The sequence below is a fragment of the Microbacterium sp. Leaf288 genome, from assembly GCF_001422925.1.
Lineage (GTDB): Bacteria > Actinomycetota > Actinomycetes > Actinomycetales > Microbacteriaceae > Microbacterium.
Map to the genome: position 1 here is coordinate 1 of NZ_LMNI01000011.1, position 229,039 is coordinate 229,039.

Here is a 229,039-nt window from a genome sequence, read left to right on the forward strand (position 1 = left end):
GGGGGGGGCACCGCCGGTGACCCTAGGTGTCGCGGAGCGGCGATGCCGCCGAGTGTCCCTCCTCCGAGCAGCATCTTCTGGGGATTCTGCCGCAGCGACGAGCAGCCGTGCATGCCAGCAGCTCGTCCACATGATGCTTCGGCATTTGCACTCGTTGGCCACGCGACTCACGCGTAGTGACAGGCCACATCGACGCCGTCAATCCGGCGCAGCCCAGGGCGCTGCTCGCGGCAGAGCTCAGTAGCCAGCGGGCAACGCTGGCTGAAGGGACACCCGCCCGTAACATCAGATGCCGCAGCCGCGCTTTTCACGCCCATCGCCTCGCGTAGTTCGCGCCGCTGCGCCTGCTCCGCTGGCCGCGGCACCGGCGATGCCGCGATCAGCGCCTGTGTGAACGGGTGTTTCGGCGCACGTGTAACCTCCGCCACCGGCCCAGTTTCCATGACCTGGCCTCGATAGAGCACAACGATTCGGTGCGCCATGCGCTGCACAACTGTGATGTCATGGGTGATGAAGAGGTAGCTCAGGCCGTGTCGCTCGCGTAGATCGATTAAGAGGTTCAGGACCTGAGCTTGAGTGGAGAGGTCGAGCGCGCTCACGGCCTCGTCGCAAACGACCACCGACGGTTCGCAGATGAGCGCTCGAGCTATCGCTATCCGCTGGCGCTGTCCTCCCGAGAACTGAGCGGGATACCTATCAACCGCTTCCGCAGGAAGACCAACCTCTTCCAGCAGGCTTTGCGCGCGGCGCCACGCCTCGGGGCGCGCGATGCCTCGAAGCCGCAACGGCTCTATCAACGTGCTGCCGACACTTAGCCGCGGGTTCAAGGAAGAACTGGGGTCCTGGAAGACGGCTCGAAGGTGACGCGTTCGAGGTGCGCCGGAAGCGGGCGGCCGTGATCCTCGCCGGCCTCTTCTATTTGAGATGTGAACGCGGTTCACACACATCCGTCAGCCGCTTGCCGCTTGCCGCTTGCGGCAACTCTGAATCGATCATCCAGCACGCACGGGTCTGACGCCACCATGTGCCCACATAGCAATGACCGCTGTGCGCGAGCGTCAAGCGTAGAAGCGATCGTTGGCGCGACACACTCGAGACATCGCTTCCCTTTATGACCGTCACTCGATACACTACGTATCGTTTCGGGTAATAGACCCCGTACGCATGAAGGAAGATGAAGTTGACCGCTGAATCAAACAAGGATGTTGTTCGCCAACTCTTCATCGAGCTGGATCCGCGCACCGCGCGCGGAGCTCTCGCCGATGTTCTCGCCGATGACGTGCTGCTTCCGGCCGACACCCTTCCGAATGGTCGCCAGGGGCTCGCCGGGATGGAGGAACATCTCGAGTTCATGGGTTCCAGGGTGGAGATTGCGTTCGACATCATCGACATGGTTGCCGAGGGTGACACCGTCGCGGTCCGCGCGCGGGCACGAATGAAGATCCTCGCGGAGTTTTTCGGCTTCTCACCCGACGGACGCGAGATCGACATCGAGCAGGTCCAGTTTCTTCGAATCGAGAACGGCAAGATCTCTGAGGTCTGGCGCCTGAACGATGTCGCTGGGATGATGCAGCAACTCACGGCTTAGAACCCTTACGACCAGGTGGCGGCGCACGAAGCAACCGTTCGGGGTCGACAGCGGGACTGCAATCGATGGGCGTCGATTGCTCGTTCGTGCGTGACGGTTCTGCGTGCTGGTGCCGGCCTGTTCGTTCGACTGGGTCAATCGCACGGTCGCGGCTCGCCCCAGCCACGTACCGAGGAGTCTGGCCCCCACCTGAAGCGGCCAGCTGCCCCGAGGAGTCGACCCATCACTGACCTGTCTCTCACACCCATCGCAACAGGCATCACTGCCGAAGCCGCCGTAGAAGCCCTCTTCGGGACAACCGCGGGTGGAGCGTTCTGGCTCGACGGCGGGAACACTCGACCAAGTTACATCGGGGTTGGCGACCGTCTCGAGCTCGGATCACCCGTTCTGAGTTGCTTACGTGGCGCCTCAGAACGAGTTCGCGATGCAGAGAGCTCAGTCCTGGGCTTCGTCGGCTGGCTGAGTTACGACCTCGGGATGGAGACAATTGGTGTCGATGTCGGCCGCGTCGACGGCCAACAGACATCCTTCATCGAGGTTCGCGAGGCGCTTTCTATCGATCCCGACGGGAACGTCATACTCATCACCCGAAACCTGTCAGCACAGGAATTGCGGAAGCGTGTTAGTGCGATGCGGAGTCGGCTTCGCGGCGTACAGTCCTCCCCGGTCAGAGGCGCGGGCAACAAGGTTACCGACGTGCAATGGCATGACGCCGACCGCGAGTACGCCGCGAAGATTCTCGCGTGCCAAGATCACATTCGGGCGGGCGACGCGTACCAGCTCTGCCTCACCACGCGTGTCACTGTGCACGGCCAGATCGATCCGCTGCCTGTCTACCGACGGTTGCGCCGCACCAACGGCACAAGCCGCAGCGGCCTCATCCGTATCGGTGACACCTGGATGCTGAGCACCTCGCCCGAGCAATTCCTCACCGTCGACGAGCAACGGGTCGTCTCGACCAGCCCTATCAAGGGAACGCGCCCGCGTTCGAGCAACCCCGAGGACGACGAACGGCTGCGCGCCGAACTGCAGGAGAACGTAAAGGAACGTGCAGAGAACATCATGATCGTCGATCTGATGCGCAACGACCTCAGCCGAGTCTGCGACCCAGCTACCGTCGGAGTCACCCGGCTGCTCGAGGTCGAATCACACCCGCAGGTCCACCAACTTGTCAGCACAATAGAAGGTCAACTCCGCCCACACTGCGACACGCTAGACGCGCTCGCCGTCTGCTTTCCCGCGGGGTCAATGACCGGCGCGCCCAAACGCCGCGCGATCGAGATCCTGGAGCAGACCGAATGCGGGCCACGAGGACTGTATGCCGGGGCCTTCGGATACCTGCGATACGACGGTGTAGCCGACTTCGCCATGACCATCCGCACGATCGTCTGCACTCCCGACAAAGCAGTAATCGGCACCGGAGGCGGAATCACAGCCCTTTCCATTCCTCACGAGGAAGTCGAAGAGATTCACCTCAAAGCCCGCGCCCTACTCAACGCCATCTCCAACATAGAACCCCAGCCAGCCGCACCGAGCGTGCGCAGGACCGCGCTACCGCACTAACGACCGCCTCTCCCCGGGCGGGCAAACGCGACTCTGGCTCTACGGCACTGAGAACCCCGCGAAATCTCCCACCACCACACGGGACGTCACTGCCCCGCTGCTGCGTGGTGTCTGTGAAGAGCCAGGCCTACCCGCCTCACGCCGTACGTCGCCAAGGCTCCGCGCGGACGACCGGTGATGGCATGAGTCGATGCGTCGATGATCCAGTCGCGGTTAGAGGTAGTCCTCACGCTTCACGGAACACGCCAAGTCGAGTATTGTTGTTCGATACGAGGCGTTTCGAATAGAGAGCCCGTGCTTCTGCGATCAACGGCGATGAAAGGCACACCATGAACGACGACCAGGGGTCAGCACGTCTGACAGTCCGAGAGGTTCCCGACTATCCGGACATCACCACCTATGCCGACATCTTGGGTGAGATGCACATCTGGGAGGGCGATGGCTGGAAGGAGGAATCGCTCGCCTGGAAGGAGGGTGCCTACATCGGGTCACACCTCGGCGGCGATTACGAGATCACCTACAGCGGCCCGCAGGCCCAGGAGTTGCTGTCGCGGACCAGCATCAACTCCCTCGCGAACTGGAGAATCGGCACATCCAAGCACCTGGTGCAGACGGATGAGCGGGGATACATCGCCAATCACGGCCTCACCATCCGAAGCTCCGAGGATTCTTTCCGCCAGTTCGGCTCGTTCCCCTGGAGCGCCTACCAGGCGGAGCGCATGGGTCTGGACGTTACTGTCGAGCGGCGGAAGGTGTTCATCCTTCAGATCGCGGGGCCCCGTTCCGTACAGGTCATCGAGCGGTTGCTCGGCGTCGACATTCGCGACGTCAACTTCCTGGACGTGCGCCCCGTCAGCGTCCCCGGAATCGACGCCGAGATCGAGATCGAACTCTCGCGCATCGGAATGGCCGGCACACTGGCGTACGAGCTGCGAGGACCCTGGGATGCGAGCGCGGCGGTGTACGACGCCGTCTACCAGGCCGGTCAGGAGTTCGGAATCAAGCGCACCGGATGGCGCACATACTTCGTCAACCACACCGAAGGTGGATTCCCGCAGATGGGGGGACTGTTCGCCCCGTCAGCCGTGGCGGACCCTGCCTTCCTCGCTTTCGCGGCTCAGTGGGGAGAGCGGCGCCTTACCAAGGCGTTCCGGCTCACCGGAAGCGTCGGACCCGAGGATCTCGCCTCGCGTCTGCGCACACCGTTCGAAGTCAACTGGGGCTGGATGGCCAAGTTCGATCATGACTTCCTGGGTCGCGAGGCTGTCGAAGCCGAAGCGGCGAATCCGCGACGGAAGACGGTCACGCTGCGCTGGAACAAGGAGGACGTCCTGGATGTCTTCGCGTCTCAGTTCGAGAAGGGTGAAGAGTACCGCAACTTCGAGTTCCCGCTTACCCCGCAGGTCCCGACCGACCTTCATGCCGACCGGGTGATCGTCGGCGACGAGTTCGTCGGCGTATCCTCGGCCGTGGCTTACTCGTACTACTACCGCGAGATGCTCTCGTTGTCGACGATCGACATTCCGCTGAGCGAAGTGGGGACCGAAGTCATCATCGAATGGGGTGATGCCGGCAGGCGCATCAAGCGCATCCGAGCGACTGTTGAGCGGTTCCCGTACCTCGACCTCCCCAGCAACCGGAAGTTCGATCTCTCGACGATTCCCTCCGGTATTCAGGAGGCTGAGGTGGCGAGCTCGCACTGAGTTCAACGAGACCGACGAAGCGGCGGCAGCTTTTCAGCTGCCGCCGCTTCGTGCGTTCGTGAAACGCGTCAGGTCAGACGTCCATCCATTCCTGCTGCCAGGTCTCGGGAGGCTGCGGTCCCCACATGTTCATGTGGTACCAGAACTCGTGCGCTGCGGGCGCCGGGCGGTAGTCGAACCCGACCCGCTCCATCGTGCCGGTGAGTTCGAGCCGGTTGCCGAACGGATCACGGATGTACAGAGACACCATGTTGCCCTCGTGGTGGCGCAGGGGTCCGTACTCGGCAGCGAACTTGGTGACGGTGAGGTTGTCGAGCAGCTTCCAGAAGTCGGCCTCATCAACCTCAAGGGCGACGTGGTGCGTGCCTGCATGTCCGGTCAGGATCGCGAGCTGGTGGTGGTAGTCGTTGACGCGGAGGAACTGCAGGAGGAAGCCCTCGGCGTTCGGCGTCGCCACAAATGCACTGCTCCGGAAGCCCATCAAGCCGAGGAAGTCGGTCAGGCCCTTCACGTCGGTCGTGCGCAGCTGCGAGTGGCTCGTGCGGACGTCGATAGATCCAGGGCGGTACGCGCCCTCTACCGGTGCTGCGGCGGGAAGCTCGGCCTGAGTCACTTCGAAGAGGTGACCTGTCGGAAGCGTCAGTCGCAGCGACTGGTCGACGCCGGGGCGTGTGTCGCTGTCCGAGACGGCGATCCGGACGTCGGAATTGTCCAACTTCGCGGCGATCGCCTGGAACGCATCCGGGGTGCGCGCGCGGAAGCTCAGGTAGTCCAGTCCCAGCCCGCCCTCCGATAGGCCGAGCACGATGTGGCCGGTGACGGGGCTGGCGAGATAGGCGCGCTTGCTGCTGCGTTCTGAGACGACCAGTCCGAGGAGCTGTTCGTACCAGGCAATGGCAGCGTCCAGGTCCGGGACGCGGATGACGGTGTGGTCCGTCCCAGCGAGGGGACCTTTCCACTGAACTGTTGCGGCGTCATCGACGATCGGGTGTTCAATACGAGGCATTGCTCATTCCTTCCTTGGGATGTGCGGTTACTTGGAGGCGGGCGGGTCGATGGGGGGCAGTCCATAGAATGGCGTCCTTCCCAGGGTTTCCTCGGCGACCAGGCGGTGATGCTGCGCGCCGAGACCTGAGATTCGGATGTCCATCACATCCCCGGCTTTGAGAAATTGGCTGTGGAATGCGCCGTTCCCGGGGGGAGAGCCCATCATCAGCAAGTCACCCGGAAGCAGCGGAAGCCGTTCAGACGCATAGGACAGGTATTCCTCGGGGGAGAAGATCATGTCATCGGCGGGCCAATCCTGTTTCGATTCGCCGTTGACGTCCAGCTGGATCACCAGTTCGGTGCGATCAGCGAAGAACTGGCGCGGAACGACAAACGGGCCTGCCTGCTTGAAGGTGGGCTGCTGCTTCGCGATCCAGTCCGCGTTCCACTTCGTGTCGTGACGGGTGAACAGTTCGGTCGTGTGCATGTCGTTACCAATGGTGTACCCCGCGATGTAGTTCGCGGCTTCGGCTGGGTCGAGATAACGCGGAGCACCCCCCGCGATCACGACGGTGAGCTCTGCCTCCCAATCGTGGCCATGCCCGACCTGCGGGAGCACGACGTCGTCCTCCGGCCCCACGAGCGACCCGTGTGATGCCAGCCAGATGAACGGCATCCCCTTGGCGCGGCGTTTGGTGACGAACTCGAGGTTGCGCTCGTAGAAGTCGCCGTCGCTTTCTCCGTCGCGCCGATCGGTCTGATAGTGGCCTTCGTTGAAGGTGTACATCTCGGCCGCATGCTGCGCGTAGTTGGAACCGGCGCAGAAGATCTGCGGACGAACGACGGGCGCGCAGATTTCGTAGTCGCTCACCGGCGTCCCGGTGGCGCGAGTCGTGCCGGCGACGTGGCTCAGCTGTTCGAAGGTGCGATCCCAGTCACCGTAGATCGCATCCTGGTCGGGATAGTCGTTCGAGATGTCGACGACGTCGCCGTCCGGTCTGACGAGCGCGTGGAATACCCGGCTCGCCTCCTTCAGCCGAGCCAGACCGAACGTGCCTACGGCAAGCCCGGTGGTGGGGTCAATCTCTGCCATCTTCAATGCCTTTCTCAGTTTCTGTCATCATGCGAAGACGATGGTCTGGTTGCCATGGCGGATGACTCGGTCTTCGGCGTGCCAGAGGACGGCGCGGGCAAGCACTGCTCGCTCCACGTCCGCGCCACGCCCCTGAAGGTCGATGGCGCTTTGCGAGTGGTCTACCCGCACGACGTCTTGCTCGATGATCGGGCCCTCATCCAGGTCCTTCGTGACGTAATGCGATGTGGCGCCGATGAGCTTCACCCCGCGTTCCTTCGCGCGGCGGTACGGCGCCGCGCCAACGAACGCGGGAAGGAAGGAGTGGTGGATGTTGATCACGGGAACCGCGAGCGAGGTGAGGAAGTCGTCCGAGATGATCTGCATGTAGCGTGCCAGGACCACGAAGTCGACGTTTCCTCGCAGCAGCTCAAGGATGCGCGCCTCGGCCTCGGACTTGTCGGGACCGGCGGAGGGAACATGGAAGAAGGGAATCCCGAAGGAGCGCACGTCCTCAACGACGTCGGTGTGATTCGAGATGACCATCGGGATCGTAACGGGAAGCTTCCCTTGCCGGTGGCGCCACAGGAGCTCTAGCAGACAATGGTCGGACTTCGATGCAAGGATCGCCATGCGCTTGGGTGCAGACTGATCCGTGAGTGACCACGCCAAGCCGAGCGGTTTCAGAGTCCGCGCCAGGTCCTCCTCGATTACCGGGAGCGCCGTACGCAACTCGCGGTGGGCGAACACGACGCGCTGGAAGAACGCGCCGCCGTCGGCGTTGTCGGAGTACTGGTCCAGCGTGACGATGTTGCCATCGTTGCGCGCGATCAGAGAGGAGATCGCGGCGACGATACCGGGCTTGTCAGGCCCGTGGACAATCAGGCATGCGGTGGCGCAGCTGGGGACGGGTTCCGTGGTCATGTTGTTCTCCTCACAGGTCAGAACCGCGCTCGGCAGCGCGGACGACATTGGCAACGAGCATCGCTCTCGTCATCGGACCGATGCCTCCGGGATTCGGTGAGAGCCAGCCCGCCACGTCGGCGACCGTGGGGTGGACATCACCCGCGAGTCTCGCGCGCCCGGAAGGGGAGGTGCCGACGCGCGTCACGCCGACGTCGATCACGGCCGCTCCAGGCTTAACCCAGTCCGGCTTGACCAAGTGGGGCACACCGGCAGCCGCAATGACGACGTCGGCGCGCCGAACTTCTCCGGGAATGTCCCGAGTTCGGGAATGGCAGAGTGTGACGGTGGCGTCGACCCCTTTCATGGTCAGAAGAAGCCCCAGCGGGCGACCCACCGTCAGCCCGCGTCCGACGACCGCCACGTTCTTTCCGTCCATGTCGATCCCATAGCGGCCCAAGAGTTCGAGGATGCCCATAGGTGTGCACGGGAGAACGGTCGCACTCGAAGCTCCATCGACCGCCTGCACAAGACGGCCGAGGTTGACCGGGTGCAGCCCGTCTGCATCTTTTTCCGGATCGATCAGCGAGATGACGTCGTTCTGTCGGATACCCCGCGGCAGCGGCAGCTGGACGATGAAGCCCGTCACCGCCGGGTTGGCATTCAGATCTCGAACGGCCGCGCGGACGTCGTCATCCGACGAATCCGCGGGGAGCTCGATACGAATAGACTCCACCCCGATCTCTGCACAGTCGCGGTGTTTTCCGGTGACATACGACCGCGACGCCGGGTCGTCGCCCACGAGCAAGGTTCCCAAGCCGGGCAGCACTCCACGTGCACGAAGCGCGTCCACCCGCTGTCGAAGATCCTCTTTGATCGCTGTCGCGGTGCCGACACCGTCCAGCACGTGGGCGGTCATGAGCGCTCCTCGGAGGCGTCCTCGGCGACGAACTGCTTCGCCCACGAGGCGGTGGCGCCCAAGCCGCCGAACGCATAGAAGTGGAGCTTCACCTGCTCAGATGGCAGTTCGGTTTGGAGACGTGCTGCCAGATCTGACACGAACCGATCCGGGCCCGCGTTCCCGAGCAGATTGGAAAGGGAGAAGCCGTATTTTCTGACGATGGTGGCATTGGACGCGACGCCGAAGCGTCGCGCGAAGGACAGAAGTCGTTTGACCCCGGCTGGGCCGGGGGTGCCGATACGGATGCCGGCCTCGAGCCCCTTCTGACGAGCAAGTCCGATCCACTTGACCACCGGCTCTACGTCGAAGGCGAACTGGGTGACGACGTTCGGCTCGAGGCCTTGCTCCCTCAACAACTGGCTTTTGTGGAGAAGCGCAAGCCACAGCGCATCCTGAGGGATGGCGGGATGTCCCTCAGGGTAGCCGGCGATCCCCACCTGCTTCACGCCGAAGCTGCTGAGCACGCCGGATTCGATGATGTCGGCCGAGCTGTCAAACGGGCCGATCGCTGAGGCCGGATCGCCTCCGATGAGGAACAGCCGCTCGGTCGCGCCCACCTCCTGGAGCGCCGCGAGGATCTCGTTCAGCTCGTTAGTAGATCGCAGCCGTCTTGCCGCAATGTGAGGAACCGGCGTCAGTCCGCATTCGATGACCGTACGAGCAGCCTCGACCCGCGCCTCGCTGGTCTCGTTGCTCAGGAAAGTGATATTCACGAGCGTGTTCGCCGGGATCAGATCGCGCGCGGCGAGAAGAGCGGGTACGTCGGCACCGGTCATCTCGATGGAGTAACCGGCGACGAGGCGTGCCGCCGCACTCAGACCACTAGATGTTGAACTGACCATGGGACCTCTGGCTTTCGAGACGAATCTTCATTGAGTGCGTCTCGACATCGGCGGCGACGCGTGGAACCCAATATATACAGTGCGTATCGTTTCGGGTAGTCTGATCCTCAACACCCGCCAGCCTTGACGTAAGTGCCACGCCGCTTATCGCGGCGCTGAGCGGCTCGGGGCGACCTGATTCGAAGGAGAAACAGTGACCGATGTCGTGCAGCCAAGCCTCGAGAGCATGATCGAGGCGGCCGGGGGGGCGGTGAACCTGCTCCGTCAGGCGCCCCTGGGAAAGTTCGACCCTCCGGGATACCCGAAGGAGTACTCGTCGTGGAGGGACGAGCAGCGCGCATGGCTGAACACCGTCGCGTTGCTTGAGCTGTCCTACCACATGCCCGAACTCCACCTCCGTGGATCCGAGGTGATCCCGTTCCTGGAGGAGATCGTGGTCAACAAGCTCGATCCGTTCCCCGTGCTTCGTGCGAAGCAGCTCGTTGTGGCGGGGCCCGATGGCAATCTCATCGCCGACGCGATCATCTTCCATGAAGAGGAGGACTTCTACCGCATCTGCGGCGACACCGACTGGATCTACTTCAACGTCCTGAAGTCGACAAAGGACGTCACCGCCACAGTCAACCCGAACTGGTACGGACCGCAGATCCCGCGTGACGTCTTCCGGGTACAGCTGCAGGGACCGTTGGCTCACGACCTCATGGCTGAGCTCGTCGAAGGCGAGTTGCCGTCGGTCAAGTTCTTCCACATCGCGGAACTCAGCATCGCGGGGAAGAAGGTGCGCGCGCTTCGACACGGCATGGCGGGATCGCCCGGATTCGAGATCTACGGCCCGTGGGAAGACCAGGAGATCGTGCGCGCAGCGATCGAGCAGGTCGGTCAGCGATTCGGCCTGCGCAAGGTCGGCGCGCTCGCGTACGGCACGTCGAGTCAGGAGTCCTCCTGGATGCCCGTCCCGCTTCCCGCTGTGTACACCCACCCGGATCTGCAGGAGTATCGGGAGTGGCTTGGCCCGTACTCGCTGGCAGCACTCGGGTCACTGGCAGGGAGCATGACGTCGACCGATATCGAGGACTACTACATCGACCCGATCGAGGCCGGCTACGGCGGTTTCATCGACTGGAACCGCGAGTTCGTCGGTCGCGACGCTCTGCGTGAGCGATTCGAGAACCAGCGTCGGCGCAAGGTGACCCTCGAATGGAACGACGAGGATGTCGTCAGTGCGATTGCCGCGGGCTTCTTCGGTGAGCAGAAGGGTCAGACGCTGTCGCTTCCCGTGCCTCACTACGCCTTCTACCCCTCGGATGTCGTTCAGGGGCCGGACGGAAGCCAGGTCGGCATCTCGCAGTGGAGCAGCTTCAGCGACAACGCACGCCGAGTCATCTCGACCGCCGTCATTGACATCACTCATGCCGAGGTCGGTACGGAGCTCGTCCTTCTTTGGGGCAACCCCGACGTGCAGACGGCGCACTCGGACGCCCAGGAGGTCCGGCGCATCCGGGTGACCGTAGCGCCGGCGCCCTACTTCACCAAGAACATCAGGGACGCCGACTGACAGGCGGGCAGCGTAGTCGAGGGTCGGCGCGGGACTCCACACCGCCGGCCCTCGACTACGCTATCGGCGTGTCTCGCGCGCGGAGTTCGACCACCCCCGATGGGCCGCCCCGTCACAAAGGATGGGACGCGGAGACGCTCCTTGACCTCGCTCTGGGCATTTTTCTCGAGCGCGGTTTCAGCGAGACCTCGATGGAAGACCTGGCGCGTGCCGCAGGGACGCACAAGTCCAACTTCTATCATCACTTCCCGGGCGGAAAGCCCGAACTTCTCCGCCGAGGCCTCGCCCGTGGACTGGATGCGCTCGACGCGGTCTTCGAGGAGGAGCCTGCGACACGTGGTCCAGCGGCGGAACGATTGCGCTACATCCTCCGCCGGGCGGTAGAGGTCGAATTCGACCTCCTTCCTGAGGTCGCCCTTCTGCTCAGGCTGCGCGGCAACAGCGAGATCGAACTCCACGCGCTCGAGCGCCGGCGCGAACTCACGCGGCGGCTGACGGATGTCGTGGTCGCGGCGATGAACGAAGGCGGCATCCGCTCGGACCTGGACCCGCACCTCGTCGCACGCCTTCTGCTCGGAGTCGAGACGTCTATGACGGAATGGCTGAGACGGGATGGCCCAGCGGACGCCCGCTCCATAGCGGATGCGATGTTGACTCTCGCCTTCGACGGCTTGAACCCCTGATCGACCGCACACACACGCATTGACACGATACGAGGCGTTTCGTATAGTAGAACTAACCGGACGTTCAGTTAGGGAAGTTCAATGACGAAGACTTCGAACGATGATGATCTCGCTCTCGCTTTCGACGAATGCATCGCGCGGGGCGACGCTGTCGAGCCGCGGGACTGGATGCCCGAGGGTTATCGGGCGACCCTCGTGAGGCAGATCTCCCAGCACGCGCACTCAGAGATCATCGGTATGCAGCCTGAGGCCGAGTGGATATCTCGGGCGCCCTCGCTTCATCGGAAGGCGATCCTGATCGCAAAGGTCCAGGATGAGGCCGGCCACGGAAGCTATCTCTACTCCGCGGCGGAAACCCTGGGTGTCGCGCGCGATGACCTGTTCGAGATGCTGCTGACCGGCAAGCAGAAGTACTCCACGATCTTCAACTACCCCATGCTTTCGTGGGCGGACGTCGGAGTGATGGGGTGGCTCGGAGACGGCGCCGCGATCGTCAACCAGGTCCCATTGAGCCGGTGCTCATACGGCCCCTACGCTCGCGCGATGGTACGCGTCTGTAAGGAGGAAAGCTTCCACCAGCGTCAGGGCTTCGACCTCATCCAGGCGATGATGGCCGGCACCGACGAACAGAAGCAGATGGTACAAGACGCGGTCGACCGGTGGTGGTGGCCATGTCTGATGCTGTTCGGTCCTTCGGACCGGCATTCGTCACACAGCAAGCAGTCCATGGCGTGGGGAATCAAGCGCTTCAGCAACGACGAGTTGCGCCGGCGCTTCGTCGACCAGGCGGTTCCGCAGATCGAGCATTTCGGTCTGACCGTTCCGGACCCTGAGCTGCGCTGGGACGAGTCCGCGGGCTGTTACAAGTTCGGCGAGATCGACTGGGAGGACTTCAAGTCGGTCATGCAGGACGGGGGACCGCTGGGGAAGGAGCGCATCGCTCATCGCCAGCGTGTCCACGACGAGGGTGCCTGGGTGCGAGAGGCCGCCGAGGCGTATGCGCGCAAGCAGGACGAAAGGCTCTCGGCATGACGGACTGGCCACTGTGGGAGGTCTTCGTACGACCTCGCCGCGGACTCGCGCATCAGCATGTCGGCAGCCTGCACGCGCCCGACGCCGACATGGCGCTGCGCAACGGTCGCGACATCTTCACCCGCCGTGCGGAAGGGGTGTCCTTGTGGGTGGTTCGCAGCGCCGACATCACTGCATCCTCCCCGGAGGAAAAGGACCCGTTCTTCGACCCCGCGCACGACAAGCTCTACCGCCATCCGACGTTCTATCCCGTACCCGACGACCTGGGGCACCTGTGAACGACTCCGCAGCCCTCAACCTCACGCAGCAGTACAGTCTCCGCCTCGCTGACGACGCGCTCGTCCTCGGGCAGCAGCTCAGCCTGTGGATCACCCGCGCGCCACAGATCGAGGAAGAGCTCGCGATCGCGAACATGGCGCTCGATCTGCTCGGACAGGCGCGGCCCCTTCTCCGCGCTGTCGGCGACGAGGACGAGTTGGCCTTCGACAGAGATGTCGAGGACTTCACGAACCTCCTGATCGTTGAGCAGCCGAACGGAGACTTCGCCGCGACGATGGTGCGGCAACTGCTCTTCTCCGCCTTCCAACTGGCCCGGTACGAAGCCCTTGCCACCCACGCTGATGCGATCGTGGCCGGTGTCGCGGCGAAGGCGGTCAAGGAAGGCGCATACCACCTCGATCACGCACAACAGTGGGTGGTGCGGCTGGGTGACGGCACGGAAGTCAGCCACGCGCGAGCGCAAGCGGCGCTCGATGAACTGTGGCCCTACGTGGACGAGATGTTCGAGGCTGATGACGTGGACCTTGCCGCGGGCGTGGATCCACGCACGTTCCGCTCGGCGTGGGGGTCTGCAGTGGATGAGATCCTCACCCGTGCCACCCTCTCTCCGCCGGCAGCCGCGTCGGCCCAGACGGGCGGGCGCCGTGGTCGGCATACGCCCCACCTGCGCGACCTTCTGACCGACATGCGCTCCGTACGCCAGGCGTACCCCGGAGCGTCCTGGTGACCCTCGCAGCCGCGCGTTCGGCGGTGGCGCGCGTGATTGATCCCGAGATCCCGGTACTCACGATCGATGACCTGGGAATCCTTCGCAACGTCGAGATCGAAGGATCGACAGTCATCGTCACCATCACCCCCACGTACTCGGGCTGCCCCGCAATGTCGATGATCTCTGCGGACATCGAGGCGGCGTTGCACGAGGCAGGGTTCGACCACGTTGATGTGCGAACGGTTCTGTCACCGGCATGGACCACAGACTGGATGGGCGAAGACGCCAAACGGCGCCTGGCGGAGTACGGCATCGCACCCCCCGGCCATACCGCCAGCGGGGGACCCACGCTCGTCCAGCTTGGTGTTCGCTGCCCACACTGCGGGTCGGTCAACACGCGAGAGCATTCCCGCTTCGGCTCGACAGCATGCCAGGCACAGTTCATCTGCGCCGCCTGCGGTGAGCCGTTCGATCACTTCAAGGCGCACTGATGAGCATTCGACTGTTGAGAGTCTCCCGCGTGGAACGTCTGACGGACGACTCCGTCGCCGTCACGCTCGACGTTCCCGATGACCAGCGCGAGGAGTTCGCGCACACTCCGGGCCAGCACCTCGTGGTGCTTCACGACGGTATCCGGCGGACGTACTCGATTGCGTCGGTGGCCGGCAAGGCGACGCTGCGCATCGGCGTCAAAGAGGTACCCGACGGTGCGGTGTCAACCTGGATCAACCGGCAGCTGAAGGTGGGCGATCAGATCCCCGTCATGGCGCCGACGGGCACCTTCACACTGCACCCGGACGCTGAGAACCGGAACCGGTACGCGGCGATCGTTGCGGGTAGCGGAATCACGCCCGTGATGTCGCTTGCAGCGAGCATCCTGGAAGCCGAGCCTGGCTCGAGCTTCGTCTTGATCTATGGCAACCGTGCCACATCGACGGTCATGTTCCTGGAGGACCTCGAAGACCTCAAGAACCAGCATCCGGATCGGTTCGAGGTCCATCACGTCCTGTCTAGGGAGCAGCAAGCGAGTGACGTGCTGACGGGCCGTCTCGACCGGGGCAAGATCGACGAGTTGCTCGAGCGTTTCGCACCGAGCTTCGAAGGCGTCCGCTCCTGGTTCCTGTGTGGTCCGTTCGGAGTCGTGGAATCCGCGCGTGAAGCGCTCGCCGCGCATGGCGTTCCCGCCACGTCGATTCACCATGAGGTGTTTTTCGTCGACGACGCGCCAGCGCTACCCGTGCGGGCGGTCACGAGCGAGTCCACCCGGAACCCCGAGGTCACGGCGACGCTCTCGGGCAGACGGCTCACCGTTCAGGTGGCTTCCGAGCAAGAGACGGTACTGGACGCCGTGCTCCGTGCGCGACCGGACGCGCCTTACGCCTGCCGGGGCGGTGTCTGCGGCACGTGCCGTGCCTTGCTGGTGTCGGGCAGCGCTGAGATGGTCCGCTCCTACGCGCTCGAGGAACCCGAGCGCGAGGCGGGATATGTCCTGACATGCCAGGCCTACCCCACGTCAGAAAAGGTCGCGGTCGATTTCGACCGCTGAGGCCGACTCATCGTTCACACCACGGAAAAGGAGACCGCCATGATCGGCACACCCCCCCTCTACTTTGAAGACCTCGCTGAAGGCTACGAGCTCGAAGGCAGCACCGTCACCGTGACCGAATCTCACGTGGTCGCGTACGCCGGGCTGGTCGGAGACTTCTACAAGCTGCACGTCGACAAGGTCGCCGCCGAGAAGACGCCGTTCGGCCAGCGCGTCGCCCACGGCCCCTTCACCTTCGCGCTCACCATCGGACAGATCGCGCAGCGTCTTACTCACCTCGACGTGCAGGTCGAGGCGATCGTGGGCGCGACGGACATGCGATTCCTCGCCCCCGTCTTCTTCGATGACACGATCACTCCTCTGGGTCGGGTCGTCCGCGTCCGAGAGCGGCAGACCAACGGTGCCGTGACCATCGCCCTCACCGCACGCAATCAGCACGGCCTCGATGTCTTCACCGGCGAGTTCACGCTGTTCGTGACTCGACGCCCTTCAGGCGATACGGATGCCTGAGCTGGGCCCGATCGTCCTGGTCCCCGGCGCCTGGCACGCCGGGTGGACATGGCGGGCCGTGGCCTCACGTCTCCGGCAACACGGGTATGCCGTCTATACGCCGACCTTCCCCGGGCTCGGCTTCAACGACGACCCGCGAGGGGTCACGCTCTCTGACGGCATCTCCTACCTCACCGACTACCTCGAAGACGGTGGCATCTCGGATGCCACCGTCGTGGCTCACAGCTGGGGAGGTTTCGCCGCGGCCGGGGCGGTGCCGCGAGCGGGATCGCGGATGCGCAGACTCGTCTACTGGAGCGCCTTCGTTCCCCAGCTCGGCGAATCCTTCCTCGACCTGCTCGAGCCGTCCAGTCGTCGCCACTTCGAGAAGCAGGCGGAAAGCTCCGCCGATCGCTCGGTGTCGCTGTCGCTCGGCGCGTGGAAGGCCGGCTTTATGCAAGACGCCTCAGACGACAGTCAGCGGATGGTCCACAATCTGCTGAGCCCTCAGCCGATCGGGACGCTATCAGAGCCGTCGGCCGTCGATGCCGCAGCGTTGGACATCCCATCCTCCTACATCTTCTCGCCGAACGATTTAGCGATGCCGCCCGGCGAATACGGCTGGAGACGATTCCGCGACCGGCTGCCCGGCGCGGCGAGGATCTCGTTCGACGGCAGTCACGAGTCGATGTTCACCTGCCCGGATGCGCTGACAGCGACTCTTCTCTCTGCGATCCATCCCGACACAGCATCGAAGGCTTGAGCATGAATGACGTCTATCTGGTGGCCGGCGCGCGAACGCCGCAAGGGCGATATGGCGGTGCGCTCGCCGAGGTGCGGCCGGACGACCTCGCAGCACTCGTCGTCGCCGAAGCGGCGCATCGAGCTGGGATACCGCTCGATGCCGTCGACGAAGTCGTGCTCGGCGCCGCGAACCAGGCCGGTGAAGACAACCGGAATGTGGCACGCATGGCTGTGCTGCTCGCCGGCTTGCCCGAGACGGTACCCGGATACACGGTGAATCGTCTGTGCGCCAGCGGGCTGACAGCGGTAGCCTCCGCGTTCCATGCCATCCGAAGTGGCGAGGCGGAGGTCGTCATCGCGGGCGGCGTCGAGTCCATGACGCGGGCACCCTGGGTGATGGCGAAGCCGGGCACGCCCTGGGCGAAACCCGGCGAGCTCGCCGATACCGCACTCGGGTGGCGCTTCACCAACCTCGCCTTCCTCGCCCACGACGATGACGCGGCTGCGTCTCCCGAAGGCGCGACAGGCCCCTATGCATTGTCCATGGGCGAGACCGCGGAGGAGGTCGCGAGACACATCGGCATCAGCCGTGAGGAAAGCGACCTCTTCGCGTTGCAGAGCCAACAGCGGGCCGCCAGGGCCATTTCCGCCGGCCGCTTCCGCGACGAGATCGTGGCAGTGCCGGTGAAGGCCGGGATCGTCGACGAGGATGAGACGCCCCGGCCGGGAACCACTCTCGAAAGGCTCGCGCGCTTGGCGCCCGCGTTCCGCCCAGATGGCGTGGTCACCGCGGGGTCGTCTTCGCCGTTGTCCGACGGCGCGGCGGCGCTCGTACTCGCCAGCGGCGATGCCGTGCGGCGGTACCAACTCGACGTTCGCGGACGGATCGTCGCCAGCGCCAGCGCCGGGGTGGCACCCCATCTCATGGGTCTCGGGCCGGTGCCTGCCACCCAGAAGGCACTCCAGCGAGCCGGGTGGAGCATCGACGATGTCGGGGCGATCGAGCTGAACGAGGCGTTCGCAGTGCAGTCGCTCGGCGTGATGGCACAGCTGGGGCTGGATGCCCGAAAGGTCAACGCTGACGGCGGTGCCATCGCTCTCGGCCATCCGCTCGGTTGCTCGGGAGCGCGAATCCTGCTCACCCTCTTGGGCAGAATGGAACGCGAGAAGGCAGACCGCGGACTGGCGACGCTGTGCGTCGGCGTCGGTCAGGGCGTGGCCATGCTCGTGGAGACAGCATGACCACGGTGAAGATTAGCGAGATGTCAGACAGGGTGGTCGCCGTCCTCGCCCGCCCCCGTCAGCGCAACGCCATCTCGGCGCAGATGGTCGACGAACTCCACGGGGTGTGCGCCCTCATCGAGCGCGATCCGAAGCCGCTGATCGTGATGGGCGAGGGCGACGACTTCGCCGCGGGCGCGGACATCGAAGAGCTTCACGCTCGCACGAGCAGTGATGCGCTGAACGGCATCAACCGCTCGCTGTTCGATCGCATCGCCCGACTTCCGCTTCCGACTGTCGCAGCAGTCAGCGGATTCGCGCTCGGCGGGGGAGCGGAGCTGGCCTACGCGTGCGACCTGCGGATCTCGACGACCACCGCCGTTTTCGGAAACCCCGAACCGAATCTCGGGATCATCGCGGCTGCTGGTGGGACCTATCGTCTTGCTCAGCTGGTCGGTGCGTCGGTCGCGAAGCAGGTGCTGCTCGCAGGACGACGCATCGACGCGCAACGAGCCTTCGACCTCGGCCTTGTGATGGAGCTCACGGCGCCAGGGGAGCACGAGTCGGCGGCGCACCGCGTTGTAGATGCCTTCAGCCGGTTCTCGCCCGCCGCGCTACGGCTGACCAAGGCGGTGGGGAGCAACGAGGTCAGCCCGGGACTGGCGGCCGACCTTGCCCAGGCTCTGCTGTTCGACAGCGGCGACAAGAAGGCCCGCATGAAAGCCTTTATCGAAAGGAAACAAGCATGAACGCATCGCCCGAGGCGGCTCGTCGCATCGGAGTCGTCGGCGGGGGACGGATGGGAGCGGGAATCGCTCAGGTATTCGCCGTGCTCGGCTGTGACGTGATCCTGGTCGAAAACTCCGACCCCGAAGGGGCCCGCGAGCGGGTGATTCGCGGGCTGCGCAACGCCGCGCGCCACTCCGGCGGTGGAGGGTCCGAGCCCGACGAGGTGCTCGCGCGCCTAGAGATCGTGGAAACCGTCGACATTCTCGACCAGGACCTCGCCCTCGTCGTAGAGGCAGTGCCGGAGTCTCCCGCGCTGAAAGTCGAGGTGCTCAGCGGAATCAGTCGCGCCGTTGGTCACCACACCTTGATCGCATCCAACACCAGCTCCATCGCGATCAGCGAACTGGCCCTGGCCGTCGACCGCCCTGAACGATTCTTTGGGATGCATTTCTTCAATCCGGTGCCCGCGTCCGCGCTCGTCGAGATCGTCCGGACCGCTGCGACGTCGCCGGAGACGATCGCGCAGGCCCGCCGGTGGGTGGCCGACCTCGGCAAGACCGACATCGTCGTGGTGGACTCCCCCGGCTTCGCCACAAGCCGCCTGGGCGTCTGCCTGGCGCTGGAAGCCACCCGCATGCTGGAGGAGGGTGTCGCCGACGCGGCGTCGATCGACACGGCGATGGAGCTCGGTTATCGACACCCGCTCGGTCCACTCAAGTCGGGCGACCTCGTCGGGCTAGACGTGCGACTGGCGATTTCCGAATATCTGGCATCCACGCTCGGAGAGCGATTCGAACCGCCTCAGCTCCTGCGCGACCTGGTGAGAGACGGCCATCTCGGACGCAAATCCGGCCGAGGGTTCTATGACTACACGGAGGATACGGTGAGATGACCGCGACGCCGCGCTCTCGCACCCCAGCGGGCACATCGGAGCCGAAGCGCGAGCCGATACCATTCGCGGCCGCGTCGGAAGCGCCAGGACCGCGGAATCGGGAGCGCATCATGGCCGCCGTGCGAGAGCTCCTGACGGCGCTCGGAGAGGATCCGACGCGTTCCGGTCTGCTACGCACCCCAGAACGGGTGGCCGACCTTCTCCAAGACTCGTTCGCCGGAATCGGGCGAGACCCGGCAATCGCGCTCGGAACACCCATCCCCTACGAGCAGGATCGCTCCGCCAGCGAGGACCATCAGCCGGCACGCCGCGCTCGAGATGCTGTCGCGGTGCGCAATATTGCCTTCCAGTCGCTCTGCGAGCATCACCTCGTTCCCTTCACCGGGCACGTAGACGTCGCGTACGTCCCGGCCCGCTTCCTTGGCGGGCTCGGGAGGATCGCCGCGCTCGTGCGTGAAGCGGCCCGGCGGCCGCAACTGCAGGAGCATCTCGGCGCCCGCGTTGCCGACACACTGATCGCGGTGCTTGCGCCCGAGAGCGTGCTCGTGCGCATCACGGCTTACCACGCGTGCGTTGCGTACACCGAGCCGGGTGCCTCGCGCGCGGAGGTCGTGACGGTCGTGACGAGGGGCGTCGTAGACGACCCCCATGCGCGCGCGCTGTGGGCCAGCATAGGGCCAACGTGACGAGTAGGACGATGTAGCGCAGGTTGACAATACGCACTCACATCGTCATCATGATCGGTACGTATCGCATTGAATGTCCGGGGAGCGAGAAGACTCGGGCAACGCGTGAGACAACACCCAGGACAAGGACGTCGTAAACGTGAGCAAGCTCAATCCGTCGGATGCGGTCATCGTCTCTTACGCGCGCACCCCATTCGGTCGTGCACGCAAAGGGGCGCTCGCTGCTGAGCGTCCGGAGGACCTCGCACTCGCCGCCGTGCGGGCAGCGACCGCAGTGGTGCCCGAGGCGGAGGCGCAATTCGACGACTTCTACATGGGGATCGCCGTTCCGGAGGGAGCCCAGGGCGACAACCTTCCCAGACGCGTCGCGGTCCTCGCAGGGCACGACGCCCTTCCTGGCGTCACGATCAACCGATTCTGCGCATCATCGCTGGAGGCGACAGCAAGCGCGGCTCGCGCCATCCGTTCGGGGGATGGGGATATGTACCTCGTGGGCGGCGTGGAGTCCACCTCCTCCACGCCGCCGATCTCCCGCAGCCTCTACCCCGGGTCTGACCGGTGGGCAGAGCGCACCAAGCGAGTGTTCGAATCTGGCCGGATCTGGAGCGATCCGCGGGAAGCCGGCGCCCTGCCTGATCTGTACGTCTCGTTGGGGCTCACGGCCGAGTTCACGGCAAGGCTGACCGGCACGAGCCGACGCGATCAAGACGAGTGGGCACTTGCCTCGCAGATGCGTGCCACCGCCGCACGCGATGCGGGATACTTCGCCGATGAGATCGTCCCGTACCGGCGTGTGGATGGTACGTATGTCTCAGAGGACGAAGGAATCCGCCCGTCCACGACGATCGAGGTTCTCGAAGGTCTTCCCGCCGCTTTCGCCGAAGACGGCACGGTCACAGCGGGCAACTCGACGCCGCTCAACGACGGTGCTTCCGCGGCAGTCGTGATGAGCGCGGCGCGAGCACGCGAGTTGGGAATCACGCCGCTGGCCCGGATCCTGGGGGCGGGCGCGACCGCGCTTTCGCCCGAGATTATGGGGCTCGGTCCGATCGCGGCATCGGAGTCCCTCCTGAAGCGGCTGGGATTGCGCATCGATGACATCGACATCATCGAACTGAATGAGGCTTTCGCCGCGCAGGTCGTCCCAACAGTTCGCGCGCTCGGCGCCGACCCGGAGAAGGTAAATCCGCACGGTGGTGCGATCGCTCTGGGGCATCCATTCGGGGCGACGGGAGTTCGGCTGGTCGGTACGCTTGTCAACGGCCTGACGCGAACGGGTGGCACCCTCGGACTCGCGACTCTCTGCGTGGGTGGAGGCCAAGGCATGGCCCTGATTTTGGAGCGAGTCTCGTGAATCCCCGGAACCCGCACGCTGTGAGGTCGATCGCATGACGCTCCGGTTGAGCCAGTTCATCCCCGTCGTGCCGTTGACATTCGCCGTGGACGCGGGACTGGTCGGCGATCTCGACCTCGACACCGTCATCACAACCGGCAGTGCTCAGCAGATCGACGATCTCGCGCGAAATGAAGCGGACGTCGTGGTGACCGCCATCGACAACCTCTTTGCCTGGAGCCAGGTGGTTCCGGATCTCCGCCTGATCGCCCAGGTCGAGCACACGATGACGTTGCGCGTGTATGCCCGCCCCGAGTTCCACCGCTTGGAGGACCTAGCCGGCGCTCGCTTCTCTGTCGACGCACGCGCGAACGGATTCTCGCTCCTCGCACGGCGCATGCTCGCGGACAGGCACGTCGATGTCGAGTTCGTGGAACACGGTGGTGTTCACAATCGCCTCGCCGCGCTCGTCGCGGGACACGCAGATGCCACTCTCCTGATTCCGGCCTTCGGGTCTGCGGCCGAGGACGCGGGCATGAACTTCGTGACCTCGGTGGATGCACTCATCCCTGGATTGCCCGGTCAGGCGCTCGTCGGCCGAGAGAGCGTCACCGCTCGCGACGGACTCGTTGCGTTCCTGCGGGCACTCGAGGCCGGAGTCGCTGTCAGCTCCACGCTGAGCGATGAGGCGGGAATTCGAACTCTCGAGCGGCACGACTATGGCGTCGGGGCCGAGGACGCGTGGCGGACTCGTCCGCGCACGCTCGACGTGTCGCAGCACGGGCTTCAATTGCTCACCGACGTGCGCCGGTCATTGGGTCTGCTCCCCCCCGGTGCGGACCTCGAGGCGCTGATCGACGGGCGCCCGCTCGACGCCGCGCGCCACTGACAGGCTGCTGCAGGCGAGACGCTCTTCCCATCGACGAACGAGGAGGTTCACCGAAAGTGTCCTACCCACTCACAGGTGCTCAGAAGCCGGGCTCGCGAACGCGGTCACCGCGCACACACTGGGTGTCGTTCTTCCTCATCACACTCCTCCTCCTCACCGACGGTATGGACGTGACCATCGTGAGTCACGTCTTCCCCTCTCTGATCCGGGAGTGGGGAGTATCAGTAGGCGGCGGTATAGCGCTCGTGGTGACCGGGGGTGCGGTCGCCATGGGGGTTGGAGCGCTTGTGGCAGGGCGACTATCCGACCGTTTTGGTCGCAAACCTCTCCTGATCATCGCGGGAGTCGTGTTCTCGGTGGCCACCGCGCTCACGGCTACGGCGCCCGACCTCTTCTTCTTCACCACGTGGCGCATCGTCGCCTGTCTCGGCATGGGGGCAGTGATGCCCCTCGGGATCACTCTGCTCGCGGACCTGATGCCTGTTCGCCGTCGTTCCGCTTTCGTGGCGGCCGCGTACGCCGGCATCGGCCTTGGAACGACGGTCGGTGCGATCGCTGCGGGGGTCATCATCCCGCAGGCTGGATGGCGATCCCTCCTCGTCTTCGCGGGGATCGTGCCACTAGTCGCCACCCTCCTCGTAGCCTTCTTTGTCGGCGAATCGCCGTCCCTCACGGGCCGAGCGCGGGTGGTTGATGGAATCGCGAAGTCCGTGCCGTCGCGCGTGGACCGTTCCGTTTTCGCCGGGGTTCTCGGGCGGCGATGGCGGGTGACAACCCTGCTGCTGTGGGCCTTCGGGTTCATCTCGCTGGGAACCCAGCTGATGCTCATCCAGTACCTCCCGACGCTCCTGCAGCAGCCGTCTCCGGGGTTGAGCACCGCCGAAAGCAGCGCGATTATCGCGGTCTACGGGCTCGCCAGCGTGGTCGGCATTTTGGTACTGTCGGCCATTCTCATCAGGGCCTCTCGCTTTGCCTCGATCGGCGTCGGCCTCGCGCTCAGCGCCGCCGCCGCCGTCTGGGTGGCATTCATCGCTGATTCCTCATTCACTACGATCTTCGTCGTGGTGACGATCGCAGGTCTGATCATTCCAACGACGCTGGGACCCACGCGCAATGTCTTGGCCGCAGCGGCCTATCCGGCCGCGATGCGGGGCACAGGCGTGGGAACGACCGAGTTCAGTGCCAGGGCGGGCTCAGCCGCGGGCGGTGTTGTGGGCGGAGCGCTGATCGGCGGGCTTGGACTGGGCCTCTCCGGAATCTTCCTCGCGTTGCTCGTTCCGTTCGCCATTCTCGGCGCCATCGTCGGCGCGTTGCGCCTGACGGGCACGGACTCGAGAGACGTGGCGTCATCGGACCCCGTCTGATCAGACACGCACAGACCATTCCACACAGACATGTGAATCGCGGGCCTCGTTGCCTCGTTGCCTCGTCGACCTAGCCCGGGTAGAGCTCCATTCATGAAAGGACATGAGAATGACTGTTGAATCAAAACAAAGAGGTTGTTCGCCAGCTCATCATCGAGTTGGATCCGCGAACCGCGCGCGGAACGCTCGCTGAGGTTTTCGCCGATGACGTTCTACTCCCGGCCGACACCCATCCGAACGGTCGCCAAGGGCTCGCGGGGATGGAGGAACATCTTGAGTTCATGAATTCGATAATGGAGTGGGAGTTCGACCTTATCGACATGGCTGCCGAGGGGGACACGGTTGCGGTTCGCTTTCGCGCGCGAGGAAAGCTCATCGCCGAGTTTCTCGGATTCTCACCCGACGGACGTGTGTTCGAGGTAGAGGAGGCCCAGTTTCTTCGCTTCAAGGATGGCAAGATCGCGGAGGTCTGGCGCCTCAACGATATGGCGGGACTGATCCAACAACTCTCGGCCTAGAGTCGTACGACCAGATTCCGACGCACGATTGGGATCGGCATCCGGATCACAGTCGATGCGCGCCTATCAATCCTCTCAATAAGTCGAAGGCGCTAGGCGAGGATGCCGATCCCAATCGTTCCGACCGAAAAGTCACGAACGCGCTGGCCACCGGGCCACTTCTAGCGACGACCTTCGGGGCTGGAACCCGAGCTCACGCACGACGCTCGCGCATCCAGTGATGTCGGCCCGATCTGACGCGTCATGCGGCCCAGTGCCCTAGAACTGGGCCTCTCCGGAGTCTTCCTCGCGTTGCTCTTGCCGTTCGCCATTCTCGGCGCGTTGCGCCTGGCAAGCACCGACTCGGGACACGTGGCGTCATCAGACCCCGTGGATGAGAGACGAATCGCCTCGTCCACGCCAGCACGAAATCGCGGGACGTCCCGTGTCGCCGCGCGTCATGTCCCAGCTGAGCCGAGGGCCGCAGCTGGTGGATGCATCCGTGCCAAGCCGCGATGACACGCTATTTGTGCATCAGCCGGCAACGGTCCGCGTCACGAAGCGTCGCGAGCGCGGATGCCTGCGAGGGCAGTGCTCAGGATGTCGACCGCGCCGTCCGCGTCCAATCCGCTCTCCCGGAAGAGCAGCCGGAAGTACAGCGGTGCGTACAACATCTGGGCAATCGTGACCGGCGCGACATCGGTGCGAACACCGCCCTCTGCGACGGCCCGCTCGATGAGCCCGACAGCTGTCTCTAGTCGCTGATCGTAGAAACGCCGCTTGAACTCCGCCATCGTCTCTGGATCGTATTGGCATTCCGCGATGAGCTGAGCCATCAGGTCACCCTCATGTCCGGCATAGAGCGTCGCCACCGACGACAGGTGCTCGCGCAACGCGTCCATTGCGGGAAGGTCATCCCTGGTCGGGGTGCGGGCGACATGGTCGTCGAGGAAAGTGTCGATCACCACCGCAGCCTTGCTCGGCCACCATCGATAGATCGTCGTCTTACTCACGCCCGCTTCTCGTGCGATGCGCTCGATCGAGAGTTTCTGCAGGGTCAGGGCGTCCGGTCGACGTGGATCGAGAAGGCCCGCCGTCGCCTCGAGGATCGCGAGGCGGCTGGTCTCACTTCGTACTGCCATAGGGCGACCCTACCAATCCCGTTCGAAACGTACGGGATCATTTTATCTTTCTCGAATAGATGCGATACTGTGCGTATCGAACATTTGCGTTGAGGCAGAGATGAGGAGAGCGATGAAGCTCGGGCGGATAGCAGTTCCGACGGTCGACGGCGAGCAGACGCGGGTGGTGGCTGTCGATCTCGACGGCGAACGCGTCATCGATTTGGCTCGCGCGCACGCCCTGACGTTGCTCAAGTCGGGCGCGGATGCGGGCCGCGCGGCGGAACTGGGGCGTTCGCTATTTCCGGGCAGCCTCTCTGCAGGAGTCGCCGCAGGTGACGCCTACCTCGCGAGCGCGTACGAGGCGCTCGACGCGGCCGATGATGCATCGACGCCGATTGCCGAGGTCGACTGGAGGTCCCCCGTGGATCCTCCGATGATCCGCGACGGGCTGACATTCCTCACCCACATCGAAAACTACTTCGCGACTGTCGGCGTCAAGCCGCCACAAGCAGTCTTCGAGCGACCTGGATACTTCAAGGGCTCCACGGCATCGGTGTACTCGCCGGGCGCTGAGATCCCGTTCCCACACATTTCGGAAAAGCTCGACTACGAGCTCGAGATCGGCTACGTGATCGGACGGTCGGGGCGAAATCTGACACCTGATGAAGCGATGTCGCACGTTTTCGGCGTGACGATCTTCGGCGACTGGAGTCTGCGCGACGTGCAATCGCTCGAGAGCACGATCGGCATGGGGCCGCAGCACAGCAAAGACTTCGCGTTCAGCTTCGGCCCTTGGGTCACAACCCTCGACGAGATCGATTCGATCGTCGGCTTGCGCGGCGAAGTGCGGGTCAACGGAGAGGTCCGCTCGACTACGCAGATCGAGAACTTCCTCTACACGCCTGATGAGCTCGTGGCATTCGTGTCGATCTTCGACCGGCTGCAGCCCGGCGACATCATCGGATCCGGGACCATGGGCTTCGGTGCGGGAATCGAGATCAACCGCTTCCTCGAGCCAGGTGACGTGGTCGAGCTCGAACTCGAGGGCATCGGTGTCCTCTCGAACACCATCGCCCGCACGAAGGAAGTCCCGCCATGGTGGCCCCCGGCGCGCCCCTACCCCTACAACGGCGAGGCGTGACCGATGGCATACCAGACTATCCGTCGCGTCGTAACAGGCCACAACGATGCGGGAAAGGCGGTGATTCTCTTTGACGGGCCCACGCCTAACCTCTTGCAGTTCGAGGGGGTGCCCGGCCTGGTCGCCGCCGTGCCATGGCTGACCGTCGGCGGCGCGATCGACTTCGTCAGCGATCGTGATCCGGCGCCGGAAGGTGTGAGCATCCCTTCCTTTCCATACGCAGGAGAGACCATCCTCCGCGTGGCAGACTTTCCACCCGACGCCGACTACCCCGCCGAGGCGAGTACGGCGATCTTCGCCCAGATCGACGGTACGGAGGGAGAGTCCGCGCACCGCGAAACGTCGGCTCGGCACTTCTGGTTCCATCGCACCGATTCGCTCGACTACGCCGTCGTGCTCTCCGGCGAGATCACCCTGCTTGTCGACGATGGAGAGACCACCTTGCGCGCTGGCGACGTGGTGGTCCAGCGCGCCACGAACCACGCGTGGTCGAACCGCACCAATGAGAGCGCGCGGGTCCTGTTCGTGCTGATCGGCACGCCATCATTGCCTGCCGACGAGATCGCGCACGCACGCAAGGCGCGTCGAGAAGGAGATCAGACGTGATTGTAGATTTGAACGCGGCTGAAGGCCAGACGATCTGGCGCCCCGACGCTGACACTGTGTCGGACACGGGCGTCGCTCGCTTCGCCGACTTCCTGTCGTGTCACGGGATCGCGGCAGGGGACCGTTACAACGAGATGTGGCAGTGGTCGGTCGATAATCCCGAGCTCTTCTGGGAGCAGTTCGTGGAGTTCGCGGGTATCGACCTACGGGGCGATCCAGGACCCACACTTAGGGGTTCATCCATCCTGGACACCCGCTGGTTCCCCGGTCGCACCGTCAACTTCGCCCGGCACCTACTCGAGGGCCGGGAGGGCCTGGCTCTGCTGTGCCTCGACGAGGAGGGAAACAGCACCAAGACGACGTGGGCCGAGTTGCGCGGCAGAGTGGGCGCGCTCGCGGCGGAGCTGCGGACCACCGGTGTCCGCGCCGGCGACCGCGTGGTGGCCATCCTGCCGAACATCGAAGAAGCCGTCGTCGCAATGCTGGCGGTGACTTCCATCGGAGCCATCTGGTCCATCTGTGCTCCGGAGTTCGGCCCCGGCGCAATAGCTTCCCGATTCGCTCAGTTGGGGCCGAAGGTGCTCATTGCTGCCCCCGGATATCGGGTCAACGGCGCGGATCGTGATCGTCGGGCCGAACTGGCAGCGGTTATCACGGAGCTGCCGACGCTAGAACGCGTGATCTGGGTCACTGCTCACACGGAGGTTCCGGCGCCTGACGGCGATCTGAACGAGGGGTGGGAGGGGCTGGTGGAGCGTCCGCGCGCGCCCTTGTACGCGGAGTTGGAGTTCAGTCACCCGCTCTGGGTCCTGTTCTCATCCGGCACAACCGGACGTCCCAAGGGGATCGTTCACGGGCATGGTGGAGCGCTCATCGAGATGATGAAGATGCATCTCATCCACTGTGATCTGCGGCCCGGCGACCGCTTTCTCAGCGTCGCCTCCACCAGTTGGGTGGTGTGGAACTCTCTCGTCTGCGTGCTGGGGGCGGGTGCCACCGCTATCCTCGTCGACGGGAACGCCACCTACCCGAACGTCAACCGGGTGTGGGATCTGGCCGCCGCCACGCGGGCGACCGCGCTCGGCGTGAGCGCAGGATTCGTGCACGCCTGCGCCAAGGCCGACCTCACTCCTGCGGAAGACCTGGATCTTCGCGCATTGCGTCTCGTGCAGGTGACCGGATCACCTCTGTCTGCTGAGGGAGCCTGTTGGGTGTATCGCGCGGTCGGAGACGTCTGGCTCAGCTCTGCAAGTGGTGGCACGGACGTCGCGTCGATCTTTGTCGGCGGAGTCCCCACCGAGCCTGTGAAGCTGGGTTACATCCAGGTGCCGGCGCTGGGTGTGAGAGTAGAGGCGTGGAATGACGACGGGACGCCCGCCGATGGCACCGGTGAACTCGTCGTCACGGCCGCGATGCCCTCGATGCCACTGTGCCTGTGGGGCGACTCAGATGGTTCTCGATACCGGGCGAGTTACTTCGAGATGTTCCCCGGTGTCTGGCGCCACGGCGACTACATCGAGTTCGCTGAAGCCGGGATCCGCATCCACGGGCGATCCGACTCCACGCTGAACCGCAACGGGCTGCGTCTGGGGACGGCGGATATCTATTCCGTGGTCGAGGCGCTCCCCGACGTCGTCGAGGCGCTTGTCGTCGGCGCCGAACTCGGCACCGACGGGTATTACATGCCGCTCTTCGTCCAACTCCGCGACGGCGCGAACGAGGAGTCGGTTCGAGCTGCAATTGCTTCGGCCATTCGGGCGAACCTCTCGGCTCGGTATCTGCCGGACGAGATCGTAATCGCGCCCGGCATACCGCACACGCGAACCGGCAAGAAGCTCGAGGTGCCGGTAAAGCGCCTCATACAGGGGGTCGCACTGACGGAAGTCGTCGATACCCAGTCAGTGGATGATGCGGAGGTCCTGACGTTCTTCGCCCGATTCGCCGCAAGTGCCGTGGTGTGAGCCGCGGTTACGATAAGTGGGCGTTCAGTCGACGGCGCCTGGGCGCGAGCAGGGTGCACGCACCCGCTTGAAGTCCTGACTCTGCCCCCACCCGCTGGAGCCGGCCATCGGAGTGTAAGCAGTCGCGATTCGGATCGGAGTCGGAATGCTCTTCACGCAGCTCGAGTATTTCGTCGCGGTCGCGCGGGAGCAGCACTTCGGCCGCGCCGCTGCGGCGTCCTTCGTGTCGGCCTCGGCGCTGTCGGAATCGATCCGCAAGCTGGAGGCTGAGCTCGGCGTGCCCCTGGTCCGGCGCGGGCGCTCGTTCCAGGGGCTCACGCCCGAGGGTGAGGCCGTGCTCGTGTGGGCCCGGCGGATGATCGCCGACCACCGGGCGCTTAAGGACGAGGTGAGCAGTGCCGCGGCCCGTCTCAACGGCGTCGTACGTGTCGGTGTCATCCCGTCGGGCGTCGCGTTGGCGGCCCGGGTGCTCGCCGAGCTGTGCGCGACGCATCCCGACCTCCAGGTGCGGCTGGTCACGGGGCTGACCTCCGAGCAGGTGGTCGGGGGTCTTCGCTCGTTCGAGTTCGATGCCGGTCTGCTGCACCCGTCGGCGGCAGCGGCCGACGATATACGTCACATCCTCGTCGAGACTGATCGCCTCGTCGTCGTGGGTGCGGCGTCGCGGAGCGACTTCGGTGAGACGATCGAGCTGGCCGCGCTCGAGGGACTGCCGGTCTGCGTCCTCGAGCCGAGTATGCGCGCGCGTCAGATCCTCGACGACGCGCTGTCCGAGCGGGGCGTGCGGCTGCGCCCGCGGGTCGAGGTGGACTCGGTCGAGGCGCTGCTCGCCCTCGCGCGGACGGGGGAGTGGGTCAGCGTGGTACCGCGCTCGGCGGTCCCGAAGGCCGCGGCGAGCATCGGCGTGAAGGTCGCCGAGATCGTGCGCCCCGAGGTCAGCATCCCGATCGTCCTCGCGATGCTCGGAGAGGAACCGCGGCCGCCGCTCTCGCTGGCCGTCGACGCGGCCGCGCGTCGTCTGGTGACGCCTCCCGCCTGACAGAGGGGCGCGAGATCATATCGGATCATGCGCCCTCGCGTGCGGGAAATTCGCTCAGCGATCGCCGGCGGTGCCACGACGCAGGAGCCGCCCCTTCTCGGGATCTAGCCTTGCGCCATGGCGACGAAGCCCCCCTCCACAGATATCGACGAGACGCGCATGCACGTGTCGCGACCCAAGAAGGTCGCGGTGGGCGTGCCTGCTGTGCTGCACGCGCTGCAGATCGCGAACGAGCAGATGGGGGTCGCGCGCTCTGTGCAGACGCTGATGCGCGTGAATCAGAAGGACGGCTTCGACTGCCCCGGCTGTGCCTGGCCGGAGGAGGACAAGCGCCATATGGCGGAGTTCTGCGAGAACGGCGCCAAGGCGGTCGCCGAGGAGGCCACGCTTCGCCGCGTCGGGCCGGCGTTCTTCGCCGCGCACTCCGTCGAGGAACTGCGCACCCACGACGACTGGTGGCTCGGACAGCAGGGGCGGCTGACGCACCCGATGTTGCTCGAGGAGGGCGATTCGCACTACCGCCCGGTTTCGTGGGACGACGCGCTGCGGATCGTCGCCGACGAACTCCGGGCCGTCGACGACCCCGACGAGGCCGTGTTCTACACCTCCGGACGCACCTCCAATGAGGCCGCATTCCTCTACCAGCTGCTGGTGCGCGGGATCGGTACGAATAACCTGCCGGACTGCTCGAACATGTGCCATGAGTCATCCGGATCCGCGCTCGTCGAAACGATCGGGATCGGCAAGGGCACGGTCTCGATCGAGGACATCCACGAGGCCGACCTGCTGATCGTCGCCGGCCAGAACCCCGGCACGAACCACCCGCGCATGCTGTCGGCCCTTGAGAAGGCCAAGCAGCGCGGCGCGCGGGTGATCGCCGTCAACCCGCTGCCCGAGGCGGGGCTGATGCGGTTCGAGAACCCGCAGACGGTCCGCGGCGTGGCGTTCGGCGGCACTAAGATCGCGGACCGGTTCGTGCAGATCCGCGCTGGCGGGGATCAGGCGCTGTTCCAGGCGATCGGCAAGCACCTGCTCGAGGCCGAAGCCGCCGACGGGGGAGTGCTCGACCACGCGTTCATCGCCGAGCACACCAGCGGCTTCGACGCATATCGTCAGGCGATGGCGGATGCCTCGTGGCCCGAGCTCGTGAAGGCGACGGGGCTCCCCGAGAAGACGCTGCGCAAGATCGGCGAAGAGGTGCGCACCTCCACCTCGACGATCGTGTGCTGGGCGATGGGGCTGACGCAGCACAAGCACTCGGTGCCGACGCTGCGCGACGTGGTCAATGTGCTGCTGCTGCAAGGCAACATCGGACGCCCGGGCGCGGGCGTCTGCCCGGTGCGAGGGCACTCGAACGTGCAAGGCGACCGCACCGTGGGCATCTACGAGAAGCCTGCCGAGGAGTTCCTCGCGGCTCTCGACCGCGAGTTCTCGTTCCGCGCTCCGCGGGAGCACGGGTTCGACACCGTCGAGGCGATCCGCGCGATGCGCGACGGCCGGGTGCGGTTCTTCATGGGCATGGGCGGCAACTTCGTGTCGGCCACTCCCGACACCGCGGTCGTCGAGGCCGCCATGGCCCGCGTCGATCTGACCGTGCACGTCTCGACCAAGCTCAACCGGTCGCACGCCGTGACCGGGCGCCGCGCGCTCATCCTGCCCACGCTCGGCCGCACCGACCGCGACCGCCGCGGCGGCGCGGAGCAGCGGGTCACCGTCGAGGATTCGATGGGGGCCGTGCACGCCTCGCGGGGGCGGCTCGCCCCGCCGTCGGAGGAACTGCTCAGCGAGGTCGCCATCGTGGCGCGGGTGTGCGCGCTGGTGTTCGGCGGGGGATCCTCTCCGGCGACAGCACCGGTCTCCCACGGCGGCGATGCCGAGCGCGGTCTGCCGGAGCACGGTGAGATCGAAGAGCCCACGGTGACGACCGTCAAGACGGCTGTGCGGCAGGCGAACAATGTCCCTCAGGCCGACTGGGCGGCGCTCGAGGCCGACTACGCGCTCATCCGCTCGCACATCGAGCGCACGATCCCCGGGTTCGAGGACTTCGAGACGCGCATCCAGAAGGGCCGCACGTTCTTCCTGCCCAACGGGCCGCGCGACGCCCGGCGGTTCGCGACCGTGGATGGCAAGGCCCGGTTCACCGCGAACCCGCTCGAGTACCCGCACATCCCGCGGGGACGGCTGCTACTGCAGACGCTGCGATCGCACGACCAGTACAACACCACGATCTACGGCAAGGACGACCGGTACCGCGGCATCCACGACGGCCGCCGCGTCGTGCTCGTGAACCCCAAGGACATCCAGAATCTCGGCTTCGCCGAAGACGAGATCGTCGACCTGGTGTCGGAGTGGGCCCGACCGGACGGCTCCCTCGAGGAGCGTCGCGCCGACGAGTTCCGCATCGTCGCCTACAACACACCCAAGGGCAACGCCGCCGCCTACTACCCCGAGACGAACGTACTCGTACCCCTCGACTCCGTCGCCGACGTCTCGGGCACACCCACCTCGAAGGCCGTCATCGTCCGCCTCGAGCGACGCGCGTGAGCATGCTCGCCCACGCAGCGCTCGGGAGCGGAGAGACCGTGCGCCTCGCCGCGATCAGCTCGGCGCCACTCGACCTCGACGCCCACCTCCGGGCGGTCGACGACCCCGCGGTGGGAGCGGTGACGACGTTCGTCGGCCGCGTGCGCGATCACGATCCGGATGCAGCATCCACCGTCGATGCTCTGGAGTACTCCGCGCACCCCGACGCCGAGAGCGCGCTGCAGCGCATCGCCGAATCCGCCGTGGCCGGCAGCGATGCGCTCGTCGCCGTCTCGCATCGGATCGGGCACCTGAGTGTCGGCGACGTCGCGGTCGTGATCGCCGTCGCCTCCGCCCATCGCGGAGACGCGTTCGCCGTCTGCCGCACGCTCATCGAGACCATCAAGACCGACCTCCCGGTGTGGAAACGACAGGTCGAGATCGACGGCACCGCCACCTGGCTGGCACTCGGCGGATGACCGCGATCCCGGTGACGATCGGGCGACGGATGCCGCAGTCCGCGGCATCCGTCGATCTCGGCGCGCACGCGGCCGCAGCGCCCGTGGCGTCGATCGGCGCCCCGCTGGTGGACACGCACGGGCGGGTGCACCGCGACCTGCGGATCTCGTTGACGGATCGGTGTTCGCTGCGGTGCACGTATTGCATGCCGGAGCAGGGCAACGAGTGGTTGGCGAAGACGAGCATCCTGACGCTGGATGAGATCGTGCGGATCGCCCGGGTGGCCGCGGCCGACGGGATCACGACGTTCCGCCTCACCGGCGGGGAGCCGCTGCTGCGCACCGACATCGTCGACGTGGTGCGACGGCTGTCGGCGATCACCGGGCCGGGTGGGCGGCCGGTGGAGATCGCGATGACCACGAACGGGATCCGCCTGGCGGAGCTCCTCCCGGGGCTCGTCGAGGCCGGGCTGACCCGGCTCAACATCTCCATCGACACGCTCCGCCGTGACCGGTTCCACGCCCTCACCCGCCGCGACCGGCTCGACGACGTACTCGACGGGATCGCGGCGGCCGGGGCATCGGGTCTGCGCCCGCTGAAGCTGAACGCGGTGGCGATGCGCGACGTCAACGATGACGAGCTGGTCGATCTGGTGGAGTTCGCGGTCGCGCATGAGGCGCAGATGCGGTTCATCGAGCAGATGCCGTTGGATGCGGGGCATACGTGGGATCGATCGCGGATGGTGACGCAGGATGAGATCCTCACCGCGCTGTCGGCGCGGTGGGAGCTGACGCCGGTGCCGGGTCGGGGTGGGGCGCCGGCGGCGCGGTGGACGCTGGACGGCGGCCCGCATTCGGTGGGGGTGATCGCGTCGGTGACGGCGCCGTTCTGCGGCGACTGCGACCGGTTGCGCCTCACGGCCGACGGGCAGCTGCGCAATTGCCTGTTCTCGACCACGGAGTACGACCTACTTCCGATCCTTCGACAGGCTCAGGGACCGGTGGAGGAGCCCTTCCCCCCGGTCGCTGAGCTTGTCGAAGCGGGCATCGACGCGGGCATTGATGGGATGCTGCGCTCCTGCGTGCACGGGAAGCTGCCGGGGCACGCGATCAACGACCCGGCGTTCCTGCAGCCGGCGCGCGGCATGAACGCGATCGGAGGCTGAGATGGGCCGCCTGACCACGCGGACGCCGGTCACCCGGATCGCGCTGAATGACGGGGATGTCGCGGTGCGGCGCCGGGCCGACACCCTCGCGGTGGAGGAGCCGCTGGAGATCCGCATCGCGGGCGAGGCGCTCACCGTGACGATGCGCACGCCCGGCAATGACCTCGAGCTCGCCGCCGGGTTCCTGGTGTCGGAGGGCGTGATCGCCGCGTCCGGCGACGTGCGCTCCGCGATCCACTGCGGCGGCCCGGGCACCGGTGCCGTGGCGCCGACGCCGTTGCTGACGATCGGCGTCGACCCGTCGGTGCCGACGGCGTCGGCCGAGAACACGTACAACGTGCTCGACATCGCGCTCGCCCCCGAGCTCGCGCCGCTGGTGACCGACATCGCACGCAACTTCTACACGACGAGCTCGTGCGGCGTGTGCGGCACGGCCTCGATCGAGGCGATCGACAAGCAGTCGCGCTACGACGTCGCGACGGATGCCGCCCCCGTCGACGCGACGCTGATCGCGGGTCTTCCCGACACGCTTCGTGCGGGGCAGGCGGTGTTCGAGAAGACCGGCGGCCTGCACGCCGCCGCCCTGTTCGACGCGGCATCGGGTGAGCTGCTCGTGCTGCGCGAGGACATCGGGCGGCACAACGCCGTCGACAAGGTGATCGGCTGGTCGCTGCTCGACGACAGGCTCCCCCTCACCGGAACCGTGCTGCAGGTGTCGGGCAGAGCGAGCTTCGAGCTCGTGCAGAAGGCCGTGATGGCCGGCATCCCGATCCTGTCCGCCGTGTCGGCGCCGTCCTCGCTCGCGGTCGAGCTCGCCACGGCGTCCGGGCTCACCCTGGTTGGGTTCGTGCGCGGATCGTCGATGAACATCTACTCCCACCCCGACCGGGTACGGGCGTAGAAGGACTGCGGAAGCAGACCGTCTGGAGGCCCTGAGATCACATCGTGTCGCTTGAGTGCCACTCACCAGGCACTGCAAATGCTGTACGAATCGGTTCGTATCTTATAGAATCGTTCAGTGTCGCGATCCGACGCGGCGCTTCTTTGAAGTGAGGACAATGATGTTCAAGGACCTTCTGCTGTCGCGTTCAGGCACCCCCGCTGAACTTCGAAAGCACATGGAGGACGTTCACATCCCGATGGGACTGTCCATTCCCGCAGTCGCCCGTGAGATGCAGCGCTACACTCTGAACCACGTTGAGGGCAGTCCGGTTGCAATCGCGATTCACCCGCCGATCGACCGCTTGTCGACGATCGTCGAACATGTCTGCGGAGGCTGGGAGGGCCTCACTCGACTCGGCCAGGATCCCGACTTTCAGGAGAAACTGCTGCCAGACGAACAGTACATGAGCACCCATCTGATGGACGGTCAAGCCGAATTCGTCGCGATCGATGAGGAGCAACCGATCTTCACCTCGGGGGATGTCGGCACTCTGCGGGTATTCGACCTGCTTCGCCGCTCCGCATCGGTCTCGCGCGAGCAATTCCTACGGCAGCTGGAGGCCGAGGGGGCGTGGGCGAAGACGGACGATCGGTATCGCGCCGCAGTCGGTCAGCGGGTACACAGCATCGTTGGCGAGGGCACTGCCTCTTACGGCGAGGCAGCGGAGCCGTTCGACGCAGTCGTGGAGACCTGGCCCGCGGACCTCCATCGCCTTGAGGACCTGGTCGATGAGCTCCGCTCACGCCGCAGCGCTTATTGCGATCCCGCGGGCTCTTTCACTGTCGTTACAGAGGAGCGCTGGTTCTACGGCGAGGTCGGACCTTTTGGACCGCGCGCAGAGAGTGCAGGACGTAGCTGAAACTACCGCCTGAAGTTGCGGTGGAGGTCGTAGGCGGTTTCAGCGTCCGCAGTATGCCTGGCTAGGTGCGTTCCACGGCACGCCGCTTACACGCGTGCGAGAGGCCGTGATGGCCGGCATCCCGATTCTGTCGGCCATCACGGTGCCGTCGTCGCTCGCGGTCAAGCTCGCCGATGGACGTCTAGTCCCACCCCGACCGGGTGCATATCTCCGTACCCCACCTCGCGGCCGGCGACGGTGGCGCTGCGGTCGGTTCAGGAATGCGGGGTCATCCAGCCGCGGCCGAGCAGTCGCTCCGGTGCCGGATTAATCAAGAGTGAGACCGTTCCCGACCCCGCAATGTGGCCAAATGACCGGGGAGCAATTTGTTGAATTCTTGCCGCTCTAATCACCTGAAAGTGGGTGGGAATGCGCCTTACCGTAGACGACGGAGCCGGGTTTCCGGCACGGCGGGAGATTACATGATCCTGGACACACCGGCCGGTTCCTCGCCGTGCGATGGGGATGCCGTTGCTACGCGCGTTGCGTACTTCGTGTCTGACAGCACCGGGATAACCGCGGAGACTCTCGGTAGTGCGCTGCTCGCGAATTTTCCCGCGCTGCCGTTTGCTCGGCACACGATTCCTTTCGTGGACACCCTCGATGGCGCGCGAGCGGTGGCTCGGGACATCCAGAGCCTGATCGCTTCCGGTGCGCAACCAGTGGTGTTCACGACTGTGAAATCGGCAGACATCCTCCGTGAACTCGAGGTTCGGGGAGCCGTGGTTGTAGACCTGCTGAGCGGGCATCTGACCGAGCTTGAGGTGGCTTTTGGAACCACCAGGTCCGAGCAATTGGGTCAGTTCCACGGACTTGGGGACATCAAGCAATACTTTGCCCGAATGCGCGCCGTCGAGTACGCGATCGAGCACGATGACGGTCAGAGCGGCCGCGCCCTGGACATCGCCGACGTGATACTCATCGCACCATCCCGGTGTGGCAAGACACCAACCACGATGTACCTCGCGCTGCAATACGGTCTGCTTGTCGCCAACTATCCGCTCACGGACGACGACTTTCCGACTGACCATCTGCCGCCCTCAGTAAACCGCCACGCCCCCAAGTGCTTCGGGCTCACGACCACACCGTTGCGGCTCAGCCAAGTGAGGCACGAACGGCGACCGGACTCGGTCTACTCGAGCCTCGCCCAGTGCACCCTCGAGCTTCGCCGCGCCGAAGACCTCTATCGCCGGAACCGCGTGCCGTTCCTCAACTCGTCGACCAAGTCGGTCGAGGAGATGTCGGCGGTCATCATGCAGTCCATGCGCCTGCGCAACTGACCTCTCCGCAGCCTTCCCATTCACGAAATCAATCAACAGGAGCGATCATGACGAACATCCTCTGGTTCGAGCAGGTCGGCATGTCCGACATCACACAGGTGGGCGGCAAAAACGCCTCACTAGGAGAGATGGTGTCGAACCTGTCGGATGCCGGTGTTCGTGTACCCGGGGGGTTCGCGACCACCGCCGATGCATACCGTGAGTTCCTCGACGCGAACGGACTCTATGGTCGCATCCGACGCGCAGTCGAGGCTCTCGACGTCACCGATGTCGCAGAGTTGGCCCGCGTTGGCGCCAATGTCAGGGACTGGATTCTGGCGCAGCCCTTTTCGTCGACGTTCGAATCGGAGATCAGGCAGGCATACGCGCAACAGGTTGAGGGCGATCCGCAGCCTGAGTTCGTTTCATGGGCGGTGCGTTCCAGCGCCACTGCCGAGGATCTTCCGGATGCGTCGTTCGCGGGCCAGCAGGAGACATTCCTGAACATCAGCGGCATTGAGAACATCCTCCTAGCGATCCGGCACGTGTTCGCCTCGCTCTACAACGACCGAGCGATCGCTTACCGCGTCCACCACGGCTTCGACCACCACGACGTCGCGCTGTCGGCGGGTGTCCAGCGGATGGTGCGATCGGATATCGGCGCATCCGGTGTGCTCTTCACCGTCGACACCGAGTCCGGCTTCGACAGGGCCGTCTTCATCACGAGCTCATACGGGCTCGGCGAAGCGGTGGTGCAGGGCGCGGTTAATCCCGACGAGTTCTACGTCTACAAGCCTGCGCTGCGGGCACGTCGCCCGTCGATCCTCAAGCGGTCGGTAGGCGAGAAGGCAGTGAAGATGGTCTACGCCCACGGGCGTCACGTCGGCGGCAGCACCCTATTCACGGATGTCCCAGCTGCGGATCGTGCCCGGTTCAGCATCACCGACGCCGAGGTGGAGGAGCTTGCCCGACAGGCGCTGATCATCGAAGACCACTACGGCCGGCCGATGGATATCGAGTGGGGCAAGGACGGGGTCGACGGAGAGCTCTACATTCTGCAGGCACGGCCCGAGACGGTTGTCTCGCGGGTCGACGGGAATGTGATGCGCCGCTTCGTGCTCGAAGAGGCGGGCGTTCCCATCGCGGAGGGGAGGGCCATCGGACAGAAGATCGGCGCAGGGCCGGTGCGCGTCATGAAGTCGATCGCGCAGATGGACCAATTCCAGGCAGGCGATGTGCTGGTGGCGGACATGACCGATCCGGACTGGGAGCCGATCATGAAGCTCGCATCGGCGATCGTCACCAACCGAGGTGGCCGCACCTGTCATGCCGCGATCATCGCGCGCGAACTCGGCATTCCCGCGGTGGTCGGAACGGGCAACGCGACGGCGACCCTGAAGGATGGCATGGACGTCACGGTCTCCTGCGCCGAGGGGGACACCGGCTTCGTCTATGAGAGCATCCTGAAGTTCCAGGAGCTCGTCACGCAGTTGGACTCGATGCCCGAGAGCCCGGTGAAGATCATGCTCAACGTCGGCACGCCCGATCAGGCCTTCTCCTTCTCCAAGCTGCCGAATCGAGGCGTAGGGCTTGCACGGCTCGAGTTCGTCATCAACCGGCAGATCGGCATCCACCCCCGCGCACTACTGGAGCTCGACACCCTGCCCTCACCGCTGCACGACGAGATCGCCGAGAGGATCAGCGCCTACGCGTCCCCGCGTGAATACTTCGTGAAGCGCGTGGCCGAGGGCGTCTCGATGCTGGGCGCCGCGTTCGCACCTGAGCCGGTGATCGTGCGGCTTTCGGACTTCAAGTCCAACGAATACGCGAATCTCATCGGTGGCGAGCTGTACGAGCCGCACGAGGAGAATCCGATGATCGGCTACCGCGGCGCCTCCCGCTACATCTCCGACGACTTCCGGGCCTGCTTCGACATGGAGTGCGAAGCGCTGCGGTTCGTACGCGACGAGATGGGGCTCACGAACATCGCCATCATGGTGCCCTTCGTCCGGACCCTGGATGAGGCGGCTGCCGTCATCGATCTGCTCGCCGAGAACGGTCTGCGCCGCGGTGAAAACGGCCTGCGCGTGATCATGATGTGCGAGCTACCTTCCAACGCCGTCCTCGCCGACGAGTTCCTCCAATACTTCGACGGGTTCTCCATCGGCTCCAACGACATGACACAACTGACGCTCGGACTCGACCGCGACTCGGCACTGGTCGCCGCGACATTCGACGAGCGGGACCCTGCCGTGCTCCGCATGTTGTCCATGGCGATCGACGCGTGCGCGAGAGCCGACAAGTACGTCGGGATATGCGGGCAGGGGCCCAGCGACCATCCCGACCTCGCCGAGTGGCTCGTGGAGCAGGGCATCGAATCGATGTCACTCAACCCGGACACCGTCGTCGAAACCTGGCTGCGACTCGCTCAAAGGGACCTCGCACCGACTACGTGAGTGTCGAGGTCGGCGCGTCGCGGACACTCTGAACGCCGCATGTGCGCCAAGAGGACCGCACCAGCCAGCGATTCCGGCCGAATTCCGCGACAGGGAGAATGCCCCGACCGGTTCGCGTCGGTGCAAGACCGACGGCGTGGGGCCGTGTAGTACGTGGCGTGGCGGTAGTTCTTGCCCGCGGGGCTCTCGAAGAACGCGCCCTTCGAGTTCGCCGTCGTCTGCACTCTCGACACCGGCGGTGCGATCCCCCGCATCGTGTGGGCCGGGTTCCTCACGCTCGACGAGGNGGGGGGGGGGGGGGGGGGGGGGGGGGGGGGGGGGTATCGTGCCCCGCGCGGGCGCGCAACTATCGACTGACCTCATCCAGCCAGTCGATGGAACGCCGCTGCATGCCCAGCGGAGAGGAGTACGGGGCATCCGCCCACACCGATCGGTAAGCGTTTGCGGCCCCGGCCTCCGCGCAATGGCCGGCGACGAGCCGGTCCGCCGCCCGCATCCCCTTCGGGGAGAACAGCGTGTTCTGGCCGGTCTAGCCGATGAAGAGCGGCACGCGCCACAGCGATGTCGGGCGACTCAGCGACCAGCCCCATGCCAGGATTGTGCAACATCCAGGTGTGGGTCTGCTCGTAGCCGTCCAGGTTGGCCGTGAACGTCGACATCATCGAGATCATCCCCGCAGCGCGGACTTTCCGCGCTGAGCGCCCCGAGGATCCCGGCCCGCGCGCCGTCCCCCGAGAACCCGACCACGCTCACCCCGCCCGCGCGCGTTCCCGGATCGGCGACGAGGATGCCAGCGGCGAGGGCGTTTTCGCACGCCGATGTTCCTCCCAAGAGGTGCCCAGAAGCCCCAGCGTCTTCGCGAGCGAATCCTCGTTCGCCCGGCGTGGATGTCATTCAACGCTTCTGCGTCCAGCGCCGCACCGCCCCTGGGCCACCTCGAGCTACGCGATCTGGCGCCCGCCACGATATCCGCTCCACCGCGAGGCGCCGACTGCCCCAGCTGAAAGCATCATGCACCAGCACCGCGTAGCTGGCGCTCCGCGCCGGCAGCAGCACCACGGCATCACCATCGGAGCCGATGCGGACGGCCTGCAGCTGACCGGCGGCCTCGACGATATGGGTGGCGCCGGCGGTGCTGCGGATCATGAGCGCCACCGGTTCGCAGTCGCCCACTCCAGGTCGATGTCGGCGCCGCCGCGCACTGGCACACCGCGAACGCGTCCGCCGGGCCACCTCGGACCATGGACCGCTGTCCACTGCCTATGCTGTGAGCTGCTGCATCATCCCAGCGGTATCGTTCAGGCGCCAGATCTCCGCGATCTTGCCATCCTGGAATCGAAGAAACGTTGCCTGTTCGATGTCGAAGACGTGTCCGTCGGCGGGGATGCCGAAGAACTCGGTCAGCAGCTTCCCTACCACGCGCGCGCGAACCGCGACGGTGTCGCCCTCGCCGACGATGTCGATGATCTCGAATTGCGTCTCCGCCCTGGAGCCCATGAACTCGAGATGCTCCTGCATCCCGGCGAGCCCTTGCCGACCGTTCGGGAGGGTGTCGGCCGGGAGCCGAACGTCGTCCGCGAGTAGTTCGGCGAGCGCACCGCGCGCGGTGCGCGGATCCAGCTCGAGAAAAAATTGGCGACCAGCAGCCTTGTTCGATTCGGCAGTCATTCTCGATCCTCCTTGATGAGCGACCATTTTACGAAACGATACGTAGTGTACCTTATGGGCATCATGGTGCAAGTGTTGAGGCGCCCGGTGTAGCGGGACGGCGCTGGAACGCGCGTCGAGTCAAAGCCAACTTCGACTAAGACCCGAGGTCGCATGGGCACAGGCGCGGCTCAATCGCTCAGTCTCCGCCCGGCTGCACGGAACGACTCGCTCCGCCCACCCAGCCAGGTGTCCCCCAAGTGTCCCCGAGCCTCCCGAGCATTCCGATTCTGGGTGATCGAGGAGTGTCTGGAGTGCGAGTCCGAAGACCGCCGGACGCGGCGAATCAGGTGTGAAAGCTAGTTTGATCAGGGGTAAATAGGATGCATTGTGATGCGGCCCCGAGGCGCGGAGATCGTTCCCGGGCACCCTGCTAAGGTGGAGTCCCCTCACGGGGACCGAGGGTTCAAATCCCTCCGTCTCCGCACTTTTTACCCCGATTTGACGTCGTTCTGAGGCGTGTTTCCGGGGTTTCGATCCTTCTCGATCCGCGCGGTTCCTTCTCAGATGTGGGCACGGCGACGGGCGAAGATGCCTGGTCAGCGGCGAGCCTCATCGCAAGCGTGACCATGACTGACGTTCTGCGCATCACTCGGTGCAACTGCTGAGCGATCTGCGTAGTCGTCGAGAGGGCGCGATCGGCTGCCCACTTTCTGCCCACAGATGAGACGGAGGGGTAGTGGACCCCCGCCTCGGTGATGGAGATCATCGGTCACACCAGGCGGGCGATGTCGTGGATCATGCCCGAACCTGCCGACCGAGCTGAAAACTCCCTTCGTTGCCGAAGGGACAGGCGTCTGGTGTCGCACGATTAGCGGAGTTGCCCGTGCATATGGCGCGGGCAGGGCAAACGCGCATTTGCGTCAGTGTCTACGGCCCGAAGTCCAACCCGGTGTGGCCGCACGATGCGCGACCGGCCAACGGGCACCGGCCAACGGGCGGGATCCGCGGCAGTTGCACACGTCGGTTATCTGCCGCGCGCCTTCTTCGCTGCCTCGAAGACCTCCCAGACTCGTTCGGCTTCAGCGATGAAGTCGGCCTCCGAGCGCTTCACACTCGCCAGCCGGTCGCGTGCTTCGGCGAGCCCTTTCAGCCCCTGCGTCGTCAGCCGGCTAGCGGCCTAGTCGTCTCCATCGTCAATCCAACCCGGTGAGAGTGCGCAGTCGGTCCCACTCGTGCCTGAGAAGCGGCAAGATCGTTCCGTGTTTGGTCGAGGGCGGGATCGAGACTTCGTCGAGGGGCACATAGCTCCACTCGCCGGAGTCGAGATCCGTGCACTCCATCGCAAAGTAGCCTTGCGGCATCTCCTGATATTGGTCGAGGAACAGGAACCACCGTTCCTCACCTCGAGCACGGATCACGATCGGCGCCTCGACGCCACCGGGGTAGCGATCTCCGGCGATGTTGGTGGTGATGAGAGTGAAGTCGTCGTCGAACAGGCTCGAACCTCTCTCGAGGTAGATTCCCCAGCCGCCGGATCTCGCCTCATCTTTCGTGAAGCGATACACCTTTCCGTGCTCGTGAATGACCGCGGTGTCGATGACGTCTCGTCCGCCGGTGTCGATCATTACCTCGGCAGGTGTGAAAGAAGAGAAATCGCGCGTGCGGGAGTACATGATCCTGCTGTAGGAGTCCGCCCCGTGGGTCGGGTCGTCCGCCGCGTACAGCCTCGACGACCAGAAGACGACGAACTCGCCGGTCTGGGGGTCCACGGTGACCTCCGGTGCCCACGCCATCCCGGCGTTCGAGGGCGCGATCTCGATCGACCGCGCAGCCGTCCACGACACGAGGTCGGACGACTGCCACCCGATCAACGATCGACTGCCCTGACGTAGCGACTCGTCCCAGATCTCCCTGTCACCCGCCGACGTTCGCAGATCGGTTGCGAGAATGTGAAACGACCCGTCGCTTTCCGCGCGCGATCGCCGGATCGCGGACACCTCTGGTGCCGATGTGCGATTCCAGCACCGGCTGTCCGCCCCAGAGCGGGTCCCAGCGCAGCGGGGTATCTCCTGAGCTGAGGGAGAAGTGGATCTTCTCAACGTCCGTCACTCCGTCGGCACGAAAGTGCGCGAAAAGATATCCGTAGTGCTCGTCGGGTGAGTTCACCAGCACCGCCTCCGTCTCGTCGTGCCGTGACGCCATCCGAGTGCGGCGGGCAGGGCGTTGACCACGCTGATCCCGCGCTCCAAGCCACACCGACAATGCGGCGCCACTTCGATCCGTCTCGCCCAGCGTCGTGGCGAATGCGTCCACAACGGGGCAAACCGCTCCTCTGCGAGCAGGTCTACGGATACTCCGTTCACCCCCGGCACACTTCCTTTCGCATCGGGACGGCTTGTCAGCGGACCACGATGCGGACGCGCGCGAGGTTGTCGACTCGGGCGAAGGGTGTCTCCGTGTCTCCATGCTGCTGGGCGGTGACTTTGACGCTCACGAAGTGCGTGCCTGCTTCCGAGAAGCTGTGACGGATCGACTGGTCCACCTCGGTCGTCGCGGTCACATCGCTGCGGACCGCGAATTCGCCGCTGTCGTCAAGATCCCAGCGAACTTCCACGATTCGAGACTGGGCGTCGACGGTGGCCGCCGACACGCCCAGCTCGACTTCCTCGCCGACGGTCACCTCGGCGCGTTCGCTGCCGTCGACCGTGAGCGAAACGATGGGCTGAACGCCGCCCGGTCGATGAGGGCTCGTGATCCGAACCTGTCCGTCGACGACCTCATACTGCGTCGAGCTCGCCGGTTCGATGCCGTCCTCGGCCCAGGCGGCCACCTGGCGGAGCGCCTGGTGCACCACGCCGAGGTATGAGACCGTGTGCGTCGGAAGCTCCGCGCCCGACACATCCGCATGGAACGCGCGGTCGACCATCCAGACTCTCAGGTGCTCATCTGCGTCGGCGCCCCGGTGCTCGCGCACCTTCCCGGCATACCAGTCGGCCTGCCACGCGAAAGCCTCGCGGTCGTACCGGGCCTCGACGACGATCATCTTGCCCGCGATGTCGCCGGACTGCAGAGTCCCCGATGCGCCCTGCGCCATCAGGGGGCCCAGCAACAGGGGGCGCTGCGGGAACAGCGGCTCGCCGGACTCGTCGCGGAACTGATCCCACACGGTGAACTCCGGCGCGGGGACCTGGTGTCGGTGATAGGTCTGTGCGGCCAGGAAGTTGCTGTTGTCGACCTCGACCCGGTCGCCCGGGCGCAGCTGCTGCAAGAACGGGCTCAGCTCCGGGAAGTCGACCAATGCGATGCCGTCTCGGACGGTCTGCAGCAGTGCGACCGATCCCTCCGCGTCACCGGATTCGACGCGCAGTTCGGCGTTCATCGGATCGATCGCGGAGCTTGTGTCGAGGCGGAGTGCGACGACGACGTCCTCGCCCTGCTCGGGACCTTTGAAGGCCTCGTCCACGCCGCCGGACGGTCCAGCGGGAAGGGGGATGAGTCCTGAAGCCGCAGCCTCACGACGCGTGATGACGGCCTCGACCGAGGCGGAGAATCGTACGCGGTCTCGGTGCACCGAGGAGGTCGGGTCCGCGCCGAGATAGCCGGGCTGGGTCCAGAAGTCGTCGAAGTACGTGGGATCGATCGCTTTGAGCGAGCGGTACAGCACTCCGAACGCCTGGGTGCCCATGCTGTTGTGGCCGACCCACGCGGCCGGATTGAACCCCATGCGGGTGACCTCCTCCAACGCGGCCGTCTCTTCCTCCGAGAGTCCTTCGCCGAGGTGGCGCAGTGAACCGGGTTCGACCTGGTCGACGATGTCATCCAGCACATTGCGGAGGACTCGCATCGCGTGCATCCGGACGGTGAAGACATTCGGGAGTGCCACCGGGCTCCCGATGACGTGGGGCACGAAGCCGTCCCACACGCCACGGGTGTTCTCCGCGCAGGCGATCGTGCGGAAGCCGCCGCCCGAGCCGCCGTATGCGTAGCCGTATGTGCGGTGAGGTCCGTAAACGCGCTGTGCGATCACTTTCACGACCGCAGCGACCGCAGCGTTGGCGCGGTACGCGCCGATCGTGGGATCGACATCGGTCTGCGGCTTCGACAGATCGATCGCACCGCCGCCGTTCGTTTCCACGAAGAACGCACCGGACGAGAATGCGAAGCCGATCTTGTCGTCGGCACCCGTCAGCCCCGTCGCGAGGTGCTCGCTCTCCGGCACGGGGGTGATGTGCTGGAAGAAGCGTCCCTCGTACTCGCCGGCGGGCGGCAGATAGGCCGAGAACCGGTTCGCTGTGCCGGCGAACCCACCGTGGATGTACCGGTGCTTCGACGGAGCATCACGCTCCTCGTCGATGTCGACGTACGGCTGCGCGTAGAACGCATCATCCGTCGTGAATTCGGTGAGTTCGACGGCCGTCGCGGAGATGCTCATTGGCCTTCCTTTCCAGGGCAGTGGTGGGGAGTCATTCTTCGTCGTCGGGTGTGGTCGCTCCGCGACCCGGGCGCAAGGTGTGGCTCTCTTCGCGAACGATGCGCACGGCCTCCGTTCCGCCGAGCGGCGCGGCGGGGATGATCTCGGCTTCGGTGGCCAGTTCACGGCGTGCGAGCACCTCGGCGCTGATCACCTTGATCCGCTTCTCGAGGCGCTGATAGTAGAGCGCGATGAAGCCCACCACGACAGCGAAGATCGCGGGGATCCAGCTGTTCACTGCGACGATTCCCACGATGGCCTGGGCGGACTGCTCGTCGGCGCCGCCGTTGTAGCCGGTCATGGCGAGCACCACACCAGTGAGGCCCGCTGCGATTGCCTGACCCACGGTGCCTGAGAACGAGAACAGTGCCCCGCCGACGCTTTCGAGGCGACGATGGCCCTTCCACTCGTTGTAGGTCGAGTTGTCGATGACGAGGATCGGAGCGAGGAAGCTGACCGGAAGCGACGCGAGCGCAGTCAGAACCGAGGCAACCATGATGATGGCCACGTTGCCTCCGGCGAACATCATCACGAGATATCCGACTGCCCCGATGAAGCTGGAGATGGCGATCATCCGCGAGACGGACAGCTTGCGGATGAGGACCGGGAAGAAGAACATGAGCGGAATCAGCGCGACGAACGAGATCGAGACCACTCCCTGCAACGCGAGGTTGCCCACGATGTAGCGGAAGTAGTAAGCACCCGCGGTGAAGCTCGCGTAGATGCCGACGACCAGCGACATGCTCGAGAGGATCCACATGAACGGGTTGGTGCGCAGGACGAGGAGGATGTCCTTCAGCCGGACGCGCTCGGCGTCGATTGCGGCGGCCTCGGGAGATTCGCGGAAGACCCAGAATCGGACGAGGCCGATCAGCGTGAACACAACAGCGGCGGTGATGGCCACGAGGGACCATGCGTCGGGGTCCTTGCCTGCATTGCCGACGGCGATCGGCATCACGACGGTGATGATCACTGCGGCGAGGACGGTCACCAGCCCCGACTTGGCGGCGACATCGCTGTAGTGCTCGCGCTTGGGGAAGACTCGCGCGGTGTACAGCGGATTGTTCGCGTTGTACAAAGGCATGAAGACCGCCGTGAGCAGGACGTACGACGTGAAGATCCACACATACTTCGCGACGTCGCCCAGCCCGCCGGGCGTCGAGAACAGGCACGCGGTCGCAGCCCAGCAGAGAATGATGACGAGATCGAATGGTCGCGCCTTGCCCAGTCGGGTCTCGGGCGCGACGTCGACGAGGAAACCGGCGAGGAGTGCTCCCACGGCGTCGATGATCTTGGCCGCGACAAGGAGCCCGCCCACGATGGCGGGATTGAGGCGAAGCGTGTCGGTCGCGTAGATCGTGAAGTAGCCGACCATGACCACGAGCGCGTTCATGGAGAAGGCGTGAGTCGACCAGGGGATGATGCGCCAGATCGAGACGCGCTCCTTCTTGCCCGCAGCGCGCGCGCGCGCTCGATCCTCCCTGGTCGGTTTCGCGCTCGGCGAAGCTTCTGTGAGTGAGGCCATGACGTTCTCTTCTCTGAGTACGGGCGATGCTGGACTTTGCAATGTCGAGTGAACCTCAAGTTTCACGCGATGTCGAGGTGGTTTTTCGTCCTTGCGCAAAAAGATGGGCGCTAAGGTGGTGTCGAACTCGTATTTCGATCGGACGGTGAGAACACGCGATGGCGGACACGGGTACTTCGAGGCGGAAGCGCGGTCCCTACGCGCCCACCCTCGTTCGCCGTCGCCAGATCGCGACTGCAGTGCTGCAGCTGGTCGACGAGATCGGCCCCGAGTCACTGACGACGAGTGAGGTGGCCCTGCGGTCGAAGACGCCTGAGACGACGGTGCTGTATCACTTCCCCAGTCGAGACGATCTTCTCGTGGCTGCGCTGGAGCTGGCCGACGAGCAGAATGCAGAGGCGAGCCATCTTGATGATCCGGATCTGCGGTTGGATCCGGGTGAGCTCGCCAGGGTCTATCGTTCTGGCTCGCCGGCTGATCCGCGATCTCGTCTGGGGCAGCTCGTGCGCGGCATCGCGGCCACGCCCGGTACTTCCGCGGCGGCGTATGTTCGGCGTCGCGTCAATCGGCAGGTTGCAGTGTTCGCCCGCATGTTCGACCAGCGCAAGCGCGATGGACTGGCCCACCCCGACGTGGACTCGATCGATCTCGCACGGCAGACGATCGCCCTGTGGGAGGGGCTCGCCTCAGTCTTCGCGGATGACCCCGAAGCAGACGCGGGCAGATTGCTCGCGGAGGGCGTGCGTCGTCTGAGCGGCGAGAGCTGGATCACTCTGCAACGCGCGATCGGACGCGTCGAGCGGAACTTCTGACGTCGTTTCTCGAGTTGGCATCCTGAACTTCGCATCTCCCAGGCCGAACAAGAGGGTGGGGACGGGAGCGTCACGATGAACTTCGACGTCCGGCTGAGACGCGTGCCGGGGCGGCGCCGTCGACGACGGTCGCGCGGCCGAAGTCGTTGAGCGGGGCTCAGGGGCGGTCAGTAGGTCGCGCGCCCTCCGCTGATGTCGTAGACGGCGCCCGTCGAGAAGGACACCCTGTCGGACGCGAGCCAGGCGACCAGTTCCGCGACCTCGGAGGCCTCGCCGACGCGCTTCATCGGGATGAGGCTGGTGATGTGGGCGAGCACGTCAGGGGCCGTTGCATCGTTCATCGGAGTCGCGATGACGGCGGGAGCGATGGCGTTGACGATGACGCCTGTGGTCGCCAGCTCCTTGCCCGCGGACTTGGTCAATGCGATGACTGCCGCTTTGCTGGCGGAATACACGCTCAGGTTGGGATTGCCGTCTTTGCCCGCCATGCTGGCGAAATTCACGATGCGCCCCCAGCCGCGCTCGATCATGCCGGGCGCGAACGCTTGCATCATCGCAACCGTGCCGAGCACGTTCACCTCGAGCGTGCGCCGCCAATCGTCGGCGGTCGTCTCGAGGAGCGGCAGATTCGGCCCGACGACGCCGGCTGAATTGATCAAGATGTCGACCGCGCCCACTCGTGCTGCGAGATCCGACACTGCGGCACCGTCGGTGATGTCGATCATCTCGTCGGCGTCACCGGTCCGATCGACCGTGATCACGTGAACGTCGTCTGATCGCAGCCGTGCAGCCGTCGCGGCGCCCAGACCGCTGGCGCCACCGGTGACGATTGCGCGCATATTGATACTCCTGACTTTGAGGCCGACGAGCGGCCAGGGTTGAGGTTGATGGACGTGAAGCCCGCCGATGATGTGAGCTATACTACCCGCATTCCATATGTTTGATTGGCTTTCCGAAAGTTGGAATGATGGCCGCACCTCGCAGCTCCGCGTGGTATTCGGGTGATGACCGGAACGCGTACATCCATCGGGCGTGGATGCGTCGTGGGGTGCCCGCCACTGCGTTCGAGGGGCGTCCGCAGATCGCGATCGCGAATACGGCGTCCGATCTCACGCCATGTAACTCGCACCTCGATGAGGTGGCGCAGTCGGTGAAGAACGGCATCTACGAGGCGGGTGGTATTCCGCTGGAGCTGCCGGTGGTGTCGCTGGGGGAGACGCAGGTGCGCCCAACGGCGATGCTGTGGCGCAACATGGCGGCGATGGCGACCGAGGAGATGCTGCGCGCGAACCCGATCGACGGTGTCGTGTTGCTCGGTGGGTGCGACAAGACGATCCCGGCACTGCTGATGGCGGCGGCATCCGTCGATCTCCCTGCGGTGGTGGTGCCGGGTGGGCCGATGCTGACGGGTCATTTCCGCGGTGAGGCGCTGGGGTGCGGCACGGATGTGTGGCGGCTGTCCGAGGAGGTGCGTGCGGGCTCGTTGAGCGAGGAGATGTTCCTGCGCAGCGAGTCGTCGATGATTCGCTCGAAGGGCCACTGCAACACGATGGGCACCGCCTCGACGATGGCGCTCGTTGCGGAGGCGCTCGGCACGATCATCCCCGGCCTCGCGGGGACCCCCGCCCCCGATGCGCGGCTGCTGGAGGCGGCGCACGAGACGGGTCGTCTGGCGGTGCAGCTGGTCGCTGAGGACCGGCGCCCGTCGACGTTCCTGACGAAGGGGAGCTTCCACAACGCGATCGTGGCGCTCGCCGCGATCGGCGGGTCCACGAACGCGGTCGTGCATCTCCTGGCCATCGCAGGGAGGCTTGGCATCGACCTGACGATCGACGACTTCGACCGGATCGGTGCCGAGGTCCCGTTGCTGGTGAATCTGCAGCCCGCGGGCCGGTACCTCATGGACGACCTGTACCGGGCAGGCGGCTTCCTCGCGGTGATGCGGGAGGTGCGCGACCTGCTCGACCCCGTGGCGCTGACCGTCACAGGCAAGCCGTTCGTCGACTATCTCGAGGATGCCCGGATTTGGGATGCCGAGGTCATCACCCCGCGCGACAGCCCGTTGCAGCCGGCTGCCGGCATCACCGTGCTGCGCGGCTCCCTCGCCCCGGGGGGCGCGATCATCAAGCCCGCCGCCGCATCCCCGCACTTGCTGAAGCACCGAGGTAAGGCGGTGGTGTTCGATTCGGTGGAGGACTTCCACGCCCGCATCGACGACCCTGACCTCGACATCGACGCGGACAGCGTGATGGTGCTGCGCGGGTGCGGGCCGAAGGGCTACCCGGGCATGCCCGAGGTCTCGAACATGCCCTTGCCGCAGAAGCTTCTCGCACAAGGTGTGCGCGACATGGTGCGCATCTGCGATGGCCGCATGTCCGGCACTGCGTACGGCACGGTCGTGCTGCACGTGACCCCTGAGGCCGCCGCGGGCGGGCCCCTGGCGCTCGTGCAGACGGGGGACTGGATCGCGCTCGATGTGCGTGCCGGGCGACTCGAACTCGACGTCCCGGCCGACGACCTGGCCGCCCGCACCCCCAACCAGGCGACCCTGGACGCATACGCGGCCCCGGCCCGCGGATGGCAGCGGCTTTACGTGGATCACGTGCTGCAAGCCGATCAGGGTGCCGACCTCGACTTCCTCGTCGGTTCGTCGGGATCGAAGGTGTCGCGTGAGTCGCACTGACCACGGCGTCGGCGCCGCGGGCTCCACGACGCTTGCTCCGGTCGATACTGGACTGGTTGCTGCCATCGAGGCCGTCGGCGCCGCCGTGGGCACGCGCGCAACCGATCGGCTCGCCGCCGCACATGACGCGTCGCATTATCTCCTCACTCCGCTGGCGGTGGTGACCCCGACCGATGTCGGCGAGGTCGCTCGAGTGATGGCCGCCGCACGTGCCGCCGGTGCGTCGGTGACGTTCCGGTCGGGTGGGACGAGCCTGTCGGGTCAGGCCGGCACCGATCAGCTGCTGATCGACACGCGCCACCACTTCCGCCGCATCGACGTGCTCGACGGCGGAGAGCGGGTGCGGGCGCAGCCGGGCGCCACGGTGCGTGCTGTCAACGCGCGGCTCGCCCGTCACGGACGCAAGCTCGGGCCGGATCCGGCGAGTGAGATCGCGTGCACGATCGGCGGGGTGATCGCGAACAACTCCTCAGGGATGTCGTGCGGCACCCACGCGAACGCGTACCGCACCCTCGAATCCGCGGTCCTCGTGCTGCCGTCCGGCACGGTGATCGACACCGGCGCCCCTGATGCCGCGGGGAGGTTCGCCACCGCTGAGCCGAAGATCCACGCCGGACTCATCACCCTGCGCGACCGTATCCGCAGCGACCCCGCGTCGGTCGGGACGCTGCGGACGCTGCATGCGATCAAGAACACGATGGGCTACGGGCTGAATTCGTTCCTCGACCACGAAGAGCCGCTCGACATCCTCACCCACCTGATCGTCGGGTCCGAGGGCACGCTCGCGTTCGTGGCGCAGGCCACTTTCCGCACCCTGCCCGTGAAGCCGAACCTCGCCACCGGGCTGCTGATGTTCGCGAACCTGAGCGACGCGACCGCCGCCCTCCCGGCGCTGGTGGAAGCGGGATTCGCGACGATCGAACTGCTGGATGCCGCATCCCTGCGTGTCGCGCAGCACGATCCCGAGGCGACCGCGGAGCTTACTGGTCTCGTTGTCGTCGACCATGCCGCGCTGCTGGTCGAGTTCCAAGAGGAGTCTGCGGACACCCTCGGCGTCCGCACGGCCGCGGCAGCTCTAGTGCTCGCGGGCCTGCCGCTCGTGCAGCCGGCGACGTTGACGACGGATGCCGCGACCCGGGCGCAGCTGTGGCACATCCGTAAGGGCCTGTTCACCGCCGTCGCCGGTGCCCGCCCGTCGGGCACGACCGCGCTGCTGGAAGACATTGCTGTGCCGGTGGAACGCCTCGGCGAGACGTGCGAGCTGCTGATCGAGATGTTCGACCGATACGGGTACCAGGGGAGTGTGATCTTCGGTCATGCGAAGGACGGCAACATCCACTTCCTCATCAATGAGCAGTTCGATGACGCCGAGAAGCTGGCACGGTATGAGGCGTTCACCGAGGACATGGTGGCTCTCGTGCTCGCGCAGGGCGGGACGCTGAAGGCCGAGCACGGCACCGGCCGCATCATGGCACCGTTCGTGCACCGGCAGTACGGCGACGAGCTGTACGAGGTGATGTGGGAGGTCAAGCGCCTCATCGACCCGGGCATGACACTCAACCCCGGGGTGCTCCTCACCGACGACCCACAGGCTCACACCCGGCACCTGAAGACGGCGCCCACGGTGGAGTCCGAGGTCGACCGGTGCGTGGAGTGCGGGTACTGCGAGCCAGTGTGCCCATCGAAGGATGTCACCCTCACCCCGCGGGAGCGGATCGTGCTGCGGCGCGAGCTGCAGCGCGCCCGTGACCGTGGCGACGACCAGCTCGCACGCACCCTCGAGCAGGAGTACGGGTACGACGGTGTGCAGACCTGCGCGGTCGACGGCATGTGCCAGACCGCATGCCCGGTGCTCATCAACACCGGCGACCTCGTTCGCCGCCTCCGCAACGAGAACCAGAACGCCGTCGCGCAGGCGGGATGGAACCTCGCCGCGAAACAGTGGGATGCCATTAGCACCATCGGCGGCGTCGCCCTCAGCGTCGCGAAGGCGGTGCCCATCGCGCTGCCGGCGCTGGCGACGAAGGTCGGCCGCGGCATCCTGGGCGACGACATCGTGCCGCTCTATTCCCACGATCTCCCCGGCGGCGGCGAGCGCCGTCGCGTGATCACCGCGACCGAGCCGGTGGCGGTGTTCTTCTCGTCATGTACGAACACGATGTTCGGACCGATCGGTGGCGACGGAGTGGCTGAGTCGTTCCTGCGCCTGTGCGAGCGCGCCGGAGTGCAGGTCGCGACGCCGGATGACCTGACGTCGCTGTGCTGCGGAACCCCATGGAAGTCCAAGGGCCTGTCCGATGGTTATCGCACGATGACGGACCGGGTCGCCGCATCCCTGGCCCGTGCCACCGACGGCGGCAGACTGCCTGTGGTCTGCGACGCGTCATCGTGCACCGAAGGTCTTCAGGTGCTGCTCGAAGCGGCCGACCAGGCCGACGTCACCGTCGTCGACGCGGTCGCGTTCATCGACGAGCATGTCCTTCCGCACCTCCCCGCGGGCGAGAAGGTCGCATCCGTCACCGTGCACCCCACGTGCTCCTCCACCCACCTCGGCATCAACCCCGCACTCACCCGCGTCGCCGCAGCCGCGGCCGAGCGGGTGGTCGTGCCCGAGGACTGGGGATGCTGCGGCTTCGCCGGTGACAGGGGGATGCTGCACCCCGAGCTCACCCGCGCAGCGACCCGTCCGGAAGCCGCCGACGTGGAGGCTGCGGCATCCGACGTGCACGCCTCCCTCAATCGCACCTGCGAACTGGGCATGACCCGCGCCACCGGCCGGCCGTACCGACACATCCTGCAGGTGCTCGACGACACCCTCACGGAGGCCGCTACATGACCCCCTACGCAGCCGTCCCTTCGCTCGGCACTCCGCGTGTCGCCACCGGAGTCCCGCACTTCCTCGCCGAGGGCCCCGTGTGGGATCCGTTTCGCGGCCGCATTCTGTGGGTCGACATCCTGGCCGGTGACGTCTACGTGGGCAGGTTCGCTCACGGCGGCGCCATCGACATCGACGAGAAGGTGCCGTTTCCCGACACCGTCGGCGCCGTCGCTGTATCGGCGGCAGGGGAGTGGCTGGTCGCCGGCACCCGTCGGCTCTATACGCGCGGTGTCGACGGAGGGATCACCGCAGGCCCCGAACTCATCGATGTCGACGACCGGCGGTTCAACGACGGAAAGCCCGACCCCGCCGGCCGTTTCGTCGTCGGCACCAAAGGCCCCGGCGACGAACTCCTCCTCCAGGTCGCCCCGGACGGAACCGGCGTCGTGCTCGACGACGACCTGGGCCTGTCGAACGGTCTTGCGTGGACCGGCGACGGACGCACCCTCTACTCGATCGACACGCTGAGGCGCCGCATCCACGCCCGCGCCTACGACCCCGCCACCGGGGCGACCGGCGTCCGCCGGGTGTTCGTGGAGTTCACGCAAGGGTATCCCGACGGGATGACCGTCGACAGCGAAGACCACCTGTGGGTGGCACTGTGGGGCGAGGGACGCGTCGTCCGCATCTCACCGGCAGGCGACATCGTCGGAACAGTCGAGGTGCCTGCGCCGCACACCTCATGCCCGGTGTTCGCGGGCCCCGACCTCGACACCCTCATCATCACCACCGCCACCGAGGGCATGAGCCCTGACGATCTCGCCGCCAACCCTCTATCGGGACGCCTGTTCACCGTACGGACCGGACACCGCGGCATCCACCCCAATCTGTGGGCCGGAACCCCGCAGCCCACACCGCACCTGGAGGAAACCCCATGAAGCTGCTGCGCATCGGCGCACCCGGCGCCGAGAAGCCCGCCGCCCTGGTCGGCGACAACCACTACGTCGACCTATCTGACGTCGTCACCGACTTCGACGAGGCGTTCTTCGGCGCCGGCGGGCTGGACCGCATCGCGCCGATCATCGCCGAGCGTGCCGCCACCGGCGGCGAGCCCATCGGCGACCAGCGCATCGGCGCCCCGATCGCCCGCCCGCACCAGATCATCTGCGTCGGCTTGAACTACTCCGACCACGCGGCCGAGACCGGCCAGGCGGTTCCCAGCGAGCCGATCCTGTTCACCAAGTCGCCCAACACCCTCGTCGGACCCAACGACGATGTGCGCATCCCGCGCGGCGCGACCAAGCCCGACTGGGAGGTCGAGCTCGGCATCGTGATCGGCAAGCGCACCAGCTACCTCGACACCGTCCACGACGCCCACGACCACATCGCCGGGTGGGTGCTCGTCAACGACGTCTCGGAGCGCGCCTTCCAGATGGAACGCGGCGGACAGTGGCTCAAGGGCAAGTCCGCCGAGACCTTCAACCCCGCGGGACCCTGGCTCGTCACCCAAGACGAGGTCGAGAGCGTGACCGACCTGGGCATGTGGCTCGATGTCAACGACGTGCGCCGCCAGAACGGGTCGACTTCGACGATGATCTTCGACCCGTACTTCATCGTCCACTACATCAGCCAGTTCATGGTGCTCGAACCCGGCGACCTCATCAACACCGGCACCCCTCCCGGCGTCGGCATGGGCCTCACCCCCCAGGTCTGGCTGCAACCGGGCGACGTGATGACCCTCGGCATCGACGGCCTCGGCACCCAGCGTCAGACCGTGGTCGCTCCCCGATGAGGGCCCTCGTCATCACCGGCCCGCACCGGGCCGAGATCCAGGACGTCGAACCGCCTGTCGCCGGACCGGGCGACGTCGTCGTGGACGTGAAGCGGGCCGGCATCTGCGGCACCGACATCGAACTGTTCACCGGCGAGATGGCCTACTACGCCACGGGGCACACCACGTATCCCGTTCGGATCGGGCACGAGTGGATGGGTGTCGTCTCGGCCGTCGGCGACGGTGTGGATGTGTCGTGGCTGGGCGCCCGCGTGACCGGCGACACGATGCTCGGCTGCGGTGAGTGCCGCCGCTGCGCGCGGGGGCTTCAGCACGTGTGCGAGTATCGCGGCGAACTCGGGGTGCGGGATGGACGCGCTGGTGCCCTCGCCGAGCAGGTTGCCGTGCCCGTCACGTCGCTGCACCGCTTGCCTGACGCCGTCGACGATGCGCAGGGCGCCATGGTCGAACCCGGCGGCAACGCCTACCGCTCGGTTGAAGCCGCCGACCTGAATCCGGGAGATCGGTGCCTTGTCCTCGGTCCGGGCACGATCGGAGTTCTCTGCGGGCTCTTCGCGCGGGCCGCAGGCGCGGAAGTGCACCTGCTCGGGCGCAGCGAGCGCTCCCTGACGTTCGCGAGGTCCCTCGGCTTCGACGGGGTGTGGACCGAGGATGAGCTGCCTGAATTGCCATGGGACGCTGTCATCGACGCGTCCAACGCCCAGCACCTTCCCGCTATGGCACTCGACCTCGTCGAGCCCGGGAAGCGTGTCGTCTACGTGGGCCTCGCCGGGGCGCCGAGCTTCATCGACACCCGCGACCTCGCCCTCAAGGACGTCACCGCAGTCGGCGTCCTGAGCGCTTCACCAGGTCTCGCGGGGACGATCGCTTCCTACGCGGCCGGAGAGGTGGATCCCCGCGCCCTGATCGCGGCTACCGTGACTCTGGATGAGCTGCCCGCGATCCTCGCCGGCGCGCGATCCGAGGGCGCGGGACCCGGTCCCAAGATCCATGTGTCGATGAACGTCATAGGCGAGTGATCACATCCGTCTGGCCGGTCTGAACGAGCCGGCCAGACGGCGTGGTCTGCGGGGCTCAGAAGTCCCGAGCATTTGATCGCACGAGTTGGAAGATCTGATCCATCGTGTGGAAGGTCTTCCTGTCCGTATCCGGGTCATGCGGGTAGAAGCCGTTTCCCGTCTTCGCGCCGAGGTGGCCGGTCCGAACGAGTGCAGCGAGAAGAGGACTGGGCTCGGTGGCGTTGCTCAGGCCCGGGAACAATCCGGCGGATACCTTCTCCCAGATGTCGAGCCCGCCGAGATCCGTGACGCCGATCGGCCCCGCGGCCGCCCACCGCGGCGCGAGCCCAGCCGCGACGATGTCATCGATGGCGCGGGGTGACGCGATGCCCTCCTCCACGAGGGCAAGAGCCTCACGAAGGAGCGCGGCTTGCAAGCGATTTGCGACGAATCCGGGAACCTCTCGCTGCAGGAGCACAGGATGCCGGCCCATTCGGTTGAGGAGGTCGACGATCTCGGCGGTCGCAGACTCGGCGGTCGCCGGCCCCGGCACGATCTCAACCAAAGGCACGAGCTGCGGGGGATTGAAGAAGTGTGCAACGAGGAAACGCTCGGGATTCCTGACCGAGGGTGCGAGGACGCTCGGCATGAACGTGGAGGTGTTGGAAGCGAGGATTCCGTCCGCGTAAGTCGACATCTCCGCGAGGACGGTGCGTTTCACATCGAGGTCCTCCGCCACTGCTTCGATCACGACATCGGCGTCTTGGACGCAGTCCCGGATGCTGGACGAGATCGTGAAGCTGCCGTGATCGGACCACGACTGTTCTGGGGAAACCGAAACTCGACGGGAGTCGAAGCCGCGGACTTCGCAGTTGTTCGCCGCGAAGAGGTGTGCGAGAGCGAGGCCCATCGTCCCCATCCCCACGATCCCGACGACGGTCATGCGTCGACCTCCGCGGCTCTCGCGCGGCACGCGGCGTCGCGCCGCGAATCTCCTCGGGCACCTGCCTCAGCGGCCGGTCGCAGGGTTGCGCCGGTCGATGTGCAACTGTGAACGGTCATCATGATGAGATCTCGCCTTGCGTTAAGTGGAATGCTCTTCCGTATAGAAGAATAGATGATGGCGGCGGTCACCCGCCATTGGGGGTTGTGGTCGAGCGTATGAACACGGGAGTGGTGAGTCACCGGTGGTGGGCGGGCCGAGCCGGTTCCCGTGCCGGCGCGCGCTCAGCGGGCTATGCACGTCGCCTGCACACACCGGATAACCTGACTGGACACGTACTTAGGAGAGCGCGGCGACTCGGAGCTCGGTGCGCCCGCAAGCCGTCACGGGGAGACAAATGACAGCCGGGGGTGATGACGAGCGGCTCGTCGGCGCTGACAGAGTCCTGGCGGTGATGGCGGCACTTGCCGAGCACCCTTCGGGGGCGACCCTCGAGGACGTGGCACAGCATGTCGGCGCCACCAAATCGACCGTTCATCGAGCGCTGGCAACGCTGCGACGGGCGGGTTTGGCGATGCAGCTTGGACGAGGTGTCTACATCCTCGGGGATGAGTTCTACCGGCTCGCCTTCAGCAGCTATGCGGCACGGCCAGAGCGCGCGCTCATCCAGCCGGCGATCGAAGAACTCGCACGAAGGTTCGGCGAGACGGTGCATTATGCGGTCTTGGACGGTCAAGAGGTGGTCTACAGGGCGAAGGTGGACCCGCCGACCGGGGCGATCCGGCTGACGTCGGTGATCGGTGGGCGCAATCCCGCATACGCCACGGGAGTCGGCAAGGTGCTGCTGGCTGACGCCGTGGGTTCAGAAGAGGAACTGCGAGCGCTGCTGGGCGATCACTACCCGCAGCGCACCCCACGGACTATCAGGACCGCGGAAGAACTCTGGTCAGATCTCGTCCGCACTCGTGAACGCGGGTACGGTGTGGACGATCAAGAAAGTGAGATCGGAATCAACTGTGTCGCGCTGCCTGTCAAGCTCGCCGCGAACGCCCCCGCGGTCGGTGCCGTCAGTATCAGTGCGCTCGCATTCCGCCGCCCCCTCGCGGAGCTCATCGAGCGGGTAGACGAGATACAGTCCGTCATCTCGACCCTCCGGGGCTCAGCCGCCGAGTAGGGAACTCGTCGAGCCGCGCGAGCGCGTGTCCCGGCATCGGGCCCATCGGGTCCGGGGCTCGTGTCGCACCCGAACCTGCGGCCATCGCGTGTCGGCGCAGGCGGCCGGGAGTTCTGGTCGTGCGGGACCTCCCTCGGATCTACTTGAGCAGCAGCTGGTGCGTACCCGGTCGCAGCTCCTCTTCATTTCCGTCGACGATGACGTCCGCGACCGATCCGGCCGGAACCTCGACGCGCAAGAGAAGTCCTCCCGGGCCGCGTTCCCAGGACACCGCGGCCTTCCCGCGCGGGGTGTCGTGATGGATTCTCGCGCCCGTGACTCGTTCGTCAGCCAGAGGCGACACCTCGAACCGCCTCCACCCGGGGGCGGTGAGCCGCATCCCGCCGACGCGTTGTTGAATCCATGACGCGACCGAGCCGAGGAAGTAGTGATTTCTCGAGCGGGCATCGGGATCCCACGACTCCAGCAGAGTCGCTTCGCCGTTGTCGAACCACACTCCCCAGCCCGGACGGGTCCGTTGCGTGAGGACGGTGAGCGCAAGATCATCACGGCCGGCTGCAGTGAGCACCGGCAGAAGGTGTCGGACGCCGATCGCGCCGACATCCAGGTGACCGTCTGTTCGCTGCTCAAGATCGTTGATCAGACTGGTGCGCACCGACGCGACATGTTCGGCGGGGACGGCGTTGAAGGCGAGCGGAAGAACATTGAGCACTTGCCGGTATTCCACGCCGTCCACGGCGTAGTACCCCTGGGTCTCATCGAAGTAGGCGTGGTGGTATGCCGCGGCGGTGGATCGGGCCGCCCGTGCGTAGCTGGCCGCGCGGTCGTCATCCATCTCCTCGAGGACCGACGCCGTGTGCTGGAGCACGGTGACGGCCATCATGGTGGCCGTTGGAGCCATGCCTTCAGGGGGGATCGCGTACCCAGGCGCGAGCCAATCGCTCCAACTCCGGTCTATCCAGAGGCCACCGTCGGTTCTGCTGAGCAACTGGTCTGCGAAGCGCACGATCATCGGTGCGTACCGCTCTAGTACAGCGATGTCGCCGTACTCGCGGTACAGGTACCAGGGGACCAGTACCGCGGATGCTGCCCAAGCCGGATCGGAGTCGCGCATCGTGCCCGGGGTCGGAACGATCTGGGGGACGGCTCCATCCTCCCGTTGCGCATCGACGTGGTCGTCCATCCACTTTCGAAAGGGCTGGCGCAGGTCGAAGTGGTGTAGGAGGGCTTCGGTCGCCAGGTGCGCGTCGGCGGTCCAGCCGTTCTTCTCGTAGATCGGGGTATCGGTGGGGATGCCGTGCAGATTGTTGCGGAATGTGCGGCCGAAGGCGGAATCGATCCAGCCGATGAGAGGGTCGCTCGCTTCGAACTCGCCCATCTCCTGCAAAGGCGTGTAGATCGGTACTGCTCGCACGTACTCGACTCGGAGGTCGCCGGTGACCTCGACCTGCATCCACCGGAAACCGCGGTAGCCGAACTGCGGTTCCCATTCATATGCGGTCACCGGGGCATCGATGATCAGCACGTCGACCTGGGCTTCTCCGGCGATGAGGACGTTGTTGCAGATCACCCGTCCAGCATCATCCCGCTGTTCCCCCGAGACCACACGAACTGTGCCGCTGCTCCCCGCGACGACACAGCGAACGCGACCGGTAATGACGGACCCGAAGTCCAGCACGGATCCGCCGCTGTCCAAGGTCTCGATGACAACGGGCGGCATCGGGGGATGGGCCGTAATCGGCTGATGGTGCGCTTCCGTGAGGGCGCCGCGCGGCGCGCTGACCACCGTGACCGGAGACCACTTCATCTCTTCATCGCCCACGCGCCATGTCTCGCCACCGAACAGCAGGTCCTTCTCCACGGGCCCGGACGTGGTCTCCCAGTGCGGTCCGGTCATGAACTCCAGGGACCGGCCGTCGCTATAGGCGACGTCGAGGCGGGCGAGGGCTGCCGGTTCCCGGTGCCAGGGCGCGACATTCCACCCCCAGATATCTCCACCGCGGGCCGAGTAGCGCTCTCGGCCAGCCTCGATGAGAATCTCGTTTCGGCCCGGGCGCAGCAGGTGACCGACGGGCCATGTGCGATAGAGAATCGTCTTGTCGTAATCAGTGACGGCCGGACCGATCGCTTCGTTGCCGACCCGATGCCCGTTTATGCGGACCACCCCGCACCCTAGAACCACCGCGGTCAGGGTCGCGTCATGGACCGAACCTTCGACGGTGATCGTGCTGCGGAACCATGGGTTCGGGGCAGGATCCGTCTCGACGGCGAGGAGACGGGTCCCGGGCACCGGCTGCCCGTCACGTGTGGCCTGTCCGAGCACTGAATTGGGGGATACACCGTCATCGCTGTGAGGTGCGGCATCCGCGGTATGCCATCCTGTGGTGCCTTGCTCGGCGCGGAGAACCAGCCGGTAGTGTCCAGCCGGTGCCGAGACCGGAAGTTCGACGAGCTGTCCGAACCAGTCCCAGATCAACTGCGGGCCCTGCACGGTCCGGTCAGTGATGAGCGTGCCGTCGACGGACTCGAGGCGGAGGGTGAAGCGCGTATGGGCCGAGTAGGGGTCATCCACATCGCCCGGACCCGCCACGTCGACAGTGACCGCAGTGATCGGCCCGGACACATCGAACTCCTGGGCGATCTCGCCTCCTTCGTCCACCCAGTCGATGCGAGCGCGCCGATTCTCACGCGTTATGCGCTGGCTCGGCGGCACCGCACGCGAAATCCACTCGGCGCCTCGGAACGGATCGGTGTCAGTCATTGCGTTACTCCGGTGGGGGGGTGAGTACAGCGCCACGAGGTCAGCGGGCGCGGACTCCGCGAGCGCTGCACATGACGTCGGGGGACACGAAGGCCCGGATTTGGGTTCGGTTGCCAGCTGCGAGGGCCGCTCGCTATCCGAGTGCGTCGCGGAGGGCAGTCGTCACGCTGATCCCACGATCCATGTCCAGCATCCGATTGGTCACGTAGGCGAATCCCACGCGGGCGTCGGGATCAGCGAATGCCACCTGACCACCGGCGCCGTCGTGCCCGAACGACGCCGGGGTGAGGTAGGGGTCCCAGTCGGTGGGGATCATCACCCCCGCGCCCCACGCCTGGTACGGAGCCGGACCACTGTTGAAGAACGGGAGCCCTGCACTGCGAGGCCTCGCCATCGCCTCGGCAGTCTCCGTGGTCCATAGCCGCACACCGCGGGTCTCAGCGACGGTGGCGGACCAGATGCGTGCGAGACCCGTCGCGCTCGATATCGCGCCGGCTCCGCCGATCTCCGCGGCGTGCAGGTCACGCCCGTTGAAACCGTCCGCTGGACCAAGGAGGTCGGCTTCCAGCGCACCGCCCAGCGTGACCGCCCTCTCAAGCCACTCCGCATCGGGATTCTCATCTCCGGGCGGCGGCCAAGCTACAGCGGGCTGACCTTGAACGAGCCGGGCCACCCGCGGTTCGAGGTCGCCGGGAAGGCCGAGCCAGGTGTCTGCCCCGAGAGGCTCGGCAACCTCGGCGGCGAGGAACTCGCCGAGCGAACGGCCCGATATCCGGGCGATGATCTCGGCAGTGATCGCCCCCACCGTCACGGCGTGATACTGGTGCGCCGCTCCCGGCGTCCAGAAAGGCTTCTCAGCGGCGATGATGCGCGCGAACTCGGCGCCGTCGAGGAGCTGCTCGAGTGTCACGTCGACCCGGGGCGCTGGGACCCCGGCGCGGTGCGCGAGCGCATCGCCGACGGAGACCCGGCCCTTGCCGTGAGCTGCGAACTCGGGCCAGATGTCGGCGACCGGGACGTCGAGGGAAGGCAGGGCGCCGGACTCGAGCAGGCGTCCGATGGCGATCGCCGCCAATCCTTTCGTGCACGAGAAGACGACGGTCAGCGTATCGGGTTGCCAGGGCGCCCCGGTGCGCTCATCGGCCGTGCCGCCTCGCGCCTCGATCACCTGCTGCCCGTCCAGCCACACGGACAGGGCGGCGCCGCTGCGCTCCGTCTCGGCGAGGGTCTTCGCGAACGCGTCAACGACGGGCGCGAATCGGTCCTCGGCGATCAGATCTACGGATACGTCGCGCGTCATGGCGTGTTTCCTCTCATGCTGGTATGGCCGGTCATGCGGACACGGCGCGCAGATCAACTTTCACGGTGTCGAGCCGCTCGCTCGACACCGTGAGGACAATGGGTCCCTCGCCCGTCGGCCGTACGATCGCGAGCGCGCGTCCCTCGAACGTGGTGTGGCGGCCAGTCCGGTACCCCTCGGTCGTGGTCGGGCGGGCGCTGCCGAACCCCTGCAGGACTCCTGCGCCGCGCACCTCCGCGGTGACCTCGCGGTCGTCGCAGGTGATGAGCGTTCCGGCTGCATCGCGCAACTCGACGGTGACGAAGGCGAGGTCCCGATGATCGGCCGTCAACTCTCGGCGATCAGGGGTTGCCTGGAGCATCGTGGGCAGTGTTGCCGATCGCAGAGTGCTCCTGCCTTGCTCCTGGCCGCCGGAATATGCCACGGCGACCAGTTCGCCCTGCGCGTAGGGCACGTGGAAGGGTGACCGGAAGGCCACATCGCGGCCGGCGGGCTTTCGCCCGAGGACGTCGCCGTTGAGAATCAGCTCCACCTCGTCCGCGTCGGCGTATACCTCGACCGACATCGCTGTCCCCGCCTCTACGTTCCAGGTCCAGCTGCTTGTGGAGTCCGCCCACGCCCATTGTGTCGCCTGCGGCGCCCGCTCCCGCTGAGTGGGCCGCAGGACGGCGATGTAAGGTCCCGCTGCCAGCCCGTAGACGATCTCGCGATAGTACGACTGCGGCCTGCGGTATCCGGTGAGGTCGAGGTCGCCGCACCACGCCGCGATCCAGGGATATGCGCCGAGGAAGGTGTCCTTTTCGTCGGCGAACGCGTGGCGTCCGAGGCCGACCTCGCCGAGATAGTCGAAGCCGGTCCAGGTGAAGTCCCCGATCACATGCGGAAGACGCTCGACCAGATCCCAGCCGAGCGCGATCTGCGCAGTGAACGTCTCGCTGCCGACGATGACGCGATTGGGGAAGAGGTCACGATCTCGTTCGTACCGCGCTTCGCCGTAGTTCATGCCCGCGACGTCGAGGACGGAGAACGACTCCTCCGTGCGTCGGGTGACGAAGTCTGCCGCGTTGAGCGGGTTGGCGATTCCGGTGTCATCGGCCAGGACGTCGTTCACGCCGGCAGCCGACTCGCGGCTGGTCGCAGTGAGAGCCTCCTCGAGCGTGGAGACGATGCCGTTGATCCCGTTCGTCACGTAGCGCGTGCTGTCCAGCGAGCGCACCTTCTCGGCGATGCGCCTGCCGAGGGCCGAACCGTGAGGGTCACCCGTCTCGGGGATCTCGTTCCCGACCGAGTACATGATCACGCTCGGGTGGTTGCGGTCCTTGACGACCATGGCTTCGATGTCGCGTTCCCACCAGTCCGTGAACGCCAGCGAGTAGTCGAATGCGGATTTCCCCTCCGCCCACATGTCGAACGCTTCGTCGATCACCAGCACGCCGAGCCGGTCGCAGGCGTCCAGTAGCGACGAGCTGGCGGGGTAGTGCGAGCTTCGGATGGCGTTGAAGCCCGCTGCCTTGAGCAGTTCGACCCGGCGTTCCTCGGCGCGGCCGATCGTGGCCGCGCCGAGGATGCCGTTGTCATGGTGGACGCAAGCGCCGCGCAGCTTGATGACTTCGCCGTTCACGCGCAGACCGTGCACCGGATCGAGCTGAAGCCGACGGATGCCGAACACCACCGTCGACTCATCGATCGCGGCATCCTCGCGCGTCGCAGTGACAACGGCTCGATAGAGGTGGGGATGGTCCACTCCCCAGAGTGCGGGCGTGTGCACATACATGCGCAGTCGCGTCACGGCCGTCTCCGCAGCACGGAGTGTGACGGGTGCTGTTGCCTGCGCGGAGACGACATCGTCCGGTCCGCCGACGAGCTGGACGCTGACGCGGACGCTGTCAGTCGCCGTGCTCTCGTTGGCTATCGTGACCGCGACCTCGACCGTGGTCACATCCTCACCGACGTCCGGTGTGGTCACCAGGACGCCGTCGTGCGAAATGTGAACGAGATCGGAAACGATCAGGTGGGTGTCGCGGAAGATCCCTCCGCCGCTGTACCAGCGGGAGTCGTCGTGCACCCGCGCATCCACGCGGATCTCATTGGTCTCGCCGTACCGCAGGAAGGGATCGAGCGCGACGGCGAACGAGGAGTACCCGTACGGCCGCTGACCCGCGAACGCCGAGTTGACGAAGACCATCGCGTCGCGGTAGACCCCCTCGAACACCAGCGTCACGCGCTTGTCGCGCCATTCGACGGGCACATCGATCGACTTCGAGTACTCGAAGGCGCCGCCCGGAAAATATGCATGCTCCGGTCTGTTCGTCGGGGCGCGGTCCAGGTCCAACACCGCGTCGTGGGGAAGAGTGATGGGGACGGCCTGCGGCCGACTTCCGCCGAGAGCGGCGAAGATGCTGGCCCACGGGCGCACCGTCCATCCGTCGTTGAAGGAAACCTGCGTCATCTGATTCCTCTCGCCCGCCCATCCCGGGCAGGGTCGTTCGGGCGAACGGGGCCGCCGCACCCGCGTGCGGCGGCCCCGTTGGTCTTATCGAGCCGCGATCGATTCGACCCCGCTCGTCTTGCCGGAGTTGTCGGTGGCGCGATACTCGATGACCAATTTCGAGCTTGTCGCCTTGATCGGTCCGGAATACATCTGCCATGCGGATGGCGCGTCCCCCGGCTTCTTGATCGTGCGGTACTCGATCGCGGCGACTCCCGAGTAGTCGTCGGTGGCGATGAGAGACACCGCGTGCTTCTTGAGCACGGCCGTGACGACGGGCGCGGCGCCCTGGTGCACGACGACCCGGACCCGGTCGAGGTTCCGAACCTGCGCGTTGGGATCGCCGACGTCGCCCTCCCGATCCGCGGCGACACGCGCGCCGACGAAGACCGTACCCGCGGTTGTGTAGGTGTGCGTGACGCTGGTGGACACCTCATTCGCCGGATTGCCCAGGGCGGCATCCTCGAACGCGCCTGTCCCGAGATAGTCGAACGAGGCCTTCACGACCTTACCGAGTCCGTCGGGAACGTCGGCGGTGAGGTCCAGCTTCACGGCCTGACCGGTCTCGACGTCGACTCGATCGTCGCCGTCGATGCTCAAGGCAGCGGTGAGCTGGATTCCGCCACGGGCGTCGGCGTCCGAGCCGACGATGATCTGTGAGTCTCGGAGCTCATACTGCGTGGACGGCGGCGCGGCAACGCCGTCCTCCACCCAGCTTGCGAGGTCGCGCAGCGCTTGCTCGATCATGCCGTAATAGTCGACGAGACTTGCCGCGCGTTCTCCGGCCGTATCCGCTCCCTGGTGGTCGGCACGATCGTTGAAGTAGACCCGGTAGGACTCATCAGCCTCCGCGCCCAGGCTCTGCTCGACGCGTTGGCGGTACCAGTCGGTGTGCAAGGGCAATGCGTCGACGTCGTAGAGGTTGGACACGACGATGACCTTTCCGTTGACCGACCCGTCGAACGCGGTATTTCCCGCCACTGAGCCGAAGCGCGGAGGTTCGCCCACGGCGCGCTGCGGGTAAAGCGGAGTGCCATCGGGGTTGCGGAACTGATCAAACGCGATCCATCCCTGATCGGCTCCGGGGAGCTGGTAGCGGTAGGCGAACCGCTTGGCGATATTCCAGCGGTGCTCGACGGTGTCGCCCATCTTGACGAGTTCGGCGCGCACCCGTACGCCGAGCGGCGAGTCTTCAGCGCCGAGGTAACCTGCAGTGTTCCAGAAGTCGTCGACGTATGTCGGGTCGTAGGGCAGCGGCGTGTCGGAGTCCAGCCCGGTACCGAAGAATCTGCTGTCTCTTCCGAGTAGATAGTCGGGGTTCTCCCACGCTTTCCAGGGGATGCCGAGCAGGTGAAGCTCGGTGAGCATGGCACGTTCAGCATCGTCGAGGCTCGCGTAGGGGTCGCCGCTTCCTCCGGGCATCAGGGCATCCCTGATTTCGGGGGCCTTGTCGGCGAGGATCAACTCGGCCGCGGACCGGCCGTTCGTGGGGTAGCTGTTCGGTTGTGGCACGGCCTGAACGACGGGCACGAACCCTTGCCAGACTCCTTCGACATTCTCAGCGGCGCCGACTGTCTGCAGGGAACCACCGCTCAGTCCGTAGAGGTAGCCGAAGATCTCGCGGTCGCTGCCGTAATAGTCCTCCGCCAGGTCCTCTGCGAACTTCGCAGCTGCGGCCGCGTGCCGGTATCCCAGGGAAAGGAAGTCGTTTCCGGCTTGGACGACGTAGCCCCCGCTCGCCAGCCCGAATTCGATCGCGCGGTCGGCAGCCTGGGACGTGTTCTCCCCAGGCGCGAACGTGATGGGGTAGGTGTACTGGAAGAAGCGCCCGTCCCACTCATCCTTGTCCGGTTCGGGGTGAAGGTAGACGTTGAACTGGATGTTCGTGCCTTCGAAGTGGCCGGAGACGCGGTGGTGGGGGACGGGGGAGGTCTCGTCGATCTCGGTGTCGACGACCGGCTGCGCGTACAGCGGGTCACTGCAGTCGGCGGTGATCTGCCAGGCCCCGGCCGCGTCCGGATAACAAGGAACCGGCTCATCGGCGACTGCTGCCGAGCTGGTCAGTGCGGTTGCGACGAGGGCGAGAGCAGTACCTGCGGCTGCAGCCCAATGGCGCGGAGTCCGCCTGCCAACTCGATCCTTCCGGGTTGTGGCCAATGAGTCGTTCACGTGATTTCAACTTCCTCGTTGATGGCGCAGCTCAAACCAGACTGCTCGGGTGGTGGCGACTGCCGTGCAAGGTGTCGCTGAGAGCACTGCATGGTGATTCCTCCGAGGGTGTCGCGGCCCACCTGGCGCGACACCCTCGGAGCCGGTCATGACGATTACTGCTTGTACGCGGCCTGCATGCTCTCGGCCACGCCCTCGGGGGTTGTGTTGCCGAGGAACATCGCCTGCAGCTGCTGATTCAGAGTCGACTGGACCTCGGTCTGCAGGGTCGGAAGCGGCGTGCCCTTGTTGTCGGCGATCAGAGCCGCGAACTCCTCGAGCTCTGCCGGCGGGGTGTACTGGTCATTGGGCAGAACCGGGACCGACTTGAAGCCGTCTGCATAGATCGCAGAGGCCTCGGGGGTGCCCATGAACTCAAGGAAAGCCTGAGCGGCTGCCGGATTCTTGGCCTTGGCGTTGATGGTGTTGACGAAGCCGGGCAGGGCCGTCACGAACGTCTCGCCATCGTTGTTCGCCGGCACGGGAGCGACGACGTAAGAGTTGTCAGGTCCGGCCGCAGTCACGGTCGCCAGGACGGCGCCGACATCGACGATTCCCAGCGCTTGACCGGCCGCGACGGCATTGCCGCCCTGCTCCCGGGACCGCCCGAGCGCACCTTCGCCGAAGCAGCCGGCATCCCAAAGGTCCTGCTGGATCTCGAAGATGTCGACCCACGGGGAATCCTGGTAAGTGATGTCTCCGCTCGCCAGCTGCTCGTCGAAATCCGGAATCTCCTGCTCGAGCAGCGTGGCGGTGTGCGCGAACGGGAACATCTGCGGTCCTGCGGCGGCTTCCCCGAGTCCCTGCGCATAGGCGTACACGCCGTTATCGGCCGCGTCGGCGCAGAGCTGAAGAACCTCGTCGAGGGTCGTGGGTACGGACAGGCCGAGCTCGTCCAGCTTCGACTGGTTGTAGATCGCGGCGAGGGGCTGCAGCGCGCCGGGATAGGCGTAGACCTTGCCGTCGTAGGAGAAGTCGGCCGCCCATGCCTCCGGGAGGTCCTCCGCCCAGGTCACGTCCAGGGGAAGGATCAGTCCGTTCGCGGCCAAGGGCGCCACGTTGTCCGCGTTATCCTTCGGATCGCCGCCAGGGAACGATGTCAGGATGTCGGGAGCGGTGCCGCCTTGCAGCTGAGTCATGACGAGCTGGCCGATGTCTCCGCCCTGGTAGTCGAAGTCCACGGTGACGTCGGGGTACTCCTTTTCAAATGCTGCGGCGATCTCCTCGTACGTCTCCTGGAAGAAGGAGGAGAACACCCCGGTCAGTGTGCCGCTCACCTCGCCATCCGACGGGGCAGGCTCAGCGCTGCCACCCGAGCAGCCGGCGAGGGCAAGAGCGGTGATGGCGACAACGGACGTTGTCGCGGCCATATTGCGGATCTTCATCGATCTAGTTCCATTTCTGTGAGTGCAGTGCTTGGTGGTCCAACCGGCCGGGCGCCGGCGGCTTGTGAGCGGGTTGCGTCATCTCGGTCAGCCCTTGAGTCCGCCCGCGAATCCTCGGATGACATACCGCTGGAAGATCAGGTAGAGCGTCAGGATGGGGATCATCGAGATGATGAGCGACGCAAAGATGAGCGGCCAATTAGTCGTGTACTGGCCGACGAACTCGTAGATCGCCATAGGGATGGTGGACTGTCCACTTCCGGCCAGGTAAATCAGTGGCGTGAAGAAGTCGTTCCAGATGCCGACGCCATTGAGGATGAACACGGTTCCGATGGCGGGTCGAAGAAGCGGAACGACGACGTGCCAGAAGGTTTGCGCGTGGCTGGCGCCGTCGATGTGGGCGGCTTCCTCGTACTCGAGAGGGACGCTCGAGCGGAGGAAGGTCGTCAAGAGGAAGATCGAGAACGGCATGAACACGCCGGAGTAGATCACCACCAGTGCCCAGACTGTTCCGAGAAGCCCGAGGTCGCGCATCTGGATGTAGAGCGGGATCATGGCGAGCTGGAAGGGAAGAAGCAGCCCGATGAGGAAGGTGTAGAACGTGACGTTCGACCACCGCGAGGTCGACCGTGCCAGCGGATATGCAGCCATCGTCGCGAAAGTCAGTAGGAAGAGCGACGAGAGTCCTGTCACGAGAATGCTCATGACGATCGACTGCGGAAGAGACGAGCCGTTCCAGGCCTGAATGAAGTTGTCGATCGTCGGGCGCGTGCTCGGAAGCAGCCCGGACCCCAGATCGTCCGCCGGCTTGAGCGCCAGGTTGATGAGGATATAAACCGGGAACAGGAAGATCAGTGTCGTCAGGTAGGCGGTGCCGTTTGCGGCAATCCGCCCTCGGAGTGGCGTCTTCATGATGCGCTGCGCTCCTGCCTCCGCAGAACGCGGAACTGGATGATGGAGAGGATGGCCACCCCGACGCTCAGCACGACCGCGAGCGCCGCAGACCGGCCGTATTCACCGAAGTTGGAGAAGATCTGATAGATCAGCGTCGAGATGGTCTGTGTCTGGTTGCCGGGTCCGCCGTTGGTCAGCGAGATGATCTGATCGAAGATCTTGAGCCCGCCGATCAGGCCGATCATCAGGTTGATCGTGATGGCTGGTGCGAGGAGCGGTCTCGTGACGTACCAGAAGCGCTTCCAATAGCCGGCGCCGTCGAGCGCCGCTGCCTCATCGAGTTCTTGGGGAACGCCTTGCAGGCCGGCGAGATAGATGATCATCGTCGACCCGGTGAACTGCCAGATGACCGTGACGATGATGATCCACAGGGCCGATGTCGGGTTGCCGAGGAAGTCGACTTGCGGCAGACCTACGGCGTCAAGGAGCGCGTTGGCGGCGCCACTGCCGGGCGGGCCGAAGATGTACTTGAACAGGTAGCCGACCACCAGTGACGACACCACCATCGGCGCGAAGATGATCGTACGCAGGACGTTGCGCCCGAATACCGCACCATGGAGCAGGAGCGCCAGCCCCAATCCGAGAACGTTCTGGCCGATCACGACGACGATCGCGATGAAGAGGGTGCGAACGGCAGCCGGCCCGGCCTCGCCCTGAAACGCCTTGACGAAGTTCTCGAACCCGACGAAGTCTGGGGGGGAGTTGAGGAACGACCAGTTGGTGAACGAAGAGAGCATGCCCACCACAGAGGGGACAACGACGACATAGGCGTAGGCCGCGATGGCGGGCAGTGCAAACCACCACAATCCGCGACCGACGGTGCTGGACCGGCTTCGCCTACGTCCTCTCAGGCTGTCCCGGGTGGAGCGCGGTGCGATACGCACCGGTGGTGTAGTGATGGTCACCTTTGACTTCTCTTCCGTCATCGAGGCGTTCCATTAGTTGGGACGCTGTTTCGGATTTGCTTGAGCGCTCGGCCAGACTAGATCTGGGATTCACCCTGCGCAACGACCGGCGATCTTATTGCGCAAACGTCCCGGCGTCGCCCGCTCGTTATGAAAGAGGCAGACTTCGTCTGGCCGCGGGCGGTCGGCATGATCTCCCCACCACAAGAGGGCTCGTGGGGTTCAGGGCAGCGTCGGGCACCTCGTCGGAGGTGTGCGAAACTCCGAGACCGCGGCGATGGTCGCTTGGTCCCTGGCTCCGTTCACCCGGGAGCGCCGCCTCTCACTCGCGATGAGACTGTGGTTTCGTCGATCCACGAACGATGAGGGTCGACGGGAGCTCGATCCGTTCGTAGCTCGGCCGGTCGTGCTGACGAAGCTCGGTGATCAGTTCGATCGCACGAGTCGCCATCTCTCGCAGCGGCTGACGCACGCTCGTCAAGGGCGGGTGCGCTTTGGCCGCCCGGGGCTCGTCGTTGAAGCCGACAACGTTGACGTCGGCGGGGATGCGTTTGCCGGCGCGCGAGGCCGCGCGATACACGGCGAGCGCCATCTCATCGTTGCAGGCGAACACTCCGACCGGTGACTTGTCGGAGGCGACGAGATTCATGAGTTCGGCCGTCAGCGGGGCATCCGTCCAGCGCGAGTCGATTCGAACCACTTGAGCCCCGGGGCGGTTCTCTTCGATCGCGCGCCGGAAGCCCTCCTCGCGCGCTCGACCGAATCGAAAGGGCGGAACGCCCGACACCACGGCGAAGCGGTCCACTCCGCAGCTCGCGAGATGCGTCCCGGCGTCATATCCCCCCTGCCAGTCGGTGGTGCCCACACTCGGAAGTACGCCGTCAGGGTCCGATATCGGGTCGAGCAGCACGATCGGTATGCGCAGTCCGCGGATCTCGTCGAGCTGTCGGGCCGTCGGCTTGATGATGCCGATGACAACCCCCGACGGGCGCCGCGTGGCGACACGGGTCGGCCAGTCGTCCTGTGGATCAGGGCGTTCGAGGGTGAGCACGAGGTCGAATCCGAGGCGGAACGCCGCCTCGCGTGCGCCGGTCGTCATCGCATCGGTCCAGGCGTCGTCGAAGCCACCCAGGACGAATTCGATCAGCCTCGGGTCGAGGGTACTAGGCCGACCTCGCGTTCCCGGCGCCCGTTCGTAGCCGAGTGCTGCGGCCGCTTCGGCGACCCGCTCCCTCGTGGCGAGCGCAAGGTCGCCACGACCGGCGAGCACCCTGGAGGCCGTCGCCACCGACACCCCTGCGGCGTCGGCGACGTCTTTCAGCGTGACTGTGGGTTTCGTCTGCGGATCGACCATGATCCCTCCACTGTTGCGCAAATAGCCCCGCACGAAGAGTAGCGGCAATGCAGAAGCCCGCGCCTTCGATGTTGCGCAATAAGGGGCGAGCTCGTTGTCGAGGCATCCTGGGCCCGCCTAGGCTCGCGTGTCGAAGCCTCGCTTCGAAGGAGATTCTCATGGCTGAGCTCGCGGCACCATCCGCGCCCCGATTCGAGCACCGCACCGACCGGGGCCCGGTAAGAGGGGTCACCACAGCCTCTCCGCGCCTGAGCTGGTCGGTTGCCAGCGCCCCCGAGGGCTATGTGCAGACGGCATACGAGGTCGAGATCGCCCGCGGCGGGGCCACCAGTCGCTGGGTGGTCGAGTCATCCGAGCAGATTCTGGTCGCGTGGCCAGACGCCCCACTCGCCTCCCGTGACGTAGCCGTCGTGCGCGTGCGCGTACGTGGGACCGGGTGGAGCCCGTGGAGCGAGCCGGGCATCGTTGAGATGGGGCTACTTGCGCCGGAGGATTGGAGTGCCCGATTCATCAGCCCTGTCGGGATCGGCGGGCTCCGGCAAGCGGCACCCGAGGTTCGAGGCACGGTGCAGATAGATGCACGGGTGGTCAACGCTCGCCTGTATGCAACGGCGCACGGCATCTATACGGCCCGAATCAACGGTGTAGCGGTCGACGACACCGTCTTCGCCCCCGGTTGGACCGCCTATGAGAGTCGATTGCGCACGCGGGTCTACGACGTGACCGAGCTTGTCCTTTCGGGTGAGAACACGCTCGACGTCACGCTCGGGAACGGCTGGTGGCGAGGGCGGTTCGGCTTCCTCGGTGAGCGCGCGCTCTACGGAGACCGCCTCGCAGCGCTCGCTCAGCTCGAGGTGACGACCGCGGACGGTGCCGTTCACGTTCTGGGAACCGACGAGACGTGGCGGGCGCGTTCGACCGGCATCCTTTCAGACGATATCTACGACGGACAGACCACCGATCTGCGTTTCTCCCCGGATACGCCGTTCGATCGACCCGTCGAAACGGTCGAGGCGGATCTCGGGATCCTGATCGGTGAAGACGGCCCGCCGATGCGTGTCACCGAGGTCGTCCCTGCGGTGTCGGTCTCGACATCGCCGAGCGGTCGCACCATCGTCGACTTCGGACAGAACCTGGTCGGCTGGGTGCGCCTGTTTGCCCGTGGTGGGCGCGCCGGCGATGAGGTCGTGATCCGCCACGCCGAGGTGCTCGAGCGCGGTGAGCTCGCGATCGAGCCGCTGCGAAGCGCCAGGGCCACCGACACGTACTTCCTCAGCGGTGCGCGCGCCGAGAACTTGGCTCCGTCATTCACGTTCCACGGCTTCCGCTATATGGACGTGACGGGACTCGCCGAGCTCCGCGTCGAAGACGTCGAGGCAGTCGTGATCGGAAGCGACCTGGAACGGATCGGATGGTTCAGTTCGTCCCACGGGATGCTCGATCAGTTCCATCAGAACGTCGTCTGGGGCATGCGCGGCAACTTCGTCGACGTACCCACCGACTGCCCACAGAGAGACGAACGCCTCGGCTGGACGGGCGACATCCAGATCTTCGCCCCGACCGCGAACTTCCTCTACGACTCGGCCGGTTTTCTGACGTCGTGGCTGGGCGATCTCGCCGCCGAGCAGGATGAACGCGGGCGTGTGCCGCATGTGATCCCCGACATCCTTCGCACCGAACTCACGTCGAGCCCGGCCGCCGCATGGGGAGACGCAGCGGTCATCGTGCCCTGGACGCTGTGGGAACGCACCGGCGACCGGGGAATCCTCGAACGCCAGCTGCCGAGCATGAAGGCCTGGGTGGACTGCCTCAGGATCGAGGCGAGCGACGACCTCGTCTGGCGTGGCGGATCGCAGTACGGAGATTGGCTCGACCCGACGGCCCCAGAGGACGACCCATCCCGGGCCAAAGCCGATCCGGACGTCATCGCGACCGCTCACTTCGCACGTTCGGCACAGATCGTCGCATGGGCGGCTGACGTCGTGGGCGATTCGTCTCTCGCGGTGGAGTATGCAACACTCGCCGCAAGCGTCCGAGCAGCATTCGTGCGCGAGTTCGTCACCGCTTCCGGTCTCGTCTTCTCGGACGCGCAGACCGTCTACGCGCTCTCGCTCCATTGGGGCCTGATCGAAGATCCCGCCCTGCGCGCGCGGGCCGCGGCTCGGCTGGCAGATCTGGTCCGATCTTCCGGATTCCGGATTGCAACGGGGTTCGTCGGAACCCCCATCGTCTGCGACGCGCTCACTGACAACGGCTACGCCGACATCGCGCACCGCCTCTTGCTGCAGACCCAGGTCCCGTCGTGGCTCTATCCCGTGACGATGGGGGCGACCACGATCTGGGAGCGCTGGGACAGCATGCTGCCAGACGGCACCGTCAACGGCAGTGGCATGACATCGTTCAATCACTACGCGCTCGGCAGCGTGATCGACTGGCTGCACCGTCGTGTCGCCGGACTCGCCGCCTCCAGCGCCGGATATCGGACCATCGCTGTGCGCCCAGTGCCGCCCAAGGGGCTCACCCGCGCTGCGGCCAGCCACCGCACCCCGTACGGCATCGCCAGCGTCGCATGGTCCCGCGAAGGCGGCGAGTGGATGCTGGAGGTCGAGGTTCCCGTCGGCGTCACCGCCGAGGTCCAGCTGCCCTGGGGCGGGTCGGCATCCGTCGGTCACGGCCTCCACGAGTGGCGGGTCGTGGAGCCGACAGCCGAGCGCACCGCGCCCAAGACCATTCGCGACATCGTCGATGACGAGACGCGCTGGCTGAGGCTCGTGGAGGTGTCGTCCCTGATGGGCGTCATCGATTCCGACGCTCGGATAGCGCGCCTCCTCGAGCCGATGTACGACCACCCGGCCGCTGAGCTGGGCGAGGCGGTGTGGACACGCATATGGCCGTCCGCAACGGCGAAGGCCGCCATCGCGAAGATTTCAGATTGACAGGAAGCAAGCATGCCGACATTCCACGCCCGTTCAAACATCGCCGACGTCGTCTCGCAGGATGACGCACGAGAGGTGGTCAGAGGATTTCTCCCGGAGGTGCTCGCCTCCCCGCTCGCAACCGCCGACGCCTCATTCCCGCTCGCGGCGATCCTCGAGTTGATCGCGCCGGGCGATCCGCGCAACGAACAGCTTCTCGATGCGCTCAGCAAGATCGAGGACCGCGCCCCACGCCTGCCGATCGGTGAGCCGATCGTGCCGCCTGCCGACTACGAGGCCGACACTGTCCAGCGCGGAAGTGCGCCGGTCGTGGTGCCGGATAGCGCCCAGCTGCGCCGTATGGCAGAGATCGAGATCACCGGTCCGAGACACGGCAATCCCTTCGTCGACGTCGATCTCACAGCGATCTTCTCCTTGGAAGATCAGGAACTCCGCGTCGGCGGATTCTACGATGGCGACGGTCGGTACCTGGTCCGTTTCCTGCCGCCGAGGGCGGGCAGATGGTCGTTCCTGACGACGTCGAACGCGCGATCACTCGACGGAATCGGCGGGCTCGTCGACATCGCCGATGGCGACGCCCACGGCGCGGTCCACGCTGACGGGATGCATTTCTCGTACGACGACGGGACGCCCTTCGTTCCGCTGGGCACTACGGCATACGCCTGGACGCACCAGGATCGGGAGCTTCAGGAAGCGACGCTCGCCGCGCTCGGGAAGACCTCATTCAACAAGCTCCGCATGGGCTTGTTCCCGAAGCACTTCCTCTACAACGAGAACGAGCCTGAGCGCTTCGTCTTTCCGCGCGATGCAAACGGTTTCGACACGACTCGCTTCGACCTCGAATTCTTCCGAAGCCTCGAGGAGCGGATCGTGCAGCTCGACGAACTCGGCATCCAGGCGGACCTGATCTTGTTTCACCCCTACGACAACTGGGGCTTCGCGAAGATGGGCGCCGTCGCCGATGACCGATATGTCGCCTACGTCGCGCGCCGCCTCGCCGCCTACCCCAACGTCTGGTGGTCGCTCGCGAACGAGTACGACCTCCTCCTCACGAAGGATGACGCGGACTGGGATCGCATCGCCGGAGTCGTGCGTGAGAACGACCCGTACAACCATCCTCTGTCGATCCATAACTGGGTCGCGATCTGGGACTACTCGTCGCCCTGGGCGTCCCACGCGAGCATCCAGTTCGGAGAGCTCCTCGGCTCAAAGGTTCGCGAGTGGCGCCGCGCCTGGAACAAGCCCGTTGTCATCGACGAGTGCGGCTACGAGGGCAACATCGACCAGGGGTGGGGATTCCTCTCGGGCGAAGAGGAGACGCACCGCATGTGGTCGATCGCCATGGGGGGCGGATACGGCACCCACGGCGAGACCTATTACGACGCCGGTGACACGATCTTCTGGGCGAAGGGCGGGTCGCTGCGTGGGGAGAGCCCCGCGAGAATCGCATTCCTGGGATCGATAATCGCCGCGTCGCCAACCGGGCGCCTCGACCCACTGCCATCGGACTTCGATGCAGCGTACGCCGGTGTGGCCGGCGAGTACGTGCTCATCTACTTCGGAGCAGGTCAGCCGGCGTTCCGCACCGTGACCGTCCCCGACGGTGTACGCGCTCACATCGACGTCATCGATGCGTGGAACATGACCGTCGAGCGGGTTCCCGGCGTACACGAGGGCAAGGTTCGCGTGGACCTCCCGGGGCGTCCCTACACGGCGATCAGGATCGTGGCCGACTCGGCAGTGAGCACCGATGGCTGATCTCGCGACAGCCCCGCGGGCCATCAGCGCCGCGATCCAGCCGGTCGTCCCCGGCTTCCACCCCGATCCGACCATCTGCAGGGTGGGGGACGACTACTACCTCGCACACTCGAGCTTCGAATACTTCCCGGGCGCCCCCATCTTCCATAGCCGAGACCTGGTCAGCTGGACCCAGATCGGAAACATCCTCGACCGACGCTCGCAGTTCCGCGCCGGCACATCAGGACCGTCCACTGGCATCTACGGCTCGACGCTGCGGCATCACGACGGCCGTTTCTGGTTCGCCACGACGAACGTCAGTGACTTCACTGCGGGTCAGGTGATCGTCTGCGCGACTGACCCGGCCGGGCCGTGGTCCGAGCCGGTATTCGTCCCAGAGGCGATCGGCATCGATCCCGACCTCTGCTGGGACGACGACGGGACGTGCTACCTCACCTGGCACGTGCTCGACTTCACTGTCGGAGGCCAGGGCATCCGGCAGGCGCCCATCGACCTGGAGTCGGGTCGTCTGCTCGAGCCCGGTTACCCCGTGTGGCAGGGCAGTGGGCTGCCGACCGCCGAGGGGCCGCATCTCTACAAGATCGGCGACCTCTGGTACCTCATGCTCGCCGAAGGCGGCACCGAGCGGGGCCACTGCGTCACCATCGCTCGCGGGAGTAGTCCGCGAGGCCCGTTCGAATCGTGCCCACAAAATCCGGTGTTCACGCATCGCAGTTCCCCGCATCCGGTTCAGAACGTCGGACACGCCGACTTGATCCAGTCGCCCCTCGGCGAGTGGGCCGCTGTCTACCTGGGCGTACGCCCGCGCGGGTCGACTCCCGGGTTCCACGTCCTGGGCCGAGAGACCTTCGTTGCCGGCATCGACTGGGTCGACGGCTGGCCGGTCTTCGTCGAGGGCGCCTTCGAGGTACCGCCTGATGACGAGGGGTTCGTCGACGAGTTCTCGACCGGGATCCTCGACCCTCGCTGGGTCGCTCCCGACAACGAGCCTGGCACCGTGACCGAACATGTCGCTGACGGCGGTCTCCGATTCGTCTCTTGGGGTGAGGCGACCGACGTCGTGTGCGCTCGCGTGAAGGACTTCATGTGGGAAGCCGAGGCGGAGGTCGAGACATCCGGCGCCATCGGGCTACGGCTCGACGATCGTCACTGGTGCGCCGTCATCTTCGAGGAAGAGCAGGCTCGCGCGTCGGTGCAGATCGGCGACATCCGTCAGCAGCTCGGAGTGGTCGAACTCGGGACCAAGACGGCGACTCTGCGCATCGCGACTACACCACCTCAGACGGCCCCCGTGCCCTTCGGCTATGCGGGTCCCGATGACGTCGTCCTGTCGGTGGCGACAGACGACGGCACGAGCATCGAGATCGCTCGCCTGGACGGTCGCTACTTCTCGACCGAGGTCGCCGCTGGGTTCACCGGACGCATGCTGGCGCTCGGGGCGCCGTCTCCCGCGGGAATCGTGCGTCGCGTGACGTATCGACCGCTCACGGACTAGCTGCGTTCAAGGCGGCGGACGTGAGATGGCGAGGTCGTCGCCAGGTGGCGCAGCCGCTGGGACGAGCCGATCGTCGTCGACGAAGGCGGGGGCCCATTGCGCAAATGGCGCGATGGGGTTTGCTCGCGGACCGCGCTGCTCCATATCCTGAGGGTTCCCCACCGTTCGCGGCGTTGGCGCCCGGCACCCCGGCAATGCGCAAGGGTATGAGAAAGCGCACCCATGTCGCGAGACATCCGTGCATCGCGGCCGCAATCAGTCTTCCGCCTTCGTCGCATCCCCCGCAGCCGGAGGCACAGCGACGGCGACTCGCCGTTCCCTCGAGTCGGCCTCTTGGCGCTGGCGGCGGCGATCTTCGTATCGATGTCGACCGAGTTCCTCCCCGGCGGGCTACTCCCCGACATCGCCGAAGCGTTCGACCGCCCGGTGACAGATGCGGGCCAGTTGGTCACCGTGTTCGCGGCGGCGGTCATCGTCACCACCACCCCTCTCGCGATCCTGACCCGACAGGCGCCACGCAAGCCGCTCGCGCTGATCGCGCTCACCGGGATAGCGGCCGCGACCGGCTTCGCGGCGCTCTCGCCGACGTTCGAGCTGCTCCTCGCCGCGCGCGTGGCGGGCGGCATCGCGCACGGGCTGTTCTGGTCGGTCGCAGCCGCCTATGCGGCCGATCTCGTCCCTTCCTCACAGCTCGGCCGGGCAACAGCGATCACGGCCGCGGGTGGCGCGGTCGCCGGCATTCTCGGCGCCCCGCTCGGCAACGCGCTCTGCCAGCTGTTCGGGTGGCGTGCGGCATTCGGCGTCTTCGCGATCGTGGCGGTCGGTGTCGCGGTCCTCGTCGCCACGCTCCTTCCACCTGTGAAGCTGGCGCGCCGTGCGCCGAACTCCGCCGGCTCCCGGCCCGTCTCCTCACAAGCTGGGCTGAGCGGAATCCTCCTCGTGTGCCTGATCATCCTTCTGGTCGTCATCGGTCAGACCACCTACGGAACATACGGGGTGGTCTGGCTCACCGACGTTGCCGGGCTGCCCGAGCCGTCCATCCCTATCTTCATGCTGGTGACGGGGATCGCCGCCTTCGTCGCGGTCTCCCTGATCGGGCGACCCGCCGACCGATGGCCGAACGCGGCGCTCGTCGTCGCCATCGTGATGCTCGCCGCGCTGATGGCGCTATTCCCCCTCATGGCCGAGTGGGGCACTCTTCCGCTGGTTGCGGTCGCACTCGTGCAGTCGATGGGCTTCGCCGTCGCCCCGATCCTGCTCCAGACACGCATGATGCGGATCGCTCCGCACGAACGCCGCTCGACCGCAGCCGCACTCCAGACCACGGCCTTCAACATCGCGATCGGCGGCGGGGCGGTCGTCGGAGGGCTCGTCATCGGCGCGTGGGGTCTCGCCGTTCTGCCCTGGGCTGCTGCGCTGCTCTCGGCCGTCGGCATCTCTGTTCTGCTGCTGTCGCTGCCGCGCGTACCCCGGGCGGCGACATCCTCGCCTCCCTCACCCATCGCAAAGGAGGACGCTTATGTCCCCTGAATCAGCTCGCCCGAACGAACCGTCCGCCCGGACGTCAACCGACCCCGAGGCCCCATGGCGTGACGCGGCGCTCGACCCGATGCGGCGGGCAGCGCTCCTGCTCTCCGAACTATCGATCGACGAGAAGATGGCACAGATCACGTGCTACTTTCCCCAGGACATCGCCGAGACCGATGACTTCGTGAATCGGCACCCGAACGGCGTCGGTGTCGTGTCCACACTCGAGACGCGGTCCGCCGAAACGCTTCGCGACGTGATCGAGTTCCAGAACCGGGTGCAGCGGAGTGCGATGTCCCGGTCTGGTCACGGCATCCCGGCGATCTTCCATATGGAGGGTATCTGCGGCGGCTTTCTCCCAGGGGCGACCAGTTTTCCGAGCGGCCTGGCACGGGGTGCCAGCTGGAACCCCAGTCTTGAACGGCGGATCGGTGAGATCGTCGCGCGCCAGGAGCGAGCTGTCGGCGTTACCCACACCTTCGCCCCGGTGCTCGATGTGTCCCGCGATCCCCGCCTCGGGCGGCACGGAGAGAGCTACGGCGAGGACCCGGCGTTGGTCAGCGCACTCGGAGTCGCCTACGCGCAGGGGATTCAATCCGGTTCGACAGGTGCGCTGCGCTCCGAGGCTGTCGCCAAACATTTCGTCGGGTCGCACCACGTCGACGGCGGCATTCACGGGACGGATGTGAATGCACCGGTCCGTTTGATCCTGGAGCAGTATGCGAAGCCGTTCCAGGCCGCGATCACCCATGCCGGGCTACGCGGAATCATGCCCGCGTACAACTCCGTGAACGGGCAGCCTGTGTCGGCTTCGCATTGGCTGCTCACATCGGTCCTGCGCGAGCAGATGGGCTTCGACGGACTCGTGGTGTCGGACTACGGGGCGGTCACAAACCTCCATTCGGTGCAACGTGTCGCTTCTTCCAACGCGCTCGCCGGTCTTCTTGCGCTGCGGGCGGGAATGGATGTCGAGCAGCACTGGCCGGCCGGCTTCGGCGCCGAACTTCGCGACCTGTTCGCCACCGGTCGTGCGGATGTGTCTGTGCTGGATCGGGCGGTGCTGAGCGTCCTGGCGGCCAAGTTCCGAATGGGCCTGTTCGAGGCCCCGTATGCAGACGCCGCGTCGGATGCTGTCGCCGAGCTGGAAACGGATGCGGATCGGGCGGCCACCTTGCAGTCGGCACGTGAATCGCTGGTTCTTCTGACCAACGACGGTGTGCTTCCCCTGGGGCGACCGCGCCGGATCGTGGTCGTCGGCTGTCACGCCGCGAGCGCTCGCTTCTTCTTCGGAGGGTATACGCACTACTCGATGGCGGAAGCCAAGCTTGCGACTCGCTCCTCGATGGCCGGACTCGTCACCGGTCCGAGCGACGCGGGCATCGTCACCATTCCTGGGACCAAGATCGAAGCATCCGATGGCGAAGAGTATGAGCTGCTCTTGCAGCACCAGAAGCCAGGTGTTCGGAGTCTGCTCGAAGAGGTGCGAATGCGCATGCCGGACACCGAGGTCCTCTGGACGCGCGGCTACCCCATCGCCGGACACGATACATCGGGGCACGCGGAGGCGATCGAGCTCGCTCAGACCGCGGACGTCGTGCTGCTCACGCTGGGCGGAAAGTACGGCATGTCGTCGATCGCCTCGATGGGGGAGGGGATCGATGCCACCGACATCAACCTGCCGGCGTGTCAGGAGGAGCTCATCGACAAGCTGGGCGCACTCGGAGTTCCGCTCGTCGGAGTCCATCTCGATGGTCGTCCGATCTCGAGCGACGCCGCAGATCGGTCGTTGAGCGCGATCATCGAGGCGTGGAGCCCGTCGGAGGCAGGAGCCGAGGCCATCGTCGACATCCTCACCGGGGCAGTAGGGCCCTCCGGTCGGCTGCCGGTCAGCGTGGCGCGCAACGCTGGGCAGGTGCCGGTGCCGTACAACCACAGCAACGGATCGAGCTGGCACCAGGGAGGAAGCATCGGGTTCCCGGACTACGTCGACAGCCCGCATATCCCCCGGTATCCGTTCGGACACGGGCTCTCGTACACCAAGTTCGACTACTCCGAACTGGGTGTGGAACGAGTCGACGATATCGACGGTGAGGGCTTCCAGGTCTCCTTCACCCTCGCGAATGTCGGGGAGAGGCCGGGCGTCGAAGTCGTCCAGCTCTACGTCCGCGATCTCTACGCCTCGATGACTCGACCTGCGCAAGAGCTCGCGGGGTTCCGGCGAGTGAGCCTGGATCCCGGTGAATCCACGATGGTCACGTTCCGTCTGGCTGCGAGCCAGTTCGCCTTTCTCGACGAGCTGATGCAATGGCGGATCGAGCCCGGCGAGGTCGAGATCCTCGTCGGCGCATCTTCAGCCGATATTCGGCTCCGCACGGACATCGTCGTGCACACGGATGCTGTCATCGATGGACGTGCGCGAGCGTTCTGGGCGAGCTGAGGGGATAGCGCCCAGGGGTCGCCGGAGAGTGAACCGATCGTGAGTCGACCGCAGCGGGCGGCCGACTCACGTCTCCAGAACGGTGATAGCGGTCCTGGCCGTCTCTCCTTCAGCGCCCACCGTGACGATGATCTCTCCCGGCCCGGTGGGCCGCACGATCGCGAGTGCGCGACCATCGAATGTGGTGCAGCTTGTCGCGTCGAAGCGCTCAGCGGTCGCCGGCCGAGCGGTGCCGAGTGCCTGCAGGCGGCCAGGTCCATCTACTCGCACCTCGATCGAGCTGTCGCGCGACGGGTTCGGCACGCCCGCGGGGTCCGCGAACTCGATCGTCACGAAGGCCAGATCGCCGGAGTCGTTCCGGATCTGCTCGCGGTCCGCATGAGCCGTGAGCACGCGACCCTGCGCGGTGGTAAGGGTGCTGCGCTCACTGGCAACCTGGTCGCGGTACGCCACCGCAACCAGGTCGCCCGGGTGGTACTCGATGTCGAACCGAGCAGTGAAGTCGTTCTCCGCGCCTGCGGGCCGTCGCCCCAGTGACTCGCCGTTCAGGATGAGTTCGACCTCATCCGCATCGCAGTACACCTCGATCTCGGCGCGCGAACCGACGGGAACGTCCCATGTCCAGCTCGAGATCGCATCGCTCCAGGCCCATTGCATCTCCAGCCGCCGTCGCCCGTAGTGCTCGGGTCTGAGGACTGCGATGTAGGGGTCTCGGCGGAGGCCGTACACGATCTCGCGGTAGAAGGACTGTGGTCGACGCATCCCGGTGATGTCGATGTCACCGGCCCAGGCCGTGAGCCACGGGAACGCCGGGTCCCCGCCGCCGCGGACCTCGAGATCGTCGGTGTAGTCGGTTCTGCCCAGTCCCACTTCGCCGAGATAGTCCCAACCGGTCCAGGTGAATCCGCCGATCACATGGTCGTGTGCCAAGGTCTCCCGCCAGGACATCGCGGTCACACGAGGGTTGGTCTCCGTCCCCAGCACGACGCGATTCGGGAATCGGGCGGCGTCGGGGGCATAGCGTGCCTCGGCGTAGTTGAGTCCCGCGATGTCGGCGGCCGCGTGCGACTCCGCTGTGCGGACCGTTACGACGTCCGAGACGGTGACGGCATCGAAGAACTCCGTCATCTCGTTCATCACGTCGTTGACGCCGCGGGCAACGGCAGTGTCGAGCCGATCCTTGAGTTCGCCGATGACCTCACCCGCGACTGCCCAGAAGCTGCTGACCGCCGTCGTGATGAAGCGAGTCTCGTCGTTCGCACGGATGCGCTCGGCGATCTCGCGCGAGAGGATGCCGCCGGCGCCTGATCCGTACTCGTGGATCTCGTTCCCGATGCTGTAGAGGATGACGCTGGGGTGATTGAAGTCCTTGCGCACCATCGCGTCGATGTCGCGCTCCCACCACTCGGGAAAGTCCAGCGTGTAGTCGAAGGGCTGGTTCATCTCGGTCCACGCGTCGAACGCTTCGTCGAACACCAGCATGCCGAGCCGGTCGCACGCGTCGAGCATCGCGGGGCTGATCGGATAGTGCGAACTGCGCACCGCGTTGAATCCGGCTTCCTTCAGAATCTCGATCCGCCGCTCCTCGGCGCGGCGGATCGTGGCCGCCCCCAGCGGCCCGTTGTCGTGATGGATGCACGCGCCGCGGAGCTTGACTGTCTCGTCATTGATGCGAAGCCCATGCCGTGGATCGATCCGAAGCGTCCTCACACCGAACGACACGACCAGTTCGTGTTCGGTGGCCGGATCTTCCTCGTCGAGCATGCGAGCGGTGAAGGAGTAGAGGTAGGGGTCATCCACTCCCCAGCGATGAGGCTCGTCTACGTACAGCCGACTCCTCACCGTGGTGGCGGCGCCGGGGCGAAGAGTGACCGGGGTCCGATCATCTGCGACGACCGCCCCCGACGCATCGCGAATCTCGACAGCAAGAGTGAGCCGGCGGGAGATGACGTCCTCGTTCGCTACCTGCACAGCCGACTCGACCACAGCGCGTTCGGCGTCGACGTCGGGCGTCGTCACCCGCACGGCATTGTCGATGATGTGGGCGAGCGGCGTGACAACCAGATGCACGTCCCGATAGATGCCGAGCCCCGTGTACCAGCGGGAGTCGCGGTGAGCGCGCGCCTCGACACGGACTGTGTTCACCGTGCCGTAGCGCAGATGGGCATCCACCGGGAGGCGGAACACGCTGTAGCCGTATCGCCACTGCCCGGCGAACTCATCGTTCACGTAGACCATCGCATCGCGGTACACGCCATCGAACTGGAGTGCCACCCGCCTCGCCCGCCACTCCGTGGGCACGTAGAACCGCTTCGAGTATTCAACCTCCCCTCCGGGGAAGAATGCCGAGGGTGCGCCGCCCGACGCGTGCTCCGAGCGCGGGAGCGTGATCATCGCGTCGTGCGGGAGCGTGACGTCGGTCGATTCCGATCCGCCCATCAGATTGACGAAGCCGCTGATTTTCGGGCGGACGGTCCAATCATCGTTGAAGGGCGTGACGGTCATGGGGTGGCTCCAGCCTGACAGGACTCTGCTGCCGCCACGCTACCCAGGACGGGCGGCCGCTCACTCACGCTTGCCAAATATTGCGCAAGTCGCTCGGGTGCCAGCTTCTGACCCGCACGGTGGGACAACGACGATCTCAAGCGAGGAATCGCGGCTGTGGCTCACACGAGCGGAGCGCTCGTACACGTCGCCGTCGCCGGCAAGGCGAGATCAGCGCGTTGATCTGACCCGCTCAGTTCGAGTGCCATCACGACGGCGCACCCACGACTGCGCGCGCGTCGCCGTTGATTCGGCAACTGGGCAATGCGGCTCACAGCCTGAAGCGCCAGAACCTGACACCGTCAAAAACAGCTGGCTTGCAGCTTCGAAATTAGCTCGGGCTATCGATGGGCGAATCGTTCGCGCAGAGATCCGATCCGATGATCCGGAGAGCATTCACTTCCAGCTTCTAGGGCGCCGGGCCCCCGTTGCGCAATAAGCCTGTCGACGGACCAGCGGGTGACAGCATGGACGTGCTGCCGACGGCACAGAAGTGGGGTGCACGATGACTGACGGAGTGGTGGCACTTCGCCAGGGGCAGATCGGATCAGTGCCTGCCAGACACCCCGGTGTCGAAGTGTTCTTCGACGTCCCTTTCGGAGTGCCTGTCCGGTTTCGTCCGCCGCGAACCGCGCCGACGTGGCACGGGATTCGGCGGCGCGTTCGTCCTGGCCCTGCAGCACCTCAGCCTGTAGTCGAAGGTGTCACGCTCCTCAGCCCCTCCGCCCCGATGGCGGAGGAATCATGTCTCAACGCCTCGATCTGGCGGCCCCGATCGCGAGCCGATGGGTTGCCCGTACTCGTCTTCGTGCACGGCGGGGCAAACCAATATGGGTCCCACGCCGACCCGGTAACGGATGGTTCCCGACTTGCGGCCGAGGGTCTCGTCGTGATCTCGGTCCACTACCGGCTGGGCGCGCTGGGCTTCCTGGCTCTTGATCGCGCCATAGACGCGAGGTTCGCCGAGAGCGGGGCCGTCGCTGTCCATGACATCGTCGCCGCGCTGTCGTGGGTCAGGGCCAATGTTGAGCAGTTTGGCGGAGACCCGGGCCAAGTGACTCTCTTCGGGCAGTCCGCGGGTGCGGCGTTGGCCGCTACCGTCGCGGCTTCACCGCTTGCCGACGGTCTCGTTCATCGTGTTGTCATGTCGAGCGGCACCGCGGAGCGTGCGCTCACCGCCGAAGATGCTCATTCCGTGACCGAGTCGTTCCTCAGCGCAGCAGGGGTGAGCAATCCAGAGGACGCTCTCCGTTTGAGTATTGAGCGCATCCTGGTCGCGCAGACGACAGTCACCAGGCAGAGAACCCCTTCGATACCGACGCTGCCAATGCCGTTCCAGCCGGTTCTCGGCACACGCGCAGTCCCGATCCAGCCGCTAGATGCGTGGAGATCACAAGCGCTCGCACCGGTCTCGCTGCTCGCCGGGACAAACCTCACCGAAGCGGCCGGAAGCGCAGACACCCTCACTGAACGTCAGCGAAAGTCTGCGATCGAGGTCTTGGCTGGGCGTGCGTCGCCGCGGGATGTCGAGGCCTATTCAGCGGCAATCGCAGGGTTGCTGGGACGCGCTGCCACTGAGCTCGATGTGCTGGATCACCTACTCACTGACGTGCGCTATCGGCGTCCGACTGATCGGCTTCTTCAGGCGCGAGCTCCCTCACCCAACACATACGGATACGTCTTCGTCGGCGGCGCGCGAGCAGGAGACCCCTCCGCGTCAGCCCACGCCAGCGAGCTTCCCTATTTCTTCAACAACCTCGACGTCGCGATTACGGACGGCGGGACCCTCCCCGATGGAGCGCACACGCTGGCCGAGCACATGTCGAGCGCTCTCGTCGGATTCGTCCGATCAGGCGCGCCACTGGCCGGGAACGTGGATTGGGAGAGCATCGGATCGGAATTTCCCTGGCTCCGCGTGCTCAGCGTTCCGGGTGCGGACCGGGATCCCCTTCACGATGGAGACCTGTGGCGCAACCTGCGACAAGCGTGGTCAACAACGGGCGCCAGGTGACACGCTCAGCCGCATCCGCGCCGATAGGGGTTCATCTCCACGGCAGTGCGGCGGGTTCTGAACGGTGCCCGTGATGTCATCGACGGCCTGCGGACGCGGCTGGACCACGCTGTCGCACGGGCTATGAGGTTAGGCCGGAGCGGTCCGGATGCGCTGTTCGGCGGCGGCCATCAACTCGCCGCACAGGGCGCGGATGCTCTCCATGGCCGTCGGCGTGAACACGGCCGCCAGGTGACCCTCCACGATCCGGACCACGTCGATCGCCTGCTGGTCGTACAGCCACTGCAGCTGCAGGCCGTCGAGCAGCGCGATCATGCCCGCCGCCAGGTCTTCGGGGCTCAGGACGGAGGCGGCTTGGCCTTCCGCCTGCGCGGCCGCGAATGCGCGCGCCAGGTAGGTTCGCAGATCGAGGTAACGCGAGCGGTAGTGCTCGTGGAGCGGATGATCCACGGGGGTCGCCTCCCCGCTGAGCAGGCTATGTAGGGTCACGATGCCCGGGAGACCTGCGTCGGCTCCAACCACGGCGAGCACGGCGGCGAAGGCGCCGAGACCCGTCGCCGGGAGGACCATCACCGAGCGCCACCGCTCGTGTCGGTCGACCACAGCAGCGAGCAGCGCCTCCTTCGTCGGGAAGTGGTAGGCAAGGCCGCGCTCGCTGACCCCTGCCCGCCGCGAGACCTCCTTGAACGTCGCGGCGTGATAGCCGCTCACCCCGAACACCTCGGTGGCGGCGCCCACGATCCGCTGCTGCACGTCTTCCGACTTGGCGTAGCGGCCCCGCGACCCGCCCGCGCGGGCGGGGGCCGTGCCGGGCGAGGTGGTCGGTGCAGCGGTAACCATATCTCAACCATATCCAATCTTGCGCCACAGCGCAGGATTGGATACGCTCATCGAAATTCGCGCCGTAGCGCAGTATTTGACCGATCAATGGAGATTGTTGTGGACACATCACCCGCCGAGCGCAGGGGCACCCAGCGCAGCACCCGCCCCGTCGACCCCTCCGTGGTGGACGAAGTCGTCGCCGACGCAGTCCTGCTGCCGCCGGCCGGGGTCGCATCCGGCATCGCCGTCGCCGATCCGGATAAGACGCCAGAGGTTCCGCGGATGGGCGCCGGCCTGATCTGGGTCCTCGTCTTCCTCACCTTCGGAGCGTCGATGGCCGTGGTGACGCCGATCGCGTTCTCGCTGAGCGTGAAGCTCGACGTTCTGGTTCCCGGTCAGGTGGGAGTGCTAGGCGTCATCACCGGGATCGGGGCGATCGCCTCGGTCGTCGCCACGCCGCTGATCGGCGTGCTCTCGGACCGCACTAGGAGCCGCCTCGGCCGTCGCCGACCGTGGGTCATCGGCGGTGTCGTCGCCGGCCTCGTCGGCCTGTTCATCCTGGCCGTAGCTCCGTCGATCCCGATCGTGGTCCTCGGCTGGATCTTCACTCTTCTCGGCTGGCAGACGGCGACCAACATGGTGATCGCCTTCCTGGGCGACCGCCTGCCGGAACAGCAGCGCGGCCGGGTGTCCGCTTACAACGGCTTCGCCAACATGGCCGCGCCCATCTTCGGTGTGGCGCTGGTGTCCGCGTTCGCCACGCAGCTGACTCTGCTGTTCCTCATCCCGGGCTTCATCGGCGTCATCGGCATGCTGCTCTTCGCAATCTTCGCGCGGGACGTGCCCGGACTCGCCGAACCCGAGAAGACCTCCGTCGGCCAGGTGTTCGCACGGATGGTGTTCAACCCGCGTAAAGCGCCGGACTACGCCTGGAACTGGCTCGGTCGTGCGCTCCTATTCTTCGGCCTGTCGTTCACCACGACCTACGGCACCTACTTCATCGCCGCCCGGCTCGGTCTCCCGGTGAGCAAGGTCGGGGGGATCGTCGCGATCGTCGGCATCGGCGGCGTGCTGTTCGGGGCGCTGGGCGCACTCGGAGTCGGATTCCTGTCGGACCGCCTGAAGCGTCGCAAGATCTTCGTCCTGCTCGCGGGGGTGATCATGTTCGGTGGAACGCTGATCTCCGCGTTCTCGTACCAGCTCCCCGGCCTCATCGCCGGCGCCCTCCTCGGGACACTCGCCATCGGCGCGTTCTCCACAGTGGACCAGGCGATCGTGCTGGATGTGCTGCCCAACCGCGAGGAATCCGGCCGGTACCTCGGGATCATGCAGCTGGCGCAGCAGCTTCCCGGCACTGTGGGCCCCCTGGCGGCAGCCGGCGTCCTGGCCATCGGGGCGGCTTCGTCCTCGCCGAACTACACGCTGATGTACATCGTGTCGGGAGCTGTCGCCCTCATCGGTGCGCTCATCATCCTCTTCAAGGTGCGCGGGGTGCGTTGATGCCGAACGATCGCCTCTCCGACCACTCGCTGAAGGAGTCCGCATGACCTACCCCGCGACGTTCCTCTGGGGTGCGAGCACCGCGCCGCACCAGGTCGAGGGAAACAACGTCAACAGCGACTGGTGGGCCCGCGAAGGGCTGATGCCCGGGATGGAGCCCAGCGGCGACGCGGACGACAGCTACCACCGCTACCGGGAGGACATCCGGCTTCTGGCCGAGGCAGGGCTCGACAGCTACCGATTCGGGATCGAGTGGGCACGCATCGAACCGCGTCCTGGGCAGTTCTCGCGCGCGGAGCTGGCGCACTACCGCCGCATGATCGACACCTGTGCCGAGTTCGGCGTGACCCCCGTCGTCACGCTGCACCACTTCTCCAGCCCGGGCTGGTTCGCGGACGAGGGAGGCTGGCTCGCAGAGCGCGCGACCGAGAGGTTCGCGTCGTATGTGACCGAGGCGACCACCATCCTGGACGGCGTCGGATGGGTGGTCACGATCAACGAGCCGAACCAGATGGCGATGATGATCATGCTGCAGGAGGCCATGCGCACCGGTTCGCTCGACGAGTGGCTGAGCCCCACGGTGCAGAGCGAGGGTGACCGGACCCGCATCGCGGCGAGCCTGCCGGTGCCGACTCCCGAGTTCGGCCTCCCCTTCGTCGCCGCACACCACGCCGTGCGGGACATCGTCCGCGAGCGCACCGGCGCGAAGGTCGGCTGGACTGTCGCCAACGGTGCACTCACCTCCACGCCCGGCAACGAGGAGAAGTTCCGCGAAGTGCTCTACAACCTCGAGGACCTGTACCTCGAGGCGGCGCGCGGGGACGACTTCATCGGCGTGCAGTCGTACTCCTCCCAGGCCGTCGACGCGAACGGTCTCGTCCCGCATCCCGACCACCCAGACAACACGCTCGTCGGCACCGCCTATCGGCCCGACGCGCTCGGCATGGCGGTCCGGCACGCCGCCGAGGTCACCGGCCTGCCCGTCCTCGTGACGGAGAACGGCATCGCCACGGCCGACGATGACCGCCGTATCCACTACACCCGGGAGGCGCTCGGCCACCTGGAGTCCGCCATCGACGACGGGATCGACGTGCGCGGGTACCTGCACTGGAGCCTGCTGGACAACTACGAGTGGGGCCACTGGGGGCCGACCTTCGGTCTGATCGCCGTTGACCGCACCACCTTCGTCCGCACCCCGAAGCCGAGCCTCGCCTGGCTAGGCGAGGTGGCGCGCACAGCCCGGTCGAGCACGCTCGAAGGCCACGTCCGGTGAGTGGACCGCTCCGCTGGGGCGTCGTCGGCACGGGCGTCATCTCCCGGCAGATGGCCGCCGACTTCGCTCTGGTCGAGGACGCGGAGCTCGTCGCCGTCGCATCCCGGAGCCAGACCTCGGCGGATGCCTTCGCCGACGACTTCGGCATCCCGCGGCGGTTCTCCGACTACGGTCGGATGCTGGATTCGGACATCGACGCCGTGTACATCGGCACGCCGCATGTGACGCATTTCGGCCTGGCGCGTGAAGCTCTCGAATGCGGCCGTCACGTGCTGTGCGAGAAGCCGATCGGTGTGGACGCTGCCGAGGTGCGCGAGCTGGCCGGGATCGCCCGCCGGTCAGGAAGGTTCCTGATGGAGGCGATGTGGATGAAGTTCAATCCACTGCACCGGCGGGTCCAGGAGCTTGTGGAGAGCGGCGCCATCGGCGAGGTGCGTAGCGTGCGCGCCTCGTTCGGAGCGCCGTTTCCGCAGGACGGCTCGAGCCGGTGGAGACCCGGCGGCAGCACGCTTCTCGACCAGGGCATCTACCCCGTGACGCTCGCTCAGCTGTTCCTCGGGCGACCGGAGAGCGTGACGGCGGCCGGAGTGGTGCGCGACGACGGGGTGGACCTGCGTGAGAACTACACGCTCCACTATCCGGAGGGTCGCTTCGCCCAGGGCGCCTCATCCATGACCGAGTTCCTCGACCTCGTCGCCTCCGTGAACGGCACCCGCGGATGGATCGCCCTCGACACGGCGTTCTGGTCCGCATCCCGGGCGACCCTTCATCACGCGGCGGAGGAAGCGATGGTCGAGGAGGTCATCGAGACGACGCCGGAAGGGCACGGCTACGTCCCCATGCTGCGCGCGGTAACCGCCTCCATCCTCGCCGGCGAGCACGAGCACCCCCTGCACACCCTGGAGGCGACGGCCGACGTCTTCGACACACTGGACGAGATCCGAGGGCAGCTCTCCAACGATTCCCCCGCCTCCACGAAGGAAGAGTGACTGATGACGAGAATCCCGTTCAACTCGGGCTGGACACGCCGAGCCCCGCGAGGAGCGTTCGCCGCGGGCCCGACGTCGGATGAGATCGCCGTCCAGCTGCCGGATGACGCATTGCGGGACGAGGAGCGCACCCCCGATGCGCCCGGTCGCGGAGCCGGCGCCTACTACCCGAACGGCGCGTACACCTACGTCAAGCAGTTCCCGGCGCCGGAAGAGTGGGAGGGCGCGATCGTCCGGCTCGAAGTCGAGGGTGCGTATCGCCACGCTCAGGTATTCCTCAACAACGACTTGGTGGGCAACCGCTCCGACGGGTACGCGCGCTTCTTCGTGGATCTGACCCCCTTCCTGCGAATCGGGGAGGAGAACGAGCTGAGGATCGAGGTGCGGGCCGGCCAAGACTCCCGCTGGTACTCCGGAGCGGGTCTCCACCGTCCGGTGTCCCTGCACGTGGACGCCCCGCTGCACATCGTTCCCGACGGAATCGAGGTCGACACCGTCCGGCTAGCCGGAACGCGGGCCGTGATCGAGGTCCGGACTCGCCTCCGCAACGCCGGGATCCCGACCCGGACGGTCCGAGCGTCGTCGCAGGTGCTCGATCCGGACGGACGGCCGGTCGCCTCCGCGTCGACCCCGGCGACGCTGGTCGGCGGGGAGGACGCCACCGTCCGCCAGCGCTTCTACATCGACGATGTCGCACTGTGGTCGCCCGACCACCCGCACCTCCACACCCTGCGTATCGCGCTTGAGGACTCCGAGCCGGTGGAGGTGCGCTTCGGCATCCGCACGGTGACGGTGGACCCGGCCGTCGGCCTGGAGATCAACGGAGAGGCTGTGACCATACGCGGGGCGAGCGTCCACCACGACAACGGGCCGCTGGGCGCCGCCGCCATCGGCCGAGCCGAGGAGCGCCGGGTGGCACTCCTGAAAGAGGCCGGCTTCAACGCGATCCGAAGCGCCCACAACCCGATCTCGTCGGCCATGCTCGACGCGTGCGACCGCCTCGGTGTCCTCGTCATGGACGAGGCGTTCGACATGTGGACCCGCGGCAAGTCCCCGTTTGACTACGCGCTCGACTTCCCCCAGTGGTGGCGCGAGGACCTCACGGCGATGGTCGCAAAGGATCGCAACCACCCGAGCGTCATCATCTACTCGATCGGCAACGAGATCGCGGAGACGGGCAGCCGTCACGGCGCCCGGATCGCCCGGGGGCTGGCGGAGCACGTGCGCGCCCTCGACCCGACCCGGCTCGTGACCAACGGGGTCAACGCCCTCTTGGCGTCGCTGGACGACATCCCGGCACTCATGGAGGAGTTCGGTGGACTCAACCAGATCATGTCGGAGGGGGACTACTTCGGCACGGTCAGCGCCAGCCGCGTCGCCGGGGAGCGGATCGAGGAGTCGAGCGCAGCCCTCGACGTGCTGGGGCTGAACTACGGGGAGACGCGGTACGCGCAGGATGCCCAGCTCTACCCCGGCCGGGTGATCGTCGGGTCGGAGAGCTTCCCCTCGCAGATCGGGAGGCTCTGGCCGCTGATCACCTCCCTGCCGCATGTCATCGGAGACTTCACCTGGGCGGGATGGGACTACCTCGGCGAGGTCGGATTGGGATCGACGAACTACTCGCCGCGTGCCGAGGGGCAGCAGCTGGCGCTCGAAGGGGAGTTCCCCTTCCTGACCGCCAACACCGGCGATCTCGACATCACCGGGTATCGCAGGCCGATCTCCTACTACCGCGAGATCGTTTACGGGCTCCGGGCGGAGCCGTACATCGCCGTCCATCGACCCGACCGCTACGACGAGCCGTTCGCACAGCGGTCGCCGTGGGGCTGGAGCGACTCGGTCGCGTCCTGGACGTGGCCCGGGTTCGAGGGCCGCGGCATCAGAGTCGAGGTGTACGCGGCGGCCGAGGAGGTGGCCCTGCTGCTCGACGGCCGCGAGCTCGGGCGGCAGCGGGTCGGCGACGAAGTGCCGCTGCTCGCCCTGTTCAACGTGGAATACGCGGCCGGCTCCCTGGAGGCGGTTGCTTACACCGACGGCCGGGAGGTGGGCCGGACCACGCTCGTCACAGCGGGAGCGCCGCGTCTCACCGCATCCGCCGATCGGAGGGAACTCACGGCGGACGACGCCGACCTCGCCTTCATCGCGATCGAATTCCGCGACGACTCGGGCCGACTGGTCGCTTCGCACGATCAAGAGGTCGTCGTCGAGGTCACCGGCGCCGGAGTGCTCGCGGGCATGTGCAGCGCGAACCCCTCCACCACCGAGCGCTTCGACGCCGACCGGTGGCGGACGTTCGACGGCCGCGCCCTTGCGGTCATCCGCCCGACCGGCCCCGGGGCGATCGACGTCCGTGTGACCTCTCAGGGACACGACAACGTCGCGATCCGGCTCCATGCCGGTGAAGATTCCGAGCCGCTCACGAAGGAGAGAAACCGATGAACCACCCGCAGCTGAAGAACCTCACGCTGGAGGAGAAGGCGTCGCTGCTGTCCGGCGGCTCGTTCTGGACATCCGCAGCCATCGAGCGCGTGGGCATCGAGGCGGCGACCCTCACCGACGGGCCGCACGGCGTCCGGAAGCAAGACGGTCAAGCCGATCACCTCGGCATCAACGACAGCCTCCCCTCGACCGCCTTCCCCACGGCTGCCGCCACCGGTTCCACCTGGGACCCGGAACTGCTGGAGCGTCTGGGTGAGGCGCTCGGCCGCGAGAGTCGCGTGCTCGGAGTCGATGTCCTCCTCGGGCCCGGTGTCAATATCAAGCGGTCGCCGCTGTGTGGACGCAACTTCGAGTACTTTTCGGAGGACCCGATTCTGACGGGGAAGCTCGGCGCCGCCTGGGTCCGCGGCATCCAGAGTCAGGGCGTCGGTGCATCGGTTAAGCACTTCGCGGTGAACAACCAGGAGACCGACCGCCAGCGGATCAGCGCCGAGGCCGACGAGCGGACGCTGCGCGAGCTCTACCTCCGGGGCTACGAGATCATCGTCGAGGAGTCGCGCCCCGCCACCTTCATGTGCTCCTACAACCGCATCAACGGGGTCTTCGCGTCCGAGAACCGGTGGCTGCTGACCACGGTGCTCCGCGACGAGTGGGGCTTCGACGGCTACGTCATGTCCGACTGGGGAGCCGTCACCGACCGGGTTCCGACCCTCGAGGCGGGGCTCGACCTGGAGATGCCGACGAGCTCCGGACGCGGGACGGCCGCCATCGTCGACGCAGTACAGCGAGGGCAGCTCGACGAGAGTGTGGTCGACGTAGCCGCAGCCCGGGTGGTCGACGTCCACGAACGGCTCCGAGCGGATCGGGTAGAAATTACCGAGGTCGACTGGGACGCGCACCACGAGCTCGCCCGTGAACTCGCCGCGGCGAGTGCCGTCCTGCTCAAGAACGAGGGGGACATCCTCCCGCTGCCGGCGGACGACGGAGGTCCGATCGCCGTGCTCGGCGAGTTCGCGCGGTCGCCCCGCTATCAAGGTGCGGGCAGCTCGCACATCAACCCCACCCGGCTCGACGACGCGCTCAACGCCATCCGCGACCGGACCTCGCGGACCGTGCTGTTCGCGCCCGCGTTCGCCGTGGAGGAGGAAGGACCCATCGCAGGCGACGATGAGGCGCTTCTCGCCGAGGCACGCGACACGGCGGCGCAGGCTGATGTGACCATCCTATTCCTCGGCCTCCCGTCCATCGACGAGTCCGAAGGGTACGACCGGACGCACTTGCGGCTTCCCGCCCGCCAGCTGCGAGTGCTCGAGGCGGTGCTCAAGGTCGCCCCGAAAGTCGTGGTCGTCCTCAGCAACGGCGGGGTCGTCGACGTCTCCTCGTTCGACTCCCGCGTCGACGGGATTCTGGAGACCTGGCTTTCCGGGCAGGCCGGCGGCGGTGCGGTCTCCGACATCCTCTTCGGCGACCGGGAGCCCGGGGGGCGTCTGGCCGAGACGATCCCGCTCCGGCTGGAGGACACGCCGACCCTGATCAACTGGCCGGGTGCCAACGGGAAGGTCTACTACGGCGAGCGGATTTACGTCGGCTACCGCTGGTACGACAAAACCGCGCGCGACGTCGCCTATCCCTTCGGACACGGCCTCGGTTACACCAGCTTCGCGTATTCGGATCTCACCGTGGACGCCGACCATACGGGCGCTCGCGTCCAAGTGACGGTCACGAACACGGGCAGCCGGCGCGGAGCCGACGTGGTGCAGGTCTACGTCGCGGATCCGGAGGCGAGCGTCGACCGCCCGGTCCGTGAACTCGCAGGATTCCAGAAGGTCACGCTCGAGTCCGGTGCGTCACAGCGCGTCGTCATTGACCTGCCCGCGCGAGCCTGGGCGTTCTGGGACGACGGCTGGCGCGCCGAATCAGGACGGTTCGGTGTCGCCGTCGGCACATCCTCGCGCGACATCAGGCTGAGCACCGAGGTCGAGATCGCAATCCCCGACGACATCAGGGCGCTGGACGAGGACTCCACCCTGAACGAGTGGATGGAGCATCCGGAAGGGCGCCTCCTTCTGGAAACGGAACTGGCCAACCTTCACCCCGAGGCCCGGAACCTCACCGGCGGCGAGACGCTCCGGCTCGCCGGCTCCATCCCCCTTCGCACCCTCGTCGGGATGGCTGGCGCCAGCGACCCGGGGACACTCGTGAACAGCCTGCTCGCACGTCTCTGACCAACACGACCATCACCGAGGAAATGATCCGCACCATGCAACGCACAGCCGGAAAGTCGCCCTGATCAGCGGCGCAGCCCGCGGGCTGGGCGCAGAGTTCGCACGAGCGCTCGACGCCGAAGGGGGAGCGTCGTCATCGGAGACGTCCTCGTCGACGACGGCACGGCGCTCGCCGACAGCCTGGGACACTCCGCGCTCGTCGTTCAGCTCGACGTGCGCAACTACGCGTTCTCCTCGCTGGACCCGGACCCGTAGGGGCGTCCATCAGGGCTCGCTCGAGGTAGGGCCGAACGGCAAGGTCACCGTGCACACCTACATCGACCGCTCCGTCGTCGAGGCGTACGTCAACGGCGAGAAGTCGCTCACCAGCCGGGTCTACCCGACTCTCGCGGACGCGGTCGGTGTGCGTGTCATCGGTGACGAGATCGTCAAGGTCAAGCCGCTGAAGATCTGGAACCTCGACGGCGCATACCGCAACGTGGCCCCCTCCCAGTGAAAGAGGGTGCACGATCCTCTAGTGGGCCGCGACATGCTGCTCGAGATGGTCCCTGCATACCTTGCCTTCTTCGGGTACGAAGGCGCCACAGCCGAAGACTTCGCGTAGTTCGGCGGCCCGATGCGCGGCACGGTCGCCGTTGCGTAGACTTCCTCGGCTTGAGCTTCAAGAACGACAGTCGCGTCCAGACCCGGCTGATGTGGGTCGGGTCCACCGCCGCCCGTGACGGGCCTCATGCGCGCGGTGCCCGATTGCGGATCCATTTCGTGCAACTGCAACTGCACCGTGCCTGCATGAACCTCTCCGTGTTAGCCCATCCGAGTGACCGCTCGGCTGGAATCCGAGGTCTCACTCGAAACGGCATCCGAAAGGGTCTTCCCGGCGCCTTTCAAGCGCGACAGAATGGTCGCGTTGAACCCGCGTGACGGGGTCATCGCGTGGCTCCAGTTCACGCCAGCTCGTGCCCACGCGGTGCCCACGTTTGCAAAGGAATCGCCGGGAACGAGGGGGAGCGAGAGCTCAAACTACGCACGCGTTGCCCGTGCCTTTCCGCGGAAGTTCGACCCGGAAGGAACGAGAACGATCAACGTAGAACGGTTTCGACGAGTTTCAAATCCCTCCGTCTCCGCCGAAAAACCCCCGGTCAGAGGGTTTTATTCTGCTTCTGCCACGAAATCCGCCACTTCTGCCACGTTTGCGAAGCGCCTCACGCTGGGCGATCTGAACTCGATCGGGAGTTCTTGTTCATCAACCTGCTCGGTTGCGGCCGGACCGGTCGAAAGTTCAGTGCCGCTGCCTGCGAGACCGCGAGCGCGAATCCCTCGGTCTCCACGGGCCATGCGAAGGCCTCCCGTCCTCCACAGCGGCGGATTCGGGCACGCTGTCCCCAGTTCGTCGGATGCCGCCATCAGAGCGACGTCCTCGTCGAGATGCTGCCCGCATGGGAATCCGCTACTACGCATACGCCTTCGACGCCGACCTCGCTGAGCAGGCGGTCGATGACCCGCACAGCATCCTCTCCAGTGACCCGCTTGCTGACGCGTGGGGCCTGGAACCGCACGCAAGCGTGAGTGTCGCGACGTTCGAGCAGGTCTCGCCGAAGCGCGACATGCTCTATCTCGACAAGGTATGGTCCGCCCTGCAGTCCCTCACGTGTCCGACGACCGATGTTCCCGACGCAGGCTCCTGCTACCGGATGTTCGAGGGGAGCGTAACGATGCACGGGCTCGGGTGGGACCCGTGGGTGAGGACGATCCTCCCGGTGGAGGTGCCGGCGATTCGGGACGACCTCTGTGCGATCGACGAGGACCAGGTGCGAACGTGGGCGCGCACTTGGCGCAGCAGGCACGGAGCCGACGACGACGACGAGCTTCGCTACGTCCTTGACTACCTCAGGCGGGCGCAGACGTTCGTCGAGACGCTCGCAGCGGACGGCCGTGGAATGGTCTACCTGATCGGGTGACTCCGTCCGAACAATCCGCGGCTGTCGTCGCGTCAACGGATGTCGGTGTGTTCCTTCAGAATGGACGCGTGCCCGCCGTCGCCCAGGTCCTCGAGCTCGCCCAGCTTGCGGAGCGCGATGCGGCGTGGAAGCTGCTTCGAGCCGACAGCGCACCCGTGGTCGCCGGTCTTCTCGGCACCCACCTGGGCGGAGACGAGCGCCAAGTCGACGCTGAGGAGCTGTACGAGCGGATCGATGCCGACCTCGAGCGGCTCCGCGCACAGGGGCTGATCCTGCCGTTGACTGCGAAGGGGTACTGCGGAGAGTGGCGCTCGGCCGGCTTCCTGGTGCGTCGGCCGTCATCGGAAGCGCGGGGTGAGACGCTCGAGCTTTCCCCGGACGCGATCGCCGGGATCCGCTTCCTGCAGGGTCGCGCCGCCCCGCGTTCTAGTGTGACCGAGTCTCGGCTTGCGAGCCTTGCGGCGCAGGTCCGTCGCCTCGCGATCGACACTGATCCTGACGTGTCAGCACGCATCGCGCTGCTCCAAGAAGAGATCGAGTCAATCGAGCGGCGGATCGAGAGCCTGCGTTCGGGTGACGAGACCGCGATAGACGAGGACCGGGCGCTCGAACGCGTTCGCGATGTGTTGGCGCAGGCGGCGGACGTGCCGGACGATTTCTCTCGGGTGCGTGCTGAGTTCGAGGCGCTGAATGCGTCGCTGAGGGCGAAGATCGTCGAGTCCGATGTTTCTCAGGCGTCGGTCGTAGACGAAGTCTTCCGCGGAATCGACCACATCTCCGACTCGGATGCAGGCCGCAGTTTCGCTGCCTTCTCACAGCTCGTGCTCGACCCTGCACTCGGTGCCGCGTTCGAGGCCGACATTCGCCGCATCCTCGACCGCGGATTCGCTCGTGACCTCACCTCGGATGAACGCCGGGCATTGCGCTCCTTCCTCACCACGCTCAAGGGACGAAGCGCGGAGATCCACGACGTCATCACATTGTTCGCCCGGGCGCTGCGCCGCTACGTGCAGTCGCAGGACTACCAGCGCGACCGGGTACTGAGGACTCTTCTGCGAGAGGCTCAGCACGCGGGTGTGGAAGCATCCGCGCATACGCGTCCATGGCATCCGACGTCGCTCACTCTGGATCTCTCGGCCGTGGCCATGTCAAGCGTCGGGGCGATCGACCTCCACGATCCCGCCGAATTCGCCGCCACCGACGAGATCGTCACGCAGACGGCATCCCTCGCGAGCCTCGAGGAGATGCGGGCTATCGCTCGCGAGACCGAGATCGACTTCGACGAACTCACCCGGAACATCAACGACCTGCTCGCCGAGGTGCAATCGTGCACCGTCGCAGATGTCCTCGCTCGATACCCCGCGACGCAGGGGGTAGGAAGTGTGATCGGACTTCTCTCGATCGCGGCGGAGCAGGGCACCGTTGACGACGAGCCCGAGGTGCTCGCGTGGCAGGGCGCCGACGGAGTACCGCGCGCGGCAATCGTCGCGGCGCACCGATTCACAGGAGCGGTGACATGACCGAAGCGATTCCAACGGATGTCGCCCCCGGGGAGCACACCGGCCTCTGGCGCGGTGACTCGGGGGAGCTTCCGGACCGGACCAGGCGGGTCCTGCTCCGTCTGGTGCGCGGGCCGTACCTCTCAGGCGCACGAGAGGCGCAATTGTGGGCAGTACTGCTCACCGACGAGACCATGATCCGCTCACGTCTCGCCGAGCTGTTCCTCGAACTGGTCATCGACCGTGACAACGAGTTCGCGTTCGTCCGCAACGCTCCCTCCGACGATGCGCCGAAGGCGGTGCGGTCCGAGGCCTTGACGTTCCTCGACACGGCGATGCTGCTCGTCCTACGCCAGACATTGCTGAGCGAGGAGGGTCGCGGGCGTGTGATCGTCGGGCAGGCGGAGGTCTTCGAGCAACTTGCTGTGTTCCGCACCCCCGATCGTGACGAGAAGGACTTCGCGAGTCGAGTCAACTCGTCGTGGAACAAGATGCAGAACAAGCTCCGTGTGCTGCACGCCGTGGGCGATGACCGCGCCGAGATCTCTCCGGTGCTGCGGCTGCTCGTCGACGCCGACCAGATCCGCGCGATCACCGCCGAGTATCAGCGGATCGCCCGCGAGTGCGAAGGTGACTTTGCCGCCCTGTCGACGGATGACGAGGACCAGGACGCATGACGATGCTGACCTTCCCCACTGACGAGCCGGAGATCGATCCGACCAGGCCCGGTCAGTGGCGCCTCGCCCAGATCGAAATCGTCAACTGGGGCACGTTCGCGGGCCACGTCGCCGTGGACGTCGCGCGCGACGGTCACCTGTTCACCGGGGCATCCGGATCGGGCAAGTCATCCCTCTTGGACGCGATCGCCGCGGTTCTCACCCCCGATAGGTGGCTGCGACTCAACGCGGCAGCTCAGGACGGCGCATCTCGGCACAGCGATCGGACGCTGATGAGCTACGTGCGCGGGGCCTGGAGCAAGGAAGCGGACGAGGCCGCTGATCGGGCCACCACGACTTACCTTCGCTCGAAAGCCACCTGGAGCGGCATCCTGCTGCGCTACGAGAACCTTCGCGACGAACCGGTCGTCCTGCTGCGGGTGTTCCACGCACCCGGCACGCGCACCGAGGCGACAGCGTTGAAGGACGCGCGGATCTTCGCGCGCGGCCATGTGGAGCTTCTCGAAGTGAAGCCGCATGTCGAAGGCGGGATCGACGCGCGCCGAATGTCGAAGGCCTTCCCCGATGCGCTCCTCACAACCGGTGGGCGGCACGGACGCTTTCATGAGCGTGTCATCCGCCAGTTCGGCTTCCGCGGCGACGCGACGCTTCAGCTTCTCCACAAGACTCAGTCGGCGAAGAACCTCGGCACGCTCGACGCGCTATTCCGCGGGTTCATGCTCGATCAGCCGGGAACCTTTGCGCGCGCGGAGACTGCGGTCGAGCAGTTCACGGAGCTCGATGCGGCTCACAAACACGTGGTCGACCTGCGCAAGCAGGCTGATGCGCTTCGCAAGGTCGACGAGGCGATCGCGGCGTTCGACCTGGCCGGTGCCGAGATGGCGGCGATCTCTGATCTGCACGATGCAGTCGAGCCCTTCACTTCGGCACTCAAGCTTCGGCTCGCGAAGGATGCCGCCGGCCCAGCACGCGCCGCGCTGGCGCGCGCCGAGAGCGAGCTGAGCGACGCCGCGCGCGAGCAGCGGTTGGCGGCCGATGCTCTCGAGACCGCGAAGGCTCGCGTTCGCGACGAGGGAGGCGCTCGCGTCGAGCTTCTGCAGGAGCGGATCGATAGTGCGCAGAGCGCCGAGGACGTCATCGGTCAGTACCGGTCCCAGCTGGGCGCCGAGCTGACGCGCATCGGCGCGCCCATGCCTGAGGACTCCGAACAGTTTGCGGAACTCCTCGCGGTCGCCGTCGCCGAAGCTGCGCGCGATATCCCCGCTGTGTCGTATGAGGTGCGTGACGCCGCGAGTCAGGCCCGTAAGGTGCTGGACGAAATCACGAATCAGATTCAGTCGCTGAGAGACCACCGGAGCAACCTCGACGAGAAGCTCCTGAGAGCCCGGCGATACCTCGCCGACGCTGTCGGCGTTCCGGCGTCGACGTTCCCCTTCGCCGGTGAGCTGATCTCGGTCGCCGAACAGCACTCCACATGGCGCGGCGCGGCAGAGCGAGTGATGGCGCCGTTCGCGTCGACACTCCTCGTGCGGGACGAGCATCTTGCGGGAGCCCGCCGTGCGGCCGACTCGCGCACGCTCGGTGTACGGCTCGTCATCGAAGCGGTGCCGCACTCGGTCGATGAGCCGCGTCGCCCCAAGGACCCCCGCTCGCTCGTTCATCGCCTCGCGGTGAGTGACGGGCCCTTCGCGTCTTATGTCCGAAGGCGCATCGCCACCGAGTTCGACTACGCCTGCGTTTCGCACCCGGACGAGCTCGACGACGTCGAACGCGGCGTCACGATCGGCGGTCTCGTCAAGCGCAACTCACGCAGGTACGAGAAGGACGACCGTCACGACGTCGGTGATGCGACCCGCTGGGTGCTGGGCGGCGACACTGCGGCGCGGCTCGAGGCGTTGCTGGAGCGTCGTCGTGAGGCGATGGTGGCGATGGAGGAGACGTCCGCAAGGGATGCGCATGCGGACTCGGCCCGCCAGGATGCTGTGACCCGGCGTGATGTCTTCACGCGGGTTTCGAGGTTCACGTGGGAGCGAGTGGACCTCGCTGCCGCGGCGGCGGTGACCGCGGCTCGGCGCGATGAACTCCGGGTGCTCACCAGCGAGTCGGGCACCCTCCGCGAAGCTCAGGAGGCCGCCGAGCGAGCTGGCCAACGGCTCGCTGATACCGGCGAAGCACACGAGCGAGCGCTTGGCCACCACGCCGTCGCCCGCAACAAGATGGAGAGTGTCGGAGCGCAGATCGCCGAACTCGAGGCCGCGCCCCACACGCCGGTCGACGAACCCATCGCCGATTCGCTGGAAGAACGATTCCGCGCCGAGCGACGCTCCGTCAGCCTGGAAACGGTCGACGAGGTCGCACGCAAGGTTCAGTCGGCGCTCTCGAAGGAGAAGGACGTCGCAGCCGGCCGTGCAGCCGACGCTGAAGCCAGCTTCGCGGGACGTGCGGCGGAGTTCCGACTCGGGTGGCCGGCAGCATCCGCCGAGCTCGCCGCCGACATCCGCGACCGTTACGGGTATCGCGAACTTCGGGAGGGGATCCTCGCCCGCGGCCTGCCCGAGAAGGAGACCGAGTTCCGCAAGCTGTTGCGGGAGCGCTCGCAGGATGTCGTCGCCCACTTGCTCAGCGACCTCCGCGACGCCCCGGGGTTCATCCGGGAGCGGATCCTTCCCGTGAACGCATCCCTCGGACGGTCCCCGTTCGAGGGGACGGATCGCTTCCTCGAGATCGATGTGAAGACGACCCGGACGCCGGAGGTCGACGAGTTCCTCACCGACCTGCGCCGTATCGTCGAAGGCAACTGGGCCGACGAGTCCGCCGCCGGCGCGGAGCAGCGCTTCGGCGTCCTGCAGCGCGTTATCGGTCGACTCGGCTCCAAGGACCGCATCGACATCGACTGGCGCAATCGTGTGCTCGACACAAGGCTTCACGTGAGCTTCCTTGCGCGGGAGAAGGACCTCACCGGCCGGGTCGTGCGAGTGTACGACTCCGCCGAGGGGTTGTCGGGCGGTCAGAGGCAGAAGCTTGTCATCTTCTGCCTCGCCGCGGCCTTGCGCTATCAGCTCACTGAGGAAGAGGACGAGGTCCCGAGGTTCGGGTCGATCGTGCTCGACGAGGCATTCGACAAGGCCGACAGTCGATACACGCGCAACGCGATGGAGGTGTTCCGGGAATTCGGGTTCCACATGATCCTCGCGACACCTCAGAAGCTGCTGCAGACACTCGAGCCGTACGTGGGCGCGATTACGTCGGTATCGAACCCCGACCGCAACACGTCACGACTGGCGAACGTGGTGTTCGCGGTCGGTGACCCGGAGGCCACCTCTACGCCGCATGCGGAGTCGCGCGCGTGACGACGCCCGTCACGCCGTCGGATGTGCGTGCGCGCGCGAAGAAGCTCTTCGACCGCGATGCGCGCACGTGGGCGGCCGAGCAGCAGACCGGTGTCGTGCTCGATGTTCCCCTGCGGCCGCCGACAGAGCGGGAGGCGCTGAGCGACCTGAATCGTGTTCGAGAGTGGGTCAAGTCCTGGCGCGGCGTGAGTGAAGCCTCGGGAATCGAGCTCGAGTGGGCCGTCCGAAACTGGTCACGCGTCGGATCTCAGGAGGTCCCCGTGCGCGCCATCGTGCGTAGCCCAGAGGTGATCGCTGGAGTCGCAGGTGAGGCAGCGGTATGGCGGCGTCTGGTGGAACGCCTCGACGAGCTGAGGGCTCTTGTTGGGCCCGACGCGCAGGTAGTGCTCCGCACCTACGCCCACTCGATTGCCGACCTCGATGACGCTGATTTTCACAGGCTCGTCGACGTGCTGACCTGGCTGCGTGACAACCCGGCGTCTGACCGCCTCATCCGGGAGCTTCCGATTCGCGGCATCGACTCCAAATGGATCGAGTCCCGCCGAGGGGTCGTAGAGGCGTTGCATCGAGCTGGAACCGGTGCATCCGGACTGGGGCTTCGCGAGCCGTCGCCGCTGGTGCGGATCCGTGTACTCGATCCATCTCTCTCCTTCCAATGGCTCACCGATGTGTCAGCGCCCGTCGACGAAGTTGCATCGATCCCTTTACGGCCTCAACGAGTCTTCGTCTTCGAGAACCTTGCCACGGTGCTCGCCATGCCGAACGTGCCGGACGCGGTCGCTGTGCACGGCGGCGGTCACCGAGTCGACCTCGTCGCTCGCCTGCCATGGGCGCAGACCGTCACCTACTGGGGCGATCTCGACTCACATGGATTCGCCATCCTCAACCGACTACGAGCCAGGGGAGTCGAGGCGACATCGGCGTTGATGGATTCCGGGACTCTTTTCGACCACCGGGATCTGTGGGGGACCGATCCAGAACCGAATGTCGGCGTGCTCGAGCTGCTCACGCCCGGTGAGCGCGCGACTCTTCAGTCGCTGAGCGCGGAGGGGAACATTCGCCTCGAGCAGGAGCGCATCCCGTGGAGCTACGCGCTCGCGCGACTCGGAGTGTCTTGACCGGGCAGTCGAGCTGCTAGCCCAGCATCCTCCTATCGATCTGTCGGGGATACGTGCTACCGTAATCGCAACAAACGCAATCCCCTGCGTTTACCCGTATTGAGGTGATTCCCGTGTCTCGCGCTGCAGTCGTTGAAGAGACGTACCTTCCCAGCAAGGGCTACGAGCTTGCCCCTGTTCTGGACTTCCTCACCGCCCATGAGGCTGCCGGTAGAGCTCTTCCCGAGCCAAGGTACTTCCTTGCGGGAGCGCGTCCAGGCGATCAGGTAGAACTCCCGGAAGAGGTCTACCTTGCACTCCGCAAGATTGTTGATGCGATGCAAAGCGGGCTAGCCGTCTCGGTTGTACCGCAGACGACGCGGCTGACCACTCAGCAAGCAGCGGATCTCCTAAACGTAAGCCGCCCGACCGTTGTAAAGCTCCTCGACGAGGGCGAGATCCCCTTCGAGAGGGCCGGAACGCATCGCCGTGTTCTCCTTGCAGATCTGCTCGAGTATCGGGAGCGCCGTCGTGAGCGTCAGTACGACATGCTCGCTGCCACGCGTGACGCTGTCGACGAAGACAACGTCGAACAGACGCTCGAGGACCTCAAAGCGGCGAGGAAGGCGGTCGCGTCGAGGCGGGCTGTCCGCCTTTAGCTCCGCAGCCTGACAGGATGGGGGTCGTGTTCACGGCGACCCTCGACACCAGCGTGCTGTGGCCGAGCCTGCAACGTGACTTTCTCCTTTCCCTCGCGGTCGAGGGCGCGTATCGACCGACCTGGAGCTCGGCGATCCTGGAAGAGCTCGAGTATCACGAGGAAGCCAAGCTCGTGAAACGGGGAATCCCCGTAGCGGAGGCTGCAGGCCGCGCAGCGACCCTCATTGCAGCGATGCGGCGCGAGTTCGCCGATGCGGAGGTCGAAGGGTGGGAACCGCTGGAGGGCACGTTCGGTCTTCCCGATCAGGACGACGAGCACGTGGTCGCCGCGGCCGTCATTGCAGGAGCCGGCGCGATCGTCACTGAGAATTTCAAGGACTTCCCCGCAGACAAGATTCCGCCAACGATTCAAGTGCTCAGTGCGCGCGAGTTTGCGAAGAACACCGTCGCACTCAACCCAAGGCGCGCGCTCGCCGCGGTGCAGGAGATCGCCAGCCGTTCCGGCGGCCACGGTGCAGTACTCGCCGTCGAGGAGATCCTCGACACCTTGCGGGACCGGTACGGCATGATCGAAGCCGTCGAGATGATGGTCGAAGCTGCGTCCGCGTAGCCTGCAGATCGCACGCCTGGCGCGCGGGCGCGGCCGCCTGATGAGCGCCCGGTAACCGCCACGTTCTTGCCACGAATCGAATCCGGCCGACCTGATCGAGGACGACGTCATCGACGTCACAATCCGCGGAATTGCGCGGTTTCAGCTGAGTTCACTTGCCATCAGCGCGATCTCAAATCCCTCCGTCTCCGCCACTTTTCGCCCGAATTGACGTCGTTCTGAGGCGTATTCCCGGGGTTTCGTTCCGTCTCGATCCACGCGGCCCCTTCTCAGATGTTGGCACGACCCCGGTGCTGAAGCGCTCGCCAGAGGATCGATTCGGTAATGGGCGGGCGGCTCTCGTAGAGCTGTCTGCTCACGGATGCTGCGGAAGGGCTCCAGCGACTTCATCATCGCCCTCGTCCCCAACACAACGTTCGGCAGCAATATGTGCTGGACGACCGCAATGTGCCAGGGTTCGACGCCTCGACCGGCGTCCACATCAACTATGAGATCGGCCGCATCCGGGCCGAACATCTCCTCGCGCAGGGTTACTCGCAGATCGCGTTCGCGCATCTGAGGGATCGACGTCAAGATCCCTATGGCGACGACCGGGACCAGGCGGTGCGCGACGTGCGCCCAGCCACGGGCGCAGCAGCCCTCGCGGTGATCGGACGGGGCGTGAACGCGAAGGAAGCGGCCGCTGCTATCGAATCCGTGAGAGCGGGGTGCGGGGTGACTGAGCGTCTCCACTCGACCAGTTCAGAACGCATACCTCCGCACCGATGTGCCCGCGTTCAGCTCAGCCGATCATGAAGACCTGTGTTGAGCCCTCTCGAAATCCGAGCCCGGCGTAAAACCCGAACGCCGGCATATCGCGATCGGTGATCAGAGTGAGAGCCGCCATGCCTTCCGCCGTCGCTCGATCGCGGACAGCCGCCATGAGCGTGCGGCCGATTCCCTGGCGCTGTGACGCGGGGAAGATGAAGAACTCATCGATGAAGATCTCGGACGTGTCCTGCCACGTGCGGGCATGGAAGTACACGGCACCGACCACGCCGCCCGGAGCGACGGCGACCAGGGTGGTCGAGCGCGGCATTGCGCGGAACTCTTCGAGGTACTGCGCGGCGGAGTCGAGCGTCCATGAGTCGTTCCAGGGCTCGCCGTTGTATGTGGCGACGAAGCCCTCGAGCACCGAGATGTCATCGGCGGGTCTCCATGCCCGCACTGTCAGGCTCGCTGAGGCATCCATGTGATTCCCGACTTCCCGTTCCCCGGTGTGACGTGATCGTGGCCCTCGTGCTCAGCACATCGGTCGAGCAGCAGCAAGAGAGCGCCTGGGGACCCGTCGTCGAGAAGGCTACATCCCTTCGCATCGCGCCGGCGGTGGGGACGTGACGGTATCGTGACGGCAACCGATTCTGCCTGCCAGCGGACGAAGGGGGTCGCAGTGACGGGAGCGATCCCTCCACGAGACGAAGCGCGTTCCGCCCAGCGGGCGGAACGCAACGCGTTGTGGATCAGTATCTGGGCGACGGTGGTGATCGCTGTCGGCGCCCTGGTGCTCGGTGTCGCCACGGGGACGCGGATCATCGTGTTCGACGGGGCGTACATGACCATCGGCCTCGTGCTGTCCGTGGCATCCTTGCGCGCCGCCGTCATGGTGGGCGCGGGCCCGGACAGGCGGTATCCCTTCGGCCGCGACGCACTCACGCCTCTCGTGGTCACCATTCAGGGACTCGCCATCGCCGGCACGCTGATCTACGCCGTGGGGGATGCGATCGTCCTCATCGGTTCGGGCGGATCTCCGGTCGACCCGATCGTGATCGCCGTCTACGGCGCCGCAACCGCCCTCGCGGGGTTCGCGATCGCGATCCTCCTCAAACGGCGGGCACCGACATCGGATCTGGTGGCCGCCGAGTGCGCCCAATGGCGTGCGGGAGCCGTGCTGAGTGCCGTGATGCTCGTGGGAGCCGTCGCCGCGGCTGCCCTGGTCGCGGCAGGTCTGGAATCCGTCGCCAACTATGTCGATCCGGTCCTGGTCCTCGTCGCGTGCGCCGTGCTGGCGTACATTCCCGTGCAGCTGATCGCGGCGGGTCTGAATGAACTCCTCGAAGGCGCGCCGTCCCGCGATCTGACAGGGCGCATCCACGAGGCCGTCGACCTCGTTCGCGCGGACTTCGGACTCGGTGAGCCGCTGGTCCGGGCCGGCAAGGTGGGGCGGAAGCTCTATGTCGAGGTCGACTTCACCGTGGATGGGGCGGCGTGGGATGTCGCGGCGGAGGACCAGGTGCGGCGTGCGATCGAACGAGCGCTGAGCACGCTGGGCATGGACGTCTGGGCGTACGTGTCGCTGACGGCCGATCCCACCCTGTTCGAGTAGCACCCGCCGCGCGGCGCGTGCACCGTGGCGTCAGCGCGCGTCGCGTTTCGCCTGCCGCCGCGCGCCCTGCGCCTGACTCGACGCGTCGCGCTTGGTGCCGCCTGTCGACTTCTGGTGTTCCTTCATCCGCCCGGACGACACTCCTTCCGGAGTGGGGGCGGTGGACTCCGGGCCCGACCATTTTCCGGCGCGGGCACGCGCGAGGCGTTCGTCCTTGAGCGCTTCGGCTTCCTCGTGCGCGACCCGGGCCAACTCCGCACTCACCACGGCGAGCGCCTCCTCGAACACGTACGCGCGAGCCCTGGCCTTATCAGACCCGGCTGCCGCCGTGCCGCGCCCACCCGCCGCGGCGACCTTCTCGGCGGCACCCCGACGGTAGTTGGTGGTGTGCTTGTTGCGAGCACGGCGAACTCTCTTGTGCAGCGCGAGAAGCCCGTCCTCATCCAGCTGCGAGATGCGGTCCGGCTCCAGTTCACGGATGAGATCGAGTTCCTTGTCCTTCAGGACCCACAGGTACTGTTCCATGGGCTCATCCTGCACCACGGGTGGCAGAAGCAGTCCAGGTTCACGTCGAGAACAGACCCGTCAGGAGGCAATTCCTCGGTCGCATCGATCGCATGCGCATGTTGGCATCCGTCGGCGATTCGGCCCTAATCTGACAACATGCGGGCGAGCGAGCTGGGCATCGATGACATCGGCGCAGCGGTGGAGACCGGGGCGGTGCCGCCTGGCGATCGGATCGATGAGCTTCTGGACGCGGCCTATCATCGCGCGCTCACGCACGTCGAGGGTACGGTCGCGGACTACATCCCGATCCTCGCCGCGGCCGAGCCCGAGGGATTCGGGGTGTGTGTCGTCGACGTGGACGGCGGCGAGCACGAGGTCGGCGACACTCGGCACGCGTTCTCGATCCAGTCGATCTCGAAGGCATTCGTCTACGCGCTGCTGTGCGACGCGGTCGGCCATGAGGCGGTGTTCGACCTGGTGGGCGTGAACAACACCGGCCTCGCCTTCAATTCGGTGGTCGCGATCGAGCTGAATGACGGGCATCCGATGAACCCGATGGTCAACGCGGGCGCGTTGGCCACCACCGCCCTCATGCCCGGCGACACCGCGGAGGAGAAGTGGGATGCCGTACGCACCGGGTTGTCGCGCTTCGCCGGTCGCGAGCTTCGGGTCGACGAGGAGGTCTACCGCTCGGAGGCTGCCACGAACCATCGCAATCGGGCGATCGCGCAGCTGCTGGAGAGCTACGGCCGGATCCGGACCGACCCGATGGCTGTCGTCGACGTCTACACCAAGCAGTGCGCGTTGCTGGTGGATGCCCACGACCTGGCGGTCATGGCTGCGACGTTGGCGGACGGCGGTGTGAACCCGGTGACCGGGGATCAGGTGGTCTCGGCCGAGGTCTGTCGCGACACTCTGGCGATGCTGGCCGCGAGCGGCCTGTACGAGCGCTCGGGCGAGTGGCTGTTCGAGATCGGTCTTCCCGGAAAGTCCGGCGTGGCGGGCGGACTCATCACCGTCGCACCCGGAAAGGTCGGGATCGGCAGTTACGCGCCGCGCCTGGACTCCGCGGGCAACAGCGTCCGCGGGCAGGTCGCGACCGCCTATCTCTCCAAGGCGCTCGGTCTCAACATCTTCGCGTCCGACTCCCACCACTCCGGAAGGACACACGCATGACCGCTCCCACGACCGAGGCCACCGGCATCCGACGCGCGTCCTGGGTGCCGATGATCGGGCTGTTCCTCGCGCAGATCCTCATGTCGTACAACGTCTCGGCCCTTCCCGTGTCGCTGGGCGGCATGGTGGACACGTTCGGGGTGCCACCGACCGACGTGAGCACCGCCATCGTCACCTACGGGCTCGTGGTCGCCGCGCTCGTCATGGTCGGCGCGAAGATCGGGCAGCGTGTCGGCTGGGTGCTCATGTTCCGCATCGTGATCGCACTGTTCGCCGTCTCCGCGGTGCTGATGATCACCGCCCCGACCGTCGGGTTCGTGATCCTCGCGCAGGCGCTGGCCGGGGCGTCCGCGGCGATCATCGTCCCCTCACTGGTCGCCCTCATCGCGGAGAACTATCACGGCGCCCAGCAGGCGACCGCGATCGGATCGCTCGGTTCGGCGCGCGCGCTCGCGGGTGTCAGCGCGTTCCTGATCGGCGGGACGCTGGCGACCCTGGTGGGATGGCGGCAGGTGTTCGTCGTCGTGCTGCTGCTCGCCGTCGCGGTGTTCGTGCTCAGCTTCCGGCTGCGCGGCGAACCCGGCAACCGCGGGATCAAGATCGACCTCGTCGCCGCCGCGCTCATCGGCCTGGGCATCGTCGCGCTCACGCTCGGCGTGAACAACCTGAACCGCTGGGGCATCGTGATGGCACGCCCGGACGCGCCCTTCGACATCCTCGGGCTGTCCCCGGCGCCGCTGCTGATGCTCATCGGTCTCGTGCTGGTGCAGCTGTTCTTCCTCTGGACCCGCAGGCGCACCAAGGCCGGGAAGGTGCCACTGGTCAGCCTGTCGGTGTTCGGATCATCCCGAGAACGCGCGGCGGTGTATGCGATGTTCATCGTGGTCGGGATGGAAGCGGCGCTGAACTTCACGATCCCGCTCTACATCCAGATCGTCCAGGGGCGCACCCCGTTCGACACGTCGCTCGCGATGCTCCCGTTCAACCTCACCGTGTTCATCACCGCGATGCTCGTCGTCCGTTTCTACCGCCGCTTCCCACCACGCACCATCGGGATGTTCTCCTTCGGGCTGACTACCATCGCGCTGATCTGGCTCGCATTCGTCGTCACGAACAACTGGGAGACACTGCCCACGATCCTCGGGCTCTTCGTGTTCGGCGTCGGCCAGGGGGCGCTCGTGACCCTCGTCTTCAACGTGCTCGTCACGGCCTCGCCGAAAGAGCTCGCCGGAGACGTCGGCTCGGTCCGCGGCACCACGCAGAACCTCGCCTCCGCGGTCGGGACCGCCGTCGCCGGGGCACTCCTGGTCGGCATCCTCAGCGTCAACGTCATCTCCTCTCTCGCCGAGCACCCCGAACTGTCACCCGAGCTCGTGTCACAGATCGATCTCGACCGCGTCAACTTCGTCAGCAACGACCAGCTCAAGAGCGTGCTCGACGAGCAGACGGATGCCACGCCCGCCCAGGTCGACGCGGCTGTCGCGCTCAACGAGGAAGCCCGCCTGAACGCCCTCAAACTGGGGCTGCTGATCCTCTCCGGCGTGAGCGCGATCGCCATCGTGCCGGCCAGCAGGCTTCCCCGCTACCTGCCCGGCGAGATCCCCGAATCCGTTGCCACCGGCCGCGAGCCGACCACCTGACGCAGCCGATGGCGGGTCGGCGCTCGGTCAGGGGCCGACGCGCACGCTGCGTCCTTCGAAGCTCACGACGTCGCCGACCTGCAGCTGCCTCCCGCGGCGGCGATCGATCTCGCCGTTGACGAGGACGAAGCCGTCGATGATGGCTTCTTTCACCTCACCGCCGGAGTCGAGGATCCCGGCGAACTTCAGGAACTGCCCGAGACGAATGCTCTCGCCGCCGATGGGGATGTCGATCGGCGCCGCGTTCATCATCCCCGAATGCTAGCCGACGCATGCAGGTCGCCCGAGCCTCGCGAAGTGCTCACGCGCCTTCCTTCGACGACGCCTTGTAGCGGTCGGGCTCCGGCGTCCGTGCGAACCACCGGCCCGAGATCTGCGTCGGCACGATGCGCACCCACCGGTACTTGAGGGTGGGGATCCAAGGACGCAGCGCAAGTGCGTCGGCCTCGTCGATCTCACGCTGCAGATCGAGCCGTTCCGCCACGCCTTTGACGATCACGCTCGAGGCGTACGTGTCGTCGTACTCGTCGACCTCGAACGCGACGCGAGGGTGTTGCGACAACTCCGCGAGCTTGGAACCCGGAGCGGTGCGGAACAGCACCCGGGGTCCGTCGATCACGTAGTTCACCGGGAAGAGGTCGGGCTCGCCGCCCGCGTCCAGGGCAAGATGCCCCAGCTCGCCGCGCGCGAGCATGTTCCAGCACTGCTCTTCGCTGAGTGTCACGACCACTTGATTCGTGTCTTCCATGGCGCCATCTCCGTCGATCCTCGTCCGCCGCAGCACGACCCTTCTGCGCACACCTTAGTTCTTCCCGGCGCAGAGCGGACCTGGTCCGAGCGCACGTGATGGCGACGCCGAATCGGACGGAACTGAAGGGATGATGGATGCTGCGGGGCACAGCATCCATGTCTGCCCTTTAGTCTTCTCACCATGGGCGCGACGGCGAATGCCTATCTCACCGGCTTCGGCCGGTACCTGCCGGGGGAGCCGGTCGACAACGACGGCATCGTGATGCGCCTCGGCGGGGACGACGCGGTGACCCAGCGCATCCGGCGGCGCATCCTCGACTCGAACGGCATCCGGCAGCGGCACTACGCGCTCGACGAGCACGGCGAGCCGACCGAGCTCAACGAGGAGCTCGCGGTCAAGGCCCTCCGCGCGGCCTTCGATGATCGTGGCATCGACGCCCACGACATCCGCATGCTGGCGTGCGCGACGACGATGGGCGACGTGCTCGTGCCCGGATTCGCGTCGATGGTGCACGGGCGACTCGGCGGCGGCCCGATGCAGCTGCTGTCGGCCTCCGGGGTGTGCGCGTCCAGCCTCGCGGCGCTCGACGCCGTCGTCAGCAAGATCCGGCTCGGTGACCACCCCCGTGCGGCCGTGGTGGGCTCGGAGCTCGCGAGCCGGAGCCTCAGGCAGCGCCGGTACGACGGCATCCGTGCCGGCATGGACGCGCACTTCCTGCGATGGATGCTGTCCGACGGAGCCGGTGCGGTCGTCGTCGAGTTCCAGCCGCACCCGAGCAAGCCGTCGCTGCGGGTCGACTGGGTGCGGCACGTCTCGCTCGCTCACGAGCACGACGTGTGCATGCGCGCCGGCATGGTCGGAGCCGAGCCGGAGGTCGGCGGAACCTGGCAGGACGTCGGCATCGCCGAGGGGGACGCGGCCGGCATGTTCCTGCTGCGACAGGACGTGAGCATGCTCGACGACCTCGCGGATGCCGGCATCCGCCAGTTCGAGGAGCTCGTCGACATCGGGCTCGTCGATGTGCGCCACCTCGACCACGTCGTCTGCCACTACAGCACGAACATGTTCCGCGACGTCGCGTTCGAGGCGCTCCGGCGCCGCATCCCGACGCTCGACACCGACCGCTGGTTCTCGAATCTCGAGACCCGCGGCAACACGGGCTCCGCGAGCATCTTCATCGCGCTCGAGGAAGCGTGGCACACGGGGCGCTTCGCGCCCGGCGAGACGGTCCTTCTCGCCGTGCCCGAGTCGGGCCGGTTCTCGTTCGCCTTCGCCCATCTCACCGTGGTCGCACCCAGCGACCGGCAAGGAGCATCGACATGAGCAGCACCACGACCGTCGCCGCCGGCATCGCCCCCGAGGACGGCGCCGGGACGCTGTTCGAGCGCCTGGCGGAGGTCTGGGTCGAGCTCGAAGACCGGCTGGACCGGGTGCCCATCCTGCAGCGCCTCGCCGACGGAACGGTGACGCTCGAGGACTACCGGCGACTGCTCTTCAACCTCCGCCAGCAGGTGGTCGACGGGTCGCCGTGGATCTCGAGAGCGGCGTCGAGCTTCGACATCGAGCACTTCGAGCTGCGTGCGGCCGCGATCCGCCACGCGGAGGAGGAGCACCGCGACTACCTGATGCTCGAGCGCGACTACGTGGCGATCGGCGGCACGCTCGAGGAGCTCCGCCGCGGGCGCAAGAACATCGGGTCGGAGGCACTGTCGGGTTACATGTTCCACTACGCGGGTCAGCCGAATCCCGTCGGGCTGCTGGGCGCGATGTTCATCATCGAGGGCCTGGGCGCGAAGCGCGCGGCGGGCTGGGCGGCCCGATTCCAGGAGGTGCTCGGTCTCGCCGACAACCAGGTGCACTTCATGCGGTACCACCAGGATGCCGACGCCGGGCACACCGGGGACATGGAGGCGATCCTGACCTCGGGCATCATCGACGACCGCGATGCCGACGACATCGTCCGCTGCGCGCAGGTGGTGGCGCGGCTGTACGCGCTGCAGCTCGAGGAACTGGACCGCTGACGTGGCGGCGCCGCGGCCGAGCATGCCGGAGTTCGTGCGCTCCGACCCCAGTATGTGGGAGGCGGTCTACGCCGATCCCTCGGTGCCACTCGACCGCGCGCTGGTGCGTCAGATCATCAACGACCAGCGACGCCTGTCGCGGCGCTGGCTCTACCCGATCGCGCGGATCGTGTCCCGCGTGCTCGTCGCGATCATCTCGATCGTGAAGCGCGTGCTGCCGTTCCGATGGATGCCGCTGAGCACGATGGATGCGCTGTGCGTGTGGTTCCTGCGCCGCTTCGTCTCGCCGGGCGCGGTCGAGCTGCTGATCCGGCACTTCGTGGTCGAGACGAACCTGGTGAACTTCATCATCCGCAACACGGCGGTGGACATGGCGCCTGTGACGCTCCGGCCGGAGACCCTCGCAGGACTCGGCGACTCGGCCGTCGTCGAGCACGACGTCAACGTGTACGACGTCCTGATCGCCCTCGACGGCGTTCCGCTCACACGGCCGGAGGCGCTCGACTTCGCGCAGCTCGACATCCCGCCGATCGATGCCGAGCGCCGCCGTCGACGCTACCTTCGGCTCGACATCCAGACAGCGCTGTGCTTCATGAACATCCCGTTCTCGATGGCGCTCACGGTCGAGGAGTACCGGCGGGCGGTGCACTCGATCCGGTTCGACGACTCGTTCCTCGAGATCCTCGCGCTGGTCACCGGCGACGACACGTTCCGCCACTGGAAGCTCGCCGGGATGAGCCTCTGGATGGACTCGAACGTCGATGTTCCGCGCATGGTCTACCGACACGCGCTGGTGTGCGAGTACGCGCACGCCCACCTGGTGAAGCTCGCCGGCGGCGCCTACCCCCGCGACACGACGGTCGAACTCGACTGATCCGTCGCGGTCATGCGACGTCGCGTGCCGGCTCGAATCGGTCAACGAGCGCCTGTACGACCGCCGCGACGTAGGCGCGGTCGAGCGGCTCACCCTCCCATGCCTGGTGCATCGGGAAGGCCTCGACGAGCGCGTCGAGGGCGCGTGCGGTCGGCTGCGAGAAATGCAGGCCGAGGCCCGCGCGACTGACGAGCAGCCAATCGCGGCAGAGGTCGTGCACCTTCGCGTCGTAGTTGCCGAACGAGTACATCTCGAAGAGCGCGCGCACCTCGTCAGTCGTCGCGTACGAGCCGCAGATCAGGTCGACCACCGCCGCGCATGCCTCGTCGCGGGACCGTGCGCCCTCGAGGCTGGCGCGGTACTGCTCGGCCATACGGGCTGCCAGTGAGGCGAACGCCTGCTCGAGGATGTCGGACAGCCCGTCGAAGTAGTAGGTGAGGGAGCCGAGGGGCACCCCGGCGCGTGCGGCGATGACACGGTGGCTTGTCTGGTGCACACCGCGCTCGCCGATCACCTCGAGTGCCGCGGCGATGATCCGCTCCCTCCGGTCGGGGTCATTGGCGCCTCGTGCCACCATCCGAAACCTCTTCTCGTCGGGATCGCCAGTTGTGTACGATAGTACAGATCACTTGTGTACGATCGTACATACTCAGAAGGATGCCGATGCCCACGTCTCTTCGCGCGCGCCGCCTCGCCCTGGCCACGCTCTTCTTCGTCCCCGGTGTCGGGATCGCCTCCTGGGTGACGCGCACGCCCGACATCCGAGATCTGCTCGGGGCGTCGACCGCCGAGATGGGGCTGGTGCTGTTCGGCCTCTCGCTCGGCTCGATGATCGGCATCCTCTCGTCCGGCGCGCTCGTCGCGCGGCGGGGCGCGCGCCCCGTGATCGCCGCCGGAGCCGCCGGAATCGTGCTGAGCATGCCGCTCATCGGCATCGGGGCAGCCACGGGGTCGCCGTTCGCTGTCGCGGCGGGCCTCTTCCTCTTCGGTGCCGGAATGGGCGGCGGCGAGGTGGCCATGAACGTCGAGGGCGCGGACGTCGAGCGGGTGACGGATCGGTCGTTCCTTCCGACATTGCACGGATGCTTCAGCCTCGGCACCGTCGTCGGCGCCGTGGTCGGCATCGTGGCCACGGCTGCGGCGTTCCCGGTGGTGTGGCACCTCGTGATCGTCGGAGCGGTGGCACTGGTCGCGGTCCTTCTCGCGGTCCCCGCGCTGCCGCCGCACACCGGTCGCGCCTACGGCGGCGAGACGACGACGGTGCACGAGGACCGTCGGGCGCTCTGGAAGGACTCCCGCCTGCTGCTGATCGGCGTGATCATCCTGGCGATGGCGCTCGCCGAGGGCACCGCCAACGACTGGCTCCCGCTGGTCATGGTCGACGGCCACGGCTTCGATCCCGCCCTCGGCTCGACGATCTACGCGGTGTTCGCGGCCGCGATGACGATCGGCCGCTTCTCGGGTGGCTGGTTCATCGAGCGCTTCGGCCGACCTGCGGTGCTGTGCGCCAGCGGCGTCTTCGCCGCCGTCGGCCTGGCACTCGTGATCTTCGTCGACAGCCAGGTCGTGGCCGCCGCCGCGGTGCTGCTGTGGGGACTCGGCGCATCGCTCGGGTTCCCCGTCGCGATCAGCGCCGCCGGCGACTCGGGTCCTGACTCGGCGGCACGCGTGTCGCTCGTGGCGACGGCCGGCTACGTCGCGTTCCTCGTCGGACCGCCCGCGCTGGGCTTCGTCGGGGACGAGTACGGCCTGCGCGCCGCACTCCTGATCCCGCTCGTGTTCGTCGTCATCGCCGCGATGGTCGCACCGCTCATCGGCGGCCGGCGTCGCGCGCCGGTCCTCGTCGAGGAGGCCTGAGGCGTCAGGAGCCGGCGTCGGCGACCATCGCCTTGAGGTGCGCGTACTCGTCCGGCATTCCCGGGTTCGCGAGGCGCGGGTCGCTCGGGACCCGTCCGCCGACGACGTCGTCGAGGTAGCGCCGGTCGGCGTCCAGGCGCTCCACCGCATCGGACCCCGGGGTTCCGTGACCCGGGATCACGACGTCCGCCCGGGCGACGTATGGAGCGAGGAGGTCGAGCGCCGCGAGGTACGAGGGCAGGTCGTCCGGGTTGAAGGGAAGGGGCAGCTCGAGGTCGCTGAGCATGTCCCCGGCGATCAGCACCCGCTGCTCAGGCAGCCACACCGCGGTGTGACCCGGAGCATGGCCGTCGTGAACCACCAGCTCGGGGGCGAAGCCTCGAGGAATCGACGCGGGTGGGAGCGCAGCATCCACTTCCTCCACCGCCCCCATCAGCTCGACCAGCGGCTCCGGGAACTCTGCGCCGAGCGCGGCGACCAGTGCGTCCCGCTCGTCGCGGGCGAGCGCGGCGGTCGCCCGCGACGCCCACCGCGGCGCGGAGCCGAAGCGCGGGTGCCAGAGCAGATGGTCGTGGTGGGCGTGCGTGGCGAAGCCTCCGATGGCGCGGATGCCGCGGGCGTCCAGTTCGTCGGCGAGGGCGTCGAGTTCATCGGGCATCCACGCCGGATCGATGAGCAGCGCCTCGCCGTCGCGGCACAGCACCGTCGACGTCGTCGACATCACGCGGCTCGTGGCGACGAGCACGCCGTCCGCAACCTCGATCATCGCGGCTCACTCTAACGGCCCGGCTCCCGTCCCGGCGCGTTAGCATCGCACCGACGGAACGCGTGCGACGAGAGGCAGGCGCATGAGCCTGAGCGAGATCGACCCCACCGTGCCGCCCTCGGGCGAGGGCTGCGCCGACTGCGACGACGTCGGCGGGTGGTGGGTGCACCTGCGGCGCTGCGCGGTGTGCGGTGACGTGCGCTGCTGCGACACCTCGCCGGCGCAGCACGCGACGGCGCACTTCCGCGCGACGGGTCACCGGTACGTCCGCAGCTTCGAACCGGGCGAGGAGTGGTTCTGGGACTACGTCGCGGAGGACTACGTCGACGGGCCGCAGCTCTCGCCGCCCGCCTCGCGGCCCGACACGCAGCCGTCGCCGGGGCCGGAAGGCCGTGTCCCGGCCGACTGGCGCGAGCTGATCCACCGCTGAGGAAGGGACTGCGATGGGCAACGCGAAGATGACGCAGCGCGAGTTCGAGCGCATGATGAAGCCCGCGCTCACGGACGCGCAGTGGGAGCGTCTGCTGTCGTTCGGTGAGCCGCACGACGTCGAGGCGGGCGAGTACCTGTTCGAGGCCGGCGACCTCGACTACGACCTGATCCTCGTCGACACGGGAGAGATCGAGATCGTCCGCGTCGCCTTCGGCTGGGTGGGCGAGACCCACGTGGGCACGATGGGTCCGCGCAGCTTCGTGGGCGAACTCGGCCTGCTCAACGGGCAGGGCGCGTTCCTGTCGGCACGGGCGACGAAGGCGGGACGGATGCTGCGGGTCAGCCGCCCGCGCCTGCGCGCACTGATGGCGGAAGACGACGAGCTGTGCGACATCATCCTGCACGCGCTGTGGGCGCGCCGCGAGATCCTCCGCGCCGGACCCGCCGCGCTGACCCTCAAGCTCGTCGGACCCCGCTCATCACGCGACTTCCTGGCGCTGCGACGCTTCGCCGAGCGCGTCGACCTCGTGCACACCGCGATCGAGCTCGCACCGGGAGACCTCTGGACGCTCGGCGAGCACGGCATCGGCCTCGACGACCTGCCGGTCGCCTTCATCCAAGGCGAGGCGATGAAGAACGCGACGCCCGGCATGGTCGCCGAGCGGCTCGGGCTGAGCTACCAGGGCCGCGCCGACGAGGTGGTCGACCTGGTCGTCGTGGGCGGCGGACCCGCGGGCCTCGCCGCCGCCATCTACGGCGCCTCCGAAGGGCTGAGCACGGTGCTGCTGGATGCTGTGGCCCCGGGTGGGCAGGCCGCGGCGACGTCGCGCATCGAGAACTTCCTGGGCTTCCCGTTCGGCGTGAGCGGCGGCGACCTCATCGGCCAGGCATCGCTCCAGGCGCTCAAGTTCGGAGTGCGGGTCTACGCGCCGTGCGAGGCGGCCGACCTCCGGCCGGCGGGGAGGGACCTCGACGTCACGCTCACCGACGGCCGCGTCATCCGCGCGCGCACCGCGATCGTCACCTCGGGAGCCGCCTACCGCACGCTCGACCTCGACCGATGGAACGAGTTCGAGGGCGCCGGCATCTACTACGCGGCCACGCCGCTCGAGCTCCGGCAGGTGTTCGAGTCGCCGGTGGTGGTGGTCGGCGGGGCGAACTCCGCCGGGCAGGCGTCGCTGTATCTCGCCGCGAACGGGTGCCCCGTGCACCTCGTGGTGCGCGGCTCCGACCTCGGCAGCCGCATGTCGTCGTACCTCGTGGACCGGCTGCTCGAAGACCCGCGGATCGACGTGCACACCGGGTCCCGCGTCACCGCACTCGGCGGAGGGGCGGCCCTCGAGAGCGTGAGCATCGACTCGATCGGCGACGTCGCAGCGCGCGGACTGTTCTGCTTCATCGGCGCGGAGCCGGCGACATCCTGGCTCGCTGAGCTCGATCGCGACGCCGACGGGTTCCTGCGCACCGGCACGGACGTGTCGGTGCAGTCGCTGGAGCGCTGGCAGGGGATGGGCCGCGAACCGCTGCCGTTCGAGACCTCCGTGCCCCGCATCTTCGCCGCGGGCGACGTGCGCCGCGGCTCGATGAAGCGCGTCGCCGCGGCAGTGGGCGAGGGGTCCAGCGCTGTCGCGTCGGTGCACCGCGCGCTCGCCGACATCCGCTGACGCCGTCGTGAGGGGTTCTCGCGGTACCTGTCACAGCGGGGTCTCCCGCGCGCAGGCTGACAGGAGTGGGATGAAGGATGCCGCGGGCGAACGCTCTGCGGCACGAGGAGGAACCATGCACACCAGGCAGCTCGGCCAGGGCCTCGAGGTCTCGGCGATCGGCATCGGCGCCATGGGGATGTCGATGAGCTACGGCCCGAACCCCGGCGACCGCGACGACATGATCGGCGTGCTCCGCTACGCCGTGGATCAGGGCGTGACGTTCATCGACACCGCCGAGGTGTACGGACCGTACGACAACGAGGTGCTCGTCGGTGAGGCCATCACCCCGATCCGCGACCGCGTGGTCGTCGCGACGAAGTTCGGCTGGGACATCGTCGACGGCAAGATGGTCGGGACCGACTCGCGCCCCGAGCAGATCCGGCGGGTCGCGGACGCCTCGCTCCAGCGCCTCGGCGTCGACGCGATCGACCTGTTCTACCAGCACCGCGTCGATCCCGCGGTGCCCATCGAAGACGTGGCGGGCGCGGTCGGCGAACTCGTCGCTGCGGGCAAGGTGAAGCACTTCGGTCTCTCTGAGGCCGGTGCGGCGACCATCCGTCGCGCGCACGCGGTGTTCCCGGTGACGGCCGTTCAGAGCGAGTACTCGCTGTGGACGCGCGACCCCGAGGCCGAGGTGCTGCCGACCTGCGCGGAGCTCGGCATCGGGTTCGTGCCGTTCAGCCCGCTGGGCAAGGGGTTCCTGACGGGCACCGTCTCGGCGGACGCCACCTTCGGCGCGGGCGAGATCCGCGGCCGCGTCCCGCGCTTCGAGCCCGACAACCTCCGCGCGAACCAGGCGGTCGTCGACGGCGTGCGCGAGGTCGCCGCCGCACGCGGGGCGACGCCCGGCCAGGTGGCCCTCGCGTGGCTGCTGTCGAGGCATCCGTCGATCGTCCCGATCCCGGGAACCCGCCGTCGGGAGCGCGTCGACGAGAACGCGGGCTCGACCACCGTGGCGCTGTCGGCCGATGACATCGCGATGCTCGACGCGCTCGCCGCGGTCGTGGCGGGCAACCGCTACGACGACTCCGGCATGGCGATGGTCGGGCTCTGAGAAGGGAGCGTACGATGAGCACGAACCGGCAGCCGCAGGCGGCCTGGGATGCGACGGAGCTGCGCCGCATCGGCGCGGCCACCGAGCTGCGCATCTCGTCGCGGCGGCCCGACGGGACGCTTCGCCCGGCCGTCACGATCTGGCACGCAGCCGTCGGCGACGCCCTCTACATCCGGTCGGCGCACGGCCCCGAGAACGGCTGGTTCCGCCGCGCGGTGCGGTCGGGCACCGGTCGCGTGACGGCGGGCGGCATCTCGAAGGACGTGACGTTCCGCCTCGCTGACCCCGCCGTGGCGCCTGACGTCGACGCGGAGCTGCACGCCAAGTACGACCGCTACGGTGCGGCGTACGTGAGGCCGATCACCGGAACGGATGCCGCGGCAACGACCCTCGTCGTCCTGCCCGTCTGATCCCGCCGACTTGACTTCGCCGATCCGGAATTCGGACTTCCGCTCGCTTTCCGGATGCTGCGGCTGCCGCGGGTCCGGAAACGCGTCGTTCGTCCGATTTTCGGAGCGACGCACAGAGGTGCAGGCAGCGCTCAGCGCGGCGAGGCGGCGGTCGCGGATGCGTCGTGTGCGGCGAACTCCGCCGCCTGCGTCGCCGCCCACGACGCCAGGAGCGTGAGGGCGTCGGCCGACGGAGAACCCGCCGGCGCCGTGTAGACGTTGAGCACGAGGCCCGGTTCGCTCGGCAGGTCCATCGACTCGTAGGTCAGCTCGAGGTCGCCGACCACGGGGTGATGCAGGCGCTTGAGGCCGCTGCGGTGGAACTTCACATCGCGCGAGGCCCAGCGCTCGCGGAACAGCTCGCTCTGCGTGGAGAGCTCGCCGACGAGCCGGATGAGGTCGGGGTCGTGCGGGTTGCGGCCCGCCTCCATCCGCAGCATCGCGGCGGAGTCGTGCGTGATCTGGTCGTAGTCGCGCCAGAAGTCGCGCGCGGCCGGGTTCAGGTACGCGAACCGGGTGGTGTTCACGGGCCGGCGTGGATCGTCGAACACGGGGGAGTAGAGCGCTCGGGCGAGCAGGTTCGCCGCGAGGATGTCGTGGCGGCCGTTGCGCACCCAGGCCGGGGCCTCGGTGAACGCGTCCAGCACCTGCTGCACCGCCGGCCGCACCGTCGGCGAGGGGCGGCGGGCGGGCTTGCGGCCAGGGCCGGCTGCGCGCGCGAGGTCGAACAGGTACTCGCGCTCCGCTTCGTCGAGCTGCAGCGTGCGCGCGACGGCGTCGAGCACGCCCTCCGACGCACCGGCGAGATTGCCGCGCTCGAGGCGCACGTAGTAATCGACCGACACACCGGCGAGCATCGCCACCTCCTCGCGGCGGAGGCCCGCGACCCGGCGGTTGCCGCCGTATGCGGGCAGCCCCGCCTGTTCGGGGGTGAGCCGGGCGCGACGGGAGCTCAGGAACTCCTTCACCTCGGCGCGGATGTCAGCCATGACTCCACGCTACGGGGCGGGACCCCGTGCTGACAGGCTCTGCGAGTGCCCGTCAACCCCGGCGTCACATCACCAGCCGCTGCGGGTGGGCGTGTGGCCGTCGCGGGCGTCGTCCGGCATCGCCATCTCGGCACGCACGCCGAGGAGGCGGATGGGCCTGCCGGGCTCGATCTTCGCGACGAGCTCCATCGTGCGGGCCAGCACGACCTCGCGGTCGGACGTCGACGGGATCTTCTTCGTGAACGTCTTGGTGAGAAACGGCGCGTAGCGCACCTTCAGCCCGAGCCCCACGACGGGGCGGTCGTCGGCGGCGACCTCGTCGAGCACTTCGCCGAGCAGTCTGCGAGCGGCGTCCTCGATCTCGTCCGGCTCGACGATGTCGACCTGGAACGTCGTCTCCTTGCTGTGGCCCCGTGCGACCCACGGGGTGTCGTCGACGACGTTCGACCCGTCGCCACGACCGAGCTGGCGGTACCAGAGCCCCATCTTCGGCCCGAATTCGCGGGTGAGGGCATCCGGGTCGGCGACGGCGAGCTGGGACACCGTCTCGATCCCGAGCATCGCGAGCCGCTTCGAGATCTTCGACCCCACGCCCCACAGGGCGATCGTCGGGCGGTGCCCCATGACCTCGAGCCAGTTGGCGGCGGTGAGGTGGAAAGTGCCGCGCGGCTTGCCGAAGTCGGTGGCGTTCTTCGCCCGGATCAGGTTGTCGCCGATGCCGACGCTGCAGTGCAGGCGGGTGCGGTCGAGCACGTCCTGCTGCAGCCTGCGGGCGTAGCCTTCGGGGTCGTCGGTGTCGACGCCGACGAACGCCTCGTCCCACCCGAGCACCTGCACCACGGCTCCCGGCTGCGCGCGCAGCGTCGCCATGACCTCCTCGGATGCCGCGAGGTAGAGCGGCGCGTCGACCGGCAGGATGACGGCGTCCGGGATCTTCCGCGCGGCGATGCGCAGCGGCATCCCCGACCCGACCCCGAACTCCCGCGCCTCGTACGACGCCGTGGAGACGACCGCGCGCTCGGTGGGGTCGCCCCGGCCGCCGACGATGACGGGCTTGCCCGCGAGCTCGGGTTTGCGCAGGATCTCGACGGCGGCGATGAACTGGTCGAGGTCGACGTGGAGCACCCAGCGCCGGGGCGCGGGCGCGGCGATGTCGCTCACGATCCCGCCCCTCGCGACCGGCGCATGACACGAGACTAGGCGCCGTCGCCGACACCCGCGCGTACTCGCCGGGCCGAGGCATCCATCACGCGTACGCGAAGACGGGCGGGAAGACCACCACGACGATCGCCGCCCACGCGAGGTAGACGGGCATGAAGCCGGTCTGCCAGCGCTCGAGACGCTCGTACGGAGCGCGATGCATCGCGAACCGCAGCTGGAGCCAGGCCGCACCCGCGAGGTTCGCGAGCAGGATGATGTTGAGCCCGAGCGACGCGAGCTTGTTGGGACTCGCTCCCCACTCGGCGATACGCCCGATCATCGCGACGAGCACCATTATGTCGACGACGAGCGCCGCGACGACCATGACGAGCTGCATCCGGTCGAACCAGGAGGGCGGCGCGAGCGGGTCGCGCGCCGAGAGCGCGTACAGCAGCAGGCCGACCACGACGACGAGCACGATGTCGAAGAGGATGAGCAGGTCGCGCTGGCCGAACATCTCGGTCGAGCTGTCGTCGATGAGGTTGCCCTGGATGAGGCCCGCGACGATGAAGGCGAGCAGCAGCAGCGTGAACAGCGGTGTGAAGAGCTTCGTGAGCACCGGGGCGATGTTCTCGATGACGCTCTGCTTCGCCTCGACCAGCCACGCCGCGATGATGATCGCGCCCGCGAGGCCGCACGGGATCATGACTTCTTCGACGAACCAGCCCGCGTCGAGGCCGATCGCGGCGAAGACCCCCATCGTGAGCGCGATGAGCACGCCGCCGCCGAGGGCGATGAGCGCGAGGTAGACCACCCACTCGCCGGTGAATCGGATGAAGTCCATGCGGACGCGGCTCGACCGGACGCGCCCGTTGACATAGCCGATGCCGGTGACGAGCCACAGCACCACGACGAGGTGCGTCGCCGCGAGCATGAGTGTCGCGCCGCCCGGGGCGAACGGGTAGACCGCCATCACGACGGCGGCCGCGACGAACGGCACCGCCACGACCGCGATGGTCAGCAGCACCGCCCTGCGTCGTACCAGGAAGTACGCCGCCAGGAACGGCAGCACGAGCAGTGCGTACCAACGGCCGTAGAAGTCGCCGTTCTCTGCGAACTGGATGCCGAACAGGGCCGGGATCTTCACCGCCACCGCGGCCGCCACCGCGAGTCCGACCGCGAGCGGCAGCCCGCCGCCGGTCCGCGGGGCGCGCGGCTGGTCCTGGAACATGAGCTGCTTCCAGAGCCGCTCGGAGTGTTCTCGCGCGAACTCGCGCGAGAGGTCGTCGAGCCCGCCGAGCCGCTTCACCGCGACGAGGAACGCTTCGTCGCCATCGAGACCGGATGCCTCGAGCCGGTCGATCTGGCCGCGCAGATGGTCTTCGAGCTCGTCGACGTCGCGGCCGTCGATCGCCTCCGGGCGCGAGACGTACGCGCGCCACGTCGAGATCTGCTCTTCGATGCGAGGGTCGAGGTCTTCGGCCATGTCAGGCCCCTCCGAACGACGGGATGCCGGCGAAGTCGGTGCCGCCGTCGCGATCCGCCCACACGCGCTGCAGAGCCCGGCTCACGACCGCCCACTGCTGCCGCTGCTCGGCGAACGCCGCGCGGCCGGTGGAGCTGAGCCGGTAGTGCTTGCGCGGTCGGCCGCTGGGGGAGGCCCCCCACGACGACTCGACGTGCCCGAGGCGCTCGAGCCGGTGCAGCAGCGGATACAGCATGCCGTCGCTCCACTCGAGCTCTCCGCCCGACAGCTCGCCCACCCGCTGCAGGATCGCGTAGCCGTACGACTCGCCCTCCGCGAGGATGCCGAGCACCATCGGCGTCGCCGCCGCGGCGACCAGGTCCTTGCCGATCTTCACATCGCCTCCATGCCTAGAAGTCCTAGGTACATAGAAGTACAAGTTACATAGAACCGCAAGGTATGCACCGTGACGCCGCGTGACACCTCGCGTCGCCGTGGGGCTCACCGCGGGAATGCGGTCGCCCGCGCCGTGTTGGGATGGAAGGGCGAACCGCCCCTCCCCGGACGAAGGAATTCAATGACCCTCCCCGCGAGCACCCCCGACACCGTCACCGACGCACGCTGGCGCGCCGTGTCGAGCGAGCACGGCATCGCCGCACTGCGCCACACGCACTGGCTCGACACAGAGCCGCGCGAGTACGACGGGGCACCCGGGGTGTGGCGGGCGGTCGACGGCAAGGTCGCGGGCGCCGGGCTCCGCGCCGACGCGCCCGGTGCTCCGGCCGACGACGTCGTGCTCGCTCCCGGCGAGCACCTCGATGTGGGAAGCGTCCGGCTGAAGGCGATCAGCCGCGAGGGCTCGCCTGCCCTGCGCGTGTTCGACCCCGAGACTCCCGGCCGTACGCGACTGCGCGGCATCCTGTCGTTCCCTCACGACGATGCGTGGGCGCTCCCCGGGATCTTCCGCCCTGCGGCCGAGGGCGAGATCAACGTGATCCGCAGCGTCGACGGCTACGAGCGCGAGGAGCCCGCGGTGGGCACCATCGCGCTCGAGGTCGACGGGTCGCCGGTCGAGCTCACCGTCACGGGCGATCCCGCCCACGGGCTCAGCGCGGTGATCGCCGACGCGACGAGCAACATCGACGCCTACCGGTTCCGGTTCCTCGAGATCGACGCGCCCGCGGCCGACGGCACCGTGACCGTGGACTTCAACCAGGCGTACCTGCCGCCGTGCGCGTTCAGCGACCACTACGTGTGCCCGCTCCCGCCGGCGAACAACCGCCTCGCCGTCCGTGTCGAAGCGGGGGAGAGAATCACCGAAACCGCGTGAGAGTGGTGCTCGCACCCCGGGGTCGGGTGCGAGCACAATGGGGCCACGGCCGGAGCGCGTCCGGCATCGCCCGATACGAGGAGCCTCGCCATGGCCCGTTCCCTCTCCGACATGCGCGAGCGCTTTCGCGCGCGGGCGAAAGCCCGCGCCGAGGCGCGGTCCGAGCTCAAGAACACCGCGTACGAGATCTTCATCGGCGCGCTGTCGATCATCTCGATCCTCAACCTCGTGCTGATGTACGCGATCGCCGGCGACACCGCGCTCGAGCTCGTGCTCTCGGTCATGAATGCGCTGTTCAGCGCCATCTTCCTCGGCGACTTCATCTACCGCATCTCGACGGCGCCGAAGGCGTCGCGCTACTTCTTCCGCGGCTTCGGCTGGGCAGACCTGCTCGCCAGCCTCCCGTTCCCGCAGTTCAAGATCCTGCGGCTGTTCCGCCTGCTGCGGGTCTTCCGGCTGCTGCGCGAACTCGGCCCGCGGACCGTGTGGACCACCCTCATCCACGACCGTGCGAACAGCGCCCTGATGACCCTGCTGCTGATGGGCATCCTGGTGCTGCAGTTCGGCAGCATCTCGATCCTCTACGTCGAGGAGGACGCCGACGGTGCGAACATCACCTCGGCCTCCGACGCGCTCTGGTACACGATCGTGACGATCTCCACCGTCGGCTACGGCGACCAGTACCCGGTCACCAATGTCGGCCGCATGATCGGCACGCTGATCATCGTGGTCGGCGTCGGCATCTTCGGTACCTTCACCGGTTACCTCGCGAACCTCTTCCTCGGTCCGCGCAAGGCGGCCGAAGATGCGGAGACGGATGCTGAGGCCCCGGCGGCGACCGACGCCGCGACCACCTCGCACACCGAGGCGCCGTCGATCGCCGATCACGCTGCGAAGGGCGTCGCGGCGGGAGCGGTGGCGGGCGCCGTGAAAGCAGGGGCCGCGGCGGGCCAGGGGAGTGGACCGGGGGCGCCCATCGCGGGCACGCCGGAATCGCCCGGGCTCGAGCCCCAGGTCCGCGAGGCCGACCATGAGAACACCGTCGAGCGCCTGCGGGCGCTGCTGGCGCAGTCAGAGGAGACGATGGCCGAGATGCGCCGGCTCCTCGCCGACGCGACGCGGTAGTCGCCGGACGCCTGGCTGCCCGACCGATGGCTCGGGCAGGGGCGGCACGGAATGTTCGCGCTCACATCCGTTACCTGTTCGTTGCATGATCACGGCACACAACCGCTTGTGAGCGCTAACAGTGAGCGCTAACATCCTGAATCGCGGCCATGTCGGCCGCTCCGGAACCAAGAGCGCTGCGGCCAGCCTCGCGCCCGGATGAACAAGGAGGTTCACTCACATGAAGAAGCTGCTTTCGATCGCCGCCGCAGGCGCGCTGATCCTCGGCCTCGCGGGCTGCGCGTCCGGCAGCGGCGGCACCGGCACGGAGTCCGAGGGGCCGAAGGCTCTCGACGAGCTCGTCGTCGGCTTCGCGCAGGTCGGCGCCGAGTCGGGCTGGCGCACTGCCAACACCAAGGACATCCAGGCCGCGTTCGCCGACGCGGGCATCGAGCTCAAGTTCTCCGACGCGCAGCAGAAGCAGGAGAACCAGATCAAGGCGATCCGCTCGTACATCCAGCAGGGCGTCGACTACATCGCCTTCTCGCCCGTCGTCGAGACCGGCTGGGACGCCGTCCTCAACGAGGCGAAGGCCGCAGGCATCCCGGTGGTCCTCACCGACCGCGCCGTCGACAGCAAGGACACCTCGCTGTACGTCAGCTTCCTCGGCTCGGACTTCATCGAGGAGGGCAAGAAGGCCGGCCTCTGGGTGCTCGACCAGTACAAGGACACCACCGAGAAGGTCAACATCGTCCAGCTCGAGGGCACGACCGGCGCGGCTCCCGCGATCGACCGCGCCGAGGGCTTCGCCGACGTGATCCGTCAGAACGAGAACCTCGAGGTGATCGCGAGCCAGACCGGCGACTTCACCCGCGCCGGGGGCAAGCAGGTCATGGAGGCCATGCTGAAGTCCAACCCCGACATCGACCTCGTCTACGCGCACAACGACGACATGGGTCTGGGCGCGATCGAGGCGATCGAGGCCGCGGGCCTCGTCCCCGGCGAGGACATCAAGATCGTCACCGTCGACGCGGTGCACGACGGCATGCAGGCACTCGCCGACGGCAAGATCAACTTCATCGTCGAGTGCTCCCCGCTGCTCGGCAACCAGCTGGTGGACATCATCAAGACCCTCAACGACGGCGGCACCGTCGAGCCGAGGATCATCACCGAAGAGACCACCTTCACCCAGGAGCAGGCCATCGAGGCACTGCCCGACCGGCAGTACTGAGAACCGGAACGTGGCGGGGACGGATGCCGCGGCATCCGTCCCCGTCGCCCCTCGTTCGACGGAGAACCCAGGATGACCGACACCACGCGCCCGCCCGCGCCCGAGCCCGTCGTCGAGATGACCGACATCTCGATCTCGTTCCCGGGCGTGAAAGCCCTCGACGGCGTCTCGTTCCGCATGTTCCCCGGCGAGGTGCACTCGCTCATGGGGGAGAACGGCGCCGGCAAGTCGACGCTGATCAAGGCGCTCACCGGCGTCTACCAGGCGGACTCCGGGACCATCACCCTGGGTGGCGACGAGGTGTCGTTCCACTCCACGGCGCAGGCGCAGGACGCCGGCATCTCGACGGTGTACCAGGAGGTCAACCTCCTGCCGAACCTGTCGGTCGCCGAGAACATCATGCTGGGCCGCGAGCCGCGCCGCTTCGGCGCGATCGACACGCGCCGCATGCGTCTCCAGGCGCGCGACGTGCTGGAGGGCCTCGGGCTGGAGGTCGACCCCGCGTCGCTCCTCGGCTCGCACTCGCTCGCGATCCAGCAGCTCATCGCCATCGCGCGCGCGATCAACATCGACGCCCGTGTGCTGATCCTCGACGAGCCGACCTCGAGCCTCGACGCCGACGAGGTCGCAGAGCTCTTCCGCATCATCCGGTCGCTCAAGGAGAGCGGCGTCGCGATCCTGTTCGTCTCGCACTTCCTCGACCAGGTCTATGAGATCGCGGACCGCCTGACCGTGCTGCGCAACGGCCGCCTCGTGGGGGAGTACCTGACGCCGGAGCTGCTGCGCATCGACCTGGTGCAGAAGATGATCGGCAAGGAGATCGCCGCGCTCGACGACCTCGAGCAGCGCGTCCGCGAGACGGAAGCGGATGCCGGCGACCCGACGATCTTCCTGCGCGCCCAGGGCGTCGGGCGCCGGGGAGCGGTCGCGCCCGTCGACGTCACGATCCACGAGGGCGAGGTGGTCGGCTTCGCCGGGCTCCTCGGCTCGGGTCGCACCGAGGTGGCGCGCCTCCTCGGCGGCATCGACCGCGTCGACAGCGGCAGCGTCGCCATCGGCGACGAGCAGGCGAAGCTGCGCACCCCGCGCCAGGCGCTCTCGCGGCGCATCGCGTTCTCGAGCGAGAACCGCCGTTCGGAGGGCGTCGTCGACGAACTCACCGTGCGCGACAACATCGTGCTCGCCCTGCAGGCCGATCGCGGATGGTTCCGGCCCATCCCGAAGAAGCGGCAGGACGAGCTCGCCCAGAGCTACATCCAGGCGCTCAACATCCGCCCCGCCAACCCCGACGCCATCGTGCGCAACCTTTCGGGCGGCAATCAGCAGAAGGTGCTGCTCGCCCGGTGGCTCGCCGTGGCGCCGCGCCTGCTCATCCTCGACGAGCCCACGCGCGGCATCGACATCGGCGCCAAGGCCGAGATCCAGAAGCTGGTGGTGAGCCTCGCCGAGAACGGCATGAGCGTCGTCTACATCAGCGCCGAGCTCGAAGAGGTGCTGCGCCTCAGCCACCGCATCATCGTGATGCGCGACCGACAGAAGGTCGCCGACCTCGTCAACGACGATCTCACCGTCGACAGCCTGCTCGCCCTCATCGCCGAGGGCAGCGGCGACGACACCGACACGGGAGCCTCCGCATGACCGCCCTCCTCGCCCGGTTCGTCTCGAGCCGGCTGTTCTGGCCCCTCGTGATGCTCGCGGTGCTGCTGATCATCGACGTGATCGCGGTGCCCGGCTTCTTCGCGATCACGATCCGGGACGGCAACCTCTACGGCAGCCTGATCGACATCCTCCGCAACGGCGCCCCCACGCTGATCGTGGCGATCGGCATGACGCTCGTGATCGCGACACGCGGCATCGACCTGTCGGTGGGCGCGGTCGCGGCGATCTCCGGTGCGGTGGCCTGCAGCATCCTGCTCGGCTCGCCGGATCCCGGCAATCCCGCCACCGTCGCCGTCGCGATCGTCGTGGCCCTGCTCATCTCGCTCGTGCTGGGCGTCTGGAACGGATTCCTCGTCTCGGTCATCGGCATCCAGCCGATCATCGCGACGCTCATCCTCATGACCGCAGGCCGTGGCGTCGCGATGCTCATCACCGAGGGGCAGATCCTCACCGTCACGAGCCCGCCGTTCAAGGCGCTCGGATCGGGCTTCTGGCTCGGCATCCCGATCGCGGTCTACATCGCCGCGTTCGTCTTCGTGCTCGCTGCCGTCTTCACCCGCCGCACGGCGCTCGGCATGATGATCGAGTCGGTCGGCATCAACCCGGAGGCCTCGCGACAGGCGGGCATCCGGGCGCGCGGACTGCTGTTCGTCGTGTACACGTTCTCGGCGGTCTGCGCGGCGATCGCGGGCCTCATCCTCACGGCCAACACCATGGCGGCCGACGCGAACAACGCGGCGCTGTTCATCGAGCTCGACGCGATCCTCGCGGTGGTGATCGGCGGCACGTCGCTCGCCGGCGGCCGGTACTCGCTCGCGGGCACGCTGGTCGGCGCCCTCGTGATCCAGACGCTCGTCACGACCGTCTACACGGTCGGCATCCCGCCGATCGCGACCATGGTCTTCAAAGCCGCCGTCGTCACCGTCGTCTGCCTGCTGCAGTCGCCGACGACGAACCAGGCGCTCGCTTCATGGCGACGAAGCCTCGCCGTGCGCACAGGAAAGGGTGTGGCATCCGCATGACGACTCTCCTTCCGGCCCCCGCGCCGACGACGGGCGTCTCGCGCAAGGCGCCGAAGGGCCTCGGAGCGCGCATCCGCGACGCGTTCACGAGCCCGAAGTACGGTCCCGTGCTCGTCACCGCGGTGCTGTTCGTCGCGGTGTTCGTGATCGGCGGCATCCGCTACCCGGGCTTTCTCAGCGGCCAGGTGCTGCTCAACCTCTTCGTCGACAACGCGTACCTCATCGTGCTCGCGGTGGGCATGACGTTCGTGATCCTCACCGGCGGCATCGACCTGTCCGTGGGAGCGGTCGTGGCACTGTCGACGATGATCGCCGCCAGCCTGCTGCAGGCGGGGCTGCCGGCCGCCGTCGTCATCCCGCTCATCCTCGTCGCGACGAGCGCGCTGGGCCTGCTCGTCGGCCTCATGATCCACTACTTCAAAGTGCAGCCGTTCATCGCGACGCTCGCCGCGATGTTCCTGGCGCGCGGCCTCTGCTACGTGATCAGCCAGAGCTCGATCTCGATCACCGACCCGGCGTTCATCGCGCTCGCCGTCAGCCGGCTGCCGCTCGGCGGCGGGATGTCGATCACGTGGAGCGTCATCATCGCGCTGATCGTCGTCGCCGTCGCAGTGTGGGTGCTGCACCGCACCCGCTTCGGCCGCACGGTCTACGCGATCGGCGGCGGCGAGCACAGCGGCATGCTGATGGGCCTGCCGGTGGCGCGTACGAAGGTGCTCGTCTACGTCGTGAGCGGCTTCTGCTCGGGCCTCGCGGGTGTGCTGTTCACCTTCTACACGCTCTCGGGCTACCCGCTCACGGCGATCGGCACCGAGCTCGACGCGATCGCCGCGGTCGTGATCGGCGGCACGCTGCTCGCAGGCGGCTACGGCTTCGTGCTCGGATCGGTGCTCGGCGTGCTCGTGCTCGGCATCATCCAGACGATCATCACGTTCGAGGGCACGCTGTCGTCGTGGTGGACGAAGATCTTCATCGGCGTCCTGCTCCTCGTGTTCATCGTGCTGCAGCGCGTGCTGACGGCGCGACGGCGATGACTCGGGGCGTGGGACGCGCGCTGGGGCAATCGTCGGTCGGGATAATGGGGAGCGGGGCGGGCCACCACGTTCCCGAGGGGAGCGGGCGCAGCACGTGAGCGCGAACGGCGACCGGAACCGCGTCGCGACGATCTTCGACGTCGCGCGCCTGGCCGGTGTTTCGCACCAGACGGTGTCGCGCGTCCTCAACGACCTGCCGAACGTGCGCCCCGCGACGCGCGAACGTGTCGAGAACGCGATCAAGCAGCTGCGCTACGTGCCCTCGCAGGCGGCGCGGGCGCTGGTCACCAGGCGCTCACGCACGATCGGCCTCGTCGCCACGGGGCTGCCCGACTACGGGCCGTCGAGCGTCGTGCTCAACTTCAACGAGTCCGCCCGCGACGCGGGGTACGCCGTCATCGCCACCAATCCCGCGGATGCCGCGGCCTCGACGCTGCGCTCCGCGACCGAGATGCTCATCCGGCAGAACGTCGAGGCGATCGTGCTGCTCGCCGCCGAGCGCTCGGCGCTCGACGCGTTCGACGGCTGGGAGCTCGGGGTGCCGCTCGTCTCGATCGCGTCGGAGTCCCGCGGTCGAGGCATCCGTGTCACGCTCGATCAGTACCAGGGCGCGCGCGCGGCCGTCTCGCACCTGCTCGAGCTGGGCCACCGGGACGTCGTGCACATCGCGGGCCCGGTGGGATCGATGGACGCCGAGGAACGGCTGCGCGGCTGGCGCGATCAGCTCGCGGAGGGGGGACTCATCGGGCGTGAAGCGCCGCGGGGGGATTGGTCCCCCGAGGCGGGGTTCCGCATCGGCACGGAGCTCGTGCGCGAGGGTGCGCCCGGCGCGGTGTTCGCCGCGAACGACCAGATGGCGCTCGGGCTGCTGCACGCGCTCGCCGACGCGGGGCTCGCCGTTCCCGGGGATGTGAGCGTCGTCGGGTTCGACGACATCCCCGAGGCCGCCCACTTCTCGCCGCCGCTCACCACCGCCCGGCAGGACTTCGTCGGCCTCGGTCGCGACGCGATGGCCGCGGTCCTGACCCAGCTGCAGGACGAGGAGGCGACGGCGCCGCCGCCCACCCGCGTGCCGCAGCTCATCGTGCGCGCGAGCACCCGCGCCGTCTGAGCGCGCCGCGGCTCGCTCGCGGCGCACTCGCGGCGCACTCGCGGCTCGCATCCTCATTTGAGGGAATGTGCCGGGATGCGGAGCGGAACGGCGGTGCGGACCCTCGTCTCGGCTCTCGTCCTCAGTTGAGGACGGGAACGCGAATCTCAGTGGCGCGAGGCGAACGCGTTCCAGACGCCCGCGCCCAGCACGACGGACGCGGCGAGCAGCGGCGCGACGAGTGCGGTGCCGGCTCCGGCGGCGTCGGCGACGAGACCGGTGAGAGCGGATGCTGCGGACTGGCCGACGACGATGGCAGAGCCGAGCATCGTCATCACGGTGGCGGAACGGCCCCGCGGGCTGAACGCGGCGGCGAGGCTGTACTGCGAGACGAGCGTGGGGCCGATGCCGACGCCGATCACGAGGAGGCAGATCGCGATCGCGCCGATGCTGCCGACGAACGGCAGTGCGATGGTGCCCGCGACGAGGATCGACGCGAACGTCAGCCACCGCGCGCGCAGCGTGAAGCGCGCCGGGAACAGCGCCACGCCCAGGGCGAGGGCCGCCGAGCCGATGCCCATCGCGCCGTAGACGAGTCCGGCCTGCTCGGGCACGCCGCGTTCGGCCATGAAGGCCGTGAGCGAGGTGAGCATCGCTCCGAAGAACAGGCCCATGCCCAGCGCCCCCACGACCGGGGCGAGCACGCGCGGACGGAAGAGCTCGCGCACGGGCGCCTGCTCCGGCCGCGCGGCACCAGCGGCCGCAGTGGCGGTCTGCGCCGTAGGGTGCAGCGCGAACGCGCTCACGAAGACCAGGCCCAGCACGGCGGCGCCGATCACCGGCGCGGCGGGGTTGAGGGTGGTCGCGAGCAGGCCCACGATCACCGGGCCGAAGACGAACACGATCTCGTCCGCCGCGGACTCGTACGCCATCGCACCGTTCACGACGGGCGTCCGGCGCTCCTTCGGGTACGCCCGGCCGATGATGCCGACGAGGCGGCTGCGGGAGAGCGGGGCGACCTGGGGCATGGTCGCGCCGATGAAGAATGCGACGGCGAGGAGCGCAGCATCCGGAACCGGCGCGAAAGCCAGCCACGCCATCGTCGCGAGCATCGCACTGTTCGCGGCGCCGGCGATCAGCAGCACACGGCGCTGGCCGAAGCGATCAGCTGCGGCTCCGAGCAGCGGGCCGACGAGGGCGGTGCCGAGGCCGGTCATGGCACTCGTCGCGCCGCCGAGCGCGAGCGAACCGCGCGCCGAGACGACGAGCGTCAGGATGCCGACCACCATCATCGCGAACGGCAGGCGCGCGATCAGCGCGATGGGGAAGTACGCGTACCCCGCCTCGCGGATGAGGCTCGGGCGCCGGACGGCGGCGCGCGCAGCGGTGTCGGTCTCGACGAGTGTCGTGTGCATCTTGCTCCTGGACATGCGCCGGGGGTCGGCGGCTGTTGGTGCCGCCTTGTGCGCAGCCGGGAGCCGCAGACAGGTAGATGCACATCGAAATGGGCACTGCCAGTCTACCGTGGCCCACCTGGGCAGGCCCTGGCCGGGCTCTGGGCCCCGACTTCTCAGGGTTTGGGGCGCGTTGCGCGCGTTCGGGGCGCACGTCGCGCGCCCCGAACGCGCAGCGCGCGCCCCGAACGCCGGCCGACCCGGTCAGAGCACGGCGCCGACCATCGCCTCGCCGAGCGGGGTGCGCCGGTGCAGCACCCGGGCGCCGTCGCGTGTGCTCGCGAGCAGGCCCGCGTCACGGAGCACGGTGAGGTGGTGCGAGGCCGTCGAGATCGCCAAGGCGGTGTCGCGCGCGACCTGCGAGGTGGTGCGCGGTTCGTGCGCGTCGAGGAGGATGCGCGCGCGGGCGGGGCCGAGCAGCGCGCCGAGCGCCGACGCCGCATCCGCTGGATCGCGCGCCCACGTCGCCGTCACGCCCTGCGCCGGGTAGAACAGCGTCGGCTGCGCGGGCGGTTCGGTGAGGACGAAGCATCCCGTGGCACCCATCACCGACGGCACGAGCACCAGGCCGCTGCCGCGGCAGTCGACCACTTCGCTCCAGATGCGCATCGTGACGCGCACGGCTCCGTCCGACCATGCGACGCGGTCGTGCAGGCCCTGGATCATCGCGCCGATGCCGCTCTCGGCGATGCGTCGCGAGCGCACGGCGATGTCGGCGCGGAGCAGCCGCTCGAGCTGCGTCCACACCGGCGCGATGCCGGAGTTCCACACCGACAGCCACGCCTCGGCGATCATCGCCCGGGCGCGGTCGGGCTGCTCGAGCATCCGCTGCACCGCTGCACGGCGTGCGCCGTCCGTGCGGACCAGCACCTTGGTCATGTCGACCTGGAAGCGCTCGTCGTCGATATCGCGCAGGCGCGCGGCCTCGGCCTCCGGCGTGAGCTCCCACGTCGGAGTGGTGGTGAGGAAGTCGGGGAAGTAGCCCTCGTCGCGGATCAGCAGCGCGAGCACCTCGAAGTCGTCGCGCGGGATGGCACCGCGGGTCGCCCGCATCCATCCCCATTGCAGCGGGTACTCGTCGGGCCGGAGGCTCGCGCGCACCGCGTGGCACAGCTCGTGGCCGGGCGAGATCCCGAAACGGATCGCCGTGAGGTCGTCCGGCGCGAGCTGGAAGTCGACGAACTTTCGATCCACATCGAAACTATAGGGTCCGCAGGTGCCGACGACGAGGGTGGGACCACACAGACCTACAGGACGGAGCACTCCATGAGCATCGCGATCCCTGACATCGTCCCTGCCGCCGACACCCGCGTTGGCACAGGGACGTTGCGCCGCTTCATCGGCGCCGAGCACGCCGCCGGCGTGTCGTACTTCTTCGTCGACAACGAGCCGGGGCAGGGGCCCGACATCCACCGTCATCCGTACCCCGAGACGTGGGTGCTGCTCGAGGGCGAGGCGCGCATCACCATCGACGGCGACGTGCTTCACGCCGTCGCCGGTGACACCGCCACGGCACCAGCCGGCGCGTGGCACGGCTTCAAGAACTGCGGCACCGGGCGGCTGCGGGTGCTGTGCATCCACGCCTCCGACCGCATCATCCAGGAGTGGCAGGATGCTCCTGGAGTGCTCGACATCCCGTCCACCGGCAACTGAGGAGATCACACATGTCGTTCCAGGCATACCTCGACAACATCGAGTCGAAGACCGGCCTCACGCCGCGCCAGCTCATCGAGAAGGCCCACGAGAAGGGCTTCGACGAGACGACGAAGGCGACGCCGATCGTCGAGTGGCTCGCCGCCGACTACGGCCTCGGCCGCGGCCACGCGATGGCGATCGTGCACGTCATCACCAAGGGTCCGCAGATCAGCGACAAGCACGTAGGCACCGACACCACCCACTCCGACCCGTCGAACACGCTGTGGCTCGACGGCAAGGCGACGAACCCCAACTCCTGAGTCAGGTCGCGGCCGGGATCCACACCCGCATCGTGGAGGGGCCGCGTTCGGCCCACTCGTGATACGGCACCAGCGGGACCTGAACGGATGCTGCGCCCCCGGGCTCGTCGCCGGGCTCGCCGTACGGCCAGCAGGCGTCGCTCTCGCCGTGTCGCACGACGTCGATCCACACGCGGCCGTCGCGCTCGACGGGCGCGGCGCCGGGTGCGAGTGCGACCTGGGCCACGTCGTCGACGCCGGCGACGGCGAGGTCCACCGATTCGAGGGCGAACACCTCCGGGCCGCGCTCGATGACGAGGCATCCGCGCACGGCGTCGATGCGCTCGTCGGGAGCGGTCAGCCGGGGTGCCATGGGGAGGTCGAGCTCGACCACGTCTCCCGCCCGGAAGGCCCGTCGTGCCTCGACGGCACCGGGCGCGGCGTCCGACTCGGCGGCGACCTCGCCGCTCGAGGAAACGACCCGCAGGCGCGCGCCTCCGGCCCACGCGGGCACGCGGAGCGTGAGCGTCCATTCGGCGTCGGGCGCGGCATCCGTCACGATCACCCGGACAAGCCCCGACGCCGGGTAGTCGGTCTCGACGTCGAACGCGATCACGCGGCCGTCGGGCAGCGTCGTCCGCACTGATGCCGGCGCGTACTGCTGAAGCTGCACGCCCTCGCCGTCGGCGGTCGCGACGTACGCGTCGAGGCTCGCGAGCGTGCGCGCGACGTTCGGCGGGCAGCACGACACCTCGAACCACGGCGCGCGCAGCGACGACGAGGCGCGCGGCGACGTCGTGTCGGGGTCGGCGGGGATGCCCGGCACGCGCTGGTGCAGCGTGTTCGCGTAGAAGAACGCCCGGCCGTCGGGTGCGGGCGAGGTGGCGACGACGTTGTAGAGCGTGCGCTCGATGAGATCGGCGTGGCGGGGGTCTGCCCCGGCCAGCAGCAGTCGCCACGAGAACATGATCGATCCGACGCCCGCACAGGTCTCGGAGTACGCGCGGTCGGCGGGCAGCTCCCAGTCCTCACCGAACGCCTCGTCCTGGTGGTGGGAGCCCTGGCCGCCCGTGATGTAGGTGCGGCGTGCGACGGTGCGGTCCCACTGGCCGCGCAGCGCTTCGAGCAGCCGGTCGTCGCCGGTGTCGATCGCGACGTCGGCGGCGCCGGCTGCGAGGTAGTTCGCCCGCACGGCGTGGCCCCGCAGCGCCTCGGCGTCTCGGACCGGGATATCGTCCTGGTAGTACTTGCGGCCCCACTCGATGTCGCGGAGGGTCCCGCGGCCGTGCCGCTCGACGAACAGCCGCGCCTGCTCGAGGTAGCGGTCGTCGCCCGTGACGCGGGCGAGTTCGGCGAGGCCGACCTCGACGACCGCGTGGCCGCAGATCGCGTCGCGCCCGTCGGCGCCGAACTCGCGGCACACCATGTCGGCGGCACGCCGCGCCACCTCGAGCAGCCCGTCGTCGGCATGGGGGCGGGTGCGTGCCCGCGCCACCGCCGCCTGGAAGAGGTGGCCGAGGCAGTACAGTTCGTGGCCCCACTCCAGATCGGACCACCGTGCGCCCTGACCCGGGCGGCCGAACCTGGTGTTGAGATAGCCGTCCGGCTCCTGGGCCGCGGACACCCGCGACACGACCTCGCGGAAACGCTGCTCGAGCTCGGGGGAGCCCGTGCGACCGATCTCCCAGGCGAGGCCCTCGAGGTACTTGTAGACCTCGGAGTCCGAGAACTCGCGGCCGCGGCGCCCCTCGGGCAGCCCGCCCGAGACGGCCAGGTCGAAGTTCGGCAGCCAGCCCTCCGACTCGAGTCGTGCGCCGATGTGGGCTAACGTGCCCGCCGCGTTGACCGCCTGGCGGTCACCCCAGAAGCCGCCGGTGATGCGGACCTCGTTCTGGCCCAGCGGGCGCAGGCGTCCCCTCGACGGGGCGACGGGCGCCTGAGGTGCGGTGGTGGTGATCTGCATGGTCATCCCTTGAAGGCTCCCGACATGAATCCGCGGACGTAGTGGCGCTGGAGCACCAGGAACAGGACGACGCACGGCAGCGCGAGCACGACGACGCCTGCTTCCGTCGCGCCGTAGTCGACGACGCCCATCACCTGACCCCGGAGGTTCGCGACTGCCAGTGGCAGCGTCATCCGGTTCGTGTCGTTGATGAGGATGAGGGGTGCGATGAAGTCGTTCCAGGCCGTGAGGAAGGCGAACAGGCCGACGGTGATGAGTCCGGGCTTGACCGCCGGAAGCAGCACCCGCCACAGCGCCGAGAAGCTGTTGCAGCCGTCGACGAGGGCGGCCTCGTCCATCTCGCGCGGGATCGACTCGAACGAGATGCGCATCATGAACATCGAGAACGGCAGCTGGAACATCGTGAGCACCAGCGCTACGCCTACCAGCGAGTTGTTGAGGCCGATCGCGTTGAGGATCACGTACAGCGGGATGAGCAGCGTCGCGTACGGCACCATCAGGATCGCGAGCACGAGCAGGAACAGCAGGTTCTTGCCGGGGAACGAGAACCGCGCGAACGCGTAGCCGCCGAGGAACGACGTGATGAGTGTCAGCACGACGGTGAGCAGCGACACGAACAGCGAGTTGCCGAGGTAGACCCAGATGCCCGCCTGGAAGTTCGCGAGCGAGACGTAGTTGCCGAAGCCCCAGCCCTCTGTCTGCGCGGAGCCGGCCTGCGGGCTGAACGACGAGACGGTCGTCCACACCAGCGGGTAGAGGAAGATGATCGCGAGCGCGCCGGTGAAGACGGCATAAGGGATGCCGAGCACCCGGCGTCCGGCGCCGTGATGAGCGCGCGTCGGCCGATGGTCGGGAGCGACGATCGTGCGGGTCGAGGTGGTGTCGGTGAGGGCCATGTCACGCCTCCTCAGGCTTGCGGAACGCCCGCAGCTGGATCACGTTGATGACGATGAGCGCCAGGAGCACGATGACCGACAGAGCGGCGGCGATGCCGAGGTCGTTGCGGCCCTGGAAGGCGACGTTGTAGATGAGCTGCACGATGGTCATGGTGCTGTTGTCGGGTCCGCCCTTTGTCAGGATGTAGAACTGGTCGAACGCCAGCAGCGACCCCGTCACGCAGAGCACGATCGTGAGCGCGAAGGTGGGACGCAGCAGCGGGACCGTGATGTGCCGGAAGGTCTGCCAGCGTGAGGCGCCGTCGATGCGCGCGGCCTCGAAGACGTCGTCGGGGATGCCCTGGAGGCCGACGAGCATCAGGAGCATGTAGAACCCCGCGTAGCGCCACACGATGAGGAACACCGTCGACCACAGCGCACCCTCGGGCGTGCCCAGGAAGGTGAATCCCCACTTCTGCATGAGATCGGCGAACGGCCCGGCGAACGGGGAGTACAGCACATAGAAGAGGAGGGATGCCGAGGCCAGGCCCAGTGCGCTGGGGATGAGGAACGACGTGCGGAGGAAGCCCTTCCACGCCGTGGACTCCTGGACGAGCATGGCGAGTCCGAGTCCGAGGCCGATGAGGAGCACGGTCGTGATGATCGTGTACTTCAGCGTGAACCAGATCGAGTCCCAGAACAGCCGCAGGTCGACGGCCTCGGTGTAGTTCTGCGGGAAGTTCCAGCCCTGGTTCCCGCGCAGCAGCGGCCAGTCCGACCCCGACATCTGCAGCACGAGCAGCAGCGGTATGAGGAACAGGGCGGCCACGAACAGCGCCGTCGGCAGGGCGTAGAGCCAACCCTGCAGTGGGCCGCCGAGGGCCGACCGGCTCGGGCGGTTCTTGCGCGGTGCTCTCGCTCGGCGCGCAACGGTGGAGAAGGCCACGTCGCTCCTTCGGGTGGGGAATGCGGGAGGGGAGGGAGAAGAAGGGCGGTGCGCATCGCCGTGCGATGCGCACCGCCCGCGAGGATCACTGGCTGAGGACCGCCGTGATCTCGTCGTTGTCGGCGTCGACCGTGTCGGTGCCTTCGAGCACGGCGTTGCGCACCAGCGTCAGCCACGGGCTTCCGGGGGCGTTGAACGCCTGCTGGAACTGCAGCGCCACGGGCGTGTCACCCTGGCCGGCCACCTCGTTGATGGTGACGAGGCGCGGGTCCTCGGCGGCGTACTCGTTGTCAGCGAGGTCGGAGCGCGAGACGGCGTTGCCCGCCTTGGCGAGCACCTGCACCTGGGCGTCCTCCGACATCATCCACGCGAGGAAGTTCCACGCCTGGGGCGACAGCTTCGAGTCTTTCGAGATGCCGATGCCGTCACCGCCGACGAACGTCGAGGCTCCGCTGTCGATACCCGGAAGGCCGGCCACGCCGGCGTCGAACTCGAGCCCCGAGAGGAGCGTCGCCGGGTACGGCATGATGCCGACCTTGCCCTCCTGGAAGCCTGCGACCCAGGTGGGTCCGGTCTCATCGGCAGAACCCGGTGCCACCGCGCCCGCGTCGTAGAGGTCCTTCCATGTGGAGTAGACCTCCTGCGCGGCGTCGCTGTTGAGGAGGGACTCGGTGCCGTCTTCGTTCATCACCTCGTCGCCCGAGGCCCAGATCGTCGGGAACCAGGTGAAGACGAGGCATCCGCCGCAGTTCAGGCCCGCCGAAGTGCCCGACACGCCGTCCTTGCCGAGGTCCTGGATCGCCTTCGCGGCGTCGGCGAACTCGGCGAGCGTCTGCGGGGCCTTCTCGGGGTCGAGGCCCGCCTCCTCGAAGAGTTCCTTGTTCCACATGAGCATCGACAGGTCGAGCACGAAAGGCAGCACGTGCTCGGCGCCCTCGTAGGTGCCCGCGGACAGGTGGCCCTGGTTGATCGAATCCTTGAAGGAAAGGCCGTCGATCTGCTCCGTGATGTCGGCGAACAGCCCCTGCTGCACCCAGTTGGGCACGTAGACGATGTCGGCGGCGAACAGATCGGGGAGACCCCCGGATCCGGCGGCCGCGCCGACCTTCGCGACGTAGTCGTCGTTGGGCACGACGGTCAGTTCGACCTGGTTCTCGTGGCTCTCGTTGTACGCGTCGACCAGGAGGTTCGCCTGGGCCTCCATCGGGGCGCGGGTCCACAGCGTCAGCGTCGAACCGTCGTCGACGCCCTCAGCGGGGATGGACTCGGCCGGGGCGGGGGTGTCGCTGCCGGCGCAGGCGGCGAGGCCTCCGATGAGCGCGCCCGCCGTGACGAGGGCCGTGGCCGCTCGCAGCGCGGCACGACGTCGGGTGGTGTTCATGCAACTGTCTCCTCTGGCTCTTCTTCGAGCGGATGACGCCGATCGGGTCGGCACCGCTGCGGTGGGGTGCACGGGCTCTCGAAATGAGCGAAAGCCATTTCGAGCAAGTTATCGCGGCGATTATCATGACGTCAAGTAGGTTCTTCGATAACGTTTCAGCACCGAAGGAGGTGCCCGTGGCAGCGAACGAGACCGGCTCCAAGGCCGCGACCCTGAGCGATGTGGCTCGACGGGCGGGAGTGTCGATAGCTACCGCTTCGAAGGCGCTCAACAACCGCGACGACGTCGCCGTCGCCACCCGGCAGCGCGTGCTGCGCGCCGCGGAAGAGTTGGCGTTCACGCCGAACGCGATGGCGAAAGGCCTTCTCGCCGGTCGCACGGGAACGGTCGGACTCCTGACGAGCGACCTCGAAGGTCGCTTCATGATCCCGATCCTGATGGGTGCCGAGGATGCGTTCGGCGCGGGCCAGGTCAGCGTCTTCCTGTGCGACGCTCGCGGCGACGCGATCCGCGAGCAGCACCACCTCAGGGCGCTGCTCAGCCGCCGCGTGGACGGGATCATCGTCGTCGGCCGGCAGACCGATCCGCGGCCGTCGCTCGGTCAAGAGATCCCGGTGCCCGTCGTCTACGCGTACGCGCCGTCGGACGACCCCCGCGACCTGTCCCTCACCCCCGACAACTACACCGGCGGTCGCATGGCGGTGGAGCACCTCATCTCGTGTGGGCGCACGCGCATCGCCCACATCACGGGCGACCCGTCTTACGCCGCCGCGCAAGATCGCATCGCGGGAGCCAGGGCGGCGCTGGCGGCGGGGGGGCTCGAGCTCGTCGGCGAGCCGATGTTCGCGGAGTGGACCGAGCATTGGGGAAGGGATGCTGCGGCCCTGCTGCTGCAGCGTCACCCCGAGGTTGACGCGATCTTCTGCGGCTCGGATCAGATCGCGCGCGGCGTGCTCGACACGGCCCGCGACCTCGGGCGAAGCGTTCCGGAGGATCTCGCGGTGATCGGCTACGACAACTGGGAGGTGCTGTCGACGAACTCGCGCCCCCAGCTGACGAGCATCGACGCGAACCTCCAGCAGCTCGGGCGTCAGGCCGCGCAGCGCGTGTTCGACGCGATCGACGGCGTCGACATCGGTGACGGAACACACCATCTGCCGGTCCGTCTGGTCATCAGGGGGTCGACGATCCCGCGTCGCTGACGCGGGGTTCCCTCATCGGCGGTCCTGAGTTTCGAAATCCTCGAAAACCATTGCGCTCACGATGGGGACACTGCCAAACTGCCGCTCACGCGTGATCTCAGCGTCGAGAGGTAGCCATTGTGAGCGTCCCCCATTCCCCGAACCGCCGCCGGCGGTCTTTGAATCTCATCGCGGTATCAACGGTTTCGGTCCTTGTCGGATCGTTGCTGGCGACCGCCGCTGCACCCGCGGCGGTCGCCGTCCCGGGCGCCGAGGTGTCCCAGAGCGCTCTGGGGTACCCGGCGTTCGTCGGTTCGGCCGAGCCCATTCCCGACACGGGCGTCGCGTTCGCGCCGGGCGGCTATCTGTCGTCCGTCTTCGCGGCCGACCTCGCCGCCGGCGCCGGCTCGGCGCCGGGTCAGGACTTCTGGCTCGACCGGATGCTCGCCCGCACCGGAACGATGTTCGACGGCACCGAGAACGCCGTCGCCTTCACGCGGGGGCGCACGGCGTTCATGAAGACGCACAACCCCACCGGGCTCGGCTGGCGCGGCGACACCGCGTACGTCGACACCACCGGCAAGGGTGACGGCTTCGCCTACACCGTGACGGTCGACGGCACGCCCGTGACCCTTGCCGAGCAGAGCGGCCAGCGGCGCCAGACTCCGAGCTACTTCACCTCGGTGTTCACGGGCGGCGGCATCACGCTGACCCAGACGAAGTACATCACCGACCAGAACGTCATGGTCGCCGGCATCCGTGTCACCGGCGCGTCCGCGCACACCGTGAAGATCACGGCCACGTCTCCCCACGCCACCCGGGCCGAGGGCGATGAGCTTGTCGGCGTCGTGAGCGCGTACAACCAGCTCACGACCCTCTTCCCACGTCTCTCGGGTGACGGGTTCGCGGCCGATGGCAGCTCGCTGGTCGCGACGCTCGACGTGCCCGCGGGCGGGCTGGTCGCCACGAAGCTGCAACTCGGCCTCATCGCCGAGGAGGTGCCGGCCTCGACCACCGAATACCAGCACTACCGGGCCCTCACTCCCGACGCCGCGTACATCGAGCACGTGCGCGCCTACAACCAGTGGTGGGCCGACAACATCCCGTACCTCGACACCCCCGAGGACAACATCGACAAGACGCTCTTCTACCGCTGGTGGCTGATGCGCTACAACTTCCTCGACGCCGACATCCCGGGCAACGACTACCAGTTCCCCACGTCGATGGAGGGCGTGCTCGGGTACAACAACGCCATCGTCCTCACCGTCGGCATGTTCATCGACGACCTCAAGTACTTCCGCGACCCGGCCTACTCGTACGGTCCCGCGGTGTCGGTCGGCGAGACGTCGAAGGGCGGCAAGTTCGTCGACAACCCCGGCGACCCGGCGAACTGGTCCAACAGCTACACGCAGTACATCACCGAGGCTGCGTGGCGTGCCTATGAGCTGCACGGCGGCCCCGGCGCGATCGGTGAGAAGCTCGGCGACCACTCGCGCGACGACGTCGAGGGCCTGCTCGAGGCCTACGACGGCAACGACAACGGCCTCATCGAGTACTCGTGGGGCGCGATGACCGGCAACGACGCCGACGCCGTGTCGTTCCACTGGCGCCCGAACAACCCCAACATGGACCGCACCGAGAGCGCCTACCTCTACTCGAATGCGAAGGCGGCGGCGGAGTTCTACCGCGTCGCCGGCGACACCGAGGGCGCCGAGCACATGGACGCGCTCGCGGAGCGCGTGAAGACAGCCGTACTGGAGTACCTGTGGGAGCCCGAGCAGGCCACAGCCGACCAGGTCGGGCTCAAGGGCAACCTGCTCAAGCACCGCGTGACCAGCGACGGGGCGCTGAACCCGTGGAAGGAGATCAACAACTACTACCCGTTCTCGGTGGGCCTCATGCCCAAGCCCGGAGAAGCGGACTACGACCAGCCGTACGTCGAGGCTCTGCGCCTGTTCGCCGACGCCGACCAGTACCCGGTGTTCCCCTTCTACACGGCCAACCAGGTCGACCAGGCGGACTACGGCGGGCCGGGATCGAACAACTTCTCGGTGATCAACTCGACGGTGTGGTTCCGGATGCTGTCGTCCGTGCTCCGTGATTACCCCCAGGATTACGTCACCCCCGAGATGTACAAGCAGCTCCTGTACTGGAACGCGTGGGCGCACTACCAGAACGGCGACAACCGCCTGCCCAACCAGAACGAGTTCTGGTCGAACGGCTCGGCCGAGGACGGCGGATCGATCGGCTACCGTTCGTGGATCCACCACACCATCCTGGGCGCGACCAACTTCACCGTGATCGAGGACGCGATGGGCGTGCGCTCCCGCGCCGACGCGAAGATCGAGCTCGACCCGATCGACATCGGGTGGCCGAGCTTCGCCGTCGACAACATCCGCTACCACGACCGCGACCTCGCCGTCGTGTGGGACGAGGACGGCTCGGCCTACGGTGGACCTGCCGGGTACTCCGTGTACCTCGACGGTGCGCTCGCCTTCACCGTGAGCGACCTCGCCCACGTCGTCTACGACCCCGCGACGGGCACGGTCGAACTGCCGGAGGACGGCGCGACCGTCGTCACGCAGCAGCCCGGTGCCCTGTCGAGCGCCGCCGACATCCGGTTCGCCGACGACGCACGCGTCGTGGACATGTTCGCGAAGGCTGGCGCCGACATCGCGACGGCCACCACCGCCGCCCCCAACCTCGCCGAGGGCGCCGCGATCACCGCGACGTTCGCGGCGAACGGACGCCCCGTCGAGGGCGCGGTCGACGGGTCCACCGCGAACGAGCCCTTCTGGGGCACGGCCGGGTCGCCGAACACGAGCGACAGCCTCGTCGTCGACCTCGGTTCGGCGAAGGAGATCGACGAGGTGCGACTCGACTTCTACAAGACGTCGACGTCCGCGACGGTGTCGGGCTACGAGCTGCCTCAGATGTACGGCCTGGAGTACGAGTCGGGCGGCGAGTGGGTCGCCGTGCCGGGTCAGTCCCGCACGCCCTCGCACGTCACCGCCAATGGAAACGTCGTGCGATTCCCCGAGGTCACCGCGAGCAAGGTGCGTCTGACGGTCACGCACGCCGCCGGAGCGCGAACGGGTCTCAAGGAAATCCAGGTGCGCGCCACGGGCGCCGAGGCGCCGCCGTCGACGAACGCCGCACCCAGCGTGAGCGCGTACGTCGATCCGACGTTCTCGCAGCCCTCGCAGGCGCGCATCATCGGCACGGTGTCGGACGACGGCCTGCCGTCGCTCGCGCTGATCTCGTCGTGGACGCTCGCGTCGGGCCCCGAGGGCGGCGAGGCGATCTTCGCCAACCCGGCGAGCGCGACCACCGTCGTCCAGTTCACCGAAGCCGGCACTTATACGGTCCGCCTCACGGCGAACGACGGCGAGCTCAGCTCGAGCCGCGATGTCACGCTGGACGTGACGGGCGGCGAGACCGAGAAGACCAACATCGCCGTCGACGCGACGGCCTCGGCATCCGCCGTGACCGGCTGGAACCGCGTCGCGGCCATCAACGACGGCAATGCGCCGTACCCGGTGTCGGCCGAGACCGACGCCTGGGGCACGTGGGGAACCGCGGCGACGAACAACTCGTACGCCGCGACCCTCACGTGGCCGACGCCGGTGCGGGTCGACGAGAGCCGCATCTTGTTCCACAGCAACGGCGCGTCCGACGGCGTGCTCCCGCCCTCGTCGTGGAAGCTCGAGTACCTCGACGGCTCGACGTGGCGCGACGTGCCCGACGCGAGCGCGTACGGCACGACTGCCGGCGTCTTCAACTCGGTGACGCACGCGCCCGTCGTGACGACGGCGCTGCGCGCGACGCTCGTCCGAGACGGCGCGTCGTACCCGGGAATCGTGGAGTGGCAGGCGCTCGCCGAGGCGCCGGTCTCGGTGGAGTCCGTGGCCGTGCGCACCGTGCCGGGCACGGCACCTGCGATGCCCGCCGAGGTGGAGGTCGCCTTCGCCGACGGCTCCCGCGAGCAGCGGGAGGTGAGCTGGCAGGCCATCGACCCCGCGTCCTACGCGGGGGAGTCGTCCTTCCCGGTGCTCGGCTTCGTCGAGGGCACCTCGACGCTCGCCCGGGCCACCGTGTGGGTGCGTGCCAACACCGCGGTGCAGATCAACACCTTCGAGCCGGTCGAGGTCTCGACGGCACGGGGCGCCGCGCCGGTGCTGCCCGCCCGTGTGATCGCCGTGTACAACGACGGCGGCCAGGCGTCGCTGTCGGTGGCGTGGGACCAGGTCGACCCCGCCTCGTACGGGACGGTCGGCACGTTCACGGTCGAAGGCGCGGTCGAGAGCACCGACAAGCGCCCCGTGGCCACGGTCACCGTGCGTGCGACCGCCGATCAGGCGCCCGTCGTGACGCTCTCGACCGCGCCGGCGGCGCCCGCGTCCGGCTGGTTGGCCGGACCGGTCACAGTGTCGGCGACCGCGGTCGACGACGACGACGCGTCGCCGGCGATCGAGGTGCAGACGGGCACGGAGTGGGTCGCCTACTCCGGTCCGGTCGAGGTGACGGCGCAGGGTGCCACCACCCTCCGTGCCCGTGCGACCGACGACAGCGGTCTGGTGTCGTCGGTGGTCTCGGTCGTCGTGAGCATCGACACCGTGGCGCCCGAGGTGAGCGCTGCGTTCGACACCGCGACCCGCAGCCTCACGATCGCGGCGGTCGAGGGCGGTTCGGGGCTCGCCAAGCGCGAGTACCGGATCGGTGGCGGCGAGTGGCGCACGTACACCGGCGCCGTCACCATGACCGATGCCGGCACCGTGACCTACCGGGCCGTCGACGTCGCCGGGAACCTCTCCGAGCAGAAGACCATCGAGGTGCCCGAGCGTGAGCCCGGTCAGTCGCTCAACGTCGCAGGCAACGCAACGGCGACCGTTTCGGCTTCGACATCGTGGAACCGTGCCGCCGGCATCAACGACGGAGTGGCGAACCACCCGGTCACGGTGCAGTCGACCGCGTGGGGCACGTGGGGTCTCACCGGTGACACGCAGTGGGCGCAGCTCACGTGGGATCAACCGGTCACGGTGGGCACCAGCCGTGTCCTCTTCTTCGACGACGGGGGCGGCATGGGCCTCCCGAGCGCATGGAAGCTGGAGTACCGCGACGGCGACTCGTGGGTCGAGGTGCCCGAGCCGTCGGGCTACACCACGACGGTGGGCCAGTTCGATGTGCTGACGCACGGGACGGTGACGACGACGGCGCTGCGGGCGACGCTCACCAAGCCCACGTCCGCCTATGTCGGCATCGTGGAGTGGCAGGTGCTCGATGTGCCCGCCGCCGCCGAGCCCACACTCGAGGTGCCGGCCGGACCCGTCACCGCGGGCACCGGGTTCCCGGTGACCCTCACCGACGGCACCGCCGACGCCGACTATGCGGTGACGCTGGAGCCCGGCGGGATCGAGCTCGGCACGCTGACGACCGGGTCGAACGGTGCGGGCGTCCTCTACACCTCGGCGTTGCCGAAGGGCCTCGACGCCGGGGAGTACACGGTGCGGGCGAGCCGCGGCGACGAGCGGTACGAGGCGACCATCACGGTCGAAGAGTCCGACGAGCCACGCCAGGTCGTGGCAGGCTCCGTCTCGATCACCGGATCGGCGACGATCGGCGGCGTGCTCGCCGCGGACGTGACCGGCTTCGAGCCCGCCGACGTGTCGTACGCCTACCAGTGGTTCGTGGACGGCTCGATCGTGGACGGCGCCGACGGCCCGACCTTCGTGCCCCGGGCGCAGGACAGCGGAAAGAGCGTCGTGGTCCGGGTGACCGGCTTCGCCGACGGCATGCTGTTGGCGTCGGCCGAGTCCGCTCCCGCGGGCCCGGTCACGCTGCCGGCGCTGGAGGCGGGGCAGGTCTCGATCGAGGGCACTCCGCGGCAGGGCGCCAAGCTCACGGCAGCGGTCAGCGACTGGCCCGAGGGCGTGAAGCTCGAGTACCGCTGGCGCTCCAACGGCCTGCTCGTTCCGGGCGCCAAGAAGGACACCTTCTCGCCGCGCGGCGCCGACGTCGGCAAGTCCGTCGTCGTGGAGGTGCGCGCGACGCAGAAGGGCTTCGCGTCGACCGAGTGGGTGGCTTCCGACCCGGTCCAGGTCCAGCCGAAGCGCTGATCCGATCGATCCGACGAACAAGGTGGTTCAGATGGTGAAACACGTCCTCTCGCGGGCTGCGGTGGCCACGGCCGCCGCCGCAGCCCTGGTCCTGACGGCTGCGGCTCCGGCATCCGCTGCCGATGCCCCTCCGCCGACGCGGACCGTCACGTCCGACGGAAACCCGATCATCGCCGACGGCTCGCTGTACACGGCAGATGCCGCACCCCTCGTGGGCGCGGACGGCCGACTGTACATCTACACCGGGCACGACGAGGCGGCGCCGCAGCAAGCGGGCTTCGAGATGCACGACTACGCCGTGCTTGCCACGGACGACGTCGCCTCGGGGGAGTGGGACGTCTACGAAGACGCGCTCGACCCCGACGAGGTGTTCGCGTGGGCCTCGGGCAACTCCGCGTATGCGGGCCACGCCGTGCGGGGCGTTGACGGCAAGTACTACTGGTACGTGCCCGTCGAATCGAAGGACACGACCCAGGCCAACCGCATGGCGATCGGCGTGGCGGTCTCGGACTCGCCCGTCGGGCCGTGGACCGACGCCGTCGGTGAGCCGCTCGTGACGTGGTCGGACGTGTTCGGCTCGAGCACGAACGGCCAGGAGGTCATCGACCCGCACGTCTTCACCGATGCCGACGGCACCGTCTACCTCTACTGGGGTTCGTGGGGCGTCGCGCGGGTCGTGAAGCTGACGTCGTCGATGACCGCCCTGGACGGCGCGATCTCGACCATGTCGGGCCTCACCTCGTTCTACGAGGCGCCGTGGGTGTTCGCGAAGAACGGCCGGTACTACCTGCTGTACGACTGGAAGGCCGGCGGCAGCGAGTGCACCCCGTCGAATTACCAGGCGTGCATCGCGTACGCGACCTCGGCGAGCCCGACGGGTCCGTGGACCTACCAGGGCATCATCCTGTCGGGCACGTCGGCGACCACCGTGCACCCGTCGCTGATCGACTTCGAGGGGAAGTCGTACCTGACCTATCACACGAAGGATGCTGCGGGCGGGGGTCATTTCCGCCGCTCGGTCGCCATCGACGAGGTGCAGTGGGACGGTGCGAAGATCCTGCCGGCGACGCAGACCCTCGCGAAGGATCCCGCACTCATCCCGTCGGCGAACCTCGCGCTGGACGCGCAGGCGAAGGCCTCGTTCACCGAGCAGCCGCCGATGCGCCTCGGCGCGGTGAACGACGGATTCCGCGCGACGACGGCGCTGCTGCCGCCCGACCAGTGGGGCAACTACCGGGGCACGACGAGCGCCAACGAGACCGACTGGGTGTCGTACCAGTGGTCGACGCCGGTGCGCACGGACTCGGTCGGCATCCAGTTCCATCAGGACTCCAACTGGATCCGTACGCCCGCGTCGTGGAAGCTCGAGTTCCTCGACACGGAGGGCGATTGGCGGCCAGTCGAGGGCGCGACCTATCCGACGACGGTGAACACGTGGCTCACCGTCAGCTTCACGCCGGTCACGACGACCGCGCTGCGCGCGACCTTCGCCGGCCAGGCCAACGGGGCGTACTTCCACTCGGTGTCGGTATCGGAGTGGGAGGTCTACGCTCGCGAGGCGGCAGCCCCCGCGCCCGTCGAGGTCCACACGAAGCCGGGCGTCGCGCCTTCGCTGCCCGCGGCCGTGCGGATCACGGTCGACGGCACGCCGCAGTGGGCACCCGTCACCTGGCTGCCGGTCGAGGCATCGGACTACGCGCAGGCGGGAACCTTCACCGCGACCGGTCGCGCGCTGGGCGTCGCGGCCGGGCTGGTCGAGGCATCCGTCACCGTCGCCGCGGGCGACCCGCCTCCGCCGCCCGCCGACCACGATGCGCCGGCGGTCACGCTGTCGGCATCGGGCACGTCGGGAGCCGACGGATGGTTCGCCTCGAATGTCACGGTGCGCGCCTCCGCCGAGGACGCGGTCGACTACCTGACGACGGTGTCGACGCGGATCGGTGCCGGTGACTGGACGTCGACGCCGAATGCGCGGTTCGCAGAGGTGTCGGTGACCGCCGAGGGCACGAGCACCGTCACCGCGCGCGCCGAGGACTCGTCGGGCAACGTGTCGAGCGAGGTGAGCCGTACGGTCAAGATCGACAAGACGGCCCCGACGGCGGATGCCGTGTGGGATGCTGCGGCCCGCACCGTGTCGATCACCGCGAGCGACGCCGGCTCTGGCGTGGCCGCGGTCGAGTACCGCTTCGACGGCGCCGGCGCGTGGCAGCAGACCACCGCCGGGGCGGTGATCGCGGCACCCGATGCGCTGCCGCACCATCTCATGTACCGCGTGCGCGACACGGCGGGCAACGCGGCCAACGGCACCGTGACGATCCCGAAGGACGACGACGCGCAGCTCACGGGCAACCTCTCGTCGTACGCGACGGCCACGGCGTCGTTCACCAGCGGCTGGGAGAACGTCAACGGCCTCAAGGACGGCACCAACGCGCCGTTCGAGAACGCCGCCGGCAAGTACGGGTCGAGTTGGGGAACGTGGCCGCAGGTCGGCGAGCAGACCGCTCGTCTGACGTGGTCCTTCGCGGTCGACGTCGACTCGATCGGCGTGTGGTGGTATCGCGACAGCCCCGACACGGCGAATGCGGGCATGATCCCGCCGGCCAGCTGGGTGCTGCAGTACCTCGACGCCGACGGCACGACCTGGCGGGAGGTCACGCTCGACGGCGGCCAGGAGTACGGACGTACCGGCACCGGGTTCGACCGCGTCGACTTCGCGCCGGTCACGACGACCGCGCTGCGGATCGTGTCGCAGTCGTGGGGTGCCGCGAGCGCGGGCGGCTCGACGGGCATCCGCGAATGGCAGGTGATCGCCGCCGAGCAGACGTCGACGGTGGTCACGCCGGCCGCCCCGACGTTCACCGAGTCGCCCGGCTGTGTCGACGGCACGTTGGCAACGGCCACGGTGGCCCTGCCGGCGGTCACCGGCGTGGTCTACCGCGTCGACGGCTCCATCGCCTCGGGAACGGTCGAGATCGGCGCGAACGCGCAGACCACGGTCGTCGCCGAAGCCGCGGAGGGCTACACGCTCGCCGACGGGGCGCTGGCCGAGTGGACGCACGCATTCGCGGCGGAGCCCTGCCCCGTGCCTGATGTCGTCGTGGCGCCGAAGGCGCCCACGTCGACGGCCGTGAAGTGCGAGGACGGAGCGCCCACCACCGGAACGCTGACGATCCCGACGGTCGAGGGCGTGCGCTACACGATCGGCGGGACGGAGGTCGCCGGCGCGCTGCCGATGGCGCCCGCCACGTCGGCCTCGGTGCAGGCGCGGCCTGTCACCGGGTACGTCTTCGACGGCGTGACGCAGGTCGTGACGTACTCCTACGCGTTCCCTGTACCTGACTGCGCACCGGCGCCTCAGCAGGTCGCCGTCGGATCGGTGAGGGTCACGGGAGCCCCGATCGTCGGCGGATCGCTCACGGCGACCGCGACGGGCTGGGGCCCGACGGGCGTGAAGCTCGCCTACCAGTGGCAGGCCGACGGAGCCGACATCGCCGGCGCGACGGGTTCGACGCTGTCGATCGGTCCGTCCCTCGAGGGTGCCGTGCTGCGCGTGCGCGTCAGCGGCTACGGCGACCGGCTCGTCGGCGCCTCGGCACTCTCGGCCGACGTCGGCCCGGTCTCGCCCGCCGCTTTCACCGCGGCGACGCCGAAGATCAGCGGCAATGCGAAGGCGGGAACGACGCTCAAAGTCACCGTCGGCACGTGGACACCGCAGCCGACGACGCTCGCATACCAGTGGTACGCCGACGGTGCCGAGATCGCCGGGGCCACCGGCGCGAGCCTCGTCGTCCCGTCGGGTCTCAGCGGCAAGGCACTGACCGTCGCGGTGACCGGCTCCCGCGCCGGCTACGCCACCCTGACGGTCTCGTCGGGGGCGGTGACGATCCGCAAGTGACGCCGACCTCAGCCGCGCCGCCACCATGAGCGGCGCGGCTGAGCCGTGCCCGGAGACCGGTGCGCCGTTCGTCAGCGCCGGGCCGCTTCCGGGCTCGGTCGTCGGGTTTGGGGCGCAGCGTGTGCATTCGGGGCGCACGGTCCGCGCCCCGAACGCACGGGACGCGCCCCAAACCGAGGAATAGACCGCGAGACCGCTTTGCGGACGCCGATGCGCGCCGGACTCACTCTGGGCGCGGTGAAGTGACGGCCGTCACCCCCGCGGACGCCGCCACCAGGGCCGACGGCGGGCCGCGGCATCCGATTCCTGGTGAGCTCTCACCACCCGCGCTGCGCGGCGATCGCCCCACGCCGACACCTCGGCCTCGACGTCCCGAGTGGGCGTCACGACCGGCGGGCCGCCGAGCAGCTGCCGCCTGGCCTCGATGACGCGCCGGTTGAAGTCCTCGACTGCCTCGCGCACGTCGACCTCGCGCGACAGCTCGTCGAGCCGCGCGTCGAACTCGGCGTCCTCGACCCGCAGCCTCAGAGCGGGCGGGCCGAGGCCGGTGAGCTTCTCGGACTCGATCTTGCGGCGGATCCACCAGTCGGGATCGTGACTCCCGCCGAGGCCCGGGATCGGCTTGCCCGCACCGGGAAGGTCGTCGAAGTCGCCGCGCCGCATCGCCTGCTGGATCGCGGTCTCGACCACGGCGGCACGATCGGCCGCCGAGTACGCCCGAGCGGCCTTCGACGCCGGCGCGGCCGCATCCGTTTCCTCGCCTTCATCTTCGGGCGCGAACCCCTGCTCGCGCTGCCACTTCTCGAAGCGGTAGCGCTCGGCGGCTTCACGAGGGTTCTCGGCGGTCATGAGCCCGAGACGTGATCCCGCCAGGAGTGCTGCGGGTCGTAGCCCAAGAGTCGCCGGGCCTTCTCGATCGACAGGAGGGTGTCGTGCTCGCCGAACTCGCGGGTCTCGACGCCGGGGAAGACCTCGGCGACGAGCTCGGCGTTCGGGCGCGACATCACGGTGTCGGCCGCGGCGATGATGTACGTCTCGAAGCCCGTCGGCGCGACCTCGAGCGCGCGCTGCACCGCCTGCGCGCCGTCGCGCGCGTCGATGTAGCCCCACAGGTTCCACTTGCGCTTCAGCGCGTCGTCGTCGTACGACGGGAACGCCTCGTAGTCCTCCGGCACCATCACGTTCGAGAATCGCAGGCCCGTGATCGACAGATCGGGGTGCCAGCGCACGAGCTCGACGGCCATGCGCTCCTCGAGCGTCTTCACGAGCGAGTACACGGACTCGGGGCGCGGCGGGTACTCCTCGTCGACCGGGATGTACGGCGGGGGCACGTCGAACGGGAGTCCCAGCACGGTCTCGCTCGACGCGTACACGATGCGACGGATGCCGAGCCTCACGGCCGCCCAGAACACGTTGAACGTCGCGTTCATGTTGTTGTGGAACGTCGCGACATCGGAACGGATGCCGGGGGCCGGGATCGCGCCGAGATGCACGACCGCGTCGAACCCGTCGTGGCGGTCGTTCACGGCGGAGAGGGCGTCGACGACCTGGCCGTAGTCGGTGAGGTCGACCTGCACGAAGTCGGGGCCGCGCGTGCCGACGACGTCGATGCCGATGACGTCGTACCCGGCCGCGCGCAGTTCGCGGGCGACGACGGTTCCGAGCTTTCCGGACGAACCGGTGAGAGCGATGCGCATGGATCCAGCCTGCCACTGCGCCGAGGCGCGCGGGGCGCGAGGGCTAAGGTTGCCGCGATGGACGACAGCGACGCGGCGCCCGGCGCCCGGGTGGGAGTGCGTGACGTCGCGCGCGCCGCGGGGGTCTCGACCCAGACGGTGTCGCGCGTGATCAACCAGCACCCGAACATCCGCCCCGAGACCCGCGACCGCGTGCTGCGGGTGATCGACCACCTGGGCTATCGCGTCAACAACGCCGCGCGGACTCTCGGCACGCGGACCACGCGCACGCTCGGCGTCATCGCGTCCGACGCGACGCTGTACGGCCCGGCGGTCGGCATCGCGGCGCTGGAGGCGGCGGCGCGCGACGCGGGGCGGTGGATCGCGACGGCCTACGCCGATGCCTCGGTCGAGGCATCCGTCCGCGACGCGGCCGACCGCCTGCTCGCGCAGGGGGTCGACGGCCTCATCGTGCTCGCGCCCCACGCGGCGACGCTCACCGCGCTGACCGACGCGCATCCCGGCGTCGCGATCGCGGCGTTGCACACCGGATCCGGCGCCGAGCGCCAGGAAGCCGGTGCCGCACTCGCGATCTCGCACCTCGTCGCCCTGGGGCACCGGCGCATCGGCCGGGTGGCCGGGCCCGGAGAGTGGCTCGAGGCGCGCTCCCGCGAGGCGGGCATGCTGCGCGCGCTCGCCGACGCCGGGGTCGAGCCGGGACCGCGCTGGAGCGGCGACTGGACGGCGGCCGACGGCGCCGCCCTGGCCCCCGCGATCGTGGCCGAGGTGCGCACTGCCGGCGGCCCGACCGCGATCGCCGCGGCCAACGATCAGATGGCCCTCGGGCTGATCGCCGGGCTCCGCGAGGCGGGCGTCGACGTGCCGGGTGACGTGAGCATCGTCGGCTTCGACGACAACCCGGATGCCGCGTACTACCGTCCGGCGCTCACCACGGTCGGTCTCGACCTCCGAGGCGAGGCGCGCCGCGCCGTCGCCGAGGTGCTCGGGGAGGCGGCATCCGTCCCCGCTCCGCCGCGTCTCGTCGTGCGGGCCTCGACCGCGCCGCCGCGCTGACCTCGAAGGCGGGAAAGCGACGGTGCGAATCGTCGTTGTTACCGGTAACATAGATCGCCGAGGCCCGATGGGCCCGCCCTCTTCACACGAGACCCGACGGAGGACCCCGTGACCAGCCCCGAACTGGCGACCCCTGCCTTCAGCCCGGAGGTCGAGGCATCCATCGCCGCCGTCCGCGCCGACGTCGCAACCCTCCACGCCGAGCTCGTCCGCTACAACCTGATCGTCTGGACCGGCGGCAACGTCTCGGGTCGAGTGCCCGGCGCCGACCTGTTCGTCATCAAGCCCTCGGGCGTCTCGTACGACGACCTCGCGCCCGAGAACATGATCCTGTGCGACCTCGACGGCAACGTCGTCGCGGGCAGCCTCGGCAGCGAGCGGAGCCCGTCGAGTGACACCGCCGCGCACGCCTACGTGTACCGCAACATGCCCGAGGTCGGGGGAGTGGTGCACACGCACTCGACGTTCGCCGTCGCGTGGGCGGCGCGCGGCGAGGAGATCCCCTGCGTCATCACGGCGATGGCCGACGAGTTCGGCGGGCCGATCCCGATCGGTCCGTTCGCGATCATCGGCGACGACTCGATCGGCCGCGGCATCGTCGAGACGCTCACCGGCCACCGCTCGCGCGCGGTGCTGATGCAGAACCACGGCCCGTTCACGATCGGCGTCTCCGCCAAGGACGCGGTGAAGGCCGCCGTGATGGTCGAGGACGTCGCCCGCACCGTGCACTACGCGCGGGAGGCGGGCCCGCTGATCCCGATCCCGCAGGAGGCGATCGACAGCCTCTACGACCGGTATCAGAACGTGTACGGGCAGAGTTCGGACGAGCGTCGCGAAGAGGGCGAGCGATGATGGATGCTGCGGCCGAGGCCATCCGCGAAGGCCGCACCGCACTCGGCATCGAGCTCGGCTCGACCCGCATCAAGGCCTGCCTCGTCGACGCCGACGATCCGGCGACGGTGCTCGCGGTCGGCTCGCACGCCTGGGAGAACCGGCTCGAGGACGGCCTCTGGACCTACTCCCTCGAGGACGTGTGGTCAGGACTGCAGGCCGCCTACACCGACCTCGTCGCCGACGCGCAGCAGCGCCACGGCGTCGCGCCCGACTCGTTCGGGGCGATCGGCGTCTCGGCGATGATGCACGGCTACCTCGCGTTCGACGAGGCCGGCGAGCTGCTCGCGCCGTTCCGCACCTGGCGCAACACGAACACGGGCGTGGCCGCCGCCGAGCTCACCGATGCCTTCGGCGTGAACATCCCGCTCCGCTGGTCGATCGCGCACCTGCACCAGGTCGTGCTCGACGCCGAGGAGCACGTGTCCGACATCCGGTTCGTCACGACGCTCGCGGGCTACGTGCACTGGAGACTGACGGGCGAGAAGGTGCTCGGCGTCGGCGACGCGTCGGGCATGTTCCCGATCGACTCGGCGACACAGGATTACGACGCCGACCTCCTCGCACGGTACGACGCGCTGGCAGCCGACCGGCTGCCGGTCGCGCACGTCGCCGAGCTCCTGCCCGCGTCGCTCGTCGCCGGCGCGCCGGCGGGCGCGCTCACGGCGGAGGGCGCGGCGCTGCTCGACGCTTCCGGAACCCTGCGTCCCGGTATCCCGTTCTGCGCTCCCGAGGGCGACGCGGGCACCGGCATGGTCGCGACCAACGCCGTCGCACCCCGGTCGGGCAACGTCAGCGCCGGCACGAGCATCTTCGCGATGGTCGTGCTCGAGCGTCCGCTCGCCGAGGTACACCACGAGCTCGACCTCGTCACGACCCCGGTCGGCGACACCGTCGCGATGGTGCACTGCAACAACGGCGCGAGCGAGCTCGCGGCGTGGGCCGGCATGTTCGCCCGGTTCGCCGAGGCGGCCGGAACCCCGCTGACCGACGACGCGGTTTACGAGACCCTCTTCCGCGAAGCGCTCGACGGCGAGGCCGACGGCGGCGGGCTGCTCGCGTACAACCACCTCGCGGGCGAGCCGATCGCCGGGCTCACCGAGGGGCGTCCGCTCTTCGTCCGCACGCCCGACAGCCGCCTCACGCTCGCCAACGCGATCCGCGCGCAGCTCTACGGCGTGTTCGGCACGCTCGCGCTCGGCATGCGCGTGCTCGACGACGAGGGTGTCGCCCTCGACCGCATGTTCGCGCACGGGGGGATGTTCCGCACCGCCGGCGTCGCGCAGCGCTTCCTCGCCGGCGCGCTCGGTGCTCCCGTGTCGGTCGGCGACACCGCCTCGGAGGGCGGCGCGTGGGGCATCGCGGTGCTCGCCGCGTACGCACGGGCAGTGAGGAACGAGGATGCTGCGGCCGCAGCATCCGGAATCACCCTCGCCTCCTTCCTCGACGACCGCGTGTTCGCCGACGCGGCCATCTCCACCGCCGAACCCGACCCCGCCGACGTCGCCGGGTTCGGCGCCTACCTCGACCGCTATCGCGCCGGCCTCGCCGTCGAAGCCGCCGCCGTCTCCGCTCTCTGACCCACGAAGGACCCACGATGACCCGCACGCCCCTGTCCACCACGCTCGACGCCTACGAGATCTGGTTCGTCACCGGCAGCCAGACGCTGTACGGCGAAGAGACGCTCCGCCAGGTCGCCGAGCAGTCCCAGGCCGTCGCGGCCGGCCTCGATGGCCTTCCCGTCAAGGTCGTGTGGAAGCCCGTTCTCAAGGACTCCGACTCGATCCGCCGACTCGCCCTCGACGTGAACGCCCGCGACGAGGTCATCGGCGTCGTCGCCTGGATGCACACGTTCAGCCCGGCGAAGATGTGGATCGCCGGCCTCGACGCGCTGCAGAAGCCGCTGCTGCACCTGCACACGCAGGCGAACGTCGAGCTGCCGTGGGCCGACATCGACTTCGACTTCATGAACCTCAACCAGGCCGCGCACGGCGACCGGGAGTTCGGCTACATCCAGACGCGCCTCGGTGTGGCCCGCAAGACGGTCGTCGGCCACGTGTCGAACCCCGTCGTGCTGCAGCAGATCGAGGACTGGCAGCGCGCCGCCGCAGGCTGGGCCGCCTCGCGCTCGCTCAAGCTCGCGCGCTTCGGCGACAACATGCGCTACGTCGCGGTGACCGAGGGCGACAAGACCGAGGCAGAACTGCGGTTCGGCGTGCAGGTCAACACGTGGGGCGTCAACGAGCTCGTCGCCGCCGTTGAGGCGCAGACCGACGGCGACGTCGACGCACTCGTCGGGGTCTACCTCGCCGAATACGACGTGGCGGAAGAGCTGCTGCCCGGTGGCGACCGCCACCAGTCGCTGCGCGACGGCGCCGCGATCGAGCTCGGCCTGCGCTCGTTCCTCGAGGAGGGCGGCTTCGGCGCCTTCACGACCTCGTTCGAGGACCTCGGCGCACTGAAGCAGCTCCCGGGTCTCGCGGTGCAGCGCCTCATGGCCGAGGGCTACGGCTTCGGCGCCGAGGGCGACTGGAAGACCGCGATCCTCGTACGCGTCGCCAACGTGATGGGCGCGGGCCTCCCCGGCGGCGCGAGCCTCATGGAGGACTACACCTACGACCTCGTGCCGGGCGGCGAGCGGATCCTCGGCGCGCACATGCTCGAGGTGTCGCCCTCGCTGACGACCGCCAAGCCGCGCCTCGAGGTGCACGCGCTCGGCATCGGCGGCAAGGAGGACCCGGTGCGCCTGGTCTTCACCGCCGACCCCGGCCCCGCGCTCGTCGTCGCGATGAGCGACATGCGCGACCGCTTCCGTCTCGTGGCCAACGTCGTCGAGAACGTCGACGCCCCCGACCTGCCGAAGCTGCCCGTCGGCCGCGCGGTGTGGAAGCCCGCCCCCGATTTCGCGACGAGCGCCGCCTGCTGGCTCGCCGCCGGCGCCGCCCACCACACCGTCATGACGACGGCGGTCGGCATCGACGTCTTCCGCGACTTCGCCGACATCGCCGCCACCGAGCTCGTCGTGATCGACGAGGACACCACGGTGCGCGGCTTCCAGCGGGAGCTCCGCTGGAACCAGGCGTACTACCGCCTCGCCCAGGGCTTCTGACCCCGGCGCGGAATCCCCGGTCTCGACGAGACCTGGGATTCCGCACGAACCCGGGGCATCGCCCTCGGTCTCAGCGCGAATCCCTTGGTTCGAGACGTCTCACGCCGCGCCGCTACTCTGGTTGGCGGCATCCCCGATCCCCAAGGAGCCCTCATGGCACGTCCCCCCGCATCCGGAACCCAGCACGCACTCCGCGCCGGCGACTACGAGGCCGTCGTGGCGAGCGTCGGCGCGACGCTCCGCTCGCTCGCGTATCGCGGTCGCGACCTCGTCGTGCCGTTCGAGGCCGACGAGGTGCGTCCCGCGCATCGCGGCGCGACCCTCGCCCCCTGGCCGAACCGCGTGGTCGACGGGCGCTACTCGTTCGGCGGCCGCGACTTCCAGCTGCCGCTCACCGAGCCCGCGCGTTCGCACGCCCTGCACGGCCTCGCCACGTGGCTCGACTTCGAGGCGATCGACAAGGGCCCCGACCATGTGACCCTGGCGGCCGTCATCCAGCCGCAGACGTTCTTCCCGTGGCGCCTCGTCATCACCACGACCTTCTCGCTCGGCCCTGACGGGCTCACGCAGTCGGTGACGGCGCACAACGAGAGCGACGAGCCCGCCCCGTGGGGCACCGGCCCGCACCCCTACCTCGTCGCCGGTGACGGCCGCGTCGACGGCTGGACGCTCGAGCTGCCCGCCGCTCAGGTGCTCGCCGTCACGCCCGACCGCCTCATCCCGACCGACCTCGTCGCCGTCGACGCCGACGACCCGCAGCGCTTCGACTTCCGCTCCGCCCGCGAGATCGGCGCCGCCGAGATCGACCACGCATACTCGGGCCTGATCCGCGACGCCGACGGCACCGCCACGGTGCGCGTGACCGATGGCGCGGGCTCCGGTGTCGAGATGTCGTGGGATGCCGCGTGCCCGTGGGTACAGGTCCACACCGCCGACAAGCCCGACCCCGCGCAGAGCCGCCTGGGCCTCGCCGTGGAGCCCATGACGTGCGCGCCCGATGCGTTCAACGCCGGGTCGTACGACTACGACGCAGGGCTCATCGTCATCGAGCCCGAGGCATCCGTCACGGCTTCGTGGCGCATCGCCGCCATCGACTGAGTCTCGCGACACAGCGAAAGCGGAGCCGGCCCCCCGGTCGGCTCCGCTTTCATCGTCTGCGGATCAGCTGTCCCGCAGGTCTTCCTTGATTTCGTTGCGCGTTTTCACCGAGTCGCGCTCCGCTTCGGCCTTCTTGACGTCGGCATCAGCCTTCATCTCGTCGACCTTGTCCCCGACTCGATCGGTGGTGTCTTCCCACGCGTCCTGGATCTTCTCGCCGACGGCCTTGGCCGTCTCCTTCGCGTCTTCCATGAATCCCATCGATCTCTCCTCTCATGAGGGATGACACCGACGCTACGCGTGAGGGGCAGGACCGGTCAGGGGGTTGATTCGGCGCGTGACCATTGATAACGGACGCACGGATGCTGCCGCCCCGGCAGCGTCGCTGAGAGCTCTGCGCGTGGGTGGCGCCGTCAGCGGACCGGTGTCGTGGTGTCGATCGCGTCGCGCAGCGGGCGGCGCATCGGCGCCCAGTAGTGCGTCGGCGTGACCCGGGCCAGCACGTCGACCAGGCGCGCCTCGCGGCCGATCATCGTGCGCGGACGCCGGCGGATCGTCGCCTCGACGATGCGCGCCGCCGCGTCCGCGGGCTCGGTGTGGTACATCGCTGCCTGAGCGGCCGCCGCGCGCTGCGCGACCGCGGGATCGATCGCCGCGGCGTACCGGCCATGCAGGATGATGCCGGTCTTCACCCCCGCAGGGTAGACCGCGCCGACGGTGATCGTGGAGCGCTCGAGCTCGTGACGCAGCGACTCGGTGAACCCGCGCACCGCGAACTTGCTCATGGCATAGGGGATGCGCCCCGCAGGAGCCGCGAGCCCGTAGATCGAGACGAGATGCGTGATGTGGGCGGCCGGCTCGCGCCGCAGTGCAGGCAGCAGCGCCTGGGTCACGTTGACGGTGCCCCACAGGTTCACGTCCATGAGCCAGCGCATCTCGGCCATTGTCACCTGGTCGATGTCGCCGAGCATCGAGGATCCGGCGCACGTGACGAGCGCCTGGATGCGCGGATGGGATGCCTCGACCTCCGCCACGGCCGCGGAGACCGCGTCGTCGTCGGTGAGGTCGATCACGTGCGTGGTGTGCCCGGTGCCGTCGAGGGTGGCGGCGACCGCGGCGAGGCCCTCGGGGTTGCGGTCGAGCAAGGCGATGCGCGCTCCGCGCGCGGCCAGCTGCCGTGCGACATCGGCACCCATTCCCGCGGCGGCGCCGGTGATCACGGTCGTGCGCCCGCGCACGTCCAGCGGTGGCTGCTTCGCCATGTGATGCCTCTCGGTCCGGTCGTCGCCGTCGACGAGCCGCGCATACGATTCTCGCTGACTCGGGAGTGCCCGACGGACGCTAGCCTTCAAGGGGAGGTTCGATGGGCAAGACCGCAGAGGCGATCGCCGAAGGGGTGTCCATCGCGTCCGCCGCCGCGCGCCTGGCGATCCGCAACCGCATCCTCGTCGAGACGATCGCGCACGATGAGGCGTTCGACGTGGTGGCCTTCACGCCGTTCGCGCGAGAGACCCTTCTCGGCCTCGCCGACGAGCAGGAGCAGGCTGCCGCGCTCGTGAAGCGTCAGCGCAAGAAGGCGTGGGGCAAGTTCACCGATCCCGACGGCACCCACGACTACCGCGACCGCGACACCCGCAACCTCCGCCGGCGCGGCCGGCAGTACGCCGGCGTCGCGACGGCACTCCGGCGCATGGCCGACGACCCTCACGTCGTGCGCACGTTCATCGAGCAGTCGCGTGACGCCGCGTGGGGCGACGTCGAGGCCAATCTCCAGCGCCGCTTGCGGGTCGAGGGCATGCGCCCCGAGCTCGACCCCGACTACGACCGCATGCGCGCCGCCCGCATGCAGTCGATCCGCCTCGTCGACCTCCCGCGCCTCGCCGCCCACAAGCGTCATCAGGACGATCCGGAGACGGATGCTGCGCCCCCGGCCGAGCCCGCAGCACACTCGCCGCGCATCTCGGGCATCGATGTGAGCGAGCTCGACTCCTGACGCGTGTCTGTGCCCGGGCGTAGCCTCGAGCCGTGGCCGACGCAGCCCCACCGCATCCGATGCGCTTTCCTCCGGATCATCCGCTGACCGAGCGGGTGCGCGCCATCTGCCTGCCCTACCCTGAGGCGGCAGAAGTGCCGGCGCACGGCCGCTCGACCTTCCGAGCGGGCAAGCGCCAGTTCGCGATCGTCGGCGCCGCCCACGACGACGCCGGAGCAGTCGAGTTCATCCCCGACGGCCTGGAGCGTCCGGTGCTGCTGGAGCGTGACGACGTGTTCGTGCCGCCCTACGAGGGCGCGTACGGGTGGCTCGCGCTGCGTGTGGAACCGGATGCCGGTGACTGGGAGCTCCTCGCCGAGCTCATCGACACCTCCTATCGACAGGTCGCGCTGCAACGACAGCTGCGTGCTCTCGACGGCGAGTAGGGGAGCGCTGATGAGTGCGGACACGCCCGGGAAACCAGCATCCGACCGCCGATTCGCGCGGCGCGCATCCGTCAGGTATTCTTGACGACGTTGTGCGCGAGAGCGAGCAACATGCGCCCGTAGCTCAATGGATAGAGCATCTGACTACGGATCAGAAGGTTAGGGGTTCGAGTCCCTTCGGGCGCGCACTGTGTTGAGACAGTAAGCATTGAAAACCCGCGGAGTTCCGCGGGTTTTCGTGTTTCTGTGGCTGGGCGCATCCCTCTGATCCTGCGGGCGTTTCCGTCTGACCGCGAATCGCAGGGTCTGCCGGCAGAGCTGTGGATTTCCAAGGATGCCGCGAGTCGACATCGTCGGAATCAGACGGGGCGCCGTCCGGATGGCTGCACGTCAGACGCGCTCTAGCGGTCGCCCCGGGCGCTGTGCGATTCACCCTCGTCCCTGCCATAGCCCGCCACAGTGAGAACGCTGCGGAGTCCCGCGGGGGTCCCTGGCCAATGTCGTTCGATGGCATCCATACCAGCGTGCCGGATCGCGAATCGCAGAACGACCGCGACGATGAGCGCGTCATCGGCGTAGCCGAGCACCGGTATGAAGTCGGGCACGAGATCGATCGGCATCAGCAGGTAACCAAGTAGGCCGATCAGCCACCAACGGGTGGCGCGCGGAACAGTCGGGTCGCTGGCCAGCCGCTTCACCAGACGGATGACGTCGGGTACGAGTCGCAGGATCGAGCGCCAGTCCACGTCGGAGCCGGCCCGTCTTTGCTGTATCCAAAGCACGACCAGCAGCACGACCCAGAGCAGGACGATGCCCCCGACAATCCCGAGGACGATGATCAACCAGTCCGGCATCCGGCTTCCCACCTTCCGACACGGCGCCAACCAATCCAACCCCGCGCGCGCGGCACACCATACCCCGTCGACTACCTCGATCCGGTAAAGGGCGTTGGGCCGGGTTCGTTGAGCGGTCCCCGGCCGTGCGACTTCGTCCTCGGACATGGCCGACGACCGCCGTCTGTGACCAGCCCAGGGATCAGATATCCCCCGACGCGCCAGGTCGCCCCACCACGACGATCCGCATACTGGACCTCCCGTCCTCGGCGTTACAGGTTGATGTGGATGCGGTAGAGGCTGGTGGATGCGGTGATGTAAAGCGTCGTACCGTCCTCGCCTCCGAAGCAGACGTTGGACACGATCTCGGGAACGGGGATCGCGCCGACACGGGCACCCTCCGCATCGAAGACGACGACGCCGGTGGCGCTGGATGCCCAGACGCGCCCGCGGGCGTCGACGCGCAGGCCGTCGCACACTCCGTCCCCGATCAGCGCGAAGGTCTCTCCCTGATCGCATGCGCCGTCGCGCACGCGATAGCGGCGGATGTGGCGGGGGACGCCGGGCTGCGTGGCCCCTGCCGTGTCCGACACGTAGAGGACCGTCTCATCCGGTGAGAACGCGAGTCCGTTCGGATGCACCATATCGGTGATCACCGGCCGCAGCTCTCCCCTCCGCTCGTCGAAGCGGAACACGAAGCATCCTTCGTACTCGGGCGCCGCGGAGTGTCCTTCGTGATCGGAGAGGATGCCGTAGGGCGGATCGGTGAACCAGATCGCGCCGTCTGAAGCGACCACCACGTCGTTCGGCGAATTGAAGCGCACACCGTCCCACCGATCGACGATCGGCGTCACGACCCCGTCGACGTCGCGCTCGATTCGACGCAGTCCGTGTGAGCACTGCACGACCCGACCCTCGAGATCGAGAGTCCGACCGTTCGTGAACTCGACTCCGGCTCGATACGCGTCGACGCGCCCGGTCGCGGCGTCGAACTGCAGGATCCTGTCGTTCGGGATATCGCTCCAGCGCACGGCTCCAGCATCCGGGAGCCAGACCGGTCCCTCGGCCCACGCCATACCGGTGTACAGGCGCTCCAGCTGTGCACCCGGCTGAATCAGAGGCGTGGTCTCGGTCATTCCAGGGTCAACTCTGTCATGTTGCTGCCGAACGCGCCGACGGGCCCGGGGATCCTCGGAGCCGAAACCGCGTCGGGGTGCGCGGCGTCGTCGATGAGGTCGTCCGGCCGGTCGCGGGGGTCCTCAACGGGGTCCATCGGCGGGCATCGGGTATGGGGTGACACCACGCTCACGGTTCAGCGCCGCGTCCGTCGCCCGGGGTTCGGGCGCGCGATTGCGCCGTTCGAGTCTGGCCTGATACGGGTTCGGGACGTGTCGTTGTCGATGTGCGCGTAGTGCATCGAGCGGGGCTCTCGTTGCTTCCTGCTCCCAACGGGCGACGGCGCGTTCTGAGGTTCGCTCCTGACTTGGTGATCCTTGACGAGCTTAGTGATCGATCACTATTGTCGTCGACAGACCGTAAGTGAACGTTCACTGTAGAACGCGGAAAGGAACATCGATGTCCCTGTCTTTCTCCAGACGACCCTCGGTCCTGTCGATAGGACTCGCCGTCGGCGCCATGCTGACAGTGGGTCTGCCCGCACTGGCCGCACCGGCCTCCGCCGCCACCACCGCTGAAGCCTCCTTCGTCGGTTTCACCGACAAGTCCGAACTGCGTGCCGACGGCCGATCAGTCGTCGCCGGGGAGGAGCTCCTCGTCGCGGACGGCTCGGCGCCACAGGGCGCCGGAACGACCTATTACGTCGACGCGCAGTCCGGCGACGACGCGGCATCCGGCACCTCCGCAGGCACGGCATGGCGCACGTTCGCGAACGTCAATGGCACCGAGTTCGAGCCGGGCGACCGCATTCTCCTCAGGGCGGGCAGCTCATGGTCGGCGTCGGGGACTGAGGTCGCCCGTGAGGCGTACGACTACACAACCTGGACCGGCGGGCAGCCGACGCACGTGGCGGGCCCGGACGGAACGGCGCTGCTCGCTCCCCGCGGGTCGGGAACCGCCGAGGCTCCGATCGTCCTCTCGAGCTACGGCGACGGCGCCGCGCCCGAGCTTGACGGCCGCGGTGTCGTCAACGACGTCCTGCAGCTCACGAACCAGGAGCACTGGGACATCTCGAACCTCGAGATCAGCAACGAGACCGAAGGGTTCGACGCGACGACGTTCCAGCCCGCCCGCAACAACGGCCAGGCCCCCGGAGAAGAGAATCCCGAGACCGGCGACCTGCGCGGCATCCACGTCCAAGCCGAGAACGCGGGCACGCTGCGCGGCTTCGACATCCACAACGTGTTCATCCGCGACGTCACCGGCTACACGTGGTCGGTCAGCGCGGCGGGTCTGGATCGCTCCAAGCGCACCGGAGGCATCCTCTTCGAAGGGCTGAAGGGTGACGCGCAGACCGTGTCGCAGTTCGAGGACATCTCGATCCGCGACAACTACATCGCCAACACTGCCTTCGCGAATCTCGTCTTCAAGCAGTTCGCAGGCATGGGGACCAACCGATACCAGGATCTGCCCCCGGGCTGGGGCGATCGGGCCGCCGGCCGTGCCGCTCCCGACGGGACGATCACCGAGGATCCGGACTGGCGGCCCCACTCGAACGTTGAGATCACGGGCAACTACCTGACCAACCGCGAGACCCAGTACGGCTGGGACTCGATGTACCTCACGAGTGTGCGGGGCGCGCATGTCGAGGACAACATGATCGACGGCGCGGGGGTGTCGGGCATCGAGATGTACTACGCCGACGACATCGTCGTGCAGAACAACGAGGTCGCCGAGCTCGAGGGACGCACAGGCGCCGCCGACTCCAACGGGATCGATCCCGACCGCGGCACGTCGAACATCCTCATTCAGGGCAACTACATCCACGAGTCCGGCGAAGGCATTCTGCTGTGCGGCTTCGGCTTCAGCACCGCCGTCGTGCGCTACAACATCATCCGCGACATCGAGCGCAACTACATCAACCCGCACGGCGACACCGGCGTGAACGTCGTCTACAACAACCTGATGTACAACTCGGTGCAGCCCATCCGGAACAACACCGTCGGCTTCTTCGAGTCGTCGGGAAATGCCGCAACGTACCTGAACGCCCGCAACCCGCACCATGTCTTCAACAACGTCTTCCTCAACACGCGTGCAGACGTCGCAGGCTCCGCCTTCCGCACCCAGTTCCCGGGAGTGAGCTTCGACAACAACTCCTACTTCGGGCCGGGAGTGACGGCGCCCAGCGCCGACGAGCACGCCACCATTGCAGACCCGCTGCTGAAGGGTGACCTCGTATCGGGCGTCGCCAACGCCATGCTCGGCTCCGGCGACTCCCCGCTCATCAACGCGGGTCGAACGGTCGATCTCGCACAGATCGCTCCGGGATTCGATGTGACCGGCAACCGTGGCGAGAGCCAGGTGCCGCTCGACGTCGACTTCTTCGGGCGCTCGCTGTCGACGCCGCCGCACATCGGTCCGACGTCGTACGAGCCCGCGGAGGGGCACGGTGTCGTCTCCGGCATCGTGACAGCCGCTGACGGCCAGCCGGTTCCCGGTGCCACCGTCTCGTACGGCGCGGGCACGACGACGGCTGATGCGCGCGGCCGGTACTCGCTGGAGATCCCCGCCGGCGATTACTCCCTTGTCGCCTCGGCCGACGGCTACACCGACGGTGCCCCCGTCACCGTGACCCTGGCCGACCGTCAGACGCTGGCCGCGCCGCTCGTGCTCGGCGCGACGACGGCCACCGAGGGGACGATCGCCGGTGCCGTAACGTCTTCGGGAGCGGGGCTCGCTGGCGTCGCGGTCGAGGTCGTCAAGGGCGATGAGATCGTCGCGAGCGCGACGACCGACGCGGCAGGGGCATACTCGCTTCCCGGCGTCGCGATGGGGGGTGGCTACACCGTCCTCGCGACGAAGGATGGCTACGACCCCGCGTCGCAGGCCGAGGTCGAAGTCGTCCCCGCGCGCACGGTCACCATCAACCTCGTGCTGCGCAGGGAAGCGGGGGAGACCCGCTACGTGATCAACGAGACCTTCGACGACGAGGCGACGGGCGCCTTCGCTGGGACCGCGGACGGAGTGTTCACCGCTCGCACCGCCCCGGTGGCCGGGACGATCGAGGTCGTAGCCGACGCCGCGGAGGAAGGGAACAAGTACCTGCGCATCAACAAGGCCAGCGGCACGTCGGCCACCCTGGGTCTGCACAACACTGCCGAGCTCAATCTCACGGGCACCGTCACGGTCGAAGCGCGCATGCAGCGCACGACGACCAACGGCACGCCGAACCAGCTGGCGCTGTACTCGTATACCGAGAGCAGTTGGAATGCCGCAAACCCGGCAGGGTCGTCCAACCCGTCGGCGACGATCGGCTTCGCGGGCGGCAACATCATCACGCACAACGTCACCGGCTCGAGTTCGGTGCGCACGGTGGCGCCGTACAGCGTTGGCCAGTGGTACACCGTTCGCAACGTCGTTCATCTCGACACCGGCACCTTCGACTTCTATGTCGACGACATGTCGAAGCCGGTGCTGGCGGACCAGCCGCTGCGGACGAATGTCGACGACCTCGACTACTTCCTGTTCTTCATCAACGGGTCCAACGTCGGCGATCTGCTGGTCGACTACTTCCGGGTCAACACCGGCACACCGTTCGACTACGCCGACGCCTCCCTCGCGACGGTCAGCGCCACCACCGCCGATGGCGAGGTCGAGCTCACCCCATCCGGCGACGGACGCATCTTCAGCGGCGAAGTCGACGCCTTCGTCGAGGAGGTCGCGATTTCGGCCGCGGCGCGCAGTGATTTCGCGACCGTGGAAGTCAACGGCACTGCCGTCGAACCGGGCGAATCCGTGACGGTGCCGCTGGCAGCCGGATCGCCCAGCGACCCGGACGTCGTCACGACGATCCCCGTCGTCGTGCGAACCGAGGACGGCTCGGAGCGCACGCACGCCGTGTCGATCTCGCGCGTCAATCCCAGCCAGCTGGCCGCCTTGCGCGACCTGCAGGTGGTGGGCCACCTCTTGACGCCCGAGTTCGCCCGCGACCGCACCGGCGGCGACAACCCGTACCGCATCGACGGTGAGCTCGACGCCTCCGTGGCCTCGGTCGATCTCTCGTGGCGACGGGGCTGGGAGGGTCAGCAGGTGCAGGTCAACGGCGTGGATGTCGACGCCGGCGCGACCGGTGCAACACTTCCGCTCGAGGACGGCGAGAACCGCTTCGAGGTGACAGTGAGCTCCTTCGCCGGCGAGTCCGCAATCTACGTCGTCGTCATCGACCGGGCTGCCGCCGAGCCGCAGCTCGCGGTCACCACCGAGATCGACACCCGATGCGTCGCGCGAAAGGTCGTGCTGGTGATCACTGTGACGAACGGCGAGGAGGTGCCGGTATCGGTGAGGCTGGAGACTCCGTACGGGTCGAAGCAGCTGCCGGTCCTTCCAGCCGACAAGAGCAGATCGCAGTCGTTCACCACCCGCCTCGCGGAGATGCCGGCCGGCAGCGTCGCGGTCAGCGCGGCGGCCACGGTCGACGGCGAGGAGCTCCAGCTCTCCCGGAGCGTGCAGTACGACGGGGCCGGATGCTGAGATGAGGGGCTGGGTGCTCGACGGCGCCCGCCCGAACAGCTGAGCGTCCGTCTCCCGATCCGGCGGGGACGGGCGCTTCGGCCTGTTGCAGCCGCGAGAGCGTCGCCACCATCACGTCGGCGTCGGCATCGGCGTCGGTGATCGCGTGAACGCCCATGACTCCACGCTCAGGCACGGGATACCGCGGAAGCCCTGCTGGAGCAGGGGACGTCACCCGCACTGTCCCGTCAGCCCGCCTCGCCGGGAGGTCAGTCCCACACGCGCCGAACGGCCAGGGCTGTGGGCGGTCCCGACGCCACCCGTCCGCGGAGCCGCGTCCGCCAGGGCAAGTGCGACGGGCTCTGCTACGTCAGCTCAGACGCGGAACCGCGTGTCTCCAGGGTGTGGGACTTCCGCCACTCGACCACCGAATGGAGAAACAACACCGCGGCCGCGGTGAAGACGACGACGACCGTGGCGATCGACCACCAGACCGGCTGAAAGTCAGTCAACACGAAGGCGCCGGCCAGGAGGAACAGGAGTCCGCCGAGGAAGTGAGCGCTCGAACGGGCCATGCGTGCCGTCGACATGACGACTCGACGACGAACGTGGAAGGACACCCTTATGTCGGCGGTCTCGGCATGAGACCCTACGTCGGTGGAGAGCATCGAATGGTGGCCGTCGTTGGATGCGGCGACCAAGGACTGGCTGATCACGCACAACGGTGAGGCGCTGCCGGCCGAAGTGCTCGGCAGGATTGTTGCAGCCGGCGGCATCGTGACGTCGAATGCGTGGTGGATCGGCGAAGACGGACCTGACGGCTTCTTCCTGTCCGACGAGGCCGTGGACTGGATCGAAGCTGTCGGGAACGCCGAAGAGCCGTAGACGCGTGCGCCGAGGGATTGGCATCGGCGCAACGCGGACCGAGCTCGCGGATCTGCTGTCGTCCGGAGCTCAGCGTGCACACGCCCATCGCCGGTGCCGGCTCGAGTCCGATAATGGGCGGATGCTACTTGTCCTGTCAGGGCTGCCCGGCACGGGAAAGAGCGCCGTGGCGACCGAGGTCGCGCGCCTCACCGGCGCGGTTCATCTGTCGGTCGACGCGATCGAAGACGCGCTTCTCGGCGCCGGGCTGGAAAGCTCGTGGACCACGGGGGTCGCAGCCTACGAGGCGGTGCGGGCGGCCGCGGAACAGAACCTGACGCTCGGCCGCTCTGTCATCGTCGATGCAGTCAACGACAGCGAGATCGCTCGCGAGACCTGGCGCCACGCCGCGACGGCGACGGGGGTCTCGCTGACCTTCGTGCTGCTGACCCTCGACGATGAGGCCGAGCACCATCGTCGCCTCCGAGGGCGACGCCGCGATCTGAGCCACATTGCAGAACCCACCTGGAACGACGTCCGACGACGCGCCGCGGAGTTCGAGCCGTGGGGCGGTGCACATGAGCATCTGGACGCGAACGCACCGCTCGAGCAGCTGGCCGGGTCGGTCGCGAAACTGATCAGCCAAGGCTGACCGCCAGCACAAGGCGGTCGGCGCGGCGGACGACCGGGTTGCGAACGGGGCCGGTCAGGGGTCTGCTCGGTGGTGCGCGACGCCCCGCGTAGGCTCTTCGGATGACCTTCGATGCGAACGACGCGGGCGCCGGCGTCGACGGATTCCGCCGCGAGATCCTCTGCGGGGACCGGTTCGGCGATGCGGCACCAACGCTTGCCATCGCGGCTGAGAGCGGTGTCGCGTGAGCGTGCACCTCATCGGCGGCGGCGCGACCACGGCTGCGGATGCCCCGCTCTACGCGCCATTCGTCGCCGAAGCGGCGCTGCGAGCGGCCGACGCGGGCCGCGCGCGGCCGCGCATCGCGGTGATCTCACTGCACCCCGAGGCCGAGGAGAAGGCGGCGGCGCTCGGCGAGCTTCTGATCGAGGCGGGAACCGGATCCGCGATCGAGCTGCACCTGACCGCGGGTCGGCCGGACGAGCCGATCGGGCTCGGCGCGATCGCCGACGTCGACGGCATTGCGGTGGGGGGCGGCGTCGTCGAGGACGTGCGTGCAGGGCTCGAGCCGGTGTTCAGCGAGTTGCGTCGGCTGGTTGCCGGCGGTGTGCCCTACCTCGGCGTTTCGGCCGGTGCGATGATCGCGGCGGAGGGCTCGCTCGGGGGTGGCTCCCGCATCGGCGGCGTGGTCGTCTCACCGGAGGACCCCGACGAAGCGGGCGACGAGCTGGAGATCGAAGCCGGCATCGGCCTCGTCGACGTGGCCATCGAGGTGCACGTGGCCCAGCGCGGAATGCTGTCCCGGCTGGTCGCCGCCGTCGAGTCTGGGCTGATCGCGGGCGGGCTCGGCATCGACGAGCGCACGGCCCTGATCGTTGGCGACGGCACGCTCCGGGTTGAAGGCAATGGCAGCGTCTGGCGGGTGCTGCCGATCGACGGCGGCGTGCTGGTCTCCACGATCGGCACCTGAGGACGCTCCGAGGTCTCTCGCATCTGCAAGATCTCCCACCCGTCGTGGATTCCGACAGGCCACGCGAGAACAGAGCCGATGACTGGATGTCGGGGGTTCTCGTTACGGTCACCTCCGTGGCAGTAAGTGATGCACTTGCCGGGCTGGATCCGGCGCAGCTTCAGGCCGTCGAACACGGTGAGGGGCCGCTGGTGGTCGCGGCGGGCGCGGGCACCGGGAAGACCCGCGTGCTCACCGCTCGGGTGGCGCGGCTGCTCGAGGCGGGGGTCGTCCCGGAACGGATGCTGCTGCTGACGTTCACCCGGCGTGCGGCGTCCGCGATGCTCTCTCGAGCTGCGGTGATGTGCGGCGACGCGCAGGCTGCGCAGCGCATCGCCGGCGGCACGTTCCATGCCGTCGCGCACCGCATCGTCGCCGAGCACGCACAGCACCTGGGGCTGGAGGACGTGACGGTGATCGATCCCGACGACGTCATCGACCTGCTCGACCTGCTGCGCGCGGAGCACGGGCTCGACGGCACCGAGGTACGGCTGCCCACGACGCGCACCATCGCGGACATCGCCTCCCGCACGATCAACACCGCGACCCCGGCCCGCACCGTCATCGAAGAGCAGTTCCCGTGGGCGCTCGAGCAGGCGGACGCGATCGCCGGCCTGCTGCGTCATTACCGCGACCGCAAGCGCGAGCGCGGCCTGCTCGACCTCGATGATCTGCTCATCGCCTGGCGGGCGCTGGTCGCCGATCCCGATGTCGGGGCGCGGCTGCGGGCACGCTGGGACTGGGTGCTGGTCGACGAGTACCAGGACGTCAATCAGCTGCAGGTCGACATCGTGCGCGGGCTCAGTCCCGACGGCCGCGGGCTCACGGTCGTCGGCGACGACGCGCAGGCGATCTACGCGTTCCGGGGCGCGAGCGCCGGGCACCTGCTCGAACTCATGGAGGCGTACCCGGACGCCACGCTGGTGCGGCTCGAACGCAACTTCCGTTCCACCGGACCGATCCTCGACCTCGCGAACCAGGTGCGCCCGGGCGAACTGAAGCTGAGGCTCGTCGCCGACCGTCCACTGCCAGGCGCCCGGCCGACGCTGGTCACCTGCCGCAACGCCGACGACGAGGCCCGCACGATCGCGGACCGCATCCTCGCCGCGCACGTCGACGGCACGCCGCTGCGCTCACAGGCCGTGCTGATGCGCACCGGATCCCACAGCGCGCAGCTCGAGGTCGAGCTCAAAGTACGCAGCATCCCGTTCCACAAGTTCGGCGGGATCGGCTACCTCGAGACGTCGCATGTGCGCGACCTGCTGGCGAGTTTCCGCGTCGTGCTCAACCCGGCGGACGAGGTGTCCTGGTATCGCCTGCTCACCCGGCACCGCGCGATCGGCAAGGCGAGCGCCCGCGGATTGGCCGGGATCCTCGCGGACGGGGGCGTCGACCGCGCGGCCGATGCGGTCGCGGCGGCACCGGCGAAGGCGCGCACCGGACTCGCGTCGACCCTGTCGCTGCTCGGCGGCGTCGACTCCACGACCGCCGTGCCGGAGCTGGTCGAGGCATGCCGAGGTGCGGTGGATCCGCTGTTGCGCGCGCACTACCCGGATTGGCACCGTCGGGTGACCGAGGTCGACGGCATCGCGCAGGCCGCCGCCGGGCAGAGCGATCTCCGCACGTTCGTGAGCGAGCAGGCGATCGACCCCGTGAACGTCGCCGGTGACTGGGCGAAGCAGCCACACCTCGACGAGGACTGGCTGACGCTGTCGACGATCCACTCCGCGAAGGGCCTGGAATGGGACACGGTCCACCTCCTGCGCGCGAACGACGGCGCAATGCCCTCGGACATGGCACTCACCTCGCGCGCCGGCCTCGCCGAGGAACAGCGCCTCTTCTACGTCGCGATCACCCGCGCACGCGACACCCTCGACGTGTACGTGCCCTCGCAGCTGCCGACGCACCCCACCGCGTTCCTGGCCAAGCACGTCGCCGCCAAGCCCAGCAGGTTCCTGACCGAGCCCGCACGCGCTCTCATGGAGCCGGTGAGCACCGCCGCCGTCACCCCCGAGGCCGCGATCAAGCGAGCCGTCGCGGCGCCGCGCGTGCGCACAGACGCGTTCGACGAACTGTTCGCCTGATCTGCATCCGCTCGGGTCTCCGCGAGCACGCGGACGCGCTTGCGCCAGAAGCAGCAGCGTCGTCGCTGTCGCGCGCTACGTGATCAGGGGTCGCCGGTATCCGCGTCGCGCGCATCGGCGACGCGCGCGATGAGCGCTGGCTCCTCCTCGAGGCAGAGGTCGAGGATGCCGCGCAGCAGGCCTCCGAGGCTGGTCGAGCTCAGCAGCCGGAACCGGTCGTACTCGCCCAGCGGCGCGATCGCGGCGAGCTGCCAGGACGACTCCACTGGATCTTCGGACAGGTCCGTCGCGGGGTCCCATCGAGCCTCATCGAGGACGGAGGCGAGCGTCGCGAGCCGGCGCACGACCTGCTCAGCCTCGCGGTGGAGTGGCGCGAGCGCCTCGTCCCACACGAGTGGGGACATCGTCGACACGTCGGCCACGGGGTGCGGGTCGTCTTCGCCCCATCGGTCGACAATGATCCGCTCCCCGCCTACGCCGATCACGTACAGGTCCGCGGCGCCTGCCTCGATCTGCAGGATCCGCGCCATGGTGCCGATAGAGGAGCGCTGATCCCCTCCGCCTGCCTCGAGCCCCCGCTCGATGAGGACAACCCCGAACTCCGGATCCTCCACATCGAGCAGGCGTCCCATCATGGTGAGGTATCTCGGTTCGAACACCCTCAGCACCAGTGGCGTGTATGGCAGCAGGACACTACCGAGCGGGAACATCGCGACGGCGTCCATGGGCAACAGTCAATCAGCTGGACGCGCCTCAGCGCCCCCGTCATGACCCAGGATCCGGTCGACGGCCGGACCCTCGCGAAGCGGGCCGGCTACGCCAGAGTTCGGCGGATCCGTGCTCCACATATGATTCGCTCTGAAGCGTTCACGAAGGAGACGGATTTGTCAGCGGCAGACTCTCGAACAACATGGGTGCTCGTGGACGGCGAGAACATCGACGCGACTCTCGGCACTTCGATCCTCAACCGGCGGCCGCAGCCGGACGAGCGGCCACGGTGGGATCGACTCCTCGCTTTCGCCGGAAGGGAGTGGGCCCAGCCGGCGCGGGGCGTCTTCTTCCTCAACGCGTCATCGGGTATTCCCATGGCGTTCGTCCAGGCGCTCAAGGCGATGGACTACATCGTCGTCCCGCTGTCCGGCGAGCCTGACGAGAAGGTCGTCGACATCGCCATCCAGCGCACACTGCGCGCTCTCGACAGCCGTTCCGCCGACGTGATGCTCGTCAGCCACGACGGCGACTTCATCCAAGACATCGCGGGCCTGATCGGTCCACCGCGGCGGGTCGGCGTCGTCTCCTTCGCAGAGTTCCGAAACATCGGCTTCAACTCGCTCGCCGGGCTGGAGAAGTTCGACCTCGAGTACGACGCGCGGGTCTTCGACGCTCCACTGTCACGGATCCGGGTGATCCCCATCGGCGAATTCGACCCGACCACGTTCCTGGATTGAGAACCGTCCCGGCGGCTTGCTCGGCGACCGGCACGCGCATTCGCGGTGAGCCGCGTGCCTCTGGTGATTCTCCGGCACGCGATGATGGAGCCATGTCTTCCTCCGTCGAACGCCGTTCCAACCCGACGGCCTGGGCCGCGTTCTGGTTCGCGCTGGCCGGCCTCGTGCTCATGCCCATTCCTCTGTTCATCGGGCTGATACTGGGCGGCGGCCTTTCCATCGTCGCTGCCGTCCTCGCGGTGATCGGCCTTCTCAAGGGCCTCGCACGGGGCGGTACGGGCATCGCGCCGGTCGTCTTCGCGGCAATCTTCATCGCGCTCACGTGGGGCGGGATCTCGATCGGCGGCGGCACCGTCTGGTAGGTCTGCTCCTAAGACGCGAGGGCGCAGCATCCTGCCGCCCCGACGCTAGCCGAGGTGACGGGCGAGGGCTTCGAGCAGGCCTCGGGTGCCTTCTTCGCGGTTCGGGCCGTCGGCCCAGAACCTGTCGAAGAAGATGCCGTGCTCGACATGCGTGAGCCTGGTGCCGCCCGCTACCTGCTCGAACTCGAAGGACGCCACCGACGTGGACATGTGCGTGCCATCGAGCCACATGTCGTAGGTCGTGACGATGCGGACGTGTTCGACGATGTCGGTGTAGACGGCCTCGTACCGCGAGAGCGGGCCTCCGTGGAACTTCGCCTCGTCGATGTCGCGTCCGCCGACGCGGAAGTCGAACGTCCACTCGCCGGACTCGAACGCGTCTCCGTCGCTGAGCCAGCGACGCTTCTGCTCCCCGTCGGCGAACGCCTGCCAGACCCTGGTGACGGGCGCGGGGTACTCGCGCGTGAGGGTGAAACCGGAGTGGGCGAGGCGCCGGTCGACCGTCATCGGGCTGTGTCCTCGCGGGTGAAGGTGACGTGGATCGTGCCGCTCTCGGCGACCAGGGTCCGCACCCGGTGGGTCGATTCGAGGCCTCGCAGGTCGTCCCATACGCGGACGCCCCGGCCGAGCACGATCGGCGCGATCGCGACGTGAAGGTCGTCGACGAGTCCCTCGCGGAGGAACTCGCGCGCGGTGCGTATGCCGCCCCCGACCCGGACGTCGAGACCGCCGGCGGCGGTGGTGGCCTCGGCGAGCACGTCCTCGATGGCGCCGGCGCGGAACTCGAACGTCGTCCCGCCGGCCATCGGGATCGACGGCCGTGGCGCGGAGTGCGTGAGCACGTAGACGGGGTACCCGAACGGCGGCTGGTCGCCCCACCACCCCTTCCAGTCCGGGTCATCGGGATACGCGTGCAGACCGAACATGGCCGCGCCCATGATCTCGGCGCCCACGCCCGTGAAGAACGAGGCGGCGAACGATTCATCGATCCCGGTGGTTCCCGCGCCACTCGTGTCGCCGAAGACCTTCTGCCGGAAGGTGCGCGTGGCTGCGTAGGCCGCGGTCAGGGGTCCCCAGTCCTCGCCCATGGGGTTGTCGGCCTCGGGATCGGGCGCAGCGGTGTAGCCGTCGAGTGACGAGAACAGGTCGACGCGAACACGGGTCATTTCAGATCTCCTTCGGGGTGGTGCGGGCCAGGTGGATGCCGAGGCGGTCCGCCTGGCGTTCCGCAGAGGTTCGCTGCTCGCCGAGCCAGAGGTGCAGGACGTCGAGTGCGCCCGGTCGCAGGCTCACGGTCCGGACGCGCCCCTGCTTGCTCGACGTGACGACTCGGGCGTCCTCGAGGATCCGCAAGTGCTGAAGCAGCGACGGCAACGCCATCGAGAACGGTGCCATCAGGTCGGACACGACGGCCGGGGACTTCGCCAGACGCTCCACGACCGCGCGGCGAGTGGGGTCCGCGAGAGCTCGGAGCACAGCATCCAGCTCTCCGGAATAGTTAGGCATATGCCTAACCATTCCTCACTGGTCGGCGCCCGTCAACTGCCCGCCGAACGAGCGTGCGGGTTGTGCGACGGACTCGACGCGACGACCCGCCCGGGTCTCGCCAGCGTGCAGAGCCCGCAACCGAAGCAGTTCGGCGTCGACGTCGACGAGTACCTCGCGCCGGGACGAAATCCTCCTCACGGGGGAGGCGAGCCGAGACCTGCCGCTCGTAGCATCCGAGGTATGACCGATTCCGTCTTCAAGCCGGGTGACGACGTCTTCACCACGAACGCACGCGGCATCGTCATCGATGTCCGCGCAACGCCCTCGGGCAAGTGGGTCTTCGGAGTCGAGGACGCCCGCGGTGAGGTGAACTATTTCACCGCCGCGGCGCTCCGCCCGGCACAGCGCTAGCGACTGCCGCCGCCCGGACTGCGGCCCTCAGCCGCAGTTCGGGCGACAGCCGCGCTGGGTGACCGCATCGATCAGCACGGTGCCGATGTCGGTCGGCTGGAAGGCTTGATACGCCGCGCCGTCGGTGGCGGCCGCGATCTGCTCCAGAGCGGCCTGGTCGGTGTCGGGTCCGTAGCCGATCGCGATGACGGCGACGGGTTTCGCCGGATCCCGCAGAGTCTCGAGCTGCGCAAGCAGTCCCGGCAGGTCCAGGCCGTCATCATCCTCGTTGACCCCGTCGGTGTTGAGCAGCACCAGATGCACCTGCCCGGGGACATAGGTGTCGCGCATGTACTGCACCGCGGCGAGCACGCTGTCGTACAGGCCCGTGCCGCCGCCCACGAGACTGTCGAGCCCGTTGGCCGTGTCGATCGTGCGCTGCTTGTGCGCCGGATCGCCGAGCGGGCCGAACGGGACGATCTCCTGCCAGTCCTGTCCGCCGATCCGCCGGCTCGAGAACACCCAGGTCGCGAGCGACGAGTCGTCCGACAGCGAGTTGACGGCGCGCACGGCGGCCTGCTCGAACAGGTCGATGCGCCGCATGTCGGCGGTCGCCGGCTGAAGCATGGAACCCGAGACGTCGTTGAGCGAGAGCATCCTCGACGGCGCGGTGAGCATCTGCCAGGTGCGCAGCGCTTCGGCTTGGTTGGCGCTGTCGATGGGCTCGGCGACCACGGCGGCGTCGTCAGAGTCCGCAAGCGAGTCCGGCGCGTTCCCCGCCGCGTCGCGCAGGCCGTGCTCGGCGAGGTGGTCGCTTCCGCTCGCCACGGCGGCGGCGAACATCTCGACGGCGTCGAGGGTGTCGGCCGAAGTGTCTGCGAGCGTCACGAGGGGCACGCCGAGCACAGGCTTCACATCGGCGGGGTAGATCGGCACGAGTGCGGTCTGCGCTTCGCGGCCGTACTCCAGCAGCGCCTGCTCCGTGGTCACGGCGATCGTCGGCGTCGCCGCCGCAGATACTGCCGTGAGCGCATCGGCGGCGGTCGGGACGACGCCGGCGTCGAGGCCGAGCGCGAGCGCCGTGAATGCACGCGCATCCCCGCCGACCGCCGTCTGCAGCGCGAGCAGCGCGGCGGAGCTCGCCGCGACCGCCGCCGGATCCGGCAGCACGGCGGCGACCGCGCGCCCCGCGAGGCTCGAGAACCCAGCGCCTGCGGACTCGAGCGCAGCCGCCGTGGGCTCCGTCGCCGCGAACACGACCGGGGTGCTGGCCACGGGGGCACTGACGACCAGCTCCGCCGCGTCGACGCCGGTGAGCTCCGCCTGGCGGGTCGCTCGCTCGGGCCACATCGCGGAGTCCGGCACCCAGACGTCGAAGTCCGGCGAGGACCCGGCAGCCAGCGCCGCCGCTGTGACGGAGCTGTCTTCGGCGACGATCGTCACATCGGGGCAGTCGGCGCGGGTGTCGGGCAGATCGGCGACGATCGCCTCGAGCGCTGCCGCGAGCGCTGGGTCCGCGGTGACGCGCAAGCTCGAAGGCACGCACCCGCCTGTCGACGCAGGTCCGTCGTCGGGCTCCGTGCCGGTCCCGCGCGTGAGGAAGATGCCGAGGACGACCGCGATCGCCACGACGAGGACGAGGATCACTCCGAGCAGCAGCAGGGAGCGCCGCCGCCGCTGTGCGGCGCGGACGGCCGCCCGCGTGGGGGCATCGCTGTTGATGGGCGTGTTCGGCTGCACTCGAACCACATGCACTCCGATGGACGGCGGGTGGGGCCCGCTTCGGGGATACGTCGACGTATCTGAGGAATACGGCGTCGTATTTGGGGGGATACTTCAGTGGAGTATAGGGGACGGGCAGTCTCGATGCCCGGTGAGCTGGGCCCTCCGCGTGATCAGCTGATCGAGGCCGCCGCCGCGCGGATCGCGTCCAGTGTCGCCTGCGGCTGCGACACCATCGAGACGTGGGACGCATCCACCTCGGTGATCGTGGCTCCGGCGCGCTCTGCCATACGACGCTGCGTGTCGATCGGGATGACGCGGTCGTCGGTGCCGAGGACGGCCCAGCTCGGGATCGTCTTCCACGCCGGCGCCGCCGACGGTGTCACGTTCGCGACGAACGACGCCGGACGCTGCGTCGCGACGATTGTCCATCGGTCGGCCTCGGGGAGGTCCTGTGCGAACGCGTCATGCACGGTCTGCGGCTTGAGGAATGCCTCGGCCGCGCCCTCCGGAGCTCCCGGGTAGCCCGCGACGTCGAGGACCGTGGTCGGATCCGCGACCGCCAAGGCGGAACCCGACCCCTCGAGGATGCCGACGACGGTCTCGCCCTCGTCGGGGATGAACGCGTCGACGTACACCAGCGCCTTCACGTCGCCGCCGTGGGCGCCGGCGTTCGTGATGACCGCGCCGCCGTACGAGTGGCCGACGAGCACGACGGGCCCGCTCGTCCGCTGCGCGAGGAATGACGCGATGTAGGCGGCGTCGGACGTCAGCCCGCGCAGCTCGTTCGGCGGTGCCAGGACGGTGAATCCCTCGGCCTGAAGTGGAACGCTGACGGCGTTCCAGCTCGAGGCGTCAGCCCACGCGCCGTGCACGAGGACGATGGTCGGCTTGCTCTCTGACATTCGACTTCCCATCTGTTGCGCCGCCCCCAGGCGGCTGCGGATGATCGAAGTCGCGTCGTGTGCTGTCCTGGACGCGCTGACCGACACCTTAGGGCCGCCCGCCGCGCCGGCGCCAGCGCGAAGTTCACAGGTGCGGGACCGCGTCCGCCACTGCTCCCGATCGTCGCACCGCTCGGCGCGGCGTACGAGGGGCGCACCGCGAGCAGGCGCCGCCTGCTCGGGCGCTCGCTAGCGGCGTTGTTCGAAGGCTCCCGCGGTGACCGGAATCGCGACGGCCGCCACGATGCAGAGCAGGCCCAGGACGAACACCAGCGCAGGCAGGACCGGTGACGCGAACGACAGCCCCAGGATCACCATTCCGCCGACCATCAGGATCAGATAGAGCACGAAAAGCAGCATCGCCAACCTCCAGGATCGCCTCCCTCATTGATACTCCTCACGGGCCTGCCGCGGGAAGGGCCGTGTCCCTGGCATCGGTCTCGGGCGGGCGCGAGAATGGCGCCATGAGACTCGTGCAGGTTGCTCAGCACGCCGACGACCTCGAGCGCGCCGCAGGCTTCTACACCTCCCTCCTCGGCAGCGACGCGACGGCGGTGTTCGATCCGCCGGGCCTGCTGTTCTTCGACCTCGACGGCGTGCGGCTGCTGCTGGACCGCAACGCCCCGACCGCGCTGCTGTACCTGCATGTCGACGACGTCACGGCGGCCCTCGAGCGGATCGGCGATCGGGCCGAGGTCGTCTCACCGCCGCACGTGATCTTCACCCACGAGGACGACACCCTCGGACCGGCAGGGCACGACGAGTGGCAGGCCTTCGTCGAGGACTCCGAGGGCAACACCGTCGGCCTCGTCTCGTTCCGGCCCATCGCCTCCTGAGACCGCCAGGCTGCACGATGGATGCCCGCGTGATGAGGCATCCTGCTCGTATCGAGTCGGTAACGGGAGTCAGAGTGCACGCTCCTGTCGGGTTAGCCTGGTCGCGATGAGCGCCTACGTCTCGGCGTTCGAGCTGTTCTCCATCGGCGTAGGACCCTCGAGCTCCCACACGGTCGGTCCCATGCGGGCCGCCCACGATTTCGTCGTCCGCCTGCGCGAAAGCGGGGTTCTGCCGCAGGTCGGCCGCGTCACCTGCACGCTGTACGGCTCGCTCGGCGCCACGGGCATCGGCCACGGCACACCCGACGCCGTCGTCGCGGGGCTGCAGGGCCTCGAACCCGAGACGGTGGATCCGGATGCTGTGCGCTCCGCCTGGAGCGCCTGGCCCGACGATCGCGCGCTCGAGCTCGCCGGGAGGCACGCCGTCCCGTTCCGGCGCGGCGACGTCGTGTTCGCGCCGCGCACCAGGCTGCCTGGCCACCCCAACGCCATGACCCTCGAAGCGTGGACCTCGCCCGACGACGGACCTGCGCGTGCGCTCTCCGCGCCCGGAGTGCGCGAGACGGGCTCGCCTGCGGCTCTCGAACCCGTGGCGGCGACGGATGCCGGACTCCTCGTCCGCGAGACCTACTACTCCGTCGGCGGCGGCTTCATCCGCCGCGAAGGTGAGTCTGCGAGCGGCTCAGCGGCCGCAGGGGGGCCCCCGCGCGCGTTCCCCCTGGACTTCTCCAGCGCCGAGGAGCTGCTCGCCGTGTGCGACGAGCGGGGCATCACGATCGCCGAAGCCGCGCGCATCAACGAGGAGTCGCTGCGCCCCGACGAGGACATCGCCGAGGGGCTGGATGCGATCTGGGACGCGATGGCCGCGTGCGTCGAGGCCGGCCTGCAGGCGGGGGGCGTTCTCCCCGGGATGCTGGGGGTCAAGCGCCGCGCAGCATCCATCCGCGAGCAGCTCGAGGCCGCCGAGGCCGACGGCCGTCGCGAGCTGCCGGGGGAGTGGCTGGGCGCCTTCGCGCTCGCGGTCAACGAGGAGAACGCCGCAGGCGGGCGGGTCGTGACCGCTCCGACGAACGGTGCTGCCGGGATCCTGCCCGCCGTCGCGATGTACTGGTGGCGCTTCCTCGCCGATTCCGGCCTCGGCGCCGGCAACGCGGTGACGCCCTACGGCGAGCTGGTCGGCAGCGCACTGCTCGGCTATCACGGGCACGCGGCGACCACCGAAGAGGCTGCAGGCTGGGACGACGAACAGGTGGCGGAGGCGAACCGTCGCCGAGGCATCCGTCGATTCCTCCTCACAGCGACCGCGCTGGGCTCGCTGTTCAAGGCCAACGCGTCGATCTCGGGCGCAGAGGGCGGCTGCCAGGCCGAGGTGGGATCGGCGTGCGCGATGGCCGCGGGCGGCCTCACCGCCGTGATGGGTGGCACGAACCGGCAGATCGAGAACGCCGCCGAGATCGCGATGGAGCACCACCTCGGCCTCACCTGCGACCCGGTCGGCGGACTCGTGCAGATCCCGTGCATCGAGCGCAACGCGATCGCCGCGTCCACGGCGGTGACGGCCGCGCGGCTCGCGCTGCGTGGCGACGGTTCGCACTACGTCTCGCTCGACGCGGTCGTCGAGACCATGCGCCAGACCGGCATCGACATGTCGCACAAGTACAAGGAGACGAGCGAAGGCGGTCTCGCGGTCAACGTCATCGAGTGCTGAAGCCGAGTGCTGACCTCCGGAGCCCGGTGGCGGTCTTGTTCGTTCACGGCGAACGCTCGGTGGCTTAGCACTCGCATATCGAGAGTGCTAATCTGGTGGCAGTTGAGCCGGTGAGGCTCAACTTTCGACGAGAGGAGATAATCATGGCCACCAACGACCCGTTCCGGGACCTCGACCGCCTTGCTGCCGGTCTCTTCGACACGCGCCGCGGCCCCCGCCGCATGCCGATGGACCTGTACCGCGACGGCGACCATTACATCCTGACGGCCGACCTTCCGGGCATCGACCCGGGTTCGGTCGACATCGACGTCGACGGACAGCTGCTGACCATCCGCGCGGAGCGCACGCTGACGAGCGGCGACGACGTCAAGTGGATCACGCGCGAACGAGAGGCGGCGAGCTTCCTGCGCCAGCTCAATCTGGGCCAGGGCATCGACACCGAGCGCATCTCCGCGAGCTACAACAACGGCGTGCTGAGCGTGACGATCCCGGTCAGCGAGAAGGCGAAGCCGCGCAAGATCGAGGTGATGTCCGAGGGCGGCGCGCCGACGATCACGGCGCACGAGTCCGACGCGCCCCAGCCGATCGAGCAGTAGGACCATTCCAGAACGGATGCCTCCCCGCCGGCGCGGCGGCGAGGCATCCGTTCCGTCGTCTACGCTCGTGCGGTTCCGGTGAAGTGCCTGCGGCACCGGGCCTGGTAGGACTCGATCCCTCCGACGTGCGCAGGCGCCGGCACACCGGCATCGCCGGTGGGAGCCTCGGCGATGCGCTGGTGGAACGCGGCATCCTCGCCACAGACCGCGCACACAGCGGTGAGCTTGACGACGTCCTCGGCGATCGCCATCAGCGCCGGCAGCGGCTCGAACGGCCGGCCGTCGAACATGACGCACAGCCCTGACACCACCACGGTCACGCCGTCGGCGACCAGCCCGTCGACGGCGGGGACGAGGTCGGTGCCGAAGAACTGCGCCTCGTCGATGGCGACGAGGTCGAGCCCGCGGCCCTTGACGCCCGCGACGAGCGTCGCCACGTCGGGCACCGAGCGCGAGGGCACGCTCAGCCCGGAGTGCGAGCTCACCAGTCCCTCGCCCCGCCGATCGTCCAGCGCGTGGCTCACCACCTCGACCTCGAGCCCCGCGATGCGCGCGCGGCGGACGCGGCGCAGCAGCTCCTCCGACTTTCCGGCGAACATCGGACCGCACACCACCTGTATCCGGGACTGCCTGGTCGCATGCATGCCGCCACCCTATGTCCGGTTCGGCGCGAGGCGCACGAGACGACGCGCGAACGACGGTGGCCGTGGGCACCCGGGAGCGAGAACGGCGGATCAGCCCCCCGCGCGGCGTCCTCGCCGCACACGCCCGACCGTTTCCCCGACGGCGACGCCGGTGAGCACGAGGCCCGCGGCGACCGAGAGGGCGAGCGTGTCGAGCACACGCGCGGCGGCCGCGAGGAGCGCGAGCGCGAGCATCCCCGCGAGCTGTGCGCGCGCCCAGCGCCGCTCGAGCAGATGGCGGAACAGCACCGTGCCCGCGAGGAACAGCATCGGCCCCCCGATGACCGCGATCGTCGCGGCGACGTCGTGGTCGTGCGGGTGCGAGAGGGCGTCCTTGTCGCCCACGCTGATCACGACGATCCCGGCCACGATCGGGAGGTGCATCCACGTGTAGGCGGTGCGTGCCAGGCGACCCGGTGTGTCCGACGCCTCGATGGTCTCGGCGCCGACCCGTTCGCCGTGGTCGAAGTAGATCCACTACGCTGCGGCAGCGGTCGCGAACGCGGCGACGAGCGCGGCGACCGATGCCGGGGACGACTCGGTCTCGGCGAAGACGAGGCCGGTGACGAGCATGCCCTCGCCGAGGGCGATCAGGACGAAGAGCGCGGTCCGCTCGGCGATGTGGGGACCCGACAGATCCCAGCGATCGAGGCGCACCTTGCCGAGGCCCGGGACGGGGAACGCGAGTAGCGTTCCCGCGAGTTCGATCCCGAGCGCGATCGCCCACAGCGGCAGCTGCCACGGGAGAGGCAGCAGTGCGCCGACCAACCAGAAGACAGCGCTCGCGACCGTCCACGCGAGCACCGCGGTGAAGTCCCTGGACACGGCCGGATCGTGGCGGGCGGTCGCCCAGACGATGAACGCCGTACGCCCCACCTGAAGGATGACGTAGGCGATCGCGAAGGCCCACGCCCGCTCGCCGAAGGCCTCGGCGATCGAGACGCTCATGACGAGCGACACGAACGCGAGGCCGATGACCGCGCCGCGAACCGGCAGCGTCACCGGGTCGAGCCAGTTCGTGACCCAGGTCGTCGACACCCACGCCCACCACAGCGCGCACACGATGATCACGCCCTCGAGGACTCCGAGCGGGCTTTGATTCTCGTAGAGATAGGCCGACAGCTGCGTCAGCGCGAACACGAACACGAGGTCGAAGAAGAGCTCTATGTACGTCACCCGGTCGGCGCGCGGAGTGTCCGTCGGCCTCATCACGTTCCGCGTCATCCCGAAGGGCATGCCCCATCCTGGCATCACGCCGGCGCTGATCTCGATCTCGCCCCTGGACGGCATGCCGGCTGCGGGGCACTATTCATCTCGTGACGAACAATGCGGAGACGGATGCTGTGAGCGTGCGTGGTCTGCACGTCACGCGCGGCAGGACCGAGGTGTTCACGGGGCTCGATCTGCACATTCCGCGGGGGCAGATCACCGGCCTGCTCGGCCCGTCGGGGTGCGGCAAGACCACGCTGATGCGCTCGATCGTGGGCGTGCAGAAGGTGGCGGGCGGCGACGTGACGGTGCTCGGCGAACCCGCCGGTTCGCGCGCGCTGCGCAAGCGCGTCGCGTACGACACGCAGGCTGCCTCGGTCTACGGCGATCTCACGATCCAGCAGAACCTGCGCTACTTCGCGCGCCTCGTCGACGCGCCCCGTACCGACGTCGATCGCGTCATCGAGCAGGTCGGCCTCGCCGACCAGCGCGACCAGACCATCGACTCGCTCTCGGGCGGACAGGAGAGCCGCGTCTCGCTCGCGGTCGCCATGCTCGGGGTGCCCGAGCTGCTCGTGCTCGACGAGCCCACGGTGGGCCTGGATCCGCTGCTGCGCGCCGAGCTGTGGGAGGTCTTCCGCGGCCTCGCCGACGCCGGCGCGACGCTCATCGTCTCGAGCCACGTCATGGACGAGGCCCTCCGGTGCGACCGCCTCGTGCTCATGCGCGCGGGCCGCATCATCGCCGACACGACACCCGACGGTCTCTTCGCCGACACCGGGACGACGGACCCGGATGCCGCGTTCCTCACGCTCATCGAGCGCGACGCGAACGCTCGCGCCGCGGCCGAGGCGCCGCATCCGCTCACGCGGCGTGAAGCGCGCGAGCAGGCCGAGCATGCGCACCACGCGGACGAGGGGAGCGCCTCATGAACGGGGTGCTGACCCTCGCGACCGCGGGGCGGGTGCTCCGGCAGCTCAGCCACGACCCGCGCTCGATCGCGCTCATGCTCGTCGCGCCGAGCCTGCTCGTGGGCCTGTTCGCGTGGCTGTTCAGCGATCAGGAGGGCGTGTTCGACCAGTTCGGCGGGCCGATCCTGGCGCTGTTCCCGTTCATCGTGATGTTCCTGATCACCTCGATCACGACGCTCCGCGAGCGACGGTCGGGGACCCTCGAGCGGCTGATGACGACGCCGATCGCGAAGGCCGACTTCATCGTCGGCTACGGGCTGGCGTTCGGGCTCATGGCGACGCTGCAGGCGGTCATCACCGTGACCTTCGCGGTGTGGGTGTGCGGACTGCAGGTCGACGGCCCGCTCTGGCAGCTCGGGCTCGTCGCCGTCGTCGACGCGATTCTCGGCACCGCGCTCGGGCTCCTGGCGAGCGCCTTCGCACGCACCGAGTTCCAGGCGGTGCAGTTCATGCCGCTCATCGTGTTCCCGCAGATCATCCTGGGCGGGCTGTTCATGCCCCGCGAGGACATGCCCGAGGCGCTGTACCAGATCTCGAAGATCCTGCCGCTGAGCTACGCCATCGACACGATCAACGCGGTCACCGACGGCGACGAGGGCTGGGAGGTCTTCGGGCCTCTGCTCATCGTGGTCGCGTTCGCCGTGGGTGCGCTGATCCTCGCGTCGCTCACGCTCCGGCGCCGGACGCCATAGGCCCGACGCCCCGAGGTCAGCAGCTGGGCTGCTTCTTGCGCAGCTTCGCGGTGAGGTCGCGCAGCTGGCAGAGCTCGTCGTCCGAGAGCAGCGACATGCGCTCGGCGATCGCCTTGCCGTGGGCACTGGCGATGCGGCGGAACAAGGAGGCCCCGGCCTCCGTCGCGTGCACGAGCGCTCCGCGCCCGTCGTCGGGGTCGGCGCACTTGGTGATCAGTCCGCGCGCGACCATGCGGTCGACGAGCCGTGAGACGCTCGGCTGGCTGATCAGCATGTTCGCCGTCACGTCGCGCAGACGCGCGGTGAGGTCGTCGGCGCGGGTGACCGTGAGGAGCACGTCGTACTCGGCCTGGCTCAGCGTCTCGTCGTCGAAGTCGTCGTTGATGTCGCCGAACACCTCGTGCTGCGCGCGGAAGAGACTCTCCCACGCGTCGATGGCGAGACGGCGATCGGTCATAGCGTCAAGATTAGAGCCTCGCACCGACCCTAGGCTGGCCCCATGGCGTCTTCTGCAGTCGCGTCGTGGCGCACGCATCGTCTCGGATCCGTGGGGCTGGTGCTCGCCCTCCTCGCCGGAGTGCTGCTCGCCGGCCTCACCCCGAGCCCGGCGCACGCGGGCGTCGACGACTTCTCGTTCGAGAGCCTCGACGTGGAGTACCAGCTGGGCCGTGCCGAGGACGGCACCAGCACCCTGACGGTCGTCGAGACGTTCGTGGCGCTGTTCCCCGAGTTCGACCAGAACCGGGGCATGCGCCGCGCCATTCCCGACAGCTACCTGGGCGCACCCCTGCACCCCGAGCTCGTCTCGATCACCGACGAGACCGGTGCCCCCCGTGCCGAGGAGACGGAATCGGAGGACGGCTACTACTCCATGACGTCGCGCGCCGACGACTTCGTCCACGGCCGGCAGACGTACGTCTTCACCTACACGCTCCAGAACGTCACGCACCACTTCGCCGACACCGGGGTCGACGAGTTCTACTGGAACGTCAACGGCGTCGAGTGGCGGCAGCCCTTCGGCCGCATCACCGCGCGTGTGACGATGCCCGACGACCTCGAGGCCGCGCGCACCGGCGCGCAGGCCTGCTACGTCGGCTCCCAGGGCTCGACCCAGACCTGCGCGATCGAAGATGCCGACGGGATGATCGCGGCCTCGGCCGAGAACGTGCAGCCGTACCAGACGATGACGATCGCGATCGGGTTCGCCCCTGACACGTTCACCGAGTTCGACCCGAACTATCTCGCCTCGCCGTGGGGCTGGCTGCAGAGCGGGGTGGCCGTGCTCGGACTCGGCACCGCCCTCGTGCTGGCGGCGGTCACGCGCCGTCGCCATCTCCGCGACGAGCCCGGGCGCCCCGTCATCATCGCGGAGTACACGCCACCGCGCGGCATCGACGCGCTCGAGAGCGCCGTGCTGCTCAGCCGCACCACGAAGGCGATCCCGGCCGAGGTGCTCGAGCAGGCGGTGGTGGGCAGCATCCGTATCGAAGAAGGCCCGCCCAAGTGGTTCGGCGGCACGAAGCTGAAGGCCGTGCTCGTGGACCCGTCCCTCGCCGACGGGGACGGAAGGATGCTGCTGCCCGGCCTGTTCCCTCAGGGCCTCCCGGGCGAGGAGTTCGAGTTCGGCCGCTCCGACACGAGGTTCTCGACGACGGCGCAGAAGGTGCTGAAGGCGGCGTCGGCGGAGCTGTCGTCGAGGGGACTGCGGCGGAAGGTGCCGCTGGGTGCCCGGGCCTGGCCGGTCGTCATCGCGATCCTGTCCGCGGTCCTCGTGCTGCTCTTCGGCATCGGCGCGCTGGCGGGTTACGTGACGGCGTGGGTGCCGATCCTGCTGATCATCGGCTCCGTGCTCGTCGTGCTGCTGGTGGCGGGGATGGTGTCGCGCAAGCCCCTCACCGCCGCCGGTGCCGAGACGCGCGACCACCTGCTCGGGCTGAAGGAGTTCATCGAGTGGGCCGAGGCCGACCGCATCCGCATGCTGCAGTCTCCGCAGGGCGCGGAGCGGGTGCGCGTCGACGTCTCGGACCCGCGCATGAAGCTGAAGCTGTACGAGAAGCTGCTGCCGTACGCGGTGGTGTTCGGCCAGGAGAAGAAGTGGGCCGAAGAGCTCGCCGTGCTCTACGGTTCGGGCAACTCCCCGGGCTGGTACTCGGGCTCGACCGGATTCAACGCGGCGGCGTTCTCGGCCGGGATCTCGAACCTGTCGACGTCGGCCTCGTCGTCGTCCACGTCCGGCGGGTCGTCGGGCGGCGGCTCCGCGGGCGGCGGTGGCGGCGGAGGCGGGGGCGGCGGCGTCTGATCCGGGATGCTGCCCCTCGGGGACCGCGCTCGCTTCAGCCTTCGTGCGGGTGAGCGGCCGTCGGCTCCGGCACGTGGAGCCGGGTGAGGAACCGGTCGGTGCCGCGCGGGATGCCGCGGCGATCGCCGAGTGAGACGACCACGGTCACGACCACCGCGATCGGGACGGTCCACGCGGCGGGCTGCTCGAGGAACGGACGCAGGGCGGGCAATCCCGCCGTCACGAGTCCGCCGCCCAGGATCGCGACGCCGGAGAGGACCGCGCCGGTGAGCATGCCCGCGATCGCGCCGCGTGCCGTGAGGCCCCGCCACCAGATGCCGAGCAGCAGCACGGGGCACAGGGTCGACGCGGTGAACGCGAAGACCAGGCCGACGCTGCCGGCGAGCCCCGCCGGCTCGGTGGCCAGCGCGACGACCAGGGGGACGAACGACGAGAGCACCGCGGCGATGCGGAAGCCGCGCACGCTGCCGCCGAGCAGGTCCTGGCTGATCACCCCGGCGAGCGACACCACGAGCCCCGACGATGTGGAGAGGAACGCCGCGAACGCGCCCGCGATGACGAGGGCCGTCAGCACATCGCCGAGCGGCCCCGCGATCAGTCGATCGGGCAGCAGCAGGATGAGCGCGTCGGCATCGCCCGACTGCGCGAGGTCGGGCGCGAACGCGCGGCCGAGGAACCCGAACGCGGTCGGGAACAGATAGAACACCGACAGGAGCACGAGCACGATGACCGTCGTGCGCCGTGCGGCGACACCGTCGGGGTTCGTGTAGAAGCGCACGAGCACGTGGGGGAGTCCGAGCGTGCCGAGCAGCAGCGCCACCATCAGCGACACGGTGCGGTAGACCTCGAGGTCGCCGGGGCCCGCGCTCGGCGGGAACGCCTCGACCGGCGGCAATGCGGGCCGCACGTCGCCGACGAGGAGCAGGATCGCGACCACCGGGATCGCGAGGGCTGTGAGCTTCAGCCAGAACTGGAACGCCTGCACGAAGGTGATCGAGCGCATGCCGCCCGCCGCGACCACCACCGCCACGATGACCGCGACGGCGAGCGACCCCACCCAGGAGGGCAGGCCGGTCGTGATCCGCACGGTGAGGGCCGCACCCTGCAGCTGGGGCACGATGTAGAACCACCCGATGACGATCACGAGCGTGCTCGTCACGCGCCGTGCCCACAGGGAGTCCAGCCGCGCCTCGGTGAAGTCGGGGATCGTGTACGCCCCCGAGCGGCGCAGCGGCGCGGCCACGAACAGCAGCAGCATGAGGTATCCCGCCGTGTACCCGATCGGGAACCACAGCGCCGACGATCCGGTGAGCAGGATGAGGCCGGCGATGCCCAGGAACGACGCCGCCGACAGATACTCCCCGCCGATCGCCGACGCGTTCCACCAGGGACGCACCGTGCGGCTCGCGACGTAGAAGTCGCTCGTCGTGCGCGACACCCGCAGGCCGTAGAAGCCGATGAGCGCCGACGCCACAGCCACCGCCGCGATCGCGACGTAGCCGATCGCGGGGTTCACCTGTCCTCCGCCAGTGCCCGGTAGCGCGCCTCGTTGCGCGACGCCGCACGCACGTAGAGTCCGCCGACCGTGATGGCGAGCGGGTACACCCCGACCCCCAGCAGCAGCCACGACAGCGGCACGCCGAGGAGGAACGTCGTGTCGAGCTGGGGCACGAGCGCGATGGCCAGCACGAACAGCGCGGTGGCCACGACGAATCCCAGCGCGAACACGATCCCGAGGCGCAGCTGCGAACGGATCAGCGAGCGCACGTACACGCCGGCGATGTCGCTCGTGGGACCGCCCTCCGCCTCCGGCGACGACGAGCGGACGGATGCTGCGGGGGAGCCCGCGCGCGGAGCGGTGACGCGTACCCGGCCCGGCGAGGGCGGGCGCGGGTCGGGGGCTGCGTCGGCGTCGCCCGAGGTCATGCGCGCGGCCGGATCGTCGTCGACTCCAGCCTCTCGCGGAGCGCCGGCAGGCACCGCCGGCTCACCGGCAACTCGGCGCCGCCGACCGTGACGCTGGGGTGGTCGCCCCCGAGCCGGAGGCGCGCGAGGTGGGGGATCGCAACGAGGTAGGAGCGGTGGATCCGCACGAAAGCGTCGGACCACTGCCGCTCGAGATCCGACATCGGCACGCGCACGAGGTAGCTCGCTTCCTCGGTGTGCAGCCGCGCGTAGTCGCCCTGGGCCTGCACGTACCGCACCTCGTCACGCCGGATCATGCGCGTCGTCCCGCCGAGCGTGACGGCGATGAGCTCCGGCTGGGCGGAGGCCGCGGCATCCGTCGCCGGCGCGGCCTGCGCCTTCATCGCCTCGAGGACGCGCGTGACCGACCGGTGAAGCCGTTCGGTGCGCACGGGCTTGAGGAGGTAGTCCACCGCCGCGAGGTCGAAGGCCTCCAGGGCGCTCTCCTCGTCAGCCGTGACGAAGACGAGTGCGGGCCGGCGCTCGAACCGCTGCAGGGCGCGCGCGAGGTCGAAGCCGCTCAGGCCGGGCATGTGGATGTCGAGGAACGCGGCATCGACGCTCTCCCGCGTCAGCAGCCGGATCGCCTCGGCCCCCGAGGGCGCCTGGTGGATGACGCCGATGCGCGGGTCCTGTCCGAGCAGGAACGCGAGCTCGTCGATCGCGGGCTGCTCGTCGTCGGCGATGAGCACCGAGATCACGGTTCGCGCCTCCCCTCGGGCCGCTCGAGGGTCGCCGTCGCACGGACGGGACCCGTGGATGCCGCGACCCGGCCGGGCTGCGACTTCGGCACGCGCATCCGCACCAGCGTGCCCGCGCCGACGTTCGTGTCCACGACGAGGCCGTGCTCGTCGCCGTAGACCTGCCGGAGCCGTGCGTCGACGTTGCGAAGGCCCACGTGTTCACCCGGCGCGCCGCCGGCGAGTGCGCGCTCGAGCACGACCGGGTCGATGCCGACGCCGTCGTCCTCGACGCTGATCTCGGCGAACGCCCCCTGATCGGAGGCCTCGATCGTGATGCGTCCGCCGCCCTCCTTGCCCTCGAGCCCGTGGCGCACCGCGTTCTCGACGAGCGGCTGGATCGACAGGAACGGCACCACCGTCGACAGCACCTCGGGTGCGATCTGCAGGGTCACCTTCAGGCGCTCGCCGAACCGCGCGCGCTCGAGCTTCAGGTAGCTGTCGATCGAGCGGAGCTCCTCGGCGACGGTGGTGAAATCCCCGTGCCGGCGGAACGAGTACCGCGTGAAGTCGGCGAACTCGAGCACGAGGTCGCGGGCCTTCGCAGGGTCGGTGTTGATGAAGGAGGCGATGGCGTTGAGCGAGTTGTAGATGAAGTGCGGGCTGATCTGCGCGCGAAGCGCGCGCACCTCGGCCTCGGCGAGGGCCGCGCGCGATGCGTCGAGCTCGCCGAGCTCCACCTGGGCGGCCACCCAGTCCGCCACCTCGCCGGTCGCGCGCACGAGCCCGGCCCGCACGCGCGGCGCGAACGCGACGATGGCCCCCGCAGGCACGCCGCTCGCGAGGATCGGTGCGGCGACAGCATCCGTCTCCCGCTCGCCGATCCGCGCCCGTCGCTGCATCTGCGTGCGACCCGATGCACGGGCCTCCGCGGCCAGCCGTCCGGCGACCTCGCGCACGGCGTCGTCGCCCTCGACGGTGACGTGACCCGACGGGTCGACGAGCGCGAGCGTCTCGCACCCGAGGAGGCCCTTGAGATGGCGACCGGCCCGGGTCGCGTCGCCTTCGGCCATGCCGCCGCGCAGGTGCTTGGCGGCGCGGCTCGCGAGGTGGAGCGTCTGGTACGTGGCCTGCTCGACGTCGGTGCCGAGCTCCTTGGATGCCACCACGATGCGCCGGAGCAGGATCACGACGCCGACCGCGAGCGCCCCGGCGAGGACGCCGGCGGCAGCGGCGAGCAGCATCGACTCGGGCATGCGGCCAGCGTAGCCGTCGTTCGTCGTCGGCCGACCGCCGTTCGTCGCACCGTGGACGCCGCTCACCGACGACGAACGGCGACCGCCCCCGGCCGCACCTGCCGAACGCGAGCATGGTCGCACTGTCAACGCAGCGGCGCGGCCGACGGGCGCGCCGACCCCCTCGAAGGAGAGACGCCATGGGCAACGAAGCCCCCAGCGCCGCGACGGACCTCGCAGAGGTCGACTACGGCGCGGTGCAAGCATCACCTGATTTCCAACGGCTCCGGCGCACGCATCGGAGCTTCGTCTTCCCGGTGCTGGGCGCGTGCCTGGCCTGGTACTTCGCGTACGTCCTCCTCGCCAGCTACGCCCACGACTTCATGTCGATCCGCGTGTTCGGCAGCGTCAACGTCGCGATGGTCCTCGGCATGGCGCAGGTCGTCACGACGTTCGCCGTCACGACCTGGTACGTCCACTACGCCAACAAGCGCCTCGACCCGCTCGCGGAGGAGATCCGCGACGAGATCGAGACCGGCGAGTTCGAGAAGGCAGGGGAGACGCGCTGATGCGGCACTTCACAGAAGCGGCGACCACGTCGCCCGGTGAGCCCTGGCTCAACATCGCCATCTTCGGCGCATTCGTCGCCGTCACGATGGTGATCGTGTTCCGCGCCAGCCGGAACAACAAGACCGCGGCGGACTATTACGCCGCCGGCCGCTCGTTCACGGGTGGCCAGAACGGCTCCGCGATCGCGGGCGACTACCTGTCGGCGGCGTCGTTCCTCGGCATCGTCGGCGCGATCGCGATGACCGGCTACGACGGGTTCCTCTACTCGATCGGATTCCTCGTCGCATGGCTCGTGGCGCTCCTGCTCGTCGCGGAGCTGCTGCGCAACACCGGCAAGTTCACGATGGCCGACGTGCTGTCGTTCCGGCTCAGGCAGCGTCCGGTGCGCATCGCGGCGGCGACCACCACGCTCGTCGTGTGCTTCTTCTACCTGCTCGCGCAGATGGCGGGCGCCGGTGGCCTGGTGTCGCTGCTGCTCGGCATCGGCGACCAGCTGGGCCAGGCTGTCGTCATCACGGTGGTGGGCGCGCTCATGATCCTCTACGTGCTCATCGGAGGCATGAAGGGCACCACCTGGGTCCAGATCATCAAGGCCGTGCTGCTGATCGCGGGCGCCGGTGTGATGACGGTGTGGGTGCTCGCGCTCAACGGCTTCGACTTCTCGGCGCTCCTCGACAAGGCCGTGGCCGTCGCCGAGAACCCGGCGATCCTCGACCCGGGCCTGAAGTACGGCGTCTCGGACACCTCGAAGATCGACTTCCTGTCGCTGGGTCTCGCCCTGGTGCTCGGCACCGCGGCGCTGCCTCACGTGCTGATGCGCTTCTACACCGTGCCCACGGCCAAGGAGGCGCGCAAGTCCGTCGTCTGGGCCATCTGGCTCATCGGCATCTTCTACGTCTTCACGCTGGTCCTCGGCTACGGTGCCGCCGCTCTCGTCGGCCCGGCGGTCATCGCCGCGGCGCCCGGCGGCCCGAACTCGGCGGCCCCGCTGCTCGCGTTCTCGCTGGGCGGACCGCTGCTGCTCGGCCTCATCTCGGCGATCGCGTTCGCGACGATCCTCGCGGTCGTCGCCGGCCTCACGATCACCGCCGCCGCGTCGTTCGCGCACGACATCTACGCGTCGGTCGTGAAGAAGGGCAAGCCCGAGCCGGGTGCCGAGGTCAAGGTCGCGCGCCGCACGGTGGTCATCATCGGCATCGTCGCGATCATCGGCGGCATCGGAGCGAACGGTCAGAACGTCGCGTTCCTCGTGGCCCTCGCGTTCGCCGTCGCGGCTTCGGCGAACCTCCCGACGATCGTGTACTCGCTGTTCTGGAAGCGGTTCACGACCAAGGGCGCTCTGTGGAGCATGTACGGCGGTCTCGCCTCGGCGATCCTGCTCATCGTGTTCTCGCCGGTGGTCTCGGGCTCTGAGACGTCGATGCTGAAGACCGACGCGATCGACTTCGCGTGGTTCCCGCTGTCGAACCCCGGCATCGTCTCGATCCCGCTCGCGTTCTTCCTCGGCTGGATCGTCAGTGTGCTCGACAAGACGTCGGAGGACCCGAAGAAGCAGTCCGAGATGGAGGTGCGCTCGCTCACCGGCATCGGCGCGGAGAAGGCGGTCAGCCACTGACGCAGAGGGCAAGAGTAAGGGCCGGTCGGAGAGGCTACCGACCGGCCCTTGTCCCTTGCACCAAGAGTGTCCTGCAATCACATGCCGGTAGCTGCCACAGCAAAACAACTACCGTNGGATCCAATACCTCGAAGAGACGATCCCGAAGATCGAGAGGCTACCGACCGGCCCTTGTCCCTTGCACCAAGAGTGTCCTGCAATCACATGCCGGTAGCTGCCACAGCAAAACAACTACCGTGCAAGCACTCTATAACGGTGAGATAACGCTGACAAGCGTTTTCTGTGATCTTTTCGTGATCTTCCCAGGGGAGGCTCGACAGGCGGGTATGGGGAGGTGGGAGGTCTTCGCCGAAGCGCGGCCGGGTGATCTCAGATGTCCTGGTAAATAGGCAAAAGTGAAGGGCCGGTCGGAGAGGCTACCGACCGGCCCTTGTCCCTTGCACCAAGAGTGTCCTGCAATCACATGCCGGTAGCTGCCACAGCAAAACAACTACCGTGCAAGCACTCTATAACGGNGAGAGGCTACCGACCGGCCCTTGTCCCTTGCACCAAGAGTGTCCTGCAATCACATGCCGGTAGCTGCCACAGCAAAACAACTACCGTGCAAGCACTCTATAACGGCCAGATAACGCTGACAAGAGTTCGCTGTTATGTTTTCGTGATCGGTTTCCTGGGTGGCTGTCACTGGCGACCTCGCAGAGCCCCTTGACCGCAGCATCCAGATGTGTACAGTGTGAACATACGCACTCGACACTCGGAGGTTCCGATGCAGAGCTCGACCCAGAACGCCCTTCCGCCCGTCGTCGATGCCGAGCAATGGCGACGCGAGCTCGATGAGCTCCGCGTGCGCGAGAAAGCGGCGACGCGAGAGCTCGACGCCATCGCGGCGCAGCGCCGGAGGCTGCCGATGGTGCAGATGCCCGACTACACGCTGATGGGCGAGTACGGACCGGTGCGCCTCGTCGACGTCTTCGAGGGAAAGTCGCAGCTCATCGTCTACAACCACATGTGGTTCGAGGGGAAGCAATGGCACTGCCCGGGCTGCACCGGCTACACGTCGCAGTTCACCCGGCTCGACTTCCTCGACGCGTACGACGCCCGGTTCGTCATCGTGACGCAGGGTCCGATCGACGAAGCGCTCGAGTACAAGGAGCGCACGGGCAACCGCATGGACTGGTACTCCACCGCCGGGAGCCCGTTCGGCGCCGACGTCGACGCGCCCGCCGGAGGCGGTTTCGCGGTGAACGTCTTCCTCCGCGACGGCGACACCGTCTATCGCACCTGGCACACGAACGGCCGGGGCACGGAGCAGCTGAGCCACACGTTCCCGCTCATCGACGTGCTCCCGTACGGCCGCCAGGAGGAATGGCAGGACTCGCCGGAAGGGTGGCCGAAGACCGACGCCTACGACGGGTGGTTCACGTCGCAGAAGGTCGCGGAGCTGTACGGACCCGGCGCGCACACGCACGGATGAAGAAGACGAATGCCGCACCCCGCGACTGCGGCCGGGGTGCGGCATCCGTCTCAGATCGAAGCCGGCTGATCAGTACCAGTCGGTGGCCTGCGAGTGGCCCCAGGCGGCGCACGGCGTGCCGTACGATCCGGCGATGTAGCCGAGGCCCCACGCGATCTGGGTTGCGGCGTTGGTCTGCCAGTCGGCGCCGGCGCTGGCCATCTTGTTGCCGGGCAGCGACTGCGGGATGCCGGTGGCGCCGCTTCCGGCGTTGTAGGCCTGGTAGTTCCAGTTCGACTCCTTCTCCCAGAGCGACTCGAGGCACGAGAACTGGCCGTCGCCCCAGCCGTACTGCGAGGCGGCCATCTGACGCGCGGTCGCCTTGGCGCCCTCGGGCGTGTTCGCGGCGGCGAGGGCGGCAGCGGCCGCTTCGGCCTGGCGCTGCGCCTCGGCGGCAGCGGCGGCAGCGGCAGCCGCCGCCTCTTCCGCGGCCTTCTTCTCCTTTGCGGCGTCGAGGTGCTCGCGCAGCTCGGTCACGCGGGCCTGCACCGTCTCCGTGGCGCCGCTCACGTCGGCGGCGAGCCCCGGAACCAGGAGCATCGGAACGAGGTCGAGCTTCGCGAGGCGGTCGGCCGCCTGCTCGAGGCCGGCGGTGTCGACGGACGTGTCGCCGATGCCCAGGTCGAGGCCCGCGGCGGCGATGTCGGTGGTGACCGAGGCGGCGTCGCTCAGCGCGACGCGGGCCGAGAGGAGGGTGCCCTGCGCATCGACGCGGATGTCGCGGAAGGAGTCTGCGGTCGCTTCGGGCGCGGCGGCCGAGGCTATCGCGGTGGCGGCCAGCGGAGCGGCGGCAGCGAGGGCCGGGGAAGCGAGCGTGAGGCCCGTCGTGAGGAGCACGCCGAGCGCGGCCCCGGTGGCGACGGCGGGCACGAAGAAGCGGCGGCGTGAACGGCGGGCAGGCGTGGGTGACTGGTCTGAATGCATGACGAACGTACGATCCTTCGGGTTTCGCGCCGCGGGTATCGGCGCCCGTGCGTCTTCGGGTCGGACGCACAAGTCCCCGATTCTGCCTCATCGTGTCTGGACGGTTCCCGGTGTTTTCCTGGACGGAACGTGAGAGCGCTTTTGCAGGAAAGGCCTGATCGGACAATGAGAATCTTCTCATTCAGGTGCATCGGATAGCACCAGCGTGCAGTCGCCGGCAGTGAATGGCTGTTCACTTAACCCTTGTCCGGAGCCTGACGGATGGTGCATGCTGGCCGCAGCAACGGCGCACCTGGAGGCACCCATGACGTTGACCGCAGGGCAGCGGGCGACATTCGAGTCCATCTTCGACACCTTCGCTCCCGGCGACGGCAACGGCATCCCCTCGGCCACCCGGCTGGGTGCGGTCCCGATCGCCGAGGGCATGCTCGAGGCGAACCCGCGCAAGGAGGAGGCGGAGCTCCTCGCCCGCGTGCTGTCGCTGTGGGACACGCCGCTCGGCGGCGTGCTCCTGGGCATCGGCCCGCGCCGGTTCTCGACGCTGTCGGCCGCGAAGCGCGAGGCCGCGCTCATCGCGCTGTCGGACTCGCGCGTGCCCCTCAAGCGCGTGCTGTTCCAGAACCTGAAGTCCGCCGCGATGCTGTCGTACTACGTCGCCCCCGGAGCCGACGGCGCCTCACCCCTCTGGGCGTCGATGGGCTATCCCGGTCCTCCCGGTCCGCGCACCGATGCGACGCCTCCGCCGCTGCACCCGCAGACGCCGGAGGTCGACCTCTCGCTCGACTGCGACGTGGTCGTCGTCGGCTCGGGCGCGGGCGGCGGGACGGCCGCCGCGGTGCTCGCCGCGCGGGGGCTCGACGTGATCGTGCTCGAGAAGGGCGCCTACTACGACGATCGGGACTTCGACGGCAGCGAGCTCGGCGGCCTCGCCCGCCTGTACGCGCCAGGGCCCTCGGCCACGGCGGAGGGGCAGCTCAGCATCCTGTCGGCGCAATGCCTCGGCGGCGGCACCGTCGTGAACTTCTCGACCTCGTTCCGCACGCCCGACCACGTGCGGGAGGAATGGGCCGCGCACGGGGTGCCGCAGTTCATGTCGCCCGAGTACGACGCCGCCCTCGACGCGGTGTGGGCGCGGCTCGGCGTGAACGGCGCGTACAGCGCGCCGTCGGCGCGCGACCGCATCATGGAGCGCGGACTCACGCGCCTCGGCTGGCATGTCGGCGCGCTCGAGCGCAACGTCGTCGGCTGCGACACCGGTCTCGAATGCGGCCGCTGCGGCTACGGGTGCCGCATCGGCGCGAAGCAGTCGGTCACGAAGACATGGCTGACGGATGCCGAGAGCTCCGGTGCGCGCCTCTACACCGGCGTCGACGTGCGAAAGGTCGAGACCGCGGTGGGCCGGGCGACAGGGGTGACGGGCCGCACCGCGGCCGGGCACTCCGTCACGGTCCGTGCCCGCGCGGTCGTGGTCGCGGGCGGAGCGGTCCAGACGCCGGCGCTGCTGCGTCGCTCGGGATTGACGAATCAGAACATCGGCAAGCACCTCCGTCTGCACCCGGCGACGGCGGTGTGGGCGGAGTTCGACGAGGAGGTTCGCCCGTGGGAGGGTGCCATGCAGGCGCGCTACTCCGCCCAGCACGCCGACCTCGACGGCTCGGGCTACGGCGCCGTCTACGAGACCGCGGCCGCCAACCCGGGACTCTCGGTGGCGTTCCAGTCGTGGCGCGGCGCGCAGTCCCACCTCGACGTGATGAAGCGCCTCGCGCACTACTCGAGCGTCGGAGTCATCACGCGAGACCAGGACTCCGGCGAGGTGCGGGTCGACAAGTCCGGCGAACCGACGATGCACTACCTCCTGTCGGATCGCGACGCGGCCCGCGTGCAGGCGGGCGTGGCGGGCGCGTCCCGCATCCTCGAGGCGGCGGGAGCGCTGCGCATGTTCTCGGGGCACCAGGCGGGCATCGAGTGGACCCGCGCAGGCGGCGAGCCGCTCGACGCCTTCATCGCGCGCTGCGCCGCGGCGGGGTACGGTCCCGGCCGGTGTTCCATGGCGGCGCTGCACATCATGGGGTCATCCCGCATGGGCGGCTCCGCGGCCACGAGCGCGGTCGACCCCGACGGTGCTACCTGGGAGGTGCCCAACCTCGTCGTCGCGGACGCTTCGACGTTCCCCACGGCCTCCGGCGTCAACCCGATGATCTCCATCGAGGCCATCGCCTACATGACGGCGACCCGTCTCGCCGGCCGTCTGGGGGCATGACTGCGTAACGAAGATCCTGGCGTGTGGGTGTTTCCCGCGCCACCAGGCGAGCGCTAGCGTTGCGCTCGACGGGGCACGGCGTGGTGCGGTGCGTCGTCGGTGCGCGCACGACACCTCGCGAAGGAGAGATCCATGGCTACATCGTCCGCAGCAGACATCGTCAAGGCCGTCGGCGGCGCCGGCAACATCGAGAGCCTCACGCACTGCGCCACCCGGCTGAGATTCCAGCTCCATGACGCGTCCGGCGTCGACGCCAAGGCCGTCGAGGCGATCCCCGGAGTCATGGGCGCCGTGCCGCAGGCCGGCGAGCGGTTCCAGGTCGTCATCGGCGGCGGCGTGCAGAACGTCTACAACGACATCATGGCGCTGCCCGAGATGAAGGACGGCGGCGGGGCTGCAGCATCCGATGCCGACGACATCGACGCGATCAAAGCACGGGAGCGTGCGAAGGGGGTGCGCGGGAAGGTCGCGTGGATCGACTCCTTCTTCGAGTTCCTGTCGGACTCGTTCCGGCCGCTCCTGGGCGCCCTCCTCGGCGCGTCGTTCTTCATCACGTTCATGGCGCTGCTCGCGACCGTGGGTGCCATCCCGGACTGGAATGCCCCGGGCGTGACGCTGGAGCCGTCGTGGGCGTTCGTCAACCTGATGTGGCAGTGCATCTTCGTGTTCCTGCCGCTGATGGTCGCGTACAACGCGACGAAGAAGGTGGGCGCCGACCCCTGGGTGGGCTTCGGCATCATGGCGGTGCTGATGCTGCCCGGGTTCCTCGCACTCGGCGAGGGCGTCGAGCCGACGCAGATCTTCGGCGTCGACGTCACGATCGTGCCGATCTTCGGCTTCCCGCTGACGATCTTCGACTACAGCTCGCAGGTGTTCCCGCCGCTGCTGATGGCGGGCGTGCTCGGTCCGCTGTACAAGCTGCTGCGCAAGCTCATCCCCGCGAACGTGCAGCTCATCTTCGTGCCGTTCTTCGCGATGCTCGTCATGATCCCGCTGACGGCGTTCATCATCGGCCCGATCGGCGTCTACGCGGGCGCCGCCCTCGCGCAGGCCCTCGCGGCGATCAACAACTTCTCGCCGTTCATCTTCGCGATCGTGATCCCGCTGGCCTATCCGTTCATGGTTCCGCTGGGTCTGCACTGGCCGATCAACGCGGTCATGCTCCTCAACATCCAGACCCTCGGGTACGACTTCATCCAGGGCCCGATGGGCGCGTGGAACTTCGCCTGCTTCGGCGCCACCGCCGGCGTGCTCGTGCTCTCGCTCCGTCACCGCGACACGCAGATGCGCCAGACCGCGACGGGCGCGCTCGCGGCAGGTCTTCTGGGCGGGATCTCCGAGCCGTCGCTGTACGGCATCCATCTGCGGTTCAAGCGGATCTATCCACGCATGCTCGTCGGCTGCTTCGTCGGCGGACTCACGATCGGCATCGGGAGCCTCATCATGGGCCTGCCCGACGGGGTGACCACGCAGGCGTTCGTGTTCACGTCACTGCTGACGATCCCGGCGTTCAACCCGATCGGCCTCTACGCGATCGCGATCGGGCTGGCCTTCTTCACGTCGATGTTCCTCGTCATCTGGTCGAACTTCCGCACGCCCGAGCAGCAGGCCGAGTTCGAGGCGGCGCGCGACGCGGCCGAGGCTGCGGCGGCGGCCGAGCACATCGCGCCCGCGGTCGTCGAGGCGAGCGAGCCGCGTGCCATCGATGCGTCGGAGGCGGCCCCGGCTGCGGCCGCCGTCCCGGTGGCCACCGCCGTGCTCGAGCAGGCGTCGATCGAGGTGCTGTCGCCGCTGGCGGGCAAGGTCGTTCCGCTGTCGGAGGTCCCCGACCCGGTGTTCGCGGGCGGAGTCATGGGCCCGGGCGCGGCCATCGAACCGGTCGGCGACACGGTGTTCTCGCCCGGCGCGGGCGTGATCGCGGCGGCCCAGCCCACCGGGCATGCCTTCGGCATCGTCCTCGACGGCGGCGTCGAACTGCTGATCCACGTCGGCATCGACACGGTCAACCTGAAGGGCGAAGGCTTCGACGTCAAGGTGAAGAATGGCGATCGCGTCGAGCTCGGCACGCCGCTGGTGACGTTCGATCGCGCGGTGATCGAGAAGGCCGGCTACCCGCTCATCACGCCCGTGATCGTGCTCAACGCCGACGACTTCGGCGAGGTGTCGCCGGTGCTCGAAGGCGACATCGCCGTGGGCGGCTCACTGATCACGGTGGAGCCCAAGCCCGCGCCGTAGGCCGGTGTCGGCTTCGCGCTAGCGAAATCGGCATCCGCGGCTGTGTGAAACAACCGCGGATGCCGATTCCTATAGCGCGGGCGAATGGGGTCGGGCGAGAACGGCAGCGGCTGCGGGAATCGGCCGCGGGAACGACGGAGGGGTGGGTGCCGAGACCTCGGCATCCACCCCTCGACGTCGTGCGGCCTACTTGCGGTGCGCGGCGTAGTAGGCAAGGAGCGCCCGGGTCGAGGCATCCTGTGCAGCGATCGCCGCCTCGTCGCCCTCGATGGCCGGCGCGATCTGCAGCGCCAGCTGCTTGCCGAGCTCGACGCCCCACTGGTCGAACGAGTTCACGCCCCAGATCACGCCCTGCGTGAAGGTGATGTGCTCGTACAGTGCGACGAGCTGGCCGAGCACGGCGGGCGTGAGCGCCGGAGCGAAGATCGACGTGGTCGGCTTGTTGCCCGCGAACGTGCGCGCGGCGACGAGGGCGCCGGTGGTGCCTTCGGCCTCGACCTCTTCGGCCGTCTTGCCGAAGGCGAGGGCCTTGGTCTGCGCGAGGAAGTTCGACAGGAACAGGCCGTGCACGTCGCGGCCGCCGTCTTCGAGCGGGTACGCGGGGTTCGCGAAGGCGATGAAGTCCGCGGGGATGAGGCGCGTGCCCTGGTGGATCAGCTGGTAGAACGCGTGCTGGCCGTTGGTGCCGGGCTCGCCCCAGAACACCTCGCCGGTGTCGGTGGTGACGGGGGAGCCGTCCCAGCGGACCGACTTGCCGTTGGACTCCATGGTCAGCTGCTGCAGGTACGCGGCGAAGCGCGAGAGCTGCTGGGCGTAGGGGAGCACCGCGTGCGACTGGGCGCCGAGGAAGTTCGAGTACCAGATGTTGAGGAGGCCCATCAGCACCGGCACGTTGCGCTCGAGCGGCGTGCTCGCCACGTGCTCGTCGACCGCGTGGAATCCGGCGAGCAGCTCGCGGAACACGTCGGGGCCGAGCTCGATCATGAGCGAGAGACCGATGGCCGAGTCCACGGAGTAGCGGCCGCCGACCCAGTCCCAGAAGCCGAACGCGTTGTCGGTGTCGATGCCGAACGCGGCGACCTTGTCGAGAGCGGTCGAGACGGCGACGAAGTGGTGGGCGACGGCATCCGTCTTCGCCTCGTCCGAACCGTCGATCGCGCCCGACGCCGCGAGACCGGCCCACAGCCAGTCGCGCGCGAGGCGCGCGTTGGTCAGCGTCTCGAGGGTGGTGAAGGTCTTCGACGCGACGATGAAGAGCGTGGTCTCGGGGTCGAGGTCCTTGGTCTTGTTCGCGATGTCGAACGGGTCGATGTTCGAGACGAACCGGGCCTGGATGCCGGCGGTGGCATACGGCTCGAGCGCGGCCGAGATCATGACCGGGCCGAGGTCGGAGCCGCCGATGCCGATGTTGACGATGTGCGTGACCTTCTTGCCGGTCACACCCTGCCACTCGCCCGAGCGCACCCGGTCGGCGAAAGCGGTCATCGCGGTGAGCACCGACTGCACGTCGGCGTCGACGTCCTGGCCGTTGACCACCAGCGCCGGTGAAGCGCCGGCGGGCCGGCGGAGCGCGGTGTGGAGCACCGCGCGGTCCTCGGTCGTGTTGATGTGCTCGCCGGCGAGCATCGCGGCGTAGCGCTCGGCGACGCCGGTCTCGGCGGCGAGCTTCACGAGCGCCGCGAGGATCTCGTCGGTCACGAGGTTCTTCGACAGGTCGACGTGCAGGTCGGCGAGCTCGAAGCTGAGGCGCTCGGCGCGACGCGGATCGATGGCGAACCAGTCGCGCAGATCGGGGGCGAACGAGTCGCGGAGCGAGCTGAGCTCGGCCCAGGCGGACGTGGTGGTGGCATCGATGGGAGCTGTCACGCACCCCAAGGTACCCGCGCGGGTGTGCGTGTTGGTTACGCGTTACTCACCGACCTCCGGCGGCTGTTGTGAGCAGGCGTCCCGCCCGGCGTTCAGGAAGCCGACCGTAGGCTGGAAGCACCATGCCCTTCCCCTCGCCCGACCTTCGCCTGATCGCCGTCGACATGGACGGCACCCTGCTCGACGGCCACGGCCGCATCCCCGAGGCCCTCTGGCCGCTGCTGGACCGCCTGCACGCAGACGGCATCCGCTTCGCGCCGGCGAGCGGACGCCAGCTCGCGACGCTGCAGCGTGCGTTCGCCGAGCACCTCGACGACATGGTGTTCATCGCCGAGAACGGCGCGTACGTCGTCGAGGGCGACACCGAGATCAGCTCGGACGCGATGGATGCCTCGTTCACGGCGTCCCTCGTCACGCGCCTGCGTGCGCTCGCCGCCGAGGGGCGCGACCTCGGCGTCGTCGTGTGCGGCAAGCGGTCCGCCTATATCGAGCGCGCCGGCGACGCGTTCCTCCCCGAGGCTGAGAAGTACTACGCCCGCCTCGAGGCCGTGCCCGACCTGCTCACGGTCGACGACCAGATCCTCAAGGTCGCGATCTTCGACTTCGCGGATGCCGCGGCCACCGCCCCCGCGCTCGACGACCTGCGAGCCACGCACCAGGTGGTGGTGTCGGGCGAGCACTGGATCGACGTGATGAACCAGGGTGTCAACAAAGGCGTCGCGCTCGGGCGGCTGCAGGCGGCGACGGGTATCACTCCCGAGCAGACGGCGGTGTTCGGCGACTACCTCAACGACCTCGAGATGATGGATGCCGCGTCCCTGTCATTCGCGATGGCCAACGCGCACCCGCTCGTCGCGGCGCGGGCGCGCTTCCGCGCCCCGTCGAACCTCGACCACGGTGTGATCACCACGATCGAGAAGCTCCTCGACGGCGTGCCCGACCCCGTCGCCTGACGGAGTCGGTAGCCTTCGGGCATGGCGGTGAGTCAGACCAGGCGTGCGCGCGCAGCGCGACGCCGCGCCCGCCGGGTGGCCGCTGCCGACAACGACCTCACGCCCGACGAGTGGGAGGCCCTGGTCGAGGCGTGGGGAGCGTGCGCCTACTGCGGCATGACGGCGGGTCCGTTCCAGAAGGACTGCGTGCTGCCCATCTCTCGCGGCGGCCGCTACACGTTCGAGAACGTCGTGCCCGCGTGCCGCTCCTGCAACGCCAGCAAGAGCAACGACGAGGTGACCGGGTGGCTGCGGCGCAAGCGGCTCGACGAGCGCGCGTTCCTGTTGCGCCACGTCGAGGTGCTCGCCGCGTGGCGCGGCACCGCCTCCGTGCCTCAGGCGACACCATGACCGTCAGCATCCGTCCATATGAAAGCGCCGACTGGGGCGACATCCAGCGCATCCACGACGCCGCCCGGCTCGACGAGCTCCGCGGCGCCGGTCTCCTCGAGGCCTACCTCGACCTCGCCGCCACGTACGAGAACGAGGGCCTCTTCGACGACGAGGTCTGGGTCGCCGAGACCGACGGTGCGGTCGCGGGCTTCATCGCCGGCAGCGTCGGCCCTGACGGCGGCGAGATCACCTGGATCTATGTCGACCCCGGCCTCTATCGCCGCGGTGTCGGCCGCGCGCTCGTCGAGCACTTCGTCGCGCGCTCCGGCGGACGGGTCGAGCTCGAGGTGCTCGACGGAAACGCGGCGCGCGCCTTCTATGAGGCGCTAGGCTTCGTGCTCGAGTCGACCACGACCGGCAAGCTCGCCGGTAACGAGATGTTCACCGCGACCGGACACACTCTCGTCTGGACCCCGCCGCAGCTGTAGACATCGCGCGGAATGGGAGGCGGCCCGCGTGCTTCGGGTGCACGCGGGCCGCCGGTTCCGGAGGGACGGATGCTACTGCGCGGCGTATCCGCCGTCGACGAGGTGGTAGCTGCCGCTGACGAAGGTCGCGGCGTCCGACGCGAGGAAGGCCACGAGGTTGGCGACCTCCTGCGGGTCGCCGAGGCGGCCCAGCGCGTGCTTGGCGGCGAGAGCCGTCTGCGCGTCGGCATCGAGGTTCGCGTCGACCAGCGGCGTGTGGATGAAGCCGGGGCCGACCGCGTTCACGCGCACGCCCTGCGTGCCGTACTCGAGGGCGGCGTTCTTCGTGAGGCCGACCACACCGTGCTTGGCTGCGACGTACGCGGACGACATGGGGATGCCGACGGAGCCGAGCACCGAGGAGATGTTGACGATCGAGCCGCCGCCGTTCTTCGCGATCGCGGGCGCCTGCGCGCGCGTGCCGTAGAACACGGCGTTCAGGTTGATCTCGATGACCTTCTGCCATGAGTCGATCGGGTACTCGCCGATCGGTGCCGCCGCGCCGCCGATGCCGGCGTTGTTGACCGCGATCCGCAGGGGAGCGAGGGCCTCTGCGGCCTCGACGGCCGCCTGCCCGACCGCGGGGTCCGACACGTCGCCGACGAACGCGGCGGCCACGCCGCCCGCGCCGGTGATCTCGGCGACGACCGCGTCCGCGGCCTCCTGTCGCACGTCCGCGACGAGGACTGCCGCGCCGTTGGCGGCGAGGGTGAGGGCGACCGCCCGGCCGATGCCGGATCCTGCGCCGGTGACGATGGCGGAACGCTCCGCGACATCGTACGTAGCCATGATTACCTCCGTTGGTGGCGTCATCGCGTGGCGCCGATCACTTCTCCGACATTTGTCGGTTTTGTATGAGTTAACCTACACCTGTCGGAAACATTCCCGGAGGCGCGATGGACCCCCGCAAGCAGCGCAGTCGCGAGCGCCTGTACGCCGCCGCGCTCACTCTCGCGGCGGATCAGCCGATCTCGAGCCTGACGGTGACCCAGATCGCCGACGCGGCCGGCGTGCACCGCTCGACGTTCTACGAGCACGCCGATTCGACGCAGGGGCTCATCGAGGCCGCGCTCACTGCGGAGCTCGACGTGCTGCGCAGCGACCTCATGAAGGACCGGGCGGATGCCGCCACCGCCGTCGCGACCGTGACCGAAGGTGTGCTGCACCACATCCTGCGGCACGTCGACATCTACCGCCGCGAGCTCGCGGACGGCGGTGGAGCGCTGCACGCGATGCTCAGCCGGCACTTCCGCGGCACCACCGAGACGCTGCTGGACCGCGGGCGCGTCGAGATCGCGGTCCCGGTCGCCGGCGCGACCGCCGCGAGCGTCTCGGACGCCGCCGCGCGCTTCCTCGCGGACGGCACCGTGGGGATCATCGACGGGTGGCTGCGGCATCCGTCCCCGCGGGTCGAGGACTTCCTCCGGGTGTATCTCGCGCTGCTGCCGGACTGGTGGCCGCACCGCCCCGAGGTGTGACCGGGGCTACTCGACGGGTCCCGTCCCGGTGAGGACGGCGATGCCGTCGAGCACGGCGCGCGCGGTCGAGCGGGCTCCGAGCACCCGGAAGTGGCCCGACGTCGGGACCGCGATGTTCGTCGCGCCGTCGAGGGCGCTCCCCTCGGGGATGTGGGGATCCCACGGCCCGAACACCGACACGATGCGGCCGTTGACCGAGGTCTCGCGGCCGAGAGTGAGGATGGTCTCGTCCTTGGGACTGAAGGCGCGGATGCTCGGGACGACGAAGAGACGGGCGAGCCGTGAGCCGCCGAACGGCGTCGCCACGGCGACGAGTCCGAGAAGGCCGAGCGGGCGCCCGCCGTCGGTCGCGGCCGCGGCACCCTCGGCGGGGTCCCCGCCCGCGGCCGCCTCCGCGGCGGCGCGCGCGGCGGCGCCTGACGAGACGAGCAGGTGCTTGCCGATGAGTCCGCCCTTGCTGTGGGCCACGAGCACGCGCCCGGCGTCGGGGGCCGGCGTGCGGGCGAGCAGCTCGCGGAGGCGGTCGGCGGTCGACGGGATGGTCCGGCGGTTCACTCCCAAGCCGTGGACGACCGTGACACGGTGACCCGCGGCCGCGAGCGCGTCGCCGAGCGGGCGCAGGAACGTCCAGTGCTCGTACACGCCGGGGATGAGATAGACCTCGGGCAGCGCGGGGTCGCCGCGGCGCCACGCCGTCGGAACGGGGCGCGGTCGCCCGATCGCCCACGGGAACGAGAGCACGGCGAGCTGCCGGCGACCGGCGTAGACGTAGTCGGCGACCCACGACAGGCCGCGCCCCACCATCGACGGGCGCACGAACGTGTTCGCTTGCGGCGAGGGCGGCATGGGCGAAAGTCTAGAAGCCCCCGCGCCCGCGGTGCCGGTCGTGTCGATGCGGGTCACGCGGCGCGGACGCTGTTGTTGCGCTTGTCGTGCGTCAGCTCGGCGAGGCCGAGCTCTTCGAGCAGCGGCGGGAGGTACATCCCGAACCGTCCGCGGTATCCCTTCCGGAGTCCGTACCAGCCGCCGACCGGGTTGCCCTCGTCACGGCCCCACGCCTCGACGGTGCCGTCGGCCGCCGGCTTCTGCTCATCGGCGGCGCCGAGGGGCACCCAGTCGCCCTGCTCGCGCAGCCAGGCCGCGAGGTCGTCGATCGCGCTCAGGTGGTACTTCAGTGTCGTCGAGCCCACCTGGCAGACGAGTGCGGGCGGGTCCGCCGCCTCGTCGCGGTACATCGTGTACTCGCTGGTCCCCGGCGCCGTGGTGAGCAGCCACGGGTCCTCAGCGGTCCCTGAACCTGCCATGTGCATCCCCCTCCGTCGGTGCGAGTCTGGCCGGATCGCGGGGCGACGGCAAGGGGCGCAGGTCAGTCCGCGGCCGGGGCGTCGGGCGTGCCGCGGACGCCCGTGATGGCCGACTCCACGACGGATGCCGCGAGGGCATCGATCACGGATGCCGGCTGCCACCGCACCGGGCCGTGCACGGCGATGTCGGCGAAGCCGTGCACCGCCGACCAGCACGCCCACTCGGCGTACGGTCGGCGGTCGCGCGACAGTGCGCCGGCCTCCACCATGGCGTCGAGCGTGTCCATCAGGAGCCGGAAGGGGGCGACGATCTCGTCGTCGAGGGTGACGATGCCGTCGTTCGCGTCCGTGTCCTGCGTGAAGAAGGCGGTCTCGAACCAGCCGCGCTCGGTGCGCGCGAAGTCGATGTACGCGAGGCCGACGCGGCGCAGCCGCTCGATCGCGGCCGCCGCGGGCGAGAGGCCGGCGGGCGTGGAGTCGACGCGTGAGGTGATCGCGGCGGCCAGTGCCAGCTGCGCCTCGCGCGCGACGGCGCGCACCAGGGCGTCGCGATCGGCGAAGTGACGGTAGGCGGCGTTGGGCGAGACCCCGACGGCGCGGGTCGCCTCGCGCAGGGTCACCGCGGCCGGGCCGCCCGTGCGCGCGAGCTGCAGGCCCTCGCCGATCAGCGCGTGTCGGAGGTCGCCGTGATGATAGGTGCGCACGGGCGAAGTCATTGCGTCCTCCCGGCCGGGTGTGTACGTTGTGAACACCGAATGTGAACAGTGTCCACATTCACCATAGACCCTCGCCCCCACTGCCTGTTCCGCGAACACGCCGAAGGAATCGTCATGAGCCAGCCGAGCCCCGCCCGGCCCGCAGCATCCGAAGATCCCGTCCAGCACCACCCCGATGCGCGCACGCTCCGCGCGTTCTACCAGGTGCTCGTCAACACCGCACTCGCCAACGTGACCTCGAGCTACCTCTGGTTCGCGTTGACCTTCTGGGTGTATCTCGAGACGAAGTCGGTGCTCGCGACGGCGATCATCGGCGGGTCGTACATGCTGCTCGTCGCGGTCTTCGGCGTCGTGTTCGGCGTGATCGTCGACCACATGAAGAAGAAGTCGGTCATGCTGCTCTCGAGCATCGTGACGGCATCGGCGTACGTCGTCGCCGGAGCGATGTTCCTGGCATTCCCCGAGAGCGCGCTGCTCGATTGGACCGGCCCGTGGTTCTGGGCGTTCGCCGGCGTGATCCTCATCGGCGGGGTCGTCGAGAACCTGCGGAACATCGCGTTGTCGACGACCGTGACCCTGCTGGTGCCGGGGGATCGGCGAGACAAGGCGAATGGCCTCGTCGGTGCGGTGCAGGGCATCGCCTTCATGGTGACGAGCGTGTTCTCGGGCCTGTCGATCGGGCTGCTCGGCATGGGCTGGACGGTCGCCATCGCGATCGCCGCCACCGGCGTGGCGCTGATCCACCTGATCTTCGTCCCGATCCCCGAGCGCGGCGTCGCCCACGTCGAGGGGGAGGCGCCGAAGGGGTTCAGCTTCAGGGGCGTGATCCCGGCGGTCATGGCGGTGCCTGGCCTGCTCGCCCTCATCCTCTTCTCCACGTTCAACAACCTCGTGGGCGGGGTCTTCATGGCCCTCATGGACCCGTACGGACTCACGCTCTTCTCGGTCGAGATGTGGGGGATCGTCCTCGGAGTGACGAGCTTCGGGTTCATCATCGGCGGCGCGCTCGTGGCGAAGTTCGGCCTGGGCAAGAACCCGGTGCGCACGATGCTGCTCGTGAACATCGGCATCGCGCTGCTCGGCATGACCTTCGCGATCCGTGAGTGGTGGTGGCTGTATGGGCTGGGCATCCTGATCTTCATGGCTCTCATGCCGATCGCCGAGGCCTCCGAGCAGACGATCGTGCAGCGCGTCGTGCCCTTCGAGAAGCAGGGACGCGTGTTCGGCTTCGCCGCGAGCGTGGAATCCGCGGCGGCGCCGGTCTCCGCCTTCCTCATCGGACCCATCGCGCAGTTCTGGCTCATCCCGTACATGAATTCGCCCGAGGGTCAGCAGGCGTGGGGCTGGCTGCTCGGCGAGGGTGAGGCCCGCGGCATCGCGCTGGCGTTCGTCGGCGCGAGCCTGGTGCTCCTGCTGGTCGTGCTGCTCGCCTTCGTGTCGAAGCCCTATCGCGAGCTGTCCGACGCGTACGCGGCAGCGCCGCCGTCGCTCCACACCGACGACGAGGGGACGGCTGCTGCGCCCGCCGTGCCGTCGCCGGCGTCGGCCATCGGCGAGGCCGGAGAGGACCTGCGCTCGGGGCTGCGCTGACCCCTCGGGTCAGAAGCGGGCGAGGCCCGCGGCCGCCTCGTCGGGTCGGCCGGGGAACACCTCCAGCGCGAAGCCCTCGGTGTCGACAGCGACCGTGAGCAGGGTCGCCCACTGATCGATGCGGGGGAGGGTCGGGTCGGGCGTCATGCAGATCTCGGCGGCGGCGCCGTGTCCGCCGCACGCCGCGAGCGCCCGCGCGGTGGGATCCAGGCCGGCGAGGGCGTCCCGCACGTCGTCGAGATGCGCGAAGCGCTCCACGGTCGTGGAATCGGCGGGCATCGTGTCGCCGACGTACAGCGCCTGGTCGAGGAAGTGGTTCGTGTGGAAGAGCCAGCCGTCCGCGGCGGGCTCGACCACGCCGAGACCCGCGGGCGACAGTTCGAGCGACGCCGCTCGCGATCCGGCACCGTCGGTCGTGAAGACCGTCAGCACCGTCGAGGCGCTCACCGGCGCGCTCGCCGCGATGTCGCGCGCATCCTCGATGGTCCTGGCCTCCTCGAGCACGCGGCGCGCGATCGCGTGGACGGGAACGCCGCCGGCGTCCGAGTCCGTCTGGTGCGACAGGATGTTGAAGTGCAGGCCGAGTCCGGCGCTGTTGACGCCGATCTTCGCCGCGGTGCCGAACTCGGTGAACATCTTCACGCGCATCCCGCCGGCGGCGGTGAACTCCACGAGCAGCCCCTGGGGCACCAGGAAGTCGTGCCAGTCCCACGTCTGCAGGGTCTCGGCGGCGTGCCCGGGGCCGACATGCACCGCGGTCGAGCATTCGCCCTCCCGCGGAGGTGGCGCCACCGCGAGGATCTCGGTGCGTCCGCCGACGGCGGCGAGCCGCCACGGCTCGAGGCCGGCCGCCGCGGCGATGGCCTCGGCCTCCGCCGCCAGGCCCGGTGCCCAGCCGGTGAGCGAGGCGTGGGTGCGTTCGGCGATGGCCCTCACCGCGTCGGACGCGATCCCGAGCTCGGCGAAGTGCGCGAGGTACAACTCCGCCGTGCGGCGGTACTGGGGTGCGAAAGCCGCTCCCAGCTCGGCGCCACGCGTGGCGGCATCGGGGGTCGTGGACGTGAAGGTGCGGAGCTCCATGGGTTCTCAGCCGAGCTCGGGCGTGCGCGGGGGAGCGGTGCGGCGCGGGCGCAGTGCCTCGAATGCCGCGGCCCACGCGAGCAGGTCGGTGTCGCTGTACGCGCGCCCCGCGATCGTCAGGCCCACCGGCATCCCGATGTCGTCCATCGTCCCCATCGGCACGGTGACCGTCGGGATGCCGAGGTGGCGGATCGCGAGGTTGCCGTTGGCGACCCACACGCCGTTGCGCCAGCCGAGATCGGCGGATGCCTCGTTCACGTCCATGTCGGCGGGGCCCACGTCGGCGACCGCGGGGAAGAGCACGGCGTCGAGGCCCAGGATCGACATCCAGTCCTCGAGGTCGATGCGCCGGGTCTCCTCGAGGCCGCGGACGCCGTCGGCCATCTCGGGGATGTCGGCGAACGAGCGGTACGGGTGCTCGCGCACCTGCGCCGGATAGGTCGCGATGTCGTCGTCGAAGCCGGTGTAGCGGTCGGGCAGCGCGCCGTCGGGGTGCGGGAAGATCGTCGCGCCGTCCACGCCGTCGAGTCGATCGAGCGCCGGGTCGCCGTTCGCTCGCAGGAAGTCGTCCCACGCCCACGCCGACAGGTCGACGATCTCGCGCTGGAGGAAGGCCTCGGTCACGAGCCCGCGCGTCGTGATCGTCGGGGCGCCCGGGCGGTCGCCCTCGTAGTTGGTGACGGCCGGGAAGTCGACCTCCACGACCTCGGCGCCGGCCGCCTCCAGGTCGAGCCGCGCCTTCTCCCACAACGCCAGCACCGAGGGGCGGGTCTCGATGCGGGTGCCGGTCGGTCCGCCGATCCCGCCGTCGGGGTCGGTTCCGGCCTCCGGATCGGCGTTGATGTACATGCGCGGCACGCCGAATCGACGCCCGGCGAGGGTCGCGGCGGCGGCGTCGGCATCGCCCGACGCGAGCGCCGGGTACGACGCCGGGCGCTGAGCCGAGGCATCCGGGATCGCGATCCAGGGCTGCGCGCGCCAGAAGTCTCCTCGGGTCTCGGGGTCGTCGGCGACCATCACGTCGAGGATCTCGAGCAGGTCGGCCATCGTGCGGGTGTGGGGCACGACGACGTCCATGGTGGGCACGAGCGGCCAGTTGCCGCGCACCGAGATGACGCCGCGCGACGGGGTGTAGGCGCACAGCGCGTTGTTCGAGGCGGGGGCGCGCCCGCTCGACCACGTCTCCTCGCCGAGGCCGAACGCGGCGAAGCTCGCCGCGGTGGCCGTGCCCGAGCCGTTCGACGACCCCGACCCGAACGCCGAGGTGAGGTAGTCGGCGTTGTAGGGGCTCTCGGCGCGGCCGTACACCCCGCGCTGCATGCCGCCGTTCGCCATCGGGGGCATGTTGGTGAGCCCGATGAGCACGGCTCCGGCGGCGCGCAGCCGCTCGATCGAGAACGCGTCGCGCTGCGCGACGAGGTCGGCGAACGCGGGCGAACCCGCCGCGACGGTCAGGCCCTTCGCCATGAACGAGTCCTTGGCGGTGTACGGGATGCCGTCGAGCGGCCCGAGCGCGCGCCCTTCGGCGCGACGGAGATCGGATGCCTCGGCTTCGGCCCGCGCGTCGGGATTGCGCACGACCACCGCGGTGAGAGCGGTCGCCGTGCCGGGCGCGTCGTACGCGTCGATCCGGGCCAGGTACGCGTCCACGAGCTCGACGCTCGTCACGGCGCCGGACTCGAGGGCCTCGCGGAGCTCGGCGATCGTCTTCTCGACGACCGGGTAGTGGCGGCTCATCGGTTCACCACCGTGGGCTGCTGCTGCGTGATGCAGTGGATGCCGCCGCCGCCCGCGAAGATCTGCCGGGCGTCGACCGTCACCGCGCGGCGCCCCGGGTACGCGGCCTCGAGGATCTCGCGGGCCTGCGCGTCGGCGCGGTCTTCGCCGAACCCGCACGCGATGATCCCGCCGTTCACGACCAGATGGTTGACATAGCTGTAGTCGACGAACCCCTCATGATCCCGGAGCGTCTCAGGGGCGGGGAGGTCGATGATCTCGAAGGTTCGGCCCGCGGCATCCGTCTGCGCCGAAAGGAAGGCGCGGAGGTCCCGCGACACCTCGAAGTCGGGGTGCTCGGGATTCTGCTGCGCGTGCAGCAGAACGCGACCGGGGGTCGGGATCGTGGCCACGATGTCGACGTGGCCGTTCGTGCCGAACTCGTCGTAGTCGCGGGTGAGGCCGCGGGGGAGCCACACGACCTTCGTCGCGCCGATCGTGCGGTTGAGTTCCGCCTCGACGCGTGGCCGGTCGGCGAAACGGTTGCGGCGCGGGTCGAGCTGAACCGTCTCGGTGACCAGCACCGTGCCCTCGCCGTCGACGTGGATGCCGCCGCCCTCGTTGACCAGCAGCGAGCTCACGACCTCGGCGCCGACGAGGTCGGCGGTGAAGCGGGCATGCTGAGCGGCCTTCCCCCACGAGGCCCACTCGGGCGCGCCCCAGCCGTTGAAGATCCAGTCGACGGCGCCGAGTGCGCCGGGACGATCGTCGTCCACGACGAACGTCGGGCCGTGATCGCGGAACCAGAACTCGTCGACCGGGGTCTCGACGAGGTCGATGGCGGAGTCGAGCATGCGCCGGGCGCGCGCGGCCTTCGACGGATCGACGAGCATCGTCACCGGCTCGAAGCCGGCGACGGCGTTCGCCACCGCGCTCCAGGCCGCGTAGAAGCGCTCCTGCTCCGAGGGATCGTCGCCGAGCGTCGGCCCCTCGTTCGGGAACGCCATCCACGTGCGCTCGTGCGGATCGCCCTCGTGCGGCATCCTCCAGGCCATCGTCGCCCCTTCATTCGGTGTTGTCGCGGTGGCGCTCGATGCGCCTCGCGACGTAATTGATCTAGCGATCAATAGGAAAGATACCTATGCTGGCGAGACCATGTCAAGCACATCGTCCCGGCCGCGCACCCGCAAGGCTCCTGCCGAACGGGCTGCGGAGATCGTCGCCGCGGCGACCGCGATCGCGCGTGAGCAGGGGCTGAGCGCCCTCACGCTGCGCGCCGTCGCCGAGCGGGCGGGGGTCGCCTCCGGTCTCGTCGCCCACTACCAGCCGGCGATGGACGACCTCGTGGCCCGCGTCTACGCCGACCTCGTCGACGAGGAGGTGCGCGACGTCGAACGCGTCGTCGGCGCCGTCGCCGATCCGGCCGCGCGGCTCGGGGCCCTGATCGACACCCTCATGGACGGCGAGCGCGAGGAGCTCACCGTGGTGTGGGTCGAGGGCTGGGCGATGGCCCGCCGCAACGACGCCCTCGCGCGCGCCGTGGCGGCGCAGATGGAGCGCTGGCAGACTCTCGTCGAGTCGATCATCGAGGACGGATGCCGCACGGGCGCGTTCTCGACGACCGAGCCCGGCGAGGTGGCGTGGGAGCTCATCGGCATGATCGACGGACTCAACGCGCAGTCCCTCGCGCGCGGCACCGACACGACCCGGTTCGCCGCCCGCACGGCCCGCGCGGCGGAGGCTCTGGTCGGTGCCCGACCCGGATCGGTGGCGGTGGGGTCGTGAGCCGCCGCCCGCGGCGCGAGAACGCGCGATAGCACCACCTGGCGGCGCCTCGAAGTGCATTCGTGCGGTCTCGTCGCCGCAACGGCCCTCACCGTGGTCCCGCAGCTGCGCAAGCCCTCCGCTCCACGGGTGGATCGCCCTCGACGTCGACGACCGCCCGTGACGCCCCGCGCAGGACACGTGCCGCGCGCAACTAACTACGGCCAGGATGGAGCCATGAGTGCGATCCCCACCGTGACCTTGAACGACGGCGCCTGGTTCCCTGAGCTGGGCCTGGGCACCTACGACCTGCGGGGCGAGGAGGGGATCGCGGCCATCGTCGCCGCGATCGACTCCGGCTACCGGCTGCTCGACACCGCGGTCAATTACGAGAACGAGCGCGAGGTCGGCGAGGCCGTCCGCCGCAGCGATGTGGACCGCGGCACGCTGCTCGTCGCGTCGAAGATCCCCGGTCGCCACCACGGCCGGCAGGAGGCGGTCGACAGCATCAAGGGCTCGCTTGATCGGCTGGGCCTCGACCGCATCGACCTGCAGCTGATCCACTGGCCGAACCCCAGCGTCGGCAAGTACGTCGACACGTGGCGCGGCCTGATCGAGGCGCGCGAACTCGGCCTCGTCCGTTCGATCGGCGTCTCCAACTTCACCGAGGACCAGCTCACCGAGCTCATCGAGGAGACGGGCGTCGTCCCCTCGGTGAACCAGGTCGAGCTGCACCCGTACTTCCCGCAGGCGGAGCTGCGCGCATTCCACGCGACGCACGGCATCCGCACCGAGAGCTGGAGCCCGCTCGCCAAGCGCAGCGAGCTGCTCACCGAGCAGATCCTCACCGAGCTGGCGACGATCCACGACGTGACGCCGACGCAGGTGGTCCTCCGCTGGCACACGCAGATCGGCAGCACGCCGATCCCCAAGTCGGCCGACGCCGACCGGCAGCGCGAGAACGCCGACGTCTTCGGCTTCACCCTCACCGACGACCAGCTTGCCGCGATCAGTGCCCTCGAACGCGGTCGGCTGTGGGACGGCGATCCGAACACCCACGAAGAGATGTGACGGAACGGATGCTGCGGCCCGGCGCACGGCGCCGGGCCGCAGCATCCGTTCCCCCCTTCACGCGTCGGGGAGGGCGTCGAGCCACTCGGCGAAGGTCTGGGTGCCGCGCAGCGCCTCGGGGCCGGGAAGGAGCGCTCCCGACCGGAGCGCGCGGCCGAGGGCGCCCGGGGTGTTCACGACGGGCACCGGCGTGCGGTGGCCGATCGCGTGGGCGTAGCGGTGCACCATGTCGGCGAGGCTCTCCTCCTGCGGTCCGGCGAGGTCGGTCACGCGACCGGCCGGACGCTGCTCGGCGAGGTCGACGAGGTGCGCGGCGACCTCGTGCACGGCGACCGGCTGCACGCGGCCGGACGGCGCGACGTGGGCGCCGGCGTGGCCGCGGTGGTACATCATCGCCGCGTACTCGTGGAACTGCGTCGTGCGCAGGATGGTCCACGGCACGTCGCCGCCGGCGACCAGCCGCTCCTGTACGAGCTTCCCGGCGTAGTAGCCGTCGGGCGCCGCCTCGGCGCCGACGATCGTGAGCACCAGGTGGTGCGCGACCCCCGCTGCGCGCTCGGCCGCCAGCAGGCTCTTCGTGGCGCCGGCGAAGAACATCACCGACACGTCGGGCTTCGCGGTCGTCACGTTGGTCACGTCGATCAGCGCGTCGACCCCGTCCAGGGCGCCGGCGAGACCCGCGCCGCTCAGGAGCTCGACTCCTGTGCGGCGCGACAGGCTCACGACATCGTGGCCGCGCCCGCGCGCGATCTCCGCGATGTGCCCGCCCGTCATGCCGGTGCCGCCGGCGATGGCGAGTCTCACGAATCCTCCTGGTGCGTGTGACCCCGACCCCCGCCCAGCGTAGACCCGCGGTCCTGCTGCACGATACGAGCGGCTCGGGCCCGTTCGGGGGAGAGTCCGCACCCGAGCCGCTCACGAGGCGGCCCGACGAGCGCACCGCCTCGATCGGAGGGAGGCGCGCTGCCGCCGCTCAGATACCCACGGGCTCAGCCGATTCCGTCGAGCCACTGCGCGAAGGTCTCCGTGCCGAGCACTGCGCCCGGGCCCGGCAGGCCGAGCCCCGCCCGCATGCCCTTCATCTGTCCGCCGGGCAGGCTCACCGAGGGTATCCAGCCGCCGTGGCCGGTGCGTCGCGCGTACGCCTTGACCATGTCGTCGAGCCGCTCCTCGCGGGGTCCCGCGAGATCCGCCGCACGTCCCTGGGGTGCGCCGGCGGCGAGTCGGGCGAGGTGGGCGCCCACCTCGCGAGCCGCGACCGGCTGCACCCGCCCGCGCGGTGCGACGTGGAGGGGGCCGATCTTCGCGCGGTCGAACACCTGGCCCGCGAATTCGTGGAACTGCGTGGCGCGCAGGATCGTCCACGGCACGGTGGCGGACTCGACGACGCGCTCCTGCGCGAGCTTTCCCGCCAGGTAGTCGTGAGGGATGCGGTCGATCCCCACGATCGACAGCAGCACGACATGCGCGACCCGCGCCCGGGCGGCCGCGGCGACGAGATTCCCCGTCGCCGCCTCGAAGAACCGGGTCGCGACACCGGCCGACACCGTCGTGACGTTCGCGGTGTCGATCACCGCGTCGACGCCGTCGAGCGCGGCGTCGAGCCCCGCGCCCGCGGTGAGGTCGACGCCGGTGCGGCGACTGAGAACGACGGCGTCGTTCCCTTCCGCGCGCAGCGCGTCCACGACGTGGCTTCCGACGACGCCCGTTCCTCCGGCGACCGCGATCCTCATGACATTGCTCCTCTCGTCCCCCGGTGGGGATCTCTCGATGGTTCGACGACGCGGAGCGTGAGAATGTGAGCGTGCGACTCACCTTCTTGACGCGTGCGTCGTCGGAACATCGAGGAGTGATCACGGATGCCGCCCACCGATGAGGTCGAGAGCCAGCGCCGCGCCCTGCTCGGCCTCTGCTACCGCATGCTCGGCACCGTGGCCGACGCCGAGGACGCGGTGCAGGAGACGTACGTCCGATGGCTGCGGCTGTCGGACGCGGAGCGAGTCGCGATCCGCAACCCCGCTGCGTGGCTCACGCGTGTCGCCGGGCGCGTGTGCCTCGACATGCTCGGCTCGGCGCGCGCCCGCCGCGAGCGCTACGTGGGGGAGTGGCTGCCCGAACCCGTACCGCAGGACTCGCCGCTCGCAGCATCCGTCCCTCTCGACCCGATCGAGCAGGTCACGCTCGACGACTCCGTCTCGATGGCCCTGCTCGTGCTGCTCGAGTCGCTCACGCCCGCCGAGCGCGTCGCCTTCGTGCTGCACGACGTCTTCGGTGTGCCGTTCGCCGAGATCGCCGAGACGGTCGGGCGGAGTCCGGACGCCGTGCGCCAGCTGGCGTCGCAGGCGCGGCGTCGCGTGCGCGAGCATCGTGCGGGGGCGGCCTCGCGGGAGCAGCACGACGCGGTCGCCCGCGCCTTCGCGGCGGCGACAGCCACCGGTGAGCTCGACGCCCTCGTCGCCGTGCTCGACCCCGGCGTCGTGCTGCGCTCCGACGGCGGCGGCCGCGTCTCGGCGGCGCTGCGTCCCGTGCGCGGCGCCGACCGCGTGGGGAGGTTCCTCCTCGGCCTGCCCCGCCTGGTACCCGACGCAGTGCTCGTGGCGATCGAGACGCCCGACGGGCTCGGCTTCCTCGCGACGATCGACGATGAGCCCAGCGCGCTGGTGACGCTCCAGGTGCGCGGCGGCCGGGTGACCGACGTCTACATCATGCGCAACCCCGACAAGCTCACCCAGTGGAGCTGACGCGGGACCGTCCGGCCGCCGGCGGCACGCCCCACTCCCACCAGCTCCCACCAGCTCCCACCAGTGAGACCACAGTCGGCGGACGAGACCGCGGGGTTCGCCCGCGGTCTCGTCCATCCGCTGTCGTCTCACCGGAAGCCTCGTGCCCGCGGGCGCGTCGGTTAGCGTGGAGCCATGGCGACCCCCACCCCCTTCGATTCGCTGACCGACTACATCGCCCTTCCTCGCGTGGAGGCGCTCGCCCTCTCGCCCGACGGGACGACCGCCGTGCTCACCGTCGCGGCCCTGAAGAAGGACGGCACCGGCTACGACCGGTCGCTGTGGGCGGTGCCGGCGACGGGCGGCGGCACGCCTCGACGCCTGACGCGGTCGGCGAAGGGCGAGGCCGGCGCCGCGTTCACCGCCGCCGGCGACATCCTGTTCGTCTCGGCCCGCCCCGATGCCGACGGCGACGCCGATGAGGAGTCCGGCCAGCTGTGGCTGCTGCCCGCCACCGGCGGTGAAGCCCGTCCCGTGACGCGACTGGCGGGTGGGGTCGACGGCATCGCCGCGACCGCCGATGCCTCCGCGCGGCTCGTGATCTCGGCCTCCCTGCTGCCGGGCGCCGACACGCTCGAGGCCGAGGCGGCGCTGCGCGCCAAGCGCAAGGAGAAGAAGGTGTCGGCGATCCTCCACGACACCTACCCCGTGCGCTACTGGGACCACGACCTCGGTCCCGCCGAGCCGCACCTGCTCGCCATCGACATCGACGCCCTCGAGGACACCATCGCCGCGGCGGTGGCGGACACTGCGGCGTCAGACGCGTCGGGAACGGATGCTGCGACCTCCGGCACGGACGCCGCGTCCGCGGCATCCGGGAACGAGGGGAAGCCGTACCCGGCGACCCTGCCGCGTCCGCGCGACCTCACGCCGAAGCCGGTGCGGTCGCTCGACCACGCGGAGGCCGCGCTCACGCCGGACGGGTCGACGCTCGTGGTGTCGCTCGAGCACCGGGAGCAGCGCGCCGGACGCCGGGTGATCGTCGCGATCGACACGGCGACGGGCGAGCGCACGACGCTGTTCGACGAGGTCGACGTGGACTACGAGATGCCGGCGATCAGCCACGACGGCACGCGCATCGCGTACCTCCGCACCGTCAAGAGCAGCCCGGCCGCGCCCACGGACTACGAGATCTGGGTCGCCGGCATCGACGGCAGCGGCGCACGGCGCGTCGCGGCCGAGTGGGACCACTGGGCGTCGTCGCTGGCGTTCGCAGCCGACGACTCGGCGCTCATCGCGACCGCCGACCACGACGGCCGCGCACCGGTGTTCCGCATCCCCGTCGACGGCGGTGCGCCCGACAAGCTCACCGACGACGGCTTCGCGTACGCGAACGTCGTGGTCGACCGTGGCACGGGAGAGGTCGTCGCGCTCCGTTCGTCGTGGGTCGTGCCGCCGCACCCGGTCCGCATCGCGCGCGACGGTGCGGTGACGCCGCTCGCGACTCCCGCGCCGACACCGGCGGCACCGGGCTCGATCACCGAGGTCGAGACGACCGCCGAGGACGGCGCGCGCGTGCGCGGCTGGCTGCTGCTGCCCGAGGGCGCGTCAGCCGCGGCGCCGGCGCCGCTGCTGCTGTGGATCCACGGCGGACCGCTGAACAGCTGGAACGCGTGGAGCTGGCGCTGGGCGCCGCTGCTCGCGGTCGCCCGCGGGTACGCCGTGCTGCTGCCCGACCCCGCCCTGTCGACCGGCTACGGCCTGGACTTCATCGCGCGCGGCTGGAACAGCTGGGGCGGGAAGCCCTACACCGACCTGCTGTCGATCACCGACGCCACCGTGGCGCGCGACGACATCGACCAGACGCGCACCGCCGCGATGGGCGGATCGTTCGGCGGCTACATGGCCAACTGGGTCGCCGGGCACACCGACCGGTTCCGGGCGATCGTGACCCACGCGAGCCTGTGGGCGCTCGACCAGTTCTCCGGAACGACTGACAGCTCCGAGTACTGGCAGCGCATCTTCACGCCCGAGGCGATGATCGAGCACTCGCCGCACCAGTTCGTCCGCGAGATCCGCACGCCGCTGCTGGTCGTGCACGGCGACAAGGACTACCGCGTACCGGTCGGCGAGGGGCTGCGGCTCTGGTCGGAGCTCGCCGAGCACCACGCCGACGAGGACGGGCGCATGCCGCACCGCTTCCTGTACTTCCCCGACGAGAACCACTGGGTCCTCAAGCCCCAGCACGCCGTCGTCTGGTACGAGACGGTGTTCGCGTTCCTGGGCGAGCACGTGCTGGGCGCGGAGCCGTCGCGGTACGAACTGCTGGGATAGCACGCGGCGCTGAGCACACCGTCGGAGGTTCAACTCGACACGCCGGAAGACGTATGCCACGTCCCGGCGTGTCGGGCGGATCCTCCGATTCTGTGCACGCGACTCAGGACGCGTGCCGGACTTCGCAGTCGCTTCCGGGCGACAGGATCGCCTCGTGCCCGTCGTCGTAGCGGACCACGAGCAGCGGGTTGTCCCCGGTGCCGCGGACCTCGATGACCTCACCCGCGCGCTCCACCGCGCCGACGACGCGGCCGTGGATGATCACGCGATCGCCGACGCTCGCTTGCATGGCGTACCACCTCCTGGCGCTCACGATACGACGCGGCGGCGGTCAGGGGTAGGGGTGGACCGGCTCGACCTCTACAGCTGCGCGCCGTCGTCGTCGCGATCCTCGAGCCCGACGCTGCGACCGCGCCAGGACTCGTACGCCATGAGCCAGCCGATCGAGACCGCGGCGGCGAGCACCACGCCCAGCAGCACGTTGCCCCAGATGAGCCCGAAGACGATCCCCAGCGTGAACATGAGGGCGGTGCCGAGCGCCCAGCCGGAGTGCCCGCGCGTCCAGCCCTTCCGCGTCGTGGTCATGTCGAAAGCCTAGGGCTGCTGCGGAGCCCGTGGGCCGCCTGTGGCCCTGAGCCTCTCGGTAGGTTGGAAGGACCCACCCCAACGGAACGGACGCCATGACCCTCAACGTCAGCCCGCTCACCCTCGGCACGTCGCCCCTCGGCCGCGGCACCGAGCCCGGTTCCCCGGAAGAGGACGCCGCCGTCCGATTCGCGGAGCAGCTGTTCGACAGCAGCCACGCCTTCATCGACACCTCCAACAACTACGCCGGCGGGCGGTCCGAGGCGGTGCTGGGCCGTGCGATCGCACGGAAGGGAACGGATGCCGCCACCCGCGTGATCTCCAAGGTCGATTGCGATCCCGAGACCGGCGCCTTCGACCGCGACCGCGTCCTGCGCTCGTTCGAAGAGACGACGGCGCGCCTCGGCGTCGAGCGTCTGCCGTTGCTGCACCTGCATGACCCCTACACCGTCACCTTCGACGAGGCGATCGGCCGCGGCGGCGCGGTCGAGGGGCTCATCGAGCTGCGCGAATCGGGTCGCGTCGACGCGATCGGCGTGGCCGCGGGACCGGTCGGGATGATGGCCCGCTACGTCGAGACCGGCGTGTTCGACGCCGTGCTCATCCACAACCGCTTCACGGTCGTCGACCACTCCGCCGCGCCGGTGTTCGCCGACGCGCACGAGCGCGGCATGACGGTGTTCAACGCGGCGCCCTTCGGTGCCGGCATCCTCGCCACCGGGACGCGCGAGGGCGCGATGTACGGCTACCGTCCGGCGACGCCCGAGCTGCAGGAATGGGTGTCGCGCCTGGAGCGTGTCGCCGCCTCCTTCGGCGTCAGCCTCCCGGCGGTGGCGCTGCACTTCTCGCTGCGGTCGCCGCTGATCGACTCGACCGTCGTCGGCATCTCGTCGGCGCAGCGTCTCGCACAGCTCGACGAGCTCGCCGCGACGCCGATCCCCGACGAGGTGTGGGCGGAGCTCGAAGCACTCGGTCCCGCGCCGTCGCCCGTCGACGACAGCGCCTACGCCTGATCGCTCGCACTTTGCGTCGAGCGAGCGCGGACCCCGGATCCAGGCGGGGTCCGCGCTCCGGCCTCACGCCTGCGGGGCGTTGACCGCGACCATCCAGTCGATGCCGAAGCGGTCGGTGAGCATGCCGAACTTGCCGCCCCACGGCGGGGTGTCGTACGGCATCGTGATGGTGCCGCCGTCGGCGAGCTTGTCCCAGAAGCGCTGGAGAGCGGACTCGTCGTCACCGCTGACCGAGACGGAGATGCCGGCCGGCTTCTCGTAGCTCATTCCGGTGGGCGTATCCGAGCCCATGAGGATGAAGCCGTCGGGGCTCGTGAGCTGCGCGTGCATCACGAGGTCGTTCTCGGCGGGGTCCTGCACCATCCCCTCGTACTCGCCGAACGTCGAGATGTCGAGATCGCCCCCGAACACGCTCTGGTAGAAGGTCATCGCCTCACGGGCTTCGTTCCTGAAAGAGAGATATGGGTTGAGGCTGGGCATGTCGAACTCCTGAATGGGTGGTGGATGCCGCGCCCGGCCGCGTGGCGCGTCCCAGTGTCGTCGTGGCCTCCGACATCCACAAGGGCGTCCGCGTCAGGCCTCCTTGGGCCCTTCCGCCGCCCACGCGATCGCGTCGTCGAGCGCCGACACGGCGAAGATGCGCAGCTCGCAGGGGAACAGGAACGAGATCCCGTGGATCACCTCGCCGATCAGGCTGTGGTCGGTGACGAGCGCGATGCGCCCCCACACGTGGGCCGGCTTGCCCTCGAGCTTGGCGTCCTGCCACAGCGCGCCGAGGGAGTAGCGCTCGAACTCGTCGCCCAGGACGTAGACCAGGTTGACCTTGCGGCCGGCCTCGACCGCCGCGTCGATGGCCGGGTCGAGGGATCCGACGTAGTCCGATGCGTCGACGGCGCCGACAGCGCGGAACCCGATGACGCCGTCGGGAAGGCCGTGCAGAGACTCGATCATGCGTCCATCCTGTCCTCGGACGCGCTGACCGCGGCGCGGACGCGCGGAGAGTCAGCGGTCGCGGTGGTCCTCGGGGTGCAGGCGCGCGCCACGCCGGGGCTCGCGCACACCGCTCGCCCCGATCAGGCGGATGACACGCTGACGCTGACCCGGCCACGCGGCCAGGAGCCGCAGCATCCCATCGTCGTCCGTGCGGTGGCCGGTCAGCGCGTAGCCCACCTCGTGGGCCACGTGATAGTCGCCGACGCTCACGGCATCGGCGTCGCCGAGTGCCCGGATGCGGGTCTCAGCGGAAGTCCATGCACCGATGCCGGGCTGGCTCACGAGTACGCGGTCGACGGCCTCGCCGTCGTGGGCGGCGCGCACGGACCGCACGATCGCATCGCCGCGGCGGGCAGCGCGTACGACGGTCTTCGATTGCGGCGGTTCGAGCCCCGCGCGGTGCCACACCCACGAGGGGACGTGCTGCCATCCGTCGATCGTCGGCGGCGCGAACATCGGCGCCGGTGTCGGGCCGGGGGCACGCTCGCCGCACCACGTCACGACGCGCCGCCACGCGCCGAAGGCCTGCATGCCGGTGACCTTCTGCTCGAAGATCGCGCTCACCAGGGCGTCGAACACGAGATCGGTGCGCGAGAGGCGCAGACCCGGGTTGCGGTGATGGGCGTCGGCGATGAGCGGATGCCGCGACGCGTCGAAGCCGGCCGGGTCGTCGTCCGCACCGCACAGCGCAGGAAGCTGCGCGAGCGCCCAGTCGCTCCCCGGACCCCAGGCCGCGCCGCGGATCACGCCCGGATGCGTCTCGCGGATCGCGAGCGTCGCGATGCCTGCCGGCGTACGGCTCACCCGCCAGATGACTGCGCCCGAGACCGCCATCGTCGGGTCGCCGGCTCCGCGTCGCTGATACAGCACGGTGCGCCGGAGGTCGAGCGGATGCCGCGGCCGGTACTCCGTCTCGAGCGGCCGGCCATGACCGGGGCGGGGATCGCGGGTCGCCGCCCCCGGACCGAAGCGCCCGGCATCCCTCGTCCGAGGAATGCGCGAGAGCGAGGTGGTCATGCCGCCCACCCTACGCCGACGCCTCCGACATCGAACCGTGCTCGCCTGTCGCGACGTGCCGGTGCGTGCAGCCCGATGCGACAGGTGAACGGGGTGGGATCAGAAGCGGTCGGGCGACGGGGTGCCGTGGCCGTAGCGGATGACGACGTCGGCGTGACGGTCGAAGCGGTAGCCGACGCCGCGCACGGTGCGGACGATGTCCTCGTAGCGGCCCAGCTTGGCGCGCAGGCGGCGGACGTGCACGTCGATGGTGCGCTCGCCCGGGGCGTCCTCGTCCGTCGCGCCCTGCCAGAGCGAGGTCACCAGCTCGGTGCGCTCGATCGTGCGGCCCTCGCGGAGCACGAGGTACTGCAGCAGCTCGAACTCCTTGAAGGTGAAGGCGGCGGACTCGCCGTCGATGAGCACGCGCTTGCGCGAGATGTCGACGACGACGCCGCCCGAGGCGGGCTCTTCGTCTTCGGGCTCCTCCTCCTTGGTGCGGGCGACGGCCGACGGCTCGTGCAGCGCGAGGCGCACGACATCGACGTCGCGCCCGCCCGAGCCGACCGGCGCGAGGGCGACGGTGGCGTAGGTTTCGGCCGACGGCGCCAGCTCGGCGAGCGTGCGGCGCAGGGCGTCGACGAGCACACCGAGGTTCACGCCTGAGGCGGCGGCCTTGGCCTCGTCGATGCCGACGTACAGGGCGAAGCCGCGCGGCGCCGTGCCCGCGGGGAGGGCGCGCCCGGCCGGCTGTGCGGGCTCGGGGGCCGGCGCCGTGGGCGCCTCGACCGCGGCCGGGTGATTCACGGCGCGGAGGTGGCGGACGGGGGCGGTGGTGGTGGGGCGGTCGAGGAGGGCGGTGGTCGACATGATGATGGTCCTTGCGGGAGGAACCCGGGTGGCGGAAACCGGGTTGAATGATGTGCTGCGGCCCTGGTCGTCGGTGGCGAGAAAGGCCGTAGGCCGGGTGAGGCCTGTGCCCGACGCTGGGCGGTGTGCGAAGCGGGTCCGGGTGCGCGTGATCGACGCACGAAACCGGTGCTTCGGGGGACTCCGTACGATCCGTGTTCAGAAGCGGAGGAGGAGTCCGACGGGGGTCACCGTGCTAGTGGCACATTCGACAACACATGGCAACGCGACCGGCCATCATCATGCCGGCAGTCCTGTTCGCCTCCCGGGCGGACAGATACAGCGCGTTGTCAGTCATGAGCCCGATTATTACCGACTTTGTCCAAAAACGTCAAATCGCACGGGTTCTGGGCCCAGATCGTTTCGGAATGTGACAGATTGCTCAGTTCCACGTCGGGTGAGACCGAGTGTCAGCTGGACGATCACTGCGACATACCAAGAGACGCGTCCCGACGCTGCGCCGCGGGCGTAGCCTGGCGGCGTGACCGACCTCCGCTTCACGAAAGAGCCCGATGCGTCGCGGTACACCCTGCACCGCGGCGAAGACCTCGTGAGCGTGCTCGACTACCGCGACGACGGACGCACGGTGGCGATGACCCGCGCCTACACGGTTCCGACCTTCCGCGGGCACGGGTACGCCGGCGAGCTCGTCGAACGCGCGGTCGAGGAGCTCGAGGAGCGCGGCGATCGCAAGGTCATCCCGGTGTGCTGGTACGTCGCGGACTGGTTCGATGCGAACCCGTCGCGCCGCGGCATCCTGACTCCGCGTCCGTAGCCGCACCGTGCCCCGCCGACACCGTCGGCATTCCTTGTCAACCCCATGTCGCCGTGCGGCCCCGCGACGGAGGCTGGGGGAGGACGAGAGGAGCACGCCATGGATCGCGATCGAGCGAGAAGTCAGGACCTGCCCGACGGCGTCGTGAACGCCGACTCGGTGCCGGCGGCACCCCCGCCGAGCCACGAGGCGGTCGGCATCGGGGTCGTGGAGGACGGCATCGACCACCACGGTCAGGACGGCGCCCGCGACACCCAGACCGCGGGGGAGGCGCAGCGCACCCCCGGTGCACTCGGGACCGAGCAGGAACAGCGGCTGCCCGCGATGGCGCAGAACAACGCCTCCGACATCGACAAGGTGGCGGGCATCGTCGCGCAGACACGTCAGGACGTCGGCACCGACCCGCTGGAGCACATCGCGCACGTCCTGCGCCAGCGACTGACGCAGTCCGGCATCGATCTTCCGGAGAGCGACATCGAGGAGCTCGCGCGACAGGTGTCGGTCGGGGACGCGGACGATCCCGCGCACCCGCGGCGCGGCGCGGCGAGCTGACTCCGCGATTCGACCGCGGATGTGCACGCGCCCGGCCCTAGGCTGGGCGCGTGCACATGGAGGCAGTGTTCACCGCCGTCGCCGTCGGTTTCGAGGCCGTCGGCGCTGCCGCCATGATCGTCGGCTTCGTGATCGCGCTCGTGCTGGGCGGACGGTCGCTCGCGCGCCACGAGGGCGGTCAGACCGCGTTCACGACGCTGCGCACGACGCTCGGAGGCGCGATCCTGCTCGGGCTCGAGGTGCTCGTCGCTGCGGACCTCATCCGCACGATCACCTCGAAGCCCTCGCTCGAGGATGCGGCCATCCTGGGCCTCATCGTGCTCATCCGGACCATCCTGTCGATCTCGATCCAGATCGAGATCGAAGGCACCCTCCCGTGGCGTCGCGCCCTCCTGCGCAGCGGGGGTCAGATGATCAGCGACGCCGTGGCGAAGGACCGCGCGGCCCAGCAGGCGGCCGTCGTCGCGCACGCGCCCGCTCCCACGGACCCGCGCGCGTCCTGACCTCCACGGCTACGCGACGGCGCACACCGCGGGGTCGTGCTCCGAGACGTGCAGTCCGATCGGCCGAGCCCAGGCGACGCGCTGCGGGGCGGCGATGACGCTAGCCGGGCGGCGCGGGGCGACAGCGATCTTCCGCTCGCGGATGGAGGCGAGGATCGCGTGCTCGCGGTCTCGCGACCAGGTGTCGTGGCGGTACTGCTGTTCGGCGGCGTATACAGCGAACATGGTTTCCTCCGTTGGTTCCGACAGTGTGAAACCTACGCGGGGGTTCCGACATTGCCGGCTGCGACGG

200 protein-coding genes, 2 tRNA genes and 2 pseudogenes are annotated in these 229,039 nt (G+C 68.2%); 123 read left to right on the forward strand and 81 right to left on the reverse strand.

Annotated elements, in window-relative coordinates:
• Window positions 1-167: 167 nt before the first annotated feature.
• Window positions 168-599: an oligopeptide/dipeptide ABC transporter ATP-binding protein gene (locus tag ASF40_RS21460; RefSeq protein WP_235560232.1), complete on the reverse strand. Its 432-nt coding sequence runs from the start codon at window positions 597-599 to the stop codon at window positions 168-170.
• A gap of 9 nt (window positions 600-608) precedes the next feature.
• A pseudogene (locus tag ASF40_RS21465) lies at window positions 609-947 on the reverse strand (ATP-binding cassette domain-containing protein); the annotation flags it as partial.
• Window positions 948-1,180: 233 nt separating this feature from the next.
• Between ASF40_RS21465 and ASF40_RS09460 the strand changes: the two are divergent.
• The 3 genes from ASF40_RS09460 (at window position 1,181) to ASF40_RS09470 (ending at window position 4,854) form a co-directional block, all read left to right on the forward strand.
• Entirely contained in the window at window positions 1,181-1,588 is a 408-nt protein-coding gene (locus ASF40_RS09460; protein WP_162239852.1) for an ester cyclase, read from the forward strand.
• Between the two features lie 477 nt (window positions 1,589-2,065).
• Window positions 2,066-3,151, forward strand: coding sequence for an anthranilate synthase component I family protein (locus ASF40_RS09465; RefSeq protein ID WP_056368430.1), 1,086 nt, complete (start codon window positions 2,066-2,068; stop codon window positions 3,149-3,151).
• Window positions 3,152-3,480: 329 nt separating this feature from the next.
• Window positions 3,481-4,854 carry an aminomethyltransferase family protein gene (locus ASF40_RS09470; protein ID WP_056368432.1) on the forward strand — a complete coding sequence of 458 codons (1,374 nt, stop codon included), beginning with the start codon at window positions 3,481-3,483 and terminating at the stop codon, window positions 4,852-4,854.
• A 73-nt stretch (window positions 4,855-4,927) separates the two neighbouring features.
• On the opposite strand, the gene ASF40_RS09475 is transcribed toward ASF40_RS09470, so the two are convergent.
• Genes ASF40_RS09475 through ASF40_RS09495 form a run of 5 tightly spaced genes read right to left on the reverse strand, consistent with a single transcriptional unit; the run spans window position 4,928 to window position 9,553 of the window.
• Window positions 4,928-5,860 (reverse strand): VOC family protein, encoded by a 933-nt coding sequence (locus ASF40_RS09475; protein ID WP_056368434.1) that lies wholly within the window; start codon window positions 5,858-5,860, stop codon window positions 4,928-4,930.
• Window positions 5,861-5,887: 27 nt separating this feature from the next.
• A complete protein-coding gene (locus tag ASF40_RS09480) occupies window positions 5,888-6,934 on the reverse strand; it encodes a fumarylacetoacetate hydrolase family protein (RefSeq protein WP_056368436.1) in 1,047 nt (348 codons plus the stop codon).
• 27 nt (window positions 6,935-6,961) lie between these two features.
• Window positions 6,962-7,837 (reverse strand): formyltetrahydrofolate deformylase, encoded by an 876-nt coding sequence (gene purU, locus ASF40_RS09485; protein ID WP_056369824.1) that lies wholly within the window; start codon window positions 7,835-7,837, stop codon window positions 6,962-6,964.
• A gap of 10 nt (window positions 7,838-7,847) precedes the next feature.
• The gene (locus ASF40_RS09490) at window positions 7,848-8,735 is read right to left on the reverse strand and encodes a bifunctional methylenetetrahydrofolate dehydrogenase/methenyltetrahydrofolate cyclohydrolase (RefSeq protein WP_056368438.1); all 888 of its coding nucleotides are present in this window, start codon (window positions 8,733-8,735) and stop codon (window positions 7,848-7,850) included.
• Window positions 8,732-9,553 (reverse strand): methylenetetrahydrofolate reductase, encoded by an 822-nt coding sequence (locus ASF40_RS09495; protein ID WP_235560198.1) that lies wholly within the window; start codon window positions 9,551-9,553, stop codon window positions 8,732-8,734. The genes ASF40_RS09490 and ASF40_RS09495 overlap by 4 nt, the downstream gene beginning before the upstream one ends.
• A gap of 259 nt (window positions 9,554-9,812) precedes the next feature.
• Between ASF40_RS09495 and ASF40_RS09500 the strand changes: the two genes are divergently transcribed.
• The 17 genes from ASF40_RS09500 (at window position 9,813) to ASF40_RS09580 (ending at window position 24,288) form a co-directional block, all read left to right on the forward strand.
• Window positions 9,813-11,174, forward strand: a complete 1,362-nt coding sequence (locus ASF40_RS09500) for an aminomethyltransferase family protein (protein ID WP_200919471.1) — start codon at window positions 9,813-9,815, stop codon at window positions 11,172-11,174.
• A 68-nt stretch (window positions 11,175-11,242) separates the two neighbouring features.
• Window positions 11,243-11,857 (forward strand): TetR/AcrR family transcriptional regulator, encoded by a 615-nt coding sequence (locus tag ASF40_RS09505; protein ID WP_082496970.1) that lies wholly within the window; start codon window positions 11,243-11,245, stop codon window positions 11,855-11,857.
• Between the two features lie 81 nt (window positions 11,858-11,938).
• A complete protein-coding gene (gene paaA, locus ASF40_RS09510; RefSeq protein ID WP_056368442.1) occupies window positions 11,939-12,889 on the forward strand; it encodes a 1,2-phenylacetyl-CoA epoxidase subunit PaaA in 951 nt (316 codons plus the stop codon).
• Window positions 12,886-13,167 carry a 1,2-phenylacetyl-CoA epoxidase subunit PaaB gene (gene paaB / locus ASF40_RS09515; RefSeq protein WP_056368444.1) on the forward strand — a complete coding sequence of 94 codons (282 nt, stop codon included), beginning with the start codon at window positions 12,886-12,888 and terminating at the stop codon, window positions 13,165-13,167. Before paaA ends, paaB begins: the two co-directional genes overlap by 4 nt.
• On the forward strand, window positions 13,164-13,895 hold the full coding sequence (gene paaC, locus ASF40_RS09520) for a 1,2-phenylacetyl-CoA epoxidase subunit PaaC (RefSeq protein WP_056368446.1): 732 nt from the start codon (window positions 13,164-13,166) through the stop codon (window positions 13,893-13,895). The genes paaB and paaC overlap by 4 nt, the downstream gene beginning before the upstream one ends.
• On the forward strand, window positions 13,889-14,368 hold the full coding sequence (gene paaD / locus ASF40_RS09525; protein ID WP_056368448.1) for a 1,2-phenylacetyl-CoA epoxidase subunit PaaD: 480 nt from the start codon (window positions 13,889-13,891) through the stop codon (window positions 14,366-14,368). The genes paaC and paaD overlap by 7 nt, the downstream gene beginning before the upstream one ends.
• Window positions 14,369-14,397: 29 nt before the next feature.
• Window positions 14,398-15,423, forward strand: coding sequence for a 2Fe-2S iron-sulfur cluster-binding protein (locus ASF40_RS09530; protein ID WP_235560199.1), 1,026 nt, complete (start codon window positions 14,398-14,400; stop codon window positions 15,421-15,423).
• A 39-nt stretch (window positions 15,424-15,462) separates the two neighbouring features.
• Window positions 15,463-15,933, forward strand: a complete 471-nt coding sequence (locus ASF40_RS09535; RefSeq protein WP_056368451.1) for a MaoC family dehydratase — start codon at window positions 15,463-15,465, stop codon at window positions 15,931-15,933.
• On the forward strand, window positions 15,926-16,675 hold the full coding sequence (locus ASF40_RS09540; protein ID WP_056368454.1) for an alpha/beta fold hydrolase: 750 nt from the start codon (window positions 15,926-15,928) through the stop codon (window positions 16,673-16,675). The genes ASF40_RS09535 and ASF40_RS09540 overlap by 8 nt, the downstream gene beginning before the upstream one ends.
• A gap of 2 nt (window positions 16,676-16,677) precedes the next feature.
• Window positions 16,678-17,898 carry a thiolase family protein gene (locus tag ASF40_RS09545; protein ID WP_056368455.1) on the forward strand — a complete coding sequence of 407 codons (1,221 nt, stop codon included), beginning with the start codon at window positions 16,678-16,680 and terminating at the stop codon, window positions 17,896-17,898.
• On the forward strand, window positions 17,895-18,626 hold the full coding sequence (locus ASF40_RS09550; protein WP_056368457.1) for an enoyl-CoA hydratase/isomerase family protein: 732 nt from the start codon (window positions 17,895-17,897) through the stop codon (window positions 18,624-18,626). Before ASF40_RS09545 ends, ASF40_RS09550 begins: the two co-directional genes overlap by 4 nt.
• A complete protein-coding gene (locus ASF40_RS09555; protein WP_056368458.1) occupies window positions 18,623-19,498 on the forward strand; it encodes a 3-hydroxyacyl-CoA dehydrogenase family protein in 876 nt (291 codons plus the stop codon). Before ASF40_RS09550 ends, ASF40_RS09555 begins: the two co-directional genes overlap by 4 nt.
• Window positions 19,495-20,184 (forward strand): GTP cyclohydrolase I, encoded by a 690-nt coding sequence (gene folE / locus ASF40_RS09560; protein ID WP_082496971.1) that lies wholly within the window; start codon window positions 19,495-19,497, stop codon window positions 20,182-20,184. The genes ASF40_RS09555 and folE overlap by 4 nt, the downstream gene beginning before the upstream one ends.
• Before the next feature lie 139 nt (window positions 20,185-20,323).
• Window positions 20,324-21,538 carry an acetyl-CoA C-acyltransferase gene (locus ASF40_RS09565; RefSeq protein ID WP_056368462.1) on the forward strand — a complete coding sequence of 405 codons (1,215 nt, stop codon included), beginning with the start codon at window positions 20,324-20,326 and terminating at the stop codon, window positions 21,536-21,538.
• A 34-nt stretch (window positions 21,539-21,572) separates the two neighbouring features.
• Window positions 21,573-22,406: an ABC transporter substrate-binding protein gene (locus ASF40_RS09570; RefSeq protein ID WP_056368464.1), complete on the forward strand. Its 834-nt coding sequence runs from the start codon at window positions 21,573-21,575 to the stop codon at window positions 22,404-22,406.
• Window positions 22,407-22,528: 122 nt separating this feature from the next.
• Window positions 22,529-23,770 (forward strand): MFS transporter, encoded by a 1,242-nt coding sequence (locus tag ASF40_RS09575; RefSeq protein ID WP_056368466.1) that lies wholly within the window; start codon window positions 22,529-22,531, stop codon window positions 23,768-23,770.
• A 116-nt stretch (window positions 23,771-23,886) separates the two neighbouring features.
• Window positions 23,887-24,288: an ester cyclase gene (locus ASF40_RS09580; protein ID WP_056368468.1), complete on the forward strand. Its 402-nt coding sequence runs from the start codon at window positions 23,887-23,889 to the stop codon at window positions 24,286-24,288.
• Between the two features lie 533 nt (window positions 24,289-24,821).
• Here the strand turns inward: ASF40_RS09580 and ASF40_RS09585 are convergent.
• Entirely contained in the window at window positions 24,822-25,409 is a 588-nt protein-coding gene (locus ASF40_RS09585) for a TetR/AcrR family transcriptional regulator (protein ID WP_082496973.1), read from the reverse strand.
• A 112-nt stretch (window positions 25,410-25,521) separates the two neighbouring features.
• Here ASF40_RS09585 and ASF40_RS09590 point away from each other — a divergent pair, with 112 nt between their 5' ends.
• The 11 genes from ASF40_RS09590 to ppsA all read left to right on the forward strand — a co-directional run bounded on the left by ASF40_RS09590 (window position 25,522) and on the right by ppsA (window position 39,841).
• The gene (locus ASF40_RS09590) at window positions 25,522-26,532 is read left to right on the forward strand and encodes a fumarylacetoacetate hydrolase family protein (protein ID WP_056368472.1); all 1,011 of its coding nucleotides are present in this window, start codon (window positions 25,522-25,524) and stop codon (window positions 26,530-26,532) included.
• A gap of 3 nt (window positions 26,533-26,535) precedes the next feature.
• Window positions 26,536-27,138 carry a cupin domain-containing protein gene (locus ASF40_RS09595; RefSeq protein ID WP_082496974.1) on the forward strand — a complete coding sequence of 201 codons (603 nt, stop codon included), beginning with the start codon at window positions 26,536-26,538 and terminating at the stop codon, window positions 27,136-27,138.
• Window positions 27,135-29,099: an acetoacetate--CoA ligase gene (locus ASF40_RS09600; protein ID WP_056368475.1), complete on the forward strand. Its 1,965-nt coding sequence runs from the start codon at window positions 27,135-27,137 to the stop codon at window positions 29,097-29,099. Before ASF40_RS09595 ends, ASF40_RS09600 begins: the two co-directional genes overlap by 4 nt.
• A 145-nt stretch (window positions 29,100-29,244) precedes the next feature.
• Window positions 29,245-30,138 (forward strand): LysR family transcriptional regulator, encoded by an 894-nt coding sequence (locus ASF40_RS09605; RefSeq protein ID WP_056368478.1) that lies wholly within the window; start codon window positions 29,245-29,247, stop codon window positions 30,136-30,138.
• Between the two features lie 117 nt (window positions 30,139-30,255).
• The gene (locus ASF40_RS09610) at window positions 30,256-32,682 is read left to right on the forward strand and encodes an FdhF/YdeP family oxidoreductase (protein ID WP_056368480.1); all 2,427 of its coding nucleotides are present in this window, start codon (window positions 30,256-30,258) and stop codon (window positions 32,680-32,682) included.
• 2 nt (window positions 32,683-32,684) lie between these two features.
• Window positions 32,685-33,140 carry a molybdenum cofactor biosynthesis protein MoaE gene (locus tag ASF40_RS09615; RefSeq protein ID WP_056368482.1) on the forward strand — a complete coding sequence of 152 codons (456 nt, stop codon included), beginning with the start codon at window positions 32,685-32,687 and terminating at the stop codon, window positions 33,138-33,140.
• On the forward strand, window positions 33,137-34,285 hold the full coding sequence (gene moaA, locus ASF40_RS09620; protein ID WP_157549594.1) for a GTP 3',8-cyclase MoaA: 1,149 nt from the start codon (window positions 33,137-33,139) through the stop codon (window positions 34,283-34,285). Before ASF40_RS09615 ends, moaA begins: the two co-directional genes overlap by 4 nt.
• Window position 34,286: 1 nt before the next feature.
• Entirely contained in the window at window positions 34,287-35,186 is a 900-nt protein-coding gene (gene fdhD, locus ASF40_RS09625; protein ID WP_056368484.1) for a formate dehydrogenase accessory sulfurtransferase FdhD, read from the forward strand.
• 157 nt (window positions 35,187-35,343) lie between these two features.
• Window positions 35,344-36,087: an EthD domain-containing protein gene (locus tag ASF40_RS09630; protein ID WP_082496975.1), complete on the forward strand. Its 744-nt coding sequence runs from the start codon at window positions 35,344-35,346 to the stop codon at window positions 36,085-36,087.
• Between the two features lie 461 nt (window positions 36,088-36,548).
• Window positions 36,549-37,406, forward strand: a complete 858-nt coding sequence (locus tag ASF40_RS09635; protein WP_056368487.1) for a pyruvate, water dikinase regulatory protein — start codon at window positions 36,549-36,551, stop codon at window positions 37,404-37,406.
• 47 nt (window positions 37,407-37,453) lie between these two features.
• Window positions 37,454-39,841 carry a phosphoenolpyruvate synthase gene (ppsA, locus tag ASF40_RS09640; protein ID WP_056368490.1) on the forward strand — a complete coding sequence of 796 codons (2,388 nt, stop codon included), beginning with the start codon at window positions 37,454-37,456 and terminating at the stop codon, window positions 39,839-39,841.
• A gap of 894 nt (window positions 39,842-40,735) precedes the next feature.
• Here the strand turns inward: ppsA and ASF40_RS09650 are convergent.
• Both ASF40_RS09650 and ASF40_RS09655 read right to left on the reverse strand, forming a co-directional pair.
• Window positions 40,736-40,987: a hypothetical protein gene (locus ASF40_RS09650; RefSeq protein ID WP_157549596.1), complete on the reverse strand. Its 252-nt coding sequence runs from the start codon at window positions 40,985-40,987 to the stop codon at window positions 40,736-40,738.
• A gap of 114 nt (window positions 40,988-41,101) precedes the next feature.
• Entirely contained in the window at window positions 41,102-41,509 is a 408-nt protein-coding gene (locus tag ASF40_RS09655) for an ester cyclase (protein ID WP_056368496.1), read from the reverse strand.
• A 389-nt stretch (window positions 41,510-41,898) separates the two neighbouring features.
• Here ASF40_RS09655 and ASF40_RS21095 point away from each other — a divergent pair.
• Window positions 41,899-41,973 (forward strand) — tRNA-OTHER (locus ASF40_RS21095).
• 711 nt (window positions 41,974-42,684) lie between these two features.
• Here ASF40_RS21095 and ASF40_RS09660 read toward each other — a convergent pair.
• The 4 genes from ASF40_RS09660 to ASF40_RS09675 all read right to left on the reverse strand — a co-directional run bounded on the left by ASF40_RS09660 (window position 42,685) and on the right by ASF40_RS09675 (window position 47,487).
• A complete protein-coding gene (locus ASF40_RS09660; RefSeq protein ID WP_157549598.1) occupies window positions 42,685-43,260 on the reverse strand; it encodes a hypothetical protein in 576 nt (191 codons plus the stop codon).
• A gap of 145 nt (window positions 43,261-43,405) precedes the next feature.
• Complete coding sequence (locus tag ASF40_RS09665; protein WP_157549600.1) at window positions 43,406-43,657, reverse strand: hypothetical protein; 252 nt, start codon at window positions 43,655-43,657, stop codon at window positions 43,406-43,408.
• A gap of 232 nt (window positions 43,658-43,889) precedes the next feature.
• On the reverse strand, window positions 43,890-45,923 hold the full coding sequence (locus ASF40_RS09670; protein WP_056368503.1) for a PKD domain-containing protein: 2,034 nt from the start codon (window positions 45,921-45,923) through the stop codon (window positions 43,890-43,892).
• Window positions 45,924-45,954: 31 nt separating this feature from the next.
• A complete protein-coding gene (locus ASF40_RS09675) occupies window positions 45,955-47,487 on the reverse strand; it encodes an MFS transporter (protein ID WP_056368504.1) in 1,533 nt (510 codons plus the stop codon).
• Between the two features lie 239 nt (window positions 47,488-47,726).
• Between ASF40_RS09675 and ASF40_RS09680 the strand changes: the two genes are divergently transcribed.
• A complete protein-coding gene (locus ASF40_RS09680) occupies window positions 47,727-48,299 on the forward strand; it encodes a TetR/AcrR family transcriptional regulator (protein ID WP_056368506.1) in 573 nt (190 codons plus the stop codon).
• Window positions 48,300-48,466: 167 nt separating this feature from the next.
• On the opposite strand, the gene ASF40_RS09685 is transcribed toward ASF40_RS09680, so the two are convergent.
• On the reverse strand, window positions 48,467-49,138 hold the full coding sequence (locus tag ASF40_RS09685; RefSeq protein WP_056368508.1) for an SDR family NAD(P)-dependent oxidoreductase: 672 nt from the start codon (window positions 49,136-49,138) through the stop codon (window positions 48,467-48,469).
• A 128-nt stretch (window positions 49,139-49,266) separates the two neighbouring features.
• Here ASF40_RS09685 and ASF40_RS09690 point away from each other — a divergent pair, with 128 nt between their 5' ends.
• Genes ASF40_RS09690 through ASF40_RS09710 form a run of 5 tightly spaced genes read left to right on the forward strand, consistent with a single transcriptional unit; the run spans window position 49,267 to window position 56,611 of the window.
• On the forward strand, window positions 49,267-50,982 hold the full coding sequence (locus tag ASF40_RS09690) for an IlvD/Edd family dehydratase (protein ID WP_056369833.1): 1,716 nt from the start codon (window positions 49,267-49,269) through the stop codon (window positions 50,980-50,982).
• On the forward strand, window positions 50,969-53,818 hold the full coding sequence (locus ASF40_RS09695; protein WP_082496978.1) for an FAD-binding and (Fe-S)-binding domain-containing protein: 2,850 nt from the start codon (window positions 50,969-50,971) through the stop codon (window positions 53,816-53,818). Before ASF40_RS09690 ends, ASF40_RS09695 begins: the two co-directional genes overlap by 14 nt.
• Window positions 53,815-54,738, forward strand: a complete 924-nt coding sequence (locus tag ASF40_RS09700) for an SMP-30/gluconolactonase/LRE family protein (protein WP_056368511.1) — start codon at window positions 53,815-53,817, stop codon at window positions 54,736-54,738. The genes ASF40_RS09695 and ASF40_RS09700 overlap by 4 nt, the downstream gene beginning before the upstream one ends.
• A complete protein-coding gene (locus ASF40_RS09705; RefSeq protein ID WP_056368513.1) occupies window positions 54,735-55,592 on the forward strand; it encodes a fumarylacetoacetate hydrolase family protein in 858 nt (285 codons plus the stop codon). Before ASF40_RS09700 ends, ASF40_RS09705 begins: the two co-directional genes overlap by 4 nt.
• A complete protein-coding gene (locus ASF40_RS09710) occupies window positions 55,589-56,611 on the forward strand; it encodes a zinc-dependent alcohol dehydrogenase (RefSeq protein ID WP_056368516.1) in 1,023 nt (340 codons plus the stop codon). Before ASF40_RS09705 ends, ASF40_RS09710 begins: the two co-directional genes overlap by 4 nt.
• A gap of 55 nt (window positions 56,612-56,666) precedes the next feature.
• On the opposite strand, the gene ASF40_RS09715 is transcribed toward ASF40_RS09710, so the two are convergent.
• Window positions 56,667-57,533, reverse strand: a complete 867-nt coding sequence (locus ASF40_RS09715; protein WP_056368518.1) for a 3-hydroxyacyl-CoA dehydrogenase family protein — start codon at window positions 57,531-57,533, stop codon at window positions 56,667-56,669.
• A gap of 397 nt (window positions 57,534-57,930) precedes the next feature.
• Between ASF40_RS09715 and ASF40_RS09720 the strand changes: the two genes are divergently transcribed.
• Entirely contained in the window at window positions 57,931-58,707 is a 777-nt protein-coding gene (locus ASF40_RS09720; RefSeq protein WP_056368520.1) for an IclR family transcriptional regulator, read from the forward strand.
• A gap of 139 nt (window positions 58,708-58,846) precedes the next feature.
• Here ASF40_RS09720 and ASF40_RS09725 read toward each other — a convergent pair whose 3' ends face one another.
• The 8 genes from ASF40_RS09725 to ASF40_RS09760 form a co-directional block, all read right to left on the reverse strand.
• Window positions 58,847-61,468: a family 78 glycoside hydrolase catalytic domain gene (locus ASF40_RS09725; protein WP_082496979.1), complete on the reverse strand. Its 2,622-nt coding sequence runs from the start codon at window positions 61,466-61,468 to the stop codon at window positions 58,847-58,849.
• 133 nt (window positions 61,469-61,601) lie between these two features.
• Complete coding sequence (locus tag ASF40_RS09730; RefSeq protein ID WP_056368524.1) at window positions 61,602-62,768, reverse strand: serine hydrolase domain-containing protein; 1,167 nt, start codon at window positions 62,766-62,768, stop codon at window positions 61,602-61,604.
• Window positions 62,769-62,799: 31 nt separating this feature from the next.
• On the reverse strand, window positions 62,800-65,217 hold the full coding sequence (locus ASF40_RS09735) for a glycoside hydrolase family 2 protein (protein ID WP_056368527.1): 2,418 nt from the start codon (window positions 65,215-65,217) through the stop codon (window positions 62,800-62,802).
• Between the two features lie 84 nt (window positions 65,218-65,301).
• On the reverse strand, window positions 65,302-67,425 hold the full coding sequence (locus tag ASF40_RS09740) for a hypothetical protein (protein ID WP_056368528.1): 2,124 nt from the start codon (window positions 67,423-67,425) through the stop codon (window positions 65,302-65,304).
• A gap of 155 nt (window positions 67,426-67,580) precedes the next feature.
• On the reverse strand, window positions 67,581-68,741 hold the full coding sequence (locus ASF40_RS09745) for an ABC transporter substrate-binding protein (protein WP_056368531.1): 1,161 nt from the start codon (window positions 68,739-68,741) through the stop codon (window positions 67,581-67,583).
• Between the two features lie 195 nt (window positions 68,742-68,936).
• Window positions 68,937-69,761, reverse strand: a complete 825-nt coding sequence (locus ASF40_RS09750; RefSeq protein ID WP_056368533.1) for a carbohydrate ABC transporter permease — start codon at window positions 69,759-69,761, stop codon at window positions 68,937-68,939.
• Complete coding sequence (locus tag ASF40_RS09755) at window positions 69,758-70,729, reverse strand: carbohydrate ABC transporter permease (protein ID WP_082496981.1); 972 nt, start codon at window positions 70,727-70,729, stop codon at window positions 69,758-69,760. The genes ASF40_RS09750 and ASF40_RS09755 overlap by 4 nt, the downstream gene beginning before the upstream one ends.
• Before the next feature lie 301 nt (window positions 70,730-71,030).
• Window positions 71,031-72,062 (reverse strand): LacI family DNA-binding transcriptional regulator, encoded by a 1,032-nt coding sequence (locus ASF40_RS09760; RefSeq protein WP_056368535.1) that lies wholly within the window; start codon window positions 72,060-72,062, stop codon window positions 71,031-71,033.
• 47 nt (window positions 72,063-72,109) lie between these two features.
• Between ASF40_RS09760 and ASF40_RS09765 the strand changes: the two genes are divergently transcribed.
• The 5 genes from ASF40_RS09765 to ASF40_RS09785 all read left to right on the forward strand — a co-directional run bounded on the left by ASF40_RS09765 (window position 72,110) and on the right by ASF40_RS09785 (window position 82,215).
• Complete coding sequence (locus ASF40_RS09765; protein WP_235560200.1) at window positions 72,110-74,998, forward strand: alpha-L-rhamnosidase; 2,889 nt, start codon at window positions 72,110-72,112, stop codon at window positions 74,996-74,998.
• A gap of 12 nt (window positions 74,999-75,010) precedes the next feature.
• Entirely contained in the window at window positions 75,011-76,756 is a 1,746-nt protein-coding gene (locus ASF40_RS09770) for a DUF5605 domain-containing protein (RefSeq protein WP_056368539.1), read from the forward strand.
• The gene (locus tag ASF40_RS09775) at window positions 76,749-78,251 is read left to right on the forward strand and encodes a glycoside hydrolase family 43 protein (RefSeq protein WP_056368541.1); all 1,503 of its coding nucleotides are present in this window, start codon (window positions 76,749-76,751) and stop codon (window positions 78,249-78,251) included. Before ASF40_RS09770 ends, ASF40_RS09775 begins: the two co-directional genes overlap by 8 nt.
• A gap of 333 nt (window positions 78,252-78,584) precedes the next feature.
• A complete protein-coding gene (locus tag ASF40_RS09780) occupies window positions 78,585-79,781 on the forward strand; it encodes an MFS transporter (RefSeq protein ID WP_056368543.1) in 1,197 nt (398 codons plus the stop codon).
• A complete protein-coding gene (locus ASF40_RS09785) occupies window positions 79,771-82,215 on the forward strand; it encodes a glycoside hydrolase family 3 N-terminal domain-containing protein (protein WP_235560201.1) in 2,445 nt (814 codons plus the stop codon). The genes ASF40_RS09780 and ASF40_RS09785 overlap by 11 nt, the downstream gene beginning before the upstream one ends.
• A gap of 66 nt (window positions 82,216-82,281) precedes the next feature.
• Here the strand turns inward: ASF40_RS09785 and ASF40_RS09790 are convergent, their stop codons facing one another.
• Window positions 82,282-84,720, reverse strand: coding sequence for a glycoside hydrolase family 2 TIM barrel-domain containing protein (locus tag ASF40_RS09790; RefSeq protein WP_056368544.1), 2,439 nt, complete (start codon window positions 84,718-84,720; stop codon window positions 82,282-82,284).
• Between the two features lie 544 nt (window positions 84,721-85,264).
• Between ASF40_RS09790 and ASF40_RS20850 the strand changes: the two genes are divergently transcribed.
• Window positions 85,265-86,770, forward strand: coding sequence for a carboxylesterase family protein (locus ASF40_RS20850; RefSeq protein ID WP_082496983.1), 1,506 nt, complete (start codon window positions 85,265-85,267; stop codon window positions 86,768-86,770).
• A gap of 129 nt (window positions 86,771-86,899) precedes the next feature.
• Here the strand turns inward: ASF40_RS20850 and ASF40_RS09795 are convergent, their stop codons facing one another.
• Window positions 86,900-87,610, reverse strand: a complete 711-nt coding sequence (locus tag ASF40_RS09795; protein WP_056368546.1) for a TetR/AcrR family transcriptional regulator — start codon at window positions 87,608-87,610, stop codon at window positions 86,900-86,902.
• A 99-nt stretch (window positions 87,611-87,709) separates the two neighbouring features.
• Here ASF40_RS09795 and ASF40_RS09800 point away from each other — a divergent pair, with 99 nt between their 5' ends.
• The 14 genes from ASF40_RS09800 to ASF40_RS21100 all read left to right on the forward strand — a co-directional run bounded on the left by ASF40_RS09800 (window position 87,710) and on the right by ASF40_RS21100 (window position 106,664).
• Entirely contained in the window at window positions 87,710-89,092 is a 1,383-nt protein-coding gene (locus ASF40_RS09800; RefSeq protein WP_056368547.1) for an MFS transporter, read from the forward strand.
• A gap of 43 nt (window positions 89,093-89,135) precedes the next feature.
• On the forward strand, window positions 89,136-90,365 hold the full coding sequence (locus ASF40_RS09805) for a glycoside hydrolase family 1 protein (protein ID WP_056368550.1): 1,230 nt from the start codon (window positions 89,136-89,138) through the stop codon (window positions 90,363-90,365).
• Entirely contained in the window at window positions 90,362-91,354 is a 993-nt protein-coding gene (locus ASF40_RS09810; protein ID WP_056368552.1) for a Gfo/Idh/MocA family protein, read from the forward strand. Before ASF40_RS09805 ends, ASF40_RS09810 begins: the two co-directional genes overlap by 4 nt.
• Window positions 91,355-91,357: 3 nt before the next feature.
• A complete protein-coding gene (locus ASF40_RS09815) occupies window positions 91,358-93,793 on the forward strand; it encodes a glycoside hydrolase family 2 TIM barrel-domain containing protein (protein WP_056368555.1) in 2,436 nt (811 codons plus the stop codon).
• Window positions 93,790-96,018 (forward strand): glycoside hydrolase family 3 C-terminal domain-containing protein, encoded by a 2,229-nt coding sequence (locus tag ASF40_RS09820; RefSeq protein ID WP_056368558.1) that lies wholly within the window; start codon window positions 93,790-93,792, stop codon window positions 96,016-96,018. Before ASF40_RS09815 ends, ASF40_RS09820 begins: the two co-directional genes overlap by 4 nt.
• Before the next feature lie 85 nt (window positions 96,019-96,103).
• Window positions 96,104-96,514 carry a GH32 C-terminal domain-containing protein gene (locus ASF40_RS21470; RefSeq protein WP_235560234.1) on the forward strand — a complete coding sequence of 137 codons (411 nt, stop codon included), beginning with the start codon at window positions 96,104-96,106 and terminating at the stop codon, window positions 96,512-96,514.
• 940 nt (window positions 96,515-97,454) lie between these two features.
• Complete coding sequence (locus ASF40_RS09830; RefSeq protein WP_056368562.1) at window positions 97,455-97,976, forward strand: DUF1877 family protein; 522 nt, start codon at window positions 97,455-97,457, stop codon at window positions 97,974-97,976.
• A 68-nt stretch (window positions 97,977-98,044) separates the two neighbouring features.
• Window positions 98,045-99,496, forward strand: coding sequence for a DUF3375 domain-containing protein (locus tag ASF40_RS09835; RefSeq protein ID WP_082497049.1), 1,452 nt, complete (start codon window positions 98,045-98,047; stop codon window positions 99,494-99,496).
• Entirely contained in the window at window positions 99,493-100,152 is a 660-nt protein-coding gene (locus ASF40_RS09840; RefSeq protein ID WP_056368566.1) for a DUF4194 domain-containing protein, read from the forward strand. The genes ASF40_RS09835 and ASF40_RS09840 overlap by 4 nt, the downstream gene beginning before the upstream one ends.
• Window positions 100,149-103,502: an ATP-binding protein gene (locus ASF40_RS09845; protein ID WP_056368567.1), complete on the forward strand. Its 3,354-nt coding sequence runs from the start codon at window positions 100,149-100,151 to the stop codon at window positions 103,500-103,502. The genes ASF40_RS09840 and ASF40_RS09845 overlap by 4 nt, the downstream gene beginning before the upstream one ends.
• Window positions 103,499-104,620: a DUF3322 domain-containing protein gene (locus ASF40_RS09850; RefSeq protein ID WP_056368569.1), complete on the forward strand. Its 1,122-nt coding sequence runs from the start codon at window positions 103,499-103,501 to the stop codon at window positions 104,618-104,620. Before ASF40_RS09845 ends, ASF40_RS09850 begins: the two co-directional genes overlap by 4 nt.
• A gap of 113 nt (window positions 104,621-104,733) precedes the next feature.
• A complete protein-coding gene (locus ASF40_RS21345) occupies window positions 104,734-105,258 on the forward strand; it encodes a helix-turn-helix domain-containing protein (RefSeq protein WP_056369842.1) in 525 nt (174 codons plus the stop codon).
• A gap of 17 nt (window positions 105,259-105,275) precedes the next feature.
• On the forward strand, window positions 105,276-105,869 hold the full coding sequence (locus tag ASF40_RS09860; protein ID WP_235560202.1) for a PIN domain-containing protein: 594 nt from the start codon (window positions 105,276-105,278) through the stop codon (window positions 105,867-105,869).
• A gap of 429 nt (window positions 105,870-106,298) precedes the next feature.
• A complete protein-coding gene (locus ASF40_RS21100; protein ID WP_157549604.1) occupies window positions 106,299-106,664 on the forward strand; it encodes a hypothetical protein in 366 nt (121 codons plus the stop codon).
• Here ASF40_RS21100 and ASF40_RS09865 read toward each other — a convergent pair.
• Window positions 106,651-107,100 (reverse strand): GNAT family N-acetyltransferase, encoded by a 450-nt coding sequence (locus tag ASF40_RS09865; RefSeq protein WP_082496986.1) that lies wholly within the window; start codon window positions 107,098-107,100, stop codon window positions 106,651-106,653. The two genes, ASF40_RS21100 and ASF40_RS09865, sit on opposite strands and share 14 nt — an antisense overlap.
• 198 nt (window positions 107,101-107,298) lie before the next feature.
• Here ASF40_RS09865 and ASF40_RS09870 point away from each other — a divergent pair, with 198 nt between their 5' ends.
• A complete protein-coding gene (locus tag ASF40_RS09870) occupies window positions 107,299-108,231 on the forward strand; it encodes a cation transporter (protein WP_268776126.1) in 933 nt (310 codons plus the stop codon).
• Window positions 108,232-108,261: 30 nt separating this feature from the next.
• On the opposite strand, the gene ASF40_RS09875 is transcribed toward ASF40_RS09870, so the two are convergent.
• Window positions 108,262-108,756 carry a hypothetical protein gene (locus tag ASF40_RS09875; protein WP_056368578.1) on the reverse strand — a complete coding sequence of 165 codons (495 nt, stop codon included), beginning with the start codon at window positions 108,754-108,756 and terminating at the stop codon, window positions 108,262-108,264.
• 138 nt (window positions 108,757-108,894) lie between these two features.
• On the opposite strand from ASF40_RS09875, the gene glsA reads away from it, so the two are divergent.
• A complete protein-coding gene (gene glsA / locus ASF40_RS09880) occupies window positions 108,895-109,914 on the forward strand; it encodes a glutaminase A (RefSeq protein ID WP_056368580.1) in 1,020 nt (339 codons plus the stop codon).
• The gene (locus tag ASF40_RS09885; protein WP_056368582.1) at window positions 109,911-111,554 is read left to right on the forward strand and encodes an MFS transporter; all 1,644 of its coding nucleotides are present in this window, start codon (window positions 109,911-109,913) and stop codon (window positions 111,552-111,554) included. Before glsA ends, ASF40_RS09885 begins: the two co-directional genes overlap by 4 nt.
• Before the next feature lie 27 nt (window positions 111,555-111,581).
• Here ASF40_RS09885 and ASF40_RS09890 read toward each other — a convergent pair whose 3' ends face one another.
• Window positions 111,582-111,806, reverse strand: coding sequence for an RNA-binding S4 domain-containing protein (locus tag ASF40_RS09890; RefSeq protein WP_056368584.1), 225 nt, complete (start codon window positions 111,804-111,806; stop codon window positions 111,582-111,584).
• A gap of 49 nt (window positions 111,807-111,855) precedes the next feature.
• Window positions 111,856-112,302 (reverse strand): pyridoxamine 5'-phosphate oxidase family protein, encoded by a 447-nt coding sequence (locus tag ASF40_RS09895; RefSeq protein ID WP_056368585.1) that lies wholly within the window; start codon window positions 112,300-112,302, stop codon window positions 111,856-111,858.
• A gap of 183 nt (window positions 112,303-112,485) precedes the next feature.
• Between ASF40_RS09895 and ASF40_RS09900 the strand changes: the two genes are divergently transcribed.
• The 3 genes from ASF40_RS09900 to ASF40_RS09910 are packed head-to-tail and all read left to right on the forward strand — an operon-like array spanning window position 112,486 to window position 115,200.
• Entirely contained in the window at window positions 112,486-113,628 is a 1,143-nt protein-coding gene (locus tag ASF40_RS09900) for a 3-oxoacyl-[acyl-carrier-protein] synthase III C-terminal domain-containing protein (RefSeq protein WP_056368588.1), read from the forward strand.
• Window positions 113,625-114,326 (forward strand): iron-containing redox enzyme family protein, encoded by a 702-nt coding sequence (locus ASF40_RS09905; RefSeq protein WP_082496988.1) that lies wholly within the window; start codon window positions 113,625-113,627, stop codon window positions 114,324-114,326. The genes ASF40_RS09900 and ASF40_RS09905 overlap by 4 nt, the downstream gene beginning before the upstream one ends.
• Window positions 114,327-114,348: 22 nt before the next feature.
• On the forward strand, window positions 114,349-115,200 hold the full coding sequence (locus ASF40_RS09910) for a DUF6999 family protein (RefSeq protein WP_056369846.1): 852 nt from the start codon (window positions 114,349-114,351) through the stop codon (window positions 115,198-115,200).
• A 10-nt stretch (window positions 115,201-115,210) separates the two neighbouring features.
• Here the strand turns inward: ASF40_RS09910 and ASF40_RS09915 are convergent, their stop codons facing one another.
• Window positions 115,211-115,777, reverse strand: coding sequence for a TetR/AcrR family transcriptional regulator (locus tag ASF40_RS09915; RefSeq protein ID WP_056368590.1), 567 nt, complete (start codon window positions 115,775-115,777; stop codon window positions 115,211-115,213).
• Window positions 115,778-115,863: 86 nt separating this feature from the next.
• Between ASF40_RS09915 and ASF40_RS09920 the strand changes: the two genes are divergently transcribed.
• Window positions 115,864-117,057 carry an MFS transporter gene (locus ASF40_RS09920; protein ID WP_056368592.1) on the forward strand — a complete coding sequence of 398 codons (1,194 nt, stop codon included), beginning with the start codon at window positions 115,864-115,866 and terminating at the stop codon, window positions 117,055-117,057.
• A gap of 4 nt (window positions 117,058-117,061) precedes the next feature.
• Here ASF40_RS09920 and ASF40_RS21595 read toward each other — a convergent pair whose 3' ends face one another.
• A complete protein-coding gene (locus tag ASF40_RS21595) occupies window positions 117,062-117,823 on the reverse strand; it encodes an MBL fold metallo-hydrolase (RefSeq protein WP_056368594.1) in 762 nt (253 codons plus the stop codon).
• Window positions 117,824-117,905: 82 nt separating this feature from the next.
• On the opposite strand from ASF40_RS21595, the gene ASF40_RS09930 reads away from it, so the two are divergent.
• From ASF40_RS09930 to ASF40_RS09945, 4 genes are all read left to right on the forward strand, one after another.
• Window positions 117,906-118,253 carry a UBP-type zinc finger domain-containing protein gene (locus ASF40_RS09930; protein ID WP_056368596.1) on the forward strand — a complete coding sequence of 116 codons (348 nt, stop codon included), beginning with the start codon at window positions 117,906-117,908 and terminating at the stop codon, window positions 118,251-118,253.
• Window positions 118,254-118,266: 13 nt separating this feature from the next.
• Window positions 118,267-119,919 carry an FAD-dependent oxidoreductase gene (locus ASF40_RS09935; RefSeq protein WP_235560203.1) on the forward strand — a complete coding sequence of 551 codons (1,653 nt, stop codon included), beginning with the start codon at window positions 118,267-118,269 and terminating at the stop codon, window positions 119,917-119,919.
• Between the two features lie 115 nt (window positions 119,920-120,034).
• On the forward strand, window positions 120,035-121,015 hold the full coding sequence (locus tag ASF40_RS09940; RefSeq protein ID WP_056368598.1) for an aldo/keto reductase: 981 nt from the start codon (window positions 120,035-120,037) through the stop codon (window positions 121,013-121,015).
• A 14-nt stretch (window positions 121,016-121,029) separates the two neighbouring features.
• Entirely contained in the window at window positions 121,030-121,425 is a 396-nt protein-coding gene (locus tag ASF40_RS09945) for a DUF2255 family protein (RefSeq protein WP_056368600.1), read from the forward strand.
• A gap of 131 nt (window positions 121,426-121,556) precedes the next feature.
• Here ASF40_RS09945 and ASF40_RS09950 read toward each other — a convergent pair whose 3' ends face one another.
• The 4 genes from ASF40_RS09950 to ASF40_RS09965 form a co-directional block, all read right to left on the reverse strand.
• On the reverse strand, window positions 121,557-122,453 hold the full coding sequence (locus tag ASF40_RS09950) for a helix-turn-helix transcriptional regulator (protein WP_056368602.1): 897 nt from the start codon (window positions 122,451-122,453) through the stop codon (window positions 121,557-121,559).
• Between the two features lie 69 nt (window positions 122,454-122,522).
• Complete coding sequence (locus tag ASF40_RS09955; RefSeq protein ID WP_442922695.1) at window positions 122,523-123,614, reverse strand: DNA polymerase IV; 1,092 nt, start codon at window positions 123,612-123,614, stop codon at window positions 122,523-122,525.
• A gap of 85 nt (window positions 123,615-123,699) precedes the next feature.
• On the reverse strand, window positions 123,700-125,079 hold the full coding sequence (locus ASF40_RS09960) for a permease prefix domain 1-containing protein (RefSeq protein ID WP_056368604.1): 1,380 nt from the start codon (window positions 125,077-125,079) through the stop codon (window positions 123,700-123,702).
• A gap of 1 nt (window position 125,080) precedes the next feature.
• Window positions 125,081-125,455 (reverse strand): PadR family transcriptional regulator, encoded by a 375-nt coding sequence (locus ASF40_RS09965; protein WP_056368606.1) that lies wholly within the window; start codon window positions 125,453-125,455, stop codon window positions 125,081-125,083.
• A gap of 180 nt (window positions 125,456-125,635) precedes the next feature.
• Between ASF40_RS09965 and ASF40_RS09970 the strand changes: the two genes are divergently transcribed.
• From ASF40_RS09970 to ASF40_RS10000, 7 genes are all read left to right on the forward strand, one after another.
• The gene (locus ASF40_RS09970) at window positions 125,636-126,388 is read left to right on the forward strand and encodes a DUF1684 domain-containing protein (protein ID WP_056368608.1); all 753 of its coding nucleotides are present in this window, start codon (window positions 125,636-125,638) and stop codon (window positions 126,386-126,388) included.
• A gap of 90 nt (window positions 126,389-126,478) precedes the next feature.
• Window positions 126,479-127,513, forward strand: a complete 1,035-nt coding sequence (locus ASF40_RS09975; protein ID WP_056368610.1) for a potassium channel family protein — start codon at window positions 126,479-126,481, stop codon at window positions 127,511-127,513.
• Between the two features lie 220 nt (window positions 127,514-127,733).
• Entirely contained in the window at window positions 127,734-128,723 is a 990-nt protein-coding gene (locus ASF40_RS09980; protein ID WP_056368612.1) for an ABC transporter substrate-binding protein, read from the forward strand.
• A gap of 72 nt (window positions 128,724-128,795) precedes the next feature.
• Window positions 128,796-130,361 (forward strand): sugar ABC transporter ATP-binding protein, encoded by a 1,566-nt coding sequence (locus ASF40_RS09985; protein ID WP_056368614.1) that lies wholly within the window; start codon window positions 128,796-128,798, stop codon window positions 130,359-130,361.
• The gene (locus ASF40_RS09990; RefSeq protein ID WP_056368616.1) at window positions 130,358-131,404 is read left to right on the forward strand and encodes an ABC transporter permease; all 1,047 of its coding nucleotides are present in this window, start codon (window positions 130,358-130,360) and stop codon (window positions 131,402-131,404) included. The genes ASF40_RS09985 and ASF40_RS09990 overlap by 4 nt, the downstream gene beginning before the upstream one ends.
• Window positions 131,401-132,438 (forward strand): galactofuranose ABC transporter, permease protein YjfF, encoded by a 1,038-nt coding sequence (gene yjfF / locus ASF40_RS09995; RefSeq protein WP_056368618.1) that lies wholly within the window; start codon window positions 131,401-131,403, stop codon window positions 132,436-132,438. Before ASF40_RS09990 ends, yjfF begins: the two co-directional genes overlap by 4 nt.
• 94 nt (window positions 132,439-132,532) lie before the next feature.
• Window positions 132,533-133,549 carry a LacI family DNA-binding transcriptional regulator gene (locus ASF40_RS10000; RefSeq protein WP_056368620.1) on the forward strand — a complete coding sequence of 339 codons (1,017 nt, stop codon included), beginning with the start codon at window positions 132,533-132,535 and terminating at the stop codon, window positions 133,547-133,549.
• A gap of 146 nt (window positions 133,550-133,695) precedes the next feature.
• Here the strand turns inward: ASF40_RS10000 and ASF40_RS10005 are convergent, their stop codons facing one another.
• Together ASF40_RS10005 and ASF40_RS10010 are read right to left on the reverse strand one after the other, a co-directional pair.
• Entirely contained in the window at window positions 133,696-134,943 is a 1,248-nt protein-coding gene (locus tag ASF40_RS10005; RefSeq protein ID WP_056368622.1) for an MFS transporter, read from the reverse strand.
• A 243-nt stretch (window positions 134,944-135,186) separates the two neighbouring features.
• A complete protein-coding gene (locus ASF40_RS10010) occupies window positions 135,187-136,176 on the reverse strand; it encodes an ArsR/SmtB family transcription factor (RefSeq protein ID WP_056368625.1) in 990 nt (329 codons plus the stop codon).
• Between the two features lie 72 nt (window positions 136,177-136,248).
• On the opposite strand from ASF40_RS10010, the gene ASF40_RS10015 reads away from it, so the two are divergent.
• Window positions 136,249-136,635, forward strand: coding sequence for a cupin domain-containing protein (locus tag ASF40_RS10015; RefSeq protein ID WP_056368627.1), 387 nt, complete (start codon window positions 136,249-136,251; stop codon window positions 136,633-136,635).
• 11 nt (window positions 136,636-136,646) lie between these two features.
• Window positions 136,647-136,937: a DUF4287 domain-containing protein gene (locus tag ASF40_RS10020; protein ID WP_056368630.1), complete on the forward strand. Its 291-nt coding sequence runs from the start codon at window positions 136,647-136,649 to the stop codon at window positions 136,935-136,937.
• Window position 136,938: 1 nt separating this feature from the next.
• Here ASF40_RS10020 and ASF40_RS10025 read toward each other — a convergent pair whose 3' ends face one another.
• The 4 genes from ASF40_RS10025 to ASF40_RS10040 all read right to left on the reverse strand — a co-directional run bounded on the left by ASF40_RS10025 (window position 136,939) and on the right by ASF40_RS10040 (window position 142,081).
• Window positions 136,939-138,885, reverse strand: coding sequence for a glycoside hydrolase family 127 protein (locus tag ASF40_RS10025; RefSeq protein WP_056368632.1), 1,947 nt, complete (start codon window positions 138,883-138,885; stop codon window positions 136,939-136,941).
• On the reverse strand, window positions 138,882-139,775 hold the full coding sequence (locus ASF40_RS10030) for a carbohydrate ABC transporter permease (RefSeq protein WP_082496989.1): 894 nt from the start codon (window positions 139,773-139,775) through the stop codon (window positions 138,882-138,884). Before ASF40_RS10030 ends, ASF40_RS10025 begins: the two co-directional genes overlap by 4 nt.
• Before the next feature lies 1 nt (window position 139,776).
• The gene (locus ASF40_RS10035) at window positions 139,777-140,700 is read right to left on the reverse strand and encodes a carbohydrate ABC transporter permease (protein ID WP_056368634.1); all 924 of its coding nucleotides are present in this window, start codon (window positions 140,698-140,700) and stop codon (window positions 139,777-139,779) included.
• Between the two features lie 85 nt (window positions 140,701-140,785).
• Entirely contained in the window at window positions 140,786-142,081 is a 1,296-nt protein-coding gene (locus ASF40_RS10040; protein ID WP_056368636.1) for an ABC transporter substrate-binding protein, read from the reverse strand.
• A gap of 176 nt (window positions 142,082-142,257) precedes the next feature.
• On the opposite strand from ASF40_RS10040, the gene ASF40_RS10045 reads away from it, so the two are divergent.
• From ASF40_RS10045 to ASF40_RS10055, 3 genes are all read left to right on the forward strand, one after another.
• Window positions 142,258-143,283: a LacI family DNA-binding transcriptional regulator gene (locus ASF40_RS10045; protein ID WP_235560204.1), complete on the forward strand. Its 1,026-nt coding sequence runs from the start codon at window positions 142,258-142,260 to the stop codon at window positions 143,281-143,283.
• Between the two features lie 203 nt (window positions 143,284-143,486).
• A complete protein-coding gene (locus tag ASF40_RS10050) occupies window positions 143,487-149,378 on the forward strand; it encodes an OmpL47-type beta-barrel domain-containing protein (RefSeq protein WP_157549606.1) in 5,892 nt (1,963 codons plus the stop codon).
• A 31-nt stretch (window positions 149,379-149,409) separates the two neighbouring features.
• The gene (locus ASF40_RS10055; protein ID WP_082496991.1) at window positions 149,410-153,273 is read left to right on the forward strand and encodes a family 43 glycosylhydrolase; all 3,864 of its coding nucleotides are present in this window, start codon (window positions 149,410-149,412) and stop codon (window positions 153,271-153,273) included.
• A gap of 252 nt (window positions 153,274-153,525) precedes the next feature.
• Here the strand turns inward: ASF40_RS10055 and ASF40_RS10060 are convergent, their stop codons facing one another.
• Window positions 153,526-154,122 carry a J-domain-containing protein gene (locus ASF40_RS10060; protein ID WP_056368640.1) on the reverse strand — a complete coding sequence of 199 codons (597 nt, stop codon included), beginning with the start codon at window positions 154,120-154,122 and terminating at the stop codon, window positions 153,526-153,528.
• Window positions 154,119-154,970, reverse strand: coding sequence for an NAD-dependent epimerase/dehydratase family protein (locus tag ASF40_RS10065; protein WP_056368642.1), 852 nt, complete (start codon window positions 154,968-154,970; stop codon window positions 154,119-154,121). Before ASF40_RS10065 ends, ASF40_RS10060 begins: the two co-directional genes overlap by 4 nt.
• 57 nt (window positions 154,971-155,027) lie before the next feature.
• Here ASF40_RS10065 and ASF40_RS10070 point away from each other — a divergent pair, with 57 nt between their 5' ends.
• The 5 genes from ASF40_RS10070 (at window position 155,028) to ASF40_RS10090 (ending at window position 161,121) form a co-directional block, all read left to right on the forward strand.
• Complete coding sequence (locus ASF40_RS10070; protein ID WP_056368645.1) at window positions 155,028-156,023, forward strand: LacI family DNA-binding transcriptional regulator; 996 nt, start codon at window positions 155,028-155,030, stop codon at window positions 156,021-156,023.
• Between the two features lie 123 nt (window positions 156,024-156,146).
• Complete coding sequence (locus ASF40_RS10075) at window positions 156,147-156,875, forward strand: L-ribulose-5-phosphate 4-epimerase (RefSeq protein WP_056369854.1); 729 nt, start codon at window positions 156,147-156,149, stop codon at window positions 156,873-156,875.
• Window positions 156,872-158,494 carry a xylulokinase gene (locus tag ASF40_RS10080; RefSeq protein ID WP_056368647.1) on the forward strand — a complete coding sequence of 541 codons (1,623 nt, stop codon included), beginning with the start codon at window positions 156,872-156,874 and terminating at the stop codon, window positions 158,492-158,494. The genes ASF40_RS10075 and ASF40_RS10080 overlap by 4 nt, the downstream gene beginning before the upstream one ends.
• A gap of 17 nt (window positions 158,495-158,511) precedes the next feature.
• Window positions 158,512-160,023, forward strand: coding sequence for an L-arabinose isomerase (gene araA, locus ASF40_RS10085; protein WP_056368648.1), 1,512 nt, complete (start codon window positions 158,512-158,514; stop codon window positions 160,021-160,023).
• A gap of 153 nt (window positions 160,024-160,176) precedes the next feature.
• Window positions 160,177-161,121 (forward strand): aldose 1-epimerase family protein, encoded by a 945-nt coding sequence (locus tag ASF40_RS10090; RefSeq protein ID WP_056368650.1) that lies wholly within the window; start codon window positions 160,177-160,179, stop codon window positions 161,119-161,121.
• A gap of 63 nt (window positions 161,122-161,184) precedes the next feature.
• On the opposite strand, the gene ASF40_RS10095 is transcribed toward ASF40_RS10090, so the two are convergent.
• Together ASF40_RS10095 and ASF40_RS10100 are read right to left on the reverse strand one after the other, a co-directional pair.
• Entirely contained in the window at window positions 161,185-161,382 is a 198-nt protein-coding gene (locus ASF40_RS10095) for a hypothetical protein (RefSeq protein WP_056368652.1), read from the reverse strand.
• 152 nt (window positions 161,383-161,534) lie between these two features.
• Window positions 161,535-162,383 carry an SDR family NAD(P)-dependent oxidoreductase gene (locus tag ASF40_RS10100; protein WP_056368654.1) on the reverse strand — a complete coding sequence of 283 codons (849 nt, stop codon included), beginning with the start codon at window positions 162,381-162,383 and terminating at the stop codon, window positions 161,535-161,537.
• A gap of 101 nt (window positions 162,384-162,484) precedes the next feature.
• Between ASF40_RS10100 and ASF40_RS10105 the strand changes: the two genes are divergently transcribed.
• From ASF40_RS10105 to ASF40_RS10115, 3 genes are all read left to right on the forward strand, one after another.
• Window positions 162,485-163,114 carry a hypothetical protein gene (locus ASF40_RS10105; protein WP_056368656.1) on the forward strand — a complete coding sequence of 210 codons (630 nt, stop codon included), beginning with the start codon at window positions 162,485-162,487 and terminating at the stop codon, window positions 163,112-163,114.
• A 32-nt stretch (window positions 163,115-163,146) separates the two neighbouring features.
• Window positions 163,147-163,539, forward strand: a complete 393-nt coding sequence (locus tag ASF40_RS10110) for an MmcQ/YjbR family DNA-binding protein (protein ID WP_200919473.1) — start codon at window positions 163,147-163,149, stop codon at window positions 163,537-163,539.
• Window positions 163,540-163,652: 113 nt separating this feature from the next.
• A tRNA-Arg gene (locus tag ASF40_RS10115) sits at window positions 163,653-163,725 on the forward strand.
• Between the two features lie 215 nt (window positions 163,726-163,940).
• Here ASF40_RS10115 and ASF40_RS10120 read toward each other — a convergent pair.
• Window positions 163,941-164,393: a YkvA family protein gene (locus ASF40_RS10120; RefSeq protein WP_056368660.1), complete on the reverse strand. Its 453-nt coding sequence runs from the start codon at window positions 164,391-164,393 to the stop codon at window positions 163,941-163,943.
• Window positions 164,394-164,644: 251 nt separating this feature from the next.
• Entirely contained in the window at window positions 164,645-165,508 is an 864-nt protein-coding gene (locus ASF40_RS10125; RefSeq protein ID WP_056368662.1) for an SMP-30/gluconolactonase/LRE family protein, read from the reverse strand.
• Window positions 165,509-165,947: 439 nt separating this feature from the next.
• Here ASF40_RS10125 and ASF40_RS10130 point away from each other — a divergent pair, with 439 nt between their 5' ends.
• Window positions 165,948-170,018 carry a carboxypeptidase regulatory-like domain-containing protein gene (locus tag ASF40_RS10130; RefSeq protein WP_157549608.1) on the forward strand — a complete coding sequence of 1,357 codons (4,071 nt, stop codon included), beginning with the start codon at window positions 165,948-165,950 and terminating at the stop codon, window positions 170,016-170,018.
• A 344-nt stretch (window positions 170,019-170,362) separates the two neighbouring features.
• Here the strand turns inward: ASF40_RS10130 and ASF40_RS10135 are convergent, their stop codons facing one another.
• Window positions 170,363-170,587, reverse strand: coding sequence for a hypothetical protein (locus ASF40_RS10135; protein WP_056368666.1), 225 nt, complete (start codon window positions 170,585-170,587; stop codon window positions 170,363-170,365).
• A gap of 67 nt (window positions 170,588-170,654) precedes the next feature.
• Here ASF40_RS10135 and ASF40_RS10140 point away from each other — a divergent pair, with 67 nt between their 5' ends.
• The 5 genes from ASF40_RS10140 (at window position 170,655) to ASF40_RS10155 (ending at window position 174,585) form a co-directional block, all read left to right on the forward strand.
• The gene (locus ASF40_RS10140; protein ID WP_056368668.1) at window positions 170,655-170,882 is read left to right on the forward strand and encodes a hypothetical protein; all 228 of its coding nucleotides are present in this window, start codon (window positions 170,655-170,657) and stop codon (window positions 170,880-170,882) included.
• A 121-nt stretch (window positions 170,883-171,003) separates the two neighbouring features.
• Entirely contained in the window at window positions 171,004-171,513 is a 510-nt protein-coding gene (locus tag ASF40_RS10145) for an AAA family ATPase (RefSeq protein ID WP_056368670.1), read from the forward strand.
• A 101-nt stretch (window positions 171,514-171,614) separates the two neighbouring features.
• Window positions 171,615-171,740 carry a hypothetical protein gene (locus ASF40_RS21600; protein ID WP_268776128.1) on the forward strand — a complete coding sequence of 42 codons (126 nt, stop codon included), beginning with the start codon at window positions 171,615-171,617 and terminating at the stop codon, window positions 171,738-171,740.
• Window positions 171,737-172,462 carry a Type 1 glutamine amidotransferase-like domain-containing protein gene (locus tag ASF40_RS10150; protein ID WP_056368672.1) on the forward strand — a complete coding sequence of 242 codons (726 nt, stop codon included), beginning with the start codon at window positions 171,737-171,739 and terminating at the stop codon, window positions 172,460-172,462. Before ASF40_RS21600 ends, ASF40_RS10150 begins: the two co-directional genes overlap by 4 nt.
• Before the next feature lie 116 nt (window positions 172,463-172,578).
• Complete coding sequence (locus ASF40_RS10155) at window positions 172,579-174,585, forward strand: ATP-dependent helicase (protein ID WP_162239856.1); 2,007 nt, start codon at window positions 172,579-172,581, stop codon at window positions 174,583-174,585.
• A gap of 83 nt (window positions 174,586-174,668) precedes the next feature.
• Here ASF40_RS10155 and ASF40_RS10160 read toward each other — a convergent pair whose 3' ends face one another.
• Window positions 174,669-175,310, reverse strand: coding sequence for an LON peptidase substrate-binding domain-containing protein (locus ASF40_RS10160; protein WP_056368676.1), 642 nt, complete (start codon window positions 175,308-175,310; stop codon window positions 174,669-174,671).
• Window positions 175,311-175,433: 123 nt separating this feature from the next.
• On the opposite strand from ASF40_RS10160, the gene ASF40_RS10165 reads away from it, so the two are divergent.
• Both ASF40_RS10165 and ASF40_RS10170 read left to right on the forward strand, forming a co-directional pair.
• Window positions 175,434-176,033 (forward strand): NYN domain-containing protein, encoded by a 600-nt coding sequence (locus tag ASF40_RS10165; protein ID WP_056368678.1) that lies wholly within the window; start codon window positions 175,434-175,436, stop codon window positions 176,031-176,033.
• Window positions 176,034-176,125: 92 nt separating this feature from the next.
• Window positions 176,126-176,395: a hypothetical protein gene (locus ASF40_RS10170; RefSeq protein ID WP_045297779.1), complete on the forward strand. Its 270-nt coding sequence runs from the start codon at window positions 176,126-176,128 to the stop codon at window positions 176,393-176,395.
• A 45-nt stretch (window positions 176,396-176,440) separates the two neighbouring features.
• Here ASF40_RS10170 and ASF40_RS10175 read toward each other — a convergent pair whose 3' ends face one another.
• The 3 genes from ASF40_RS10175 to ASF40_RS10185 are packed head-to-tail and all read right to left on the reverse strand — an operon-like array spanning window position 176,441 to window position 177,901.
• Window positions 176,441-176,902, reverse strand: a complete 462-nt coding sequence (locus ASF40_RS10175) for an SRPBCC domain-containing protein (RefSeq protein WP_056368680.1) — start codon at window positions 176,900-176,902, stop codon at window positions 176,441-176,443.
• A complete protein-coding gene (locus ASF40_RS10180) occupies window positions 176,899-177,561 on the reverse strand; it encodes a dihydrofolate reductase family protein (protein ID WP_056368682.1) in 663 nt (220 codons plus the stop codon). Before ASF40_RS10180 ends, ASF40_RS10175 begins: the two co-directional genes overlap by 4 nt.
• A 1-nt stretch (window position 177,562) precedes the next feature.
• Window positions 177,563-177,901, reverse strand: a complete 339-nt coding sequence (locus tag ASF40_RS10185) for an ArsR/SmtB family transcription factor (protein ID WP_045297775.1) — start codon at window positions 177,899-177,901, stop codon at window positions 177,563-177,565.
• Between the two features lie 222 nt (window positions 177,902-178,123).
• Between ASF40_RS10185 and ASF40_RS21350 the strand changes: the two genes are divergently transcribed.
• Window positions 178,124-178,294 (forward strand): hypothetical protein, encoded by a 171-nt coding sequence (locus ASF40_RS21350; RefSeq protein ID WP_200919474.1) that lies wholly within the window; start codon window positions 178,124-178,126, stop codon window positions 178,292-178,294.
• A 27-nt stretch (window positions 178,295-178,321) separates the two neighbouring features.
• Here the strand turns inward: ASF40_RS21350 and ASF40_RS10190 are convergent, their stop codons facing one another.
• The 3 genes from ASF40_RS10190 to ASF40_RS21105 form a co-directional block, all read right to left on the reverse strand.
• The gene (locus ASF40_RS10190) at window positions 178,322-180,022 is read right to left on the reverse strand and encodes a VWA domain-containing protein (protein ID WP_157549610.1); all 1,701 of its coding nucleotides are present in this window, start codon (window positions 180,020-180,022) and stop codon (window positions 178,322-178,324) included.
• Window positions 180,023-180,168: 146 nt separating this feature from the next.
• Complete coding sequence (locus ASF40_RS10195; protein ID WP_056368686.1) at window positions 180,169-180,900, reverse strand: alpha/beta fold hydrolase; 732 nt, start codon at window positions 180,898-180,900, stop codon at window positions 180,169-180,171.
• Window positions 180,901-181,128: 228 nt separating this feature from the next.
• Window positions 181,129-181,299, reverse strand: coding sequence for a hypothetical protein (locus tag ASF40_RS21105; RefSeq protein WP_157549612.1), 171 nt, complete (start codon window positions 181,297-181,299; stop codon window positions 181,129-181,131).
• Between the two features lie 104 nt (window positions 181,300-181,403).
• On the opposite strand from ASF40_RS21105, the gene ASF40_RS10200 reads away from it, so the two are divergent.
• The 3 genes from ASF40_RS10200 (at window position 181,404) to ASF40_RS10210 (ending at window position 184,079) form a co-directional block, all read left to right on the forward strand.
• Window positions 181,404-181,775, forward strand: a complete 372-nt coding sequence (locus ASF40_RS10200; protein WP_056368688.1) for a VOC family protein — start codon at window positions 181,404-181,406, stop codon at window positions 181,773-181,775.
• Window positions 181,776-181,881: 106 nt separating this feature from the next.
• Window positions 181,882-183,483: an L-serine ammonia-lyase, iron-sulfur-dependent, subunit alpha gene (locus ASF40_RS10205; protein ID WP_056368690.1), complete on the forward strand. Its 1,602-nt coding sequence runs from the start codon at window positions 181,882-181,884 to the stop codon at window positions 183,481-183,483.
• Window positions 183,484-183,626: 143 nt separating this feature from the next.
• Window positions 183,627-184,079, forward strand: coding sequence for an Hsp20/alpha crystallin family protein (locus ASF40_RS10210; RefSeq protein WP_045297761.1), 453 nt, complete (start codon window positions 183,627-183,629; stop codon window positions 184,077-184,079).
• Window positions 184,080-184,138: 59 nt separating this feature from the next.
• On the opposite strand, the gene ASF40_RS10215 is transcribed toward ASF40_RS10210, so the two are convergent.
• Window positions 184,139-184,723: a thymidine kinase gene (locus ASF40_RS10215; protein WP_056368693.1), complete on the reverse strand. Its 585-nt coding sequence runs from the start codon at window positions 184,721-184,723 to the stop codon at window positions 184,139-184,141.
• 90 nt (window positions 184,724-184,813) lie between these two features.
• A pseudogene (locus tag ASF40_RS21480) lies at window positions 184,814-186,052 on the reverse strand (low temperature requirement protein A).
• A 26-nt stretch (window positions 186,053-186,078) separates the two neighbouring features.
• Here ASF40_RS21480 and ASF40_RS10230 point away from each other — a divergent pair.
• Complete coding sequence (locus ASF40_RS10230; RefSeq protein ID WP_200919475.1) at window positions 186,079-186,903, forward strand: ABC transporter ATP-binding protein; 825 nt, start codon at window positions 186,079-186,081, stop codon at window positions 186,901-186,903.
• Window positions 186,900-187,634: an ABC transporter permease gene (locus ASF40_RS10235; RefSeq protein ID WP_056368701.1), complete on the forward strand. Its 735-nt coding sequence runs from the start codon at window positions 186,900-186,902 to the stop codon at window positions 187,632-187,634. Before ASF40_RS10230 ends, ASF40_RS10235 begins: the two co-directional genes overlap by 4 nt.
• A gap of 16 nt (window positions 187,635-187,650) precedes the next feature.
• Here ASF40_RS10235 and ASF40_RS10240 read toward each other — a convergent pair whose 3' ends face one another.
• The gene (locus ASF40_RS10240; protein ID WP_056368703.1) at window positions 187,651-188,091 is read right to left on the reverse strand and encodes a MarR family winged helix-turn-helix transcriptional regulator; all 441 of its coding nucleotides are present in this window, start codon (window positions 188,089-188,091) and stop codon (window positions 187,651-187,653) included.
• A gap of 42 nt (window positions 188,092-188,133) precedes the next feature.
• Here ASF40_RS10240 and ASF40_RS10245 point away from each other — a divergent pair, with 42 nt between their 5' ends.
• Window positions 188,134-189,933 carry a DUF2207 domain-containing protein gene (locus ASF40_RS10245; RefSeq protein ID WP_056368705.1) on the forward strand — a complete coding sequence of 600 codons (1,800 nt, stop codon included), beginning with the start codon at window positions 188,134-188,136 and terminating at the stop codon, window positions 189,931-189,933.
• A gap of 34 nt (window positions 189,934-189,967) precedes the next feature.
• Here ASF40_RS10245 and ASF40_RS10250 read toward each other — a convergent pair whose 3' ends face one another.
• From ASF40_RS10250 to ASF40_RS10265, 4 genes are read right to left on the reverse strand one after another with little or no spacing between them, the layout of a single operon-like run.
• The gene (locus tag ASF40_RS10250) at window positions 189,968-191,449 is read right to left on the reverse strand and encodes a sodium/solute symporter (protein WP_056368708.1); all 1,482 of its coding nucleotides are present in this window, start codon (window positions 191,447-191,449) and stop codon (window positions 189,968-189,970) included.
• The gene (locus tag ASF40_RS10255; RefSeq protein ID WP_056368710.1) at window positions 191,446-191,859 is read right to left on the reverse strand and encodes a DUF485 domain-containing protein; all 414 of its coding nucleotides are present in this window, start codon (window positions 191,857-191,859) and stop codon (window positions 191,446-191,448) included. Before ASF40_RS10255 ends, ASF40_RS10250 begins: the two co-directional genes overlap by 4 nt.
• The gene (locus tag ASF40_RS10260; RefSeq protein WP_056368712.1) at window positions 191,856-192,599 is read right to left on the reverse strand and encodes a LytR/AlgR family response regulator transcription factor; all 744 of its coding nucleotides are present in this window, start codon (window positions 192,597-192,599) and stop codon (window positions 191,856-191,858) included. The genes ASF40_RS10255 and ASF40_RS10260 overlap by 4 nt, the downstream gene beginning before the upstream one ends.
• Window positions 192,596-193,834, reverse strand: a complete 1,239-nt coding sequence (locus tag ASF40_RS10265; RefSeq protein WP_056369855.1) for a sensor histidine kinase — start codon at window positions 193,832-193,834, stop codon at window positions 192,596-192,598. Before ASF40_RS10265 ends, ASF40_RS10260 begins: the two co-directional genes overlap by 4 nt.
• Window positions 193,835-194,013: 179 nt before the next feature.
• Between ASF40_RS10265 and ASF40_RS10270 the strand changes: the two genes are divergently transcribed.
• The 3 genes from ASF40_RS10270 (at window position 194,014) to ASF40_RS10280 (ending at window position 197,472) form a co-directional block, all read left to right on the forward strand.
• Window positions 194,014-194,382 (forward strand): DUF485 domain-containing protein, encoded by a 369-nt coding sequence (locus ASF40_RS10270; protein ID WP_056368714.1) that lies wholly within the window; start codon window positions 194,014-194,016, stop codon window positions 194,380-194,382.
• Entirely contained in the window at window positions 194,382-195,998 is a 1,617-nt protein-coding gene (locus tag ASF40_RS10275) for a solute symporter family protein (protein ID WP_056368715.1), read from the forward strand. The genes ASF40_RS10270 and ASF40_RS10275 overlap by 1 nt, the downstream gene beginning before the upstream one ends.
• Window positions 195,999-196,764: 766 nt before the next feature.
• Window positions 196,765-197,472, forward strand: a complete 708-nt coding sequence (locus ASF40_RS10280; RefSeq protein WP_056368717.1) for a DUF899 domain-containing protein — start codon at window positions 196,765-196,767, stop codon at window positions 197,470-197,472.
• A 69-nt stretch (window positions 197,473-197,541) separates the two neighbouring features.
• Here the strand turns inward: ASF40_RS10280 and ASF40_RS10285 are convergent, their stop codons facing one another.
• On the reverse strand, window positions 197,542-198,435 hold the full coding sequence (locus ASF40_RS10285; protein ID WP_056368720.1) for a hypothetical protein: 894 nt from the start codon (window positions 198,433-198,435) through the stop codon (window positions 197,542-197,544).
• A gap of 304 nt (window positions 198,436-198,739) precedes the next feature.
• Here ASF40_RS10285 and ASF40_RS10290 point away from each other — a divergent pair, with 304 nt between their 5' ends.
• Together ASF40_RS10290 and ASF40_RS10295 are read left to right on the forward strand one after the other, a co-directional pair.
• On the forward strand, window positions 198,740-200,695 hold the full coding sequence (locus ASF40_RS10290) for a GMC family oxidoreductase N-terminal domain-containing protein (protein WP_056368721.1): 1,956 nt from the start codon (window positions 198,740-198,742) through the stop codon (window positions 200,693-200,695).
• A 132-nt stretch (window positions 200,696-200,827) separates the two neighbouring features.
• Window positions 200,828-202,930, forward strand: a complete 2,103-nt coding sequence (locus ASF40_RS10295) for a glucose PTS transporter subunit IIA (protein WP_056368724.1) — start codon at window positions 200,828-200,830, stop codon at window positions 202,928-202,930.
• A gap of 186 nt (window positions 202,931-203,116) precedes the next feature.
• Here ASF40_RS10295 and pgi read toward each other — a convergent pair whose 3' ends face one another.
• Window positions 203,117-204,796, reverse strand: a complete 1,680-nt coding sequence (pgi, locus tag ASF40_RS10300) for a glucose-6-phosphate isomerase (RefSeq protein WP_056368726.1) — start codon at window positions 204,794-204,796, stop codon at window positions 203,117-203,119.
• A 122-nt stretch (window positions 204,797-204,918) separates the two neighbouring features.
• Here pgi and ASF40_RS10305 point away from each other — a divergent pair, with 122 nt between their 5' ends.
• From ASF40_RS10305 to ASF40_RS10315, 3 genes are read left to right on the forward strand one after another with little or no spacing between them, the layout of a single operon-like run.
• Window positions 204,919-205,749, forward strand: a complete 831-nt coding sequence (locus tag ASF40_RS10305) for a Cof-type HAD-IIB family hydrolase (RefSeq protein WP_056368728.1) — start codon at window positions 204,919-204,921, stop codon at window positions 205,747-205,749.
• A 21-nt stretch (window positions 205,750-205,770) separates the two neighbouring features.
• Window positions 205,771-206,139, forward strand: a complete 369-nt coding sequence (locus tag ASF40_RS10310; protein WP_056368730.1) for an HNH endonuclease — start codon at window positions 205,771-205,773, stop codon at window positions 206,137-206,139.
• Window positions 206,136-206,609, forward strand: a complete 474-nt coding sequence (locus tag ASF40_RS10315) for a GNAT family N-acetyltransferase (RefSeq protein WP_056368732.1) — start codon at window positions 206,136-206,138, stop codon at window positions 206,607-206,609. Before ASF40_RS10310 ends, ASF40_RS10315 begins: the two co-directional genes overlap by 4 nt.
• A gap of 72 nt (window positions 206,610-206,681) precedes the next feature.
• Here the strand turns inward: ASF40_RS10315 and ASF40_RS10320 are convergent, their stop codons facing one another.
• Complete coding sequence (locus ASF40_RS10320; RefSeq protein WP_056368733.1) at window positions 206,682-207,437, reverse strand: SDR family NAD(P)-dependent oxidoreductase; 756 nt, start codon at window positions 207,435-207,437, stop codon at window positions 206,682-206,684.
• Window positions 207,438-207,544: 107 nt separating this feature from the next.
• On the opposite strand from ASF40_RS10320, the gene ASF40_RS10325 reads away from it, so the two are divergent.
• Window positions 207,545-208,126 (forward strand): TetR/AcrR family transcriptional regulator, encoded by a 582-nt coding sequence (locus ASF40_RS10325; RefSeq protein WP_056368734.1) that lies wholly within the window; start codon window positions 207,545-207,547, stop codon window positions 208,124-208,126.
• A gap of 6 nt (window positions 208,127-208,132) precedes the next feature.
• On the opposite strand, the gene ASF40_RS10330 is transcribed toward ASF40_RS10325, so the two are convergent.
• The 3 genes from ASF40_RS10330 to ASF40_RS10340 form a co-directional block, all read right to left on the reverse strand.
• Window positions 208,133-208,972, reverse strand: a complete 840-nt coding sequence (locus tag ASF40_RS10330) for an esterase/lipase family protein (RefSeq protein WP_056368736.1) — start codon at window positions 208,970-208,972, stop codon at window positions 208,133-208,135.
• A 53-nt stretch (window positions 208,973-209,025) separates the two neighbouring features.
• Entirely contained in the window at window positions 209,026-209,430 is a 405-nt protein-coding gene (locus tag ASF40_RS10335) for a DUF6855 family protein (protein WP_056369858.1), read from the reverse strand.
• 62 nt (window positions 209,431-209,492) lie between these two features.
• Window positions 209,493-210,146, reverse strand: a complete 654-nt coding sequence (locus tag ASF40_RS10340) for a TetR/AcrR family transcriptional regulator (protein WP_056368738.1) — start codon at window positions 210,144-210,146, stop codon at window positions 209,493-209,495.
• A gap of 114 nt (window positions 210,147-210,260) precedes the next feature.
• On the opposite strand from ASF40_RS10340, the gene ASF40_RS10345 reads away from it, so the two are divergent.
• Complete coding sequence (locus ASF40_RS10345) at window positions 210,261-211,736, forward strand: MFS transporter (protein WP_082496995.1); 1,476 nt, start codon at window positions 210,261-210,263, stop codon at window positions 211,734-211,736.
• Between the two features lie 9 nt (window positions 211,737-211,745).
• On the opposite strand, the gene ASF40_RS10350 is transcribed toward ASF40_RS10345, so the two are convergent.
• From ASF40_RS10350 to ASF40_RS10360, 3 genes are read right to left on the reverse strand one after another with little or no spacing between them, the layout of a single operon-like run.
• Window positions 211,746-212,816, reverse strand: a complete 1,071-nt coding sequence (locus ASF40_RS10350; RefSeq protein WP_056368740.1) for a C45 family autoproteolytic acyltransferase/hydolase — start codon at window positions 212,814-212,816, stop codon at window positions 211,746-211,748.
• Between the two features lie 6 nt (window positions 212,817-212,822).
• Window positions 212,823-214,553: an amidase gene (locus tag ASF40_RS10355; RefSeq protein ID WP_056368742.1), complete on the reverse strand. Its 1,731-nt coding sequence runs from the start codon at window positions 214,551-214,553 to the stop codon at window positions 212,823-212,825.
• Window positions 214,550-215,587, reverse strand: a complete 1,038-nt coding sequence (locus tag ASF40_RS10360) for an agmatine deiminase family protein (RefSeq protein ID WP_056368743.1) — start codon at window positions 215,585-215,587, stop codon at window positions 214,550-214,552. The genes ASF40_RS10355 and ASF40_RS10360 overlap by 4 nt, the downstream gene beginning before the upstream one ends.
• 100 nt (window positions 215,588-215,687) lie before the next feature.
• On the opposite strand from ASF40_RS10360, the gene ASF40_RS10365 reads away from it, so the two are divergent.
• A complete protein-coding gene (locus ASF40_RS10365; RefSeq protein ID WP_056368746.1) occupies window positions 215,688-216,317 on the forward strand; it encodes a TetR/AcrR family transcriptional regulator in 630 nt (209 codons plus the stop codon).
• 216 nt (window positions 216,318-216,533) lie between these two features.
• Window positions 216,534-217,367 carry an aldo/keto reductase gene (locus ASF40_RS10370; protein WP_056368749.1) on the forward strand — a complete coding sequence of 278 codons (834 nt, stop codon included), beginning with the start codon at window positions 216,534-216,536 and terminating at the stop codon, window positions 217,365-217,367.
• 57 nt (window positions 217,368-217,424) lie between these two features.
• On the opposite strand, the gene ASF40_RS10375 is transcribed toward ASF40_RS10370, so the two are convergent.
• Both ASF40_RS10375 and ASF40_RS10380 read right to left on the reverse strand, forming a co-directional pair.
• Window positions 217,425-218,171 (reverse strand): SDR family oxidoreductase, encoded by a 747-nt coding sequence (locus ASF40_RS10375; RefSeq protein WP_056368751.1) that lies wholly within the window; start codon window positions 218,169-218,171, stop codon window positions 217,425-217,427.
• A 185-nt stretch (window positions 218,172-218,356) separates the two neighbouring features.
• Window positions 218,357-219,100 (reverse strand): SDR family oxidoreductase, encoded by a 744-nt coding sequence (locus ASF40_RS10380; protein ID WP_056368752.1) that lies wholly within the window; start codon window positions 219,098-219,100, stop codon window positions 218,357-218,359.
• 126 nt (window positions 219,101-219,226) lie between these two features.
• Here ASF40_RS10380 and sigJ point away from each other — a divergent pair, with 126 nt between their 5' ends.
• Window positions 219,227-220,108 carry an RNA polymerase sigma factor SigJ gene (gene sigJ, locus ASF40_RS10385; protein ID WP_056368754.1) on the forward strand — a complete coding sequence of 294 codons (882 nt, stop codon included), beginning with the start codon at window positions 219,227-219,229 and terminating at the stop codon, window positions 220,106-220,108.
• Window positions 220,109-220,282: 174 nt separating this feature from the next.
• Window positions 220,283-222,421, forward strand: a complete 2,139-nt coding sequence (locus ASF40_RS10390) for a S9 family peptidase (RefSeq protein ID WP_056368756.1) — start codon at window positions 220,283-220,285, stop codon at window positions 222,419-222,421.
• 103 nt (window positions 222,422-222,524) lie between these two features.
• On the opposite strand, the gene ASF40_RS10395 is transcribed toward ASF40_RS10390, so the two are convergent.
• Both ASF40_RS10395 and ASF40_RS10400 read right to left on the reverse strand, forming a co-directional pair.
• Window positions 222,525-222,710 carry a DUF1918 domain-containing protein gene (locus ASF40_RS10395; protein ID WP_045297722.1) on the reverse strand — a complete coding sequence of 62 codons (186 nt, stop codon included), beginning with the start codon at window positions 222,708-222,710 and terminating at the stop codon, window positions 222,525-222,527.
• Window positions 222,711-222,781: 71 nt separating this feature from the next.
• Window positions 222,782-223,006 carry a hypothetical protein gene (locus ASF40_RS10400; protein ID WP_056368759.1) on the reverse strand — a complete coding sequence of 75 codons (225 nt, stop codon included), beginning with the start codon at window positions 223,004-223,006 and terminating at the stop codon, window positions 222,782-222,784.
• A gap of 95 nt (window positions 223,007-223,101) precedes the next feature.
• Between ASF40_RS10400 and ASF40_RS10405 the strand changes: the two genes are divergently transcribed.
• Window positions 223,102-224,019, forward strand: coding sequence for an aldo/keto reductase (locus ASF40_RS10405; RefSeq protein ID WP_056368761.1), 918 nt, complete (start codon window positions 223,102-223,104; stop codon window positions 224,017-224,019).
• 63 nt (window positions 224,020-224,082) lie between these two features.
• Here the strand turns inward: ASF40_RS10405 and ASF40_RS10410 are convergent, their stop codons facing one another.
• The 4 genes from ASF40_RS10410 to ASF40_RS10425 all read right to left on the reverse strand — a co-directional run bounded on the left by ASF40_RS10410 (window position 224,083) and on the right by ASF40_RS10425 (window position 226,878).
• On the reverse strand, window positions 224,083-224,499 hold the full coding sequence (locus tag ASF40_RS10410) for a VOC family protein (RefSeq protein ID WP_056368763.1): 417 nt from the start codon (window positions 224,497-224,499) through the stop codon (window positions 224,083-224,085).
• Window positions 224,500-224,592: 93 nt separating this feature from the next.
• Window positions 224,593-224,970 carry an STAS/SEC14 domain-containing protein gene (locus ASF40_RS10415; protein WP_056368765.1) on the reverse strand — a complete coding sequence of 126 codons (378 nt, stop codon included), beginning with the start codon at window positions 224,968-224,970 and terminating at the stop codon, window positions 224,593-224,595.
• A 51-nt stretch (window positions 224,971-225,021) separates the two neighbouring features.
• A complete protein-coding gene (locus ASF40_RS10420) occupies window positions 225,022-226,029 on the reverse strand; it encodes a DNA-3-methyladenine glycosylase family protein (RefSeq protein ID WP_056368767.1) in 1,008 nt (335 codons plus the stop codon).
• Window positions 226,030-226,128: 99 nt separating this feature from the next.
• On the reverse strand, window positions 226,129-226,878 hold the full coding sequence (locus ASF40_RS10425) for a winged helix-turn-helix domain-containing protein (RefSeq protein WP_056368768.1): 750 nt from the start codon (window positions 226,876-226,878) through the stop codon (window positions 226,129-226,131).
• 520 nt (window positions 226,879-227,398) lie between these two features.
• Here ASF40_RS10425 and ASF40_RS10430 point away from each other — a divergent pair.
• From ASF40_RS10430 to ASF40_RS10440, 3 genes are all read left to right on the forward strand, one after another.
• Window positions 227,399-227,692: a GNAT family N-acetyltransferase gene (locus ASF40_RS10430; protein WP_056368771.1), complete on the forward strand. Its 294-nt coding sequence runs from the start codon at window positions 227,399-227,401 to the stop codon at window positions 227,690-227,692.
• 99 nt (window positions 227,693-227,791) lie between these two features.
• A complete protein-coding gene (locus ASF40_RS10435; RefSeq protein ID WP_056368773.1) occupies window positions 227,792-228,244 on the forward strand; it encodes a hypothetical protein in 453 nt (150 codons plus the stop codon).
• 56 nt (window positions 228,245-228,300) lie between these two features.
• Window positions 228,301-228,747: a DUF1622 domain-containing protein gene (locus tag ASF40_RS10440; protein ID WP_056368775.1), complete on the forward strand. Its 447-nt coding sequence runs from the start codon at window positions 228,301-228,303 to the stop codon at window positions 228,745-228,747.
• Window positions 228,748-228,756: 9 nt separating this feature from the next.
• On the opposite strand, the gene ASF40_RS10445 is transcribed toward ASF40_RS10440, so the two are convergent.
• Window positions 228,757-228,972 (reverse strand): hypothetical protein, encoded by a 216-nt coding sequence (locus tag ASF40_RS10445; RefSeq protein WP_056368777.1) that lies wholly within the window; start codon window positions 228,970-228,972, stop codon window positions 228,757-228,759.
• Window positions 228,973-229,039: the final 67 nt, after the last annotated feature.

What these genes read in the sequence shown, in the direction of transcription:
- ASF40_RS10100 (WP_056368654.1), bottom strand. Translation starts at nt 162,383, where the DNA reads ATGGCGAAGCAGCCACCGCTGGACGTGCGCGGGCGCACGACCGTGATC.
- ASF40_RS10170 (WP_045297779.1), top strand. Translation starts at nt 176,126, where the DNA reads ATGTCTTCCTCCGTCGAACGCCGTTCCAACCCGACGGCCTGGGCCGCG.
- ASF40_RS10415 (WP_056368765.1), bottom strand. Translation starts at nt 224,970, where the DNA reads ATGATCGAGTCTCTGCACGGCCTTCCCGACGGCGTCATCGGGTTCCGC.
- ASF40_RS09685 (WP_056368508.1), bottom strand. Translation starts at nt 49,138, where the DNA reads ATGCGCGCAATCGTCACCGGTGGCGCCAGCGGTCTGGGCGCCGCGACG.
- ASF40_RS10275 (WP_056368715.1), top strand. Translation starts at nt 194,382, where the DNA reads ATGCGGCACTTCACAGAAGCGGCGACCACGTCGCCCGGTGAGCCCTGG.
- ASF40_RS09895 (WP_056368585.1), bottom strand. Translation starts at nt 112,302, where the DNA reads ATGGAAGACACGAATCAAGTGGTCGTGACACTCAGCGAAGAGCAGTGC.
- ASF40_RS10290 (WP_056368721.1), top strand. Translation starts at nt 198,740, where the DNA reads ATGACGTTGACCGCAGGGCAGCGGGCGACATTCGAGTCCATCTTCGAC.
- ASF40_RS10265 (WP_056369855.1), bottom strand. Translation starts at nt 193,834, where the DNA reads ATGCCCGAGTCGATGCTGCTCGCCGCTGCCGCCGGCGTCCTCGCCGGG.
- ASF40_RS10055 (WP_082496991.1), top strand. Translation starts at nt 149,410, where the DNA reads ATGGTGAAACACGTCCTCTCGCGGGCTGCGGTGGCCACGGCCGCCGCC.
- ASF40_RS09890 (WP_056368584.1), bottom strand. Translation starts at nt 111,806, where the DNA reads ATGATGAACGCGGCGCCGATCGACATCCCCATCGGCGGCGAGAGCATT.
- ASF40_RS09725 (WP_082496979.1), bottom strand. Translation starts at nt 61,468, where the DNA reads ATGACTGACACCGATCCGTTCCGAGGCGCCGAGTGGATTTCGCGTGCG.
- ASF40_RS10070 (WP_056368645.1), top strand. Translation starts at nt 155,028, where the DNA reads ATGGACGACAGCGACGCGGCGCCCGGCGCCCGGGTGGGAGTGCGTGAC.
- ASF40_RS10130 (WP_157549608.1), top strand. Translation starts at nt 165,948, where the DNA reads ATGTCCCTGTCTTTCTCCAGACGACCCTCGGTCCTGTCGATAGGACTC.
- ASF40_RS10270 (WP_056368714.1), top strand. Translation starts at nt 194,014, where the DNA reads ATGGGCAACGAAGCCCCCAGCGCCGCGACGGACCTCGCAGAGGTCGAC.
- ASF40_RS21350 (WP_200919474.1), top strand. Translation starts at nt 178,124, where the DNA reads ATGACCGATTCCGTCTTCAAGCCGGGTGACGACGTCTTCACCACGAAC.
- ASF40_RS09690 (WP_056369833.1), top strand. Translation starts at nt 49,267, where the DNA reads ATGGCCGCACCTCGCAGCTCCGCGTGGTATTCGGGTGATGACCGGAAC.
- ASF40_RS10095 (WP_056368652.1), bottom strand. Translation starts at nt 161,382, where the DNA reads ATGGGATTCATGGAAGACGCGAAGGAGACGGCCAAGGCCGTCGGCGAG.
- ASF40_RS10245 (WP_056368705.1), top strand. Translation starts at nt 188,134, where the DNA reads ATGGCGTCTTCTGCAGTCGCGTCGTGGCGCACGCATCGTCTCGGATCC.
- yjfF (WP_056368618.1), top strand. Translation starts at nt 131,401, where the DNA reads ATGACGACTCTCCTTCCGGCCCCCGCGCCGACGACGGGCGTCTCGCGC.
- ASF40_RS10005 (WP_056368622.1), bottom strand. Translation starts at nt 134,943, where the DNA reads ATGCACACGACACTCGTCGAGACCGACACCGCTGCGCGCGCCGCCGTC.
- ASF40_RS10410 (WP_056368763.1), bottom strand. Translation starts at nt 224,499, where the DNA reads ATGCCCAGCCTCAACCCATATCTCTCTTTCAGGAACGAAGCCCGTGAG.
- ASF40_RS09990 (WP_056368616.1), top strand. Translation starts at nt 130,358, where the DNA reads ATGACCGCCCTCCTCGCCCGGTTCGTCTCGAGCCGGCTGTTCTGGCCC.
- ASF40_RS09770 (WP_056368539.1), top strand. Translation starts at nt 75,011, where the DNA reads ATGCCGACATTCCACGCCCGTTCAAACATCGCCGACGTCGTCTCGCAG.
- folE (WP_082496971.1), top strand. Translation starts at nt 19,495, where the DNA reads ATGACCGCGACGCCGCGCTCTCGCACCCCAGCGGGCACATCGGAGCCG.
- ASF40_RS10315 (WP_056368732.1), top strand. Translation starts at nt 206,136, where the DNA reads ATGACCGTCAGCATCCGTCCATATGAAAGCGCCGACTGGGGCGACATC.
- ASF40_RS09940 (WP_056368598.1), top strand. Translation starts at nt 120,035, where the DNA reads ATGCACACCAGGCAGCTCGGCCAGGGCCTCGAGGTCTCGGCGATCGGC.
- ASF40_RS09815 (WP_056368555.1), top strand. Translation starts at nt 91,358, where the DNA reads ATGACGAGAATCCCGTTCAACTCGGGCTGGACACGCCGAGCCCCGCGA.
- ASF40_RS10280 (WP_056368717.1), top strand. Translation starts at nt 196,765, where the DNA reads ATGCAGAGCTCGACCCAGAACGCCCTTCCGCCCGTCGTCGATGCCGAG.
- ASF40_RS09885 (WP_056368582.1), top strand. Translation starts at nt 109,911, where the DNA reads ATGACCGCTCCCACGACCGAGGCCACCGGCATCCGACGCGCGTCCTGG.
- ASF40_RS09715 (WP_056368518.1), bottom strand. Translation starts at nt 57,533, where the DNA reads ATGACCGTCGTCGGGATCGTGGGGATGGGGACGATGGGCCTCGCTCTC.
- ASF40_RS09860 (WP_235560202.1), top strand. Translation starts at nt 105,276, where the DNA reads ATGGGGGTCGTGTTCACGGCGACCCTCGACACCAGCGTGCTGTGGCCG.
- ASF40_RS09935 (WP_235560203.1), top strand. Translation starts at nt 118,267, where the DNA reads ATGGGCAACGCGAAGATGACGCAGCGCGAGTTCGAGCGCATGATGAAG.
- ASF40_RS09545 (WP_056368455.1), top strand. Translation starts at nt 16,678, where the DNA reads ATGAATGACGTCTATCTGGTGGCCGGCGCGCGAACGCCGCAAGGGCGA.
- ASF40_RS09755 (WP_082496981.1), bottom strand. Translation starts at nt 70,729, where the DNA reads ATGACGGAAGAGAAGTCAAAGGTGACCATCACTACACCACCGGTGCGT.
- ASF40_RS21600 (WP_268776128.1), top strand. Translation starts at nt 171,615, where the DNA reads ATGACCTTCGATGCGAACGACGCGGGCGCCGGCGTCGACGGATTCCGC.
- ASF40_RS20850 (WP_082496983.1), top strand. Translation starts at nt 85,265, where the DNA reads ATGACTGACGGAGTGGTGGCACTTCGCCAGGGGCAGATCGGATCAGTG.
- ASF40_RS09950 (WP_056368602.1), bottom strand. Translation starts at nt 122,453, where the DNA reads ATGGCTGACATCCGCGCCGAGGTGAAGGAGTTCCTGAGCTCCCGTCGC.
- ASF40_RS10030 (WP_082496989.1), bottom strand. Translation starts at nt 139,775, where the DNA reads ATGGCCCTCACCGACACCACCTCGACCCGCACGATCGTCGCTCCCGAC.
- paaB (WP_056368444.1), top strand. Translation starts at nt 12,886, where the DNA reads ATGACGGACTGGCCACTGTGGGAGGTCTTCGTACGACCTCGCCGCGGA.
- ASF40_RS10200 (WP_056368688.1), top strand. Translation starts at nt 181,404, where the DNA reads ATGAGACTCGTGCAGGTTGCTCAGCACGCCGACGACCTCGAGCGCGCC.
- ASF40_RS09840 (WP_056368566.1), top strand. Translation starts at nt 99,493, where the DNA reads ATGACCGAAGCGATTCCAACGGATGTCGCCCCCGGGGAGCACACCGGC.
- ASF40_RS09865 (WP_082496986.1), bottom strand. Translation starts at nt 107,100, where the DNA reads ATGGATGCCTCAGCGAGCCTGACAGTGCGGGCATGGAGACCCGCCGAT.
- fdhD (WP_056368484.1), top strand. Translation starts at nt 34,287, where the DNA reads ATGGGCCGCCTGACCACGCGGACGCCGGTCACCCGGATCGCGCTGAAT.
- ASF40_RS10145 (WP_056368670.1), top strand. Translation starts at nt 171,004, where the DNA reads ATGCTACTTGTCCTGTCAGGGCTGCCCGGCACGGGAAAGAGCGCCGTG.
- ASF40_RS10195 (WP_056368686.1), bottom strand. Translation starts at nt 180,900, where the DNA reads ATGTCAGAGAGCAAGCCGACCATCGTCCTCGTGCACGGCGCGTGGGCT.
- sigJ (WP_056368754.1), top strand. Translation starts at nt 219,227, where the DNA reads ATGCCGCCCACCGATGAGGTCGAGAGCCAGCGCCGCGCCCTGCTCGGC.
- ASF40_RS09540 (WP_056368454.1), top strand. Translation starts at nt 15,926, where the DNA reads ATGCCTGAGCTGGGCCCGATCGTCCTGGTCCCCGGCGCCTGGCACGCC.
- ASF40_RS09490 (WP_056368438.1), bottom strand. Translation starts at nt 8,735, where the DNA reads ATGACCGCCCACGTGCTGGACGGTGTCGGCACCGCGACAGCGATCAAA.
- ASF40_RS09595 (WP_082496974.1), top strand. Translation starts at nt 26,536, where the DNA reads ATGGCATACCAGACTATCCGTCGCGTCGTAACAGGCCACAACGATGCG.
- ASF40_RS09830 (WP_056368562.1), top strand. Translation starts at nt 97,455, where the DNA reads ATGGGAATCCGCTACTACGCATACGCCTTCGACGCCGACCTCGCTGAG.
- ASF40_RS10405 (WP_056368761.1), top strand. Translation starts at nt 223,102, where the DNA reads ATGACCCTCAACGTCAGCCCGCTCACCCTCGGCACGTCGCCCCTCGGC.
- ASF40_RS10240 (WP_056368703.1), bottom strand. Translation starts at nt 188,091, where the DNA reads ATGACCGATCGCCGTCTCGCCATCGACGCGTGGGAGAGTCTCTTCCGC.
- ASF40_RS10370 (WP_056368749.1), top strand. Translation starts at nt 216,534, where the DNA reads ATGAGTGCGATCCCCACCGTGACCTTGAACGACGGCGCCTGGTTCCCT.
- ASF40_RS10340 (WP_056368738.1), bottom strand. Translation starts at nt 210,146, where the DNA reads ATGACTTCGCCCGTGCGCACCTATCATCACGGCGACCTCCGACACGCG.
- ASF40_RS10185 (WP_045297775.1), bottom strand. Translation starts at nt 177,901, where the DNA reads ATGCCTAACTATTCCGGAGAGCTGGATGCTGTGCTCCGAGCTCTCGCG.
- ASF40_RS10380 (WP_056368752.1), bottom strand. Translation starts at nt 219,100, where the DNA reads ATGAGGATCGCGGTCGCCGGAGGAACGGGCGTCGTCGGAAGCCACGTC.
- ASF40_RS09765 (WP_235560200.1), top strand. Translation starts at nt 72,110, where the DNA reads ATGCAGAAGCCCGCGCCTTCGATGTTGCGCAATAAGGGGCGAGCTCGT.
- ASF40_RS10180 (WP_056368682.1), bottom strand. Translation starts at nt 177,561, where the DNA reads ATGACCCGTGTTCGCGTCGACCTGTTCTCGTCACTCGACGGCTACACC.
- ASF40_RS10285 (WP_056368720.1), bottom strand. Translation starts at nt 198,435, where the DNA reads ATGCATTCAGACCAGTCACCCACGCCTGCCCGCCGTTCACGCCGCCGC.
- ASF40_RS10205 (WP_056368690.1), top strand. Translation starts at nt 181,882, where the DNA reads ATGAGCGCCTACGTCTCGGCGTTCGAGCTGTTCTCCATCGGCGTAGGA.
- ASF40_RS10020 (WP_056368630.1), top strand. Translation starts at nt 136,647, where the DNA reads ATGTCGTTCCAGGCATACCTCGACAACATCGAGTCGAAGACCGGCCTC.
- ASF40_RS10320 (WP_056368733.1), bottom strand. Translation starts at nt 207,437, where the DNA reads ATGGCTACGTACGATGTCGCGGAGCGTTCCGCCATCGTCACCGGCGCA.
- ASF40_RS09960 (WP_056368604.1), bottom strand. Translation starts at nt 125,079, where the DNA reads ATGGCCGAAGACCTCGACCCTCGCATCGAAGAGCAGATCTCGACGTGG.
- ASF40_RS21105 (WP_157549612.1), bottom strand. Translation starts at nt 181,299, where the DNA reads ATGCTGCTTTTCGTGCTCTATCTGATCCTGATGGTCGGCGGAATGGTG.
- ASF40_RS10160 (WP_056368676.1), bottom strand. Translation starts at nt 175,310, where the DNA reads ATGGACGCCGTCGCGATGTTCCCGCTCGGTAGTGTCCTGCTGCCATAC.
- ASF40_RS09980 (WP_056368612.1), top strand. Translation starts at nt 127,734, where the DNA reads ATGAAGAAGCTGCTTTCGATCGCCGCCGCAGGCGCGCTGATCCTCGGC.
- ASF40_RS09805 (WP_056368550.1), top strand. Translation starts at nt 89,136, where the DNA reads ATGACCTACCCCGCGACGTTCCTCTGGGGTGCGAGCACCGCGCCGCAC.
- ASF40_RS10255 (WP_056368710.1), bottom strand. Translation starts at nt 191,859, where the DNA reads ATGACCTCGGGCGACGCCGACGCAGCCCCCGACCCGCGCCCGCCCTCG.
- ASF40_RS09480 (WP_056368436.1), bottom strand. Translation starts at nt 6,934, where the DNA reads ATGGCAGAGATTGACCCCACCACCGGGCTTGCCGTAGGCACGTTCGGT.
- glsA (WP_056368580.1), top strand. Translation starts at nt 108,895, where the DNA reads ATGCGGGCGAGCGAGCTGGGCATCGATGACATCGGCGCAGCGGTGGAG.
- ASF40_RS10215 (WP_056368693.1), bottom strand. Translation starts at nt 184,723, where the DNA reads ATGCATGCGACCAGGCAGTCCCGGATACAGGTGGTGTGCGGTCCGATG.
- ASF40_RS10400 (WP_056368759.1), bottom strand. Translation starts at nt 223,006, where the DNA reads ATGACCACGACGCGGAAGGGCTGGACGCGCGGGCACTCCGGCTGGGCG.
- ASF40_RS09915 (WP_056368590.1), bottom strand. Translation starts at nt 115,777, where the DNA reads ATGGTGGCACGAGGCGCCAATGACCCCGACCGGAGGGAGCGGATCATC.
- ASF40_RS09970 (WP_056368608.1), top strand. Translation starts at nt 125,636, where the DNA reads ATGACCCTCCCCGCGAGCACCCCCGACACCGTCACCGACGCACGCTGG.
- ASF40_RS10080 (WP_056368647.1), top strand. Translation starts at nt 156,872, where the DNA reads ATGATGGATGCTGCGGCCGAGGCCATCCGCGAAGGCCGCACCGCACTC.
- ASF40_RS09975 (WP_056368610.1), top strand. Translation starts at nt 126,479, where the DNA reads ATGGCCCGTTCCCTCTCCGACATGCGCGAGCGCTTTCGCGCGCGGGCG.
- ASF40_RS10420 (WP_056368767.1), bottom strand. Translation starts at nt 226,029, where the DNA reads ATGACCACCTCGCTCTCGCGCATTCCTCGGACGAGGGATGCCGGGCGC.
- ASF40_RS10060 (WP_056368640.1), bottom strand. Translation starts at nt 154,122, where the DNA reads ATGACCGCCGAGAACCCTCGTGAAGCCGCCGAGCGCTACCGCTTCGAG.
- ASF40_RS09585 (WP_082496973.1), bottom strand. Translation starts at nt 25,409, where the DNA reads ATGGCAGTACGAAGTGAGACCAGCCGCCTCGCGATCCTCGAGGCGACG.
- ASF40_RS09705 (WP_056368513.1), top strand. Translation starts at nt 54,735, where the DNA reads ATGAAGCTGCTGCGCATCGGCGCACCCGGCGCCGAGAAGCCCGCCGCC.
- ASF40_RS10090 (WP_056368650.1), top strand. Translation starts at nt 160,177, where the DNA reads ATGGCACGTCCCCCCGCATCCGGAACCCAGCACGCACTCCGCGCCGGC.
- ASF40_RS09735 (WP_056368527.1), bottom strand. Translation starts at nt 65,217, where the DNA reads ATGACGCAGGTTTCCTTCAACGACGGATGGACGGTGCGCCCGTGGGCC.
- ASF40_RS09790 (WP_056368544.1), bottom strand. Translation starts at nt 84,720, where the DNA reads ATGACCGTCACGCCCTTCAACGATGATTGGACCGTCCGCCCGAAAATC.
- ASF40_RS10305 (WP_056368728.1), top strand. Translation starts at nt 204,919, where the DNA reads ATGCCCTTCCCCTCGCCCGACCTTCGCCTGATCGCCGTCGACATGGAC.
- ASF40_RS09630 (WP_082496975.1), top strand. Translation starts at nt 35,344, where the DNA reads ATGATGTTCAAGGACCTTCTGCTGTCGCGTTCAGGCACCCCCGCTGAA.
- ASF40_RS10165 (WP_056368678.1), top strand. Translation starts at nt 175,434, where the DNA reads ATGATTCGCTCTGAAGCGTTCACGAAGGAGACGGATTTGTCAGCGGCA.
- ASF40_RS10325 (WP_056368734.1), top strand. Translation starts at nt 207,545, where the DNA reads ATGGACCCCCGCAAGCAGCGCAGTCGCGAGCGCCTGTACGCCGCCGCG.
- ASF40_RS10440 (WP_056368775.1), top strand. Translation starts at nt 228,301, where the DNA reads ATGGAGGCAGTGTTCACCGCCGTCGCCGTCGGTTTCGAGGCCGTCGGC.
- ASF40_RS09570 (WP_056368464.1), top strand. Translation starts at nt 21,573, where the DNA reads ATGACGCTCCGGTTGAGCCAGTTCATCCCCGTCGTGCCGTTGACATTC.
- ASF40_RS09760 (WP_056368535.1), bottom strand. Translation starts at nt 72,062, where the DNA reads ATGGTCGATCCGCAGACGAAACCCACAGTCACGCTGAAAGACGTCGCC.
- ASF40_RS10105 (WP_056368656.1), top strand. Translation starts at nt 162,485, where the DNA reads ATGGGCAAGACCGCAGAGGCGATCGCCGAAGGGGTGTCCATCGCGTCC.
- ASF40_RS09775 (WP_056368541.1), top strand. Translation starts at nt 76,749, where the DNA reads ATGGCTGATCTCGCGACAGCCCCGCGGGCCATCAGCGCCGCGATCCAG.
- ASF40_RS09985 (WP_056368614.1), top strand. Translation starts at nt 128,796, where the DNA reads ATGACCGACACCACGCGCCCGCCCGCGCCCGAGCCCGTCGTCGAGATG.
- ASF40_RS09555 (WP_056368458.1), top strand. Translation starts at nt 18,623, where the DNA reads ATGAACGCATCGCCCGAGGCGGCTCGTCGCATCGGAGTCGTCGGCGGG.
- ASF40_RS09730 (WP_056368524.1), bottom strand. Translation starts at nt 62,768, where the DNA reads ATGACGCGCGACGTATCCGTAGATCTGATCGCCGAGGACCGATTCGCG.
- ASF40_RS10135 (WP_056368666.1), bottom strand. Translation starts at nt 170,587, where the DNA reads ATGTCGACGGCACGCATGGCCCGTTCGAGCGCTCACTTCCTCGGCGGA.
- ASF40_RS09610 (WP_056368480.1), top strand. Translation starts at nt 30,256, where the DNA reads ATGGCGACGAAGCCCCCCTCCACAGATATCGACGAGACGCGCATGCAC.
- ASF40_RS10445 (WP_056368777.1), bottom strand. Translation starts at nt 228,972, where the DNA reads ATGTTCGCTGTATACGCCGCCGAACAGCAGTACCGCCACGACACCTGG.
- ASF40_RS09910 (WP_056369846.1), top strand. Translation starts at nt 114,349, where the DNA reads ATGCCGGAGTTCGTGCGCTCCGACCCCAGTATGTGGGAGGCGGTCTAC.
- ASF40_RS09635 (WP_056368487.1), top strand. Translation starts at nt 36,549, where the DNA reads ATGATCCTGGACACACCGGCCGGTTCCTCGCCGTGCGATGGGGATGCC.
- ASF40_RS09590 (WP_056368472.1), top strand. Translation starts at nt 25,522, where the DNA reads ATGAAGCTCGGGCGGATAGCAGTTCCGACGGTCGACGGCGAGCAGACG.
- ASF40_RS10350 (WP_056368740.1), bottom strand. Translation starts at nt 212,816, where the DNA reads ATGGAGCTCCGCACCTTCACGTCCACGACCCCCGATGCCGCCACGCGT.
- ASF40_RS09875 (WP_056368578.1), bottom strand. Translation starts at nt 108,756, where the DNA reads ATGGAACAGTACCTGTGGGTCCTGAAGGACAAGGAACTCGATCTCATC.
- ASF40_RS09535 (WP_056368451.1), top strand. Translation starts at nt 15,463, where the DNA reads ATGATCGGCACACCCCCCCTCTACTTTGAAGACCTCGCTGAAGGCTAC.
- ASF40_RS09785 (WP_235560201.1), top strand. Translation starts at nt 79,771, where the DNA reads ATGTCCCCTGAATCAGCTCGCCCGAACGAACCGTCCGCCCGGACGTCA.
- ASF40_RS10390 (WP_056368756.1), top strand. Translation starts at nt 220,283, where the DNA reads ATGGCGACCCCCACCCCCTTCGATTCGCTGACCGACTACATCGCCCTT.
- ASF40_RS09475 (WP_056368434.1), bottom strand. Translation starts at nt 5,860, where the DNA reads ATGCCTCGTATTGAACACCCGATCGTCGATGACGCCGCAACAGTTCAG.
- ASF40_RS09495 (WP_235560198.1), bottom strand. Translation starts at nt 9,553, where the DNA reads ATGACCGGTGCCGACGTACCCGCTCTTCTCGCCGCGCGCGATCTGATC.
- ASF40_RS10365 (WP_056368746.1), top strand. Translation starts at nt 215,688, where the DNA reads ATGTCAAGCACATCGTCCCGGCCGCGCACCCGCAAGGCTCCTGCCGAA.
- ASF40_RS09820 (WP_056368558.1), top strand. Translation starts at nt 93,790, where the DNA reads ATGAACCACCCGCAGCTGAAGAACCTCACGCTGGAGGAGAAGGCGTCG.
- ASF40_RS10015 (WP_056368627.1), top strand. Translation starts at nt 136,249, where the DNA reads ATGAGCATCGCGATCCCTGACATCGTCCCTGCCGCCGACACCCGCGTT.
- ASF40_RS09675 (WP_056368504.1), bottom strand. Translation starts at nt 47,487, where the DNA reads ATGGCCTCACTCACAGAAGCTTCGCCGAGCGCGAAACCGACCAGGGAG.
- ASF40_RS09905 (WP_082496988.1), top strand. Translation starts at nt 113,625, where the DNA reads ATGAGCAGCACCACGACCGTCGCCGCCGGCATCGCCCCCGAGGACGGC.
- ASF40_RS10025 (WP_056368632.1), bottom strand. Translation starts at nt 138,885, where the DNA reads ATGACCATGCAGATCACCACCACCGCACCTCAGGCGCCCGTCGCCCCG.
- ASF40_RS09900 (WP_056368588.1), top strand. Translation starts at nt 112,486, where the DNA reads ATGGGCGCGACGGCGAATGCCTATCTCACCGGCTTCGGCCGGTACCTG.
- ASF40_RS10065 (WP_056368642.1), bottom strand. Translation starts at nt 154,970, where the DNA reads ATGCGCATCGCTCTCACCGGTTCGTCCGGAAAGCTCGGAACCGTCGTC.
- ppsA (WP_056368490.1), top strand. Translation starts at nt 37,454, where the DNA reads ATGACGAACATCCTCTGGTTCGAGCAGGTCGGCATGTCCGACATCACA.
- ASF40_RS21595 (WP_056368594.1), bottom strand. Translation starts at nt 117,823, where the DNA reads ATGATCGAGGTTGCGGACGGCGTGCTCGTCGCCACGAGCCGCGTGATG.
- ASF40_RS10120 (WP_056368660.1), bottom strand. Translation starts at nt 164,393, where the DNA reads ATGCCGGACTGGTTGATCATCGTCCTCGGGATTGTCGGGGGCATCGTC.
- ASF40_RS10295 (WP_056368724.1), top strand. Translation starts at nt 200,828, where the DNA reads ATGGCTACATCGTCCGCAGCAGACATCGTCAAGGCCGTCGGCGGCGCC.
- ASF40_RS09615 (WP_056368482.1), top strand. Translation starts at nt 32,685, where the DNA reads ATGCTCGCCCACGCAGCGCTCGGGAGCGGAGAGACCGTGCGCCTCGCC.
- ASF40_RS09750 (WP_056368533.1), bottom strand. Translation starts at nt 69,761, where the DNA reads ATGAAGACGCCACTCCGAGGGCGGATTGCCGCAAACGGCACCGCCTAC.
- ASF40_RS10125 (WP_056368662.1), bottom strand. Translation starts at nt 165,508, where the DNA reads ATGACCGAGACCACGCCTCTGATTCAGCCGGGTGCACAGCTGGAGCGC.
- ASF40_RS09470 (WP_056368432.1), top strand. Translation starts at nt 3,481, where the DNA reads ATGAACGACGACCAGGGGTCAGCACGTCTGACAGTCCGAGAGGTTCCC.
- ASF40_RS09945 (WP_056368600.1), top strand. Translation starts at nt 121,030, where the DNA reads ATGAGCACGAACCGGCAGCCGCAGGCGGCCTGGGATGCGACGGAGCTG.
- ASF40_RS09550 (WP_056368457.1), top strand. Translation starts at nt 17,895, where the DNA reads ATGACCACGGTGAAGATTAGCGAGATGTCAGACAGGGTGGTCGCCGTC.
- ASF40_RS10435 (WP_056368773.1), top strand. Translation starts at nt 227,792, where the DNA reads ATGGATCGCGATCGAGCGAGAAGTCAGGACCTGCCCGACGGCGTCGTG.
- ASF40_RS10330 (WP_056368736.1), bottom strand. Translation starts at nt 208,972, where the DNA reads ATGCCGCCCTCGCCGCAAGCGAACACGTTCGTGCGCCCGTCGATGGTG.
- ASF40_RS10335 (WP_056369858.1), bottom strand. Translation starts at nt 209,430, where the DNA reads ATGGCAGGTTCAGGGACCGCTGAGGACCCGTGGCTGCTCACCACGGCG.
- ASF40_RS09465 (WP_056368430.1), top strand. Translation starts at nt 2,066, where the DNA reads ATGGAGACAATTGGTGTCGATGTCGGCCGCGTCGACGGCCAACAGACA.
- moaA (WP_157549594.1), top strand. Translation starts at nt 33,137, where the DNA reads ATGACCGCGATCCCGGTGACGATCGGGCGACGGATGCCGCAGTCCGCG.
- ASF40_RS10355 (WP_056368742.1), bottom strand. Translation starts at nt 214,553, where the DNA reads ATGAGCCGCCACTACCCGGTCGTCGAGAAGACGATCGCCGAGCTCCGC.
- ASF40_RS10360 (WP_056368743.1), bottom strand. Translation starts at nt 215,587, where the DNA reads ATGGCCTGGAGGATGCCGCACGAGGGCGATCCGCACGAGCGCACGTGG.
- ASF40_RS09795 (WP_056368546.1), bottom strand. Translation starts at nt 87,610, where the DNA reads ATGGTTACCGCTGCACCGACCACCTCGCCCGGCACGGCCCCCGCCCGC.
- ASF40_RS09845 (WP_056368567.1), top strand. Translation starts at nt 100,149, where the DNA reads ATGACGATGCTGACCTTCCCCACTGACGAGCCGGAGATCGATCCGACC.
- ASF40_RS10040 (WP_056368636.1), bottom strand. Translation starts at nt 142,081, where the DNA reads ATGAACACCACCCGACGTCGTGCCGCGCTGCGAGCGGCCACGGCCCTC.
- ASF40_RS09655 (WP_056368496.1), bottom strand. Translation starts at nt 41,509, where the DNA reads ATGACTGCCGAATCGAACAAGGCTGCTGGTCGCCAATTTTTTCTCGAG.
- ASF40_RS10425 (WP_056368768.1), bottom strand. Translation starts at nt 226,878, where the DNA reads ATGTCGACCACCGCCCTCCTCGACCGCCCCACCACCACCGCCCCCGTC.
- ASF40_RS10345 (WP_082496995.1), top strand. Translation starts at nt 210,261, where the DNA reads ATGAGCCAGCCGAGCCCCGCCCGGCCCGCAGCATCCGAAGATCCCGTC.
- araA (WP_056368648.1), top strand. Translation starts at nt 158,512, where the DNA reads ATGACCCGCACGCCCCTGTCCACCACGCTCGACGCCTACGAGATCTGG.
- paaA (WP_056368442.1), top strand. Translation starts at nt 11,939, where the DNA reads ATGACGAAGACTTCGAACGATGATGATCTCGCTCTCGCTTTCGACGAA.
- ASF40_RS09720 (WP_056368520.1), top strand. Translation starts at nt 57,931, where the DNA reads ATGACAGCCGGGGGTGATGACGAGCGGCTCGTCGGCGCTGACAGAGTC.
- ASF40_RS09710 (WP_056368516.1), top strand. Translation starts at nt 55,589, where the DNA reads ATGAGGGCCCTCGTCATCACCGGCCCGCACCGGGCCGAGATCCAGGAC.
- ASF40_RS10235 (WP_056368701.1), top strand. Translation starts at nt 186,900, where the DNA reads ATGAACGGGGTGCTGACCCTCGCGACCGCGGGGCGGGTGCTCCGGCAG.
- ASF40_RS10310 (WP_056368730.1), top strand. Translation starts at nt 205,771, where the DNA reads ATGGCGGTGAGTCAGACCAGGCGTGCGCGCGCAGCGCGACGCCGCGCC.
- ASF40_RS10395 (WP_045297722.1), bottom strand. Translation starts at nt 222,710, where the DNA reads ATGCAAGCGAGCGTCGGCGATCGCGTGATCATCCACGGCCGCGTCGTC.
- ASF40_RS09605 (WP_056368478.1), top strand. Translation starts at nt 29,245, where the DNA reads ATGCTCTTCACGCAGCTCGAGTATTTCGTCGCGGTCGCGCGGGAGCAG.
- ASF40_RS09650 (WP_157549596.1), bottom strand. Translation starts at nt 40,987, where the DNA reads ATGATCCGCAGCACCGCCGGCGCCACCCATATCGTCGAGGCCGCCGGT.
- ASF40_RS09930 (WP_056368596.1), top strand. Translation starts at nt 117,906, where the DNA reads ATGAGCCTGAGCGAGATCGACCCCACCGTGCCGCCCTCGGGCGAGGGC.
- purU (WP_056369824.1), bottom strand. Translation starts at nt 7,837, where the DNA reads ATGACCACGGAACCCGTCCCCAGCTGCGCCACCGCATGCCTGATTGTC.
- ASF40_RS09920 (WP_056368592.1), top strand. Translation starts at nt 115,864, where the DNA reads ATGCCCACGTCTCTTCGCGCGCGCCGCCTCGCCCTGGCCACGCTCTTC.
- ASF40_RS10175 (WP_056368680.1), bottom strand. Translation starts at nt 176,902, where the DNA reads ATGACGGTCGACCGGCGCCTCGCCCACTCCGGTTTCACCCTCACGCGC.
- ASF40_RS10210 (WP_045297761.1), top strand. Translation starts at nt 183,627, where the DNA reads ATGGCCACCAACGACCCGTTCCGGGACCTCGACCGCCTTGCTGCCGGT.
- ASF40_RS09700 (WP_056368511.1), top strand. Translation starts at nt 53,815, where the DNA reads ATGACCCCCTACGCAGCCGTCCCTTCGCTCGGCACTCCGCGTGTCGCC.
- ASF40_RS09670 (WP_056368503.1), bottom strand. Translation starts at nt 45,923, where the DNA reads ATGAGCATCTCCGCGACGGCCGTCGAACTCACCGAATTCACGACGGAT.